The sequence below is a fragment of the Chromatiales bacterium genome (genome assembly GCA_020445605.1).
GTDB lineage: Bacteria > Pseudomonadota > Gammaproteobacteria > JAGRGH01 > JAGRGH01 > JAGRGH01.
In genome coordinates this window covers 57,672-247,356 of sequence record JAGRGH010000037.1, presented here as the reverse complement: position 1 = coordinate 247,356, position 189,685 = coordinate 57,672, and the positions used below count along the sequence as shown (strand labels likewise).

At 65.5% G+C, this 189,685-nt stretch carries 163 protein-coding genes and 1 tRNA gene (1 of these 164 running past the window's edge); 56 read left to right on the top strand and 108 right to left on the bottom strand.

All coding sequences use genetic code 11. The annotated features are described in order from the left end of the window. Positions 1–241: 241 nt before the first annotated feature. The 3 genes from KDG50_08200 (at position 242) to KDG50_08190 (ending at position 2,495) form a co-directional block, all read left to right on the top strand. Positions 242–1,081, top strand: coding sequence for a 6-carboxytetrahydropterin synthase (locus KDG50_08200; protein ID MCB1865401.1), 840 nt, complete (start codon positions 242–244; stop codon positions 1,079–1,081). 6 nt (positions 1,082–1,087) lie between these two features. Continuing rightward, entirely contained in the window at positions 1,088–1,507 is a 420-nt protein-coding gene (locus KDG50_08195) for a SufE family protein (GenBank protein ID MCB1865400.1), read from the top strand. Positions 1,508–1,829: 322 nt separating this feature from the next. Further along, positions 1,830–2,495, top strand: a complete 666-nt coding sequence (locus KDG50_08190) for a hypothetical protein (GenBank protein MCB1865399.1) — start codon at positions 1,830–1,832, stop codon at positions 2,493–2,495. Between the two features lie 18 nt (positions 2,496–2,513). Here the strand turns inward: KDG50_08190 and mqo are convergent, their stop codons facing one another. The 5 genes from mqo to glgC all read right to left on the bottom strand — a co-directional run bounded on the left by mqo (position 2,514) and on the right by glgC (position 9,419). Then, on the bottom strand, positions 2,514–4,091 hold the full coding sequence (mqo, locus tag KDG50_08185; protein ID MCB1865398.1) for a malate dehydrogenase (quinone): 1,578 nt from the start codon (positions 4,089–4,091) through the stop codon (positions 2,514–2,516). Positions 4,092–4,173: 82 nt separating this feature from the next. Next, positions 4,174–5,097, bottom strand: a complete 924-nt coding sequence (locus KDG50_08180) for an ROK family protein (GenBank protein MCB1865397.1) — start codon at positions 5,095–5,097, stop codon at positions 4,174–4,176. Beyond that, complete coding sequence (malQ, locus tag KDG50_08175) at positions 5,094–6,446, bottom strand: 4-alpha-glucanotransferase (GenBank protein MCB1865396.1); 1,353 nt, start codon at positions 6,444–6,446, stop codon at positions 5,094–5,096. Before malQ ends, KDG50_08180 begins: the two co-directional genes overlap by 4 nt. After that, positions 6,443–8,161 carry a glycoside hydrolase gene (locus KDG50_08170; protein MCB1865395.1) on the bottom strand — a complete coding sequence of 573 codons (1,719 nt, stop codon included), beginning with the start codon at positions 8,159–8,161 and terminating at the stop codon, positions 6,443–6,445. The genes malQ and KDG50_08170 overlap by 4 nt, the downstream gene beginning before the upstream one ends. Then, positions 8,151–9,419: a glucose-1-phosphate adenylyltransferase gene (glgC, locus tag KDG50_08165; GenBank protein ID MCB1865394.1), complete on the bottom strand. Its 1,269-nt coding sequence runs from the start codon at positions 9,417–9,419 to the stop codon at positions 8,151–8,153. Before glgC ends, KDG50_08170 begins: the two co-directional genes overlap by 11 nt. Positions 9,420–9,573: 154 nt before the next feature. Here glgC and glgB point away from each other — a divergent pair, with 154 nt between their 5' ends. The 3 genes from glgB to KDG50_08150 all read left to right on the top strand — a co-directional run bounded on the left by glgB (position 9,574) and on the right by KDG50_08150 (position 14,044). Beyond that, entirely contained in the window at positions 9,574–11,736 is a 2,163-nt protein-coding gene (gene glgB, locus KDG50_08160; protein ID MCB1865393.1) for a 1,4-alpha-glucan branching protein GlgB, read from the top strand. Positions 11,737–11,750: 14 nt separating this feature from the next. Next, positions 11,751–13,199 carry a glycogen synthase GlgA gene (gene glgA / locus KDG50_08155; GenBank protein ID MCB1865392.1) on the top strand — a complete coding sequence of 483 codons (1,449 nt, stop codon included), beginning with the start codon at positions 11,751–11,753 and terminating at the stop codon, positions 13,197–13,199. 143 nt (positions 13,200–13,342) lie between these two features. Beyond that, a complete protein-coding gene (locus KDG50_08150; protein ID MCB1865391.1) occupies positions 13,343–14,044 on the top strand; it encodes a class I SAM-dependent methyltransferase in 702 nt (233 codons plus the stop codon). Between the two features lie 194 nt (positions 14,045–14,238). Here KDG50_08150 and KDG50_08145 read toward each other — a convergent pair whose 3' ends face one another. The 3 genes from KDG50_08145 to KDG50_08135 all read right to left on the bottom strand — a co-directional run bounded on the left by KDG50_08145 (position 14,239) and on the right by KDG50_08135 (position 16,994). Continuing rightward, positions 14,239–15,027, bottom strand: coding sequence for a sulfotransferase family 2 domain-containing protein (locus KDG50_08145; GenBank protein MCB1865390.1), 789 nt, complete (start codon positions 15,025–15,027; stop codon positions 14,239–14,241). Between the two features lie 182 nt (positions 15,028–15,209). Next, the gene (locus tag KDG50_08140; protein MCB1865389.1) at positions 15,210–16,013 is read right to left on the bottom strand and encodes an FkbM family methyltransferase; all 804 of its coding nucleotides are present in this window, start codon (positions 16,011–16,013) and stop codon (positions 15,210–15,212) included. Positions 16,014–16,133: 120 nt separating this feature from the next. Next, on the bottom strand, positions 16,134–16,994 hold the full coding sequence (locus tag KDG50_08135; protein ID MCB1865388.1) for a tetratricopeptide repeat protein: 861 nt from the start codon (positions 16,992–16,994) through the stop codon (positions 16,134–16,136). 162 nt (positions 16,995–17,156) lie between these two features. Between KDG50_08135 and KDG50_08130 the strand changes: the two genes are divergently transcribed. The 6 genes from KDG50_08130 (at position 17,157) to KDG50_08105 (ending at position 24,201) form a co-directional block, all read left to right on the top strand. Further along, on the top strand, positions 17,157–17,597 hold the full coding sequence (locus tag KDG50_08130) for a cytochrome c (GenBank protein ID MCB1865387.1): 441 nt from the start codon (positions 17,157–17,159) through the stop codon (positions 17,595–17,597). A 93-nt stretch (positions 17,598–17,690) separates the two neighbouring features. Next, positions 17,691–18,515, top strand: coding sequence for a c-type cytochrome (locus KDG50_08125; protein ID MCB1865386.1), 825 nt, complete (start codon positions 17,691–17,693; stop codon positions 18,513–18,515). Between the two features lie 13 nt (positions 18,516–18,528). Next, positions 18,529–19,779: a flavodoxin-dependent (E)-4-hydroxy-3-methylbut-2-enyl-diphosphate synthase gene (ispG, locus tag KDG50_08120; GenBank protein ID MCB1865385.1), complete on the top strand. Its 1,251-nt coding sequence runs from the start codon at positions 18,529–18,531 to the stop codon at positions 19,777–19,779. A gap of 107 nt (positions 19,780–19,886) precedes the next feature. Then, on the top strand, positions 19,887–21,857 hold the full coding sequence (locus KDG50_08115; protein ID MCB1865384.1) for an EAL domain-containing protein: 1,971 nt from the start codon (positions 19,887–19,889) through the stop codon (positions 21,855–21,857). Then, positions 21,854–22,405, top strand: a complete 552-nt coding sequence (gene thpR, locus KDG50_08110) for an RNA 2',3'-cyclic phosphodiesterase (protein MCB1865383.1) — start codon at positions 21,854–21,856, stop codon at positions 22,403–22,405. Before KDG50_08115 ends, thpR begins: the two co-directional genes overlap by 4 nt. 212 nt (positions 22,406–22,617) lie before the next feature. Continuing rightward, positions 22,618–24,201, top strand: a complete 1,584-nt coding sequence (locus tag KDG50_08105) for a hypothetical protein (GenBank protein MCB1865382.1) — start codon at positions 22,618–22,620, stop codon at positions 24,199–24,201. Positions 24,202–24,394: 193 nt separating this feature from the next. Here KDG50_08105 and KDG50_08100 read toward each other — a convergent pair whose 3' ends face one another. From KDG50_08100 to ccoS, 6 genes are all read right to left on the bottom strand, one after another. After that, complete coding sequence (locus KDG50_08100; protein ID MCB1865381.1) at positions 24,395–25,111, bottom strand: hypothetical protein; 717 nt, start codon at positions 25,109–25,111, stop codon at positions 24,395–24,397. Between the two features lie 51 nt (positions 25,112–25,162). Continuing rightward, positions 25,163–29,047: a phosphoribosylformylglycinamidine synthase gene (purL, locus tag KDG50_08095; protein MCB1865380.1), complete on the bottom strand. Its 3,885-nt coding sequence runs from the start codon at positions 29,045–29,047 to the stop codon at positions 25,163–25,165. A gap of 120 nt (positions 29,048–29,167) precedes the next feature. Further along, positions 29,168–30,343, bottom strand: coding sequence for an outer membrane protein assembly factor BamC (bamC, locus tag KDG50_08090; protein ID MCB1865379.1), 1,176 nt, complete (start codon positions 30,341–30,343; stop codon positions 29,168–29,170). Continuing rightward, complete coding sequence (locus KDG50_08085) at positions 30,333–31,208, bottom strand: 4-hydroxy-tetrahydrodipicolinate synthase (GenBank protein ID MCB1865378.1); 876 nt, start codon at positions 31,206–31,208, stop codon at positions 30,333–30,335. Before KDG50_08085 ends, bamC begins: the two co-directional genes overlap by 11 nt. 93 nt (positions 31,209–31,301) lie before the next feature. Beyond that, positions 31,302–32,009, bottom strand: a complete 708-nt coding sequence (locus KDG50_08080; protein ID MCB1865377.1) for a Crp/Fnr family transcriptional regulator — start codon at positions 32,007–32,009, stop codon at positions 31,302–31,304. 311 nt (positions 32,010–32,320) lie between these two features. Beyond that, on the bottom strand, positions 32,321–32,473 hold the full coding sequence (ccoS, locus tag KDG50_08075) for a cbb3-type cytochrome oxidase assembly protein CcoS (protein MCB1865376.1): 153 nt from the start codon (positions 32,471–32,473) through the stop codon (positions 32,321–32,323). 59 nt (positions 32,474–32,532) lie between these two features. On the opposite strand from ccoS, the gene purU reads away from it, so the two are divergent. Further along, complete coding sequence (gene purU / locus KDG50_08070) at positions 32,533–33,399, top strand: formyltetrahydrofolate deformylase (protein ID MCB1865375.1); 867 nt, start codon at positions 32,533–32,535, stop codon at positions 33,397–33,399. Positions 33,400–33,429: 30 nt separating this feature from the next. Here the strand turns inward: purU and KDG50_08065 are convergent, their stop codons facing one another. The 6 genes from KDG50_08065 to KDG50_08040 form a co-directional block, all read right to left on the bottom strand. Then, on the bottom strand, positions 33,430–35,583 hold the full coding sequence (locus KDG50_08065) for a bifunctional (p)ppGpp synthetase/guanosine-3',5'-bis(diphosphate) 3'-pyrophosphohydrolase (protein MCB1865374.1): 2,154 nt from the start codon (positions 35,581–35,583) through the stop codon (positions 33,430–33,432). Between the two features lie 11 nt (positions 35,584–35,594). After that, positions 35,595–36,830: a DUF1015 domain-containing protein gene (locus KDG50_08060; protein ID MCB1865373.1), complete on the bottom strand. Its 1,236-nt coding sequence runs from the start codon at positions 36,828–36,830 to the stop codon at positions 35,595–35,597. Between the two features lie 101 nt (positions 36,831–36,931). Continuing rightward, positions 36,932–37,810 carry a protease HtpX gene (gene htpX, locus KDG50_08055; protein MCB1865372.1) on the bottom strand — a complete coding sequence of 293 codons (879 nt, stop codon included), beginning with the start codon at positions 37,808–37,810 and terminating at the stop codon, positions 36,932–36,934. A 91-nt stretch (positions 37,811–37,901) separates the two neighbouring features. Next, positions 37,902–38,225 (bottom strand): iron-sulfur cluster assembly accessory protein, encoded by a 324-nt coding sequence (locus KDG50_08050; GenBank protein ID MCB1865371.1) that lies wholly within the window; start codon positions 38,223–38,225, stop codon positions 37,902–37,904. A gap of 69 nt (positions 38,226–38,294) precedes the next feature. After that, entirely contained in the window at positions 38,295–39,140 is an 846-nt protein-coding gene (gene cysE / locus KDG50_08045; GenBank protein ID MCB1865370.1) for a serine O-acetyltransferase, read from the bottom strand. A gap of 96 nt (positions 39,141–39,236) precedes the next feature. After that, complete coding sequence (locus tag KDG50_08040) at positions 39,237–39,980, bottom strand: RNA methyltransferase (GenBank protein ID MCB1865369.1); 744 nt, start codon at positions 39,978–39,980, stop codon at positions 39,237–39,239. Positions 39,981–40,027: 47 nt separating this feature from the next. On the opposite strand from KDG50_08040, the gene KDG50_08035 reads away from it, so the two are divergent. Beyond that, positions 40,028–40,888 (top strand): inositol monophosphatase, encoded by an 861-nt coding sequence (locus KDG50_08035; GenBank protein MCB1865368.1) that lies wholly within the window; start codon positions 40,028–40,030, stop codon positions 40,886–40,888. Between the two features lie 23 nt (positions 40,889–40,911). On the opposite strand, the gene KDG50_08030 is transcribed toward KDG50_08035, so the two are convergent. From KDG50_08030 to KDG50_07945, 18 genes are all read right to left on the bottom strand, one after another. Next, on the bottom strand, positions 40,912–42,231 hold the full coding sequence (locus tag KDG50_08030; protein MCB1865367.1) for a hypothetical protein: 1,320 nt from the start codon (positions 42,229–42,231) through the stop codon (positions 40,912–40,914). 16 nt (positions 42,232–42,247) lie between these two features. Then, a complete protein-coding gene (gene nuoN / locus KDG50_08025) occupies positions 42,248–43,684 on the bottom strand; it encodes an NADH-quinone oxidoreductase subunit NuoN (GenBank protein ID MCB1865366.1) in 1,437 nt (478 codons plus the stop codon). 16 nt (positions 43,685–43,700) lie between these two features. Further along, positions 43,701–45,209, bottom strand: coding sequence for an NADH-quinone oxidoreductase subunit M (locus KDG50_08020; protein ID MCB1865365.1), 1,509 nt, complete (start codon positions 45,207–45,209; stop codon positions 43,701–43,703). 7 nt (positions 45,210–45,216) lie between these two features. Next, the gene (nuoL, locus tag KDG50_08015; GenBank protein ID MCB1865364.1) at positions 45,217–47,205 is read right to left on the bottom strand and encodes an NADH-quinone oxidoreductase subunit L; all 1,989 of its coding nucleotides are present in this window, start codon (positions 47,203–47,205) and stop codon (positions 45,217–45,219) included. Between the two features lie 3 nt (positions 47,206–47,208). Next, a complete protein-coding gene (gene nuoK / locus KDG50_08010) occupies positions 47,209–47,514 on the bottom strand; it encodes an NADH-quinone oxidoreductase subunit NuoK (GenBank protein ID MCB1865363.1) in 306 nt (101 codons plus the stop codon). A 3-nt stretch (positions 47,515–47,517) separates the two neighbouring features. Beyond that, on the bottom strand, positions 47,518–48,117 hold the full coding sequence (locus KDG50_08005) for an NADH-quinone oxidoreductase subunit J (protein ID MCB1865362.1): 600 nt from the start codon (positions 48,115–48,117) through the stop codon (positions 47,518–47,520). Between the two features lie 21 nt (positions 48,118–48,138). Then, positions 48,139–48,630, bottom strand: a complete 492-nt coding sequence (gene nuoI / locus KDG50_08000; protein ID MCB1865361.1) for an NADH-quinone oxidoreductase subunit NuoI — start codon at positions 48,628–48,630, stop codon at positions 48,139–48,141. After that, on the bottom strand, positions 48,627–49,685 hold the full coding sequence (gene nuoH / locus KDG50_07995) for an NADH-quinone oxidoreductase subunit NuoH (protein MCB1865360.1): 1,059 nt from the start codon (positions 49,683–49,685) through the stop codon (positions 48,627–48,629). The genes nuoI and nuoH overlap by 4 nt, the downstream gene beginning before the upstream one ends. Continuing rightward, the gene (locus KDG50_07990) at positions 49,682–52,072 is read right to left on the bottom strand and encodes an NADH-quinone oxidoreductase subunit G (GenBank protein MCB1865359.1); all 2,391 of its coding nucleotides are present in this window, start codon (positions 52,070–52,072) and stop codon (positions 49,682–49,684) included. The genes nuoH and KDG50_07990 overlap by 4 nt, the downstream gene beginning before the upstream one ends. Positions 52,073–52,086: 14 nt before the next feature. Beyond that, positions 52,087–53,376: an NADH-quinone oxidoreductase subunit NuoF gene (gene nuoF, locus KDG50_07985; GenBank protein MCB1865358.1), complete on the bottom strand. Its 1,290-nt coding sequence runs from the start codon at positions 53,374–53,376 to the stop codon at positions 52,087–52,089. 6 nt (positions 53,377–53,382) lie between these two features. Further along, positions 53,383–53,895, bottom strand: a complete 513-nt coding sequence (gene nuoE / locus KDG50_07980; protein MCB1865357.1) for an NADH-quinone oxidoreductase subunit NuoE — start codon at positions 53,893–53,895, stop codon at positions 53,383–53,385. Then, the gene (locus KDG50_07975) at positions 53,892–55,145 is read right to left on the bottom strand and encodes an NADH-quinone oxidoreductase subunit D (GenBank protein MCB1865356.1); all 1,254 of its coding nucleotides are present in this window, start codon (positions 55,143–55,145) and stop codon (positions 53,892–53,894) included. The genes nuoE and KDG50_07975 overlap by 4 nt, the downstream gene beginning before the upstream one ends. Continuing rightward, positions 55,138–55,863, bottom strand: coding sequence for an NADH-quinone oxidoreductase subunit C (locus KDG50_07970; GenBank protein ID MCB1865355.1), 726 nt, complete (start codon positions 55,861–55,863; stop codon positions 55,138–55,140). Before KDG50_07970 ends, KDG50_07975 begins: the two co-directional genes overlap by 8 nt. Beyond that, on the bottom strand, positions 55,864–56,367 hold the full coding sequence (locus KDG50_07965) for an NADH-quinone oxidoreductase subunit B (GenBank protein MCB1865354.1): 504 nt from the start codon (positions 56,365–56,367) through the stop codon (positions 55,864–55,866). Then, a complete protein-coding gene (locus KDG50_07960) occupies positions 56,348–56,704 on the bottom strand; it encodes an NADH-quinone oxidoreductase subunit A (protein MCB1865353.1) in 357 nt (118 codons plus the stop codon). Before KDG50_07960 ends, KDG50_07965 begins: the two co-directional genes overlap by 20 nt. Positions 56,705–56,971: 267 nt before the next feature. Beyond that, positions 56,972–57,056: transfer RNA gene (locus KDG50_07955), tRNA-Leu, on the bottom strand. A 103-nt stretch (positions 57,057–57,159) separates the two neighbouring features. Next, positions 57,160–57,564: a preprotein translocase subunit SecG gene (gene secG, locus KDG50_07950; GenBank protein ID MCB1865352.1), complete on the bottom strand. Its 405-nt coding sequence runs from the start codon at positions 57,562–57,564 to the stop codon at positions 57,160–57,162. After that, positions 57,565–58,317: a triose-phosphate isomerase gene (locus tag KDG50_07945; protein ID MCB1865351.1), complete on the bottom strand. Its 753-nt coding sequence runs from the start codon at positions 58,315–58,317 to the stop codon at positions 57,565–57,567. It abuts the gene before it with no gap. A 153-nt stretch (positions 58,318–58,470) separates the two neighbouring features. Between KDG50_07945 and KDG50_07940 the strand changes: the two genes are divergently transcribed. Next, a complete protein-coding gene (locus tag KDG50_07940) occupies positions 58,471–58,911 on the top strand; it encodes a hypothetical protein (GenBank protein MCB1865350.1) in 441 nt (146 codons plus the stop codon). Positions 58,912–59,068: 157 nt separating this feature from the next. Here KDG50_07940 and glmM read toward each other — a convergent pair whose 3' ends face one another. The 4 genes from glmM to KDG50_07920 all read right to left on the bottom strand — a co-directional run bounded on the left by glmM (position 59,069) and on the right by KDG50_07920 (position 63,989). Beyond that, complete coding sequence (glmM, locus tag KDG50_07935) at positions 59,069–60,415, bottom strand: phosphoglucosamine mutase (protein ID MCB1865349.1); 1,347 nt, start codon at positions 60,413–60,415, stop codon at positions 59,069–59,071. Further along, the gene (gene folP, locus KDG50_07930; GenBank protein ID MCB1865348.1) at positions 60,412–61,266 is read right to left on the bottom strand and encodes a dihydropteroate synthase; all 855 of its coding nucleotides are present in this window, start codon (positions 61,264–61,266) and stop codon (positions 60,412–60,414) included. Before folP ends, glmM begins: the two co-directional genes overlap by 4 nt. A gap of 60 nt (positions 61,267–61,326) precedes the next feature. Then, positions 61,327–63,258: an ATP-dependent zinc metalloprotease FtsH gene (gene ftsH, locus KDG50_07925; GenBank protein MCB1865347.1), complete on the bottom strand. Its 1,932-nt coding sequence runs from the start codon at positions 63,256–63,258 to the stop codon at positions 61,327–61,329. Between the two features lie 71 nt (positions 63,259–63,329). Then, on the bottom strand, positions 63,330–63,989 hold the full coding sequence (locus tag KDG50_07920) for a 23S rRNA methyltransferase (protein MCB1865346.1): 660 nt from the start codon (positions 63,987–63,989) through the stop codon (positions 63,330–63,332). Between the two features lie 80 nt (positions 63,990–64,069). Between KDG50_07920 and KDG50_07915 the strand changes: the two genes are divergently transcribed. After that, positions 64,070–64,381 (top strand): YhbY family RNA-binding protein, encoded by a 312-nt coding sequence (locus KDG50_07915; protein ID MCB1865345.1) that lies wholly within the window; start codon positions 64,070–64,072, stop codon positions 64,379–64,381. A gap of 41 nt (positions 64,382–64,422) precedes the next feature. Here the strand turns inward: KDG50_07915 and greA are convergent, their stop codons facing one another. The 3 genes from greA to carA are packed head-to-tail and all read right to left on the bottom strand — an operon-like array spanning position 64,423 to position 69,304. After that, positions 64,423–64,899, bottom strand: coding sequence for a transcription elongation factor GreA (greA, locus tag KDG50_07910; GenBank protein MCB1865344.1), 477 nt, complete (start codon positions 64,897–64,899; stop codon positions 64,423–64,425). 22 nt (positions 64,900–64,921) lie between these two features. Next, on the bottom strand, positions 64,922–68,146 hold the full coding sequence (gene carB / locus KDG50_07905) for a carbamoyl-phosphate synthase large subunit (protein ID MCB1865343.1): 3,225 nt from the start codon (positions 68,144–68,146) through the stop codon (positions 64,922–64,924). Between the two features lie 3 nt (positions 68,147–68,149). Next, on the bottom strand, positions 68,150–69,304 hold the full coding sequence (gene carA, locus KDG50_07900; protein MCB1865342.1) for a glutamine-hydrolyzing carbamoyl-phosphate synthase small subunit: 1,155 nt from the start codon (positions 69,302–69,304) through the stop codon (positions 68,150–68,152). Positions 69,305–69,443: 139 nt separating this feature from the next. Between carA and KDG50_07895 the strand changes: the two genes are divergently transcribed. Then, positions 69,444–70,154 carry an SDR family NAD(P)-dependent oxidoreductase gene (locus KDG50_07895; protein MCB1865341.1) on the top strand — a complete coding sequence of 237 codons (711 nt, stop codon included), beginning with the start codon at positions 69,444–69,446 and terminating at the stop codon, positions 70,152–70,154. Between the two features lie 314 nt (positions 70,155–70,468). On the opposite strand, the gene KDG50_07890 is transcribed toward KDG50_07895, so the two are convergent. From KDG50_07890 to hrcA, 9 genes are all read right to left on the bottom strand, one after another. Further along, positions 70,469–71,086, bottom strand: a complete 618-nt coding sequence (locus KDG50_07890) for a methyltransferase domain-containing protein (protein MCB1865340.1) — start codon at positions 71,084–71,086, stop codon at positions 70,469–70,471. 22 nt (positions 71,087–71,108) lie between these two features. Then, positions 71,109–72,242, bottom strand: a complete 1,134-nt coding sequence (locus KDG50_07885; protein MCB1865339.1) for an FAD-dependent oxidoreductase — start codon at positions 72,240–72,242, stop codon at positions 71,109–71,111. A 65-nt stretch (positions 72,243–72,307) separates the two neighbouring features. Further along, entirely contained in the window at positions 72,308–73,108 is an 801-nt protein-coding gene (dapB, locus tag KDG50_07880) for a 4-hydroxy-tetrahydrodipicolinate reductase (protein MCB1865338.1), read from the bottom strand. After that, on the bottom strand, positions 73,108–74,226 hold the full coding sequence (dnaJ, locus tag KDG50_07875; protein MCB1865337.1) for a molecular chaperone DnaJ: 1,119 nt from the start codon (positions 74,224–74,226) through the stop codon (positions 73,108–73,110). The genes dapB and dnaJ overlap by 1 nt, the downstream gene beginning before the upstream one ends. 601 nt (positions 74,227–74,827) lie before the next feature. Further along, complete coding sequence (locus tag KDG50_07870) at positions 74,828–76,258, bottom strand: sigma-54-dependent Fis family transcriptional regulator (protein MCB1865336.1); 1,431 nt, start codon at positions 76,256–76,258, stop codon at positions 74,828–74,830. Beyond that, positions 76,255–78,294, bottom strand: coding sequence for a PAS domain-containing protein (locus KDG50_07865; protein MCB1865335.1), 2,040 nt, complete (start codon positions 78,292–78,294; stop codon positions 76,255–76,257). Before KDG50_07865 ends, KDG50_07870 begins: the two co-directional genes overlap by 4 nt. Positions 78,295–78,443: 149 nt before the next feature. After that, the gene (dnaK, locus tag KDG50_07860) at positions 78,444–80,360 is read right to left on the bottom strand and encodes a molecular chaperone DnaK (protein ID MCB1865334.1); all 1,917 of its coding nucleotides are present in this window, start codon (positions 80,358–80,360) and stop codon (positions 78,444–78,446) included. A gap of 114 nt (positions 80,361–80,474) precedes the next feature. After that, positions 80,475–81,032, bottom strand: a complete 558-nt coding sequence (gene grpE / locus KDG50_07855; protein ID MCB1865333.1) for a nucleotide exchange factor GrpE — start codon at positions 81,030–81,032, stop codon at positions 80,475–80,477. Positions 81,033–81,108: 76 nt separating this feature from the next. Beyond that, a complete protein-coding gene (hrcA, locus tag KDG50_07850) occupies positions 81,109–82,173 on the bottom strand; it encodes a heat-inducible transcriptional repressor HrcA (protein MCB1865332.1) in 1,065 nt (354 codons plus the stop codon). A 69-nt stretch (positions 82,174–82,242) separates the two neighbouring features. On the opposite strand from hrcA, the gene KDG50_07845 reads away from it, so the two are divergent. From KDG50_07845 to KDG50_07820, 6 genes are all read left to right on the top strand, one after another. Further along, a complete protein-coding gene (locus KDG50_07845) occupies positions 82,243–82,752 on the top strand; it encodes an ATP-dependent zinc protease (GenBank protein MCB1865331.1) in 510 nt (169 codons plus the stop codon). A 73-nt stretch (positions 82,753–82,825) separates the two neighbouring features. Next, positions 82,826–83,695 (top strand): NAD(+) kinase, encoded by an 870-nt coding sequence (locus KDG50_07840; GenBank protein MCB1865330.1) that lies wholly within the window; start codon positions 82,826–82,828, stop codon positions 83,693–83,695. Positions 83,696–83,756: 61 nt separating this feature from the next. Then, entirely contained in the window at positions 83,757–85,421 is a 1,665-nt protein-coding gene (gene recN / locus KDG50_07835; GenBank protein ID MCB1865329.1) for a DNA repair protein RecN, read from the top strand. 280 nt (positions 85,422–85,701) lie between these two features. Continuing rightward, positions 85,702–86,187 (top strand): cyclic nucleotide-binding domain-containing protein, encoded by a 486-nt coding sequence (locus tag KDG50_07830; protein MCB1865328.1) that lies wholly within the window; start codon positions 85,702–85,704, stop codon positions 86,185–86,187. Between the two features lie 163 nt (positions 86,188–86,350). Next, a complete protein-coding gene (locus KDG50_07825) occupies positions 86,351–87,802 on the top strand; it encodes a bifunctional 2-methylcitrate dehydratase/aconitate hydratase (protein ID MCB1865327.1) in 1,452 nt (483 codons plus the stop codon). Between the two features lie 7 nt (positions 87,803–87,809). Next, positions 87,810–88,700: an isoaspartyl peptidase/L-asparaginase gene (locus tag KDG50_07820; GenBank protein ID MCB1865326.1), complete on the top strand. Its 891-nt coding sequence runs from the start codon at positions 87,810–87,812 to the stop codon at positions 88,698–88,700. Positions 88,701–88,903: 203 nt separating this feature from the next. On the opposite strand, the gene KDG50_07815 is transcribed toward KDG50_07820, so the two are convergent. From KDG50_07815 to KDG50_07785, 7 genes are all read right to left on the bottom strand, one after another. Further along, the gene (locus KDG50_07815; GenBank protein ID MCB1865325.1) at positions 88,904–89,476 is read right to left on the bottom strand and encodes a hypothetical protein; all 573 of its coding nucleotides are present in this window, start codon (positions 89,474–89,476) and stop codon (positions 88,904–88,906) included. Positions 89,477–89,493: 17 nt separating this feature from the next. Further along, positions 89,494–90,696 carry an acetyl-CoA C-acyltransferase gene (locus KDG50_07810; GenBank protein MCB1865324.1) on the bottom strand — a complete coding sequence of 401 codons (1,203 nt, stop codon included), beginning with the start codon at positions 90,694–90,696 and terminating at the stop codon, positions 89,494–89,496. An 11-nt stretch (positions 90,697–90,707) separates the two neighbouring features. Further along, the gene (locus KDG50_07805; protein MCB1865323.1) at positions 90,708–93,092 is read right to left on the bottom strand and encodes a 3-hydroxyacyl-CoA dehydrogenase/enoyl-CoA hydratase family protein; all 2,385 of its coding nucleotides are present in this window, start codon (positions 93,090–93,092) and stop codon (positions 90,708–90,710) included. 24 nt (positions 93,093–93,116) lie between these two features. Beyond that, positions 93,117–94,955, bottom strand: a complete 1,839-nt coding sequence (locus KDG50_07800; protein MCB1865322.1) for a long-chain fatty acid--CoA ligase — start codon at positions 94,953–94,955, stop codon at positions 93,117–93,119. 61 nt (positions 94,956–95,016) lie between these two features. Continuing rightward, positions 95,017–97,458: an acyl-CoA dehydrogenase gene (locus KDG50_07795; GenBank protein ID MCB1865321.1), complete on the bottom strand. Its 2,442-nt coding sequence runs from the start codon at positions 97,456–97,458 to the stop codon at positions 95,017–95,019. Positions 97,459–97,489: 31 nt separating this feature from the next. Continuing rightward, a complete protein-coding gene (locus KDG50_07790) occupies positions 97,490–98,230 on the bottom strand; it encodes a TetR family transcriptional regulator (GenBank protein MCB1865320.1) in 741 nt (246 codons plus the stop codon). 313 nt (positions 98,231–98,543) lie between these two features. Beyond that, positions 98,544–98,882, bottom strand: coding sequence for a sulfurtransferase (locus tag KDG50_07785; protein ID MCB1865319.1), 339 nt, complete (start codon positions 98,880–98,882; stop codon positions 98,544–98,546). A 109-nt stretch (positions 98,883–98,991) separates the two neighbouring features. Between KDG50_07785 and cobA the strand changes: the two genes are divergently transcribed. The 13 genes from cobA (at position 98,992) to KDG50_07720 (ending at position 110,351) form a co-directional block, all read left to right on the top strand. After that, positions 98,992–100,434 carry a uroporphyrinogen-III C-methyltransferase gene (gene cobA / locus KDG50_07780; GenBank protein MCB1865318.1) on the top strand — a complete coding sequence of 481 codons (1,443 nt, stop codon included), beginning with the start codon at positions 98,992–98,994 and terminating at the stop codon, positions 100,432–100,434. After that, positions 100,431–101,288: a tetratricopeptide repeat protein gene (locus tag KDG50_07775; protein ID MCB1865317.1), complete on the top strand. Its 858-nt coding sequence runs from the start codon at positions 100,431–100,433 to the stop codon at positions 101,286–101,288. The genes cobA and KDG50_07775 overlap by 4 nt, the downstream gene beginning before the upstream one ends. A gap of 205 nt (positions 101,289–101,493) precedes the next feature. Continuing rightward, on the top strand, positions 101,494–101,970 hold the full coding sequence (locus tag KDG50_07770) for a Na+/H+ antiporter subunit E (GenBank protein ID MCB1865316.1): 477 nt from the start codon (positions 101,494–101,496) through the stop codon (positions 101,968–101,970). Next, the gene (locus tag KDG50_07765) at positions 101,970–102,263 is read left to right on the top strand and encodes a cation:proton antiporter (protein ID MCB1865315.1); all 294 of its coding nucleotides are present in this window, start codon (positions 101,970–101,972) and stop codon (positions 102,261–102,263) included. Before KDG50_07770 ends, KDG50_07765 begins: the two co-directional genes overlap by 1 nt. Next, the gene (locus KDG50_07760) at positions 102,260–102,595 is read left to right on the top strand and encodes a monovalent cation/H(+) antiporter subunit G (protein ID MCB1865314.1); all 336 of its coding nucleotides are present in this window, start codon (positions 102,260–102,262) and stop codon (positions 102,593–102,595) included. Before KDG50_07765 ends, KDG50_07760 begins: the two co-directional genes overlap by 4 nt. Before the next feature lie 8 nt (positions 102,596–102,603). Further along, a complete protein-coding gene (locus KDG50_07755) occupies positions 102,604–103,149 on the top strand; it encodes a DUF4040 domain-containing protein (protein ID MCB1865313.1) in 546 nt (181 codons plus the stop codon). Further along, positions 103,149–103,571 (top strand): Na(+)/H(+) antiporter subunit B, encoded by a 423-nt coding sequence (locus KDG50_07750; protein MCB1865312.1) that lies wholly within the window; start codon positions 103,149–103,151, stop codon positions 103,569–103,571. The genes KDG50_07755 and KDG50_07750 overlap by 1 nt, the downstream gene beginning before the upstream one ends. Then, positions 103,571–103,921, top strand: coding sequence for a cation:proton antiporter subunit C (locus KDG50_07745; protein MCB1865311.1), 351 nt, complete (start codon positions 103,571–103,573; stop codon positions 103,919–103,921). Before KDG50_07750 ends, KDG50_07745 begins: the two co-directional genes overlap by 1 nt. Positions 103,922–103,929: 8 nt before the next feature. After that, positions 103,930–105,411, top strand: coding sequence for a monovalent cation/H+ antiporter subunit D family protein (locus KDG50_07740; GenBank protein ID MCB1865310.1), 1,482 nt, complete (start codon positions 103,930–103,932; stop codon positions 105,409–105,411). Beyond that, positions 105,408–106,874, top strand: a complete 1,467-nt coding sequence (locus KDG50_07735) for a monovalent cation/H+ antiporter subunit D family protein (protein ID MCB1865309.1) — start codon at positions 105,408–105,410, stop codon at positions 106,872–106,874. Before KDG50_07740 ends, KDG50_07735 begins: the two co-directional genes overlap by 4 nt. An 88-nt stretch (positions 106,875–106,962) precedes the next feature. Then, the gene (gene nhaD / locus KDG50_07730) at positions 106,963–108,372 is read left to right on the top strand and encodes a sodium:proton antiporter NhaD (protein MCB1865308.1); all 1,410 of its coding nucleotides are present in this window, start codon (positions 106,963–106,965) and stop codon (positions 108,370–108,372) included. 10 nt (positions 108,373–108,382) lie between these two features. After that, positions 108,383–108,646, top strand: a complete 264-nt coding sequence (locus KDG50_07725) for a hypothetical protein (protein MCB1865307.1) — start codon at positions 108,383–108,385, stop codon at positions 108,644–108,646. Continuing rightward, the gene (locus KDG50_07720) at positions 108,636–110,351 is read left to right on the top strand and encodes a Na(+)/H(+) antiporter subunit D (GenBank protein MCB1865306.1); all 1,716 of its coding nucleotides are present in this window, start codon (positions 108,636–108,638) and stop codon (positions 110,349–110,351) included. Before KDG50_07725 ends, KDG50_07720 begins: the two co-directional genes overlap by 11 nt. Before the next feature lie 45 nt (positions 110,352–110,396). On the opposite strand, the gene dnaQ is transcribed toward KDG50_07720, so the two are convergent. From dnaQ to KDG50_07685, 7 genes are all read right to left on the bottom strand, one after another. Beyond that, positions 110,397–111,131: a DNA polymerase III subunit epsilon gene (dnaQ, locus tag KDG50_07715; protein ID MCB1865305.1), complete on the bottom strand. Its 735-nt coding sequence runs from the start codon at positions 111,129–111,131 to the stop codon at positions 110,397–110,399. Positions 111,132–111,571: 440 nt separating this feature from the next. After that, entirely contained in the window at positions 111,572–112,357 is a 786-nt protein-coding gene (locus KDG50_07710) for a hypothetical protein (GenBank protein ID MCB1865304.1), read from the bottom strand. Continuing rightward, positions 112,354–113,577, bottom strand: a complete 1,224-nt coding sequence (locus KDG50_07705; protein ID MCB1865303.1) for a hypothetical protein — start codon at positions 113,575–113,577, stop codon at positions 112,354–112,356. The genes KDG50_07710 and KDG50_07705 overlap by 4 nt, the downstream gene beginning before the upstream one ends. Positions 113,578–113,612: 35 nt before the next feature. Continuing rightward, positions 113,613–115,169, bottom strand: a complete 1,557-nt coding sequence (locus tag KDG50_07700; protein MCB1865302.1) for a hypothetical protein — start codon at positions 115,167–115,169, stop codon at positions 113,613–113,615. A gap of 173 nt (positions 115,170–115,342) precedes the next feature. Further along, complete coding sequence (locus KDG50_07695; protein MCB1865301.1) at positions 115,343–117,034, bottom strand: hypothetical protein; 1,692 nt, start codon at positions 117,032–117,034, stop codon at positions 115,343–115,345. 170 nt (positions 117,035–117,204) lie between these two features. Beyond that, positions 117,205–118,632 carry a hypothetical protein gene (locus tag KDG50_07690; GenBank protein MCB1865300.1) on the bottom strand — a complete coding sequence of 476 codons (1,428 nt, stop codon included), beginning with the start codon at positions 118,630–118,632 and terminating at the stop codon, positions 117,205–117,207. Between the two features lie 101 nt (positions 118,633–118,733). Beyond that, complete coding sequence (locus KDG50_07685) at positions 118,734–119,471, bottom strand: hypothetical protein (protein ID MCB1865299.1); 738 nt, start codon at positions 119,469–119,471, stop codon at positions 118,734–118,736. 629 nt (positions 119,472–120,100) lie between these two features. Here KDG50_07685 and bcp point away from each other — a divergent pair. Further along, on the top strand, positions 120,101–120,571 hold the full coding sequence (bcp, locus tag KDG50_07680; protein MCB1865298.1) for a thioredoxin-dependent thiol peroxidase: 471 nt from the start codon (positions 120,101–120,103) through the stop codon (positions 120,569–120,571). A 58-nt stretch (positions 120,572–120,629) separates the two neighbouring features. Next, positions 120,630–121,871, top strand: a complete 1,242-nt coding sequence (locus KDG50_07675) for a hypothetical protein (GenBank protein ID MCB1865297.1) — start codon at positions 120,630–120,632, stop codon at positions 121,869–121,871. A gap of 161 nt (positions 121,872–122,032) precedes the next feature. Here KDG50_07675 and KDG50_07670 read toward each other — a convergent pair whose 3' ends face one another. From KDG50_07670 to rpsB, 17 genes are all read right to left on the bottom strand, one after another. Continuing rightward, the gene (locus KDG50_07670) at positions 122,033–122,863 is read right to left on the bottom strand and encodes a hypothetical protein (protein MCB1865296.1); all 831 of its coding nucleotides are present in this window, start codon (positions 122,861–122,863) and stop codon (positions 122,033–122,035) included. After that, positions 122,832–126,392 (bottom strand): DNA polymerase III subunit alpha, encoded by a 3,561-nt coding sequence (gene dnaE, locus KDG50_07665; GenBank protein ID MCB1865295.1) that lies wholly within the window; start codon positions 126,390–126,392, stop codon positions 122,832–122,834. Before dnaE ends, KDG50_07670 begins: the two co-directional genes overlap by 32 nt. 74 nt (positions 126,393–126,466) lie before the next feature. After that, positions 126,467–127,039 (bottom strand): ribonuclease HII, encoded by a 573-nt coding sequence (gene rnhB, locus KDG50_07660; GenBank protein ID MCB1865294.1) that lies wholly within the window; start codon positions 127,037–127,039, stop codon positions 126,467–126,469. Beyond that, positions 127,036–128,190 (bottom strand): lipid-A-disaccharide synthase, encoded by a 1,155-nt coding sequence (gene lpxB, locus KDG50_07655; GenBank protein ID MCB1865293.1) that lies wholly within the window; start codon positions 128,188–128,190, stop codon positions 127,036–127,038. The genes rnhB and lpxB overlap by 4 nt, the downstream gene beginning before the upstream one ends. A 10-nt stretch (positions 128,191–128,200) precedes the next feature. Then, positions 128,201–128,971 carry an acyl-ACP--UDP-N-acetylglucosamine O-acyltransferase gene (gene lpxA / locus KDG50_07650; GenBank protein ID MCB1865292.1) on the bottom strand — a complete coding sequence of 257 codons (771 nt, stop codon included), beginning with the start codon at positions 128,969–128,971 and terminating at the stop codon, positions 128,201–128,203. Then, a complete protein-coding gene (gene fabZ / locus KDG50_07645; protein MCB1865291.1) occupies positions 128,968–129,411 on the bottom strand; it encodes a 3-hydroxyacyl-ACP dehydratase FabZ in 444 nt (147 codons plus the stop codon). Before fabZ ends, lpxA begins: the two co-directional genes overlap by 4 nt. A gap of 64 nt (positions 129,412–129,475) precedes the next feature. Next, the gene (gene lpxD, locus KDG50_07640; protein ID MCB1865290.1) at positions 129,476–130,522 is read right to left on the bottom strand and encodes a UDP-3-O-(3-hydroxymyristoyl)glucosamine N-acyltransferase; all 1,047 of its coding nucleotides are present in this window, start codon (positions 130,520–130,522) and stop codon (positions 129,476–129,478) included. A 33-nt stretch (positions 130,523–130,555) separates the two neighbouring features. Then, a complete protein-coding gene (locus KDG50_07635) occupies positions 130,556–131,074 on the bottom strand; it encodes an OmpH family outer membrane protein (protein MCB1865289.1) in 519 nt (172 codons plus the stop codon). A 22-nt stretch (positions 131,075–131,096) separates the two neighbouring features. Continuing rightward, positions 131,097–133,391 (bottom strand): outer membrane protein assembly factor BamA, encoded by a 2,295-nt coding sequence (gene bamA / locus KDG50_07630; GenBank protein MCB1865288.1) that lies wholly within the window; start codon positions 133,389–133,391, stop codon positions 131,097–131,099. Between the two features lie 105 nt (positions 133,392–133,496). Then, positions 133,497–134,864: an RIP metalloprotease RseP gene (gene rseP / locus KDG50_07625; protein ID MCB1865287.1), complete on the bottom strand. Its 1,368-nt coding sequence runs from the start codon at positions 134,862–134,864 to the stop codon at positions 133,497–133,499. After that, on the bottom strand, positions 134,861–136,063 hold the full coding sequence (locus KDG50_07620; protein MCB1865286.1) for a 1-deoxy-D-xylulose-5-phosphate reductoisomerase: 1,203 nt from the start codon (positions 136,061–136,063) through the stop codon (positions 134,861–134,863). Before KDG50_07620 ends, rseP begins: the two co-directional genes overlap by 4 nt. Beyond that, positions 136,060–136,863: a phosphatidate cytidylyltransferase gene (locus tag KDG50_07615; protein MCB1865285.1), complete on the bottom strand. Its 804-nt coding sequence runs from the start codon at positions 136,861–136,863 to the stop codon at positions 136,060–136,062. The genes KDG50_07620 and KDG50_07615 overlap by 4 nt, the downstream gene beginning before the upstream one ends. Next, positions 136,863–137,651 (bottom strand): isoprenyl transferase, encoded by a 789-nt coding sequence (locus tag KDG50_07610; GenBank protein ID MCB1865284.1) that lies wholly within the window; start codon positions 137,649–137,651, stop codon positions 136,863–136,865. The genes KDG50_07615 and KDG50_07610 overlap by 1 nt, the downstream gene beginning before the upstream one ends. Positions 137,652–137,662: 11 nt before the next feature. Beyond that, a complete protein-coding gene (gene frr, locus KDG50_07605) occupies positions 137,663–138,220 on the bottom strand; it encodes a ribosome recycling factor (GenBank protein MCB1865283.1) in 558 nt (185 codons plus the stop codon). A 13-nt stretch (positions 138,221–138,233) separates the two neighbouring features. Next, positions 138,234–138,965: a UMP kinase gene (gene pyrH, locus KDG50_07600; protein MCB1865282.1), complete on the bottom strand. Its 732-nt coding sequence runs from the start codon at positions 138,963–138,965 to the stop codon at positions 138,234–138,236. A 28-nt stretch (positions 138,966–138,993) separates the two neighbouring features. Beyond that, complete coding sequence (locus tag KDG50_07595) at positions 138,994–139,878, bottom strand: elongation factor Ts (protein MCB1865281.1); 885 nt, start codon at positions 139,876–139,878, stop codon at positions 138,994–138,996. Between the two features lie 57 nt (positions 139,879–139,935). Further along, positions 139,936–140,673: a 30S ribosomal protein S2 gene (gene rpsB, locus KDG50_07590; GenBank protein ID MCB1865280.1), complete on the bottom strand. Its 738-nt coding sequence runs from the start codon at positions 140,671–140,673 to the stop codon at positions 139,936–139,938. A 234-nt stretch (positions 140,674–140,907) separates the two neighbouring features. On the opposite strand from rpsB, the gene map reads away from it, so the two are divergent. Beyond that, the gene (map, locus tag KDG50_07585) at positions 140,908–141,687 is read left to right on the top strand and encodes a type I methionyl aminopeptidase (protein MCB1865279.1); all 780 of its coding nucleotides are present in this window, start codon (positions 140,908–140,910) and stop codon (positions 141,685–141,687) included. Continuing rightward, positions 141,684–144,329 (top strand): [protein-PII] uridylyltransferase, encoded by a 2,646-nt coding sequence (gene glnD, locus KDG50_07580; GenBank protein ID MCB1865278.1) that lies wholly within the window; start codon positions 141,684–141,686, stop codon positions 144,327–144,329. The genes map and glnD overlap by 4 nt, the downstream gene beginning before the upstream one ends. Before the next feature lie 20 nt (positions 144,330–144,349). Here glnD and KDG50_07575 read toward each other — a convergent pair whose 3' ends face one another. Beyond that, positions 144,350–145,744, bottom strand: coding sequence for an inorganic phosphate transporter (locus tag KDG50_07575; protein MCB1865277.1), 1,395 nt, complete (start codon positions 145,742–145,744; stop codon positions 144,350–144,352). A 455-nt stretch (positions 145,745–146,199) separates the two neighbouring features. Here KDG50_07575 and KDG50_07570 point away from each other — a divergent pair, with 455 nt between their 5' ends. Next, positions 146,200–146,700, top strand: coding sequence for a universal stress protein (locus KDG50_07570; GenBank protein MCB1865276.1), 501 nt, complete (start codon positions 146,200–146,202; stop codon positions 146,698–146,700). Positions 146,701–146,822: 122 nt separating this feature from the next. Beyond that, the gene (locus KDG50_07565) at positions 146,823–148,526 is read left to right on the top strand and encodes a Na/Pi cotransporter family protein (GenBank protein MCB1865275.1); all 1,704 of its coding nucleotides are present in this window, start codon (positions 146,823–146,825) and stop codon (positions 148,524–148,526) included. Positions 148,527–148,698: 172 nt separating this feature from the next. Here KDG50_07565 and KDG50_07560 read toward each other — a convergent pair whose 3' ends face one another. The 3 genes from KDG50_07560 to KDG50_07550 form a co-directional block, all read right to left on the bottom strand. Further along, positions 148,699–149,496: a hypothetical protein gene (locus tag KDG50_07560; GenBank protein ID MCB1865274.1), complete on the bottom strand. Its 798-nt coding sequence runs from the start codon at positions 149,494–149,496 to the stop codon at positions 148,699–148,701. After that, positions 149,493–150,047 (bottom strand): sigma-70 family RNA polymerase sigma factor, encoded by a 555-nt coding sequence (locus tag KDG50_07555; protein MCB1865273.1) that lies wholly within the window; start codon positions 150,045–150,047, stop codon positions 149,493–149,495. Before KDG50_07555 ends, KDG50_07560 begins: the two co-directional genes overlap by 4 nt. Before the next feature lie 268 nt (positions 150,048–150,315). Next, the gene (locus tag KDG50_07550; protein ID MCB1865272.1) at positions 150,316–152,115 is read right to left on the bottom strand and encodes a VWA domain-containing protein; all 1,800 of its coding nucleotides are present in this window, start codon (positions 152,113–152,115) and stop codon (positions 150,316–150,318) included. 201 nt (positions 152,116–152,316) lie between these two features. On the opposite strand from KDG50_07550, the gene KDG50_07545 reads away from it, so the two are divergent. The 4 genes from KDG50_07545 to KDG50_07530 all read left to right on the top strand — a co-directional run bounded on the left by KDG50_07545 (position 152,317) and on the right by KDG50_07530 (position 155,076). Further along, entirely contained in the window at positions 152,317–153,267 is a 951-nt protein-coding gene (locus tag KDG50_07545) for an ABC transporter ATP-binding protein (GenBank protein MCB1865271.1), read from the top strand. After that, positions 153,264–154,037, top strand: coding sequence for an ABC transporter permease (locus tag KDG50_07540; protein MCB1865270.1), 774 nt, complete (start codon positions 153,264–153,266; stop codon positions 154,035–154,037). Before KDG50_07545 ends, KDG50_07540 begins: the two co-directional genes overlap by 4 nt. Next, a complete protein-coding gene (locus tag KDG50_07535; GenBank protein ID MCB1865269.1) occupies positions 154,034–154,480 on the top strand; it encodes an acyl-CoA thioesterase in 447 nt (148 codons plus the stop codon). Before KDG50_07540 ends, KDG50_07535 begins: the two co-directional genes overlap by 4 nt. 167 nt (positions 154,481–154,647) lie before the next feature. Further along, the gene (locus tag KDG50_07530) at positions 154,648–155,076 is read left to right on the top strand and encodes a TusE/DsrC/DsvC family sulfur relay protein (protein MCB1865268.1); all 429 of its coding nucleotides are present in this window, start codon (positions 154,648–154,650) and stop codon (positions 155,074–155,076) included. Between the two features lie 436 nt (positions 155,077–155,512). Here the strand turns inward: KDG50_07530 and KDG50_07525 are convergent, their stop codons facing one another. The 3 genes from KDG50_07525 to KDG50_07515 form a co-directional block, all read right to left on the bottom strand. Continuing rightward, complete coding sequence (locus KDG50_07525) at positions 155,513–155,917, bottom strand: hypothetical protein (protein MCB1865267.1); 405 nt, start codon at positions 155,915–155,917, stop codon at positions 155,513–155,515. Positions 155,918–156,202: 285 nt separating this feature from the next. Beyond that, positions 156,203–157,201, bottom strand: coding sequence for an HPP family protein (locus tag KDG50_07520; protein ID MCB1865266.1), 999 nt, complete (start codon positions 157,199–157,201; stop codon positions 156,203–156,205). Then, entirely contained in the window at positions 157,198–157,482 is a 285-nt protein-coding gene (locus tag KDG50_07515) for a hypothetical protein (protein MCB1865265.1), read from the bottom strand. Before KDG50_07515 ends, KDG50_07520 begins: the two co-directional genes overlap by 4 nt. 75 nt (positions 157,483–157,557) lie before the next feature. Between KDG50_07515 and KDG50_07510 the strand changes: the two genes are divergently transcribed. After that, positions 157,558–158,145, top strand: coding sequence for a Slp/YeaY family lipoprotein (locus KDG50_07510; protein ID MCB1865264.1), 588 nt, complete (start codon positions 157,558–157,560; stop codon positions 158,143–158,145). A 76-nt stretch (positions 158,146–158,221) separates the two neighbouring features. Here the strand turns inward: KDG50_07510 and rsfS are convergent, their stop codons facing one another. After that, positions 158,222–158,596 (bottom strand): ribosome silencing factor, encoded by a 375-nt coding sequence (gene rsfS / locus KDG50_07505; GenBank protein ID MCB1865263.1) that lies wholly within the window; start codon positions 158,594–158,596, stop codon positions 158,222–158,224. Positions 158,597–158,682: 86 nt separating this feature from the next. On the opposite strand from rsfS, the gene folE reads away from it, so the two are divergent. After that, on the top strand, positions 158,683–159,243 hold the full coding sequence (gene folE / locus KDG50_07500; GenBank protein MCB1865262.1) for a GTP cyclohydrolase I FolE: 561 nt from the start codon (positions 158,683–158,685) through the stop codon (positions 159,241–159,243). Continuing rightward, positions 159,240–159,593 carry a dihydroneopterin triphosphate 2'-epimerase gene (gene folX, locus KDG50_07495; protein ID MCB1865261.1) on the top strand — a complete coding sequence of 118 codons (354 nt, stop codon included), beginning with the start codon at positions 159,240–159,242 and terminating at the stop codon, positions 159,591–159,593. Before folE ends, folX begins: the two co-directional genes overlap by 4 nt. Here folX and KDG50_07490 read toward each other — a convergent pair. The 5 genes from KDG50_07490 to murJ form a co-directional block, all read right to left on the bottom strand. Beyond that, a complete protein-coding gene (locus KDG50_07490; GenBank protein ID MCB1865260.1) occupies positions 159,546–162,188 on the bottom strand; it encodes an EAL domain-containing protein in 2,643 nt (880 codons plus the stop codon). The two genes, folX and KDG50_07490, sit on opposite strands and share 48 nt — an antisense overlap. Then, positions 162,160–162,678: a lipoprotein signal peptidase gene (locus tag KDG50_07485; GenBank protein MCB1865259.1), complete on the bottom strand. Its 519-nt coding sequence runs from the start codon at positions 162,676–162,678 to the stop codon at positions 162,160–162,162. The genes KDG50_07490 and KDG50_07485 overlap by 29 nt, the downstream gene beginning before the upstream one ends. A 179-nt stretch (positions 162,679–162,857) precedes the next feature. Further along, positions 162,858–165,677 carry an isoleucine--tRNA ligase gene (ileS, locus tag KDG50_07480; GenBank protein MCB1865258.1) on the bottom strand — a complete coding sequence of 940 codons (2,820 nt, stop codon included), beginning with the start codon at positions 165,675–165,677 and terminating at the stop codon, positions 162,858–162,860. 8 nt (positions 165,678–165,685) lie between these two features. Further along, positions 165,686–166,627 (bottom strand): bifunctional riboflavin kinase/FAD synthetase, encoded by a 942-nt coding sequence (locus KDG50_07475; protein ID MCB1865257.1) that lies wholly within the window; start codon positions 166,625–166,627, stop codon positions 165,686–165,688. A gap of 101 nt (positions 166,628–166,728) precedes the next feature. Then, positions 166,729–168,270 carry a murein biosynthesis integral membrane protein MurJ gene (murJ, locus tag KDG50_07470; protein ID MCB1865256.1) on the bottom strand — a complete coding sequence of 514 codons (1,542 nt, stop codon included), beginning with the start codon at positions 168,268–168,270 and terminating at the stop codon, positions 166,729–166,731. An 86-nt stretch (positions 168,271–168,356) separates the two neighbouring features. On the opposite strand from murJ, the gene rpsT reads away from it, so the two are divergent. Next, entirely contained in the window at positions 168,357–168,620 is a 264-nt protein-coding gene (rpsT, locus tag KDG50_07465) for a 30S ribosomal protein S20 (GenBank protein ID MCB1865255.1), read from the top strand. A gap of 23 nt (positions 168,621–168,643) precedes the next feature. Here the strand turns inward: rpsT and KDG50_07460 are convergent, their stop codons facing one another. The 6 genes from KDG50_07460 to KDG50_07435 all read right to left on the bottom strand — a co-directional run bounded on the left by KDG50_07460 (position 168,644) and on the right by KDG50_07435 (position 174,806). Next, positions 168,644–169,594, bottom strand: a complete 951-nt coding sequence (locus KDG50_07460) for a glycosyltransferase (protein ID MCB1865254.1) — start codon at positions 169,592–169,594, stop codon at positions 168,644–168,646. Between the two features lie 97 nt (positions 169,595–169,691). After that, positions 169,692–170,129 (bottom strand): GtrA family protein, encoded by a 438-nt coding sequence (locus KDG50_07455; protein MCB1865253.1) that lies wholly within the window; start codon positions 170,127–170,129, stop codon positions 169,692–169,694. After that, positions 170,126–171,649, bottom strand: a complete 1,524-nt coding sequence (locus KDG50_07450) for a glycosyltransferase family 39 protein (GenBank protein MCB1865252.1) — start codon at positions 171,647–171,649, stop codon at positions 170,126–170,128. The genes KDG50_07455 and KDG50_07450 overlap by 4 nt, the downstream gene beginning before the upstream one ends. Before the next feature lie 27 nt (positions 171,650–171,676). Beyond that, positions 171,677–172,393 carry an N-acetyltransferase gene (locus KDG50_07445; protein MCB1865251.1) on the bottom strand — a complete coding sequence of 239 codons (717 nt, stop codon included), beginning with the start codon at positions 172,391–172,393 and terminating at the stop codon, positions 171,677–171,679. Next, on the bottom strand, positions 172,372–173,049 hold the full coding sequence (locus KDG50_07440) for a hypothetical protein (protein ID MCB1865250.1): 678 nt from the start codon (positions 173,047–173,049) through the stop codon (positions 172,372–172,374). The genes KDG50_07445 and KDG50_07440 overlap by 22 nt, the downstream gene beginning before the upstream one ends. Then, a complete protein-coding gene (locus KDG50_07435; protein ID MCB1865249.1) occupies positions 173,040–174,806 on the bottom strand; it encodes an asparagine synthase in 1,767 nt (588 codons plus the stop codon). Before KDG50_07435 ends, KDG50_07440 begins: the two co-directional genes overlap by 10 nt. A gap of 181 nt (positions 174,807–174,987) precedes the next feature. Between KDG50_07435 and KDG50_07430 the strand changes: the two genes are divergently transcribed. From KDG50_07430 to rsxC, 5 genes are read left to right on the top strand one after another with little or no spacing between them, the layout of a single operon-like run. Further along, complete coding sequence (locus KDG50_07430) at positions 174,988–176,301, top strand: nucleotide sugar dehydrogenase (protein ID MCB1865248.1); 1,314 nt, start codon at positions 174,988–174,990, stop codon at positions 176,299–176,301. 2 nt (positions 176,302–176,303) lie between these two features. Further along, entirely contained in the window at positions 176,304–177,506 is a 1,203-nt protein-coding gene (locus KDG50_07425; protein ID MCB1865247.1) for a glycosyltransferase, read from the top strand. Between the two features lie 45 nt (positions 177,507–177,551). Further along, on the top strand, positions 177,552–178,133 hold the full coding sequence (rsxA, locus tag KDG50_07420) for an electron transport complex subunit RsxA (GenBank protein ID MCB1865246.1): 582 nt from the start codon (positions 177,552–177,554) through the stop codon (positions 178,131–178,133). 4 nt (positions 178,134–178,137) lie between these two features. Beyond that, positions 178,138–178,638, top strand: a complete 501-nt coding sequence (gene rsxB, locus KDG50_07415; GenBank protein MCB1865245.1) for an electron transport complex subunit RsxB — start codon at positions 178,138–178,140, stop codon at positions 178,636–178,638. Then, a complete protein-coding gene (rsxC, locus tag KDG50_07410) occupies positions 178,635–180,104 on the top strand; it encodes an electron transport complex subunit RsxC (protein ID MCB1865244.1) in 1,470 nt (489 codons plus the stop codon). The genes rsxB and rsxC overlap by 4 nt, the downstream gene beginning before the upstream one ends. Here rsxC and KDG50_07405 read toward each other — a convergent pair. From KDG50_07405 to KDG50_07390, 4 genes are all read right to left on the bottom strand, one after another. Beyond that, on the bottom strand, positions 180,096–181,466 hold the full coding sequence (locus KDG50_07405; GenBank protein ID MCB1865243.1) for a hypothetical protein: 1,371 nt from the start codon (positions 181,464–181,466) through the stop codon (positions 180,096–180,098). The two genes, rsxC and KDG50_07405, sit on opposite strands and share 9 nt — an antisense overlap. Positions 181,467–181,515: 49 nt before the next feature. Next, complete coding sequence (locus KDG50_07400) at positions 181,516–182,043, bottom strand: hypothetical protein (protein ID MCB1865242.1); 528 nt, start codon at positions 182,041–182,043, stop codon at positions 181,516–181,518. Between the two features lie 633 nt (positions 182,044–182,676). Continuing rightward, complete coding sequence (locus KDG50_07395) at positions 182,677–185,838, bottom strand: efflux RND transporter permease subunit (GenBank protein MCB1865241.1); 3,162 nt, start codon at positions 185,836–185,838, stop codon at positions 182,677–182,679. 3 nt (positions 185,839–185,841) lie between these two features. Beyond that, positions 185,842–187,008, bottom strand: a complete 1,167-nt coding sequence (locus tag KDG50_07390; GenBank protein ID MCB1865240.1) for an efflux RND transporter periplasmic adaptor subunit — start codon at positions 187,006–187,008, stop codon at positions 185,842–185,844. A gap of 170 nt (positions 187,009–187,178) precedes the next feature. Between KDG50_07390 and KDG50_07385 the strand changes: the two genes are divergently transcribed. Then, positions 187,179–189,685, top strand: the 5' portion of a protein-coding gene (locus KDG50_07385) for a DEAD/DEAH box helicase (GenBank protein MCB1865239.1). Its footprint extends 1,804 nt past the window's final position; 2,507 of the gene's 4,311 nt are visible here — the first part of the coding sequence; the start codon lies at positions 187,179–187,181; its stop codon lies off the right edge, out of view.

Below are 189,685 nucleotides of genomic sequence, written 5' to 3'. Positions count from 1 at the left end.
GTCCACGGCCGCGGCTATGGCAACGGCTATGGCTACAACGCCCCGTACTACGGCTATGCCCCCTACGGCTACGCCCCGGTCGCTCCGGTCGCCCCCGTCGCCCCGCAGGCGCCGGTCGCGAAGTAAGCACCTCCGTTCTCCATCGGAGTACTTCAGGCGGGTCGGCCCCAGGCCGATCCGCCTTTTTTGTGCCTGGCGTTCCGGCATACCATGTCGGTTTACGCCGCCCGCCCCGACACCCGTGCCCGCGCTTTTCGTCCGCAACCTGACCGTGATCGATTCCGCGCGCCTGGACCCCGAAACGGGGCTCACGGGCGACAGCTGGATCGTCGACCTTCGACTCGACGGGCAACTCGACCCGGGCGGCATGCTGGTCGATTTCGGCGAGCTCAAGACGAAGCTCAAGCGCGAGATCGACTCTGCCCTGGATCACAAGCTGCTGGTGCCGCTGGCCGCGGCCGGCGTAGCCCACGCCTCGCGGGGCGGAGTCGCGGAGATTGCCCTGGAAACCACGCTCGGCAGGCTGCGTTATCGCGCACCGGACGAAGCGGTCCGCACCTTTGCAGCCACCGACATCAACGGAGCTGCGCTGGTGCGCGCAATCGAGACCATCGCCCGCGCACATCTGCCCGCAAGGGTCAGTGGCGTTCATGCCGAACTCCGTCATGAGCCTGCCGGCCCCCCGCTGTACCGCTACACCCACGGACTCAAACACCACACCGGCAACTGCCAGCGCATGGGGCACGGACATCGCGCCAGTGTCGCGATCAATGTCGACGGCGTCGCCAGCCCGGAACTACAGCAGACCTGGTGCAAACACCTGGATGGCTGCTTCATCGGCACCCGTGCACACCTTGTTTCGCCGGCAGGCGCCGCCATCTACCGGTTCGAGTACACCGCCGCGCAGGGGCGTTTCGAGCTGGAACTGCCGGCCGCCCGCTGTTACCTGATTGACGGCCAGTCGACCGTCGAGCACATCGCTGAACACATCGCGGAACGCGTCGCGCACGAACATCCCGGCCGGCACATACGCGTGACGGCATTCGAAGGCGTTGGCAAGGGTGCGATCGCAGAAACCTGACCCTGGATGACCATGGCTGAACTGACGCAGATCATCGAAACCTTCGAGTTCCTGGACGACTGGGACGACCGCTATGCCTACATCACGGAGCTTGGCGAACAACTGCCGGACATGCCGGCCGCGGAAATGGTCGATGCGAACCTGGTGCACGGGTGCATGAGCAAGGTCTGGGTCACGGCGCGTTTGAGCGAAACCGCGTCCGGCACCGTGGAGTTTCACGCGACCAGCGACACCTCCATCATCAAGGGGCTGGTCGCGATCCTGCTGTCGATCTTTGCCGACAAGACGCCGGAACAGGTACAGAACGCCGACGTCGACAAGCTGTTCAAACGGCTCGGCATTTTCGATCACCTGAGCCCGAACCGGCACTTCGGCGTCTATGCCATGGAGCAGAAGTTCAAGACGCTCGCTGAAGGACTTCAGTAAACGACACACCTCCCCCGCACGCCCAATCGAGCGCTCGCGACGTCGAGTGACATCGGCAATCCGGCGCTATACCTTCCGGCCAAGACGGCCCGCAGCCTGTTGGCTGGAACGGAAGGAACTCGCCACACATTGTCAAAATTCTTTACAAGGGCATGCAAGCCAAGTGACCCAGCTTCCGGCGCCTCAAGATAGGCCTCTGATTATTAAGGATGAAGACGTAACTGGCATAGAACATGCTTAGCTCCAGAAATCGTCTCGGATCAGCGGCACTGGTCGACATCCGCAAGACACCCATCAACAAGTACAGTCCAGGGGGCGTTAGATGCAATTCAATCGATTGGTGTTGGTCGCCGTTGTCGTGTTGGCGTTTGCGCGTTCCGGGCAAGCCTTGGTCGTAAGCGAGGGGCCAGATTTCGGTCCTGGCTTCGCAAGCGTGGGCACCCTTGACGAAGGGCTGAACTCAATTTCCGGATCGATAAACTGCAGCACTCCCTTTATTCCGGCGCCAACATTTGCATCGGCCACCCACCCTTGCACCGGGGATCTTGGAGACTCACTGGCCTTCACCGTTCCGTTCGGATTTGCGTTAACCCAATATCAACTGGACTTCATCATCGTACTACCTGATTTTTGGTCAAGTTCGGCAGCCAACGCAAATGGTGGGACAGGCTCGTTTTCACTGTTTTCCGTTTCTTCACCGACAAGCCTTCTGGTCAGTACTGACCCGGGAGACTATACGTTTTCGACAAACCACTTCTATCAGATCGTTGATGACATCTGTGAGCCTTTTTGCGGAGAAACGTCACAGCAGGTAACTTGGCAGCTGATCTTGACTACAGCTGCGGTAGAAAACCTGCCGGTTCCGGCCACTCTATTACTGCTTGGCGTCGGCCTGGCTGGAATCGGCTTTTCAAAGGGAACGAGGAGGCAGGCTCAGAGTCACGACGCTCGCAATGCGCGGCGCGCACGATGCTCCGCCTCTCAATAGAGGTGGGTTGACCACGCTTCAGGCTGGACCGAGATCGGCCTTCTTGCGCCGGTCCATACCAAAATCCTCGTTCTCCCTGTAGGCATGCAGGCTGTGCAGCACCGGCAACTCCGCCAGCCTGTCCAGCTTCAGGGTGGTCACCGTATCGTCACGAATCGAGAGAAAAAGCTCCTTGTTCGAAACGATCGAGATTCCATAGGACGGAATGATCTGTCGTATCTTGATTTGCCATTCCTCGCTCGCCAGTCTTTCCGCGAAGCACTTCTCTATAATCTCAAGGATGATCGGCACCAGGATGGAGGCGCCGGGCGAGGCACCAAGCAATGCGGCCAAAGTTCGGTCCGCGCTGTGGATGACCTCGGTGCCAAATTCGAGTCTGCCGCCTTTTTCCCGATCCCTTTTGATGATCTGCACGCGTTGCCCGGCAGTGGCAAACGCCCAGTCGGTATCGTGGGCAAGCGGGTAATACTGCCGCAGCGCCTCCATGCGAGAGCCGTGGGTCTGGCTGATTTCCCTGATCAGGTACCTGATCAGATCAAAGTTGTTCCGACCGACGTAGACCATCGGCATCAGGTTGTTGAACCGGATGGACTTGAAAAGATCCCAAGCCGATCCGTACTTGAGAAATCTCGTGGTAAAACCGGCAAAAGGCCCGAACAGCAGTGCCTTTTCGCCATCAATAAAACGCGTATCGAGATGAGGCACCGACATGGGCGGAGCGCCGGCAGCGGCCTTGCCGTACACCTTGGCCATGTGTTGTTCAACGATTTTCGGGTTCTTGCAGACCAACCACTGACCGCTAACCGGGAAGCCGCCATAACCCCTGGCTTCGGGAATGCCCGCCTTCTGCAACAGTGGAAGCGTGCCACCGCCTGCGCCGATGAATACAAAACCGGCATCGACGGTGCTGATCTCCGAGTTTGACTCGTGTCGAAGGGTCACCGTCCAACGTTTGTCCTTTCCCTGTTTCAGGTTGATCGCCGAGGTATTCAGCAGCAGATCAAACCCATCCAACGAGTTCAGGTGGCGAATCATTCCGCGACTCACCGCCGCGAAATTCACATCCGTGCCATGCGCAACTCGGGTAGCGGCCACTTTCTGATCCGGCTTGCGCCCTTTCATGATCAGCGGCATCCACTTGAGCAGCACTTCGGGATCTTCGCTGAACTCCATCGGCTCAAACATCGGGTGCTTTCTGAGCGACTGATGCCGCCTTCGAAGAAACTCCACGTTGGCCTCCCCCCACACGAAACTGACGTGTGGCACCGGATTGATGAAGTTTTCCGGAGCCGGCAAGGCGCCGAGCTTGACCAGATGTGACCAGTACTGAAGGCTGACCTCGTAACGGGCATTGATACCGAATGCCCGATGGATATCGATGCGGCCGTCTTCCTGCGCGGGGGTGTAGTTCAGCTCACAGTACGCGGCATGGCCGGTACCGGCGTTATTCCAGCCTGCGCTGCTTTCCTGCAACGGCGTACCGAGCCGCTCGACCATTGTGATCGTAATGGCGGGGTCCAGCTGCTTGAGCATGGACGCGAGAGTGGAGCTCATGGCCCCAGCACCGATCAGCAGGACATCCGTAGTCAGGTTCATGGGCAGCACCGGCGGGGAATTTTCATCGGACAAGCGCCAACGGTGCGCCACGCGCACCCTGCGGGAAAGATGAGCGCGGGGTCTAGGACATTGTATCCAGCGCCAGACGTGCGGCGCCGAGGATGCCGGCACGGTCGTCTGCGGTGGACGGTCGCACACGGATCGATCCGCGCTGCCCCGCGAGCAACTGTGCATCCAGCGCACACGGAAAGTTCGGCTCGAACTGGTCCCAGGCGGCGCTCAGTCCGCCGCCGATCACCAGGTTGCGTACATCGGTGATCTTGACGAGGTGCGCGCACGCGCTCGCGAGCATGCCGGCCGCGACCGCAAAGGCCTGTAGCGCCATGGATTCTCCGGCGCGGGCGCGCGCGGCGATCTCACTTGCGTCCAGATCGCCACCGCCGGACAACGCATAGCTGATGCGCAGACCGCTCGCCGACGCATATCGCTCCACGCAGCCGCGATTGCCACAGCCACACGAGCGCCCGCCAGGCTCGACGATGATGTGGCCGAACTCCATGGCCATGCCCGTGGTTCCACGCCAGGGGCGTCCGCCGAGCACCAACCCGCCGCCGATTCCCGTGCCCAGCCCGAGGTAGATCAGGTCCGGGCTCTGCGCGTCGAGCAGGTATTCGCCCCACGCAGCGGCGAGTGCATCGTTCTCGAGCCGAACCGGGCGGCTGGTTGCCGCCGACAGGGCGTCGGCGAGTTCCGCGTCGGTCACACCGGGCAAATTCGGCGCACCACGCAGCACACGGCCGTCGGCACTGACATAACCGGGCGCGCCCACTCCGATCGCGTGGATGCCCGGATGGCGCGCCAGAACGTCACGGGCGAATCCGGCGAGCGCGTCGGCCACCAGCTGTTTTGCCGACGTGGAATCAAGCTCGGCGCAGGCGGCGCCGAGACGCGGCGTCGCGCGAACCTCCTCGATGACTTCTAGACCGTCCACGACCCCGCCACGCAGCGTCGTGCCCCCCAGATCGATGCCCAGCGCAAGCGTCATGCGCGGCCGTGATCGCGTAGCCGGTCGCGCAGCCTGCTGGTCAGTCGGCCGTCGATCTGGCTCCAGTCGAAGCGCCACTCCCAGTTGCCCGTGGTCGTGCCCGGTGTGTTGAAACGGGCCTCGGTGCCGAGGCCGAGCAGATCCTGCATCGGAATCACTGCAAGGCGTGCCGGCGAGGCCAGCGCGGCGTCGATCATCGCCCAGGGCATCTCGGAATCATCCGCCATGCCAAGCACGCTGCGTACCCGTTCGCGCTGACCGGCTGCCAGCTTTGAATACCAGCCGACCGTCGTGTCGTTGTCATGCGTGCCGGTGTAGACGACGCAGTTTTCGACGTGGTTCGCCGGCAGATACGGATTCAGATCGTCACTGTCGAAGGCGAATTGCAGGATCTTCATACCCGGCAACTGGTGGCGTTCACGCAGGCGCTCGACATCGGGCGTGATGATGCCGAGGTCCTCGGCCACGAACGGCACCTCGCCAAGGCTGGCGTTGACTGCGTCGAGCAGCGCCGCCCCCGGCACCTCGACCCAGGTCCCGCCGGTCGCCACCGGATCGGCAGCGGGAATCTCCCAGCTCGCCGCGAGCCCGCGAAAATGATCGATCCGGATCAGGTCGAACTGCGCAAGCTGCACGGCCACGCGATCCAGCCACCAGCGGAAGCCATCGCGCGCGAGCGCGTCCCAGTCGTAGATCGGATTGCCCCAGCGCTGCCCGGTCGCGGAAAAATAATCCGGCGGCACCCCCGCCACCACGCGCGGACGTCCACGTTCAGGCCCGTCACGATGCAGCTTGAACCACTGCGGATGGGCCCAGACATCGGCGCTGTCATCGGCGACGAACAGCGGCAGATCGCCAAACAGGGACACGCTCGAAGCATGCGCGAGTGCGCGCAAGCGCGCAAAGTGCCCGAAGAACTCCGCCTGTTCGGATTTCAGTTGTTGTATCTGCACGGCGAGCGATTCGCGCGCCTGTGCCAGCGCGCCCGGCTCGCGTTCACGCAGTGGCTCCGGCCACTGCCACCACGGCGCACCGCCGAGGCGCTGTTTGAGCGTGGCAAACAGAACGTAATCGTCGAGCCAGACATCGGCGACCGGAATGTCCGAATGACTGGCCTGTGCGGCTGACTCGGCGGGCACGAGGCCGGCATGCCCCGCGAACGCAGAGGCGGATGAATATGGCGAGAGCCCGACCACCGGTGGCCCCAGCGGCAGCATCTGCCAGACGCCGAAGCCACACTCGCCGAGCCAGTCGATGAACCGCGTTGCGTCGCCGTCGAGACGCCCGGATGGCAGCGCAGTCGGATGCAGCAGCACGCCGGCACGGCGCTGCGTACCAATGCCGTTCACGCGGTCGCTTGTCCCGTTCGCATGACGCCTCCGGTCGCCGGCGTGCCGGTGCCGGTCGAGAGCACGGCATCGAGCGCCGCCGGCGGCTCGACCCCGATCAGCCGGTACAGCTCGCGCAGTTGCGCGCGATACAGGCGCTCGAAATCACTCACCGCTTCGCCCGGATTGTAGTCTCCGAGCCACCAGAACCAGTCCGAGCCCTCGCACACGCTGAGCTGCTGTTCGGCTGCCGCCAGCCGGTCGCCTTTCAGACCACTTTCGCAGGCCTCGTCGAAGGCCTTCTTGGCCGCGACCAGCAGATCCCAGCCGCGGTTCTTGTCGAACGCGCCGATCCAGGTCGCGAGCGTGCCATGCACCCAGCTGCCGGCCACCAGCGGTGTGGGCAGGGTTTCGGTCCTGAGGGTCTTCAGCGCGGAACTGAAGGTCGTCAGTTCCAGCGCCGGGTGTTCGCCGAGGCTCTTGTACAGGGCCGGCAGGAAATAGCGCGCGTTTTCCGGGTAGTACTCCCAGGCATTCTCGCCATCGAGAATGATCGACACCACGCGCCGGGATGGATCATTGCAATGCGCGGCAATGTCGGCCAGTGCGTGCGTGAGGTTGGCAACCGCATCGTCCGCATGCCAGCTCGCGTACTGAAAGCCGATGCGGTCGGAAAGCCCGTCGTCGCGAAAGAACATCGCCAGCGGAGTTTCATCCGGCTGCCACGGCCGATACAGCCAGCTCTTGCCGCGATACTTCGAGCGTGCATCCCCAAGTGTGTTCGTCAGCACGCTTTCGCCGGTCGCGGCCCAGCGGAAGCCGTATTCGCCGAGCAGACGCGCGGTACCGGAATCGATCGCGCCTTCCGAAGGCCAGCAGCCCTGCGGACGATGCCCGAAATACTGTTCGAACACCCCGATTCCATGTTCGATGTGTCGGCGTGCACGTGCCTCCCCACCGGGATATTCGCCTTCCGGCAACGGCGCGGTCGGCATGGACTCGCGCGCGGTTTCGAAATCCAGCAGCAACGGCACGATCGGATGCGCATAGGGCGTAACGGACAGCTCCACGCGCCCCGAATCAGCGAGCGCGCGATAGCGCGCGATGATGCCCGCGATCACCTCGTGAATCAGTTCCGCGAGTGCCCGACGCTGACCGACGGTGAATCCACGCGCGGTCTTCTCCAGCTCGCCGATCAGCGGATGTGCCCGGCGCACGCTCTCACCCATCCACGCGAGGTGATACCAGACCACGAGGTCATGGACGAACGCATCGCTGAGGTAGCAGGCGTTGGATGCAGGCGCTTCAAGATCGAGTGCCGCATGCGCCAGGGCAACGAGTTCGTGAAACGGCTTGAAACGACCGATCACGCGCTGTTCGTTCGCGCGCAACGCGGCTCGAATCAGGGCCGCGCGTGGCCGTGCGTCGGTGGGCAGTGCGTGCTCGCTGAGCGCCGCGAGCAGTGGATCGCCGACCGGCGCACCGCCGTCGAGCATCGCGCGCAGTTCGCGCGCGTAGGCCTCGATCTGTTCAAGCAGGACCGGTGCGAAGTTGACGACGGCGCGCGCGGCGGGTTCGGCCTCCAGATAGGCCGCCATGTCGCTGTAGTCCTTGATCGCGTGCAGATAGGTCCACGGCTGGCGCCAGCGACCCGCCGGGTCGCGATACACCGGCTGGTGCATGTGCCAGCACAGCACGACCTTCAGTCGTGCCGCGGCGCCTTCGCTACCGCGCATGGTGCAGTTCGACGCCGAGCATCTCCGGCGTCACGAGCACAACCCCGCCTTCTGAAACATGGAACCGGCGCCGGTCCTCGGCACGATCCTCGCCGATGACCGTGCCATCGGGGATGGAACAGCCCTTGTCGATGACCGCGCGCTGAATCCGGCAGTTCTGGCCGATGATGGCATCGGGCAGCACGACGGAATCCAGCACACGGCTGGAGGCCTCCACGCGCACATGCGAGAACAAGAGCGAGCGACGCAGATACGCGCCCGAGATGATGCACCCGCCGGAGACCATGGAATCCACGGCCATGCCTCGCCGGTTGTCGTCGTCGAAGATGAACTTCGCCGGCGGCAGCTGGGCCTGGTAGGTCCAGATCGGCCAGTCATCGTCATACAGGTTCAGCTCCGGCGTCACGCCAATCAGTTCCAGGTTCGCCTGCCAGAATGCATCCACCGTGCCAACGTCACGCCAGTAGGCGCGCGCGCCGGTGCTCGCATCGCGAAACGGAAACGCGAGCACGCGGTAACGATCGATCAGCCGCGGAATGACGTCCTTGCCGAAATCATGCGTGGAACGCGGCTCATCGGCGTCGCGGATCAGCTGTTCGTAGAGGAAGCGAGCATTGAAGACATAGATGCCCATCGATGCCAGCGCCTGGGTGGGGTCCCCCGGCATGGACGGTGGCTCCGCGGGCTTTTCCTGGAATGCGATGATCCGGTTGTCGGAATCCACCGACATCACGCCGAACTGGTTCGCCCGGTCGATCGGCACTTCGATGCAGCCGATCGTGAGATCCGCGCCCGACTCCACGTGCGCGGCGATCATCGGACCATAGTCCATCTTGTAGATGTGGTCACCAGCGAGGATCAGCACATAACCCGGCGCGTGCGAACGAATGATGTCCAGATTCTGATAGACCGCATCGGCCGTACCGGCATACCAGGACTGATTCAGGCGCTGTTGCGCAGGCAACAATTCAACGAATTCGCCGAATTCGCCACGTAAAAATGACCAGCCGTTGACGATATGGCCGATCAGCGAATGCGACTTGTACTGCGTCAGCACCGCGATTCGGCGGATGCCGGAGTTCATGCAGTTCGACAGCGGAAAATCGATGATGCGGAACTTGCCGCCGAATGGTACGGCTGGCTTCGCGCGCCAGCGCGTGAGCCCCGCCAGCCGGGTGCCCTGCCCGCCGGCAAGAATCAGCGCCAGCGTTTCACGTGTCAGACGGCTGACAAAACGCCGCCCGGTTTCCTGAACCATGGAGTGCTCGCGAGGGGTGGTGGTCGGGGATGCCGGAGAACGACGGTAAGTATACTATCGCCCCTCCCACGGCCAAGCCATGCACGGGCGTAACTCGCCGAGGCTTGACCTATCGCAATCCCCTGCGGGTACGAACCCGCGATGCTATCGAGCAATGGCCGCCAGCGAAGACGCACGACATCGCATTGTTGAAGCCCGCCACCACGACCCGTTCGAGGTGCTGGGCCGGCACCCGCACGGCGCGAATGTGACCGTACGCGTCCTGCTGCCGCACGCCAGCAGTGCACGGATCGGCGCGGACGGCCCCGAACTGGTGCAGGCCAAGCCCGCCGGACTGTTCGAGTGGACCGGCCCGGCCGGGTGTGTTCCCGAGCGCTACGAGATCGTCTGGCGCGACCACGACGGCGGCAAACACCGCCGCCATGATCCGTACTGCTTTCCGCCGCAGATCTCGGAATTCGATCTGCACCTGTTCGGCCAGGGCAAGCACTGGCATGCCTGGCGGTTCCTCGGCGCGCACGAGGCGACCGTCGACGGCTTCGCCGGCACCCGCTTCGCGGTGTGGTCGCCGAACGCCGAGCGCGTCAGCATCGTCGGCGACTTCAACCGCTGGGACGGCCGCTGCCACCCCATGCGTTCGCGCGGCGCCAGCGGCGTATTCGAGCTGTTCGTGCCGGGCGTCAGTGCCGGCACCCTGTACAAATTCGAGATCCGCACCCGCGACGGCGCGCTGCGGCTGAAGAGCGATCCCTACGGCCGCGCGTTCGAACTGCGCCCGGCCACGGCATCCGTGGTCACCGCCGAAGGGCGGTACGCATGGGCCGACCAGGACTGGATGGCCGGGCGCGCCGCGCGCGACTGGCGCCACGCGCCGATGTCGGTCTACGAGGTGCACCTGGGCTCATGGCAACGCGACGCCAACGGCCAGTTCCTGAACTACCTGGAACTCGCCGACCGGCTCGCCGGATACGTGGCGGACATGGGCTACACCCACGTCGAACTGCTGCCGGTCATGGAACACCCGTTCGACGCCTCCTGGGGCTACCAGACGACCGGCTACTACGCGCCGACCCGGCGCTTCGGCACGCCCGACGAGTTCCGCGCCTTCGTCGACCGCCTGCACCAGCACGGCATTGGCGTGCTGCTGGACTGGACGCCGGCGCATTTCCCGCGCGACGACTTTGCGCTCGCGCGCTTCGACGGCAGCGCGCTGTACGAACACGCCGACCCGCGCCGCGGTGAGCATCCCGACTGGGGCACGCTGATCTTCAACTACGGCCGCAACGAGGTGCGCAATTTCCTGCTCTCCAGCGCGCTGTACTGGCTCGACGAAATGCACATCGACGGCCTGCGCGTGGATGCGGTCGCCTCCATGCTGTATCTCGACTACTCGCGACGCGAGGGCGAATGGCTGCCGAACCCACACGGCGGACGCGAGAACCTCGACGCGATCGAGTTCATCCGGCAGCTCAACAGCGTTGCCCACGCCCAGCATCCGGGCGCGGTGATCGTCGCCGAAGAATCCACGGCCTGGGCGCAGGTCTCGCGTCCGGTCGATCACGGTGGGCTCGGCTTCTCCATGAAATGGAACATGGGCTGGATGCACGACACGCTCGATTACCTCGAGCGCGATCCCGTGCACCGTCCCTGGCATCACCACCGGCTGACCTTCGGCATGCTCTACAGCTGGACGGAAAACTTCGTGCTGCCGCTCTCGCACGATGAAGTCGTGCACGGCAAACGTTCCATGCTGGACAAGATGCCGGGCGACACCTGGCAACGGTTCGCGAACCTGCGCCTGCTCTACACCTATCAGTGGGCGTATCCGGGCAAGAAGCTGCTGTTCATGGGCAGCGATTTCGCGCACGGGCTGGAATGGAATTCCGAAACCGCGCTGGAGTGGCACCTGCTCGAACGCGGGCCGCATCGCGGCGTGCAGTCACTGGTGCGCGATCTCAACCACCTGTACCGCGACCTGACCGCACTGCACGCGCACGACTTCGAGGCCCAGGGCTTCGAGTGGCTGGAGTGCGACGACGCGCGCCAGTCGGTGCTGAGCTTCCTGCGTCGTGCCGGCGATTCGCTGTGCATCGTCGTGCTGAATTTCACGCCGGTGCCGAGAAACGACTACGCGCTCGGCGTGCCGCGTGCCGGGCGCTACCGTGTCGCGCTGAACAGCGACGCCGCCTGTTACGGCGGCAGCGAATACCCGGCCGGCGTGGAATTCATCGCCGGTGAACACGCCGAGATGCACCGGCCGTTCAGCATCCGGCTGAACCTGCCACCGCTCGGCGGGCTGATCCTGGTGCAGGACTGACCGACCCGGCCGACGTGCGCATCCTGTTCGTCGCCTCCGAGGTGCAGCCGCTGGTCAAGACCGGCGGTCTCGCCGATGTCGCCGGCGCCCTGCCGGCGGCGCTGGTCGAAACCGGCCACGACTGCCGCATCCTGCTGCCAGCGTATCCGGCGGTCACAAAGGCCCTCGGGCGCGCACGCGCGACCGCGACGCTGCAAACCCGCGTCGGGCCGGTGGAGATCGGCGAATACCGCATGCCGGATACGAAAGTCCCGGTGTACACGCTGATCGCACCCGCCCTGTACGAGCGACCGGGTGGTCCGTACCTGAACGAGCAGGGTCAGGAGCACGCCGACAGCGCGATCCGGTTCGGCCTGCTCTCGGAAGTCGCGACCATGCTCTGCGTGGGCGGGTTGCCCGGCGACTGGCGGCCGCAGATCCTGCATCTGAACGACTGGCAGACCGGCCCCGCCGCGCTATGGCTGCGGCTGAAACCCGTCGCCGGGGTGCGCTCGGTGTTCTCCATCCACAACATCGGCTACCAGGGCAATTTCGCACCGCAAAGTGTCGACACGCTCGGGCTGCCGTGGTCGGTCTACACACCGGATGGCGCGGAGTTCTACGGGCATTTCTCGTTCCTGAAGGCCGGCATCGTCTACAGCGACGCGATCACGACCGTGAGCCCGACCTATGCCGAAGAGATCCAGACCGCTGACTTTGGATTTGGCATGGACGGAATGCTGCGCAAGCGCGCGGACGCGCTGACCGGCATCGTCAACGGCATCGACACGCGCGTGTGGGATCCTGCTGGCGATCCGCACGTCGTGCGCAAATACAGCGCCGCGCGGCTCGGCTACAAACAGCGCAACAAGGAACTGCTGCAACAGGCGCTCGGCCTGCGTCCGTATCTGGAGGCGCCGCTGTTCGGCGTGGTCAGCCGGCTCGCCTACCAGAAAGGCATCGATCTGCTCGTGCAGACCCTGCCCGCGCTGATCGAGCAGGGCGCACAGCTCGCCGTGCTCGGCAGTGGCGATCCCGAACTCGAACAGACCCTGTCATCGCTCGCCACGCGCTTTCCGGACGCGGTGGCCGTGCGCCTAGGTTACGACGAACAGCTCGCGCATCGCATTGAGGCGGGCGCGGACGCCTTCGTCATGCCCTCGCGCTACGAACCCTGCGGGCTGAACCAGATGTACTCCATGCGCTACGGCACGCTGCCGATCGTGCGCGCCACGGGCGGGCTTGCGGACACCGTGACCGGCCTCGACGTCAAGCGTTCGAACCTGGAAACCGCCACCGGCTTTTCATTCGGCGAGGCCACGCAGAAAGACCTGGCCGGCGCGCTCCGACAGGCCATCGCCGTCTGGCGCGAACCGTCCGTCTGGCGCCAGATGCAGCGCAACGCCATGCAGCGCGACTTCAGCTGGCGGGCCAGCGCCCAGCGCTATTCGGCCCTGTACCAAGACCTCCTGCAACGTCCCTGAGCCGCCGTGCCCGGGTAATAACCGGGACGTGACATGTACCGGCCGGCGTGCCATATTTCTGCAACGCCCGACGCCGGCCGCACAACTGGCCGCCACCGCGCACGAGGCCGGCCGTCATCCACAACCGTCTGGGGCCACATGCGATGAACCAGGACGACAAAGACATCCAGTCCTTCTTCGAAGGCTGGCAGCTCTACCAGCAGGTCATTGCCGGCAACTACATGCTGCACAACGAGATCACCGACCAGATGCGTCGGGCGCTCGGCGGCCTGCTGCATGTGGACATGAACGTGCTCGAGGTCGGCTGTGGCGATGCCTACGTGCTGAGCCAGGCGCTCGAAGGCAACGAGATCGCGCACTATCGCGGGATCGATCTGTCCGCGCCGGCGCTGGAGTTCGCCCGCAAGAACCTGGACGGCCGCGTGCGTGACATCCAGCTACACGCCGACACCATGCAGCGGTCGGCCGACTACGCCGACCGGCCGTACCACCTGATCGTCGCCGGCTATTCCATGCATCATCTGGAAAACGACGAGAAACGCGAACTGCTCGCGTGGATGCACGACCAGCTGACCGACGACGGTGAGATCTTCGTCTATGACGTGTTCCGTCGCGACGACGAGACCCGCGAACAGTTTCTCGAACGCAGCGTGCGCTGCTTTCGCGATCAGTGGGCCGATCTGAGCGAGGACCAGTTGAGCCGCGTCAGCGCCCACGTGCTGAATCAGGATCACCCGGAATCCATCCCGAGCTGGGAGGCCATCGCCGCGCGCGCCGGGTTTGCCGACTGCATGTGGACCTTCCGCGACCCCTACGATCTATATGCCGTCGTGCGCATGCGCTAACAGGTTGTTGAAAACGGCCCATCCATGGCCTTTTCAACATCGCAACCGAAAAGCGCGGTTTTCGGTTGCTCACGAAAATCAAACACTTGTGTGTTCGATTTTCGGGCGAGACGTCCCTGTCGCGCGATATCAGGCCGTTGAAATCAGAATTTCAACCGCCTGCCAACGACCTGTCCCGGCAAAGACTGAACGATTCAAAGCTTCCCGCGAGCGTATCCGTACGCATCAAAATCGACCTTATACAATTCGTATACCGCATCCAGCAATTGCGGATCGTAAAACCGGCTGTAATCCGGAAAGCCAGCGCCCGTCTCAACGAGCGATTTGAAGGGCAGGTCGAACGCCGCCACCTGTTCCCCGCACTTCTTCTTGGTGTGATGTCGACTGCTCAGCAACGATTCGTTCCAGTCCAGGCCGCGTCCATCGGCTGCTTTGATCTGACTGAGCCGTTCCAGAATATTTTCCACCCGGACTATGTGGTCGAAGTGAAACGCGACACCTTCGAGCCGTAGTTTCTGGTAATCGTGGTGGACGTTCGAACGATGCAGGTCCTCCATGGTGAGAAAGCGGACGAAGTCCCGAAACGACGCATCCCGGAAATCCCCCAGACGGAGCGACCTTTCGATTTCCGCGCCCACGTACCCGTACCTCATCGCATGGATGTAGCTGCTTACCGCACGGTGGAATGGATTCCGAACAAACTTGATTTTCAGGAATGACCTGGACACCAGGTGGACATAGCGGACCGGGTTTTTCTCACAGTAAACCTCCCTGTAATCATGGATCCAGTCCGATTGATCCCGGGCTTCGTCCAGCTTTCCGATCGTATGAAAGAACAGCTTGCTGGCGACCGTACAGGCCGCCTTGGGCGTGAAACCGACAACCAGACGTTTCTCCGCGGATACGATGAGACGGTCTTGCCTGATCGGCGCACCAGTCAGCCCATACCTCCGTATTCTGGCCAGTTTTCTGAGAATGCCCATCGCTCGCCGACCGGAAGGATGCGAATCACGTGCCGCACAGCATACGTGCCGACCGCGCAATCCGGAAACCGCGCAGGGAATTCCGTTCCTGCCTGTGGCATCTTGTTTCGACGCAAACCGCCACGACCGCAGCACTGAAGCGCCGCATAGCGCAACCGGTGAGTCGGCCGAACGCCGGAACCCTATGCGACGGCAGCCCTTCTGGTCCGACCTGCGCCGGGGCCCGGACGGATGACCCCGCGTCTTGAAAGATAGATCCTTTCCCCTTGCCTCCACTCCGAGTCGAATCCGTTGGTACCGTTGTAGAAACTTCGATTACAGCCGGGTTTCAACCGCTCGTGCAGTTCAACAATGATTGACTCGACGCTTTCAATCCAGGACGAAGAACCGGCGAACACCTCCCGCTCGGCGCCCTCGATATCCATTTTGAGGATATCGATCCTGTCCAGGCCAAAGTCGCGCATCACCCGGTCCACCGTCATGGCCGCCACCGGATGACAAACCTGATTGACGCTCCTCTGGGCAGCTTCATCATCGCTCGTCATGTACCCCCATTTGCCATATCCCGGGTCAACCAGGCTGATCTCGCCATTGGAGTTCCACAATGCCGCCTGAACGGGAACCACATTCGGATAAGGCGAGACGTTGCGTTCCAGCAATCTGAAATTGCTGTCTTCCGGCTCGATCGCGATGATCTTTGCAAGTGGAAACCTGTTTGCAAAACAGGTCGACGCGAGCCCGATGTTTGCGCCTGCATCCACGATCACCTTCGGCGGGGACCCGGCAAGAAAGTCGTACTCCTGGCGGACAAAAATCTGCTCGAAGGTCGGCAGGTCACTGGTTCGCAGTCGGAGAAAAAACGGCGCCTTGACCCCGCGCTTTCTGACCTCGATGAGATGATCCGAACCGCCGAGCTTCAATTTGGTGGCCGACCACACGCCGGGGATTCCAAACCTTGAATAGTAGTAGCGGATGGTCGCGAGCATTGGTTACCTGCCTTGTTTTCGGGCTCGTCCAACAGCCAGCGACACGAACCTGCTTCCCAACCTCGGCCATCCGCGCACGGCAGTCTCCGGGTTGGTTGTGTCACAAAAGCGGCCGCTTGCTCAGTTCAGTGCCGCGGCCATCCGGCGGCGGAACTGGGCGGCGAGTTCATGTTGCGGGCCGAGAATCTCGAACACGGCGAGCATGCCTTCACGCGCGGCGCCATCGCGAAAGCCGCGATCGTTGCGCAGCACGCTGAGCAGGTCTTCGAGGGCTTCCGGGTATTCGCCGCGCACCACCGATTGCGCCGCGCGGCGGTACAGCGCCTCGCTGTCGTTCGGATCGGCCGCAAGCATTGCCGCGATGTCCGCATCGCCGCCGGTGCCGGCGGCGCGCGCGAACATCAGCGTCGCACGCAGTCGGCGCGCGGGTTCGGTCTCGGCAATCTGTAGCGGCAATGCATCCAGTCGTTCCTGCGCGGCATCCAGGTCGCCCTGCTGGGCCAGCGCTTCGGCGAGTTCGACCTGGATTTCGCCGTTGTCCGGGTCCAGCGACAGGGCCTCGGTCAGATACTGCACGGCGTGTTCTGCGTTGCCGGCGGCGAGCGCGGAGCGCGCCTCGTGGCGCAGCGGATCGCCCGGTCGCGCCAGATGACGCTCGACCATGGCACGCACGACGGATTCCGGCTGCGCGCCGGTGAACTCCTCGACGACCTTGCCGTCCTTGTAGAGCCGCACGGTCGGCAGGCCGCGCACGCGGTGCGTGCCGGCGAGGCGCTGTTCCTTGTCGGTATCGACCTTCGCGAGTACGACCTGGCCGGCGTGCGAGTCCACGACTGCCTGGAGCACTGGCATGAGCATGCGGCAGGGCGCACACCAGTCGGCCCAGAAGTCCACGAGCACGGGCACTTCGTGCGATCGGGCGATCACCTCGGCGTCGAACGTGGCTTCGGTGACTTCGTAAATATGCGGCGAGTTGGCCATGTTGGGGTCCAAGGGAAAATTAGCAAACGCTGAAATATGCCGATCCGGACGCCGCGATTCAAGGGAACTTCGGCCTGCTCATGGCTCACAAACGCGGAAACCCGGGCGCCGCTCGGCGGTTTCATATAATTGTTTCCCCTCCTCTGCATCCTGGAGACTGAAATGTTGCCCGTTCGCCTCGTTGTTGCCGTATTGGCCGTCGGCCTGACCACGCCGCTGCTGGCATCGGACCCGGAACAGGTCATCGGCTACCGCAAATCCATCATGCGCGCGATCGGTGGCCACACCGGCGCACTGAAGTCGATCGAGAAGGGCCGCGTGGATTTCACCGCGAGCCGCGCCCACCACGCCCGCGCGATGGTGGAACTCACCGGCGAACTGGACCAGATCTTTCCGGAAGGCAGCGATTTCGGCGAAACCGACGCGCTGGAGGCGATCTGGGCCAAGCCCGACGCGTTCGCAAAGGTCGTGAAACAGTCGCAGGACGCCGCGCTGGCCTACGAGCGCGCACTCGCCGGCGGCGATACCGCCAAGGCCTTCAACGATCTGGAATCGACCTGCAAGGACTGTCACAAGGACTTCCGCAAGAAAACGGAGCGCTGAGCCATTCGCGCCCGGCGACTCGTCGTCGCGATCGGCCTGGTCGGCGCGATCGCGGCGTTTTTCTACTGGCCTCGCGGCGGCTCGGCCCCGGCGCTGGAAGGCGGCGACGCCGTGCGCGGCGAATATGTCTTCGCCGCCGCCGGCTGCGCGGGCTGTCACAGCGCGAAGGATCAGCCACCGCTGGCCGGTGGCCGGGCGCTGGAGACCGGTTTCGGCATTTTCTATGCGCCGAACATCACGCCCGACCCCGAGACTGGCATCGGCCGCTGGAGCGGCGCCGATCTGTATCGCGCGCTTCGCCAGGGGCTGCGCCCGGACGGCCGGCCGTACTATCCGAGCCTGCCGTATCTGCGCTACACGGGGATGAGCGACGCGGACCTCGCCGATCTGTGGGCCTACCTGCGCTCGCTCGAGCCCGTGCGGCAGGCGAACCGCGCGCACGAACTCGACTGGCCGTTTGGCTGGCGTCCAGGACTGAACCTGTGGCGTGCGAGGGTGTTTCGCGAGCGCCGCTGGCGACCGGACCCGGCGCGCACGGACGCCTACAACCGTGGCTCGTACCTCGTGGAAGTGCTTGGCCACTGCGACGAGTGCCACACCCCGCGCGGCCTGTTCGGAGAGCCCGATGTGTTCCGTCGCCTGGCCGGCACGGCACAGGGGCCATCCGGCGAGAAGGTGCCGAACATCACCCCGGACCGCGAGACCGGCATCGGCAAATGGAGCCGCACGGACCTGCTCGACCTGCTCGAATCCGGCGCGCTGCCCAACGGTGACTACGTCGGCGACACCATGGCCGAGGTCGTCGACCGCTCGACCTCGAAGCTGACCGCGTTCGACCGCGGCGCCATCGCGACCTGGCTGCTCGAACAGGCGCCGGTGGCACATGCGCTCGGTGACGCCAGGCCCCCGGCGCTATGATGCGCCCCCGCCCATGACCGCCTCTAGCCAAAACCCGCCGCCGTGCGCCGAAACGCGCCGAATCAGCCGCGCCGTGCGCATCGGCACGGTCGTGGTCGGCGGCGGCGCGCCGGTTGTGGTGCAGTCGATGACCAACACGGACACGGCCGACGTCGCCGCCACGGCGCGGCAGGTCGCCGAACTCGCGCGCGCCGGCTCGGAACTCGTGCGCATCACCGTCAACAACGATCAGGCCGCCGACGCGGTGCCGCGCATCCGCGACCGGCTGCTTGCCGAGGGCCTGGACCCGCCGCTGGTCGGCGACTTCCACTACAACGGCCACAAGCTGCTGGCGGCGCACCCGGGCTGCGCCGAGGCGCTGGCGAAATATCGCATCAACCCCGGCAATGTCGGCCGCGGCGCGAAGCGTGACGAACAGTTCGCCGCGATGATCGAAACGGCCTGCCGCTACGACAAGCCGATCCGCATCGGCGTGAACTGGGGCAGCCTCGACCAGGCGCTGCTGGCACGTCTCATGGACGAGAACGCTCGGCGCGCGGAACCGCTGGATGCGACCTGCGTGATGGACGAGGCCCTCATCCGCTCGGCGATCGACAGCGCCGAGCAGGCCGTCGCGCTCGGTCTCGCGCGCGACCGCATCGTGCTGTCGGCGAAGGTCTCCGGCGTGCCGGACCTGATCCGGGTCTACCGGGCACTCGCCACACGCTGCGACTGGCCGCTGCATCTGGGGCTGACCGAGGCCGGCATGGGCACGAAGGGCGTCGTCGCATCCACAGCCGCGCTGGCCGTGCTGCTCGAGGCCGGGATCGGCGACACCATCCGCATCTCGCTCACACCAAAACCCGGTGGCGAGCGTACCGAGGAAGTCGTCGTCGCCCAGCACATCGTGCAGGCGCTCGGGCTGCGCTCGTTCATGCCGACGGTGATCGCCTGTCCGGGCTGCGGGCGTACCACCAGCAGCTATTTTCAGGAACTCGCCCAGCGCATCCAGCAGCATCTGGCCGCGAGCATGCCGGTCTGGCGCGAACGCCATCCGGGCGTCGAAACGCTTCAGGTCGCCGTGATGGGCTGTGTCGTCAATGGCCCTGGTGAAAGCCGGCACGCGCATATCGGCATCAGTCTGCCCGGCACCGGCGAACGGCCGGTGGCGCCGGTCTACATCGACGGCGAGAAAGGCCCGACGCTCAAGGGCGAGCACATCGCCGAGGAGTTTCAGGCCCTCGTCGACGACTATGTGCGCAACCACTTCCCGGTGCGCGGATAAAACTGTGACGCAGTTCTCAAAATTGTGAAAAATCCGGGCTAGTCTTATTTTTTGGGTCGGGAGCCGGGCGCGCGCCGCGCACCGGTCCGTCACAAGGAGGACGGCGCGTGCGTAACGCATCGGGTTCAATCATCGCGGCAGGCTTTGCCCTGACGGCGCTCATGATTGTCGCGGTCGGTGCGATCGCCCTGGACCAGGTCGCCCAGACCAACGCCAGAATCGCCACGCTCGTCGAAGACACCCAGGCCAAGACCGCTGCGGTGCACCGCATGCGCGACGCCATTCGCCAGCGGGCGCACTCCATCGTGCTGCTGCGTGGAGCCGCCGATCCGTTCGAGCGTGACGCCGAGGCACAGCGCTATTACGGTCACGCCCGTGCGTTCCTGGAGGCAAGGGTCGATTGGGAAAACCGTCCGCTGGCCGGCGCGGAGGCGCTGTTGGCCAAGGAGCTGCGCGACCGGCTGCGCATCGCCCAGCCGCTGAATGACCGTGCAGTGATACTGCTGCAAAGCGGCGGCGAATCTGCCCTGCTCGACGCAACGATCGACGCGGGCGACACCGCGCAGATCGAGGTCCTGGGCGTACTCGACGAACTGGTCGCACTCCAGGCCCGGAACTCGGCCGCCGCGCTTGCACAGAGCAATGCGCAGATGCACGCGACCGAACTGAAGATCATTGGTCTGATCGCTGCGACCCTGACGGCCAGCGCGCTGGTGGGCTGGTTCGTGATTGCAACGGTTCGCCGCAAGAATCACGAAATCACCCATCAGGCCGAACACGATGCTCTGACCCGCCTGCCGAACCGGGCCGCGTTCGACCGACATCTGGACTCCGTGCTCGCAGATCCGGCACTTGCGCCAGCGACGCTGCTGTTCATCGACCTGGATCGATTCAAGCTCGTCAATGACAGCGAGGGCCATGCCGCCGGCGACCAGTTGCTGCGTGAACTCGGCGAACGACTGAGCCGGGTGTTGCTCGGCGGCGACCTGCTGGCCCGGATCGGCGGCGATGAGTTCGCGATTGTCTCGGTCGACTGCGACCGCGCAGCCGGCATGGCACTCGGTGAGCGCATTCGCGGCGTGGTCGAGCGCTACCGTCTGCTCTGGGAGGATCGCGAGTACACCGTGGGCGCCAGCGTCGGCGTGGTCACGCTCGAACGCGGCATGTCGCGCGCCGAAGCGCTGAAGGCTGCGGACATCGCCTGCTATGCGGCCAAGGACGCCGGACGCAATCGCGTGCTCGCCTACGACCAGGTGCGGCGCGAATCGCGCAACGATTCAGTCCGCCAGAACCAGCTTGCGGTGGTGTTGCGCGAATCGATTGCACACAACCGCTTCACGCTGTTTGCCCAGCCCATCGTGCCGATCGCCGCGCGCGACCTGCAACCTCGTTATGAGATCCTCGCGCGTCTGCATGCCCCGAACGACCGCATGGTGTCGCCGCGTGCGTTCGTGCCGATCGCCGAGCGTTACGGTCTGATGGCAGAGATCGACCGCTGGGTCGTCGAGGCCGCGCTGCGCTGGCTGCAGGGCCAGACCGAACGTGTCGGGCGCGTCACCCAGTTGCATATCAATCTGTCGCCGCAGACGATCGGCGACTCGCGCGCAATCGGCGCCCTGGTCGACCTGCTTTCCAGTGAGGTCGGGCTCGCCGACCGGCTGTGTTTCGAGATCTCGGAACGCGCGCTGGAACAGGTCAATCGCGTGCGGCGGGTGGCCGACCTGCTGCGGGGCCTGGGTTGCCGTTTCGCGCTCGACGGATTCGGTTCGGGCAAGACCTCGTTCGGACATCTGTCGCGTCTGCCCGTGGACCTGATCAAAATCGGCACCGGCGTACTGCACGGCGAGATGCTTTCTTCGACCAACCTGACGCTGCTCAAGTCGATCAACGACATCGTGCATGCCCTCGGACGCCAGAGCGTCGCGCAGTTCGTGGAATCCGACGCGGTGCTGGAGGCGGTGCGCAAGGTCGGCGTCGACTTCGCGCAGGGCGTGCATCTGGGCGTGGCACAGCCGCTCGCCCAGTTTTCGAGCCGGACGAATCCAGGTCGCGGCGATCTGCGTATCGTTCAGACTTGAACACGGCTGCGGCCACGCAGCCCACCCAGCGGCTGTTTTTCGCATGCTGGCCGTCGCCGGAATTCGCACGGGCACTCGCCGAGATCGGTGCATCGCTTGCCGGCGATCGCGCCCGTGTGATTGCGCCGGCGGACATTCATCTGACGCTCGCGTTCGCGGGCAATTGCACTGCCGCACAGCGCGACTGCCTCATCGCAGCGGCGGATCGTTACCGCGGCGCGCCGTTCGATCTTGCGATCACGCGCCTCGGCTGGTGGGCACGACCGCGCGTCGTCTGGGCCGCGCCGGCGGAAACCCCCGCGGCCCTGCACATGCTGGCCGAGACGATGGCCGCTGCACTCGATGCCTGCGCGCTTGCGCTCGATGATCGTCCGTACCAGCCGCACCTCACCCTCATACGGGGTGCGGCGACTGCGCCGGATCTCGATTCACACGGTTCGTGGATCTGGAATGTCACGCGATTCGGACTCTACGAATCCGCGCCTCAACGCAGCGGAACGCGTTATCGCTGCCTCGCCGACTGGCCCATCGCCCCCGCCACAGCCTGACCGATCGCAGACCGGCGACCGAACGCCGCCAATTGAGATGCCGATGTTTCATCGGCATGTCCGCGATATTTCACCCGCAACCGTAGCGCAGCAAAACAATGATGTATTCGTAAATCGCGCGTCAACGACGCGTCACCTCGCGCCGGCAAGCTTTGCCGCCCCGGACCTGATGCCGGGAAAACATCAATCTGCTGGCAATGCAAGGTGAATGCATGAAAATTCATAGCGTATGTCGCTCCGCGATCGCGATGGCGATCGGCGTAGCCTCGACCGCGGTCAGTGCAGCCAATATCGGGCCAAGCACCGCTGCCGAACCGTACATGAAGGCAAACCCGCTGCTCGGCGACCGCGTGGCCGTGATCTCTGTGTTGACCGTCGGCGATACAATCGGCGGCTACACAATGGCTGGAATCCCCGATGGTCTGGGTGGCATCAACAACGGCGACGGCACGTTCGACCTTATCCTGAATCACGAGTTTGGGCCGGAGGCCGGCACCGTGCGTGCACATGGTTCAACCGGCTCGTTCCTGTCGCGCTGGAAGATCCGCAATACAAACCTCGAGGTGCTCAGTGGTCGCGATGCGGTCGCAAGCGGCACCGACGTCAATACCTGGGACACCGACAGCCAGTGGTTTGTCAGCGGAACCGACGCTTTCAACCGGTTCTGTTCGGCCACCCTCGCTTCACCACAGGCGTTCATTTTTGAAAACGGCGAAACCTACGGTACCGCAGATCGAATCTTTCTCACCGGAGAGGAAACCCGTCCGCCGTTCTCCGACGACCACGGCCGCGGGTTCGCATACGTTGCGACGGGCCCCGAAGCCGGCAAGCTCTATGAACTGCCGACGCTCGGGAAGATGGCTTTTGAAAACATCGCGCCGCACCCGCACTCGCGCATGCGCACACTTGTGATCGGACTCGACGACGCGGATCGTGTGACCGACCCTGCCAGCACCGACGCGCCGTCAGAGCTCTATGTTTACGCTGGCTGGAAGCAGACGACCGGCAACGTGGTCGCGCGCGCGGGACTCCTCAACGGCATACTGCGTGGCGTACGCGTGTATCAGGCTGGTGACGCAATTCCAGAGGAAAGCAACGAATTCGGTCTCGGCAATGCCGAGATGGGCTTTGTTCGGCGCGCGCAGTTCACCCTGGTTGATCATGGATGGGTCGCAAACAAGACTGGCGCCGAACTTCAGGCCGAATCGATTGCGGGCGACGTTACGCGTTTTCAGCGCATCGAGGACGGCGCATGGGATCCCCGTCCCGGCCACGAGAACGACTTCTATTTCGTGACGACCGGCAACTTCCGTGGCGCCGGGGACGCGAGCAACCTCGCCAGTCGCTTGTGGCAACTGCGCTTCCGTGATGTCGATGATCCGTTCCGTTACGGAGGCACGATTGAACTGCTGCTCGACGGTGACGAAGGTCACCAGATGCTCGACAACCTGACGGTCGACATCTACGGCCGAATCGTCATGCAGGAAGACGTCGGCGGCAATGCGCGTCTGGGCAAGATCTGGCTCTACGGCATCGAGACCCAGGAGCTGATCGAAGTCGCGGCGCACGACCCCCGCTACTTCTCCGAGGGCGCAGCCGAGTTCATCACGACCGACGAGGAATCCTCCGGCATCACCGACATGCACGATGTGCTCGGCGCCGGCTGGTATATGTTTGACGTACAGGCCCACGAGGATCATCCGGACGCGGCGCTGGTCGAGTACGGACAGCTTCTCGCGATCTATATCGACCCTCTGCTCGGTACGAACTTCGATTTCGACTGGTGGGATCTCTAAGGAAACTCTGATCAATTCAGAGTTTCCCGTGGCACAGGGACGTGCCACCACTTTCAATGTCCCTAAGCCACTGAAAATGTAAGAAAACGAAAAACCGCGCTTTTTCGTTTTCGTCCCGCACAAGGACTGTCTGGCCGGCTTTGTCCGCGCATGGCGCCGCAGGGACGCGGCGCATTTTTTTGCCCAGGCCCGCTCAGAAACGCTGCCACTCATCAGGGCCGGTTTGCACCGGCGCGTAGCCGAACACGGCATTCAGGTGATGCAGGAATGCATGGCCGCCCTCCCCGGCCCAGCGTTCGGTCACCGCTTCGCTGACCCTCAGGTACCGTTCATCCAGTGCTTCGAGATTCACATCCGCACTTGTGGCACGCGGGCCTGCGAAATCGGCGATCAGACGCAGCCAGGTCTCGCTCACACCCATGATGAACCACGGCCAGTGGCGCGCCATCGCGGGCGACCAGCTCGGGTCGCTCGTGGCCTCGATGGGTGAATCCTCGATCGCCCGCCCCCACTCCGACCACGCCCGCTCGACCACGCCCGCGGCGAGCAGTCGCTCAAGCAGTGGCGATTCCATCAATTCGCGCGCAATCCGCGGGCCGTCCGCGGCATTCGAGTAATACAAAAAGCTGAACGCATGACCGCCCGTTTCGCGGTGCGCGCGACGATGCATGCGCCACGCAACGATCGCATCGCGCTCGGTCTCGAGCACCGGCGCAACGATCTCATTGGCAATCAGGGTGTCGCGATATAGCAGCGGCCCGGAATCCTCTGGCCAGTGCATGAGATAGCGCACGCGCCACCAGCGCGGCGCATCGATTTCATGATCGGGGAGCGTGGTCTCACGAACGGCACAGCCGCTCACCATCGTCGCAAGCACGATGGTCAATGTCAGGATGGGAGTCAGTCGCATCGGCAAGCCCGTGGATTGACCCAGAGGCGAACTGACAAACGTCGTTTGCGGTCAGGCCAGCCAGGTCCGCGCATTGCGGAACATGCGCAGCCACGGCGAGGCCTCGCCCCAGTCCGGCGGACACCACGAAAACTGCACGCTGCGAAACACCCGCTCGGGGTGCGGCATCATGATGGTCACGCGTCCATCCGTGCTCGTGAGCCCGGTGATGCCATGCGGCGAGCCGTTCGGATTGGACGGATAGGTTTCCGCGGTTCGACCCCAGTGATCGACGTAACGCAGCGCGACATGCGGTTCGGCGGCCACGAGCTGCGCCGGGTCGCGGAACTCGGCGCGCCCCTCGCCATGCGCCACGACGATCGGCATGCGCGAACCGGCCATGTCCCGCAACAGCACCGAGGCGCTCTTCTGGACTTCGACCATCACCAGTCGCGCCTCGAACTGTTCACTGAAGTTGCGTACGAAGTGCGGCCAGTGCGCACTGCCCGGAATCAGTTCACGCAGGTTCGACAACATCTGACAGCCGTTGCAGACGCCCAGCGCAAAGCTGTCTGTGCGCGCGAAGAACTGCTCGAACCCGTCCCGCGCGCGGTCATTGAACAGGATCGTCTTCGCCCAGCCCTCGCCGGCGCCAAGCACGTCTCCGTAGGAAAAGCCGCCACAGGCGGCCAGGCCATGAAATCCGCCCAGATCCACGCGCCCGGCGATGATGTCGCTCATGTGCACATCGACGGCGGTGAAGCCCGCGCGGTCGAACGCGGCCGCCATCTCGATCTGGCCGTTCACCCCCTGCTCGCGCAGGACTGCGACTCGCGGCGCGGCACCGACACCGATGTACGGCGCGGTCGTGTCGAAGTCGGGATCGTAGGTCAGCTTGGCGTGCAGGCCCGGATCGTCCTCGACGACCCGCGCGAACGCCTGCGCCGCGCATTCGGTGTTGTCGCGCAGGCGTTGCATCAGACAACTGGTCTCCGACCACAGGCGCTGCCACTCGCAGCGTGCGCGGGCCAGCACCGCATTGTCGCCGCGAAGAAACCGGATCACATCGTCGTCATTGGTCGTGCCGAGCACGAAGCTGTGCCGTGCAAGCCCGGCATCGGCCAGACGGTCGAGCACCTCGTCGGTGTCGTGATGGCGCACCTGCAACAGCACGCCAAGCTCTTCGCAGAACAGCGCGGAAACATCGTCGTCGCCGAGATCGTCCAGATCGATATCGACACCGACGTGCGCGGCGAACGCCATTTCACCTACACAGGCAAACAGGCCACCGTCGGATCGGTCGTGACAGGCAAGCAGCAGATCGTCGGCATTCATTTCCTGAACGACGTCGAACAGCGCAGCGAGCGCGTGCGGATCGTCGAGGTCCGGCCCGTGATGGCCGAGCTGTCCGGTGACCTGCGCATAGGCGCTGGCCGCCATGCGCTGACGGCCCTTGCCCAGATCGACGAACACGAGATCGGTGTCACCACAATCCAGACGCAGCGCCGGCGTGAGTGCGCGGCGTGCGTCGGTGACGGGTGCCACGGCGGAAACGATCAGCGATACGGGCGCGGTCATTTCACGGCGCTCGCCGCCGTGCTCCCAGACCGTCTTCATGGACATGGAATCCTTGCCGACCGGGATTGCGATGCCGAGCGCCGGGCACAGTTCCAGCCCGACCGCACGCACGCTGTCGAACAGCGCCGCATCATCGCCGGGATGACCCGCCGCAGCCATCCAGTTCGCCGAAAGCCGCACATCGCCGAGCCTTTCGATCGGCGCGGACAAGAGGTTGGTGATTGCCTCGCCGACCGCCATGCGCGCGGCGGCCGGGGCATGCACAAGCGCAAGCGGTGTACGTTCGCCGAGCGCCATGGCCTCGCCCGCATGACCGTGGTAGTCGGCGAGCGTCACCGCGCAGTCCGCGACCGGCACCTGGAACGGCCCCGCCATCTGGTCACGCGCGACGAGCCCCGTCACGGATCGGTCGCCGATGGTGATCAGGAAGGTCTTGTCGGCCACCGCGGGCAGCCGCAGCACACGCTCGGCGGCCTTCTCAAGCGTGATTCGCCCGGTGTCGATCTCGGGCTTGGGAAAGCTGAAGTGGTGCACGTCGCGACGCATGCGCGGGGTGTCCGCGAACAGCAGCGACAGGGGAATGTCGATGGGACGATGGTCAAAGAACCGGTCATCGACGACGAGGTCCTGCTCCGCGCCCGCGTGCCCGATCACGGCGTATGGCGCTCGCTCGCGCGCACACAGCGCCTCGAACACCGCCAGCCGTTCGGCATCGATGCCCAGCACGTAACGTTCCTGCGCCTCGTTGCACCACAGTTCCAGCGGTGTCATGCCGGGTTCGTCGTTCGGCACCTCGCGCAGTTCGAAGCGCGCACCTCGACCGCTGTCGTTGACGAGCTCCGGCAGTGCATTTGAAAGCCCACCCGCGCCGACATCGTGAATCGATACGATCGGACTCTCGTCGCCGAGTTCGCAGCAGCGGTCGATGACCTCCTGACAGCGACGCTGCATCTCGGGGTTACCGCGCTGCACGGACGCGAAATCCAGGTCGGCGCTGCTCGCGCCGCTCAGCATGGACGACGCCGCGCCACCACCGAGCCCGATGAGCATGGCCGGTCCGCCCAGCACCACGACCGGCGCACCCGGTGCGAGACGGCCTTTCTCGACCAGCCCGTCGCGCACGCTGCCAACGCCGCCGGCGAGCATGATCGGCTTGTGGTACCCGCGCAGTTCCGGACCGTGCGGACCGGGCACTTCGGCCTCGTAGGTTCGAAACCAGCCAGCGAGATTCGGCCGGCCGAATTCGTTGTTGAATGCCGCGGCGCCGATCGGGCCTTCCAGCATGATGTCCAGCGCCGAGACGATACGCCCCGGTCGCCCGAAATCGGTTTCCCAAGGCTGCTCGAAGCCGGGCAGGCGCAGGTTCGAAACGGAAAATCCGCACCAGCCGGCCTTGGGTTTACCACCGCGGCCGGTCGCGCCTTCATCGCGGATCTCGCCACCCGAACCCGTTGCCGCACCTGGATGTGGCGCGATCGCCGTCGGATGATTGTGGGTCTCGGCCTTGAACAGGATGTGCAGTTCGTCCTCGCGCGCACGGTACTCGCCGGTCTGCGGATCGGGCCGGAAACGCAGCGCGCGGGGACCGGCGAACACCGCGGCATTGTCGCGATAGATCGACAGCAGCCCGTAGGGTGACAACTTCGAGGTGTTGCGAATCATGCCGAACAGCGACTCGCCCTGGTCGACGCCGTCGATGGCCCATTCGGCATTGAAGATCTTGTGCCGGCAGTGCTCGGAGTTCGCCTGCGCGAACATCATTAGCTCGACATCCGTCGGGTTGCGACCCAGCGCCGAAAAACGCCCGACCAGATAGTCGATCTCGTCCGCCGAAAGCGCGAACCCGTAGCGACGATCGGCGTCGATCAGCGCCGCACGTCCGCCGCCCAGCAGGTCCACTGTGGAAAACGGCTGCGGCTCGGTGTGATGAAACAGTCGGGCGGCGGCGTCGAGATCGTCGAACACGGTCTCGGTCATGCGGTCGTGCAGCAGCGCGTCGACCGTCACGGCATGCGCCTCGGTCACACCGGCCACGCGATAGACCGTTCCGCGCTCCATGCGGACCACCTGTGCGAGACCGGCGTTGTGGGCGATGTCCGTCGCCTTGCTGGACCACGGCGAGATCGTGCCGGGCCGCGGCACGACCAGACGCAGCGGCGCATCGACCTCGTCCTGGCGGTAGTCGGGACCGTAATCGAGCAAACGCTCGATGATCGCGGACTCGGCGGCATCCAGCGCGCGCGAGGACTCCACGAAATGCACGAAGCGCGCGGAGATGTCCGGTCGCTGGCCGGTCGCACGTTCGATACGGTCGGCCAGCCGCGCCAGACGGAACGGCGACAACGCGGCGCGACCGGTGAATTTCGTCAACGCGTTCATGCTCGCATCCTGGATCTCGACCCGCGATGGTCTCGCAACAGGTCAGTCAGTTTCGAAGAACGCGAAACAGCGGGATTTCTCGCCTTGTTCGCATTACCAATCCAAGGCGGATCGGCCTTGTCAGTTCAGGGCGCCATAGACGACCGTGAGCAGGGTCTTCGCGTCTGCCGCGGTGCTGGGCGCCTGCGCATTGCCGTCGAGCACCGATACCCGTGAACGCTCACGATCGCCACGCACATTGACGACATACAACGGGGCATCTTCGACCTTGGGCTTCTTGCTCGAACGCCAAAAAGCGAGCTTCGAGAGAAACCCCTCGTCTTCCTTGGCGTTGACCACGTCGGTCTCGATGAACCGCACGTAGTAGTTGCCGAGCGAACGGTCACGGTCCTCGATCACATAGCCGCTGCGATCGAGCGCCAGCCCGACCATGCGCCAGGCGCGATCGAAACCCGTGGCCACATGGATCAGGGGGCTTGCCGCATCGGCTTCGAACTTCGTCAGCGATTCGCTGGCCTGGGTGGCACCGGCTGCACGCCGGTCGGCGACCTCCTGCTGACCGAGATGCGCCTGCAGGCGCGCGATCATCTCGGCCTCCAGGACCGGATCGGTATCGCGCGGTTTCCAGATGGTGCCGTCGGCGTTGTTGCCGGCGTCGCGAGTCACGACTTCCTCGAGACCCCGATGCGTCAGATACACCTCGGCGATCGCATCGCTCGCGCCGCGCTCGATGCGCACGCGGTACTGGTCGCGGGTTGCGGCCGAGTAGGCGAAGTCCGCGACCTGCCGAATCGTGCGCGTGATGAAGTCATCAGCAATGTCGGCGCGATTCTCCTTGAAGCCCGTGACCATGACGCCCGCGGCGGGATCCGCCTCGATGAGCTTGAAGCCCTGTTCGGCCCAGAACTCGCGTGTGCGGTCCCAGACCCGTTCGATCGATCCGTCGACCTCGAGCCAGCGCAGCTGCCCGTCCTTGCGCAGACGCACCGCCTCGATGGCCGGCAACACGTTCGAGTAACGACCAGTCGCCAGCACCGGGCCACCACCGCTGGCGAATTCCGAGTAGCGCGCCGTACCGGTGCCATCTGCCGACGGCACGACGAGCTGCGGGTCGAACTGCGAGGACGACACCGTCGGCGGCAGTTCGAGCGGATTGCCCTCGACCCGGCCCTTCTTGTAATCGACGCGGCGGTCGGGCAGGTTCTCGGAAACGGCGCTACAACCGGCGAGCCATACGACCGATGCCGAAAGCACGAAGGCCACGACACGGTGCAATTGCGAAAACTTAGTCAACACCGCTGGCCTCCAGCGCCGCGCGCAGTTTGGGTTCGCAGGACTCGGTGAGCCAGGTCAGCGGCAGGCGTATGCCGCGACCCGCGAGTCCCATATGGTGCACGGCCCATTTCACCGGAATCGGATTGGACTCGCAGAACAGCGCCGCGTGCAGCGGTGCAAGGCGCGCGTCGATGACATCGGCAACGTTGCGCTGACCGGCAAGCGCCGCGGCACACATCTCGTGCATCGCACGCGGGGCCACGTTCGCGGTGACCGATATGACGCCCGTGGCACCCGCGTAGATCGCCTCGCGCGCCATGTCGTCATTACCAGACATCACCATGAAGCCAGGATCGACCCGCGCGACAACGGCCGGCACCCGGGCCGGATCGCTGGATGCCTCTTTCAGTCCGACGATGTTGTCGATCTGCGCGAGTCGGGCGACGGTCTCGGGCAGCATGTCGACCGCCGTGCGGCCCGGCACGTTGTAGAGAATCAGCGGGGCGTCCACGGCCCCGGCAATCGCGCGAAAGTGCCGATACAGGCCTTCCTGGGTGGGCTTGTTGTAGTAGGGCACAACCGAGAGCATCGCGTCGGCGCCCGCCTCGCGTGCGCACTCGGTCAGCTCGATCGCCTCGCTGGTCGAATTCGCGCCGGTCCCCGCGACCACCGGCACCCGGCCGGCGGCGACGCTGACCACCTCTCGAATGACCTGGCAGTGCTCGTCGAAATCCAGGGTGGCCGACTCGCCCGTGGTGCCCACGGCAACGATGCCGTCGCTGCCCTGCTCGACGTGAAATTCGACGAGTCGCGCCAGCGCGGAATAGTCAATCGAACCGTCGTCGTGCATCGGTGTGATGAGCGCGACGAAACTGCCGGAATACATCGGCTAAGTGCCTGGAAGTGGGGCGGGGAAAAGTCCGCGCAGTCTACCGCGCGCCCCCTGGAGCGACAAGCCGCGCCGTCGCCCGGCGCAGGTCTACTCGGCGGCCAGCAGGCGCTCGATCGCGGCGAGATCCGCGCGCGCGTGGTGGGCGTCGAGGACGGTCAGAACACCGTTGCGACGCAGCTCGGCGACGATGCGCGAGGCGGTCTCGGTCGTGATCGCGAGCATCGCACCGATGTCCTCGCGACTTGGCAGGTAGAAACGTTGCGCATCCGCGAGGCCGGCGAGGTGTCGCAGCAGGCGCAGCACGCGCATCCGCGCCGAGCCGGACATCAGATCGGTCAGCCAGGCATCGGCGTCGTGGACGGCCTCCTGCCAGCGCCGGGTAAGCTGCCGGTGCAGTCGCGGGGTTTCCTCGTTGAGCCGGTTCACGGTCGCCGACGGAATACGGCAGACGTCCACCGGTTCGAGCGCGACGGCGTCCTGCGCGTACGGCGAGTCGGTCAGCGCCTCCAGCCCCGCCACATCGCCCTGCCGAAGCAGGCGCACGATGCGCGAGGTACCGTCGCGCAGGATGAGTTCGAGCTTTACCAGGCCGCCACGGATGGTATAGACGTGCCGGGCGGAGTCCCCGGCGCGAAACAGCGAATCGCCGGCGTCGAAATGCAGATCGTCGATCGGCTCGTGAATCAGCCGGAAGTCGTTGTGCTGGAGGTCCGAAAAAAGCACGAGCTGGCGCACGCCGCAGGCCTCGCATTCCTGCGGTCTGGACCAGGCGGACTCGATTCGTGCGGTCTGCATAGCGGCTGGTTCTGACGGGGGTGGCCGGACCGCGGGCAGCGATCAGGCTAATGAATAAACATTTTACCGAATGCTTATATATGGTTCCATGACAACCGATGCAAGTGCCACGAAATCTGACAAAGGAGATGGAAAGGCCAAACCGCTCGGCGTTTCCCGCATAGAGAAACCAATCGCCAATTTTCGACGGATGCAAGCCATTGAAAAAAAAGACAAATCGGAAAGACCAGCCATGCGAACTCCGCGCCCCGGCCTTCCTTCGACGGATTGGTCAGCGCTTCCCCAGCGGAAATCGCCGCGCCGACGGCCGGCTATCGCGGGGAGGAATCGTCGTCGTCGAGGATACGGTGCGCCGGGCCTTCCAGGTCGTCGAACTGGCCTGAACGCACGGCCCAGAAAAACAGGCCGGCAACGAGCGCGACGAGCACGATCGCCAGCGGAATCATGAAATACAGCACTTCCATACAACGCGCCTCGGACCACTCGCTACAATCTTACGCTCGGTCACCACGAAAGCCCGTCCATGCCCATGCCCGCCACCACCGCCATCCTGCTCGTCCACTGTGCCGACCGCCCGGGCTTGGTCGCCGCGATCAGCCGCTTCCTGCATGAGCACGGCGGCAACATCGTCTATCTCGATCAGCATGTGGACACCGACCAGGGCTGGTTTTTCCTGCGCATCGAATGGGAACTCGACGGGTTCGCGATCGAGCGTGAGGCCATCGCCGCACGTTTCGGCCAGGAGGTCGCCGAACCGCTCAAGCTCAGCTGGCGCCTGCACTTCTCGGATGTGCGTCCGCGCATGGCGGTGTTCGTCTCAAAGCTGACGCACTGCCTGTACGACATTCTGGCGCGGGTTGCCTGCGGCGAGTGGGCAGTCGAAGTTCCGCTGATCGTAAGCAACCATGCCGATGCAAGTCCGATCGCATCCCAGTTCGGCATCGCCTATCACGAGTTCGCCATCGACCCGGCCAGCAAGGCCGATCAGGAGCAGCGCGAGATCGCAATGCTGCGCGAACACCAGATCGACTTCGTCGTGCTCGCACGCTACATGCAGGTGCTCTCGCCGGCTTTCGTCGCGGCGTTTCCAAACCGCGTGATCAACATCCATCACTCGTTTCTGCCGGCGTTCGCGGGCGCGCGCCCATATCACTCGGCGCATCGTCGCGGCGTCAAGCTCATCGGTGCGACCAGCCACTTCGTCACCGACGACCTCGACGAAGGTCCGATCATTGCGCAGGAGACCGTTGCAGTCAGTCACGTGGATTCGATCGACGACATGGTGCGCAAGGGTCGCGATCTGGAAAAGATCGTTCTTGCGCGGGCCATCTGGCACCACCTCCAGCACAAGATCCTGGTGTGCGGAAACCGCACCGTGGTGTTCAGCTGATCACATCGCGCGGGGTCCAGCACAAACGACTCAACGCCGGCGAGCCACCTCGACAACGTTCGGCACCCGGGCAATACGGTCGATGAGCCGGCTGAGCTGGGCGTTGTCGGAGATCTCCACCGTCAGCGTCATGGTCGCGGTCAGTTGCTTGCGGTCGCTGTGGGTGTGTGCGTCGGTCAGCTCAATGTTTTCGGCGGCAATCGCCGTCGTGACATCACCGAGCAACCCCTTGCGGTCGTAGGCGCGCACGAACAGATCGACCGGGTAGCGCTGCTCTGGACGGTCCGCCCACGAAACGTCGATCATGCGCGCGCGATCGACCTCGCGCAGATTGCGCAACGTCGGGCAGTCGCGACGGTGAATCGTCACGCCGCGTCCGCGCGTGATGTAGCCGACGATCGGGTCGTCCGGCACCGGCCGGCAGCAACGCGCGATGTTTGTAAGCACGTTGCCGACGCCACGAATCGACACGCCGTCCCGCGCGGGATTGGCCGCCGGCACCGCGCGCCGCTTGCGGGGCGAGCGGATCTCCAGCGGCGGCCGCACCACGGGTTCGTCCAGTGCGGCGGCAAGCTGTGCGGCCGAGACATCCCCGCGACCGAGCGCGGCGTAGACATCCTCTGCGCGCGCGAGACGAAACCGCTCGAGCAGCCGCGGCCAGACGGGATCGGCGACGCCGAGGCGCTTGAACTCACGCTCGGCGAGTTCACGCCCGTCGGCGACGTGCCGATCGTAGTCGAGCTGTCGAAACCACTGCCGAACGCGATTGCGTGCGCGCGGGGTCTTCAGATAGCCCAGATGCGGACTCAGCCAGTCGCGGCTGGGTTGCGGGTGCTTGTGCGTGAGAATCTCCACGCGCTGCCCGCTTTCCAGCACCTGGGTCAGCGGCACGATGCGCCCATCGACACGGGCGCCACGGCAACGGTGACCGATGTTGGTATGGATCGCATAGGCGAAATCCAGCACCGTCGAGCCGGCCGGCAGGTCAATGACATCGCCCTGTGGCGTCATGACATAGACGCGTTCGGTGCCGATCGCCTCGTCAAAACCTTCAACGAGTTCGGCCGGATGGTCACCGTCTCGCGGATCGAGCAGCTGGCGCATCCAGACCAGGCGTTGCTCGAAACCCGGATCGTGATGCGTGCCTTCCTTGTAGCGCCAGTGCGCGGCGATGCCGAGTTCGCTGTGACGATGCATCTCGTGGGTGCGAATCTGCACCTCGACGAGCTTCTCGCCCGGACCGATCACAGCGGTGTGCAGCGAGCGATACAGATTCGGCTTCGGTCGCGCGATGTAGTCGTCGAATTCACCGGGCAGGTAACGCCAATGACTGTGGACGATGCCGAGCACCGCGTAACACTGGGCAACGGTATCCACCAGCACGCGCACCGCGCGAATATCCGAAAGCTCGTCGAACGAAGCGTCCTTGCGGCGCATCTTCTTGTAGATGCTGTAGATGTGCTTGGCGCGACCGGCGACCTCGGCGTCGATACCGGCATCCGCAAGCAGCCCGCGCAGTGCATCCATGAAGCTCGCGACATAGTCTTCGCGGTCGCTGCGTCGTTCGTCGAGTTCGCGCGCGATGCGTCGGTAGGCCTCGGGCTCGCTGTGGCGCAGCGCGAGATCCTCGAGTTCCCACTTGAGGCTCCAGATGCCGAGCCGATTGGCGATCGGCGCATGCACCGTCTGGGTTTCCCGGGCCAGGCGCAGGCGTTCGGCCTCGGGCCGGCGCGGCGCGGTTCTGAGTGCGTGCAGACGGTGCGCGAGTGCGACCAGAATCGCGCGCACATCATCGACCAGCGCGAGCAGCATCTTGCGCAGGTTCTCGGCGTACTGGGCCGCGCGCTTCGGGTCCTGGCTGCCCCGCTCGGCAGCCGCGAAGTGATCCAGTCGCGCGGCGGCATCGACCAGGCGCACGGCCTCACGGTCGTCGCTGGCGATTTCGGAAACGCTGGCTCCGCAGCCCAGCACCGCGGCGTACAGATGCCCGGCGGATACGGTCACCGCGTCCGCGCGCAGGCCCATGAGAATGGACGCGACCGCGTCGAGGTCGGCTGGCGCCAGACGTTCGCCGCAGCGTTGCAGTGCGAGAGCGCGCGCAGCCGCGATACGCTCGCGTTCGGCAGGATCGAATCCGGAGCCGGAGACGATGCCCCGGGCAGCGGGGTCGGCGGTGCGCTGCACCACGACCGTCCTCAGTCCAGAACGTGCGAGACCAGCCCGTCGGCGAGCTTGGGTTCGAACCAGGTGGATTTCGGCGGCATGACCTGGCCGCTGTCGGCCACGTCCATGAGCGCTTCAAGCTGGGTGGGATACAGCGAAAACGCCGCGCGCATCTCGCCCGAATCGACGCGGCGCTCGAGTTCCCGGAGACCCCGGATGCCACCGACGAAATCGATGCGTTCGTCGCGGCGCGGGTCGTGGATGCCGAGCACCGGCGCGATGATCCGGTCGTGCAGCAGGCTGACGTCCAGGCGCCGGACGGGGTCGTCGTCGGCAAGCGCCGCGGCATCCATCGTCAGACGATACCAGCGCCCGGCCAGATACAGACCGAATTCACCGCTCGCGCGCGGGGCGACCGGGCCCGGCTCCTGCGCAACGCCCACGCGTTCGGTGAGCGCGGCCAGAAAGCCCGCGTCGTCCAGACCGTTCAGGTCGCGCACCACGCGGTTGTAGTCGAGGATGCGCAGCTGGTCGTGCGGAAAGACGACGGCCAGAAAATACTCGTGACTCGCATCGGGAGCGTCGTGACCAGACCGGCGCGCCTGGGCAACGCGGGTCGCCGCCGCCGAGCGATGATGGCCATCCGCCACATACAGGGCCGCCATACGTTCGAACGCATGCGTCAGACGGTCGATCACCGCCAGGTCGTGTATCACCCACAGGCTGTGACGCACGCCGTCGTCGGCGACAACATCCACATCCGGCGCCGTCTCCAGTACCACCGCGGTGACCGCATCCACATCGGCGTTGGTGCGATGGACCAGAAACACCGGCCCGGTCTGGGCATTCAGCGCCTCGATCTGCCGCACCCGGTCGTCTTCCTTCGCGGGTCGCGTGAACTCGTGCTTGCGAATGCGTTCGGCCTCATAGGCACGCACCGAGGCGCCCGCGACGATGCCGGTCTGGGCGCGACCATCCATGACCAGCCGGTACACGTAGTAGTACGGCGCGGGATCGCGCACCAGCACGCCGGCGTCGACCATTGCCGCGAGGTTCGCGGCGGCCTTTGCGTAAACGGCAGGATCATGGGCGTCCACGCTGTCCGGCAGATCGATCTCCGCCTTGGAGACATGCAGAAAGCTGTGCGGCCGGCCGCGCGCACGCTGCGTGGCCTCGGCACGATTGAGCACGTCATACGGCGGCGCCACGACGTCTTGCGCACGCCCGGGCGCGGGACGCAGACCGGCAATGGGACGGATCAGGGACATGGTCTCGCCTTCGACTCGGATCGGTTCAGAAAACGGGTTCGCGCACGACCCGTCCGCTGGGGCCGGATCGTCACGCGGCTACCGTATCACCGCCGCCCCGTTCAGCGCGCGGCGCGCAGGGCCGCGATGCGCTCGGGAATCGGTGGATGCGACAGGAACAGCCGCTTGATACCCGAAGCGAACCGCCCAGTGATGCCGAACGCCGCAAGCTGATCCGGCAGGTCGTCCGCGGCCGGGCCGCCCAGCCGCTGCAACGCGCGGATCATCTCCTCGCGCCCGGCCAGACGCGCGCCGCCGGCGTCGGCATGGAACTCACGATGACGCGAGAACCACATCACGATCATCGTCGCGAGAATGCCGAGCAGCACCTGCGCAACCAGCGACACCAGGAAGAACGCCGGACCGTGGCCACGCTCGACCTTGAACACCACACGATCAACCACCACGCCGATCACACGCGACAGGAACACCACAAAGGTGTTCACGACACCCTGCATGAGCGCCATGGTCACCATGTCGCCATTCGCCACGTGCGAGACCTCGTGGCCGAGCACGGCCTCGACCTCGTCGGCCTGCATCTGCTGAAGCAGGCCGGTGGATACCGCGACCAGCGCCGCATCGCGGCGCGCGCCGGTCGCAAAGGCGTTCGGCTGCGGCGAATCGAAAACCGCGACCTCGGGCATGCCGATACCCGCGGCTTCGGCCTGCCGGCGCACGGTTTCGACAAGCCAGGTCTCGGTACGGTTGGCCGGCTTTTCGATGACCTTGAGGCCCATCATGCGCTTCGCTGCGGCCTTGGACATCGCCAGCGAGATCAGCGATCCGGCAAAGCCGATGATGGCCGACATGATCAGCAATGCCGTCAGGTTGAGGCCGCCCTGTTCGTCGAAATAGCTCTCGAGACCGAGCAGCTTGAATACGACGCTGATCACCGCGAGCACGGCAACGTTGGTCAGGACAAACAGCAGGATTCGTTTCATGCACGCACTCCGAAACGCACACAGTGGAATACGGAATCAGCCGGTGTAAGCAGGTCCTCGACGGCACGGGACGATCCCGCACCCGCGAGTGTCAGACCGCGAAACTCTCGCCGCAGCCGCAGGTCGCCTTCACGTTCGGATTCTCGAAGCGGAAGACCTGGTTCAGGCCCTCGCTGACGAAATCGAGCCGCAGGCCATCGATCAGGGCCAGGCTGTCGCGATCGACGACGAGCTTCACGCCATGCTGCTCAAAGACCGCATCGGCCGGCTCGAGTTCATCGACGAAATCCAGCGCATACATGTAGCCGGAACAGCCGGACTTTTTCGCGCCGACGCGAAAGCCCATGCCATGTCCGCGCTCGGCCAGCGTATTGCGAATATGCTTCGCGGCGGCTTCGGTGATGGTTACGGACATGACTGTGGATCTCCTCCGGCGACGTTGCGCCCGGCAACTTTAAGACTATGGGTTCTCAGGGCGGCCGATTCAAGCCCGATCGCCCGCGTCGCCGGCATCCGGGTTTCCGTCAGGTGGCGCGGAATCCGCGGCGGCGGTACCGGCGTCGATCCGGCGCGGCTCGGTCGCGATCTCGCAGCCCTCGAGCGCCGGCAGGCCCAGTTCGCCGGGATCGAGCCCCATCTTCTTCAGCGCCTCGCAGAGCTGTTCCAGGCGGGTGTCCATCGCATGGATGTGATCGAGCATGCCGTTGATGGCGACGGCGACCGGATCGGGCATGTCGCGCGTCGTGCCGTAGGCATCGAAGCCCATCTTCGCGGCAATGGCCTGGCGGCCGGCGTGCGCGACCGGCTCGGTCGCCGGCTGGGCCGTCACGATACGCCCGGGCACACCGACGACCGTGGCACCCGCCGGCACCGGCTTGACGACCACGGCGTTCGAACCGATGCGCGCGCCTGCGCCAATCTCGATCGGCCCGAGCACCTTCGCCCCGGCACCGATGATCACGCCCGCGCACAGCGTCGGATGGCGTTTGCCCTTCTGCCAGCTCGTGCCGCCCAGGGTGACGCCGTGATACAGCGTGCAGTCATCGCCGATCTCGGCGGTCTCACCGATGACGACACCCATGCCGTGATCGATGAAAAACCGTCGGCCAATCTTCGCGCCCGGGTGAATTTCGATCCCGGTGAGCCAGCGCGAAAGGTGCGCGAGCCAGCGCGGCAGCCAGCGCAGACCAATTCGGTACAGCGCGTGATTCAGCCGATGAAAAAGAAGCGCGTGGACACCCGGATAGGTCGTGAGAATCTCAAACGCATTGCGCGCGGCCGGGTCGCGCTCACGCGCGGCACGTACGGCGTCTCGGATTCCGTTGAACATCAGGCAGCCACGGGACACTGAATCGATTCGATCAGTGTATCAGGGCGACCTTGAGCGCCCGGATCCGGAACCGTGGGCAAGCCGACGGGTTCGCTGCTACTCCCCGCCCCGCCGGGCCGACTTGCGCCCCTGACAGGCGCTGAACAGCCCGCGCAGGATGTCGACCTCCTGGTCGGTCGGGGTCGCGCGAAAGAACATCCGGCGGAGCTTGCGCACCAGGGAGTCGGCGCGCTGGCCCGGCGCAAAGCCGGTGTCCTCGGCGACCTGGCGCAGATGGGTGAACAGGCCTTCGAGCTTCTCGGCCGGCGCCGCATCGCGCGCGGGGGGAATTGCCTCGGCGACGCCAGAATGGCGGAACAGCTCGTAGGCGACGATCTGCACCGCCGAGGCCAGATTCAGCGATTTGAAATCGGCCGCCACCGGCACGTGCAGGATGGCATGACAGCGGTCCATTTCCTCGTTCGACAGGCCGCTGCTCTCGCGCCCGAAGACCACGGCCACCGGCCCTTTGGCGGCCCCCGCCAGCAGTTCGGGCGCCGCAGTGGCCGGGTCGAGCACCCGCCAGGCGGCCTGCCCGCGCAGGCGGGCCGAGGTGCCGACGGCCAGCACGCAGCCGGCCAGCGCCTCGTCCAGGGTCGAGATCACGCGCGCGGATTCCAGCACGTCCAGCGCACCCACGGCGCGGGCACTGGCGTCCGGGTCCGGGAAGCGCTTCGGGTCGACGAGCACCAGCTCGCGCAGGCCCATCGCGCGCATCGCACGGGCCGCCCCGCCGATATTGCCGGGATGGGTCGTGCCGACCAGCACGATGCGTACGCCCGCCAGCCGATCGGTGCTCACCGGGAAATCTGCGCCGACCGGCGCGTTTGCGGTATTGTGCGCGCCCCATGCAAGCCGCCAGCCTCAATATCGCGATCCGCGCCGCCCGTCAGGCCGGGCGTGTCCTGTTGCGCAACTTCGACCGGGTCGAGGACCTCGCCGTCAGTGTCAAGGGACACAACGACTTCGTCTCGCGCGTCGACCACGAGGCCGAGGCCGCCATCATCCACGAGATCCACAAGGCCTATCCCGAGCACGCGATCTTCGCCGAGGAGTCGGGCCAGCAGGCCGGTAACGAATACGAATGGATCATCGACCCGCTCGACGGCACGACCAACTACCTGCACGGCGTGCCGCAGTTCGGCGTGTCGATCGCGCTGCGCGTGCGCGGCCGGCTTGATCAGGCGGTCGTCTACGATCCGCTGCGCGAAGAGATGTTCACCGCTTCGCGTGGCGGTGGCGCGTACCTGAACGATCGACGCATCCGCGTAACCAAGCGCATCACTCTGGACGGCGCATTGATCGGCACCGGCTTCCCATACCGTGCCGGCGATGCCGACAACGTCGACCGCTATCTGCAAATCTTCCGCGCACTGCTGATTCGCACCGCCGGACTGCGTCGTCCGGGCTCGGCTTCGCTGGATCTCGCCTGGGTCGCCAGCGGCCGCTACGACGCATTCTGGGAATTCGGGCTCGCCCCCTGGGATTTCGCGGCCGGCACGCTGCTGGTGCGCGAGGCCGGTGGCATCGTCACGGATGTCGACGGTGGCGAGGGGTTCTTCGAAACCGGCAACATCGTCGCCGGCAACCTGAAGGTGCACCGGGAACTCCTGCGTACCATGGCCGGCTATCTCGGCGGCATGCGCGCAACGACCAGCCACCCGCCCGCAGATACGGAACCCGCGCAGACCACCGACCCCGACGACTGAGACCGGCCGCGCCCGCCGCCGCCTCAACGCCCGGCCCGCTCCGGCGCGGGTGGACGGTAGTTCAGAAATTTCAGCACGGGAAAGCGCCGCACCAGCGGCGCCAGCCAGCTGCGCTCGTTCATCGCCAGCGCGTACTCCACATACACCGGATCGCCGGACAGGTGCCGCTCCTCGGTGTAGGCGCGCAGCCAGTAGATGCCGTTCAGCATCAACAGCATCAGACAGTGCCGAACCGCGTCCGCGGCGCTGCCGAGCGTGATGAACGGAACGCTGATCAACCACCAGCTGAGGTTCTTCGACCAGTACGCCGGATGCTTCGAGTAACGATACGGACCGCCGGTGATGATGCCGCGATGCGTAAGGTTTGAAAACCGCAGGCCGAATGCGACCGTGGCCAGTCCGTAGATCGCCAGCAGCAGCAGGATCGCGCCGCCCCAGAACAGGTACGGCGCGGTCGCGCCCCAGACGAAGGGCTCGCCGTTCGCAAGCCACGGACCCCACATGCGCGCGCCGTCTTCATACGGTAGATACGTGCGATAGACGAACGACCACAGCGGCTGATAGCAGATCAGCGCCGCCAGCCAGCCGACCAGGGTCGACTGCGTCGAGCGGATGTGCGCGTCGAACAGCCGCAGTGTGGTGACGTATCCAAAGGTTGCGAACAGCAGGTCCATGCTGAACAGCAATCGGTAGCTGAGATCGTAGAACAGCCGGAATTCGTCCCAGATGTGGGTGAAGTCGAAGCCGCGATAGAAATGGATATCCGTGGTGAAGAACACCAGCATCAGCGGCAGGAAGAACGCCTTCACCCCCCAGCCGAGCGCGTGCTGTTTGAGCACCTGGCGGTTCAGCCCTTTCCAGCGCCCCGCGAACAAAAGGCCCGCATGATAGTAGCCGTCATGCGGCGCGCTCTGTCGCCGGTCGGTCCAGAAGAAATACGGCACCGCCAGCACGATGAGCGCCGGCAGCGCGAGGCGCAGCATGCGCCAGAACGGCGCGTAGAACGAGCCGTGGTACTCGTGCAGCAGCCAGTACACGAAACCGATGCACACGAAGGTGCCATACAGCCCCAGAAGTTTGAGACCGACGCGGTTGAGGTCAAACTCGTTGGGCGGATCCGCGGCCAGACCGGCGTTGCGCAGCATGCGCCCGCGCAGACGCAACACCTCGCCAGTGGCAATGAAACCGGCGGCCGCCGCCATGACGATCATCGCGGCGACGGCGACGTCGAGCTCCGGCATGCGCACGACGAACACCATCGCAGCCATGCCACAGGCCAAGCCGCCGAGGTTCAGCCAGAGATTGGTGCAGGAAGCCGGCAGCGGTGGGCGGGCGCCCGACACGAGGCGTTCGACCGACCTAGCCGGCCGCGACCGCGGTCTGGCACAGCCCCATCAGCCCGCCAGGGAACACGCCGGCCACGAGCATGGCCAGCCCGTTGATGCCGAGGATCACGCGCGTATCCATCGCACCGCGCGCGGGCGCCTCGCCGCGCGCTTCGTCGAAATACATCAGCTTGACAATACGCAGGTAGTAAAACGCGCCGATCACCGAGAATACGACAGCAACAATCGCGAGCCACACCAGGCCCACGTCCACGACGACCTCGAGCACGACCAGCTTCGCGTAGAAGCCCACGGTCGGCGGCACGCCCGCCATCGAGAACATGATCAGCAGCATCAGGAATGCGAGCCACGGACTGCGCTCATTGAGCCCGCGATAGTCGTCCAGCGACTCGGCCTCGAATCCGGCCTTCGACAGGGCAATGACGATGCCGAAGGCACCGAGCGCCATGAACGCGTAGACGATGGCGTAGAACACGGCGGCCGAATAGCCGTCCTCGTTTCCGGACAGGATGCCGAGCACGATGAAACCGACGTGCGAGATCGTCGAATAGGCCAGCATGCGCTTGATGTTGGTCTGCGCAATCGCAACCAGATTGCCGATCGCCAGCGACAGGACCGACAGCACCACGAGCATTCCCGACCAGTCCTCATGCAGACTCTGCAAGCCGTCGCCCAGAATTCGCAGCGCCAGCGCGACGGCGGCGATCTTCGGTGCGCTGCCGACCAGTGCGGCCACCGCAGTCGGCGCGCCGTGATAGACGTCCGGCACCCACATGTGGAACGGCACGGCGCCGAGCTTGAACGCGACGCCGACGACGATGAACACCAGACCGAACACCAGCACGATGCGCGGTCCGGCGTTGCCATCGGTCAGCGCCCGGGAAACCTCGGCGAAATCCACGCTGCCCGTGACCCCGTAGATCATGGATATGCCGTACAGCAGCAGGCCGGAGGCGATCGCGCCAAGCACGAAATACTTCATCGCCGATTCGCTCGCAAGCCCCGAATCGCGATCGAACGCGACCAGCGCATACAGCGACAGCGACAGCAGTTCCAGGCCGAGATACGCAATCAGGAAGCTGTGCGCGGAAATGATCACCATCGTGCCAAGCTGGGCCATGAGCCCGAGCACAAAGAACTCGCCCTTCAGCAGGCCGCGGTCGCGCAGGTAATCCCGCGCATAGGCGAATACGCCGACCGTGGCCAGGGCACTGGCGATCTTCAGCAGATCGCTCATCGGATCGCGCACATAGGCGCCGGAAAAGGCCGTGCGTACCTCGCTCGAATAACCAGCCACCAGCAGACCGACCAGCCCGAGCAGGGTGATCTGTGACAGCGCATAGGTCCAAGCGCGGCGGCGGTCGTCCAGAAACACGTCCACCACGAGGATCACACAGGCCGCGGTGAGCAGAACGATCTCGGGCAACACGGTTTGCAGGTCGGCGTTCATCAGACTCATGGCGCGACTAGAGTTTGGAGACCGTCAGGTGTGCGAGCAGGTGTTCGACCGACCCCTGCATCAGCTCGATCAGTGGCGCAGGCCAAACGCCGAAGACCAGCACCGGCACCGCGAGGGTCGCGAGCACCAGGCCTTCGCGCGCGGAGAGATCCTGCAGGTTTGCGACCTTGTCGTTGCCGACCGGCCCGTACACCACGCGCTTGACCAGCCACAGAGAATACGCCGCGCCCAGGATCAGGGTCGTGGCCGCGACGAACGCGATCCAGAATCCGGCCTTGAAGCTCGACAGGATCACCATGAACTCGCCGACGAATCCCGAGGTGCCGGGCAGGCCGGAATTCGCCAGCGCGAAGAACACCATGAATGCGGCGAACACCGGCATGGTGTTCACCACGCCACCGTAGTCGGCGATCTGGCGACTGTGCACACGGTCGTAGAGCACACCCACGCACAGGAACAGCGCGCCGGAGATGAAACCGTGGGAGATCATCTGCACGACCCCGCCCGCGACCCCGAGCTGGGCGTCCTGGATGTCACCGGTGTTCGCGAGGATGCGAAACACGATGAACAGACCGAGCGTGACGAAACCCATGTGCGCAATCGACGAGTACGCAATGAGCTTCTTCATGTCTTCCTGGACCAGCGCCACGAAACCGATGTAGGCCACGGCGACCAGCGACAGGCCGATCACCAGCCAGTCGAGATGCGCGCTGGCATCCGGGGTGATCGGCAGCGCGAACCGGATGAAGCCGTAGGCCCCGAGCTTCAGCATGATCGCCGCCAGAATGACCGACCCCCCGGTGGGGGCTTCGACGTGCGCGTCCGGCAGCCAGGTGTGCACCGGCCACATCGGCACCTTGACCGCGAACGCGATCAGGAACGCGAGGAAAATCAGGGTCTGCGCCGTCATGCCCAGACCGAGGGCATGGAAGTCCAGGATCGCGAAGCTAGAAGACTGCACATACATGTAGATCAACGCGACGAGCAGGAACACCGAGCCGAAGAACGTGTACAGAAAGAACTTGAGCGTTGCGTACACGCGTCGCGGTCCGCCCCAGATGCCGATGATCAGGAACATCGGCACCAGCAGCGCTTCCCAGAACACGTAGAACAGGATCGCATCCAGCGCGGCGAACACCCCGTTCATGAAGCCTTCCATGACCAGGAACGCCCCCATGTACAGCGCGGTACGGCGCGTGATCACCTCCCAGCCTGCAATCACGACCAGCACCGTGGTGAAGGTCGTCAGGAGAATCAGCGGCACCGAAAACCCGTCCACGCCAAGGTGGTAGTAGATCGAGAAGCGTTCGATCCATGCGACCCGCTCGACGAACTGCATGGCCGCGGACGCTGTATCGAAACTCGTGTACAGCGGCAGGCTCAGAACAAACGTCGCCAGCGCAACCGCAAGCGCCCCCCAGCGCGCCGAGGACCGGCGCTCGCCGAGCGCGATGACCAGCGCACCGCCGATGATCGGCAGCCAGATGACAATACTGAGCAGGGGCCAGCCGTTCATTCGCGGATCAACCGTTCAGGTACCAGGACAGCAGCACGAGCAGACCGACGATCATCGCGAATGCGTAGTGGTACAGATAGCCGGTCTGCACGCGACGGACGACCGCGGCAATGCGACCGACGAGATTTGCCGAGCCGTTCACGACCACGCCGTCGATCAGTGTCGCGTCGCCACCACGCCACAGCGCACGCCCCAGCCCGCGTCCGCCACCGGCGAACAGCGACTGATAGATCTCGTCGAACCAGTACTTGCGATCGAGGATCGTGTGGATAAACGAGAAACGCTGGCGCAGTGTTTCGGCCAGCGCCGGCTGACGCAGGTAGAGATACCAGGCCGCCAGCACGCCGGCCGCGGCCAGCCAGAACGCCGGCCCCATCAGACCGTGCTGCACAAAGCCGAGCACGCCATGCCAGCCCTTGCCGAGTTCGGCCAACACATCGTGCCGCGCGGAGACCACGATCGCCTCACCGAACCAGCCGTCGAACAGCAACGGACCGATCGTGACCGCGCCAATCATCACGGACGGAATCGCGAGCAGGATCAACGGGATGGTCACGACCGCCGGCGACTCGCGCAGATGCTCGCGCGTGTGGGCATCCATCCGCGGTTCGCCGTGGAACACCAAGAAAAACATCCGGAACGAATAGAACGCCGTAACGAACACGCCGCCGAGAACCAGCCAGTAGACCAGCCCCGCTCCGGGCAGGCTCGAGTGGTGCACCGCCTCGATGATCGCATCCTTGGAAAAGAACCCGGCAAAACCCGGCGTACCGATCAGGGCCAGCGAACCGATCAGTGAGGTCCAGTAGGTGATCGGCATGTACTTGCGCAGACCACCCATGTTGCGGATGTCCTGATCATGGTGCATCGCGATGATCACGGAACCGGCCGCCAGGAACAGCAGCGCCTTGAAAAACGCATGCGTCATCAGGTGGAAGATGGCGCCCGCGTAGGCCGACACCCCGAGCGCGACGGTCATGTAGCCGAGCTGCGAGAGTGTCGAGTACGCGACGACCCGTTTGATGTCGTTCTGCACGATGCCGACCAGACCCATCATGAATGCGGTAAGACCGCCCATGACCAGCACGAACGACAGCGCAGTCTCCGAAAGCTCGTAGAGCGGCGACATGCGCGCGACCATGAACACCCCGGCCGTGACCATGGTCGCGGCGTGGATCAGCGCGGAGATGGGCGTCGGGCCTTCCATGGAATCCGGCAGCCAGACGTGCAGGGGCATCTGCGCGGACTTGCCCATCGCGCCGATGAACAGCAGGATGCCGATCAGCGTCATGACCGACCAGGACGAAGCGCCGAACACCTGGATCGTCGCATCGCCGAGACCCGGAGCGGCCGCGAACACCGTCCGGTAATCCAGCGAGCCGAAGTAGTAGTAGATCGCCGCGATACCGAGCAGGAAGCCGAAATCGCCGACCCGATTGACCAGGAATGCCTTGAGGTTCGCGCGGATCGCCGACTCGCGCGTCATGTAGAACCCGATCAGCAGATACGAAACCAGCCCGACCGCCTCCCAGCCGAAGAACAGCTGCAGGAAGTTGTTCGACATGACCAGCATCAGCATCGAGAACGTAAACAGCGCGATGTAGGAAAAGAACCGCTGATAGCCGTGCTTGCGCACGCGCGAATCGTCGGGCCAGTTCTCCTCGTCGTGCGCCATGTAGCCGATGGTGTAGATGTGCACCATCAGTGACACGAAGGTCACGACCACCATCATCAGCGCAGTGAGCCGGTCGACCAGGAAGCCGATCTCGAAGCGCACGCCCTCGCTGAGTGCCCAGGTGTACAGGCTCATCTCGATCGCGGGGTCGCCATCGAGCGCAAGCCGCTTGAGCGTGTAGAAGCTTGCGACACACGCGGCGGCCACGCCGGCGATGGTCACCGTGTGCGCACCGCGCCGGCCGATTCGATGTCCGAAGAACCCCGCGATCAGGGCGCCGATCAGCGGCGCGAGGATGACGGTCAGCAATACTTCACGCATGCCCTAGCCCTTCAGCTCGCCAAGGTCGGCGACGTTGATGGTGCGCCGGTTGCGGAACAGCACGACCAGGATTGCCAGCCCGATCGCGGCCTCGGCGGCAGCCACCGTAAGGATGAAGAACACGAACACCTGACCGGTCGTGTCGTCGAGATAGCGCGAGAACGCGATGAAGTTCATGTTCACCGCGAGCAGCATCAGCTCGATGCACATCAGAAGCAGGATCACGTTCTTGCGGTTGATGAAAATGCCCGCGATGCTCAGGCCAAACAGGATCGCCGCCAGAATCAGGTAGTGCGCCAGACTGACCATGCCCTACTCCTTGCGCTCGGGTGGCATGGAGACCATGCGCAGGCGATCCGCGGCGCGCACCGACGCCTGCTTCGAGGGGTCCTGGCTGCGCGTGCCCACGCGCCGGCGCAGCGTCAGCGCAATCGCCGCCACGATGGCAACGAGCAGGATCACCGCGGCCACCTCGAACGCGAACATGTGTGTCGTGTACAGCACCGCACCGAGTTCCTCGGTGTTGCTGTAGCCGGCCGGATGGGCGCCGGGCGCACCGAAACGCCCGAGACCGAAGGCCTCGGGCCCGACGACCAGCGCCATCTGCGCGACGATGGCCACGGCCACGAAGATGCCGACCGGCAGGTAGCGTATGAATCCAGCCCGGAGCGCGGCGATGTTGATGTCCAGCATCATGACGACAAACAGGAACAGCACCATCACGGCACCGACGTAGACCAGCACCAGCGCGATGGCGAGAAACTCCGCCTCCAGCAGCAGCCACAGCGCCGCGCTGGAAAAAAACGCGTAGACAAGGAACAGCGCGGAATGCACGGGATTGCGCGCGGTGATCACCATGACCGCCGCGAACAGCAGGTTTGCGCCAAACAGGTAAAACAGGATGTCGGTCAGTTCCACGTTCGCCCCCGAGCCCTACCGATACGCCGAGTCGGCCGAGCGGTCGGCGGCGAGCTGATTTTCGTGCCGGTCGCCGATGGCCAGCAGCATGTCCTTAGTCATCACATGCTCACCGCGATTTTCAAAGTGGTACTCATACACGCGGGTCTCGACGATGGCATCGACCGGACACGCCTCCTCGCAGAATCCGCAGTAGATGCACTTGAACAGGTCGATGTCGTAGCGCGTGGTGCGGCGGCTGCCGTCGGCCCGCGGTGCGGCCTCGATCGTGATCGCCAGCGCCGGACAGACCGCCTCGCAGAGCTTGCAGGCGATGCAGCGCTCCTCGCCGTTCGGGTAGCGGCGCAGCGCATGCAGTCCGCGGAAGCGCGGCGACTGCGGCGCACGCTCATCCGGGTACTGGAGCGTGAACTTCTTCGCGAACAGGTGCCGGCCCGTGACGCCGAGCCCGCGCCGCAGCTCAGCGAGCGTCAGACTGCGCAGATAGCGCCAGAAGGTGCCGATCATGCCGCCCTCCGGTCGAACCACCAGGGCATTTCACCGAGCACCATGACCGCGACCACGATCAGCCACACAATCGTGATCGGAATGAAAACCTTCCAGCCCAGTCGCATGATCTGGTCGTAGCGATAGCGCGGGAAGGTTGCACGGAACCAAAGGAACAGGAACAGGAAGACGGCGGTCTTGCCGACCAGCCAGAACAGCCCCGGCACCCAGGCGAACCAGTCCTCGAGATACGGAATGCCCTCGAACGGCGACAGCCAGCCGCCGAAGAACATGACCGCGCTCAGTGCCGAGACGAGGATCATGTTCGCGTACTCGGCAAGGAAGAACACCGCAAAGGCCATGCCGGAGTACTCGACATGGAAGCCCGCGACGATCTCGGATTCACCCTCGGCGACGTCAAACGGCGCGCGGTTGGTCTCGGCGACCGCGGAGATGAAATACACGACCAGGATCGGCAACAGCGGCAGCCAATACCAGTGCAGCAGGCTGCCCTGCTGCGCGCGAACGATCTCGCCCATGTTCAGACTGCCGGCCGCGATCAGCACCGCGACCAGCGCAAAGCCCATCGCAATTTCGTACGAGACGATCTGCGCCGCCGAACGCAACGCGCCAAGGAACGCATACTTCGAGTTGGATGCCCAGCCGGCGATGATCACGCCGTAGACCGCGACCGAGGTCAGCGCCAGCAGATACAGCAGTCCGGCGTTGATGTCCGCGAGCACGATGCCGGCATCAAACGGAATCACCGCCCAGGCCGCCAGCGCCGGCGCCATCGCGATGACCGGCGCGAGGATGAACAGAAACTTGTTTGCGCCGGTCGGGATGACGATCTCCTTGACCATCAGCTTCAGCGCATCGGCAATCGGTTGCAGCCAGCCACGGGGACCGACGCGGTTCGGCCCGATGCGCACCTGCATGTAACCGATGATCTTGCGCTCGGCAAAGGTCAGGTACGCAACCGACAGCATCAGCGGCACGAGAATCATCACGACATAGACGACCGTATGCGTCCATACCGGCAGCCAGTTCCAGAACTCGACGATCTTGTCAATCATTCACGGATCGCCTTGATGGTCACCGGTCCGACCTGTGCGCCGAGCATCTCGCTGCCCGCGACACCGGACGGGATCGCCACCGCGCCCTCCGGCAGTGCCGCATCGATGCGCACCGGCAGCACCGTCAGCGCATTGCCCTGATGCACCTCCACGTGCGCGCCATCATCGAGCCCCAGGCGCGTGGCATCGGCCGGCGACAGCCCGACGCTGGTCGAAGTCACGGCATCGCGCGTCGCCTGCAGGGCCTCCGCACGACGCACGACGGCATCAACGGCGTAGATCGGCACTTCGCCGACCCGCCACATCGGCGCCGCAGGCGGTGTTTCGCTCGCCACACTGCCACGCAGTCCGACCTCGGGAACCAGGTCCGCGGTGGCGCTGACCAGCGCATTACGCACGTCCTCGGAGCGATCGAACGCGACGCCCTCGACCCCGAGCCGCTCACCGAGTACGCGCAGCACCTTCCAGGCCGGACGTGCTTCGCCGGGCGGGTTGATCGCCGCGGCCTCGCCCTGCCACTGCCCGGCACAGTTGACCCAAGTACCAGGCGTCTCGACCCAGACACCGACGGGCAACATGACGCTCGCCACGGCGCGCAGCGCGGGCGAATCGAATGCCGTCAGCGCGACCACACAGTCGGCCGCGGCCAGCGCGGACATCGCCGCGCGCGGGTCGAGCAGGTCGCGATCGGGTTCGACGTGCAGCAGCACGTAGGCCTCGAGTCCGGCGTCCAGCATCGACCGCGCCGCCAGTCCGGCCGGACCGTCCACGGCCACCCCCGCCTCGACGCGATGCGGTACGCAGCCGGCAATCCACGCGCCAGCGGCATTGCCGCCCGGTGGCAGCTGACCGAAACGCGCGTCCGTCTGATGCGCAATGAAATCCGCAAGCGAGGCGAGCGTGGCATATTCGGGATGCGCGGTAGCAAGCGCGCCAAGCAACAGGGTTGCGCGTTCGGCCTCGATCAGCGCGCGTGCAATGGAACGCGTCGAATCGTCAACGTCCGCGCGCTCGACGATGCCCGCGATCCCGGCCGCCGGTCGCGTTCCGGTCGCGTCCGCAACGGCGCGTGCAATGGATGCCAGCGCGCCCGTCATGTGCTGGGGTGCGACGATCCACTCGGCATCCAGCTCATGCGATACCGCATAGCGCGCCGGGTTCACGACCCCGAACCAGCCACCGCGGAGTTTGGTCTTGCGCAGACGATGCGCGAGCAGCGGCTGTTCCTTGCGCAGGTTTGCACCGACCACCAGCGCCGCATCGCACTGCTCGAGCTCCGCCATGGTCTGGCCGAGCCACGGGAAAACCGGCGCCTGTGCATCCGCGCTGAAATCGGCCTGGCGCAGGCGGTGATCGACATTGTTCGATCCGAGCCCGCGCGCGAGCTTTTGCAACAGGAACAGGGATTCGACCGTTGCGATCGGGTGCGCCAGCGCGCCGATCGCCGGTCCGCCAGCCGACTTGCGCACCGCATCAAGCCGTTCAGCGGCAAAACCCAGCGCCTCGTCCCAGCCCGCCTCGCGCCAGCGTCCGTCGACGCGCAGCTGCGGCATCAGCAACCGATCGGGGCTCGCGAGACCCTCGTAGGAATAGCGGTCGCGGTCGGAGATCCAGGTCTCGTTGATCGCCTCGTTGTCACGCGGCGCGACCCGCAGCACACGCTGGCGGCGCACATGCAGTTGCAGGTTCGAACCCACGCCGTCGTGCGCGGCGATCGCATTGCGTGCCAGCATCTCCCAGGCGCGCGCCTGGAAGCGGAACGGCTTTGCGGTCAGCGCGCCGACCGGGCAAAGATCGATGACGTTGCCGGACAGTTCCGAATCGACGGTCTTTTCGACATAGGTGCCGATACGCGTGTGTTCGCCGCGGCCGGTCGCACCGAGTTCGCGAATGCCGGCGATCTCCTCGCCAAAGCGCACACAGCGCGTGCAATGGATGCAGCGCGTCATGTCGGTGGCGATCAACGGGCCGAGATCCGGATCGGCGACGACACGCTTGCGCTCCACGAAGCGCGACACATCGCGCCCATAGCCCATTGCGACATCCTGCAGCTCGCATTCGCCGCCCTGGTCGCAGATCGGGCAGTCCAGCGGGTGATTGATCAGCAGGAATTCCATCGTGCCCTTCTGCGCTTCCAGCGCGCGGTTCGAGCGCGTGCGCACAATCATTCCGGCGGTCACGGGCGTTGCACAGGCCGGCAGCGGTTTCGGCGCCTTTTCGACGTCGACCAGGCACATGCGGCAGTTTGCCGCGATGGAAAGCTTCTTGTGATAGCAGAAGCGCGGCACGTCGATGCCGGCGGCATCGGTGACCTCGATGAGCATCTGTCCGGGACGCGCCTCGAGTGTGCACCCGTCGACTTCGATCGTGATCTTCTCGTCGCTCATCCGGATATCCGCGCTCAGGCTGCCAGCAGACTGCGGCCATGTTCGATGTAGTACTCGAACTCGTGCCGGTAGTGACGGATGAAGCTCTGCACCGGCCAGGCCGCCGCGTCGCCGAGCGCACAGATTGTGCGGCCTTCAATACGCCGCGAGACGTCGTCGAGCAGGGCCAGATCCTCGCTGCGGCCCCTGCCATCGAGGATGCGTTTCACAACGCGTGCCATCCAGCCCGTGCCTTCGCGGCACGGTGTGCACTGTCCGCAGGATTCCTCGAAGTAGAAATGCGCGATGCGATAGAGCAGCCGCACCATGTCCGTGCTCTCATCCATGACCATGACCGCGCCGGAGCCGAGCATGGAACCGGCCTTTGCGAGCGAATCGAAATCCATGTTGCAGCCGAGCATGATCTCGCCGGGCAGAACCGGCGCGGAAGACCCGCCGGGGATCACGGCCTTGAGCTTGCGCCCCTTCCAGACTCCGCCCGCCATCGCGAGCAGTTCCTTGAACGCCGTGCCGAGCGGCACCTCGAAGTTGCCCGGGCGTTCGACATGCCCGGACACGGAGAACAGCTTCGGCCCGCCGTTGTTCGGTTTGCCGATGTCCAGAAACCACTGCCCGCCATTGCGCAGGATCGCCGGCACGGAGGCATAGGTCTCGGTGTTGTTGACGACCGTCGGGCGGCCATAGAGGCCGAAGTTCGCGGGAAACGGCGGCTTGAAACGCGGTTGTCCCTTCTTGCCCTCGAGCGATTCGATCAGCGCGGTTTCCTCCCCGCAGATGTACGCACCGGCACCGGCGTGTGAATACAGATCGAAGTCCAAGCCACTGCCGAGAATGTTGCTGCCGAGCAGCCCCGCCACCCGCGCCTCGTCCAGCGCCGCGTCGAACCGACGGATCGGTTCCATGAACTCGCCACGGATGTAGTTGTAGCCGGCACTTGCGCCCAGCGTGTAGCCGGCGATGGCCATGCCCTCGATCAGCAGATGCGGGTTGTAGCGCAGGATCTCACGGTCCTTGCAGGTGCCGGGTTCGCCCTCATCGGAATTGCAGACGAGATAGCGCTGGCCCGGAATGTCGCGCCGGATGAAGCTCCACTTGAGCCCGGTCGGAAAGCCCGCCCCGCCGCGGCCACGCAGCGATGAGGTCTTCAGTTCGGCGATGATCCGCTCGGCCTCCCAGCGTTCGGAAAGCACACGTTTGAGCATCTCGTAACCACCACGCGCGCGGTAGCGTTCCAGCGTCCACGGTTTGTCCTGGTCCGCCGTGGCGAGGTCGATGCCGTCGAGACAGAGTTTGAATTCCGGCATCGCAGCTCAGCCCAGCTCGTCCAGCAGCGCGTCGATGCGCTCCGGCGTCAGGTTTTCGTGATAGGTGTCGCCGAGCATCAGCATGGGCGCGCCCACGCAGGCGCCGAGGCACTCGACTTCCTTCAGGGTGAACCGGCCGTCGTTGGTCGTCTCGCCGAGCCCGATTCCGAGCCGCTTGCGCAGGTGCTCGACAATCATGTCGGAACCGCGCAGCCAGCAGGAGATGTTCGTGCAGATGCAGAGTTTGTGACGACCGACGGGCTTGAGTTCGTACATGGAGTAGAACGTCGCGACCTCGTAGACCGCGATCGGCGGCATATCCAGATAGGCAGCCACGTCATTCATCAGCGTCTCGGTCAGCGCACCGCGGTTCGCGTTCTGCACCAGCGTGAGTGCGGCCATGACGGCTGACTGGCGACGTTCCTTCGGATACTTCGCGACCTCTCGATCGATCGCTGCACGCAGCTTCGTGTCGAACAGCGTGGACTTGTCCCGGGGCGCGGCGACCATCACGCTCATCGGTCGACCTCCCCAAAGACGATGTCCTGGGTTCCGATCACGGCAACCACGTCCGCAAGCATGTGGCCGCGGACCATCTCGTCGAGCGCGGACAGATGCATGAAGCCGGGCGCACGCAGCTTGAGTCGATACGGCTTGTTCGCGCCGTCCGAGACGATGTATGCGCCGAACTCGCCCTTCGGGGCCTCGACCGCCGCGTAAACCTCGCCGGGCGGCGGGCAATAGCCCTCGGTGAACAGCTTGAAGTGGTGAATCAGCGCTTCCATGTCGCTTTTCATGGTGGCGCGCGGCGGCGGCGAAACCTTGTGATCATCGAGCATCACCGGGCCGGGGTTCGCGCGCAGCCACTCGATGCACTGGCGGATGATGCGGCTGGACTCACGCATCTCGGCCATGCGCACGAGGTAGCGGTCGTAGCAGTCGCCGTTTTTTCCGACCGGAATATCGAACTCCAGCCGATCATAGACCTCGTAGGGCTGCTTCTTGCGCAGGTCCCATGCAATGCCGGAGCCACGCAGCATGGGGCCGGTGAAGCCGAGCGCGAGTGCGCGCTCCGCGGTGACCTCGCCGATACCGACCGTGCGCTGCTTCCAGATGCGATTGTCGGTCAGCAGGGTTTCGTAGTCGTCCACGCAAGCGGGGAACCGATCGGTGAACGCCTCGATGAAATCCAGCAGCGATCCGGCACGCGCGGCGTTCATGCGCTGGACATCCTTCTCGTTGTGCCAGCGCGACGCTTCGTAGTTCGGCATGCGCGAGGGCAGATCGCGGTACACGCCACCGGGACGATAGTAGGTCGCATGCATGCGCGCGCCGCTGACCGCCTCATAGCAGTCCATGAGGTCCTCGCGCTCGCGAAACGCATACAGGAACACGGTCATCGCGCCGATATCCAGCGCATGCGTGCCGATCCACATCAGGTGGTTCAGGATGCGCGTGATCTCGTCGAACATGACACGGATGTACTGCGCGCGCAGCGGAGGCTCGATGCCAAGCAGGCGCTCGATTGCCGCGACGTAGGCATGCTCGTTGCACATCATCGAAACGTAGTCGAGCCGGTCCATGTAGCCGATCGACTGGTTGTAGGGTTTCGATTCCGCGAGCTTTTCCGTTGCGCGATGCAGGAGCCCGATGTGCGGATCGGCGCGCTCGATGACCTCGCCGTCCAGTTCCAGCACCAGACGCAGCACACCATGCGCCGACGGGTGCTGCGGCCCGAAGTTCATGGTGTAGTTGCGGATCTCAGCCATTCGCGTCGCCTTCCGCGAGCGGGCGATCCACTAGATAGCGATGGTCATCGCGAATCACGCGCGGCACGAGCACGCGCGGTTCAATGGAAACCGGCTCGTAGACGACCCGCTGTTTTTCCGGGTCGTAGCGAACTTCCACATGCCCGGACAGCGGAAAGTCCTTGCGGAAGGGATGCCCGATGAAACCGTAGTCCGTCAGGATGCGGCGCAGGTCCGGATGGCCGTCGAACAGAATGCCGAACAGATCGAAGGCCTCGCGTTCGCACCAGTTCGCCGCCGGCCATACCGGCACCAGCGAATCAACACGCGGCAGGCCGTCGGGCAGGAACACCTTCACGCGCATGCGCCAGTTGTGCGCAACAGAAAGGAGCTGCGCCGCGACGCAGAAACGCCGGTCCAGCGGCCAGGCGCCCACCGATGCCGATGACTCGACGCCACGCGAAAACCCGGTGACGCTGGCCGACGCGGTGTTCCACTCACCGCTTGCATATCCGAGATAGTCGATGCCAGTCAGATCGGTCAGCTGGGTGAAAGCAAGATCCGCGTCATCTCGAAGCGCGGTGCAAACGGCTCGCCAGTCTGCCGCGCCCACCTCGAGGTTCAGTTCCCCGTAGGCGCTCACGATCTCTATCGCACGCCCCGCAAACCGCTCGGCAACGACCGCGTGCAGGCGATCGACGCGGCGTTCGGTCGCGACGGCCGTGGACGGATCAGCCATCTAGCGCGCGATCCTGGTGCCGGAGCGGCGGATTTTGTTGTGCAACTGCAGGATGCCGTAGAGCAATGCCTCGGCGGTTGGCGGACAACCCGGCACATAGACATCCACGGGCACAACCCGGTCACAGCCCCGCACGACCGAGTAGGAGTAGTGGTAGTAGCCGCCACCGTTCGCGCAGGAGCCCATCGAGATCACCCAGCGCGGTTCGGCCATCTGGTCGTAGACCTTGCGCAGGGCCGGGGCCATCTTGTTGACCAGCGTGCCGGCGACGATCATGACGTCGGACTGACGCGGACTCGGGCGAAACAGCATGCCGAAGCGGTCCATGTCATAGCGCGCCGCAGCCGCGTGCATCATCTCGACCGCACAGCAGGCCAGGCCGAAGGTCATCGGCCACATCGAGCCGGTCCGGGCCCAGTTCACCAGGTCGTCGAGCCTGGCCGTCAGGAAGCCCTCGCGCAGCGCGCCCTCTACCGAGGCCGCGTTATTCCCACTCGAGAGCACCACGTTTCCACTCGTATATGAAACCGACGACGAGGATGCCCAGGAACACCATCATCGCCCAGAAGCCGACCCAACCGATCTGGTCGAGAACGACGGCCCACGGAAAGAGAAACGCTATCTCCAGATCGAACAGGATGAACAGGATCGCGACGAGGTAGTAGCGCACGTCGAATTTCATGCGCGTGTCTTCGAAGGCTTCGAAGCCGCATTCGTACGGGGAGAGCTTGGCCGGGTCCGGCTTGCGCTGGCCGAGCGCAAACCCGGCGGCGAGCAATACAAGCGCAACGCCACCCGAAATGACGAGGAAGATCAGCACCGGAAGATAGTTTTCTAGCATGACGCTGCTGTCTCGTCGCGGCCCGTGCGGCGCTATCCGCCCACAGCAGTGCGGGCAGGAAAGAGGCGAAAGTCTAGCGATGCGCCGCGCAGACTGTCAACCCGGGCCATGGTCCGAATTTCTTTATTTTTCATCGGCTTAGTTTGCTTTTCCGGGCATAAAAAAACGGTATCGTCAAACGGATACCGTTTCCATGCGCCCAGTGCCGATTTCAGCGCCTGCGGCTGCGAACCGCGACAGATGAGCCGCAACGAATTCTGACTCGAATGGTGCCGACGGCCGGACTTGAACCGGCACGGCTTGCGCCACCGCCCCCTCAAGACGGCGTGTCTACCAATTCCACCACGTCGGCGGAGTCAGAGCTGTCCACAAACTGTCGCGACACTGCGCGAATGCCCGGTGACACGGGCCAATCCGCGGGAACGGTTCCGTTGTCCCGCACTCAAGGTCTTGGATCAGTCGGCGGCCGGCGGCGGCGCGGAAATGCCCGCACCCTGATCGCTGGCCGGCGGCGGCGCATCCGGTGCAACCGTCACGGCGGGCGCGGCATCGGTCGCCTCCGCGGCTGGAGCCGCGATCTCGGTGGCCGGCAACCCCACGCCTTCCATGATGTCGGTGCGTGGCGCGGGCCGGGTCGCGAGCCAGGCGAGCGCCATGCTGGTCAGGAAAAAGCCGGTGGCCAGGAGCGCCGTGGTCCGCGTCAGGAACGAGGCCGCGCCACGTGCGCCGAACACGGTCGCCGACGCACCGCTGCCGAACGCCGCACCCATGTCGGCGCCGCGACCGTGCTGCAAAAGCACGAGCGCGATAAGGCCCACGGCCAGCATCACATGCACCACCAGCAGTACGGTCAGCAACATTCAGGCAGCTCGACAGATTGTCAGAAAATCAGCCGCGATCAGCGAAGCACCGCCGATCAGGCCCCCATCAATGTCCGCCTGGGCAAGCAACTCTGCGGCATTCTTGGCGTTCATGCTGCCACCGTAGAGAATCTGCACGCCCTCGGCCACCGTGGCATCGCGGTCGGCGATGCGCCCACGGATGAACGCATGCACGGCCTGCGCCTGTTCGGGTGTGGCGGTACGACCCGTGCCGATCGCCCAGACCGGCTCGTAGGCAATCACGCCGTCGGCCAGCGCGGCCACGCCTTCGAGCTCGATCACCGCGTCGATCTGGCGTGCCACGACTTCGTTGGTGATGCCGGATTCGCGCTCGTCGAGTGTCTCGCCAATGCAGAAAATCGGCCGCAGCCCCGCGGCACGCGCAACCTGGTACTTCTTAGCGACCACCGCGTCGGTCTCGCCATACAGCGAGCGCCGCTCGGAATGACCGACGATGACGCTCGTGCTGCCAAACTCCTTGAGCATCGCGGCCGAAATCTCGCCGGTGAACGCGCCCTTGGCTTCCGTGGAAAGGTTCTGCGCCCCCCAGGTGACGGCGCTGCCCGCGAGCTGTTCGGAGACCTGCTGGAGCAGCACGTAGGGCACGAACACCGCAACCTCACATGCGACCGGCGTGGCGGCGAGGCCCTCAAGCACGCCGCCCAACAGCTCCCGCGCACTGGCGCGCGAACCGTTCATTTTCCAGTTGCCGGCCACCAGCGGCTGCCGCATCGGTCTCTCCAACACAGTCAAAAAGGCCGCGCAGGATACCTTTTTTGGGTCGCTTTGATCAATCCACACCGCGGCGGCGGCGGCCGGACGCGGCGCCCGCAGGGGCAATCGACGTTGCGGTTCCGGCACCCACGCCCGTATCGTGCGCGCCCGATGTGGACAAAGATTCGCGAAACGATCAAGGCGCACTGGCACGAACTTGCCGCGAGCCGGCCGGGCCAGCGCTTCGAGGACCGCTTCCGGCGGCGGCACGGCGAGGGGCCACGCTGGTTCGGCCTCGGCAGCCTGATTGCGATCGCTTCGGGTTCTGCGCTGATCACGGCCGGGCTGGTCATGCTGGTGACGCCCGGCCCCGGATTACTGGTGCTGGTCGTGGGGCTGGCGCTGATCGGTCAGGAGTTTCGCGTAGTCGCGAGATTGCTTGACCGCGGCGAGTTGCTGCTGCGCGCCTGGGCGGGACGGATTCACGCTTGGTGGGTGCGTACGCCGCCAGCGAAACGCTGGACGGTCGTGATCCTGATCGGCCTCACAAGCCTGGTGGTGTTGATTCTGCTCGCGCGCTGGGCCTTCGCATGGGTGAGTGGCTGGTTCTAGCAGGTTGTTGAAAAGAGAATTTCAACAGCCTGATATCGCGAGACAGGGACGTCTCGCCCGAAAATCGAACACGCAAGTGGTTGATTTTCGTGAGCAGCCGAAAACCGCCCTTTCCGGTTGTTACTGAAAAGCCCGGACGTGTCTTTTCAACAGGACACTAGGCCGCGCCGGTCACTCCAGTGATCACGCCTTTCAGCTCAAGCGCAATGCGCTCGACGTTTGCGGCATCACGCCCCTCGACCATGATGCGGACCAGCGGCTCGGTACCGCTCGGCCGCAGCAGGATCCGGCCGTGGCCGTTCAGTTCGGCTTCCGCGTCCGCCAGGGCCCGCTGTACGGACTCGGCGTTCAGCACGGCCTTCTTGTCCTCCGCGCTGACGTTGACCAGCACCTGCGGATAGCGCGGCATCTCGGTGCGCAGCTCACGCAGTGACTTGCCGGTGCGACGCATCTCGGCGAGCACCTGCAGCGCCGCGACAATGCCGTCACCCGTGGTCGTGCGATCCAGGCAGATGATGTGGCCAGAGGACTCGCCCCCCAGCGTCCAGCCGTTGGCGCGCAGGTTTTCGAGCACGTAGCGGTCTCCGACCTGGGCGCGCGACAGCGGCACGTCGAGCGCATTCAGCGCCTCCTCGAGCCCGAAGTTGCTCATGACGGTGCCGACCACGCCATGCAGTTCGCCGGCCGCGTAACGTCCACGGGCGATGATGTAGAGCAGTTCGTCGCCATCGACGACCTCGCCGCGATCATCGACCATCACCACCCGGTCGCCGTCACCGTCGAGCGCGATACCGAGATCGGCTCGCGCCTCGACGACCGCCCTCTGCAGGGCCTGTGGGCGTGTGGACCCGCAGTCCGCGTTGATGTTCAGCCCGTCCGGGCTGACGCCCATGGTCGTTACGCGCGCGCGCAGTTCGCCGAACACGTGCGGGGCGATGTGATAGGTCGCTCCGTGCGCGCAGTCGAGCACGATGCGCAGCCCCTCCAGGGAGGTGGAAATCGGCACCGTGGACTTGCAGAACTCGATATAGCGACCAGCGGCGTGATCGATGCGCCGCGCCTTGCCCACGCGCTCGGCCGCGACCATTTCCAGCGGCAGCTCCAGCGCCCGCTCGATCTCCAGTTCGACTTCATCCGGCAGCTTCTGTCCTTCCGGGGAAAAGAACTTGATGCCGTTGTCGTGGAACGGGTTGTGCGAGGCCGAAATCACGATTCCCGCGTCGGCGCGGAACGTCCTCGTCAGATAGGCGATTGCCGGCGTGGGCATGGGGCCAAGCAGGCCGACGTCGACACCGGCGGACGCCAGCCCGGCTTCGAGTGCCGACTCGAAGACATAGCCGGAGATTCGGGTGTCCTTGCCGATCAGCACGCGCGAGCCGGCACCGCGGCCCAGCACGCGCCCGGCGGCCCAGCCAAGCTTCATCACGAATTCCGGCGTGATCGGCGGTTCGCCGACGCGGCCGCGAATTCCGTCGGTACCAAAAAAACGGCGCTCGTGACTCACGGAACCGGGACCGGGGCAGCGCCGTGGAGCACGGCTTCGGTCATTCTAATGGCGTCGAACGTGGCTCGCACGTCATGCGTTCGCACGATCCGCACGCCGCGCTCCACCGCCAGGACGGCCAATGCCAGACCGCCGGCGAGGCGCTGGCCAACGGGCCGATCCAGCACGCTGCCGATCGTGGACTTGCGGGAAGCGCCGTACAGGATCGGGCAGCCCAGGCCCGCGAAGGCATCCAGCCGCGCGGTCAGTTCCAGGTTGTGCGCAACGGTCTTGCCAAATCCGAATCCTGGATCGATGACCAACCGTTCGCGCGGGATGCCGGCAACCCGCGCCGCGTCGATGCGGCCGGACAGAAACCCAAGAATCTCGCCAATCAGATCGCCGTAACGCGGATCGGCCTGCATGGTGCGCGGCTCTCCGCGCATGTGCATCAGGCACACGGGCACCGCCAACTCACTGGCGGCCGCGAGCGCACCGTCGCGACACAGGGCCTGCACGTCGTTGATGAAGCCCGCGCCAGCGGCAACCGCCGCGCGCATGACTTCGGGCTTGGAGGTGTCGACTGAGATGGGAACATCGAGGCGCGCGTGCAGCGACTCGATGACCGGAACCACGCGCTCGAGCTCTGCCTCGACCGACACCTCGGCGGCGCCGGGGCGGGTGGATTCGCCACCCACGTCGATGATCGCCGCGCCCTCGGCAAGCATCTGCGCAGCGCGGTCGATCGCCTTGGTCGTGCCGACGTGGACCCCACCGTCGGAGAATGAATCCGGCGTGACGTTCAACACACCCATGACCGCGGCCCGGCGCAGGTCCAGCACGCGCCCGGCGCAGTCGAGTTGATCGATCATGGCAGGCTGGAAAGACGACGGCCGGCAAACCGGCCGTCGCTGCGGGGGATCAGAGTCCGGTCAATGCTGCTCGGCCGGGCCACCGATGCCCGCATCCGGTTTCGGCGGACGCTTGGTCGACGATTCACGCGACCCGCTCGCGCGTCCATTGCCGCCACCGCGGTCGCCCGAATCCCAGTCCGCGGGCGGGCGTGGGTCGCGACCCTGCATGATGTCGTCGATCTGCTCGGAATCGATGGTCTCGTACTTGATCAACGCATCGGCCATCGTGTGCAGCTTGTCCATGTTGTCCGTGAGGATCTGCTTCGAGCGCTGATAGTTGCGGTCGATCAGTGCGCGCACTTCCTCGTCGATTGCACGCGCGGTGTCATCCGAGACCTGCTTGTGCTGCGTGACCGAGTGACCCAGGAAAACCTCCTGCTCCTCGTCGCCATACGACAGCGGTCCCATCTTGTCCGACAGGCCCCACTGCGTGACCATGCGCCGGGCGATTTCGGTGGCGCGCTGGATGTCGTTTGACGCACCGGTCGTCACCGCGCCGTCACCAAAGATCAACTCCTCGGCGATGCGCCCGCCATACAGGCTCGAAATCTGGCTTTCCAGATAATCGCGGGAATGGCTGTAACGATCCTGCTCCGGCAGGAACATCGTCACGCCGAGCGCGCGCCCGCGCGGAATGATCGTGACCTTGTAGACCGGATCGTGCGCCGGCACGGAGCGGCCGACGATTGCATGCCCGGCCTCGTGATAGGCGGTCAGCTTCTTTTCGTCGTCGGTCATGACCATGGAACGGCGCTCCGCGCCCATCATGATCTTGTCCTTGGCCTTTTCCATGTCGTCCATGTCGACGAGCTTCTTGTTCGCGCGCGCGGCGAACAGCGCGGCCTCGTTGACCAGGTTCGCAAGATCGGCGCCCGAGAAACCCGGCGTGCCACGCGCGATGACGTTCGGCTTGACGTCGTCGGAGACCGGCACCTTGCGCAGATGCACCTTGAGGATCTGCTCGCGGCCGCGGATGTCCGGCAGCGGCACCACGACCTGGCGGTCGAACCGCCCGGGACGCAACAGCGCCGGGTCCAGCACGTCGGGCCGGTTTGTCGCGGCGATCACGATGATGCCCTCGTTGCCCTCGAAGCCGTCCATTTCGACCAGCAGCTGGTTCAGGGTCTGTTCGCGTTCGTCATGGCCGCCGCCGAGACCCGCACCACGGTGCCGGCCGACGGCGTCGATCTCGTCGATGAAGATGATGCACGGCGCATGCTTCTTGGCCTGTTCGAACATGTCGCGCACACGCGATGCGCCAACACCGACGAACATTTCGACGAAATCCGAGCCCGAGATCGTGAAGAACGGCACCTTCGCCTCGCCCGCGATGGCGCGCGCGAGCAGCGTCTTGCCGGTGCCGGGCGAGCCGACCATCAGCACGCCGCGCGGAATCTTGCCGCCGAGCTTCTGGAACTTGCTCGGGTCGCGCAGGAACTCGACGAGTTCGGCAACCTCTTCCTTCGCTTCCTCGACACCCGCGACATCGCTGAAGGTGACCTTGACTTGGTCCTCGCTCAACAGCCGCGCGCGGCTCTTGCCGAACGACAGCGCGCCACGGCCACCCGCGCCGCCCTGCATCTGGCGCATGAAGAAGATCCACAGACCGAAGATCAACAGCAGCGGGAACCAGTGCACGAGCAGCTGCTGGAAGATCGATTCGCGCTCGATCGGCTTGGTGTTGATCTTCACGTTGCGGTCGATCAGCGTGTCGATCAGGCGGTCGTCGCCCGGGTCCAGGGTCATGAACCGGTCACCGGACGGGCGCCGCGCGGTGATCGAGCCCTCCTCGCGGTTGATGAACACCTCGTCGACCTGCCCGGTGGTGACCTGATCGATGAAGTCCGAATAGGCCACGGCGGGCACCTGGCCCTGACGCAGCGAGAAGCTGTTGAACACGCCCATCAGGACGACGACGATGATCACCCACAAAATCAGTTGTTTGGCCATGTCACTCATTGGTGTGATCTCCGGAAAGGTCACGCGGACCACGGGGAGATTCGGCTTCGGATACCGGCATTCTAGCCGCGTTCGGCGGCCTCGGGCGATGAGGATTCGCTACCGCCGCGATAGTCGCGCGCAATCACGTACTGTTCCCGCGAACGGTCCCGCGAGGCTGCGGGCTTGCGCTGCACCACGCGCGCGAAGCGCTTGCGCAGGTCCGCCACCAGGGTCTCGAAGCCATCGCCAACAAAGGCCTTGATGACCAGCGTGCCACCCTGGTTCAGCCATTGGACGGCAAAATCCCGCGCCAGTTCAGCAAGATACATCGCCCGCGGTTGGTCGATCGTGCGCGCCCCGCTCAGATTGGGGGCGAGGTCCGACAACACAAGGTCCACGCGCCTGCCGGCGAGCGCACGCTCCAGATTTGCGAGCACCTCGTCGGACCGGAAGTCGCCCTGGATGAACCCGACCCCGTCGATCGGCGGCATCTCCAGAACATCGAGCGCGATGACCTGCCCGCCGCGCCCGACGCGCTGTGCCGCGTACTGCGACCACCCGCCCGGCGCGGCACCGAGATCGACCACGCGCATGCCCGGGCGCAACAGACGTTCGCGCTGGTCGATTTCCTCAAGTTTGTACACGGCGCGCGAACGCCAGCCGGCCGACCGGGCGGCCTGCACGTATGGGTCCTTGCGCTGGCGTTCGAGCCAGCGGCGGCTGCTGGTGCTTCGGCGCATCGTGCGGGCGTCTCAGGGGGCGGCCAGACAATCAGCGTCAGGCATGCGGGAAATCCACTGGAACTTGATAAACTTTAGCGATGAAATCACTCGACGCCCAGCAAATCCGCCACCTGCGCGGTCTCGGCCATCAACTGCGACCGGTCGTGATGATCGGACAGCACGGGCTGACCGACGGCGTGTTCACCGAACTCGAAGCCGCGCTCAATGCGCACGAACTCGTAAAGCTGCGCGTCAGCGGCGCCGAACGCGCGGAACGCGATGCGATGGTTGCAACCGTGGTCGAGCGTACCGGCGCTGTCGCGATACAGAAGATCGGCCATGTCGTGCTGCTGTATCGGGTCAACCCGAAACAGCCGCGCATTGTGCTGCCGAAACCGGAACGCCGTTGATCACGCCCTGATCGATCCGCCGCGGACCGATCGGGCCTCGCTCAGATATAACGAACCTCGACGATCTCGTATTCACAGGCACCCGCGGGCGCCTCGAACACGAACGCATCGCCCGATTCCCTGCCGATCATCGCGCGCGCCAGCGGCGAGCTGAACGATATCTTGCCCTGCCTGATGTCGGCCTCATCCTCGCCGACGATCTGGTAGGTGCGCTCCTCGTCACAGCCGAGGTCCACCAGCACCACCGTGACACCAAAAACGACCCGCTCGCTGGCGGCCAGCTTGGTCACGTCGATGATCTGGGCATTGCTGAGCTTGGCCTCGATCTCCTTGATGCGACCCTCGGCAAAGCTCTGTTGTTCGCGGGCGGCGTGATACTCGGCGTTTTCCTTCAGATCGCCATGCGCACGCGCCTCGGCGATGGCCGCGATGATGCGCGGGCGCGCGACGGTCTTGAGTTCCTGCAACTCGGCACGCAGTCGCTCGGCGCCCTGCACGGTCAACGGTACTTTGTTCATCGTTGCTTCCCCCAATGCCTGTTCAGTTGGCCTGCACGCCGGCATGCAGATCCTGCAACCGGTTGACGCCCGCCTCGGCGATTTCCTTCAGCGCGCGGCAGGTCGCCTCGGCGCCGGCGATGGTCGTCGTGTAGGTGAGCTTGCGCATCAGCGCGGCACGCCGGATCTGATAGGAATCGGCGACCGCGTCCCTGCCCTCCGTTGTGTTTACGATCAGGCTGAATTCGCCATTCTTGATCCGGTCGACGATGTGCGGCCGGCCTTCCTGCACCTTGTTGACGACCTGCGCCTCGACGCCTGCCGCGACCAGCGTGGCATGCGTGCCGCGGGTCGCGCTGATCTTGAATCCGCTGTCGATCAGTCCGCGTGCAACCTTGAGGGCACGCGGTTTGTCGAGATCGCGCACGCTCAGCAGCGCGTGCCCCTTGCGGGGCAGCCCCTGACCCGCCGCCAGCATGGCCTTGCCAAAGGCCGCGCCGAAGTTCGTGCCGACGCCCATGACCTCGCCGGTCGACTTCATCTCCGGACCGAGCAGCGGATCGACGCCCGGGAACTTCGCGAACGGAAACACCGACTCCTTCACCGAGAAGTATTCCGGCACGATCTCTTCGGTTGCACCGAGGTCAGCCAGCGTGCGCCCGGCCATGCAGCGTGCGCCAATCTTCGCCAGCGGCACACCGATGGCCTTCGAAACGAAAGGCACGGTGCGCGAGGCGCGCGGGTTGACCTCGAGCACATAGATGTCGCCATTCTGGATCGCGAACTGCGTGTTCATCAGGCCGACCACGCCGATCTCCAGCGCCATCGCGGCGACCTGCCGGCGCAGTTCGTCCTTGGTGTCGGCCGACAGGGTATACGGCGGCAGCGAACACGCGGAATCGCCCGAATGCACACCGGCCTCTTCGATATGTTCCATGATGCCGCCGATCAGCACGTCGGTCCCGTCGCAGATGATGTCGACGTCGACCTCGATCGCATCGTTCAGAAACCGGTCGAGCAGCACCGGCGCATCGTTCGACACGGACACCGCATTGCGCATGTACCGGCGCAGTTGTTCGGGGTCGTGGACGATTTCCATCGCACGACCGCCGAGCACGTACGAGGGCCGGACGACGAGCGGATAGCCGATCTGCTCGGCCAGTTTCACGGCCTGGTCAGCGCTCGTGGCCGTGCGGTTGGGCGGTTGCAGCAGACCGAGTTTCTCGATCAGCTGCTGGAAGCGCTCGCGATCCTCGGCGAGATCGATCGAGTCCGGCGACGTGCCGATGATCGGTACGCCGGCGGCCTCCAGATCACGCGCGAGTTTCAGCGGCGTCTGTCCGCCGTACTGCACGATGACGCCGCGCGGGCGTTCCACATGCACGATCTCGAGCACGTCCTCCAGCGTCAGCGGCTCAAAGTACAGGCGGTCGGAGGTGTCGTAGTCGGTCGAGACGGTCTCCGGATTGCAGTTGACCATGATGGTCTCGTAACCATCTTCGCGCAGGGCCAGCGACGCATGCACGCAGCAGTAGTCGAACTCGATGCCCTGCCCGATCCGGTTCGGTCCACCGCCGAGCACCATGATCTTTTCGCGCGTGGTCGGGTTCGATTCGCATTCCTGCTCATAGGTCGAATACATGTACGCCGTGGTCGCGGCAAACTCAGCGGCGCAGGAATCCACGCGCTTGAATACGGGGCGAACCCCGGCGGCAATCCGCGCCTCGCGCGCGACACGTTCGCGAACGCCCAGCAGCCGGGCAAGGCGCAGGTCAGAGAAGCCGCGGCGCTTGAGCGCCCGCCATTCGTCGGCCGAGAGTGATTCCACCGAGCGTCCGGTCAGGGCCTGTTCGGTCTCGACGATCTGCTCGACCTGATCGAGGAACCACGGATCGATCCACGTGCGCGCATGAATGTCGTCCAGCGAATAACCCAGGCGCATGGCGTCGGCCACATACCAGATGCGGTCCGGGCCGGTCCGCGCGAGCTCACGATCGACGACATCGCGCGCATCCGCGGTATCAGACTCAATCATGGAATCGAGCCCTGTGCGCCCGGTCTCCAGACCGCGCAGGGCCTTCTGGAACGACTCCTGGAAGGTCCGTCCGATCGCCATGACCTCGCCGACCGACTTCATCTGGGTCGTCAGTACGGGGTCGGCCTGAGGGAACTTCTCGAAGGTGAAACGCGGAATTTTCGTGACGACGTAGTCGATCGTCGGCTCGAACGATGCCGGCGTGGCACCGCCGGTGATCTCGTTGGAGAGTTCGTCGAGCGTGTAACCGATCGCGAGCTTCGCGGCGACCTTTGCAATCGGAAAGCCGGTCGCCTTCGAGGCCAACGCCGAGGAACGCGAGACGCGCGGATTCATCTCGATGACGACCATGCGGCCGTCGTCCGGATTGATTGCGAACTGCACGTTCGAACCGCCGGTATCGACGCCGATCTCGCGCAGCACCGCGATCGAGGCGTCGCGCATGATCTGGTATTCCTTGTCGGTCAGCGTCTGTGCCGGCGCGACGGTGATGGAATCCCCGGTGTGCACGCCCATCGGATCGAGGTTTTCGATCGAACAGACGATGATGCAGTTGTCGGCGCGATCGCGCACGACCTCCATCTCGAACTCTTTCCAACCCAGCACGGACTGCTCGATCAGCAGCTCATTCGTCGGCGACAGGTCCAACCCGCGCTGGCAGATCTGTTCGAACTCCTCGGGGTTGTAGGCGATGCCGCCGCCGGAGCCGCCCAGCGTGAACGACGGCCGGATGATGGTCGGGTAGCCGATCTGCGCCTGCACCTGCAGCGCCTCTTCGAGGCTGTGCGCGATGGCGGCATTCGGTGTGCCGAGTCCGATGCTGGTCATCGCGTCGCGGAAGCGCTCACGATCCTCGGCCTTGTCAATGGCATCGCGGCTTGCGCCGATCAGTTCGACACCGAACTTGTCAAGCACACCCTCGCGCGCGAGGTCCAGCGCACAGTTCAACGCGGTCTGGCCGCCCATGGTCGGCAACAGCGCGTCGGGCCGCTCGCGTTCGATGATCTTTGCGATCGTGCGCCAGTCGATCGGCTCGATATAGATCGCATCGGCCATGTCCGGATCGGTCATGATCGTCGCCGGGTTGGAATTCACCAGCACGACGCGATAGCCCTCTTCACGCAGGGCCTTGCAGGCCTGCGCGCCGGAATAATCGAACTCGCAGGCCTGGCCGATGACGATCGGGCCGGCGCCGATCAACAGGATGGTTTCGATGTCCGTCCGTCTGGGCATGGCTCAGCCACCCTCGCGCCGTGCGCGCATGGACGTGATGAAACGATCGAACAGCGGCGTCAGGTCATGCGGCCCGGGGCTCGCCTCCGGATGCCCCTGAAAACTGAACGCCGGCCGGTCGGTTCGCTCGATGCCCTGCAATGACCCGTCGAACAGCGAACGATGGGTCGCGCGCAGGGTATCGGGCAGTGTCGATTCATCAACGGCAAAGCCGTGATTCTGGCTGGTGATCAGCACGCGCCGCGTTGCGAGTTCCTGCACCGGGTGGTTCGCGCCGTGGTGACCGAATTTCATCTTGACCGTGCGTGCCCCGCTGGCCAGACCGAGCAGCTGGTGCCCGAGGCAGATACCGAAGGTCGGCGTGCCGGAGTCGACGATGGTGCGAATCGCGTCGATTGCGTAGCCGATGGGTTCCGGATCGCCGGGGCCGTTGGACAGAAACACGCCATCCGGCCTGCGCGCCAGTACAGCGGCGGCCGGCGTCGCGGCCGGCACCACTGTCACCGTGCAGCCGCGATCGGCCAGCAGGCGCAGGATGTTGCGCTTGACGCCATAGTCGTAGGCCACGACCTGATAGGGCCCGGACTTCGCTTGCGGATGCCCTGCGCCGAGTTTCCAGACGCCGGCGGTCCAGGCGTATTCCTCAGGAGTGGAAACCTCGGCGGCCAGGTCGCGCCCGACCAGCCCCGGGAACGCGCGCGCGGCGGCGATCGCGGCATCGGCATCTACAGCATCCGGTCCCGCGACGATTGCACCGTGCTGGGCGCCGCGGTCACGCAGAATACGGGTCAGGCTGCGCGTATCAATATCCGCGATGGCGACGACCCCGCGCTCGGCGAGCCAGGCGGGCAGCGCCGTCTGCGCACGCCAGTTCGAGTGCCGGCGTGGAACATCGCGCACGATCAGGCCCGCGCAGTACGTCCCGGCCGACTCATCGTCTTCGTCCGTACAGCCGGTGTTGCCGATGTGCGGATAAGTCAGCGTGACGATCTGCTGGGCGTAGGACGGGTCCGTCAGGATCTCCTGATAGCCCGTCATCGCCGTATTGAATACGACCTCGCCGGCGCTGACGCCGTCCGCGCCGACCGCGCGGCCGCGAAACACCGTGCCGTCCGCGAGCGCGAGCAGGGCCGGTCGTGTTTTCGGATCAAGGATCATTGGGTGGGGGCCTGACAAACGAAACGGGACGAAACGCGCGCGAATCGCCCCGCTCTGGACTGTCCCGAACCGCCACCGGCCCGGAACCGCCGGTATGATACCCGGCCTGTAACGCCATCGCCATGAAGGTTCGAAACGTATGCCCGATCTGTCCGAGCGAGTGATCCTGATCACCGGCGCCGCCGGCACCCTGGGCCAGGCCGCGGCCGCTGCCTGCCGCGCAGCGGGCGCGGAAGTGGTGCTGCTCGACCGCGACGAATCGCGCGCCCAGCAGGCCGCCGCGGACATCGATGCAAACCACTGCACGGGCTGTGGCGTCGATCTGACGGATCCGGACGCAGTCGAGGGCGTCATCGGGCGCATCGTCGGCGAGTTCGGCCGCATCGACGGGCTCGCGAACGTCGCCGGAGGGTTTCGCATGGGCCCACCGCTGCACGAGACCAGCGACGCAGACTGGGACTTCATGCTGGATCTGAACCTGCGCACCGTGTTCAACACCTGCCGCGCAGTGATCCCGCGCATGCTGGCCGGCGCGCACGGGCGCATCGTGAACATTGCCGCACGCGCGGCGGATGCGCCGAAGGCGCGGATGGCGCCCTACAACATCTCGAAGGCCGGCGTCATCACGCTGACCGAATCGCTGGCGGCCGAGCACCGCGACGACGGCATCACCGTCAACTGCATTCTGCCCGGCACGATCGACACGCCGGCCAACCGCGCCGACATGCCCGATGCCGATCATGCGCGCTGGGTCGCGCCGGCCGATCTGGCGAGTGTCATCGCATTTCTGCTCTCGGATGCCGCGCGCGCGATAAACGGCGCGGCCATCCCGGTCTACGGTCGAAGCTAGGGAAACTCTGATCAATTCAGAGTTTCCCGTGGCACGGGGACGTGCCACCATTTTCAATGTGCGTAAGCCATTGAAAATGTAAGAAAACGAAAACCCGCGCTTTTTTGTTTTCGTCGCTCTGTTAATCCAGGATGGACTAATCAGAGCTTCCCTAGGGAAACTCTGAATTGTCAGAGTTTTCCGCGGCACATGGATGTGACGCCACAACGACGGATGTAAGACGCTGAAAATGGGAGAAAACGAAAAATCGCACTTTTTCGTTTTCAGCACTCTGGCAATCCGGGATGGATTGATCAACGCCCCCTGGCACGACGCTAACGAACCGCCGTCGCGTAGATCGACTCACGGTCGCGGGCGGCATTGTCGATCTCGGGATCAAAACTCCGCGGCGCGACTTCACTGAACCCCGCGTTGCGCAGGCGCGCCAGCAGGTTTTCCTCATCGAACATGTAGTGGTGATGCCCGCGCATGTATGCGATGTAATTGACGTAATCGATGCGTGTCGTCTGATTGTCGGCGGGTTTGAACGGCATCCATAGGTCGCGATCCAGTTCCACCCCGTTGACATAGGCTTGCAGAAAAATCCGGGCATCAGGCACGCAGATCGAGAAACTCGCCCCGGGTTTCAACGCGCGCAGACACTCGGCCAGAAATCGCTCGCCGTGCTGAAAGCTCAGGTGCTCGAGAAAATGCGACGAGTACACGGCGTCGAGGCTCGCATCAGGAAACGGCAGACCGTGGCGCAGATCCCAGTAGAGGTCACACTGCGGCTGCAGGTCCATGGTCAGCCAACCATTACCGCCATGCCGATCGCCGCCGCCGACTTCGATCCTGAGCGGACCGCCCTGGCGAATGAGTGCGGTGATCCGGTTGCGGGTCGCGATCCGGCGAACCCCGGCGCGCACTCGTTCGACGAGGTTGCCGAAGATCAAGTCGGCACCGCGACTGCGCTGGTTACGACCTGGCCCGATACGGGCGCAGGTAGTTCCATTCGAACAGCGACTTGGCCCAGTGCAGATGCGGCCCCCTGGTCTGGAAGGCCCGCTTCGAGTCGCGGTAGACGAGCGTCCCGCTGGTCACGGAATCCACGATGCAGATCAGTTCGGTCCTGAAGGTCTCGGTGGCAGATCGCCCAGCCGCCTGCGCCAGCAGGTTGTCGACCGCTGCGATGGCCTGCAGGTCCGCCATGTGCGCCTGTTTGGGCTTCCAGTCCGGCCCCGGGAAGCTGCCGGCATCGCCGGCCACGAACACGTGATCCTGACCCTCGCTGCGGCACTGCGCGTCGGCCTTGATGAAACCGCCTTCGGACAGGACCAGTCCGCTGTCGGCGGCCCAGTCCGGGCCGGTCATCCCCGGAATGAACAGGATCAGGTCCGTATCAAACCCGCCGCCCTCGGTTTCCACGCGTCCGGGCGCGAAACCCTTGAGCTTGTGTCCGAGATGCGTGCGAATGTCGCGGCGCGACATCTCGCCGAGCAGGCGATCCACGGCCTTTTCACCCATGCGCGCACCGGGACGCGGCGCTGGCGAGAAAAACGTCAGTTCGAACCGGTCGCGGCGCCCCTGCTTGCGCAGCCAGGTGTCGATGCCGAACAGGAACTCGAATACCGGACCGCCGCGCATCGCCGACGGTTCGTTCGGGTTGCCCGCGAAACCGAATGCAAGCCGTCCGCCGTCCATGCCCGCGAATGCGTCGCTCCAGGCCTTGGTCGGCGCCCAGCCGGCGCAGACGATATGGGCATTTTCGATACCCGGCAGCTTGCGCAGATAGCGACCACCGCTGGCGATGATGAGATCGTCGTAGCGAAGATCCCCGGCGTCGGTCTTCAGCGTGCGCGATTCCGCATCCAGCCCGGTCGCCCGTGCGGCGTGAAATCTCACGTCGTGGCGACGAAAAAAGCCACTCAGATCGATGCGCAGGCTGCGTTCGTCGCGACGCCCGTACGGCACCCAGATCAGGCTCGGGAAGTAGAACAGCTCCGGTGCCGGCGCAACCACGGCGATGTCTTCGCGCCAGCCGCGCTTGCGCAACCGGCGCACCGCGGTGCACGCGCCGAACCCGGATCCGACGATGACGATCTGACGCATCTTCTCTGCATTGCCTCCGGAAAGATCGAGTTGCGGGGTGGCCCGAGCGCGTGCGCGGGCGGCGCTCAGCGTAGCCCGAGCACGTCCTGCATGTCATAGAGACCGGGCCTGCGCCCGGCGAGCCAGCGTGCCGCACGCGCCGCGCCGTTGGCGAAGTTCATGCGGCTCGATGCGCGGTGGGTGATCTCCACACGCTCGCCGTCGCCGGCATACAGCACCGTATGGTCGCCGATGATGTCCCCCGCACGAATCGTTTCGAAGCCGATCGTACGGCGATCGCGCGCCCCGGTGCGGCCCTCGCGTCCGTACACCGCGCAGGCTTCCAGATCGCGCCCGAGTGCGTCGGCCACCACCCGGCCGAACTGCAGCGCCGTGCCCGACGGCGCGTCGACCTTGTGCCGGTGATGCGCCTCGATGATCTCGATGTCCACCTCGTCGCCTAGCGCACGCGCGGCGATCTCCGCAAGCTTGAAGCAGAGGTTGACGCCGACGCTCATGTTGGGTGCGAAGACGATCGGGATGCGCCGGGCGGCCTGCGCGATGCGCGCCCGACCGTCCGCTTCAAAGCCCGTGGTGCCGATCACCATCGCACGGCCGACCGCCTCGCAGGACTCGATGTGCGCCAGCGTGGCCTCCGGAGCGGTGAAGTCGATGAGTACATCGCAGGCCGCCACCGCCAGTTCCAGATCGGAACCGAGCGGCAGACCCAGCGTGCCGATCCCGGCGAGTTCGCCGACATCCGCGCCAAGCAGTGCGTGTCCGGCGGTTTCCAGGGCCGCGGAAACCTCGAGTCCGTCCACGGCATGACAGGCCGCGACCAGGCTGCGACCCATGCGGCCGGCGGCACCGGCAATGGCTACGTGCATCAGGTCAACCCCATTTTTTCGGCGAACTGGCGAACCTTGTCGAGCCAGGTGCTCGTGTGCGGCGAGTGCCGGTCACCACCGTCGGAAAGTGTCGCATCGAAGGCCTCGAGCATTTCCTTCTGCTGCGAGGACAGGTGCACGGGCGTCTCGACCGTAACGCGTGCCAGCAGGTCGCCGGTGGGACCGCCGCGCACCGGGCGCACGCCCTTGCCTCGCAGTCGGAACACCTTGCCGCTCTGGGTCCCGGCGGGCACCTTGACCACGGCGCGGCCCTCCAGCGTGGGGACCTCCAGCTCGCCGCCCAGCGCGGCCTGTGCAAAACGCACAGGCACCTCGCAGTAGAGGTCCGCGCCATCGCGCGTGAAGATCGGGTGTTCGAGCACGGCGATCTGCACGTACAGGTCGCCGGGCAGCGCGCCCGATTCGCCGGCCTCGCCCTCGCCGGAAAGACGAATGCGGTCGCCGCTATCGACGCCGGGCGGAATCTTCACCGACAGGGTCTTTGCCTCCTGCACGCGGCCGCGCCCGTCGCAATCGCGGCACGGGTTGGAAATCACCGATCCGCGGCCGCGGCATACCGGGCAGGCCTGCTGGATCGAGAAGAACCCCTGCTGCATGCGCACCTGTCCGCGGCCATGACAGGTCGAACAGGTCGTCGGTGCACTGCCCGGCGCGGCCCCGCTGCCGGAACAGGTGTTACACGCCGCCCAGGTGGGCACACGAATCTCGCGAGTGATCCCGCCGACCGCCTCTTCGAGACTCAATTCCAGTTCGTAACCGATATCGGCGCCGCGCGCCCGCCGACCGCCGCCATTGCCGAAGATGTCACCGAACATATCGCCGAAGATGTCGGCGAACCCGCCGCCACCAAAACCGCCACCGGCCGACCCATCCACGCCCGCGTGGCCGAACTGGTCGTAGGCGCGCCGCTTGGATGCGTCGCTGAGGATTTCATAGGCCTCCTTGGCCTCCTTGAACTGCGTCTCTGCGCCAGCGGGGTCGTCGCTGTTGCGGTCCGGATGGTGCTTCATCGCCAGCCGGCGGAACGCCTTTTTCAGATCGGCCTCGGAACAGTCGCGGCCGACGCCGAGGACCTCGTAGTAATCACGTTTGCTCATGGGTTCCGAAACTGGCTGCATCCGGTCCGGCGGCCGGACCGGTAGATTCGCGGCGCGCCGCAATACATCTCACGAAAACAGCGGGCGATTATATCGGCTCACCCGGATACGGACAGTCCGGATCCGGATCGATAGACCGGCTCGGTACGGTGGGGCCAGAAACGGCTGCAATCAACCCCGCCAGGCCGTGCGGCGTCTGGAGTGGTGGAATCGCAGCCTTCCCGGCGACCCAAATAAAAAGGGCCGGCCCGAGCGGCCAGCCCTGAAAGGGCCGCTGATCCTGCGACCCGAACGCACGATTTGGGTGAAAAAAGTGACCGCGGGGTCCAAAGGCCGGACACGTGGCTAGAAGGCACAGCGTCTGGCGGACTCAGGGCGAGACAAGGGGGGCAGAAGACCAGAGACCAACGCCCGCAGTCACGAACCCTTGTGAAGCAGGTTGCGTGCCAGACTCGCAGGATGGACGAAAGTCATTGAAACAAAAGGATAACGTTTCCCGCTGTACAGATTGCGCCGCTTGTCGGGGTGCGACAGCACGCGACAGCACCAGGGTTCGTGTCAAGTTTTGTCGCAACCCCGCGCAGGGCGATCGGCGTTGCGATCAGCTTGAAGAAGGTGTCCGCCGGCTCAGTCGCTTGTTCAGCGCCTGTCGCGAGATCCCCAGCAGGGATGCCGCGACGCCCTGATTATGCTGGGCACGTTCGAGGGCGGCCTCGATCAGCGCCGCTTCGGCCTCGCGCAGCGTCGGCAGGCGTTCAGTCGATGGAGTCTGAGTTCCCCATGCAGCCGGGTGTTCGCCCAGCTCGCTGTCGGCCCGTCCTCCGATCGCCGCACGCAGACTCTCGAGCGACAGTACCCCGCGCTCGTGGCGCGCAACGGCGTCGTGCAGCAGCGATTCGAGTTCGCGCACATTGCCCGGAAACTCATAGGCCCCGAGCAGCGCAAAGATCTCCGGCGGCACCACCGGCACCGTGCGGCCGAGTTCGCGTGCTGCGCGCGCGAGCATGGCCGGGACGAGCAGTTTCAGATCGTCGCGCCGTTCGCGTAGCGGCGGCACATGCACCCGGTGGGTGCGCAGCCGGAAATACAAATCCCGACGCATCCACTGCTCTCCGGAGTCGTCCAGCGGCCGATTCGTCGCAACGACAAACCGGGCCCGACTGCGCTCCGGCCGATCCGCGCCGAGCGGATAGAACTGGCCGTCCTGAAGCAGACGCAGCAGCTTGACCTGTGAGGCCGCGCCGAGATCGCCGATCTCGTCGAGGAACACGGTGCCCTCGCCGGCCTCACGGATCAGTCCGCGCCGGTTTGCATCCGCCCCCGTGAATGCACCGCGCTGATGCCCGAACAGCGTATCGCCGAACACCTGATCGTCGATGCCCGCGACGTTCACGCTGACCAGCGGGCCCGCACGTCCGGACAGTTCATGCACGGCCCGCGCGATCAGTTCTTTGCCGACCCCGGTCTCGCCGGTGATCAGCACGGGCTGTGCCGAGGGCGCAATCGCCTCGACGTAGCGCAGCAGTCGATCCAACACCGGGTCGCGGGTCAGGATCGGCGCGAACGCCGCGGGCCGCGCCTCTCGCTCCTCGAGCAGGCTCGACCGCAGGCGTTCGACCTCACCGCGCAGTTCGCGCAGTTCCAGCGTACGCGCGACCGCGGCAATGAGCCGGTCGGGCTCCACCGGTTTGACGAGGTAGTCCACCGCCCCGGCACGGATGCAGCGCACCGCCGTATCGACATCGTTGGTGGCCGTGACGATCACGACCGGCACCTCGGGGTGCCGTTCGACGATGCGTCGCAAAAGCGTCTCGCCGTCGAGATAGGGCATCGTGAGATCGAGCACGACGGCCGCGACCGGCGCCGCCTCGAGCCGCGCGACGACCAGGCGCGAGTCCTCGATGGTGTCGACCCGTTCGAACCCGGCACTGCGCAGGGTCAGCGCCAGGCCCTTGAGCAGCGCCGGCTCGTCGTCGACCAGCAGAATCGGGGCCACCGGACCCGACGGATTGGCCGCGACTTGCAGATTCATTGCCTCGTCTCCGCGTGTGGCAGCGTCACCTCGGCGAGCGTGCCACCCGCCGCATCCGGGCTCAGACTCAGGCTGCCGCCGTGTGCCTCGACGATGGTGCGCGAAATCGACAGTCCCAGCCCCGTGCCGCCCCGCTCCGCCTTGGTCGTCACAAACGGGTCGAACACCCGCAGCCCCAGCGCCTGCGGCAGACCAATTCCGCGGTCGCGCACGCGCAGCATCAGCCGGCCGGCCTCGATTGCGGTCTCCACCCGCACCGCGCAATCGCGCGCCGGCAGCGACTCCAGCGCATTCATCATGAGATTGACCAGCACCTGTTCGATCTGCAGGCGATCGCCGAGCAGCGGCGGAAGTGCGTCATCGAGCCCGAGTGCAAAGTCATCGGTTGCCTCACGGATCGCACGATCGAGCAACCGCACGGCGCCGTGCACCGATTCGTTGACATCGAACAGCGCGAATGCGCGCTCGGGCTGCGGCCGTGTGAAGCCGCGCAGATTTTCGACCAGCGCCGAGATGCGCCGCGCGCCCTCGACGATATCGCCGACCAGCCCGGGCAGCTGGTCGCGCAGCTCGGCGTGCGGAATGCCGGCGATCTGCCAGTCCGGGTGCTGTCCCGCCCAGGCCACCAGCGCGGGTTCAAGATCGTTCAAGGCCGTGGCGATGATGCGTGCGTTGATCGCGATCATGCTGTTCGGGTTGTTGACCTCGTGCGCCATGGACGACACCAGCGTACCGAGCGCCGTGAGCCGATTGGCCTGCACCAGCTGCGCCTGCTGCAACGCGGCCTGCTCCTCGAGCCGGCGGTGGTAGGTCACATCCTGCACCGTGCCAGTCATTTCGATCGCGCCGGCCGCACCATCGTCCCGCACCGCCGTCGCACGCAGGGTGCGCTCCTCGCCGTCCGGTCGGACGATGCGAAATTCCAGATCAAAGCCGCGCTGCTCGTTGATGAGGGCCGTGATGGCGGCATCCACGCGCCCGCGGTCGTCGGCTTGCGCGGCATCCACCAGCGCCCGAAACCGGCGGTCGAACTGCTCGACGTTCATACCGAGCAGCTGATAGATCTCATTCGACCAGTAGATCTCATCGGAACTGACCAGCCAGGTCCAAGTGCCGAGCTGCGCACGCCGCTCGGCCTCGCGGGCCCGCGCCTCGGTCTGGCGGCCGCGCTGCTCGGCGCGCTCGCGCTCGGCGATCTCGGTCTGCAACCGGCGGGTGGTCTGCATGAGCTTGCTGGTGCGTTCGCTGACCCGCCGCTCTAGGTCCTGCTGAATCAGCACGAGCTCACGTTCGCGCGAGCTGTCGCGCACGCCCGCGAACACGAGGTCACCGGCCTCGGGGTGTGGCAGCAGATCGGCCTCGACCCATTGCGGAATGCCGGTTCCGAACTGGCGCGCGCGCAGCACCAGGCTCGTTGCCTGGCCCTGGGACACGGCCGCGCACAGGCGCTCGGTGGACTCCGCAGTGAGCCAGCGGCAGGCGCCGGGGTCGAGTCTCATGCCGCCCAGGCGCGCCGGGTCCAGGCCACTCAGGGCGCCGAACGCGGCGTTCGCATGCAGCACCTGGGAATCCGGCGCCCCGCGCCGCAGCACCACGGTCGGCACCGCCGCGCAATGTTCGAAATCGGGCCCCCAGGCGGCATCCGTTTCCGGCTCGGCCGGCGCCGAGACATCGGCGGCGATGACGAGGAAACCAAAACACGAACCGGACGCGAACTGAGGAAGGTAGGTAAACCGTGCACGACGGTTCGATCCGACCGGACGCGGCAGCGGCTCGTCGACCTCGACCCTGCCCAGGGTGACCGGATCGTGCAGAAAACCGCGCACGGCATCGAAATGGCGGCGGTCCACGACCTTGTCGAGCGGCAGCCCGGTGATCCCGCGAACGCTGCGCTGGAACCAGTGCGCGAATCCGTCCGAAGCGACACGCACCACACCTTGCGCATCGAGGTGCGCATAGATGATCCGCGCCAGCGGCGAGAGCGCCGGCGCTGTCTCGGGACTCGACGCGGTTTCGATGCGACCGGAAACGCTCATCAGTGATCGGACACTCCGCAGTCCATCGCCCCGCCCGCCATAGTCTGCCGTGGAATCATAGCCGCGAACCGCAGGGCGCACAAAAAGGCCCCCGGCCACCGAGCCAGATGGCTCGGCAACCGGGGGCCGGTTTCGCGCGTCCGCTCGGTTCAGGACTTGCGGTCGTCGACCTCCTCGAACTCCGCGTCGACGACATCGTCGCCGGCAGCCTTCTTCGCGCCGGCCGTTTCAGTTTCGGCGCCATCGCCGCCGGCTTTCGCATACGCCTGTTCGGCGAGCTTGCCGGCAATTGTTGCGAGCGCCTGGGCCTTGGCGTCGATCTGGTCCTTGTCGTCGCCCTTGAGGACTTCCTCGAGCGCCTTGATCGCATCCTCGGCCTCGGCCATTTCGGCAGCGGCGACCTTGTCGCCCAGGTCTTTCAGCGACTTGCGGGTCGCATGCACGAGATTGTCGGCCTGGTTGCGCGCAGTGACCAGCTCGTGGAACTTGCGGTCTTCCTCGGCATGCGACTCGGCATCGCGCACCATGCGTTCGACCTCGTCGTCCGAAAGCCCGGACGAGGCCTTGATCACGATGTTCTGCTCCTTGCCAGTGGCCTTGTCCTTCGCGGACACGTTCAGGATGCCGTTTGCATCGATATCGAAAGTCACCTCGATCTGCGGCACGCCGCGCGGCGCCGGCGGGATGTCCGAGAGATCGAAGCGCCCGAGCGACTTGTTGTCGGCCGCACGCTCGCGCTCACCCTGGAGCACATGCACGGTGACCGCCGTCTGGCTGTCGTCAGCGGTCGAAAAGACCTGCTGGGCCTTGGTCGGGATGGTCGTGTTTTTCTCGATGAGCTTGGTCATGACACCACCGAGGGTCTCGATCCCGAGCGACAGCGGCGTGACATCAAGCAGCAGCACGTCCTTGACCTCGCCGGACAGCACGGCGGCCTGCACCGCGGCGCCCACAGCAACGGCCTCATCCGGATTCACGTCCTTGCGCGGTTCCTTGCCGAAGAAGTTCTTCGCGATCTCCTGAACCTTGGGCATGCGCGTCTGACCGCCGACGAGAATGATGTCGTCGATCTCGGACATGGACAGGCCGGCATCCTTCACGGCGATCTTGCACGGCTCGATCGTGCGCGCGATCAGGTCCTCGACCAGGGACTCCAGCTTCGCACGCGTAAGCTTGACATTGAGGTGCTTCGGACCGGACTTGTCCGCCGTGATGTACGGCAGATTGATGTCGGTCTGCTGGCTCGACGACAGCTCGATCTTGGCCTTTTCCGCGGCCTCCTTGAGGCGCTGCATCGCGAGCGGGTCACCGCGCAGATCAACGCCCTGTTCCTTGTTAAACGTGTCGGCGAGGTAGTCGATGATGCGCAGGTCGAAGTCCTCACCACCAAGGAAGGTGTCGCCATTGGTCGACAGCACCTCGAACTGGTGCTCACCGTCAATCTCGGCAATCTCGATGATCGAGATGTCGAAGGTGCCGCCGCCCAGGTCGTACACGGCAATCTTGGCATCGCCGCGCTTCTTGTCCATGCCGTAGGCCAGTGCGGCGGCGGTCGGCTCGTTGATGATGCGCTTGACCGTCAGCCCGGCGATCTTGCCGGCGTCCTTGGTCGCCTGGCGCTGGGCGTCGTTGAAATACGCCGGCACCGTGATCACGGCCTCGCTGACGGTCTCGCCGAGATAGTCCTCGGCGGTCTTCTTCATCTTCATGAGCACGCGCGCTGAGACCTCCGGCGGCGCCATCTTCTTGCCTTTGACCTCGACCCACGCGTCGCCGTTGTCGGCCTTGGCAATCTTGTAGGGCACCATCTTGATGTCGCGCTGCACGACATCGTCGGTGAAGCGCCGGCCAATCAGTCGCTTGATCGCGAACAGGGTGTTGGTCGGGTTGGTGACCGCCTGACGCTTGGCCGACTGGCCGACGAGCACGTCGTCGTCGGTAAACGCGACGATCGAGGGCGTCGTACGGGCGCCTTCGCTGTTTTCGATGACGCGGGGCTTGTCGCCCTCCATCACGGCCACGCACGAGTTCGTGGTGCCGAGGTCGATACCGATGATCTTGGCCATGTGCTTCGTCAGCTCCTGAAATTAACTGATTATGTGTCTTGGGCGGTGTCGGTTCGGATGACACCAATGCCACGGAATCTGGGGTTTAGGCTTGCTCTTTCAACCCGGCACGCCTCATGGCCGGGTCGAGACCACGACCATGGCCGGGCGCAGCAGCCGGTCGTGCAGCAGCCAGCCCTTCTGGTAGACCTTCACGACCGTGTTCGGCGCGAGTTCCGCGCTCGGCTCGGTCGCCATTGCCTGGTGCCGCTCCGGGTCGAAGGGCAGACCCTCGGGGTCGACCGGCTCCAGCCCGACCTTCTCCATCATGACGTCGAGCTGGCGGATGGTCAGCTCGTAGCCCTCGCGCACCTTGGTGATGTCCGCGGCGTCGTCCGCGATGGTCAGCCAGCCGAGTTCCATGGAATCGCGCACCGGCAGCAGCTCGCTGGCAAAACGCTCGCCGGCGTACTTGTGCGCCGCGTCCAGCTCGCGCTGCTGGCGCTTGCGCAGATTGTCCATTTCGGCACGCAGCCGCAGCAGCTGATCACGCAGATCGGCGGCCTCCTGCTCGGCGGCGGCGAGTCGGGCATCGGCGGCCTCGGCCCCGGCCGGCGTATCGAACGGCGTGGCGTCGGCGGGGCTCGCATTGGATCTCGACGGATCGACCGCGGTGGGGTCCTGGTCCGGCATTCGTTCCTCCAGAGAAATACACGGGCGCACGGCACGACGGCCGGCGGAAAACGGGTTTGCGGGAAGCTGGGGCCGGCTAGGGTTGTTTCAAGGCCGCGCTGAGCAGGCGCGCGGTTATGTCGACGACCGGGATGACCCGATCGTAGGCCATGCGCGTCGGCCCGATCACGCCGAGCACGCCGATGACCTCGCCGTCGACCTGGTACTGCGAGGCGACCACGCTGCATCCATCGAGCGGCTGGTAGCCGGATTCCTCGCCGATGAACACCTTCACGCCGTTCGCCTGCACGCATTTCTCCAGCAGGTGCAGGATCTGCTGTTTCTCGGTGAAGGCCTCGAACAGATCGCGCAGGCGCCGCATGTCGGCGAGGTCCTCGATCTGCATGAGGTTGGTCTGACCGCTCAGCACATAGTCGCCGGAATCGGCCTCGCCTTCGACACCCATGACCTGCTCGGCCATCGCGATGATCGAGGCCATGCGTTCGTTCATGTGCTCGCGCGTGGCGCGCAGTTCCCGAATCAGCTGCTCCCGCGCGCTGTTCAGGTCGCGACCGGCGTACTGCTGATTCAGGAAATTTGCCGCCTGCTCCAGCTCGGCGGCGGCGTAGTCACGATCGGTATGCAGGATGCGGTTATGGACCTCGCGCTCGTCGGTCACGAGGATCGCCAGCACGCGGTTACCGGCCAGCGGCAGAAACTCGATATGCCGGAACGCAACGCGCGATCGGCGTGGCACCATGACCAGACCGGCCAGGTTCGTCACGCCCGAGAGCATCTGCGAGGCACGCGCGAGCAGCTCGCCGGACGAAATGATGTCGGCCCGCAGCACGGAGCGGAGCTCACGCACCGATGCATCGTCGACCGGCCGGCAGGTCACCAGAGAATCGACAAAGATCCGGTAGCCGGCAACCGTGGGAATGCGCCCCGCCGAGGTGTGCGGCGAACTGACCAGGCCGAGGTCTTCCAGATCGGCCATGACGTTGCGTATCGTCGCGGGGCTGAGATCAAGCCCGGAATCGCGCGCGAGCGAGCGCGATCCGACCGGCTGCGCGTCTTCGATATAACGCTCGACCAGCACCTTCAGCAGGTGCTGCTGACGATCCGTGAGTGTTGGCCTCAGATTCGACAAATGCGTGATGATTCCTTGGAAAACAGCCGCTTAGCGATCGAACCCGGATCGCTCAGGGCACGCTACCGAGCAGCGACGCAGGTGTCAAGGCCAGCGTCGTGGCGGAACCGGCTTGCGGCGCCGCTTGCCGCCCTGCTGATCGCATCCAGCGCGAATGCCGCGAAGACAGCGGGCTGGGTCGAGCCCGTATTCCTCGGTCCGCAGCGGGTGCCGTTGCAGGCCAAGCTCGATACCGGCGCCGACACGGCCTCGCTGCATGCGGCGTACCCCCGGTACTTCAGCCGCGATGGCGTCGACTGGGTACAGCTCGAAATCGGCGCCGGCTCGGCGCGCCCCGTGATCCTCGAACGGCCGATCCTGCGCTATGTGACCATCCGCCGGCACTTTGGTGCGGTCCAGCGCAGGCCCGTGATCCGTCTGGAGGTCTGTGTCGGCGGCGTGACGCGCACGATCGAAGCGAATCTGGTGGATCGCAGCGGCCTCGACTATCCACTGCTGCTCGGACGCTCGGCGCTCGCCGACGAGTTCGTCGTCGACCCTTCCAGAACCCACCTGACCGACCCTGCGGCCTGCCGTCCGAATCCCGACTGAAACGCCTCCGTGCGCACAGTTGGAACGACCGGATCGCCGTGCTAGTGTCTGGAACATCTCGGGAAATCAAGCCATGGCGTCACGCTTTCAAAGCATCGGGCTGATCGGAAAACCGGAGGACCCGCGTGTCAGCGGCGCGCTGGCCGCGCTCGCCGGCTGGCTGGGCACGCGCGTGCCCAAGGTCCTGTTCGAGGAGACCACGGCCGCCTGCTGTGCGCAGGCCGGCACGACCGGTCTGCCAATCGATGAACTCGCCCGGCGTGTGGACCTCGCCATCGTACTGGGTGGCGACGGCACGCTGCTGCACTGCGCACGGGCGATGCTCGCGACGGACGTGCCGCTGGTGGGCGTCAACCTGGGTCGCCTCGGATTTCTCGCCGAGATCTCGGCTGGCGACATGCAAACCAGCCTCGAACGCATCCTCGACGGCGAATTCCTGGAGGAACGTCGCTCCATCCTCGCCTGCGAGATCGAGCACGAGGGTCACGCGGTGAGCCGTGCCGACGCCTTCAACGACGTGGTCGTGCACAAGTGGGGCACGGCGCGGATGATCGAACTGGAAACCACCATCGGCGGACGGTTCCTGAATCGCCAGCGCGCCGACGGACTGATCGTTTCGACCCCGACCGGGTCGACGGCCTATGCGCTGTCCGGTGGCGGCCCGATCCTCGAACCGCAGCTCGACGCGACGCTGCTGGTGCCGATCTGCCCGCACACACTCAGCAACCGGCCACTGGTCGTGAGCGGCGATGAACCCATCGAGATCACAGTCGCGGACGCCATGGCGAACACCGCGCGCGTGACCTGTGACGGCCAGACCGGATTCGAAGTCCCGACGGGCGCCCGCGTGCGGGTCGTGCGCAAGCGCGAGCGGGTGCGCCTGCTGCACCTGCCGGAGTACGACTACTTCTCGGTCCTGCGCGCGAAGCTGCGCTGGGGCTGAGCGACGCCCGGTCCCCGGCCGGACGGGCCCGTTCACGATTCACCGCAACGATTCACACCCAATGCTGATCAGTCTCGCAATCCGCGATCTGGCCGTGGTCAGCAGCCAGAGTCTGGAACTCGGCCCAGGGCTCACGGTGCTGTCGGGCGAAACCGGTGCCGGCAAGTCGATCCTGATCGACGCGCTGCTGCTGGCGATGGGCGCGCGCGCCGACCGCACGACGGTGCGCACCGGCGCCGCGCGCGCCGACATCAGCGCGGTCTTCGACATCAGCGAGCGGTCCGGCATCCTCGACTGGCTCGCCGCCCGCGAACTGGATGCCCAGGGCGAATGCCTGCTGCGTCGCGTGGTCGGCGCCGATGGGCGTTCGCGCGGATTCGTCAATGGTGCGCCGGTACCGATCGCCACACTGACCGAACTCGGCGCGCTGCTCGTCGACATCCACGGCCAGAACACCCACCAGTCGCTGGCCGCACCGGTCGAGCAACTGCGTCGCCTCGATCACTACGGCGCGCTGCAGGGCGAAGCCCGGGCACTCGCCGACTGCTTTGCCGAGTGGGCTCAGGCGAACGAGCTGCTTCAGAGGCGCGAACAGTCCGCCCAAGCGCGCGCCGAACATCGCGACCTGCTGCGCTTCCAGGTCGACGAACTCGACGAACTGGCCCTCGGCACCGATGAATTCGAGCAGCTCGGTGCGGAGCATGCCCGGCTGTCGAACCTCGAGCGGCTGCTCAGCGAGGGCGGACAATCCATGGACGCGCTGGACGCGGACGACGGCCCGCGCGGGCAGCTCGCAACCCTGGCGGAGCGGCTGCGCGAGCTGGCCGGGCTGGATGCCGGGCTCGAAGACATCGCGCAGACCGTCAATGGCGCAGTCATTGCGCTCGATGAGGCCGGCTCCGACCTGCGTCGTTATCTCGACCGCCTGGAAACCGACGACGCCCGCATCCAGACCGTAGAACAGCGGCTGGACTGCATCCACACCCTGGCGCGCAAACATCGCGTGCGGGCCGGCGATCTGTTCGCGCGGCATGCGGAACTCGCTGCGGAACTGGCGGACCTGGACGCCGGCGAACAGGGCCTGGACACCCTGCGCGCGCAGGTCGAAGCCCTGGCGAAGCAATACGATGGTCTCGCAGCCGCGCTCGGACGGCGGCGGCGCGAAGCCGCGCTCGGCCTGAGCGCCGAAGTCGAGGCACTGCTCGGCGAACTCGGCATGTCCCAGGCGCGGCTTGCGATCGAGTTCGAACCGCGCGCCGAGCGCAGCGCGACCGGCACCGAGCGGGCGCGCTTCATGGTCGCCACCAATCCCGGTCACGCGCCGGGTCCGATCCACAAGATCGCCTCGGGCGGCGAACTCTCCCGCATCAGCCTCGCGTTGCAGGTCGCGACCGTGGCGGCCTCGAGCGTGCCGACCCTGATCTTCGACGAGGTCGACGCCGGCGTCGGCGGGCGCGTCGCCGAACAGGTCGGGCGCCTGCTGCGACGGCTCGGCGCGAACCGCCAGGTCCTGTGCGTCACCCACCTGCCGCAGGTCGCGGTGCATGGACACGCCCACCTGCGGGTCGACAAGCAGGTGCGCGATGGTCGTACCGAAACCAGCGTGCAGACGCTCGAACCCGAGCAGCGTACGGGTGAAATCGCACGCATGCTCGGCGGCGCGGAAATCACCGAGCAGACCCGCGCACATGCGGCCGAGATGCTCGAACGTGCGCATCCGCATTAGCGGGTTGTTGAAAAAGGCGTTTCCATGGCCTTTTCAACCTCGCGACCGAAAAGGGTGGTTTTCGGTTGCTCACGAAAATCAAACACTTGCATGTTAGATTTTCGGGCGAGACGTCCCGGTCTCGCGTGATCAGGCGGTTGAAATGAGAATTCAACAGCCCGTCAGGTCGCGCCCCTGTCCGTCCGTCCCGGCTGGCCGGAGTTGCGCATGCGCTGGATCAATGCGTGCCGGCCGTAGCCCGGTAGCATGGGGATCGGTTTGATCCCCTGGAACCAATCCCATGGATACGACGGCTACGATCGAGGCCCTGCGGCACTCACCCCTGACCGCCCGATTGACCGACGCACAGGTGGCGGCGCTCGCAGAGCTCGCCTGTCACCGTGATCTGGTCCGCGACGAGGTGCTGCTGACCGAAGGCGAGGTCGACGCAAGCGTGCATGTCGTCGTCACCGGCTGTCTCGCCGTGACCCGCGATACCGGTGGCGGCCAGGGCCTGACCCTGGCCATGCTCAAACCCGGCGACATGGCGGGTGCGCTTGGCTTTGTCGACGATCACGCACATTCGGCGAGCCTGCGCGCGATGGAACCGACAGCGGTTTGCAGCATCGACCGCGCCAGTGTCGAACAACTCGTCGACCGCGACCCCTGGCTGGTCTACCGCCTGATGCAGAACATCGCGCGCTCGGTGCACGACATCCTGCACCGCATGAATTCGCAGTTCGTCGAACTCAACAACTACATCACCAAGACCCACGGTCGTTACTGACCGCCCCGCCGCGGGCCGGCCTGCGCGCCGAGCCCCGCCATAGTGGCTATTGAAATTTGTGATGCCGGGCGGACGGTCGATCCGTTACGGTAGTCCCCGCGGCGCGCCCTGTTGCAGGGAGCCCTCCCGTCATCCCGTTTTTTCTGAAATCAGCGAGCACCCCATGAGCCACATCGGTACCCGCGATGCCACCCGCCCCGACCCGGACGAACTGCTGACCCGGATCGCCGACTACGTCAGCTCGCATCCGGTCGACTCGGAACTCGCGCGCGACACGGCGCGTTACTGCCTGATGGATTCGCTCGCCTGCGCGATGCTCGCGCTCGACTACCCCGCGTGCACCAAGCTGCTCGGGCCGCTGGTTCCCGGCGCGGGCATGAGCGGCGGTGCGCGCGTGCCCGGCACCGCCTTTGAGCTCGACCCCGTGCAGGCCGCGTTCAACCTCGGTGCGATGATCCGCTGGCTGGATTTCAACGACACCTGGCTGGCGGCCGAATGGGGGCATCCGTCGGACAATCTGGGCGGCATTCTGGCCGTGGCCGACTGGCTGTCACGCACCCGCATGGCCGCCGGCGCGGCCCCACTGACGATGGGCGACGTGCTGGGCGCCATGATCAAGGCACACGAGATACAGGGCGTGCTGGCACTGGAGAACAGCTTCAACCGCGTCGGGCTGGATCACGTGCTGCTGGTGCGCATCGCGACGACCGCGGTCGTCGCGCAGATGCTCGGCGGCAACCGCGAGCAGATCATCAACGCAGTATCCAACGCCTGGATCGACGGCGGCGCCCTGCGCACCTACCGGCACGCGCCGAATACCGGCTCGCGCAAGAGCTGGGCCGCTGGCGACGCCACCGCGCGCGGCGTGCGTCTCGCGCTGATCGCGATGACCGGCGAGATGGGTTATCCGTCCGCGCTGTCGGCATCGAACTGGGGCTGGCAGGACGTGCTGTTCAAGGGCAAACCGCTCAAGCTCGCGCAGGACTTCGGCAGCTACGTGATGGAAAACGTGCTGTTCAAGATCTCGTTCCCGGCGGAATTTCACGCACAGACCGCGGTGGAAGCCGCGCTCGCATTGCACACCGAGGTCGCGGATCGGCTCAGCGACATCGACCGGATCGTGATCGAGACGCAGGAGGCCGGTGTGCGCATCATCGACAAGACCGGTCCGCTCGCAAACCCCGCGGATCGCGATCACTGCATCCAGTACATGGTAGCGGTGCCGATGATCTTCGGCCGGCTCACCGCGGCGGACTACGAGGACGAAGTCGCAGGCGATCCACGCATCGACACGCTGCGCGCGAAGATGCAGGTCTGCGAGAACGCGGACTTCAGCCGCGACTATCTGGATGCGGACAAGCGTGCAATCGGCAATGCGATCCAGGTGTTCTTTGCTGACGGGACCAAGACCGAACGCATCGCCATCGACTACCCGATCGGTCATCGCCGCCGTCGCGCCGAGGGCATCCCGCATCTGCTCGACAAGTTTCAGCGCGCGCTGGCCGGGCGCATGTCCGCGAGCCAGGTCGACAAGATCTCGCGGCTGTGCGCGGATGCCGAACGTCTCGCGTCCACGCCGGTGCCGGCGTTCGTCGAGCTCTGGCTCATCGAGTAGCAGCCGAATGACCGGCTGCGGCTGGGCGATCGCCGTGCATGGCGGTGCCGGCCAATGGCGGGATGCGGATCCGGACGCGGTGCTGGATGGCATCCGCACCGCGCTCGAGGCGGGTCGCAATGTCCTTGCTGGCGGCGGCTGCGCGGACGACGCGGTGGTCGCCGCGGTTGTGGTGCTCGAAGACGACCCGCTGTTCAACGCCGGCACCGGGTCAGTGCTGAACCGCGCCGGTGAAGTCGAAATGGATGCCGCATTGATGCTGGGCGACGGCATGCAGGCTGGCGCCGTGGCGGCGATCCAGCGCGTGCGCAATCCGATCCTGGTCGCGCGCGACGTCATGCGCCACACCGATCACGTACTGCTCGCCGGCCCCGGCGCGCAGCGCTTCGCGCGCGAGCACGGCCATGCCGATCACGACCCGATCACGCAGGCACGCCGCGCCGCAGCGGCACAAAGCGACGGCGGCGGGCGGACCGCTGGCAACACCGTCGGCGCGGTGGCGCTGGATCATACCGGCCGACTCGCCGCGGCGACCTCCACCGGTGGAGTGCACGACAAGCTGCCGGGACGCATCGGTGACAGCCCGATCCCGGGTGCCGGCACCTACGCCGACCGCCGCGCTGCGGTTTCCGCCACCGGGCGCGGCGAGTACATGATCCGCCTTGCCAGCGCCCGTCGCGTGGCTGATCGGATCGCTGTCGGATCAGGCGCGCAAGCGGCCGTCGACCTTGCAGTTCGCGATCTGCTGAGCGCCGGCTGCACAGAAATCGGCCTCATCGCCGTGAATGCCGACGCCGAGATCGGCATCGCCCACAATACGCCGCAGATGCCGTTGGGCTATGTCACGCAGCGACAGCCGCAGGCCATCGTGATGATGCGTCGGACCGAACCCGGGTAGCAATCTCGTGAGGCGGCATACTCTGGATTATTCAGAGTTGCCCAAAGGATACGTGTCGTCGCCATCGAGACCGACTTCAGCCGTTCTCGCCTGAACGATGTGTTCGAAATCGAACGATACGCGATGATCGATCAGCATCCGGCTGCCAGGTTCGTTCCCACGATGTGCGCCTGGCACTGCTGAATGAACAGGCTCACGCAAGTTCAGATCCTTCGTCGAGCGCGGCGCGGCAGCCACCACATCACGAGCAGAATCCCAACAAACGCCGCCCAGAGACCCACATAGACAAGAAGCCGGTCCCGCATCGAGTCAAAGAAACCCGGGACGCGCGGAACAAGCCCGTGTTCACGGGCGAACCACGAACCGCTCATGGCCGGGTTGACCCACACGTCCACGCGGGTGTTCAGGGAATGCATACCGGTCTCCTGAACCTGCAAGACCGGCACCAATTCCGGCAGGTAGGCCGCGAAAGTGGTCTTCATTGAAAAGGGCTTGCCATCCACCGCGCCGGTGAAATACCTCCTCGTTTTGGACGCTTCGCCGCTCGGGACGATATCTACGTGGAATTTCTGAACCTCGAAGCTTGCGGGTCGGTAACCATCGCGGTTAAACCAGATTCCCGCCGCGGGCAAATTGACCCAAGTGTTTCCCCAAATCAGTGGTGGAAGCACGAAAAGCTCAACGATGATCAGTGCAATGCCCAGCAACCGCCAAATGAGTGGCGGTTTGCGCACAGGTGTGCGCGCGGAATTTCGTTTCGTCGCAGACGATGCCACGCGACCTTGACGCCGAATCAGCTGACCCGCTCGAACACACCGGCCGCGCCCATGCCGGTGCCGATGCACATCGTCAGCATGCCGTAACGCAGCTTCTCACGCTCCAGCGCGTGCACCAGTGTCGCTGCGCGGATCGCCCCGGTCGCGCCCAGCGGATGTCCCAGCGCAATCGCGCCGCCGAGCGGATTGACCCGCGTCGGGTCCAGTCCGAGTTCGTTGATCACCGCGACGCTCTGCGCGGCGAACGCCTCGTTGAGTTCGATCCAGTCGAGATCGGCCTGACGTACGCCTGTCAGCGCGAGCGCCTGCGGAATCGCACGCACCGGACCGATGCCCATGACTTCCGGCGCCACGCCGGACACGGCATAACCCAGGAACCGTGCTCGCGGCCGAAGTCCAAACCGTTTCAGCCCTGCTTCGCTCGCGAGCAACACGGCGCCCGCCCCGTCGCTGGTCTGCGAACTGTTGCCGGCCGTGACACTGCCGCGCGCGGCAAACACGCTGCGCAGTTTTGCCAGCACATCGATCGAGGTGTCGGCACGCGGGCCCTCGTCCTGGGCGATGGTGCGTTCGGCGATGGCGACCGTCGCCGAATGTCGGTCCGGACGCGCATCGCGCACGGTCACCGGCAGGATCTCGGCGCCGAATGCACCGGCAGCCTGCGCGGCGACTGCGCGCTGGTGGCTTTGCAGTGCGAACGCATCCTGCATCGCGCGGTCGACCTTCCAGCGCTCGGCGACGCGTTCGGCGGTGATGCCCATGCCGTAGGCGATCGCCAGATCGTGATCGCCGTCGAATACCGCGGGATTGTAGGCCGGCTTCGCACCACCCATGGGCACGAGACTCATGCTCTCGGTGCCGGCGGCAATCATCAGGTCGACCTCGCCGAGACGAATGCGGTCCGCCGCCCAGGCGACGGCCTGCAAACCCGATGCGCAGAAACGATTGACCGTGACGCCCGGAACCGACTCCGGCAGCCCCGCCATCAACAGCGCGATGCGCGCGACGTTCATGCCCTGTTCGCCCTCGGGCATCGCGCAGCCGACGATGACATCGCCGATCGCAGCGGGGTCGACGCCTTCGTTGCGCGCCAGCAATCCGCGCAGGCAATGCACGAGCAGGTCGTCGGGACGCGTGTGCCGCAGCCCGCCACGTGGCGCCTTGCCCACGGGTGTACGGACGGCATCCACGATATATGCGTCAGAGATTGTTTTGGCCATGGCTGTCATCATCAGTTCCGCAGCGGTTTGCCGGTCGAAAGCGTATGCGCGATGCGCGCCTGCGTCTTTGGCGTGGCCGCGAGTTCAAGGAAGGTTTCGAGTTCCAGGCGCAGCAGCCAGGCATCGTCCACACGCGCGCCTTCTGGCAACTCGCCGCCACAGAGCACGCGCGCCAGCCGTGACCCGATCAGGTAATCGTGCTCGGAAATGAAACCGCCTGCCTGCATGTTCGCCAGAAATGCGTTGAAGATGCCAAGGCCGGTCTCGCCAGCCACGACGATTTCACTCGACAGCGGTGGCGGCACATAGCCGGCTTCGTACAGAGAATTGACCTCGGCGCGGGCGACGTGCAACAGCTCGTGCACGTTGAACACGATTGGATCGGTCGCGCGCAGATAGCCAAACCGGCGCGCCTCGATCGCATTGCCGGCCACCTTCGCCATCGCCACCTGTTCGAATACCCTGCGCAGATACGGCAGAACGTTGCCATCCGGCGTCTGCTCGGACGCGCGGCGCGCGAGTTCCTTGCTGCCACCGGCAGCCGGGATCAATCCGACGCCGGTTTCGACCAGGCCGATGTAGGTCTCGAACGCAGCAACGGTGCGGTCGCAATGCAGCACCAGTTCGCAGCCGCCACCAAGCGCAAGCCCGCGCGTGGCGGCCACCGTCGGCACCGGCGAATGTTTCAGCGCCATGGTGAGTTGCTGGAAGTCCTCGATCAGCCGCCGCACATAGTCCAGGTCTCCGCGCCCGGTTGCCTCGATCGCGCCCTTGAGATTGGCGCCGGCCGAGAATGGATCGCTGTCCTGCCACAGGATCAGCCCTTTGAACCCACGCGTGGTTTCCTCGATGGCACGCAGTCCGGCCTCGATCACACCAGGCGTGACGGTGTGCATCTTGGTCCTGAAACTCAATACCGCGATGTCGTCACCGGCGTGCCACAGACGCGCGTCCGGCATCTCGAACACCGATGTGCCGCCATCCTGCGCCGCGCCCAGCACGCCCTCGCGCACGGCCTGGCGCCGATAGACGGGATGCGCGGACGGCGGCTCGTCGAGCCCGGTCGCGGCGGAATAGGAGCCAGCGGGGAAATGCACGCCGGTCCGCGCCGGGTCCCGCGCCCAATCCGGCAACGCAACCGACGCGAGCGTTCGACCCTCCGCAATCTCGACGCTGAGCCACTGCGCGACGCGCTGGAAACCGATCGCCTGCCAGATTTCGAACGGCCCAAGACGCCAGCCGTAACCCCAGCGCATGGCCAGATCGAGGTCTCGGGCATTGGCCGCGATGTCGCCAAGCCATACCGCGCTGTAGTGCAACAGATCAGCGAGCACCGCGCGCAGAAATTCGCCATGCGGATGGTCGAGCGCCAGCAGGCGCTCGAACTTCGCCACTGGATCGCGTTCGTTGAGCAGTTCGCGCGTGGCATCGGTCATCGCCGAGCGCACACGCCGGTAGTCGCCGCTCACCGGGTCGAACACCTGCAGGTCCTTGCCGTTCTTCCGATAGATGCCGGCGCCGGATTTCTGCCCGATGTTGCCGGCATCGATCAGCGCTTTGGCCCAGTCCGGCATCTGGTAGACCGATCGCCAGGGATCATCGGGCAATGTCGCGTGGAGTTCGGCGACGATGTGCGCGAAGGTGTCCAGCCCTACGACATCAGCCGTACGGAAGGTCGCACTCTTCGGTCGACCGATGCCGGGACCGGTGAGCCGGTCGACGAGGTCCAGCGGCAGTCCGAGCCGACCGGCGTGATGAATCACCGACAGCATCGCGAACACACCGATGCGGTTGGCGACGAAATTCGGCCGGTCCTTTGCGCGCACGACGCCCTTGCCGAGCACCTGGGTGCAGAAGCCCTCGAGGCGATCCAGCACGGCCGCCGCGGTACCGGGATGACCGATCAGTTCCACGAGGTGCATGTAGCGCGGCGGGTTGAAGAAGTGCACGCCACAGAATCGTGGCCGAAGCGCGTCCGGAAGATCGGCCGCGAGTCGCGCGATGCCGAGCCCCGAGGTGTTGCTCGCGAGGATCGCGTTCGGCTTGAGGTGGCTCACGATGCGCGAATACAGCAAACGCTTGATCTCGATGCGTTCACTGACCGCCTCGATCACTAGATCGCAGTCGGCAAGCCGGGCAAGATCGTCATCGTAGTTTGCCGGGGCGATCAACCGCGCCAATTCCGGCAGGGCCAGTGGCGCCGGGTGCAGCTTTGCGAGCCCGGCGATCGCGCGTTCGACATTCGCATTGCGATTCGCGCCGTCACCCGGCAGGTCATACAGGATCACGCCGATCGAGGCATTGGCCAGATGCGCGGCGATCTGCGCGCCCATGACCCCCGCGCCCAGCACCGCCACGCGGCGAATCGAACGACGTTCGTCGGTATAGCTCAACATAAAGTGTCCCGCAAAAACGATAGATCAATGGCCCGCGTACATCTGCTCGATCTCCGCGGCGTATCGCTCCATGGCCTTGGGTCGCTTCACCTTGAGCGTCGGCGTCAGCAGGCCATTGTCGATCGTCCATTCATCGAAGGTCGCGCTCACCTGATGGATCTGCGCATAACCCGGAAACGCGCGCATGCGCGCCGCGACGCGCGTTGTGAGTTGCTCACGGGCGTTCTCTGCATTCGGGTCATCCGCATCCAGTCCGTTCTGCCGGGCGAACTGCGTCCAGCGATCGCGATGCAGGACCAGAATGGCGCTCAGATACGGCCGCCCTTCGCCGACGATGAGCACCTGAGTGATCAGCGGGTCTTCACCGATCGCGGCCTCCATGTCCACCGGCGGCAGTTTTTCGCCGTTGGCGAGCACGATGATGTCCTTGATGCGGCCGGTGATGTACACATGTCCATCGGGATCGATGCGTGCGGTATCGCCCGTGTGCAGCCAGCCGTCCGAATCAATCGCGGCCGCAGTGGCTTCGTCGTTTCGCCAATAGCCGCGCATGATGTTCGGTCCGCGCGCGAGCAGCTCGCCGCCCTCGCCGATGCGAATCTCCACGTTGCGGATCGGCAGCCCGATGCTATCGGGTTTGTTGTCCTGAATCGGATTGATCGTGATCACCGGGCTGGATTCAGTGAGCCCGTACCCCTGCAGGACATTGATGCCCAGCGCCGTGAATACGCGACCGACCTGGACCGGCAGTGGCGCACCACCCGACACGGCCAGGCGGATGCGCCCGCCGAAGCCGGCGCGCAGCTTGGATGCAACCAGACGGTCCAGCAGCGGCCACAGCAAGAGCGACCAGCGCCAGGGCGCGCGTCCCTGTTGATGCTCGAAGCGCCGGGTTCCGACCGACACCGCGCGATCGAACAGCCAGCGCGCGTAGCGCGGGCCCGCGTCCAGCTTCTCGGTCAGCCGCTGGTAGACCCGCTCGAAGATGCGCGGCACCGCCACCATCATCGTCGGTCGGATCGCGCGCAGGTCTTCGGGCAGATCCGGAATCGAGCGACAGAATGCGATCTCGACACCGCCGGTCATCGCCAGATAACAGTCCGTCGTGCGGCCAAGCGTATGCGACCACGGCAGGAAGGCCAGGGCCGAGTCGGTCGGAAATACCGCCACGCTGTGCAGCGAATCGCGCGCATTCGACAGCAGATTGCCGTGCGTGAGCATCACGCCCTTCGGCCGGCCGGTGGTACCGGAGGTGTACATGATGGTCGCAAGCTCGTCGGGCTCGCCGGGGTGCGTGATCAACGCACCGGGCGCATCGGCGCCCAGCAGCTCCGCCGCATGCACCACGCAGGTATCGGCGTCCGGCGGCGGCGCTTCGTCGAGCAGAATCACGCGCTCGATCGCCCCCAGCTCACAGTCCGCCCCGCGCATCTCAAGCCACTGCTCGTGGCGTTCGAGAATCAGCAGCCGGATGCCGGAATGCTCGGCGACATAGGCACAGTTCTCGCCGCGGTCGTCGACATACAGGGGTACGACGACCAGCCCGAGCCCGAGTGCGGCCTGGTCGATGACCGCCCAGCTCAGACGCGTGCGCAGACGCAGCCCCAGACGATCGCCCGGTGACAGTCCATACGCTTCGATCACGCGCTGCCAGCGCGCGACTTCCGCGGCGACCGCCTTCCAGGTCCAGCCGACCCAGTGTCCGGTCGCCGGATCGTACTCGCGGTATGCAATCCGCTCGGCGCTGCGCGCCACGCGGGTGCGAAACAACGCGGCAAGCGTGGGGGCTTCGTCGCGGTCGATGACATCGATGTCGGTGCGACCAGCCAGAGCGTCCGGCGGATACACGTTGGAATTCGTCATGGACGGGGGCACGCAAGCCGGATGGAAACAGGCATTCGAGCAGCGATCACGGTCCTCGGCATCAGGCCGCCTCGTCACGTGCCGCGGACGCGGCCGCGGCCGACGTGTCCGGCGCGAAGGCGTCGACCTGCACGACATCGGCGACTGCCGCGCGCGCGGCACGCACCTGTTCGACCTGTGCGGCGGTCACAACACCCTTGGCAACGAATTCGTCCAGACCATCGTCCGCGCCGAGGCGCGTCCGCGGCCGGTGCCCGGCCTCGCGCAGGGCGTGCTCGGCCGCGGCGGCGTCCATGACCAGACGGTACGCATTCTCCAGCCGACCGGTAACGTCATTCGGATCGGTCGAGACATACAACCCGGCCAGCAGGCGATCGCGCGCCGAACCCGGTTTCTGCAACAGGTTCGCCACCTGGTGACCAAGCCGGTCATCGGGGCGACGCTGGCGCCGACCGAGCGGAAACACCACGATGCGCAGCAGGCGGCCGTACCAGCGCATGGGAAAGTTGTCGAGTATGCCATCGAGCGCAGACTCGATTTTCAACAGCCCGTCCCGCGCGGCCCAGTGCACCAGCGGCAGATCATCGGCCGGACGACCGGTGTCCTCGAAACGTTTCAGCACGGCCGTCACGTAAAACAGTTGACCGAGTGCATCGGCGAACCGGCCGGAGAGTTTTTCGCGGCGCTTGAGTTCGCCACCCTGGAGAAGAAACGCATTGTCGGCGAGGAACGCAAACGCGGCGCTGTAACGTTCGACGGCACGATAGTAACCGGCGGTCGGACCGCGGACCGGCGAATCGGCGAACAGGTTGCTGATGCCGAACACAAACGCACGCGCCTTGTTGTGGATCACGTGGCCGATATGGCCCCAAAGCGCGGTGTCGAATGCAGCGACATTTCCAGCGGTGGCGGTCTCGATTTCCTTGAGCAGATACGGATGGCAACGCATCGCGCCCTGCCCGAAGATGATCAGCGAACGCGTGAGAATGTTCGCGCCTTCCACGGTGATCGAGATCGGGATCTGCTGATACGCACGCGCCAGATAGTTGCGCGGGCCCATGCTGATGCCGCGGCCACCATGAATGTCCATTGCATCGTTCAACACCTGACGCATGCCTTCGGTGTTGTTGTACTTCATGATCGCCGAAATCACCGACGGCTTTTCGCCCGCATCCAGGACGGCCACCGTCAACAGCCGTGCCGCATCCATCGCATAGGCGAGCCCGCCGATGCGGGCCAGCGGTTCCTCGATCCCTTCGAACTTGCCAATCGCCACGTTGAACTGACGGCGCACTGCGGCATACGCGCCGGAGGTCATTGCAGCGTACTTGCCGGCACCCGCGCCAAGCGAAGGCAGCGAAATACCCCGACCGGCCGACAGGCTGTCCATGAGCATGCGCCAGCCGTTGCCGATCTGCTCGCGCCCGCCGATGACCCAGTCCATCGGCACGAACACGTCCTGACCGCGATTGGGACCGTTCTGGAACGCGGCGTTCAAGGGGTAGTGCCGATCGCCGATCTCGACACCCGGCGTCGAGGTCGGGATGAGCGCACAGGTGATGCCGAGATCTTCCTGCTCGCCAAGCAGGTGATCCGGGTCGTACACACGGAACGCCAGACCCAGCACGGTCGCGACCGGTCCGAGCGTGATGTAGCGCTTCTCCCAGGTCACGCGCATTCCAAGCACTTCACGTCCGTCGTGCTCGCCCTTGCACACAAGGCCGTAGTCCGGCATTGACGCGGCGTCCGAACCGGCGGTCGGGCCGGTCAGCGCAAAGCATGGGATTTCTTCGCCGCGCGCAAGCCGCGGCAGATAGTGATTCTTCTGTGCTTCCGTGCCGTAATGTAGCAGCAGCTCCGCAGGTCCAAGGGAGTTCGGCACCATCACAGTGACGGCAGCGGTGCCACTTCGCGCGGACACCTTCATGACCACATCCGAATGTGCGCGCGCGCTGAAACCAAGGCCCCCATAGGCCTTCGGAATGATCATGCCGAAGAAGCGGTTACGCTTCAGGAACGTCCAGACTTCGGGTGGCAGATCGTTGCGCTCGGCGGTGATCTGCCAGTCGTCGAGCATCGCGCAGAGTTCATCGACCGGCCCGTCGATGAATGCCTGCTCGTCGGCGCTGAGCGAACTGGCTGGTGTCGCGAACAACCGGTTCCAGTCCGGGTGCCCGCTGAACAGCTCTGCGTCCCAACCCACGGTGCCGGCCTCGATTGCGTCGCGTTCGGTCTGCGACATCGGCGGCAGCATGGCGCGTATGCGACGCATCATCGGCTCGCTCAGCGCGTTGCGGCGCAGGATGTCGATATTCAATGGCACGAGCAGCAGGGCATACGCGGCCCAGGCCACCACGCCGGGAATACCGCGGGCCAGCCCCAGCGCAGTCGCGACGATCAAGAGCACGCCCACGCCGACCGTCCATGCGCGCAGCCCGAAACGGGTACGGGACAGGAGATAAACCGCGATCAGCCAGATCGCGAGCCAGAACAGAATCGTCATGTTCGTATCCTCCTCGAACACCAGGACCGGATCAGCCGACCTGGCGTTGCAGCTGGACGGGTTCGGGCCGCGCGGGCGCAGTCATCCCGGCGGCAAAAAACTCGGTGAGACGGCGCGTCATCTCGTCATGATCGAGCGGGTTGCACATGCGGCAGGACGCAATCAGCCGCATCAGGTCGGAGCCGGTCATGCAGTAGGCCAGCGTGCCAACCAGGAAGTGCATGCGCCAATACAGTTCGTGGTCAGGAAGGTCGGGCAACGCGCGTGCAAATGCCGCCCGGAAACGTTTGATGACTGGCTGGTAGAGATTTCGTACCGCCTCCTGGCGTGACGATTGCGGTTCGGTGAATGTCCGCCCCAGCAGTTGAATGAACTGCGCGCCGCCGCGGCTTCGATCGTGGACCAGTTCGAGCGCGGGGGCCACGAACGCTTCAATGAGTTCCGCCACACCGACGGCTGCCTCCCCCGCGGCATGTTCAAGGCTTTCCAGCCGACGCAGGCGTTCCTCGTTCATGGGCTTGAGGCGGCGCGCGTACACGGCGTCCAGCAGTTCATCCTTGGACCCGAAGTGATAATTGACGGCGGCAAGATTGACCTCCGCCGTCGTCGTGATCTGGCGCAGGGAGGTGCGCCCGATTCCCTGCTCGGCGAACAGGGCCTCGGCGGCATCGAGAATGCGGTTCTTGGTCGCGGACAGATCCGACATCAGTGGTTCACACCCTGGAGCAGAGCGGCCGACACAGGCGCACAAGACCGCCACCGCCGCGCTCAATCGCTCGTTTCAAACGAACGTTTGAATTAAACGCTAGTTTAGATCAGAAATGCAAGGGCGCGCGTCCCTGAGTCGCACGTCGAGCGATCGACCGAAGCAGAAATTGAGCAAGGCGTGCCCACGCACCAGGTCGGGGCGCGAAATCCGCATGCTGCGGAAAGGGTTTCAGATGACCGGAAGGTTTGCCCGCTCAACGGGCAGGAAATAGCTGGGAAATTCGCGAAACTGGCCCGATCTCTACGTCGATCAAACGCGGGGGACAGACCGCGCCGCGGGCGATGACCTCCGCCGCGCAGCGACGGCGGAGAACCTGTCAGGCGTACATGCGCTGGTCGGGCAACACGAAAGACAGACCCTCGCGCGCCCAGGCAATCACCCCGCCGCGCAGGTTCACGACGTTGTCGAAACCCTGCTGACCGAGCCACATGCAGACCTGCGCGGAACGCGCACCGCTGCGGCAGTAGAACACGACGTCCTTGTTGCGAGGGATATCGGCAAGGCGCAACGGCAGCAGGTGCATGGGCACGTGCTGGCCACCCTCGATCATGCCCTGCGCGACCTCCGGGCCGCTGCGGACATCGATCAGCATGAGGTCGTCACCCGCGTTCAGGCGGTCGGCCAGACTGCGCGCATCGATCTCTTTGATGAACATCGGATGACCTCGGTGGACGGGCCGTTACAATAGGCGCCATTGTATATTAGTCTTTGCTAAAATAACAAGCGATTGCCGCCCGAAACCCCACCCTTAACGGTCTGATTCCTTGGATTTTTTCCCGGTTTTTCTCGATCTGCGCGATCGCCGCTGCGTGGTGGTCGGCGCCGGCGCGGTCGCAACCCGCAAGTGCGCATTGCTGCGCCGCGCGCGGGCGCGAATTATCGTGATTGGCCCCGATCCGCACCCGGGCCTGCGCCAGTGTGCCGCCGAGGGCCAGATTGAACTGTTGCCGCGGCCGTATGCGTCGGGCGACCTCGACGGCGCCCGCCTGATCATCGCGGCGACCGACGACGCCGGGGTCAACCGGACGGTCGCCGCAGAAGCCAAAGCGCGCGGGATTCCCGTCAATGTCGTCGACGACGTCGCAGCCGGTGACGTGGCGGTGCCGTCGATCGTCGACCGCTCGCCGGTCATCATCGCCGTCGGCACGGGCGGCGCCTCCCCGGTGCTCGCGCGTCAGATTCGCGCGCGCCTCGAGACGCTGATCCCCGCCGCCTATGGACGACTGGCGACACTTGCCGGGAAGTTCCGCGAACACGTCGCCGCAAAAATCATCGACCCCGCACGCAGACGCCACTTCTGGGAGCGCGTGCTGAGCGGACCGATTGCCGAGCGCGTGTTCGCCGGTCACGACGCCGAAGCCGAGGCCGAACTCAATCTCGCGATCGACCGTACGGCCGGCGAAGGACCGGAGACCGGTGAGGTCTACCTGGTCGGCGGCGGCCCGGGCGACCCGGACTTGCTGACCTTCAAGGCCTTCCGCCTGATGCAGCAGGCCGATGTCGTGCTCTACGACCGGCTGGTCGCGCCCGCGGTGCTGGACATGGTGCGGCGCGATGCCGAGCGCATCTACGTCGGAAAGGCACGCTCGGACCACGCCATGCGCCAGGAGCAGATCAACGCGACGCTCGTGCGCCTGGCCCGCGAGGGCAAGCGCGTCCTGCGGCTCAAGGGCGGCGACCCGTTCATTTTTGGCCGCGGCGGCGAGGAGATCGACACGCTGGCCCGCGAAGGCATCCCGTTCCAAGTCGTGCCGGGCATTACCGCGGCCAGCGGCTGCGCGGCGTATGCGGGCATCCCGCTGACCCACCGCGACTATGCCCAGTCGTGCAGCTTCGTCACCGGGCATCGCAAGGACGGCAGCATCGAACTCAACTGGCCGATGCTGGCGCAACCCGACCAGACCGTGGTGTTCTACATGGGGCTGGTCGGCATTGCCGAGATCGCGCGCCAGCTGATTGCCCATGGCGCACCCGCCGACCTGCCGGCCGCGCTCGTCGAACAGGGCACGACCCCGGCGCAGCGCGTACATGTCGCCACGCTCGGGACGCTCGAGAGGGTCATTGAACAGACCCGGCCGCAACCACCAACCCTGCTGATCGTCGGCCGCGTGGTCGAACTGCGCGATAAGCTGGACTGGTACCGCGCGCCGGCAACCGCGGGCGCGGCATTCCTGAGCCGCGACGCGGCCGCGAGCACCGCCGAATGAAGCCCGCCGAGCGGGCCTTGGACGGCTTTCGCGAAGTGGTTGCCGCTGCGGACGCGCAGATCGATCTGGCCCGCGCCGCGCTCGAAATCGCCCGGCACGCATACCCGGAGATCGACCCGGCCCACTACCTCGCGGAGCTGGACCGACTCGCCGACGGACTCGCACCGGTGTTTCGCGACACCCTGCCACCGGTCATGCAGGTGCAGACACTGTCGCGATACCTGTTTCGCGAAAACGGATTTCACCCCGCGCAGAACGCCTATTACGATCCACGCAACAGCTATCTGAACGAGGTGCTGGATCGGCGCGAAGGGATCCCGATCTCGCTTTCGCTCGTCTATCTAGAAGTCGGCATGCGACTCGGACTGCCGCTGGCCGGGATCTCGTTTCCGCAGCGTTTTCTCGTCAAACATGTATCACCCGCCGGCGAGATCATCATCGATCCGTTCGGCGAGGGACGCATGCTGGACGACGACGCCCTCATCGCCCTGCTCGTCGAGGACGGCGAAAACGAGAGTCAATCCGAGTTCGACCCGGAAACGCTGCCGGATCTCCTGAGGGCCTGTTCGAAACGCGATCTGCTGTTGCGCTGGCTGCGCAACCTGAAGGGCATCTATTTCCACCAGCACCTCTACGGCAAGGCGCTGGAAATCAGCACAATGATCTTCGCGCTCACGCCGGACCTGCCGATCGAGATCCGCGACCGCGGTGTCATCTACGAGCAGATGGAATGTGCCCGTGCGGCACTCGCGGACTACGAACGCTATCTGCTGGTATCCCACGACATTGGCGATCACACCGAGATTCGCCAGCGGGTGGCGAATCTCAAGCACAGCGTTGCGCGGCTGAATTAGGGCCTGTTCAGTCTGCCCCGGATTGCCAGAGCACCGAAAACAAAGAAATGTGATTTTTCGTTTTCTTTCATTCTCAACGGCTTGCAGCCGTCGTTGTGGCGGCACTTCCCCGTGCCGCGGAAAGCTCTGATCCGCGCAGGCGGCCCGGGCCGCAAGGCGCGGGAATTTCAGGCCCAAGCGGCGCTCGGGTATCATCGCGCGATCTATGAAACACCTGCTTGGCCTGATTGTGGTGCTCTCGGTACTGTGGTGGCTTCTTTCGGGAATGACCGACCCACTGCTGCTCGGCCTGGGCGCCGTCTCCGTGGCGCTGGTGACTTGGCTCGCCTATCGCATGGACGTGGTCGACGGTGAGTCCTACCCGCTGCATCTGCGCCCCCTGCGTCTGCTGGCGTACTGGGCCTGGCTCGCCCGCGAAATCGCGTCATCCAACGTCGACGTGCTGCGGGTCGTATGGTCGCGCCGACGCCCAAGGCCCGCGGTCGGCTGGCTCGAGGCCGGCCAGCGCACCCCGGCCGGGCGCACGATCTACGGAAACTCCATCACCCTGACACCGGGCACGGTCACGCTGGACCTCGTCGACCAACGACTGCGCGTGCACGCGCTGACGGCCGCTGGACTCGAGACCCTGCGGGCGGGCGAGATGAACCGCCGCATCTGCGCGGTCGAGGGCGAACGCTGATGTTCGTGGCGGCATTGATCGCGGTCCTGATCGCCATGGCCATGGGGCTGGTCCGCGCGCTGGCCGGACCAACGGTCTACGACCGCCTGCTCGCGCTCAATGCCTTCGGCACCAAGACCGTGCTGCTGATCGCGCTGTTCGGTTTCATGACCGGCCGCCCCGCCTTTCTGGACATCGCGCTGGTCTACGCGCTGATCAATTTCATCGGCACGCTCGCCGTGCTGAAGTTCTTCGAGTCACGCGATCTGGGTGTTCCGTCGCGCCAGGGTCATCACGACGGGAACGCGTCGTGAGCGTCGCCTTCGATGTCGCTGCATGGCTGCTGATCGTGACCGCGGGGATTTTTCTGATTTCGGGCGGCGTGGGACTGCTGCGTTTTCCGGAATTTTTCACGCGCGTGCATGCCGCCAGCATCATCGATACCGGCGGCACCCTGCCGCTGCTGATGGCCATGCTGCTGCAAAGCGACGACTGGCTGACCGCCGTGAAGCTGGTCCTGATCGGTGTGTTTCTGCTGCTCACCGGCCCCACGGCAACCCATGCGCTGGCAAAGGCGGCGGCGCACGGCGGACTGCGGCCTGTGGTTGGCGAGCGCAGTGGGGAGTCGCAGCCATCGAACTGCTGATCGACATTGTGCTGTTCGCCCTGCTCGCGGTGACCGCACTTGCGGTGATGTGGCAGCGCAACCTGTTCACCGCGACGATGCTGCTCGGGCTGTTCAGCCTGTTGTCGGCGTCGCTGTTCGTGGTCATGGATGCAGTGGACGTCGCCTTCACCGAGGCCGCCGTCGGCGCAGGCGTCTCGACGATCCTCATGCTGGCGACCCTCGGGATCACCGGATGCGCACGCGCGATGCCCTTCCAGCACTCACTGCCGCGCCTGCTGGCGGTCGTGCTGACTGGCGCCCTGCTGATCTACGGCACGCTGGACATGCCGCACTACGGCGACCCGGACGCGCCGGCCATGCAGCATGTCGTTCCGCGCTACGTGGAAGCGTCCGGCACGGAGATCGGCATCCCGAACATCGTGACCTCCGTGCTTGCGAGCTATCGCGGCTATGACACGCTGGGCGAGGTCACCGTCATCTTCACGGCCGGCATCAGCGTGCTCGGCCTGATCGGCCTGCACCGCGGTCGCCGTCGACGCCCCGACTGCGAGTTCGATCACGAGACCGAGTGATGGAACACCACCTGATCGTTCGCCTGGTCGCGAAGCTCTTGATCCCGCTGATCCTGCTGTTCGCACTGTACGTGCAGTTCCATGGCGACTATGGCCCGGGCGGCGGCTTTCAGGCCGGCGTGATTTTCGCCGCCGGAATGATCCTCTACGGCCTCGTGTACGGAGTCGATGCGCTGATCCGTGTCGTTCCACGCGCCGCCATTCGGGTGCTGAGCGCATCCGGCGTGCTGCTGTACGCCGGTGTGGGTGTCGCCGGCATGTTGCTCGGCGGGCAGTATCTCGACTACGCAGTACTCGCCCATAACCCGGTACAGGGCCAGCATCTTGGAATACTGCTGATCGAACTCGGCGTCGGCATCACCGTTGCAAGTGTGATGATCGGTCTGTTCTACGCGTTCACGGGCTACGGCGAGCCGGACTGATGGAACTCGCCCTCGGACTGTACAACTACTGGGCGGTCATCGTTCTGATGATGACCGGGTTTTATATCGTGATCGGCAGCCGTAACCTGATTCGCAAGATCATCGGCCTGAACCTGTTTCAGATCTCGGTGTTCATGCTGTTTATTTCCATGGGCAAGGTCCACGACGGCACGGCTCCGATCCTGCAGGACGGCGCCGCACCCTACTCGAACCCGTTGCCCCACGTGCTGATCCTGACGGCGATCGTCGTGGGCGTTGCAACCACCGCCCTGGCGCTCGCGCTGACCGCGCGCATCCACAGCGCCTATGGCGATATTGACGACCGGCAGGACCTGGGCGCAGACACGTGAGCAGCCTGATGACCCATCTGCCGGCATTGCAGGTCGTGGTGCCGCTGATCGCGGCGCCGGTCTGCATGCTACCCGGCGCGCGCCGGCTGGCATGGCCGATCGCAACACTGGCGAGCCTTGCGAGCATGCTGATCGCATTTGCCCTGCTCAACCAGGTGCAACAGGGCGGAACGATCTCCTACGCACTGGGCGGCTGGCCGGCACCGTTCGGCATCGAGTATCGGGTCGATCTCGCGAACGCCCTCGTTCTGCTGGTCGTTTCATCCATCTCGACCATCGTGCTGATCTCGGCCCCGGCCGGCATCGCCGCCGACATCCCGCAGTCACGCACTGAACTCTTCTACACCGGCTGGCTGCTGTGTCTGACCGGCCTGCTCGGCATGACCGTGACCGGTGACGCGTTCAACGTCTTCGTGTTCCTGGAAATCTCGTCCCTGTCGAGCTACTTCCTGATCGCGCTCGGACGACAGCGCCGCGCGCTGCGAGCCGCATTTCACTACCTCGTGCAGGGCACCATTGGCGCGACGTTTCTGCTGATCGGCATCGGTCTCATGTACATGATGACCGGCACGCTGAACATGGCCGATCTCGCCGAACGCATCGACGCCGTACAGGACACACGCACGATTCGCGTGGCACTGGCATTCGTCGTGATCGGGCTTGCGATCAAGGCGGCGATCTTTCCGCTGCATGCCTGGCTGCCGAACGCGTATGGGTTTGCGCCTAACCCGGTCGCGGCGTTTCTCGCCGGCACGGCGACGAAGGTTTCGATCTACATACTCGTGCGCTTTGTCTTTGGACTGTTCGGCGGCGACTTCAGCTTCGGAAATCTCGAACTGGGCGACGCACTGTTGCCAATTGCGCTCGCGGGCGCCCTCATCCCTTCGCTCGTGGCGCTCTACCAGAAGGACGCCAAGGCCGTACTGGCCTATTCATCGGTCGCGCAGATCGGCTATATGGTGCTGGGCATCGCCCTGGCGAGTGCCGCCGGGCTGGCGGCAAGCCTGCTGCATCTGTTCAATCACGCAATGATGAAGACCGCGCTGTTTCTCGCGGTCGGTGCCGTGGTGCTGCGTGTCGGCAGCAGCTCTCTGGACCAGTTCAACGGCATCGGTCGACGCATGCCCTGGACGATGGCCGCGTTCGTCGCCGCCGGGCTCAGCCTGATCGGCGTACCGCCGACGGCCGGGTTCGTCAGCAAGTGGCTGCTGCTCGAGGCGGCGCTCGAATCCGGCGCAGCCGGCATCGTTGCGGCGATCGTGGTGATTGCGAGTTCGGTCATCGCGGTCTTTTACGTCGGCCGCATCGTGGAACGCGCATACTTTCGTATGCCGGCGCCCGGTCACGCGAACATTGCAGACGCCCCGCTGTCGATCCTGCTGCCGCTGTGGGTATTGGCTGGCGCGGGGATCTGGTTCGGACTGGCGACCGATCTGCCACTCGAAACGGCGCGCTCGGCGGCCGCCGCCCTCTCGGGCCCGCTGCCATGAGCACACACGCGGCGATGTTGCTGGCGATGCTGCTGCCCGCGGCAGGCGCGCTCGGCGTGCTGTTGACCGGCGCCCGTCCCAACGGTCGCGAGGCGGTTTCACTGATCACCGGCGGCATCGTTTTTCTGACGGTCGCGAATCTCTACTCGGGATTCGACGCCGGCGCGATGACCACGCTCGTGCTCGCCGAACCATTGCCGGGCATCTCGCTGGCGTTTCGCGCCGAGCCGCTGGGCGTGCTGTTCGCACTGATTGCGGCGACCCTGTGGCCGGTCACCACGCTGTACTCCATCGGTTACATGCGCGCCCACGGCGAGCAGCATCAGACCCGGTTCTATGCATATTTCGCAATCGCGATCGCCGCCGTAATGGGCATCGCATTCGCGGCAAACCTGTACACGCTGTTCCTGTTTTATGAGGCGCTGACCCTGTCGACCTATCCGCTGGTCACGCACAGTGGCACGGATGCCGCGCGTGCCGGCGGGCGCACCTACCTCGGGCTGCTGCTCGGCAGCTCGATCGGGCTGCAACTGATTGCGATCGTCGCGACCCACTGGCTGGCCGGAACCACGGACTTTCAGGCCGGTGGCATCTTTCCCGGCGCGATCGGCGCAACAACCCTTGGCATTCTGCTGTTTCTGTATGCCTACGGGATCGGCAAGGCCGCGCTGATGCCCCTGCACCGCTGGCTGCCCGCGGCGATGGTCGCACCGACGCCGGTCAGCGCCCTGCTGCACGCAGTCGCCGTGGTCAAGGCCGGCGTGTTCTCCATCATGAAGGTCGTCGTGTACATCTTCGGGATCGACCGGATCGCGGATCTGCCGGCACAGCAATGGCTGACCTGGATCGCCGCGGCGACGATCCTCATCGCCTCGCTGATCGCGCTGCGCCAGGACAACCTGAAGCGACGGCTCGCGTACTCCACGGTCAGCCAGCTCTCCTATGTCGTGCTCGGTGCAATGCTTGCGACACAGGCTGGCGTCTTCGGGGGCACCCTGCATATCGCCATGCACGCGTTCGCGAAGATCACCCTGTTCTTCTGCGCCGGCGCGATCATGATCACCACGCACCGCACCGAAGTCAGCCAGCTCGACGGCCTCGGCCGAGCCATGCCCATCACGATGACCGCGTTCCTGCTGGCAAGCCTGAGTCTCGTCGGGCTGCCGCCCGGCGGCGGCCTGTGGAGCAAGTGGTATCTTGCGCTGGGCACGATCGAGGCCGGCGACCTGTTGCTGCTCGCGGTGTTGCTGATCAGTTCGCTGCTGAACCTGAGTTACCTGATGGTGATTCCGCTGCGCGCGTTTCTGCGCCGACCGGCCGGCGAGCACGGCATTGCGATTCGCGAGGCACCATGGCCCGCGGCGACCGCGCTCAGCCTGACTGCCCTGCTCAGCATCGCGATGTTCTTCGTTCCCGGGCCGGCCGCGGACCTGGCACAGCAGACGGCAATCGCGGCACGATGAGCACACAAAGTCCGGACGTCGAAGAAGTCTGCTTCCATAGCGCACACCTTTGCGCACCCACCCACCCGTAACCGAGAGAACCCTGTACATGCTTACGCGTTTGGCGCTGCTCATCCCGGCGCTGCTCTGGCCCGCCACTACTGTCCTTGCCGCCACGGAATCTTCACAGCCGCTGGACCTCACCACCAGCGGCGTCGGAATAGCGGCACTCGCGATCTTTGTGATCGCCTACCTGCTGGTCATGGCCGAGGAGTACACGGAGCTGCGCAAGTCCAAACCCGTGATCCTCGCGGCGGGCATCATCTGGAGCATGATCGGCTGGTACTACGTGCAGCACGGCATACCGGAACTGGCCGAGCACGCGGTACGCCACAGCTTTCTCGAATTCGCCGAGCTGATGCTGTTCCTGCTGGTCGCGATGACCTACATCAACGCGATGCAGGAACGTCAGGTCTTCGATGCGCTGCGCGCATGGCTGATACGACGCGGATTCGGCTTTCGAACGCTGTTCTGGTTCACCGGCACCCTAGCGTTTTTCATCTCCCCGATCGCCGACAACCTGACGACCGCGCTGCTCATGTGCGCGGTGGTGCTCGCGGTCGGCGGCCAGAACACCCGCTTCGTGCTGCTCGCTTGTATCAACATCGTGATCGGCGCGAATGCCGGCGGGGCCTTCAGCCCGTTCGGCGACATCACCACGCTGATGGTCTGGCAGAAAGGCGTGGTTGAATTCTGGACCTTTCTCGCACTGTTCGTGCCAGCGGTCGTGAACTTTGTCGTTCCTGCCGCGATCATGCATTTCGCGGTCCCGAACGAGCGGCCGTCGACCCAGGGTCATGCAGTCGCGATGAAACGCGGCGCGCGGCGAATCATCGCACTGTTCCTGCTCACCATCGCCACGGCCGTTGCGTTCCACAACTTCCTCGGCCTGCCGCCGGTCATCGGCATGCTGACCGGGCTCGGATATCTGCAAGTATTCGGGTTCTATCTGAAGAAGACCTGCCTGCGCTGGGCCCTCGAACAATCCGATGCGGCCACGCCGGTCGGCAGTGTCGTGCCCTTCAATGTGTTCAGCAAGATCGCCCAGGCGGAGTGGGACACCCTGCTGTTTTTCTACGGGGTGGTTCTGTGCGTGGGCGGGCTCGGTTTTCTCGGCTATCTGACGCTGGTTTCGGATGTGATGTACAACCAGTGGGGGGCGACCACGGCCAATATCGTCGTCGGGCTGCTGTCCTCGGTCATCGACAACATCCCGGTGATGTTCGCGGTTCTCAGCATGGGGCCTGAGATGCCGACCGGCCAGTGGCTGCTGGTCACACTGACGGCCGGCGTCGGCGGCAGCCTGTTGTCAGTGGGCTCGGCCGCCGGTGTCGCACTGATGGGGCAGGCCCACGGCAAGTACACGTTCTTCGGTCACCTGAAGTGGACGCCCGTGATTGCGCTCGGCTATGCGGCGAGCATCGCAGTGCATTTCTGGATCAACAGCGCACTGTTCTAGCGCCGGCATCATGAAACATCCACAGGGCAAGAATCTTCCAGACTTCTTCGACCAACCGAAGAACGTCCGGCGCATCCTGCGCGTGTTCTACGCGATCTGCGCGATTCTCGTGGCACTGGAGTTCGTCGTGCATCGCCACATCGCGCATCCATGGGAACGCCTGTGGAGCTTCTACGCGCTGTTCGGTTTTGTCGCCTGCGTGCTGCTGGTGGTGATCGCCAAGGAAATGCGCAAGGTCGTCATGCGTCGCGAAGACTATTACGATGCCGACTGAGCTGCCACCGTTCCTGCCGTTTCTGCTCGCGGGCATGTTGCTGCCGCTGCTGGTACGCGGTCCGTGGCGCACCCTGGTGTTGCTAGGCGTGCCGATCTACGGTTTCTGGCGACTGCTCGGCATCGAACACGGCGAGCATTACGCGATCTCGCTGATCGGCCAGCAACTCGAACTCTACCGCGTCGACCGGCTCAGCCTGCTCTTCGGCTACCTGTTCCACATTGCCGCGCTGGTCGCGAATCTGTTCGCCCTTCGAATCGGACGTGACGAGCGCGACACGCTGCAACAGGCCAGCTCGCAGATCTACATTGCCGCCGCGCTGGGCGCGGTGTTCGCCGGCGATCTGATCAGCCTGTTCGTTGCCTGGGAGTGCATGGCGCTCGCATCGGTCTGGCTGATCTTTGCGCGCGGCGGCGAGCGTGCCTTGCGCGCGGGCATCCGCTATCTGGCGTTTCAGATCAGCTCGGGTCTGCTGCTTCTGGCAGGCGCCATCCTGTGGTTCGCCGACCGTGGCGACATCGCATTCGGGCACATCGGCACCGACGCACCCGGCGGCTGGCTGATTCTTGCGGCCTTCGGCATCAAGAGCGCGTTTCCGTTCGTGCACACCTGGCTGACCGATGCCTATCCCGAGGCAACCGCCACCGGCACGGTTTTCCTGTCCGCGTTCACGACCAAGGTCGCGGTCTATGCGCTGGCGCGCGCATTCGCCGGAACCGAAGTGCTGATCTACATCGGCGCGGTCATGACCTGCTTTCCGATCTTCTACGCCGTGATCGAAAACGACCTGCGGCGGGTTCTCGCCTATTCGATGATCAACCAGATCGGATTCATGGTCGTCGGCATCGGCATCGGCACCGCGATGGCCGTGAACGGCGCGGTCGCGCACGCATTCAACGATGTCCTGTTCAAGGGCCTGCTGATGATGTCGATGGGCGCCGTGCTGTTCCGTACCGGCGACATTCGTGGCTCTGAACTCGGCGGGCTCTGGAAAACCATGCCGAAGACGACCGGACTTTGCATTGTCGGCGCGGCATCGATTTCGGCCTTCCCGCTGTTTTCGGGTTTCGTCAGCAAATCGCTGGTCATGGTTGCGCTGCTCGACACCGGGCATGTCTGGGTATGGCCGGCGCTGCTGTTCGCCTCGGCCGGTGTGTTCCATCACGCGGGCATCAAGATTCCGTACTTCGCATTTTTTGCGCACGACTCCGGCAAGCGTCCGCAGGAGGCGCCCGGTCACATGCTCGCGGCCATGGGACTTGCTGCCGCGCTGTGCATCGGGATCGGCGTGTATCCGCAGGCGCTTTATGCGCTGTTGCCGTTCGAGATGAACTACACGCCGTACGACGCAACGCATGTGCTCGCGCAGCTGCAACTGCTGTTCTTCTCGGCCGCTGCATTCGTGTGGCTGAACCTCCGGGGCATCTACCCGCCGGAACTGCGGTCGACGAACCTGGATGCGGACTGGCTTACGCGTCGCGCGGGTCTGCGCGCCTATCGAGCCGGGGCCGCCCTGGCGTCACGATTGAATGCGCAGCTTTGGGCGATGGCTGAACGGCTGCTCGGCAGCGTGGAGTTCTGGCTGCGTCGCACGCATGGCGAGGGCGGCGTCATCGCCCGCACCTGGGCAATCAGCCATGTCGTGCTGATGATCGTCGCGCTGATGGGACTGCTGTTGCTGTTCAGCTATCTGCACGGCGGTTGATCCGCCCGGGCAATACCGGAGGCCGCGTGATTTGGCGGCGTCCGGCTAAACAGGCTCAATCTGTCTCCACACCACGGCACCGCTGGATTTTTCGATCTCGTCGAGCCTTCGCTCATGGGCCTCCAACTCGACAGCGGTCGGGCGGACCACCGTGAGTCGCGCACGCGATGTCACTCGGTGCGTGCCTTGCGCAGCGGGATCCGGCACGGCATTCGCCACGGCACCGCCGGTCGACTCCGCGGGCTGGTCGAAACTCAGCGCAACCTGACCGCCGGTCATCGCCAGATAGACATCGGCCAGCAGGCGTGCGTCGAGCAGCGCGCCGTGCAGATCGCGACCGGTGTTGTCCACCGCGTAGCGCTTGCACAGCGCATCCAGGCTGTTGCGCTGGCCGGGATGGATCTCGCGTGCCAGCGTCAGTGTATCGACGACCGTGCACAGGCTCGCGATGCGCTCGGACAGACCGCAGTGGTGGAACTCATGGTCGAGAAATCCCACATCGAACGGCGCGTTGTGGATGATGACCTCGGCGCCCGCGAGATACTTGACCAGTTCCGGGGCAATGTCCGAAAAGCGCGGCTTGCCGGCGAGGTCCGCCAGCGTGATGCCATGCACCTCCGCGGCGCCGGCGTCGATCTCGCGCTCCGGATTCAGGTACTGATGAAAATCGTTGCCGGTCGGACGCCGCGAAACCAGTTCCACGCAACCGATCTCGATGATGCGGTGACCCTGTTGCGTATCAAGCCCCGTGGTCTCGGTATCCAGAACGATCTGCCGCATGGGATTCCTAGGGCCTGTTCACACTACGGGTGACGCAGCGACGGTGGCCGTTGTTGTGGCCAACAAGGCGCTGTGAGCGCAGTGTACTTGACGTACATCAGCGAACCGCAACGCGGTTGGCCACCACAACGGCCCCGTCCCGAGGGGTTGCGCCCCAAAATCCGTCATGCTGCGTTGTTCGTCGTTCATTGAGCAGGCTGTTGAAATTCTCATCTCAACAGCCTGACATCGCGAGACAGGGACGTCTCGCCCGAAAATCGAACACTCAAGTGTTTGATTTTCGTGAGCAACCGAAAACCGCGCTTTTCGGTTGCGACGTTGAAAAGGCCAGGGATGGGCCTTTTTCAGCGACCTGTTAGACACGCCAAACCTCTCTCCTCGCGCCTTGCCTGACGTATTTTGGGGCAGCAACGCTGCGCCAAGCGTAGTGTGAACAGGCCCTAGTGTGATTCGGCGGCCTGCCCCGCAGGGTCTCCGTCGTCGTTGCCGAGCAAGCCCAGCAATTCGCGCGCCCGGGCACGCAGAACATCGAGGAATGCCAGTGCGATGAGGCCCGCCGCGACGGCTTCGGCCTGTTCCTCGTAGACGTAGTCCCAGAACCGCCAGTCGGGCAGCCTGACGATATGGCTATCGGCCATCGCATCGATGACCAGGGCCGGCAACACCACCACCAACGCGAGCAGCAGCAAAAGAAAGCCGCGGGTCCGTCGATCACCGAACGCCCGGAAAAACACCGGTAGCAGCAGAAGCGCAATCGCGAACACGGCCAGCAGCACGATGTCGCCATTCAGCAGCCAGTCGTAGTGCGTGAACCAGCCGGACGGGGCGATGAATTCGTCACGGATCGCCTCGTGAACGTCGAAGGCCTCGTCGAGCGACAGCACGACAAAACCAATCGCGACAAGCCCCCACAGTGCATTGTGCGGCGCGATGTCCGCGCCAACACCGGCATCGCGAGCATGCCGTCCGAGCATGCCGACCAGCAGGGCAATCCACGCGACCAGCAACAGCTGCATGCTCGACCACCATTCGACCGGCGTCAGATCGCCGCGATACATCGTCCACAGCGGACGATCGTGCAGCGCCGACCAGGCCCAGTTGCCGAGCGGAAGCGCAACATTCACGACAACGATAACAAACATGAGCAGGCGCGCATGGCGACCGAGCGCATGCAGCGTAGCGGTATCCGCCGGGGCGTGCGGTTGCGGCAGGTTCGGGTCGATCATGCGTTGGCGGGTGTCACGGCGTCGGGAAGGTCCGGCTCGGGAGCAGGTTCGGAGTCAGACGCTGGCTCAGGCTCCGGCTCAGACGTCACTTCTGGAGCTGACCGCGCCGTATCGGTAAGTCGGCTCACACCCCCGGCCAGCGTGAGCCAGGCACCGAACATCTCCGCGAGCCGCGCCAATGCCTCTAGCGAATCGCGCTCTTCGTCATCGGGCACTGCAACGCCGGAGGAAAGTACCAGTGCCAGCGCAACGAGAAGCAGACCGAGGCCGAGATACATACGCGGTCGGCGCGCGGCCGTGCCTAGTACCAGCGAGGCCAGGACGGCGAGGCTTGCGAACACCCAGAGCAGGGCCGACGACGTTTCAGAGATCGAGAGCAGAGCGAACGGCTGCCAGCCCAGGGCACGGTGAATCGCCGCGAGCACCGCCCACAGCGCGAACAGCCACAGGGGCCACGTGGAGCGCGCCCGGGTAGTCGATGTGAGCTCAAAGGCCGCGACCAGCGCGGCAGCGAGCCAGCACGCCACCGCCAGCCATACGACGCCGCTGCCTTCGGCGAGCACGGAAACCATCATCGTGCGACCGCTGGTTGCAAACGCGAGCAGATAGACCAGCGGCAGGCCGAATGCGCCGAGCCCCGCCGCCGCGACGAGCCCATTGAACGCGCCCGCGAGCGATCCGGCCAGGCGACCCGAGGCTGCGTGATCCGCAGCCGCGGACGAATCCACGCCAGCGATCGCCTGCGCCAGCGCGTCGCGCCGCGACAGCAGCCAGCGCAGATACACGAACAGCACGATCGCCGAAACCAGCGGGGCGCCCAGCAGGAACGGCAGGCCACCGAGCGAGAACCCGACAAACACGGCGATCACGCCGAACAGGAAACCGTTGTTCTCGTGAAAGAACAGGCGATCGACGCCGCGGAAATACGGCCGCATCTCGACGAAAAACCGCCCGGCCCACAGGCCGGTGATCACCACGCCCACGCAGGCGATCGGCAGCGTCAATGGCCACAGCGGCTGGGCAATCACCAGCGCATAGACCAGGTAGTACGCGACGCCCCCCGCAACGAACATCGGCAATGGCCTGAGCCATCCGATCCACAGGCCGAGCAGTGTGCCGAGCATCCACGACACGACGATCGACATGTAAGTGACATACGTCGATGTCACGTTGACGAGCAGCAGAAAGAAGTAACAGAACTGCAGCAGGGCCAGGTGCAAACCCGTTAGCGATCCAAACAATGCCGGCCCGTGCATCAGCGGAAATACCGTTCGGTGAAACGTTCCCAGCCGCGGCGCAGCACCAGGTCCATGGAGTTGACGGACAGCGCAACGGTTTCGTCCAGATAGGAATCGATCGTCTCGGGACCGACCACCTCGAAGTCACCGCCCTTCTCGTAACCCTTCGCGATGCCCTGGACATCCGCGACGCTGAACGGCAGCGACTTCGAGGCGTAGGCGAAACCGCGGTCCGCACGCTCGCTGTAGATCGCCATGACTTCAGGAAACGCGGCGCGCAACGCCTTTGTCACGCGCGCCGGCGTGCGGTCATTGCGTTGCAGCGGCCCGCTGAGCTGCACGGCGACGACGCCATTCGGCCCCAGGCGCCGCGCGACCAGCCCATAGAACTCCTTCGAATGCAGGTAGGCCTCCTGGATCGTCAGCGGCGATGGCACGTCCACAACGACGAGATCGAACTGTTCCTTGGAGGTCAGCAGAAAATGCTTGCCGTCGTCGGTGTGCAGTGACCAGTTCTCGATCCCCTTCAGGTCCTCGGCCGTGGTGTAGAACTGCTGGCCGGCCTTCAGCACGCCGCCGTCCAGCTCGACGGAGGTCAGCTCGCGCGTGTATTGATGGACTTTCGGCACCGAGGACAGGGTGCCGTTGCCGATGATCAGCGTGCGCTCCGGGTTCATGAGCCGGGCCGGCACTTCCGCGATATAGAAGTTCAGCGAACTCAGATCGCTGGAATTCAGGTTCAGCAGCCCATCCAGGTACAGACGCCGATCGCCATCCGGTGTCTCGATGACTTCGACACGCTGATACGGCGAGTTGACCGAGAACAGCACCTCGGCCTCGCCGAGACCGTGCTTCTTCTCGTACAGCAATGCCGTGCTGTGATAGTCCAGGGTCGGAAACCAGTACACGACCACGGCCGCCGCAACGATGTAGACCGCGGTCACGGACCAGCGCCGCAGGGTCAGCCAGACGATCACGCCGATCGCCACCCAGTACGCGGTCATCAGATCGACGAGCGGCCGGCTCCAGCTCGCCGCGACGATCAGGAACCCGGACATGAATCCGGCCAGTTCCAGCCCGTAGAACACCTTCAGTCGCTGCTCCTCGGTGACACCGCCGGCCGCGGAGGCACCGGCCGCATCCGACACCAGCCGTGGCAGGAAGGTCGCAAAGGCGGCATTGAACAGCAGCGCATAGATGAACAGCAGCCACAGATACAGGTAGCCCGAAACCTCGATGGCCGCGAACCACGAGGCCAGGTACCGATACGAGAACGGGAAGCTCAGGTGCAGAAACACCGAGATCACCAGCAGCGCCCGAAACACCTGATCCGACAGCCGCAACGACAACAGGTACCCGGCCGACAGCCCGACGAAGAACGAGGCGGTAACCAGCACGATCACAATCTCTTCGCCGTAGAGGATCGAGACGAAATCCCGAATCATCACGAACTGCGCGATGCTCAGCGCAAGCCCGACGAGGTACAGCGTAATCCGGGTCAGCATTCTGGGTGATTGTTTCGGAACGATGCGTAAGAGTCGGCCGGCCAGTTCGATCCGGTCATGGCTTGCCATGCCGGCAATCGATTGTGGGCATCCTACTACCCGAGAGCGAACCTGCCTAGCTGATAACAGACCGGTGCGCCGAGGTTTGAGAACCGGTCGGCCGGCTTTCGTGCAGACACAAAAAAACCCGCCAGTGGCGGGTTTTTTTGTTTCCGGTCGGCGGCCTCAGCGGCCGCCTGCCGTCATCTCCAGAAGCTCCACGGTGAGCGGCTCTTGCTGCTCTTCGAGCTGTAGCTCTTGCTGCTGTCCTTGTCTTTGTCCTTGCCGGAATCGCTGTCCTTGTCCTTGCCGGAGTCGCTGTCCTTATCTTTGTCCTTTCCGGAATCGCTGTCCTTGTCCTTGTCCTTGTCCTTGTCCTTGTCCTTGTCCTTGTCCTTGTCCTTGTCCTTGTCCTTGTCCTTGTCCTTGTCCTTGTCGGTGTCCGGCGGAGTCACGGTCACCGTGTAGGAATCGGACGCGGAGCAGGAGATGCCGCCATCGCTCTGCAGGCTCGCCGTGGCGGTCGCGACATTCGTCGTGGTCTCGCTCAGGCAGGCCGTGGCAGTGAAGCTTGCCGATTCACCAAGCCCGAGCACGAAGCCCGCGCCACCCAGATCGATCTTGTCGTCGACCAGCGTGCCGGTCACCGGATCACCCAGGTTGGTCACCAGGTAGCTGTACTGAACGTTCAGGCAGCCGCTGCTGGAACCACCGTCGCTGTCCTTGTCTTTGTCCTTGCCCCAGCTGCTGTAGCTGCGGCGACGGTCGGAATCCTTGTCCTTGTCCTTACCGGAGCTGTAGCTGCGGCGACGGTCGGAATCCTTGTCCTTGTCCTTGCCGGAATCGTCGGTCCAGGTCGCGGTGGCAGTCTTGTCGACCGTGATCGAACAGACTTCGTCCGGCGGCAGTTCTTCGCAGACCAGCACCGCCGGGTTGTCGTCGGTCACCGTCGTGCCGTTGGAGTCGCCCTCGACGGACGCCACGTTGGTGATGATCGCGGCACCGTTGCAGCGGTCAGCCACGTAGACGACCTCGAAGCCAAGCGTGCCGCTGTCGATGATCACGGATTCGCCGACACCCAGCGTGCCACCCGGGATCGCGACATCGGTCAGGCCGAGGCTCACGTCGCTGATGTTGACGTTCTGCAGCGCCGTGCCACCGGTGTTCGTCACGATGAAGCGGTACTGTGCATCGCTCGGCGACGGCATGACCGGCACGTCCAGATCGCCGACGTTATCGGCCGGCAGCCAGTTCACGCCACCGTCAACGCTGATCTCCTTCAGGATCTCGATTGAAGGCGGAGCAGCAATCGGGCCGACCACGAACTTCGGCAAGCCCGAGAAGTTCGTCGTGAAGCCGTTGAACGTGGACTGTTCGACAAACAGTGTCAGACCGATGTCCTTGTTCGCGAAGTACGGTGCCAGCGAGCCGCCGGTGACCGTGAAGCGGGCATCAAAGTTGTCGGTGGTCGCGCCGCTGTTCAGAAAGCCGAACTGCGTGACTTCGCCGGTCAGCAGCACGCCATTGAAGGCCATCGGCCAGCCGTTGATCGCCGGAATCGTCCCGGTGATCTGCAAGTCATTGCCGGCAACGCCGCCAACGAGGTTGCCGAAGTCGTCCACGACGATGCTCATCGTGACGGTACCGCCGGCGAGGACCGGGGCCGGCGATGAAGCCGAGGTGAACCGCGCGGAGCCCGATGGAGCGGTCACCGTGAATGCGTCGGTCGTGGCGTCATAGGTCAGGCCGCCGGGCGCGCCGTTGGCCTGGATCTGCGGGAAGCCCGGCACGACACCGAGCAGCGCAGCCGAGGCGCTGGGCACCCAGGACAGCGCGGCCATGAATGTAAACAGGGCCGCAAACAGACCGTGCGTGGACTTGGTAATCGTCTTCATTTCAGTTCTCGCTTTAGAGAAAGGGCGGTTCATCCGCCGGCTTCTTGTTTCTCGCGCTGTCCGTTCGCGATTCCCTTTCACGCCTGCGCGCCCACCCGGCACCTGGCGTGACATCCAGTTATCGGTGGACGCGGACCCCGGTCGTCCCGGGGCCCGCATCGCCCATTCTGCTACTTCTTCTTGCCTTTTCCGATCCCGGTTTCGGTCGTCAACGTCGAGGTGTCCTCAACGAAGCCCGTCCCGTTGTTCAGCGGACACCCCTGGTTGTTGTAGGTGTCGAGCTGATTCTTCCAGGGCTCGTAGTCGCCGTTGGAACCCGGATACAGGTCGTTGAAGGCATTGATGACCTCCGCCGGCGTCAGGTCGTAGGACACATCTCCGATCGCGGCATTCAGCAGCGCCGCAACCGTGTGCCGACCCAGAGCATTCAGACCGCCGCCGCCGATGCGAACCACATCCAGCAGGGTCTGGCCGGGGAACGCATCCTCGAACACATCACCAAACAGGGTGTCCGGGGTGTACGGCGCCGTCCAAGCCCAGAAGTGCTGCGGCTGACGCCAGTAACCGGGGGTGCAGCCCTGGCCACCGCCACCGCCCGACGGCGGGGTGTAGGTGCAGACCATCACGGCCGGGTTTTCGTCGGTCACGACCGTGCCGTCCTCTGACGAGCTGCCACTCACGTCTGCGGTGTTGATGAACACGCCGGCATCGTTGCAGCGCTCGGCGACATCCATCGGCTCGAAGCCCGAATAGCCGCTGTCGATCGTGACGGACTCACCGACCGCCAGCGAACCACCCGGCAGCGGCACGTTCACCAGGCCCAGAGTGGCGTCGTTCAGCACGACATCGACGAGGTCCACGCCACCGGTGTTGGTGACAATGAAGCGATACTGCGCACCACTCGGTGCAGGCACGGTCGGCACGTCAAGGTCACCGACGTTGTCGGCGTCCGCCCAGGTCGCGCCACCATCCACGCTGATCTGCTTCAGCAGTTGGATCGCCGGCGGCGCAGCAATCGGCCCGATCGTGAACTTCGGCAGACCGGAGAAGTTCACCGTGAAATCGTTGAACGTCGACTGCTCGACGAACAGTTTCACGCCGATGTCCTTGTTCGCGTAATAGGTCGCCAGCGCGCCGCCGGTGACCGTGAAACGCAGATCGAAGTTGTCGGTTGTCGCACCACTGTTCAGGAAGCCGAACGCGGTCACTTCGCCGGTGATCAGGGTGCCGCTGAACGACATCGGGAAACCGCCAGCGGCCGGGATCGTGCCGGTGACAACGAGGTCGTTGCCCGGAACACCGCCGACCAAGGCCCCCGAGCCATCAACCACGATGTTCATGGTGATCGTGCCACCGAGCACCGGAACCGGAGAGTTGGCCGCACTGAAACGAGCGGAACCGCCCGGCGCCACCGCCGAGAACAGATCCGTCGTGGCATCGTAGGTCAGGCCGCCCGGCGCACCGTTGGCCTGAATCTGTGGATAGCCCGGGTTCACGCCCAACAGCGCTGCTGGCGCCTGCAGGGCTGCACCGGCCAGTACCAGGCCGATCATTGCGGCGCCGGCACGCGTCCTGAGATTGCTTGTCGTCGTGTTCATCGCTCGTCTCGCTCAATAGTTGCAGTGCTTATGCTTCCGTTCGTTCCTGTCGGCAGCCTTGGCACGCGCCACCCACGCGCGCGCCGCCGCCCCGACTTGTCCTAACTGGTGGCGGTGGCCACCTCACGCCGCTTCAGGCGCGGCGCACCAATGCTCATGAAAAACAGTGCCCCAACCAGCAGCGCAAGCGTGCCGGGCAGCGGCATCACGCGGGCCAGATCGCCCTGCGTCGAACCACCGGACCAGTTCTGCGCCAAGCCCGCCAGGCCGCCCGGGAAACCGCTGTTGCCGATCAGGATGCCGACCGCACCGCCGTAGTACAGCGGTGCGAGCGCGCCACCGGTGACCTCGAGCAGGAACTCCAGGCTTCCGGAGGCATCCTCGGCATAGCCGAAATCAAGCACCGTTCCCGTCAGCAGCACGCCGGACACGATCCCAAGCGAAGCCAATGAATCGATGTAGCCCGTGATCGTGAAACTGCCGCTCAGCAGGTCGCCCGTCGCCACATCGATGCTCGCGGACATGGACCACGAGCCAAAGGTGAACGAGCCAGGTCCGTCGAAGATGAAACAGCGATCCAAATCCGCCGTCAGGTCGAAGCAGAAACTGTCACCGCCAGGGACGCCCTCGGGGTCGTACAGCGTGATGTTTTCAGCCGTGCCGGCGAACGTGTAGCTGCCCGTCACGCCGTCCTGGGTGTAGGTCGAGGTGCCCGCGACGAAAATGTCGGGCGCATCGTTCTTCTGGAGGTCGAGCAGATCCGCCTGCGCGGAGCCGACGAACGCCAGTGCCGCAATGGCCAGCAGGTTGCGAATCCAGATCGTCGTGTGATGCTTCATCTTTAAGGTCTCAGTTGGCAACGTGGGGGTGGCCAGCCGATTTTTGTGACACCTTTCACATTTTACACTGGTCAAGCAAAATCAGTGCCATGTGTGAAGTCCGTCACATTCGGGTACCGCCCTGTCGCGTTAAGTGACTGATTTACAGATTGTTACAAAAGCCCGCACTTTCGCAGCGGCGCTGCGGATCGAACCCCAGACGACCCGAAAAGCCGGCGTTTGTAAAGTTCGGGCTCATTATGCGCCCGTGAGCCCGCGAACGTGTACCCCAGCCGCGCGCACGAAGTGACGAACCGCGTCACATTCTGACGAATCGAGTCCCAGACCGGACGCAATACCGGCCCGAGCGGACCGCCAAACGAGAAAACCCGCGATATTCGCCAGTTTTTGGGGGCTTCCGTTGCGCCAAGTCTCTGAGCGCGCTGGCAAACCCGGGCCGGCCCGCAACTTTTGTCGCACCAATACCCGACGTGGATGTAAAGCGAGATTTACAGTTTTCGCCCTGGTGCGGCCGGCTGGGCCCCATCTACGGGTGCCGCCGGAGCGCGTGAAAATTTCTGGCCGGATTCGGCCTGCAACGGTACACTTCGGCCCATTCTGACCGTGCGCCCCTGAAGAGGACCGTTTGAATGGCCGTTGAAGAAGGCAAATCCGCGCCACCGTTCACGCTGACCGACGCGGACGGCAACAAGGTGTCGCTGAAGGATTTTCGCGGCAAGCACGTGATCGTCTATTTCTACCCGAAGGACGACACCCCGGGCTGCACCAAGGAGGCCTGCGGCTTCCGCGACCTGTGGGCCGAGATCCAGGCCCACGAGGCCGTCGTCCTGGGCGTCTCGCCCGACGACGGCGCGTCCCACAGCGCGTTTCGCGAGAAATACCGCCTGCCCTTCCCGCTGCTCAGCGACCCGGACCGCTCGACGATGGAACGTTACGGGGCGTGGGGCGAAAAGACCCTGTACGGCAAAACCACCGTTGGGGTCATTCGCTCCTCGGTGTGGATCGGTCCGGACGGCAAGGTCATCAAACACTGGAAACGCGTGAACAACGCGGCCGAACACCCGCGCAAGGTGCTCGACGCCCTGCAGGCGGTTTCCTGACCCAGCCTGGTCGCCGGCGCACCAGCCGGCTGTCGCGCCCACGGCCCATCGCAACCGGATGACCGAGCGGTTCCAGATCGCGAGCCTGAACGTCCGCAACCTCGTGCCGCCCAGCACGCCGCGCGAGGCGCATTACTTCTACGAGCGGCATTCCCACCACCGCTACGACAGCCGCGATGAACCCGCGACCGACCGCTACGGGCAGAAGTGCGACTGGCTTGCGGCCCAGATCAACCGACTGAACGCCGACATCCTGTGCCTGCAGGAAGTCTTCGACCCACGGCCACTGGCCGATGTCATGGCCCGCACACGCTGGGCCGAGGCGCATGAGATCGCACTCGGCGGCACGCCCGCACCGCTGCGCACCCGGCGCGCCGACGGGCGCGACGAGTTCGTCTACGACACGCCGCTGGTCGCCGCCGTCGCGACGGGCGAGACGAAGATCGAGCGCTTTGACGTACTGGACGCCTTTCCCTCGGGTTTCGACTTCGACCGCGTGGTCGAAGACCCCGCCGGCCGGCGCTTTCAGCTTGAACTGACGGCCGGGGGCGAGTCACTCGGACGCTTTTCGCGACCGGTGCTCAGGCTAACGCTGGGTCTCGGGCCGCGATTCGCCGGGGTCAAGGGCGTGGACCCGGCGCAGGGCGCGCGCGTCACGGTGTTTGTCGCGCACCTGAAATCGAAACGCCCGCTGTTTGATCTCGCCCCGAACGGCAACGACGCCCGGCTCGCGGCCGATCTGGCACGGGAACACGCCATCGGTCAGGCGCGCGCGCTGATGCTGCGCGCCATCGAGGCGGCCGCCCTGCGGGCCTGGGTGGTCCAAACGCTGAGTGAGGCGCCGGAGGTGCCGGTGTTCGTGGTCGGCGATCTCAACGACGGGCCGCAGGCCGTCACCACACAGATCGCTGGCGGGCTGTCGCCGCCGCGCGTGGATCGCAGCGTCAGCCCGGACCCCATGCGGCGCGCGGAACTCATCGACCGGGTGGCCGACCTGTGCCTGTACAGCAGCTATCGACTACAGACCCAGCGCATCCATCGCGACATCTACTACTCGCACATCTACGACGGCGTCTACGACCTGCTCGATCACATCCTGGTGTCGAGCCACTTCGTGCCGCGCTACGCACGCGACGGCCTGGGCCGCGCGGCGATCGGCGAGATCGCCAGCTTCGCCGTGTTCAACGATCACATCCTGGATGCGGAAATCGACGATCTGCGCAGCGCAGATGTCGGCGCCCACGCCCACACCCGTTCGGATCACGGCGCCGTGCTGGCACGCATGGACTGGTACGAGTAGGGCCGCGCACGCGGCGCCGCCGCGCCCTGGCGCGGATCGTGAAGCCAAGGCAGGTCCAATTCCCGCCGGCGGCTGAAAACAAGAAAACCGAAAGACTTGTTCTTTCGCCCGCTACGGGTCTGGCCATGCCGGCAGGTTGACCACTGTCCCTGCACAGCCTGTCATCTCATCGCCCACCAGATGCTGGCCACGGCCAGCACGACGAGTACCGCGAGCCAGGCGACGCGGGCGGCCGAACCGCCGGGATCGCGCAGCGGCGGATTCAGCGCGACGCGCTCCGGTTGCGTGGGCCTTGCCGGTGTCGAGGGCAGCGGCAGACTTGCGACCACCTCGGCCAGCGCATCGCGCTCGGGCAGGCCCACGCGCGAGGCCGCCTCCAGCACCTGGGTGGTATCCCTGCCGACGCCATCATCCGGCGCCGGGGCCGCCTGAGTCACGGCGTCCTCTGGCGGCGGCATGGCCGCGGCCGCGGCGGCAACCGCCGCCGCATCCGGACTCAGCGCCGCGGCGTGGTCCAGCGGCTCCAGCCGGTACGGAATGCCCGCGGCCGCCAGACGGGCCGCCAGCGTGTGGGCGGAGGCAGCCGTCACGCGCCGGCGTACGACGATCTCCCGGCCGGCCAGCACACCGTGCAGATGGAAGGCCGGCACGCTGATGATGCGTGACAGGCGCTTGCGCAACAAATCGAGATCACTGTCGGGTTTCGCGTGCGCGGCGATCACCAGGTTGTAGCGCGCGCCGTTGTCGCGAATCGCGCCGCCGACCGGCTCGAGCCGGCATTGCGCGCCGACCTCGCGCAAGGAGGTCGCGAGTCGATCCGCGCGCTCGGCCGTCAGCTCACGCTTGAGCACGACGTCGGCACCGCTGAACATACGCTGCAACTGGCGCTCGTCCAGCCTGAACCGCTCCAGCAGCCGTTCGCGCAGTCCGGCGAGGTCCGCGTCGACGCAGTTGCGGGCCTCAAAAATGAGGTTGTATTTCTCTTCCGCCATTTTGAGGATGATTTCCCGCCGTTGGGTTGCCGTTCCCTGCCTTTGCTGTTGCGGAATTCTCGAACGGCGCGTAGCGAACTGCAACCGCCTGCGCACCGAAGCGCTGCCGCAGGCCCTTGAGCAGGCGCTGGCAGACGCGCACCCGCCAGCGCGGATCGAGGCTCAACAGCACGCGCGCACCGTTGACCCGGCAACGCACGCGGACCTCACACTCCCCGTCGAGATGCGGATTGAGCAGCCCGGCCAGGTCCTGCGCGGCCTGCCCCGCATCGGCCGGCAGATCGACCACCAGACGGCGCGCCTGGGCCTCGCGTGCGCGCTCGAACTCCATGAGCGATTCGGCGCGCATGCGATAGCCGCCCGAATACTCATCGACGCCGACGCTGCCACGCGCCACCACGATGGCATCGCGCGCCAGCCAGTCACGATTGTGCGTGTAGAGTTCGCCGAATACCGCGACCTCCACGCGGCCGCTGCGATCGTCGAGCGTCAGAAACAGCGCCGGCTCGCCGCGCTGCGTCTTTGCGCCACGCACCTGCACGGCCAGCCCTGCGATCGTGACCTGGGGCACGTCCTGACGGCGCGTGTATCCACCGTCGGCCGGCGGGCCGACGCTGATGTCGGCGATGCGCTGACCGGCAATCTCGCGCAGTTCATCCGCGCAGCGATCGAGCGGATGCCCGGTGAGATAGAGCCCCAGCGTCTCGCGTTCGCCGGCCAGGCGCAGGTCCTCGTCGTCGTGATCAGGCAGCGCTTCGGCAACGACCGGCTGCGCGACGGTTTCCTGTTCGACGGGCAGGCCGAACAGGTCGCTCTGTCCGGTGTCGGCCGCCTGGGCATGCTGCTCGGCGGAGCGCAACGCGGAGTCCAGCGCCGTAAGCGCTGCGGCACGGTTGCCGGCGATTGAATCCAGCGCGCCGGCACGGATCAGGGCCTCGAGCACACGCCGGTTGCATTTCTGCAGATCGACACGGCGGCATAGCTCGAACAGATCGGCAAACCCACCATCGCGATCGCGCTCGCCGAGCAGCGCCTCGATCGCACTCTGACCGACGCCCTTGATCGCGCCCAGCCCGTAGACGATCTCGCGATCGGCGCCGACGACGAACCGATATTCGGAACGATTGACGTCCGGCGGCTGGATGACGAGCTGCATCGCGCGGCATTCATCGATCAGCGTCACGACCTTGTCGGTGTTGTCCATGTCGGCCGACAGCACCGCGGCCATGAACGCGGCCGGGTGATGCGCCTTCAGCCAGGCGGTCTGATAAGCGACCAGCGCGTATGCGGCCGAGTGCGACTTGTTGAAGCCGTAGCCGGCAAACTTCTCCATGAGGTCGAAGATGCCCGACGCCAGCTGCGCATCGATGCCACGGGCGGTCGCACCGTCCACGAAGACGCTGCGCTGCTTGGCCATCTCCTCGGGCTTTTTCTTGCCCATCGCACGGCGCAGCAGATCGGCGCCACCCAGCGTGTAGCCGGCCAGCACCTGCGCGATCTGCATGACCTGCTCCTGGTAGACGATCACGCCATAGGTCGGTTCAAGGATCGGTTCGAGCAGCGGATGCGGGTAGACGACTTCCTGGCGGCCGTGACGGCGTTCGATGTAGTCGTCGACCATGCCGGCGCCCAGCGGGCCCGGCCGGTACAGGGCGGCAAGCGCGATGAGATCGTCAAAGCGCGATGGTTGCAGCTTGCGCAGATAGTCCTTCATGCCGCGCGATTCGAACTGGAACACGGCAGTCGTTTCGGCGCGCGAGAACAGCGCGTAGACCTCCGGATCATCCAGCGTCAGCGTGCCGATATCGACCTCGACCGGCGGACTGCGGCGCGCGAGATTCGTCACGGCCCAGTCGATGACCGTGAGTGTGCGAAGACCGAGAAAGTCGAACTTCACCAGCCCGATCGCTTCGACATCGTCCTTGTCGAGCTGGGTGACCGGATTCGCGCCGCCCGCCTCACAGTACAGCGGCGTGAAGTCGGTCAGCGCACTGGGCGCGATGACCACACCACCTGCATGCTTGCCGACATTGCGTGCGAGCCCTTCGAGCTTGCGCGCGAGATCGATGAGCATCTGGACTTCCTCTTCGGCGTCGTACGCGGCGCGCAGATCCTCGGACTGCTCGAGCGCCTTGTCCAGCGTCATGCCGATCTCGAACGGCACGAGTTTGGCGATCCGGTCGACATACCCGTAGGCGTGGCCCAGCACACGGCCGACGTCGCGCACCACGGCGCGTGCGGCCATGGAGCCATAAGTGATGATCTGCGAGACCCGCTCGCGACCATAGCGCTGCGCGACGTAATCGATGACGCGGTCGCGGCCTTCCATGCAGAAGTCCACGTCGAAGTCCGGCATCGACACGCGTTCGGGATTCAGGAACCGCTCGAACAGCAGGTCGTACGCCAGCGGATCGAGATCGGTGATGCCCAACGCATACGCAACGAGCGAGCCGGCGCCCGATCCGCGCCCCGGCCCGACCGGCACGCCGTTGTTGCGCGCCCAGTTGATGAAGTCCGCAACGATCAGAAAATACCCCGCGAAGCCCATCTCGACGATGACGTCGAGCTCGCGCCGCAGTCGTTCGACATACTTCTCGACCGGCGCGACGGGTTCGATCACCCGCAGGCGACGATCGAGTCCGGCGCCGGCCTGCGCCCGCACGAAGCCATCCAGCGACTCGTCGGCGGGCACGGGAAAGTCCGGCAGCACGCTTTTGCCGAGTTCAAGCCTGAGGTTGCAGCGGCGCGCGATCTCCACGCTGTTTTCCAGCGCTTCGGGCAGATCGGCGAACAGCTCCGCCATCTGTGGTGGCGAGCGCAGGAACTGATCGGGCGTATACGCCTTCGGCCGGCGTGGATCGGCGAGCGTGCGCCCGGCGTTGATGCACACGCGCGCCTCGTGCGCCTCGAAGTCGTCCGGCGACAGGAAGCGCACATCGTTGGTGGCGACGACCGGTGTCTGGGTCGCGACCGCAAGCTCGACCGCCGCGTCGATCCATTGCGCCTCGTCGCCGCGCCCGGTGCGCTGGATCTCCAGATAGAAACGGTCGCCAAACAGCTTGCGCCAGGCATCCAGCCGGCGCCGCGCCTGGCGCGGATGGCCGTCGATGATCGCCTGTGCGATATCACCCTCACGCGCACCGGACAGTGCGATCAGCCCATCGGTGTGGCCGTGCAGCCATTCGCGCGCGATGATCGGCAGTCCGCGCGCCTGCCCGTCACGATGCGCGCGGGTCAGCAACTCGCTCAGATTCAGATAACCCGTGCGGTCCTGCACCAGCACCGGCAGACGGGTCGGCGCATCGCTGCCGTCGGCGATCAGCAGATCGGCGCCGACAATCGGCTTGAGCCCGCGGCGCTCGGCGGCACGGACGAACTTCACCAGCGCGAAGAGGTTGCACTGATCGGTGATCGCGACGGCCGGCATGCCGGCCGCGGCTGCGGCATCCGCCAGTTCGTCGACACGCACGATACCGTCGACCAGCGAGTATTCGGTGTGTACGCGCAGGTGGACGAAGCTGGGGGTCATGCGCTCGGAGCCGGGGGAGACGTTAGGGCAGCGAAACGATACCGGCCGGCCGGGTTTCGTTCCAGACGGACCGATCAGGTCGCAGTTTCGATCAGCCGTCGTACCGGCGCAAACGAGCGCCGGTGTTCCACGCACGGACCGTGGCGCTCCAGGGCAGCGAGGTGTGCCGCCGTCGGATAACCGAAATGGCGCGCAAATCCGTACCCGGGGTAACGGTCATCGAGCACGCGCATCAGGGTGTCGCGCGCGACCTTCGCGAGGATCGACGCGGCCGAGATCACCGGTGCCAGCCGATCGCCCTGCACCAGCGGCACGGCCGCGCAGGGTAGCTGCGGCGCACGATTGCCGTCGACGAGCGCCAGCGCCGGCCGCACGGCCAAGGCCTCGACGCTGCGCCGCATGCCCGCCAGCGTTGCACCGAGGATGTTCAGACGATCGATCTCCTCGCGCTCGACGTGCACCACGGTCCAGGCCACGGCGCGCTCGCGAATCGCCCCGGCCAGCACCTCGCGCCGGGCCGCGCTGAGGCGTTTGGAATCGTCGAGTCCGGCCAGACCGTGATCCGGCGGCAGGATGACGGCCGCGACCGTCACCGGGCCGGCCAGCGGCCCGCGGCCGGCCTCGTCGATGCCGGCGATCCAGTTCATGGCGCCGCGCGCTGCGCGATCAGCCCCGCGACGGCGTCGGCCGCCTCCTGATCCGCGTCGCGACGCAGATCGGCGGAGATCGCGGAAAAACGCTCGCGCAGCGTGGCCACTGCCGCGGGCCGATCCAGCCAGTCGAACAGCGCCGTGCCCAGATGTTCAGGCGTCGCATCGGCCTGCACGAATTCCGGCACCAGCCGTTCGCCGGCGAGGATGTTGGGCAGCGCAAAGTAAGGCGTCTTGATCAGTCGACCGATCTGCGCGATCCATTGCGAAACCAGGCTCACCCGGTAGGCCACGACCATCGGTCGGCCAGCCAGCATGGTCTCGAGCGTGGTCGTGCCGGACTTGCTCAACACGACGTCCGCGGCTGCCATGGCGGCACGCGCCTGACCCGTTGCGGCCACGATTCGCACGTTCGCCGCGCGCGCCCCGATCAACTCGCGCAGACGCTCAGCGTGCGCGGCATTCGCGGCACCGAGCAGGAACACCAAGCCGTCGCGACGATCGGCGCACCAGCGCGCCGTGTCGACGAACAGCCCGCCAAGCCGCTCGATCTCGCCGCCGCGGCTGCCAGGCAGCAGTGCAATGACCGCCTCGTCGTTCAGGCCGAACCCGGCGCGCGCGGCCGCGCGGGTCGGCGCGCGCGCCATCTCCTCGGCGAGCGGATGACCGACATAGCGTGCGTCGATGCCGTGTGGTGCAAGCAGCGCCGGCTCGAACGGAAAGATGCACAGCACGCGATCGGCGGCCCGGCGCAGGGTATGCACCCGGCCCGCGCGCCACGCCCAGATCGTGGGGCTTACGTAGTGCACGGTCGGCACGCCTGCGTCGCGCAGACGCTGTTCGAGTCCGAGATTGAAATCGGGCGAATCGACCCCAACAAACACCGCCGGGTGCGCCGCGATCAGCTTGCGCGCCAGCCGTCGGCGCGCACGCAGCAGCGCCGGGATGCGGTGCAGCACTTCGCTAAGCCCGATGTGCGAGAGGTGTTCCATCGGAAACACCGACTCTAGACCCTCGGCCATCAGCTTCGGACCACCGACACCGATCGCCTCGATCGCGCCCACCCGCTCGCGCAGCGCGCGCAGCAGTCCGGCTGCCAGACGGTCGCCGGACGGCTCGCCGGCGACGATCGCTACCCGCAGTGCCAAACCCGCGACGTCAGCGCAGGATCCCGCGCCGCGAATCGCGCACGAAACTGCGCAGATGCTCGACCTCGGGACAAATGACCTGCGGGCCTTCCATTTCGACCAGCGCCTCGGTCACGCGCAGTCCGGACTTGTACAGCAGCTTGTAGGCGCGGCGCAGGCGCTGGGTGGCGTCGTCGCTGAACCCGCGACGGCGCAGGCCTTCGCTGTTGATGCCGTGCGGTTCGGCCGGATGTCCGCCAACCAGCACGTAGGGCGGCACGTCCCGCGTGACCACACTGCCCATCTGACAGAAGGCATGCGCGCCGATGCAGGCGAACTGGTGCACGATCGTGAAGCCGCCGAGGATCGCAAAGTCGCCGATCGCGACGTGCCCGGCCATGGAGGCGGCATTGGCGAGAATCGTGTCGTTGCCGATGATGCAGTCGTGCGCGACGTGGGTGTAGGCCATCAGCAGATTGCGATCGCCAACGCGGGTGAGACCGGAATCCTGGGCGGTGCCGCGGTGCAGGGTCGCGAACTCGCGGATCACATTGTCCGCACCGATCTCCAGCCGCGTCGGCTCACCGGCATACTTCTTGTCCTGGGGGGCTTCGCCGACGCTGGCAAACTGGTAGACATGGGTACGCGGGCCGATCGTCGTCGGCCCCTTGAGAACGGCATGTGGACCGATTCGGGCACCGGCGGCAATCTGCACACCGGGGCCTATGATCGCGAAGGGCCCGACTTCTACCTCAGTGTCGAGTTCCGCGGCCGGGTCGATGACGGCGCGCGGATCGATCAACTACTGAGTTCCCGGCGCGTGCACATGATTTCGGCACTGGCCACGAGCTTGCCGTCGACCAGCGCACGGGTGGAAAACCGCCAGATGCCCTGGCGGCGGCCGATCAGTTCGGCCTCGAGCATGAGTTGATCACCGGGGCGCACCGGGCGCTTGAACCGCGCCTTGTCGATGCCGACGAAGTAATAGAGCGCGCCGTCCTCAAGACCCTCGGGTGCGATGGTCTCCGAGGCCAGCAGCCCGGTGGCCTGGGCCAGGGCTTCGACGATCAGCACGCCGGGCATCACCGGCTGCTGCGGAAAATGTCCGGGGAAAAACGGCTCGTTCGCCGTGACGTTCTTCAGCGCGAGTATGCGCTTTCCGGTCTCGACCTCCAGCACCCGGTCGACGAGCAAAAACGGATAGCGATGCGGCAGACGTTTCTTGATCTCGTCGATATTCATGGCGCCAGCCTACACAATGACGCGCGAGCGGTCTATGCGGCGCAAAGCCCTGCCGCACCCGCGCTCACTCATCCGTTGAACGATCGTTTTTCACGCCGAGTCGGCGTTCAAGCACCCGCACCCGGTCAAGCAGTTTGTCGATGTTGCGTAGGCCCGCCATCACGCGCTGCCAACGGCGGTGCGGCATCACCGGGAAGGTGCTCGAGTAGCGGCCGGGCTCCGGCAGATCGGAAAAGATGGCGGCCTTACCCATCGCCTCGACGCGGTCGCCGATCGTGACGTGTCCGTTGACACCGACCTGACCAGCCAGCAAACAGTACCGCCCAACTGTCGTGGAACCGGCAATCCCCACCAGAGAGGCCATCGCAGTATGCGCGCCAATCCGACAGTTGTGTCCGATCTGCACGAGATTGTCGATCTGGACGTTGTCCTCAAGCACGGTATCGGCGAGTGCGCCACGGTCGACCGTGGAGTTGGCGCCGATCTGGCAGTCATCGCCGATCACGACCGTGCCGACCTGTGGCACCGGCGTCCACTGCCCGTCATGCATCGCCAGCCCGAAGCCGTCACCACCGATCACCGCGCCGGGCTGAATCAGGCAGCGCCGGCCAATGCGCACGCCGTCGCACAGGGTCACGCGCGCGACCAGCCGCGAGTCGTCGCCGATGCTGACATCGGCCCCGATCACTGAGCCGGCGCCGACATGGACGCGCGCGCCGATCCGGGTGCGGGCACCCACCACGGCGTTTGCGCCGATTTCGGCACTCGGATCGATCTCGGCGCTTGCATCGACCACCGCCCCGGTTGCAACGCCGGCGCGCAAGGGTGGCAGGGGATGCAGCAGACGCGCCGCGCGGGCGTAGGTGTAGTGCGGATCGTCGCTGATCAGCGCGGCGACGGGACAGGCCGCGGCATCGGCCTCGCGCAGGATCACGGCGGCGGCGCGGGTCTGGGCAAGCCGCTCGCGCAATCGCTTGTCGGCCAGAAAACTGAGCCGGTCCGGGCCCGCGGCCTCGAGCGAACCGACGCCGGTTACGCGCAGGTCCGGATCACCGCGAAGTTCGGCGCCCGTGGCGGCGGCGATATCGCCGAGTCGCAAACCCGCCGACAAGGCTAGAGGCCCGCGCGGATCGCCGGCGTCCGCCTAGGACTTGCCGCCGGTGTTGGAATTCAGGCGCTTCAGTACGGTGTCGGTCAGGTCGACCTGATCGTTTGCGTACAGCACGCCATCGATCAGGATCAGGTCGTAGGCCTGTTCCTTGGCAAGGGCACGCACGACCTCGACGATCTGCTTTTGCAGCTGACCGAGAATCTCGTTGCGCCGGAAATTGAAGTCCTCGCGGAACACGTCCTGATCCCGCTTGATTTCACGCTTTTTCGCATGAACGTCGCGCTCGAGCTGGCGACGCTCGGATTCGCTCATGATTGCGCCGTCGCGATTGAGTTTCTCTTCGAGCGCTTTCAGGCGCTTCTGCGCATTTACGATCGCCTCGTCGCGCGGACGGAATTCCTTCTCGAGATCCTTGCTGGCCGATTCGGCCTGCGGGGATTTCTCCAACACGTCTGAGAGATTGACGTAACCCACCTTCGCCGCGGCAGCACCGGCCGACCAGACCACTGCTGCGAAGACAACCCATGCCCGAAACGCCGATTTAGCGATCATTTGAAACGCCTGCCTCCCGCGATCAGAACGTATTACCAAACGTGAACTGGAATGGCTGCGCATCGTCATCCGCATCCGCGTTCAGCGGCAGTGCGAGACTGAATGCCAGTGCACCAAGCGGTGAAAGCCACAGGGCCGAAACGCCCGTGGAATAGCGCAGTTCACCGGTGTCGAAGCTGGCATCTTGCGAGAACACTCCGCCTGCGTCAAGAAACACACCGAGACGCGCACTCTTGGTATCGAGCCGGAACGGAACCGGGAACTGCACCTCGGCACGGCCAACGATCATCGAGGCACCGCCCAGCGGGTCGTCCTGAGAATCGCGCGGCCCGAGGGTGTTGTCCTCGAACCCGCGTACCGAGCGAATGCCGCCGGCGAAGAAGTTCTCGAAGAACGGCAACTCTTCGGCCTGGCCATAGACATCGGCATAGCCAAGGTCGCCGCCGAGCACCAGCACGTAGTCGCCGATCAGTGGACGGAACCAGTTATGGCGATAGCGAACCTTGTAGAACTCGATATCGCTGCCGGGCAGACCGACCTCGACGTCCAACTGCTGTTCCACGCCCTGGGTCGGAAACACCGCACTGTCACGGGTGTCATGCCGCCAGGAAGCGGTCGCCTTGAAACCGGCAAAGGAATCACCGTTCTCGTCGATGTAGTCGGTGATCTCCTGCGACGCACCCGAACCCGCGGAGATCGCCGAATGCTCGAACCCCAGGGTGAACCGGACCGAATCGAATTCATTCAGCGGCAGTCCGAAGTTGACACCGGCATACGACACGTCGGTTGTGTAGTCGGCGATATCGATGTCGTCGGCATTCGTCGACTGATAGCGCAGGTCGAAACCGCGACTGATGCCGTCGATCGTGTAGTAGGGGTTCGTATAGCCGAACCGGTAATTGCGCACCGCAGTCGAATTCGAAGCCGCAAGCGTGACGCGCTTGCCCGAGCCCAGGAAGTTGTCCTGCGTGATGGAGCCGTTGAGGACGATGCCCTGCGACTGCGAGAAGCCGATACCGGCGAGCAGCACGCCGGAGGGCTTTTCCTTGACACCGACGTTCAGATCAACCTCGTCCGGGCTGCCCGGGACCGGCGGGGTTTCAATCGTGACGTCGTCGAAATAGTTCAGCCGACGCAGACGGCTGCGCGAGAGTTTGACCAGCTTCGTGGATATAGGCGCGCCTTCCATCTGGCGAACCTCGCGACGCACGACCTCGTCACGGGTCTTGGTGTTGCCGGCGACGGAAACCTGACGCACATACACGCGCTTGCCCGGATCCACGTAGTAGGTCAAAGCGACCGTTTTCGCCGCCTCGTCGACGACCGGAATCGCGTTCACGTTTGCAAACGCATAGCCCTGATCGCCGAGCTTTTCGGTGATCGCGGTGGTCGTTGCCGTGGTCCTGGCCCGCGAAAACACGTCGCCGGTCGAACTGAACACCAGCTTGACGAGTTCTTCCTCGGGCAGGATCAGATTGCCGGCGAGTTTCACCTCGCCGAGGCGATAGACCTCGCCCTCGGTCATGTTCACGGTCACGTAGATGCCGCGGCGGTCCGGGGTGATGGTGACCTGTGCCGAATCGATCCTGAAGTTCAGATAGCCCTGATCGAGATAGAACGATCGCAGCGCCTCAAGGCCGGCGCTGAGTTTCTGCTTGGAATACTGGTTGTCCTTGCTGATGAACGACAGCCAGCCGCCGGTGGACAGCCCGAGCTGCTTGCGCAGTTCCTTGTCCTTGAACACCTGATTGCCGACAAAGCTGATGCCCTCGATCGTTGCCACCTCGCCCTCGTCGATGGCGATCACGACCTCGACGCGATTGCGTGACAGCGGCTTGGCCGTGGCGTCGATCGACACGCCATAGCGACCGCGCGAGAAGTAGACCTGGCGAAGTTCCTGCTGGATGCGATCGAGCAGCGACCGGTTGAATACGTTGCCCGTTGCAAGCCCGGTCTGCTTGAGCCCGGTGAGCAGATCGGCCGACTCGATGCTCTTGTTGCCGGTGATCGTGATCTCCGACACCGACGGACGCTCGTCGACCACGACGACCAGCACGTCGCCTTCGCGCTCGAAGCGAATGTCGTTGAAGAACTCGGTCTTGAAAAGTGCGCGCAAGGCCCGCTGCGAGGCGGCGCGATCGAGCACGTCGCCGACCTTCAGCGGCAGGTAGTTGAACACCGTACCGGGGGCAATCCGCTGCAGGCCCTCGACGCGGATGTCGCTGATCACGAAATCCGCCGCGCGCGCCGGCGTCGCCGCCAGCAGCACATACAGGATCAGGATCGCAGGGATACGACTAACGGGCACGACTGGGATACAGGTTGCAGTTCCGGCGCTCGGCGGTCGCCGGCGGCAAAGTCGGCGCAGTATACGGGAGCACACCGGGGCTGAGAACCACGCAACCGATGCCGCTGGCCGGTGTCAGCGCAACAGCCGCTCCAGATCGACGTACAGCGCCGTGCTCATCAGCATCAGCAGAATCAGCATGCCGAGCTGCTGGCCGCGCAGCTGCACCGTTTCGGACAGGGGCCGGCCGCGCAGCGCCTCGGCGATGAAATACAGCAGATGCCCGCCGTCAAGGACGGGAATCGGCAGCAGGTTCAGCACGCCGAGGCTGATGCTGATCAGCGCAAGCAGCTTCAGGTAGGGTTCCAGACCGGCGGCGGCGGCCTTGCCGGCCGTGGTCGCGATCGTCACCGGTCCGGCGAGGTTGTCGCGCAGCGATGCCTGCCCGGTCACGAGCTTGCCGAGCATGCGCACCGTCAGCACGCTCATGTCCCAGGTGCGCACGAGCGCACCACCGATGGCGTCGACCGGCCCCTCCCGCACGATGACCGTATTCGGCTCGAAGCGGATCTCGGCGTCGGCCCGGCGCACGCCGACCTTGCCGACGGACCGGCCGTCCTGATTCTCGGCACGCGGGGTCACCCGGAGTTCAACCGTGTCAGCGCCGCGCGCCACCCGCATCTCGAGTGCGCGCCCCGGACTGCGTTCGATCACATCGACCCAGTCCCACCAGTTCGCGATCGGCCGGCCGTCGACCGCGATGACCCGATCGCCGGCCTGCAATCCCCCTGCCAGCGCGGCGCTGTCGGGCATGACCTCGCCGACCGCGGCCGGCAGGTCCGGCCGTTCGCCGCGCAGACCCAGATTGAATAGGATGTCGCCGCGTTCCATGACCCGGTCCAGCCCGCCGGTCTCAAGCCAGCGCGTGGCCTCGCGCCCCTGCGGGTCGCGAACGGTCAGGGTCACGCGATTGTCGTCCAGCGATGCCGCCACCAGCCCGAGCAGCACGGACTCCCAGCCCGGCGTGGCCTCGCCGGCCACGGCGATGATCTGGTCACCGGCCACTAGCCCCGCGCGCTCGGCCGGCGTATCCGGCGACACCCCGCCGATGACCGGCCGCACGTCGCTCACCCCGGTGACCAGCAGCAGCCAGAAGGCCGCGATCGCGAACAGAAAGTTCGCGATCGGGCCGGCCGCAACGATCGCACTGCGCGCGCCGAGCGACTTGCGGTTGAACGCCCGATCGACCTCGGCAACGGCGACCGCACCCTCGCGTTCGTCGAGCATTTTCACGTAGCCGCCGAGGGGGATCGCGGCGATTACGAGTTCCCAGCCATCCGCGCCGAAGCGGCGCTTCCATAGCGGGCGCCCGAAGCCGATCGAAAATCGCAGCACCTTGACGCCCGCGCGTCGCGCGACCCAGAAATGCCCGAATTCGTGCACGGTCACGAGCACACCGATCGCAACGATGAACCAGACGATGGAACCCACCGCCCCGCTCATGTCGCCACCCCGCCGGCCGTGCGCGGCACATCGCGCCAGCGCACCGCCGACTCGCGCGCCTCGCGATCGGCCGCCAGCACCTCGTCGAGCGTATCGATCGGGGTCACGGACAAACTGTCCATCACGTCGGAAATGAGTAGCGGGATGCGATCGAACGCAAGTTCCCCGGCAAGGAATCGTTTCACGGCCACCTCGTTCGCGGCATTCAGCATGGCCGGTGCACTGCCCCCGGCCTCGGCGGCCTGACGCGCCAGCGCCAGACACGGAAATCGGCCGACGTCCGGCGCCTCGAAGTCCAGCCGGCCGGCAGCGGCGAGGTCGAGCGGACCGACGCCGGAGTCCATGCGATCCGGCCATGCCATCGCGTGTGCGATGGGCGTGCGCATGTCGGGCTGTCCGAGCTGTGCCAGCACCGAGCCGTCGACGTACTCGACCAGCGAATGAATCAGACTCTGGCGATGAATCACGACTTCGATCTGCTCAACCGGCAGCGCAAACAGATACCCGGCCTCGATGACCTCGAGCCCCTTATTCATCAGCGTAGCCGAATCGACCGAAATCTTGCGTCCCATGTTCCAGTTCGGATGCGCGCAGGCCTGCTCAGGGGTCGCGAGCGCCAGCCGCTGTGCCGGCCAGTCGCGAAACGGTCCGCCCGAGGCGGTCAGCAGGATCCGCCGTACGGAGTTTGGCGTCTGTCCGGCGCGAAAGTTCGCCGGCAGACACTGGAATACGGCGTTGTGCTCGGAGTCGATGGGCAGCAGGGTCGCGCCGCACCGGGCCTGCTCGCGCATGAACACCGGACCGGACATCACCAGCGCCTCCTTGTTCGCGAGCAGCACGGTCTTGCCGGCGCGCACCGCCGCGAGCGTAGGCAGCAGCCCAGCCGCACCCACGATGGCCGCCATGACCAGCGGTGCCTCGGCCGCCGCCGCGGCGCGCTCCAGACGCTCGTGGCCGTATTCGACGCGCGTTTTCAGCCCGGCGAGCCCAAGCCTGCGCTCGAGCATGGCGGCCGCCTCGGCGTGGCCGATGACCGCCACGGCCGGACGAAATCGCTCGCACAGCGCCGCAAGCCCGTCCACGTCGCGATGCGCCGTGAGCGCGTGCACGTGGAAGCGGTCGGGGTTGCGGCTGACGACATCCAGCGTACTGCGACCGATCGAACCGGTCGCGCCGAGCACCGTTAGGCCGCGGCTCACCGCAGCCCCGCGAGCGCCGCGCCGGCGGCCATGACCGGCGCCGCGGCCAGCACGCTGTCGATGCGGTCTAGGACACCACCGTGACCGGGCAGGATCGCGCCGCTGTCCTTGAGCCCAGCGGCGCGCTTGAACGCGCTTTCGGTGAGATCGCCAACGACCGAAATCAGCACGACCACGATGGCAAGCCCGATCCACGGGCCGAAGCCCGGATGTTCGGGCGCAACTAGGGGTTTCGCGACGAGCGCCGCAATCACGCCGCCCACAAGTGCCGCATAAAGTCCTTCACGCGTCTTGCCGGGACTGATGGATGGCGCCAACCGCACGCGACCGAAGCGACGCCCGCCGAAGTACGCGGCGATATCGGCGACCCAGACCAGCACGAACATCCACAGCACCCAGCGCCGGCCACCTTCGATTGCGGCAATGCTCGTGGTCGCAAGCAGCGCCCCAGTGAGCACGGCCACGCCCAGCGCCGCCTTGAGCGGCGCTGCCATCCGTCCAAGTCGACCAAGCGCAAGGGTGAAGAGCAGCCACAGAACGAGCGTCGGACCCAGCCACGCCCACAGTTCCGGTCGCCGCTGCTGCCAGGCGAGCGCGGCGGCCCCGACGATCGCGACACACACCACGTAGGCCGCGCGCTGCGCGTCGCCGCGCAGACCGGCCAGCCGCGCCCATTCCCAGGCCGCGAGAACGAGGATCAGTGCAATCAGGGAGGTGAACGCCGCCAGCGGCGCAGCCAGCGTGACCCAGACCAGCGGAACGGCCAGCGCGAGCGCGGTCAGCACGCGGTCGCGCAGCATCAGGCGTGACCGTGTTTCAGGGCCTCGATCTGTTCGCCGGTCAGCCCGAAGCGGCGCTGCCGGCGCCGGAACGCCTCGAGGGCGTCCGAAAACGCGTTCTCGTCGAAATCCGGCCACAGCACGTCGGTGAAGTGCAGCTCCGTGTAGGCGAGCTGCCAGAGCAGAAAGTTGCTGATGCGTCGCTCGCCACCGGTGCGGATCAGCAGGTCCGGCTCCGGCAGCCCGGGGAAACTCAGCGCGCCCGCGAACATCGGCTCGTCGATGGCGTCCGCATCGAGCCGGCCCGCGGCAACCTCACGGGCGAGATGCTGCGCCGCGGCGACGATGTCCCAGCGTCCGCCGTAGTTCGCGGCGACCTGGAGCGTCAGGCGGTCGTTGTTCGCGGTCAACTGCTCGGCTTCGTCGATGCGCTTTTGCAGCTTTTCGGGCAGCGCCTCGCGGGCGCCGATCACGCGCAGGCGCACGCCGTTGTTGTGCAGGCGTTTGACGTGCCGGGCCAGGGCCGAAACGAACAGGTCGAACAGCAGGCTGACCTCACGGCGCGGACGCCGCCAGTTTTCACTGGAGAACGCGAACAGGGTCAGGGCCTCGATGCCCTCGGACACGCAGCGCTCGACGACCCGGCGCACCGATTCCACGCCGGCGTGATGCCCCAAGTTGCGCGGCGCGCCGCGCCGCTCGGCCCACCGGCCGTTGCCGTCCATGATGATCGCGACGTGCCGCGGCAGCTTGTGCTGCGGTGGCGGTGTCGCCGCGAGGGTCACGGGCGCGTTGGCAGGGGGCGTCATGGCGGGGTGGTTCAGACCTGCATCAAATCGTCTTCTTTCGCGGCCAGCATTTCGTCGACTTCGGCGACATGCTTGTCGGTCAGCTTCTGCACGATCTCCTGACCGCGCCGCTCGTCGTCTTCAGAGATCAGCTTTTCCTTCACGAGTTCCTTGAGCCCGTGATTGGCATCGCGGCGGATGTTGCGAATCGCGACCCGGGCGTTCTCGCCCTCGTGACGCACGACCTTGATCAACTCGCGGCGGCGCTCCTCGGTCAGCGGCGGCAGCGGCACCCGGATCACGGTGCCGGCCGTGGCCGGATTCAGGCCGAGATCCGAAGTCATGATCGCCTTTTCGATGGCCTGCACCATGGTCTTGTCCCAGGCCGACACCGCCAGCGTGCGCGCATCCTCGACATGGACGTTCGCGGCCTGGTTCAGCGGAACCTCGGAGCCGTAATAGCTGACCGTGATGTGTTCGAGCAGGCTCGGGTGCGCGCGGCCGGCACGCAGCTTAGCGAGCTCGGCCTTCAGGGCCTCGAGACTCTTGCGCATGCGCGCGCTGGCGTCGTTCTTGATGTCATCGATCATTCGACGGTCCCCTTTACGCTTCGATCAGTGAGCCCACCGGCTCGCCGGCGGCAAGACGCCGAAGCGCGCCGCGTTCGTGGATATTCATCACGCAGATGCGCAACCCGTGGTCGCGCGCCAGCACCATGGCCGCCAGGTCCATGAAGCCCAGTCCGCGCCGGATCGCCTCGTTGTAGCCGATGCGGTCGAAGCGGGTCGCGGTGGGGTCGGTGCGTGGATCGGCCGAATATACGCCGTCGACCTGGGTCGCCTTGATCATGAGGTCGGCGCCGATCTCGATCGCGCGCAGCGCCGCGCCGGTGTCGGTGGTGAAGAACGGGTTGCCGGTCCCTGCCGCGAACAGCACGACGGTGCCGGCATCGAGTGCCTCCAGCGCACGCGCCCGTGAATAGCGATCGCAAACGCCCTCGATTGCCAGTGCCGACATGACGCGGGCGTGCGCGCCGACGCGATTGAGCTGATCGGACAGCGCCAGGGCATTCATGACGGTCGCCAGCATGCCCATGTGATCGGCCGTCACACGGTCGAGCCCGGAGCGCGCAAGCTGGGCACCGCGAAACAGGTTGCCGCCGCCGACGACCAGCCCGATCTGCAGCCCGTCGGTCGCCAGCGCGGCAATCTCACTGGCAAAGTCGTGGAGTTTGCCGGGTTCAATGCCGCTCGCGGCATCGCCGGCCAGGGCCTCGCCGCTGAGCTTCAGGAGAATCCGGCGCGGCGTGTGACTACTGGGACCGTCGGCGTTCATGGCGAGGCGGTTCGGGCCGCGGGGTCGATCAGACCCGCGCCTGCGCCATCACCTCTTCGGCAAAGTTCTCGACGCGCTTTTCGATTCCCTCGCCCACCTCCATGCGTACGAAGCGGGCAACGGCGGCCTTCTGCGAGGCGAGCAGCTTGCCGACCGTGGTGTCCGGGTCCTTGACGAAGGGCTGACCGACCAGCGTGACCTCGGCGAGGTACTTGCGCACCCGGCCGTCGACCATCTTCTCGACGATGTCGGCGGGTTTGCCGCTGTCGGCGGCCTGGGCCCGGTAGATCTCGCGCTCCTTTTCGATCAGCTCCGCCGGCATGTCGGCCTCGGACACGCACACCGGACGGCTCGCGGCGACATGCATCGCGAGGTCGCGGCCGGTGTCGACGCTTGCGCTGGACTCGACCAGCACGCCAATGCGGGTGCCGTGCACGTAGCCCGCCAGGGTATTGCCGGCTGCGGCCACGTAGCGTTCGAAACGCCGCACGCTCATGTTTTCGCCGATCTTGGTGATCAGCGCCTGGCGTGCCTGCTCGATGGTCGTCGCATCGCCGTCAGCGATCGGCGCGGCATTCAGTGCGTCGACATCGGCTGGCTGGCTGGCGAGCACACGCTCGGCGACGGCCTGCGCGAACGCGCGGAAGCCGTCGTCCTTTGCGACGAAGTCTGTCTCGCAGTTGACCTCGACCATCGCGGCCGTCTGGCCATCGGCGGAAAACGCCTGCGCGATCACACCCTCGGCGGCAATGCGGCCGGCCTTCTTCGCGGCCTTCGCCTGGCCACTCTTGCGCAGATTGTCGAGTGCGGCATCCAGATCGCCATCGGTCTCAACGAGCGCCTTCTTGCACTCCATCATGCCTGCGCCGCTGATTTCGCGCAGTTCCTTGACCAGCGCTGCGGTAATCGCCATGGAACTAATACCTCAATCTTGCTGCAAACGGCGCCGGCCACGCGGACCGGCGGGGAATCACTCGGCGGCGGCCTCGGCCGGCATTTCGGCCTCGCGCACCGGTTCGTCTACCGGCATGCTGCCGCGGGCGGCCTTGGCCTCGAGCACGGCGGCCGACGCGGCCTGCACATACAGGCGCACGGCGCGGATCGAGTCGTCGTTGCCGGGAATCACGTAGTCGATCAGATCCGGATCGCTGTTGGAGTCGACCACGGCGACGACCGGAATACCGAGTTTGCGGGCCTCGCTGACGGCGTTCTTCTCATGCTGCACGTCGACGATGAACAGCGCATCCGGCAGCGATTCCATGTTCTTGATGCCGCCAAGCGAACGCTCGAGCTTCTCGAGTTCGCGCCGCAGCGACAGCTGCTCCTTCTTGTTGAAGCGGCCGCTGGAGGCCGGATCAGCGAACATCTCTTCGAGGTCCTTCAGGCGCTTGACAGACTGCCGGATGGTCTTGAAGTTGGTCAGCATGCCGCCGAGCCAGCGGTGGTCGACGTACGGCATGCCGCAGCGCTCGGCCTCCTCGCGAACGGTGTCGCGGGCGGAACGCTTGGTCCCCACGAACAGTATGCGGCCGTTGTTGGCGACGAGCTTGCCGATGTAGTTCATTGCGTCGCGCAAAAGCGGCAGCGAGTGCTCGAGGTTGATAATGTGAATCTTGTTGCGATGGCCGAACAGGAACTGGGCCATCTTCGGGTTCCAGAAACGGGTCTGGTGGCCGAAGTGAACACCGGCCTCCAGCATCTGGCGCATGGTGACGTCTGGCATGAAATGCTCCGGAAATGAGTCGGGGTTGGGCCTCCGCACACCCCACCCTGCGACCGGCCAGGCCGGCACCCCCAGGGCGTGACGATGCACGTGAGAATTTGCTAAAAAGAGCCGCGCTTTATACCATTTCGCGCCCGGCCGGACAACGGCCCGCGGTCCAGGCCGCTCCGGCCGGCCGCGCCGCCCGCGCAGCTGCCCGCGCAAGCACCCGGTAAACCCGTGAGCATCCATATCAAGACCGACGACGAGATCGAGTCCATGCGCACCGCCGGCCGGCTCGCGGCCGAGGTGCTGGAGATGGTCGGCGCGCACGTCCGCCCCGGCGTCACCACCGGCGAGCTGGACCGCATCTGCCACGACTACATCACCGGTCCGCAGCAGGCGATTCCCGCGCCGCTGAACTACCGGGGCTTTCCGCGCTCGATCTGTACGTCGATCAACCACCAGGTCTGTCACGGCATCCCCGGCGACCGTGCGCTCAAGGACGGCGACCTGCTGAACATCGACGTGACCGTCATCAAGGGCGGGTTTCACGGCGATACCTCGAAGATGTTCTTCGTCGGCCAGCCCTCGGTGCTGGCGGAGCGGCTCACGCGCGTGACCCACGAGGCGATGTGGCTCGGCATCGACATGGTCGCGCCCGGCATACGGCTCGGCGACATCGGCGCGGCCATCCAGAAGCACGCCGAGGGGCACCGCTATTCGATCGTGCGCGAGTACTGCGGCCACGGCATCGGCCGCGAATTCCACGAGGACCCGCAGGTGTTGCACTACGGCACGCCGGGGACAGGGGTCGAGCTGACGCCCGGAATGACCTTCACGATCGAGCCCATGGTCAACGCCGGCCGCAGGGAGACCAAACTGCTGGCGGACGGCTGGACCGTCGTCACGCGGGATCGGAGCCTGTCCGCACAGTGGGAGCACACCATCCTCGTGACCGAAACCGGCCGCGAGGTGCTGACCCTGCGCGAAGAGGAGCGCGCGACCCGGCGAACATGAGCTGCGAGAGCGCGCGTCATTACGGTCTGGCGCGGGCCCCCGCCCCGCAGTTCCCGGCCACCGTCGGCGATCTGGCCGGCTTTCGCCAGGTCCTCGGGGACCACGCGGGCTGGGCGCGCGCACAGTTTGAAGCCGGCGCCCCGATCACCGAACTCGTCACGGCCCGCGCGCTGTTGATTGACGGCCTGCTGCGCCACGTCTGGAAGCCGCTGTTCAAGGAGATCGACGGCTTCGCGCTGCTCGCGGTCGGCGGCTACGGGCGCGGCGAACTGCATCCGCACTCGGACGTCGATCTGCTGCTGCTGGCCGCGCGCCCGCCCGAGGCCGAGGCGGCCGAGGCCGTGCAGCGCTTTCTGACCTTCCTGTGGGACATCGGGCTCGAGGTCGGTCACAGCGTGCGCACGCTCGACGACTGCGCGCGCGAGGCCGCCGCCGACATCACCGTCATGACCAACCTGATGGAGGCCCGCCTGCTGGTCGGCCCGGCGCAGGTGCTGCGCGATCTGCGCAAGCGGATCGATCCCGGCACGATGTGGGACGGCGCGCGGTTCTTCGCGGCCAAGCTCGAGGAACAGAACGCCCGGCACCACCGCTACAACGACTCCGAGTACAAGCTCGAACCGAACGTCAAGGAAGGCCCGGGCGGGCTGCGCGACATCCAGACGATCTCCTGGGTGGCGAAACGCCACTACGGCGTGGACCTGGACCGCTCGCTGGTCGATCTCGGCTATGTGACCGACCGCGAGTGCACCGAGCTGATGCAGGGTCAGGCGTTCCTGTGGCGGGTGCGATTCGGCCTGCATCTGATTGCCGGCCGGCGCGAGGAACGCCTGCTGTTCGATCACCAGCGCGCGCTCGCCAAGATGTTCGGTTACCGCGACGACGATGCAAATCTCGCCGTCGAGCAGTTCATGCAGCGCTACTTCCGCACGGTGAACCAGCTCGCCCGGCTCAACGAAATGCTGTTGCAGCTGTTTCGCGAACACATCCTGCTGGCCGCTACACCGGACGACGCCACGCCGATCGACGCGACTTTTCAGGCGCGGCGCGGTTACCTCGAAGTCGTCCACGAACGCGCCTTTGCCGAAGATCCGGCCGCGCTGCTGCGCCTGTTCCGGGTCCTGCAGGACCGTCCGGACCTCGCCGGCGTGCGCGCCCAGACCATCCGGCTGGTGCGCGAGAACCTGCACCGCATCGACGACCGGCTGCGTGCCGACCCGAACGCCTGCGCCATGTTCATGACGATTCTGCGCCAGCCGCGCGGCATCATCCATGCGCTGCGGCGCATGCACCGCTACGGCGTGCTCGGCGCCTGGCTGCCGGCGTTCGGCGCGGTCAGCGGGCGCATGCAGTTCGACCTGTTCCATGTCTACACCGTGGACGAGCACACACTGTTCGTGGTGCGCAACCTGCGTCGCTTCGCACTGCCGGAGTTCGCCGACGAATTACCGCTGTGCACGCAGATCTTCGGCACCCTGCGCCGCCCGGAACTGCTGTATCTGGGCGGGCTGTTCCACGACATCGCCAAGGGCCGTGGCGGCGATCACTCGCGCCTCGGCGTCGAGGATGTGCGCGAATTCGGCCAACGTCACGCGCTCACACCGGATGCCATCGAACTGGTCGCGTGGCTGGTCGAGAACCACCTGATCATGTCGACGACGGCGCAGCGCGAGGACATCGCCGACCCCGAGGTCGTCGCGCGCTTTGCCGCGAAGGTCGGCACGACCGAACGGCTCGAGTACCTGTACCTGCTGACCGTCGCGGACATCCGTGGCACAAATCCGGAGCTTTGGAACAGCTGGAAGGGCGCCCTGCTGCGCGAGCTGTATTTCGCCGCACGCCGCTGTCTGGCCGACACCGAGATACTCGCGGATGACGCCGCGCTGGCAGCGGCCAACCGCACCGCTGCACTGGAACGACTACGCCCGAAGCGACGCAAAAAGCTCGCAACGGAAGCCCTCTGGGCGCGCCTGCCCGAGGCCTATTTCGCGCGCACCCCGGCCGAAGACATTGCCTGGCATACCCGCGTGCTGCTGGAAGCCGGCGCGGTGGACAGCCCGCGGGTCGCCGTGAACCCGAGCCCCGCGCGCGGCGGCACCGAGATCTTCGTCTACGGCCCGGAGCACCACGGCCTGTTTGCGAAGATCACCGCCGCGATCGAACAGCTCGGTCTGAGCATCCACGGCGCGCGCATCTATTCGACCGATGACGGTCAGGTGCTCGACAGCTTCACCGTGCTGGATGCCGAGGGGCGACCGGTGGGGGCGGCTGAGCGCGACGGTCTGGGCGAGGCGATGGAGCCGGCGCTGGGCGCGAACCGGCCCCTGCCGCCGCAGCGGGTCCAGCGCCCGAGCCGGCGCGCGCGGGCGTTTCAGAAACCAACCGAGACCCGGATCACGCCGATCGCGGGCACGCCTTACACGCGTGTGGAGATCGCCACGACCGACCGCAATGGTCTGCTGTCGACCATCGCGCGGGTTTTCGTGGATTGCGGGCTGGACGTGCACGCCGCGCGCATCGCGACCATCGGCGCACGGGCCGAAGACGTGTTCGACGTCAGCGACGCGGCCTCGCGCGGCGCGCTGCTGGATGAACAGCGCGATTGCCTCGGCACAACCCTGACCGGCGCGCTGGACCGGTAGCGACGACGCCGGCCCAGGCCCTAGGGCAGCATCATCCCGCGCACGGTGAAGTACAGGAATGCCGCGATCAGCGCCGAGATCGGCACGGTCACCAGCCAGGCCGCGATGATCCGCACCAGGTGCGTGCGCTTGACCAGCTCGGTCTTGTAGACGCGTTTCAGGCCCTTGCGCTCGGTCTTGCTGATGGTTGGGTCCTGGTCCGAACGCTGCTTGAGTTCGCGCAGCATCTGCCCCCGTTCCTTGATCGTGCCCTTGGTGAACGCGTTCAGAAACGCATCGACCTCGGCCTGGCCCGCGCCCTCATGGTGGGCCTTGATCTCGGCGATCATTGCCGAGTAGTTCGTCTTCAGATACTCGCGCAGGAAACCCACGCCGAATACCGCGCCCACCGCGATGTGGGTCGACGACACCGGCAAGCCGAGCTGGCTCGCGACGATCACGGTGATCGCCGCGGCCATGGCGATGCAGAACGCGCGCATCTGGTCCAGTTCGGTGATTTCCGAACCCACGGTGCGGATCAGCTTGGGCCCGTACAGGGCCAGACCGATCGATATGCCAATCGCCCCGACCAGCATCACCCACAGGGGAATGCCGGCCTTCGCGACCACGCCGCCGTGCACGATCGCCTCGTTGATCGCCGCCAGCGGACCAACGGCGTTCGCGACGTCATTGGCACCGTGCGCGAAACTCAGCAGCGCCGCCGCGAAGATCAGCGGCACCGTGAACAGGCGATTGATGCCTTCTTTCGATGCCGGCAGTGCATCCGCATTTCGCGCGACGAGTTTGCGCACCAGCGTAAACACGACCACGGCCACGCCAAGACCGATTGCGGCGGCGCCGCCGAAGCCGACCTTCCAGATGTGCTTGAGCCCCTTCATCACGAGATAGGTCGCAAACGCCCAGGCCATCAACGCGACGAGCAGTGGCACGACCTTGCGCGCCGCCTGGCGCATACGCGGCTGATAGGTGATCGTGCGCTTGATGATGTAGAGAAAGGTGGCCGCGATCAGGCCGCCCAGGACGGGCGAGATCACCCAGCTCGCGGCGATCTTGCCCATGGTCGACCAGTTGGCGATGCCAAAGCCGCCAGCGGCGATGCCAGCGCCGAGCACGCCGCCGACAATCGAATGCGTGGTGGAGACCGGCGCGCCGAGCGCCGTTGCGATGTTCAGCCACAGGGCCCCGGCCAGCAGTGCCGCGGTCATCAGCCAGATGAAGGTATCGACGTCGCCGATCGTGGCCGGATTGATGATCCCGCCCTTGATGGTGCTGACCACCTCGCCACCGGCAATCAGCGCCCCTGCCGCCTCGAAAATCGCGGCGATGGCGATCGCACCGCCCAGCGTCATGGCGCGCGAACCGACGGCCGGACCAACGTTGTTGGCAACGTCGTTGGCGCCGATATTCATCGCCATGTAGGCGCCGATCACCGCCGCCGCGACCAGCAGATTCGCCCCGCTGATGCCGGCCGCGACGGTTTGCGCCGCGACGAAGACGACCACCAGGAACCCCAGCGCGAGGCCGAAGCGAAACAGGTCACGGCGACTGGAAGCCGCGGCTTTCACCGGCACCAACACATCAGCGTTATCCACCACCCCTCCCCGGCACCAGGTCCGCGGCAGCGGACCCAAGTCAAGAAAACGTCACAAAGATGTCATGAAACTGTCATTTTGCCGCTACTCTACCGACGAAAATCCACCGAGGCAGATGCCCTCGGTCAAGAAACCCGCCGAAATTCGCTGCCCCGACCACGGCCGCCGGCGAAAAGTGGCGGGCCGCCCCGGATGCGGGAGGAGGAACAGATGAAGGGTCCAGTGCTTCTGCGGTCTCTCTGGTGCCCGGCGACGGCGACCCCGGCGCGACCGCCACAATGAGCGCCAACGACAAGTCCACCCGGACGCCCTGCATCCTGGTGCCGGTCGATTTCTCCGAACGGGCGGCGCGGGCCGTGCGCATGGCCGCCTACCTGGCGGAGTGCATGCGCCACCGGCTGACCATCCTGCATGTCGTGCACGACCCGGGCGAGATGCCCGGCTATTACGCGCGTGTGATGAAGAAGAAGCGCCTCACGCGGATCGATGACGTCGCCCAGGAAATGCTCACGGACTTCGTCGGCAAGCTGAAAAAACGCGGCTGGGCCAACGAACCCGTGAAGCAGGCGCAGACGCTGCTGCGCGTCGGCCTGCCGGTGCAGCAGATTCTCAGCGTGGTGGAGGACGAGAAGCCGACCATGGTCGTCATCGGCAGCCAGGGGCGCACGGGGCTGAGTCACCTGATGCTCGGTTCCAAGGCCGAGCAGTGCGTGCGCCTTTGTCCGGTGCCGGTGCTCGTCGTCAAGGCGAACAACCGCCCGCCCACGCGCGCGAAATGAGCGTGTTTCCCTCCGTCCACATCGATCCGCGGCGGTCGGCACTGCTGGTCGGCGCCGTGGCCCTGCTGGCGACCTTTCCTGCGCTCGCGGACACGGCCGAGGACACCCCGCAGTGGGGCCTCATGGGCGTGAACCTGTTCGGCGGGCTGGCCCTGTTCCTGTTCGGCATGGATCAGATGGCCGACGCGCTGAAGGCCGTCGCCGGCGAGCGCATGAAGCAGGTGCTCGCGAAACTCACCACGAACCGATTTATTGGCGCGCTCACGGGCGCCTTTGTCACGGCGGTCGTCAACTCCTCGTCGGTCACCACCGTGCTCGTCGTGGGTTTCATCTCCGCGGGCCTGATGTCGATGGCCCAGTCGATCGGCGTGATCATGGGCGCGAACATCGGCAGCACGATCACCGCACAGATCGTCGCATTCAAGGCCACAAATGCCGCGATGGCGATGATCGCCGTCGGTTTCGGCATGCTGTTCATCGCCAAACGCGAGAAGGTGCGCCAGTACGGCTTCATGATCATGGGGCTCGGGCTGGTGTTCTTCGGCATGAGCGTCATGAGCGACGCGATGAAGCCGCTGCGCAGCTACCATACGTTTCTTGACCTGATGGCTCGCATGGAGAATCCTGTGGTCGGGATAGCCGTCGGCGCAGCCTTCACAGCATTGATTCAGTCTTCGGGCGCCACGACCGGCATCGTGATTGTGATGGCGAGTCAGGGACTGGTGTCATTGCCCGCCGGCATCGCGCTGGCGTTTGGCGCGAACATTGGTACGTGCGTGACCGCGCTCATTGCCGCGATTGGCAAGCCGCGCGAGGCGATGCGCGCGGCGATGGTCCATGTATTGTTCAACGTCTTTGGTGTCCTGATCTGGGTCGGATTCATCTCGCAGCTCGCCGACTTCGTCACTTGGCTCTCGCCAGGTCATCCGGAACTCACAGGAACGGATCGAATCGCACACGAAGCGCCGCGGCAGATCGCCAACGCCCACACCGTTTTCAATATCGCGAACACGCTAATCTTCATCTGGTTCACGGGGCTGTTCGCGCGCATCGTCGAACGGCTGGTACCGGACCGCCCGGAGCGACCCGGCATGGCGATCCGGCCTCGCTATCTTGAAGATGCGCTGATCGACACGCCGGCGCTGGCGCTGGACGGCGCACGGCTGGAGATCGTGCGCATGGGGGAGATGGTCACCGCGACGCTGGCCGATCTGGAAAGCGCCTTCCTCGCCGCCGACATCCGGGGGCTGGAGGAACTCAAATCCCGCGACGACGATCTGGACACCCTGCACGGCTTCGTCGTCACCTATCTCGGGCGCGTGGGACAGCGCACCATGATCGAGACCGACAGCCAGGCCCAGCGTCACCTGCTGTCGGTCGCCAACGACATCGAATCCATCGGCGACCTGATCGAAACCGATCTCGTGCGGCTTGGGCTGCAATATCACGCACACCGTCTCAGCATGAGTCCCGGCACGCGTGACATGATTGCGGCGCTGCACCAGGCGGTCCTCGGCGCCGTGCGCCGCGCGGTCGACGCCGTGCGCGAGAGCGATCCGGTGATCGCGGAATCCGTGATCGCCGAGAAGGCAACGATCGGCAAAGCCATCGATGCCGGCACCGCGAAACTCGCGACCCGGCTCCAGGCGAGCGTCCCACATCGACTGGAACTGTATGCGCTCGAGGTGTCGGTGCTCGAAAAACTGCGCCGCATCTATTACTTCGCGAAACACATCGCGAAGTCCGTGCAGCGCACCTACACCAAGGCAGACGCTGCGGCCGAGGCCTCGACGCCGGCCCCGCCCGCCGAACCCGTCGCGGCCTAGTGGGCCAAGTGGAAAGTTCTGTGACGCTCAGCCACGCCGCAAGCCTTGTGGGCAAGGCGCAGTCCGCAGGGAATGGCAGGCCCTTTCCAAGGACTGCAACACAACCCACAAGGCTTGTGGCGCGGCCCTTCGGGAGCCGCTGTGAGTGTTACAGAATTTTCCACTTGGCCCACTAGCGGCCCGGGCACTCCGCGGGCCAGCGGTCACACAGATCAGGCGGCACAAGCAGGTCGGGCCGCGCCCGCAACAGCCCCTGAAGCATCTCGAGCGCCGCGTCCGGTCGCCCGGCGGCGATCAGCCGACGAACCCCCGCGAATTCGTCCGGGGCAACGGCGTCCGCTTCAGAGGCCATCTCGCGGCGCAAGACATCGGATCGGGTCTCTTCCCCGGCCGCCCCGTCCGGCCCGACCCGCTGCGCGCGCGCTCGCGCCGGCTCGCCGGGATCGATGGCCTGCGCGGCGGTGTCCGGCCGGGACATCGGCGCCGGGGCCGGCGGCGGCGAGGTTACGGCCGCGGCGGACGATTCGAGCGCGTCTCGAACGCCGGAACGCATCGCACCCCCGGTAAAAGAGCCAGGCGATCGTGACGCGGGCGCCGGCGGGGCCGCGTCCTGACTTTGCGACACCGCCTCCCGCAGCTTGCGCAGTTCCGGCGCCGGTGCCGGGCGCACCGCGCCGGCGGGTACGGGGCGATCGTTGCGGACATCGTCGACCGGTGCGACGGCTGGCGCGATGACCGCGTGCTCGACCGGAACCATCCGCAACACCAGCACCGATCCAAGCACGATCACCGCTGCGCTCGATGCCGGAATGAACCAGCCACGGCGGCGCCGACGCGCCCGCTCGGCGGCTGCGGCGAGGATCCGCGCATCCATCGCCGCAGACGGACCAGCGGCCCGCGCGCGGCGGTACAACGCGGAGACCGCGGCGTCGTGAGTACCGGAATCGGTGTCGTTCGGTTCGTCGGTCACAGGCAGTCCCCGAGTCGTTCACGCAACCGTCGGTACGCATAGCGCAAACGGCTCTTGATGGTCTCGCGACCGCAACCCGCCATGCGCGCAATCGCTTCAAGATCGAGACCGCTCTCTTCCTTCAGCGCCAGCGCCTCGCGCTGCTCGTCCGGCAGCTCCGCGAACGCCGCGCGAAAGCGCTCGATACAGTCCATCGCGATGCTGCGCTGTTCGGGCGCGGGTGTCGGGTCGGCAGGCTCGGACACGGCGTCCAGTGCCTCGACCGATCGCAGGTTCGCGCGCCGCGCCCGATCGATCAGAAGGTTGCGGGCGATCCGAAACAACCAGAACCGGAAGCCGTCCGCCCCGAACCGCTCGCGCGCGTCCACAACGCGCAGCCAGAGTTCCTGATACAGATCATCGGCCTCGTCGGCCTGCATGATTCGCGCGCGCAGGAAGGCCAACATCGGTCGCTTCCAGCGTCCGTACAGCACCGCGAACGCGTCGACATCGCCACGCCGGTAGCGGTCGAACAGTTCCTCGTCACTGCGCGGGTCGGTGGTCTCGCTCACCGCTTGAGCGTACGCGAGCGCGCCGCACCCGCACCAGTGACCGGCGACACTTCCATGTGCCGCAGGTGCCTCGACGCGCATCACGCCCTGTGTCGAACTCACCTAACAGGTTGTTGAAAAAGGCCCATCCATGGCCTTTCCACCGTCGCAACCGAAAAGCGTGGTTTTCGGTTGCTCACGAAACTCAAACACTTGTGCGTTCGATTTTCGCGCGAGACGTCCCTGTCTCGCGATATCAGGCTGTTGAAATGAAAATTGCAACAGCCTGCTAGCTCCTGGAGTCGAGGCTTTCCGCCAGATGAACCAAACGCAGGAATTCGCCGCGGTAACCGAAGCGATCGGCCCCGCGACTTCCGGCAGCCAGCGCGGCGATGTCGCTGTAGCCGTAGGTGCCGGTATAGCGCCCGCCACGGAGCTTCTGACCGAACGCCGCGACCGAGGCCGCAAAGCGCAGGTCATCGGTAGCCCCGGCGAGGGTCGCGTTTGCGGCCGGCTTCGCGATCGGCTGTTCGACCAGCGTCGAGCCGCCTTCGCCAGGCTTCTTGAAGCGCAGTTTCAGCCAGCCGAGTTCGCCGCGATGCGCGGCATTCGGATCCGGGGCGCCGCTGCCATATCGCAGCTCCGGCAGGCGTCGGCCAGCGGAGCCGGTCGGCACAATCTCGTAGAGCGCCGTGACGCGGTGTCCCGCACCGATCTCGCCGGCATCGACCTTGTCGTTGGTGAAGTCCTCGCGCGCGAGCACCCGGTTCTCGTAGCCGATCAGACGGTATTCGGCGACCTCTACCGGGTTCCACTCGACCTGAATCTTCACGTCCGAGGCGATCGTTTGCAGCGTCGACGACAGTTCCTCGACCAGCACCTTGTTCGCCTCGTTGACGGTGTCGATGTAGGCGTAGTGGCCGTTGCCGTGATCGGCGAGCTGCTCCATCAGCGCGTCGTTGTAGTTGCCGCCGCCAAAACCCAGTGTGGTCAACGAAATGCCAGTGTGGCGCTTGCGCTCGACGAGGTCCACGAGCTGCTCGTGATTCACGGTGCCGACGTTGAAGTCACCATCGGTCGCGAGGATCACGCGATTGATGCCGCCGGCTACCCGGCCCTGCTCCGCCATCGCATAGGCCAGCTCGATGCCGGCCGAACCGTGCGTCGATCCACCTGCGGAAAGCTGATCCAGCGCCGCGCGAATCCTCGCGGCCTGATCGCCCGGCGTCGGTTCGAGCACCACCCCGCTCGCGCCGGCGTACACGACCAGCGACACGCGATCACGCGCGGTCAGGCCCTGCAGCATGAGACCCAGCGCGGATTTGAGCAGCGGCAGCTTGTCCGCGCTCTGCATGGAGCCGGACACATCGACCAGGAACACGAGATTCGCGGCGGGACGATCCGCCGCCGCGACCTCGAAGCCCTTGACGCCGACCCGCACCAGCATGGCCGCGTCGTTCCACGGCGCGGGCGCGACCTCCGTGGTCACCGCGAACGGCGTACCGGTATCGGCCGGTGCGGCGTAGGCATAATCGAAATAGTTGATGAGTTCCTCGACGCGCACGGCGTCCTCCGGCGGCAGCCGACCCTCGTTCAGGTGCCGACGCACCACGGCGTAGGCGCCGGTGTCGACGTCGATCGAAAACGTCGAGACCGGGTCCTCTGCAACCGCGTGGACCGGGTTGTCGTGGATCGGCGCGAATCGATCTCGGTTGACCTCCGCGCTCGGCGCACGGATGCCGGCGAGATCGACCAACTGCGGCGCCGGGGCCGGCGCAACGGCCCCGACGAGCATGCGCGTTTCAGCGCTTCTGTGGACCGACGCGGCGACCTGCCCCCGGTCATCGCGGCTCGCCGCGATCTCCTCACGCGCCTTCGGGAGTTTGCGCTTCGCTTCGGACGCGAGCGCATCGCGCGGGGCGTTGCCTGCGGTGTCGACTTCGGGCTGCGCGGGCGTGGTCGCCGTGACCGCGGGCAAGGTGGCGCCCGGGCTGCCGTCCGGCGCCGGGGCTTGCACGCCGCAACCGCTGGCGAGGACCAGCAGCACGGCCGCGGACAGGGTCGAGAGTCTAAGGCTGTGGGATTTCATGTTCGGGTTCTCCGTTCGATGTCAGATTCGGGCGGACAGCCCGGCGCACCGCGCGCCGAGACCTCGCCCTTACCGACACAAACGCGCGAGAACCCGCCCCGGGGTTGACGCCGCCGCGGAAATTGCCGGGGCGACTGCCTGCCCGACCGGCCGCCGGTCATTTACACTGTTGTTTCGACATTGCGACTGCTGGCGTCGCCCATGCCCCCATCTTCCGCCCTGGAAATCCGCGATCTGCGCAAGACCTACCCGAACGGCAACGCCGCCGTGCGCGGGATCGATCTGGATGTCGCGGAAGGGGATTTTTTTGCGCTGCTGGGCCCGAACGGCGCCGGCAAGTCGACCACCATCGGCATCGTTGCATCGCTCGTGAACAAGACCGGCGGCACGGTGCGTGTGCTCGGCCACGATCTGGACAGCGAACCCGCCGCGGTCAAACGCACGATTGGGCTGGTGCCGCAGGAGTTCAATTTCAACGTCTTCGAGCCGATCGGCGAGATCGTCGTGCACCAGGCCGGGTTCTACGGCATCCCGCGGCGCATGGCCTGGGCCCGTACGCAGGAATATCTCGAGCGCCTGGGGCTGTGGGACCGCCGCAAGGAGATGGCGCGCAACCTCTCCGGCGGACTGAAACGCCGGCTGCTGATCGCCCGCGCGCTGGTGCACGAACCCAGACTGCTGATCCTTGACGAACCCACGGCCGGCGTGGACATCGAGCTGCGCCATTCCATGTGGGAGTTTCTGCGCGAGATCAACCGTCGCGGCACGACGATCATCCTGACCACGCACTATCTCGAGGAAGCCGAACGCCTGTGTCGCAACATCGCGATCATCGACCACGGCACGATCGTCGAGAACACCAACATGCGTGCACTGCTCGCGACCCTCGACCACGAGACCTTCGTGCTCGATCTCGCCGCACCCGCGCAGACACTGCCGGAACTCGCCGACCACACCCTGAGCCTGATCGACGCGGATACGCTCGAGGCGGTCGTGCCGAAACGCACCGGGCTCAACGAACTGTTCGCGGCGCTGGACCGGCGCGGCATCCGCGTGCTGAGCCTGCGCAACAAGACCAACCGTCTGGAACAGCTGTTCCTGCACCGGCTCGATGCCGGCCGTAGCGCCGGATCGCGGGACAAGGCCGCATGACCGCCGCCGAACAGCTTGTCGCGTTCCAGACGATCGTCGAACGCGAGATCCTGCGGTTCGCACGCATCTGGATCCAGACCGTGCTGCCGCCGATGATCACGACGGCACTGTATTTCATCATCTTCGGCCAGCTGATCGGTTCGCAGATCGGCGACATCGACGGCTTCCGCTACATGGATTTTCTCGTGCCCGGCGTGATTCTCATGACGGTCATCCAGAACAGCTACGCGAACGTCGTCTCGTCGGTGTATGGCGCACGCTTTCAGCGCCACATCGAGGAGATGGCGATCGCGCCCGTGCCGGGTTACGTGATCCTCGGCGGATTTGTCGCGGGCGGGCTTGCGCGCGGCCTCACAGTCGGCATCGCGGTGCTGCTGGTGTCGCTGATCTTCAGCCCGCTGGGCATGGCGCATCCACTGGTTACGATTGCGATCGTGGTATTGACCTCGGTGCTGTTCTCGCTCGCCGGGTTCATCAACGGGATGTTCGCGCGCAATTTCGACGACATCTCGATCATCCCGACCTTCGTGCTCACACCGCTGACCTATCTCGGCGGGGTGTTCTATTCGGTGTCGATGCTGCCGCCGTTCTGGCAGGACGTCTCGCTCGCGAACCCGATCCTGTACATGGTCAACGCGTTCCGGTTCGGCCTGATCGGCACTTCCGACATTGATCTCGGACATTCATTCCTGATCACGGGCTTGTTCGTCGCGGCGCTCGGCGCCTACAGTCTGCATCTGCTGCGCACCGGGCGAGGCATCCGTTCATGACCGACCGCATCACCATTCCGGCCGACGCCATCCTGCTGCACCGCGAACCGATCGAGGTGCGCTGGGGCGACATGGACGCATTTCGTCACGTCAACAACGTCGCCTATTTCCGCTATTTCGAACAGGCCCGCGCGGGCTGGTTTCAAACCAACGGACTCGCCGAATCACTGACCGGGTATGGCCACTACGGCCCCATCATCGTGAGCGCCTCCTGCGACTACATCGAGGCACTGACGTACCCGGCGTCGACCGCCGTCGATCTGTTCACCGCGCAGGTCGGGCGCACCAGTTTCCATGTCTGGCACCGGCTCGCCGGACGCGAGGACCCCGCGCGCATCTTCGCCATCGGTCACGCAACCGTCGTATGGATGGACTACGAGGCCGTGAAACCCGAGCCATTGCCCGCAAGTCTGCGCGCATTGCTCGAGGGCAACCGCGCATGATGAGCAGGGATCCCGATGTCCTGCACGCGGTCGAGACGATCTGCGCGCTGGGCTGCTCGCGCGTGAACCAGATCATCGAACGGCTGGAGCGCGGTGATCCTCTGGCTGAAACCAGCGGCCTCGCCGCGGAACAGCGCAGCGTCGTGCTCGCCGAACTGCGCGAGATCATGGCCGTGTACGAGGTTCCCTGTGATCTGCCTGAGCACACCGGGGACGGGCCGGCGAGCCTAGCGCGGAAACCGGCCGGGTCAGACCAGAACCACCGCCGCCGTCTTTCGGAAATCGAGCGCGACGAGGAAGGTTTCCTGCTCGATGTCCACGACTGGTATCCGGAACTCGCCGATGAAATCGCGGCCGAGGCGGATCAGCCGCTGACGCAGGAACATCGCGAGATCATCGCCTACATCCGTGAACACTTCGAGCGCAACGACTCCGTGCCCGAAGCCCGCACGCTGCTCAAACATCTCGCCGAAAACTGGGGGCCGGAACGCGCGACGCGCAGGTATCTGTACGCGCTGTTCCCGAGGGGCTATGGACAGGTCGCCTGCAAGATCGCCGGCATGCGCAAGCCGCGCAAGCTGATGCTGGATGTTTGATGCCGCGATTCCATCGCGGGCGCGGCACGCATAGACCCCGCCTCTGTACGGTGCGCACTGCGCACCAATAGAAGCGCGGGAAATATCCTCATGGTGCGCGATGCGCACCCTACTAAGGAAGCTCTGATTAATCCATCCTGGATTAACAGAGCGACGAAAACGAAAAAGCGCGGTATTTCGTTATCGTACATTTTCAATGGCTTACGCACATTGAAAATGGTGGCACGTCCCTGTGCCACGGGAAACTCTGAATTGATCAGAGTTTCCCTAACAGGTTGTTGAAAAGTGAATTTCAACAGCCTGCCAAGCTGGGGTTCAATCAAAGAACCGTTTGACGCCCACGCCGCGCAGTGCGCCCCCTACAAAACCCCTTGGCGTGCTTGGCGCCTTGGCGGTTCAACGCAAATGAGCGGTTGACCGGACGCCTCCCTGGTCACTACTTCGCCAGATACATCTTCACGTTGCCATTCCCGTTAGGATTGGCGTAGACCTCTTCGCCATTTTCGAACCCCACGTCGAGTCGGTCGGCAATCTCCTGACTGATCTGCGGCGCATAGGTCTGCACCCATTGCGCGCAGTAGTTGTCGTTGAACGTGCCGCCGTCGGTACGCGCACAGGTGATGTAGGCGCTCTTGCCGGTGGTGTTTTTCACCAAAATCCAGCACAGCGCGCCACCGAACCCCTCGGTTCTGAATCGAACTCCACTGGCTGTGACCTCGGTTCCGACCGCGCCGGAGTGTGCGGCCGGCGGTTCCGTTGGCGCCGGGTCCGGTTCCGCACCGGCCAACGCCGTCGACAACGCGAACGGAACCACCAAGGCTGACAGTTTTCGATGTGACATGCGATGACCCTCCTGTCGGGTACGGGGGCAGATTTCCTGAAATGGCTGCATGCCCCTGGCTAAACGGTGCACCGTACGCACCCTACTGGCTGCGGTCCATCGGGATGCCCCGCTGACGCGAGCCATTTCCGGAAACATCGGCGCACAACCCTGCACTACCAAGTTGTTGAAAAAGGCCCATCCATGGCCTTTTCAACGTTGCAACCGAAAAGCGTGGTCTTCGGTTGCTCACGAAAATCAAACACTTGCATCTTCGATTTTCGGGCGAGACGTCCCGGTCTCGAGTTAGGGGCGACTGATCGACCCGGCGCGCTCGGTCGCCGCGGTATCTGCCGTATCGGGGGCCATGCGGCGCCAGGTGTTTTCGTCCAGATACACGCGATGCCGTGCCCAGGCCGCGAACTCCGCGCGCGAACAGGTGCCGGTACGCCGACGACCCAGGCCCGCAACGACACGGTAGATCACGAGGTCTTCACCCACCGGCGGTGCATCGCCAGCGTCGCCCATGACCTGGCGCACGGCCCACTGCTCACCGTAGTCGCCATTGGAGAAATAGCGCCCGGGCAATACATGAACCGGATCGACCTGACTCTGGCGGGCATGGGCACGCGCATCGCGATAGATGTCGACGAGATCGTTCACGTCGATATCCACGAACGATCCCGCGCGTTCCAGCGCCCATCGCAGGTCGCCCGCATCGATATCCAGCGGCGCCTGGACCACCTGCGTTTCCGCGTCAACGCTGCGCGCCCAGCGCGCCGGATAGCGCCGCCAGCGAAACGGATAGTTGAACGCCACGGCGATCAACAGGATCACGCCAACGTTCGCGAGCACCGGATCGATCACGTATCCGTACCCGAGACCGTGCACACCCGGTCCGCCGATCACGGCATACAGCGCGGTCGCGCCGCCGGGCGGGTGGATGCAGCGCAGCACATACATCGCGCCGATCGCCACGCCCACGGCCAGTGCCGCAGCAAGCGTCGGCTCCGCGACGAGTCGAGCCGCGGTCACACCGGCCAGCGCCGAAACCAGGTGCCCGCCGACCAGCGGCCAGGGCTGCGACAGCGGCCCGTGCGGAACGGCGAACAGCAGCACCGCGGACGCCCCGATCGAGGCCACCAGCAGCGGCGCGGACGCCGGGTGCGCGAAGCGGTCGGCCATCCACCAGACGGCGAGGATCGCGACCGCCCCGCCAAGCGCGGCGACGAACTTTTCCAGCGGCCGCGTGGTGTCGAGCCCGGCCCCGAGCCAGGACCACAGCCGCGCAGCGGTTCCGGTCATTCCTTCAGCCAGCCCTGCAGGGCCTCGATGATGGACTGCGCCTGGTCGCGGCTGGAGATGTTGAACTTCGACTGCTGGCGGTACTCGCCATTGCGCTTCTGGTAGCGACGGATCGTGAATTTCTCCGGACCCCAGTCGTCACGGCGTCCGTCCCAGTCGCTGTAACGAAAGATCACCGTTGCCCACGCACCCTTGGACAGGATGCGCTTGTCGAGCTCGCGCACGACCTGGCGGCCGTTCTCCTCCCAGTTCACAGTCAGTTCGTCCGCATTCGAGGCCATGTTTGCTCCAAGTGGAAGGTCATTCGCGCGTCATTATGGCGGAACACCCCGAGTTTACGAGCGGTCGAAGGGTTCATGCGCTGCCGATCCAGCCTGCTCCGAGTGTTCGCGCCCGCCCTGCTCGCGCTTGTGGGCGGCTGTGCCACCGCCCCGCCGGAACTGGGCGAGACGCCGACCGATGCGCTCGAACTGGCCGCGGCGCGGGCCGCGCCGGAACGCTTCGCCGGGCGTGCCGCGCGCTGGGGCGGCGAGATTCTCGGGGTCGAAACCCTGGCCACACGCACCCGTTTCGAGGTGCTCGCATTGCCGCTGCACGAAACGGGCGAGCCGGTGCCGGACAGCGCGGGGGAAGGCCGTTTCGTGGCCTACGTCGACGGCTTTCTGGACCCGGCCGTATACCGGCCCGGCCGCGATTTGACCCTGATCGGCGCGTTCTCGCAGATCGAGCACGGGCAGGTCGGTGAACACAGCTACGCATACCCGGTGCTGATCGCCAGCCGCCATTACCTGTGGCCGGAGGAACCGCGCCACTACGCGCGGGACGTCGATGTGCACATTGGCGTCGGCTACGGGTTCTACCCGTTCTATTTCTGGGCCTTCGATCCGTTCCTGTGGCCCTACCACCACCACGGCCATCATCACCGGCACCACCGGCATCGCTGACGGAGACGCGGATCGGGTCAGCGTTTCCGCTGGCAAAGGGGAGCGTCGCTCGGGCCGGCCGGGACGGCCTAGCCCCTCAATGCGAAGTGGCGGGCGCCTTTTCCTCGGCTTCTTCCGACGGTGCCCAGAAGCGCTCGAGGTTGTAGTAGTCGCGGATACGCGGCTGCATGACGTGGACGATCACGTCGCCGAGATCGACGAGCACCCACTCGCCATGGGATTCACCCTCGACCCCGATGGGCGGAAACCCGCGGTGCTTGGCCTCCACGACGACATTCTCGGCCAGCGCCCGGACATGCCGGTCGGAGGTGCCACTGGCAATGACCATGTGGTCGGTCATCGTGGTCTGGTCACGCACATCGATCACCCGCACATCGACGGCCTTGAGATCGGCAAGTGCGGCATTGACCAGATCGAGCAGCGCCGCGTCCGGCGCCTGGGGGACATTCATCCGTCGAGCTTACCACGGCCACCGGGGGTGGTCATGGCATAATCCCTGCCCTCGCGCGCTACGCGCCGCCGCCCGGCCCGCATCCGATGAATGATCCAGACCGCCTCGCCCAGTTGTATTCCGAACTGATCTCTGGAATCGGCGAAGACCTGTCCCGGGATGGCCTGACCAGGACCCCACAGCGCGCCGCACGCGCGATGGAGTTCCTGACGCGCGGCTACCATCAGAGCATCGATGAGGTCGTCAACGGCGCGATCTTCGATTCCGGCAACGACGAGATGGTCGTGGTCAAGGACATCGAACTCTACTCGCTGTGCGAGCATCACATGCTGCCCTTTATCGGCAAGGCCCATGTGGCCTATCTGCCGCGCGGCAAGGTCATCGGGCTGTCGAAGATCGCACGTCTGGTCGACATGTACGCGCGCCGCCTGCAGATTCAGGAGAACCTCACCAAGCAGGTCGCCGAGACCGTCATGTCCATCACCGACGCCGCGGGCGTGGGCGTGATCATCGAGGCCAAGCACCTGTGCATGATGATGCGCGGCGTGGAAAAGCAGAACTCCGTGATGAAGACCTCCATGATGCTCGGGTCGTTTCGTGACAACCCGCGCACGCGACAGGAGTTTCTGACCCTCGTGCACGAATGAACGTAACGATCCGCATCAAGAACCTGCGGCTGCGCACGCTGATCGGCTTCAGCCCGCACGAACTAGACAAACCGCAGGATGTCGTGATCAACGTGGCATTGCGCTACGCGGCCGACACCGGCATCACGCGCGACGAAGTGGATTCGGCGGTCAACTATCGAGACATCACCAAGGCCATCATCGATCATGTCGAAGACGGCCGCTTTGAACTGCTGGAAAAGCTCACCGCGGACGTGCTCGAGATCGTCACCGGGTTTGCGCGCGTGCAATGGGCCGAGGTCGAGGTCGACAAACCCCACGCCCTACGATTTGCGGACTCTGTCTCCTGCCGGCTCGCCAGCGACTCCTGAACCGAGATGCTGCGCCAGCCACGGCGCCAGCGAACGCAGCGGACCCGGTCGCGCGATCAGATAACCCTGCAGCGCGTCACAACCGATGCCGGTCAGCATGGCGGCCTGCGCCTCGGTCTCCACACCTTCGGCGATGACTTCCAGTCCCAGCCCCGAACCGAGCGCGGTCACGGTCTCGACGATCACGCAGTCCGGATCGCTCTCCGGCAGGTTCGACACAAAGGCCTGATCGATCTTCAGCGCCGCCAGCGGCAGCCCGCGCAGAAACTCCAGCGACGAGAAGCCGGTGCCGAAATCGTCGATCGCGATGGGCAGCCCCATCTGCGCGATCCGTTCGACGGACTGGCGTGCCTGACGCTGGTTGTGAATCAGCGCGCTCTCGGTGATCTCGAGTTCGAGCTGCGCCGGCGCGACCCCGTGACGTTCCAGCGCGGCACGCAGCTGCGCGGCAAAGCCGCCGTCGAGCAGCATCCGCGTGGAGACATTGATCGAAACCGGAATCGCCGCCCCCTGACGCGCCAGCGATGCCGCGGCCTGCGCGGCGCGATCGAGCACCCACAGCGTCAGCGGCCGGATCAGGTTGCCGGCCTCGGCGAGCCCGACGAACTCGTCCGGGGGCACCAGACCAAACTTCGGATGGCGCCAGCGAACCAGCGCTTCGAGCGCCCGCACGGACTGGTCGTGCGGCCTCAGCTGGGGCTGGAAATGCAGTTCCAGCTGGCCGGCACGTATGCCGTTGCCGAGATCCCCCAGCAACCTCAGGCGTCGCAGCGAATGCCGGTCGGCCACGGCGCGGTACACCGCGTAGCCCTGCACGCCACCCTTGGCCTGATACATCGCCACGTCGGCACAGCGCAGCAGGGTACCGGCAGCGTCGGCATGGCGCGGGTACAGCGCGATACCGATGCTCAGGCCGACTTCGACTCCGCTGTCGTGCAGCATCAGCGGCTGGCGCATGGCGCGCAGGACCTCACGCGCGAGATTGCGCGCGAGCGCGGGCAGTTCCTCGTCGTTCGCCACGCCTTCGATCAGCAGCGCAAATTCATCACCGCCCAGCCGGGCGACGAGCCCCGAGTATCGCGAGGCCACGGCCTCGAGACGCGGGCCGATCTGAACCAGCAGCTCGTCGCCGGCCTGATGTCCGAGGGTGTCGTTGATCTCCTTGAAGCGATCGAGATCAAGCAACAGCAGCGCAACGCCGCCGCCGCTGGCCTGGGCCGACAGCACCGCCAGTTCGAGACGCTCGCGCAGACGCTGCCGGTTCGCGAGCCCGGTCAGCGCATCGTGTTCGGACTGGTGCCGCAGTTGCTCGAAGATCTCGCGCTGTTCGGTCGCATCGCGCTGGACGCCCCAGGCCCGCGTGAGCTGGAGATCGCGGATCGTGCCTCGCGCCGAACTCACGAACCAGCGCACGCTGCCGTCACGTCGGATGACCTGCGAGTGATAGTCGTGCTGCTGATAGGCGTTGGCGATCCAGATTCGCACGAGGTCGCGCACCTGGTGATCGCCGAACAGCATGGCGGGCGTCATTTTCGACAGATCCGTATCCGACCCGAGTGCGTGCAGGCTCAGGCAGGCATCGTTGTGCTCACGAATGCGCCCACGCGCAAAGATCGCATCGACCTGCTCGTCAGGCGGCAGGCGCGTGTCGATCGGCGGGTCGAAATCCATGCGCCAGATTGCATCGCCGCTGGCGGCAACGAACGCGCGATAGCGTTCTTCGGCGGCCTCCAGCGCGCGGGTATAGCGGCGGCGTTCGAGTTCGGCCGCCGCGCGGCGCGCGAAGATCGCGAGCAGCGACATGGCCAGATCCGGCGCCTGAATCTCGCGCCGGTACAGCACCGCGATCAGGCCCAGCACCGTTCCATCGGCGCCGGTGAGCGGTTCGGCCGCATAGCCGCGGATGCCCAGATCCGCGAGCATTTCGTCCGCGGGAAACTGCGCGGCCACCTGGTCCGGATAACAGCATGGCCGCGACTCGATGACGTTGGCGCACGGCGTGCCCTCGAGTTCATAGCGAAAGTTCTCGGCCTGTGCAGCGTCGACCTGCACCGCGACGGTCTGCACGGCGTTGCCGTCGACTTCGCCGACGAACGCGACATCGGCCTCCAGCGCCTGGGCGAGGGTCTCCACCAGCGACTGAAAAAACGCCTGCCCCGTCGTCGCAGACACCCCGCGGGCGATCTGCTCGAGCAGCCCCTGGTCCGGTCGCAGGCTGCGCGCCAGGCGCACACTCAGCAGGCGGCAGGCCCGCCCGGCGGCCGGGGCCGTGGTGATACTCGCGATCACCCGCTCGACACCACCGGACCCAGTCCCACGCAGTTGCAGGGTCAGCGCGGTGACATCATCACGGGCAAGCGCATATTCGAGCGCGCGCGCCCCGTTTGAGACGCCGGCCGCCTCGTCCCAGTCGAGCACGTCGGTGATCGAACGTCCGGCCAGACTATCCTCCTCTGCGGCGAACCGCTTCAGCGCAGCCGCGTTCGCAGCGAGGATGTCCGTGCCGTCGAGTACAAAAAACGGATCGGCCGCTGCCATAAACAGGGCCGCGAAATCGGGAGCGGATTCAGTGCTGCGTCGGGCGGTCTTGCTCACGCTGGCGGACCTCGGCGTCACGACCCGAAACCGGCCGACGCCACTCCATGAAAAGTAGCAGAACCACGCCAACGGTGATCGCGGAATCCGCGATATTGAATGCCGGATACGGCCAGCCCCAGAAATAGAACTGCAGGAAATCGACGACCGCGCCCGTCGACAGCCGATCGATCAGATTGCCGAGCGCACCGCCGAGCACCAACGCGATCGCCAGCGCCCGTACCCGCTCACCGGTTCCGAGCCGGCGCAGCCAGGCGATCAGCACCGCCGAGATCACCACCGCGAGCACAACGAACAGCCAGCGCTGCCAGCCGCCGGCGTCGGCCAGAAAGCTGAACGCCGCGCCGCGATTGTAGGCCAGACGCAGATCGAAGAACCCCTCGATGACCGACCGTGGCGCGGCCGCATCCAGCCCGCGTTCGGCGGCGATCTTGGTCAGGCGATCGACAACGATGACCAGCGCGGCGACGATCAGCCCAGCACGCAGCATGCCGCGACCTCCCTTAGCAGGTTATTGAAAAAGGCCCATCCATGGACTTTTCAACATCGCAACCGAAAAGCGCGGTTTTCGGTTGCTCACGAAAATCAAACACTTGTGTGTTCGATTTTCGGGCGAGACGTCCCTGTCTCGCGCTAACAGGCTGTTGAAATATTCTTTTCAACAGCCTGTCAGGCAAACGCGCGGGTTTCGCCCGGCCCCTCGACGTTCGTCACGCAGCGCCCGCACAGTTCCGGATGCGCCGCATGCGTTCCGACGTCCTCGCGCCGGTGCCAGCAGCGCACGCATTTGGCGTGATCGCTGGGTGCCACGACGAGCCTGAGTTCATCGCCATCGTCATCGAAGCGCGCGTCGATCGCGTCCGTTGGCGCATCCGCCAGAGGCGCAACGGCGGCCGCCGAGGTGATCAGTGCAAAGCGCAGCTCGTCGCCGAGCGCGGCCAGCGTGTTGTGCCGCTGCCCGTCACAGTACACGCGGACTTCGGCATCCAGCGAACTGCCGATCTCGCCGGCCTTGCGCAGGGCCTCGAGCGCCTTCTTGACCGGCTCGCGAAGTGCAATGACCGTGTGCCAGTCGACTTCGCCATGGCGATGGGCGAACGGCTCGAGGCCCGCATACCATTCGGCCAGGAACACCGATTCCGCGCGCGGGCCGGGCAGTTCGCGCCAGATCTCCTCGGCCGTGAAACTCAACACCGGCGCCAGCCAGCGCACCAGAGCTTCGGAGACATGGAACAGCGCCGTCTGGGCTGAGCGCCGGGCAAGGCCGTCGGCACGCGCCGTGTACTGTCGATCCTTGATGACATCCAGGTAAAAACCGCCCAGATCGATTACGCAGAAGTTGTGCACCTTCTGGTAGATCAGATGAAAGTTGTAGTGTTCATAGGCGTCGATCAGTTCGTCCTGCAACGCGGCGGCGCGCGCGACGACCCAGCGATCCAGCGCAACCATGGCGTCTGGCGCGACCTGGTGAACGGCCGGATCAAAGCCATTGAGGTTCGCAAGCAGGAATCTCGCGGTGTTGCGAATGCGTCGATAGGCATCGGCCATGCGCGTGAGGATCTCGTCGGACACGCGCATCTCGGTGCGATAGTCCGTCGCCGCCACCCACAGGCGCAGCACGTCGGCGCCGAGGGTCTTGACCACCTGCTGCGGTGGCACGACGTTGCCCTTGGACTTGGACATCTTCTCGCCGCGCTGATCGACCGTGAAACCATGCGTCATGCACTGGCGATAGGGTGCGGCGCCGGTCATCGCGACGCTGGTCAGCAGTGAAGACTGGAACCAGCCGCGATGCTGATCGGAGCCCTCCAGATAGATCTCCGCCGGACGATGCAGGACTGCGCGCGGCTCCAGCACGGTTGCGTGTGTGACGCCGGAGTCGAACCACACGTCCAGCGTGTCTTCGATCTTCTCGTACTGATCGGCGTCGGCGCCGAGCAGTTCGCGCGGGTCGAGTTCATACCAGGCATCGATCCCGGCGCGTTCCACGCGCTCGGCGACGGCCTCGATCAGTCGCGAGGTCTCGGGGTGCAATTGTCCCGTCGCCCGGTCGACGAACACCGCAATCGGCACGCCCCAGGTACGCTGACGTGAGATACACCAGTCCGGCCGCCCGTCGATCATCCCCTCGATGCGGGCACGGCCCCAGCCCGGCAGCCACTCGACTTCGGCGATCGCGCGGCGCGCGGCTTCACGCAGGCCATTGGCCTCCATGCTGATGAACCATTGCGGCGTGGCACGAAAGATCAGCGGCGTTTTCGTGCGCCAGCAATGCGGGTAGCTGTGGCGGATCGTTTCCGCATGCACGAGCTTGCCATGACTGCGCAGCACCTCGAGGACATGCCCGTCGACCTCGAGCACCGATTCACCGGCGAAGATCGGTGTGGCTTCCACGAACCGGCCATCGGGCCCGACCGGGTTGTCGACGTGCAGGCCGTAGTCCAGTCCCACCAGATAGTCGTCCACGCCATGCCCCGGCGCGGTATGCACGGCGCCGGTGCCCGCTTCGGTGGTCACATGCGCGCCGAGCACGATCGGCACGTGCCGATGGTAGAACGGATGTGCGAGTTCCAGACCCTCGAACGCGCGGCCGGGCGCGCGACCCAGCGCCCGCCACGGCACGCCATAGCGCGCAAACACCGCGTCGGCGAGATCCGCCGCGACGAGCATGCGCTCGGGGGCGCCGTCGATGTCGACCTGCGCGAGCACGTATTCGAGATCCGCGTTCAGCGCGACCGCGCGGTTGGCCGGCAGCGTCCACGGTGTCGTCGTCCAAATCACGACCGAGACCGGTCCCTCGCCGGCCGCACCACATTTCGCCGCGAGGATATCGGGATCGACCGCCGTGAACCGCACGTCGATCGCATGCGAGTTCTTGTCCTCGTATTCGACCTCGGCCTCGGCCAGCGCCGAGCGTCCGCCGACGCTCCAGTACACCGGCTTTTCGCCACGTACGACGTGACCGCGCTCGATGATGCGGCCGAGTGCGCGAATGATGTCGGCCTCGGTACGAAACGCCATGGTCAGGTACGGATCGCCCCAGTCGCCCAGGACGCCCAGCCGCTCGAAATCCATGCGCTGGCGTTCGACCTGCTTCGCGGCATACTCGCGACATGCGCGACGAAACGCCGCGACATCGACCTTCGCGCCGGGCTTGCCGATCTTCTTCTCGACGGTGTGTTCGATCGGCAGCCCGTGACAGTCCCAGCCGGGCACGTACGGCGCGTCGAAACCACCGAGCGAACGGCTCTTGACGATGATGTCCTTGAGCACCTTGTTGACGGCATGCCCGATGTGGATGTCGCCGTTCGCATACGGCGGACCGTCGTGCAATACGAAACGTGGCCGACCGTCTCGCGCCGCCCGAATGCGTGCGTACAGGCCCATCTCGCGCCACTGTTCGAGCATCTGTGGCTCGCGCTGGGCGAGATTCGCCTTCATGGCGAAAGCGGTCTGCGGAAGGTTCAGTGTGTGTTTGTAGTCGCTCATTGTTTTTGTCAGCCGGCCAGTACACGTCGGGCGGCGGCCGCGTCACGGTCAATCTGATGTTTCAGCGCATCGAGGCTGTCGAACCGTTCGATGTCGCGCAGCCAGGCGCGAAATTCCACCTCGATGCGCTCGCCGTACAGCGAACCGCTGAAGTCGAACAGGTGCACTTCGAGCAGTTCCGCGCCGCTGTCCTCCACCGTCGGGCGCGCGCCCAGGCTCGCCACGGCGTTGCGCGGCCCGTCCGTCAGGCCATGCACGCGCGCGGCGAAGATCCCCGCCAGCGCGCTGCGGTTCCGATACAGCCCGATATTGGCCGTCGGGTAACCCAGTTCGCGACCCTGCTTGTTGCCGTGGCGGACGCGGCCGCCGAGCGAATAGCGCCAGCCGAGCAGTCGTTCTGCGCGGTCCAGGTCACGCTCGGCCAATGCATCACGCACCGCCGTGGAACTGATGCGTTCGCCCTGATCCAGCACCGTTGGCGTGTCTTCCACCTCGAAACCGTAGCGACGTCCACTGTCGACCAACAGCGCATGATCGCCACGCCGGTCGCGCCCGAAGCGGAAATCGTCGCCGACGACCAGGTGCCGGACACCGAGCCCGTCGAAAAACACGCTGCGTACGAATGCCTCGGCCTCAAGACCGGCGAGCCGCGAATCGAAGTGCAGCAATGCCAGTGCATCGATGCCGGCGTCACGCATGCGCTCGAACTTGCAGCGCAGCGAGGTCAGCCGCGGCGGCGCCCCGCGACCCGCGAAATATTCGCGCGGATGCGGCTCGAAACTGATGGCGACGGCCGGCAGGCGCAGCGCACGGGCGCGTTCGACCACACGCGCGAGGACCGCCTGATGCCCGCGGTGCACGCCGTCGAAATTGCCGATGGTCGCAACCGACCCCGCGCGCACGGCGGCCGGGCGCGAAGCAAGTTGTCGAATGCCACGGATCAGATACATCGCGCCAAGGCCGATCGCATAAAGGCGTGAAGTATAAGGCCTTGTGCAATGCAATACCGACGAGTCCACCGCCCGCCGACCGCCGGCGGGCATGCGCCGACTCAGTCTGTGGCGCCCTGGCGAAAATGCCGCACCCGGCCGCCGGCCAGGGCGAGCGCGGCGAAATACGTCACGACGCCAGCGAACAGAATGGCCGCCAGCCATGCGCCGCGCGCGAGCGTCGTTCCACTGCCCCAGACTTCGGTCGCGCCGGCCAGACCGACCAGCACGCCGGCCATCGCGGCGTTCGCGAACAGCGCGCGCAACGCGAGCGCCTTCCACCCGGAGGCCGGCCGGTAGACCTCGGCGCGGCGGAGTCCGCGCAGCAGCAGCAGCCCATTGACCCAGGCCGCGATCGAGGTCGCCAGCGCCAGCCCGGCATGCTGGAGAAACCAGACCAGAGTCAGGTTTCCGACGACGTTCACGGCCATTGCGATCACGCCGATGCGCACCGGCGTGCGCGTGTCCTGGCGTGCATAAAAACCGGGCGCGAGCACCTTGACCAGCGTGAAGCCGACGAGCCCGACGCCGTAGGCTGCGAGCGCCTCGGCCGTTCGCGCGACGTCGCCGGAACCAAACTCGGCCGAGCCGAACAGGGTCGCGAGGATCGGCCCGGCGAGCACGATCAGACCGACCGCGGCCGGCAGGGCCAGCAACACCACCAGCCGCAGCGCCCAGTCCAGTGTCGCGGAGAACGCCGCGAGGTCGCGCTTGACGTGCAGGCCCGACAGGTTCGGCAGGATCACGGTGCCCAGCGCGATCGCGAACACACCGAGCGGAAACTCCATCAGACGATCGGCGTAGTACAGCCAGGTGACGCTGCCCGAGACCAGGAACGAGGCGATGATCGTGTCGATCAGCAGGTTGATCTGCGTGACCGACACCCCGAACAGTGCCGGCAGCATCAGGCGCATGATCCGGCGCACCCCCTCGTGGCCGCGCGCCAGACGGGGCCGCGGCAACAGGCCCAGCCGCGCGAGCGCCGGCCCCTGCACCAGGAGCTGCGCAATGCCGGCGATGAGCACCCCCCAGGCCAGCGCCAGCACGGCGGGCTCGGTGCGCGGCGCGAGCCAGAGCGCGGCGCCGATCAGGGCAAAGTTCAGCAGCAGCGGCGTCAGCGCCGGGAGCGCAAACCGGCCATGACTGTTCAGGATGCCGCCAGCGAACGCCGTCAGCGAGATCAGCAGCAGGTACGGAAACGTCAGACGCAGCATGTCGACTGCGAGCCCGAACTTGCCGGGATCACCGACGAAACCCGGCGCAAACAGGCCGATCACGAGCGGCGCGGCGGCCACGCCGACCAGGGTGATCACGAGCAGCACGGCACCGAGCGAACCGGCGACATGGTCGATGAAATCGCGCAGCGCACCGCCCTCGCGGACCTTGTAGTCGGCCAGCACCGGAACGAAGGCCTGCGAAAACGCGCCCTCGGCGAACAGCCGGCGCATGAAGTTCGGGATCTTGAAGGCGACGAAGAACGCGTCGGTCTCCGCACCGGCGCCGAACACCCGCGCCAGCACCACGTCGCGCGCGAAGCCCGCCAGCCGCGAGGCCAGCGTCGCGCCGCCGACGGTGATCGTGGATCGGGCCAGGGACCGGCTCATGGGGGGCGGATTATACCGGCGTGGACATTGACATCCGCTGGCCATGAAGCCAGAATGCGCGGCTTTCTTCGCCTCGGAGAACCCCGTTGGCCAACACGGCTTCGGCAGAAAAACGCGCGCGGCAGGCTGAAAAGCACCGCCAGCACAATCAGGCCCTGCGCAGCCGCATGCGCACCTATGTCAAGAAGGTCCGCGCGGCGATCGCCAGCGGTGCCAAGGACGACGCACAGGCCGCCTACCGCGAGGCCGTACCGTACATCGACGGCATGGTCACCAAGGGCCTGCTGCACGGCAATGCCGCGGCGCGCTACAAGAGCCGCATGAACGCGCAGATCAAAGCGCTCGCCTGACGCGATCCTGCTCCCGCGTCTGGCTAATGCCCGGCGCGGGGCGACTCTCCAATCGCCAGATATGCCAGCCGCTTGGCCTCCAAGCGCGCCTGAGCCACGCTTTCCAGCACCCAACCCGCGGCGACCGCCAGAGATGCCAGCAACATCATGCCTGTCGCCAGCACGGCGGTCGGCAGCCGCGGCACCAGCCCCGTCGCCAGCCAGTGTGTGAAGATCGGCCAGGCGAGCACAACCGAGGCAGCCGCTAAAACGACGGCCAGCGCCGAAAAGAACAGCACGGGCCGAACCTGCTTGAACAGCCGCATGATCGTCCAGGCAATGCGCAGTCCATCTGAGTAGGTGTTCAACTTGCTCTGCGAGCCCAGCGCGCGGACGCCATATACCGTATCCCTCTCGCCGACCGGCATGTGCATCTGCAGGGCGTGCACGGTCAGCTCCGTTTCAATCTCGAAACCGGTCGAAAGCACCGGAAAACTCTTCACGAAGCGACGGGAAAAAACACGGTAGCCGGACAGGATGTCCGTGAAGGTGCGCCCGAACAGCCACCCGACAAACGCGGTAAACAGCCGGTTGCCGAAGCGATGGCCCGCACGGAACTGCGCTTCGCCTGACGAATTCATGCGCGTGCCAACGACCATATCGAGTCTCTGCTCACTGAGCATGCGCAACATTTCCGCGGCGGAGGACGCGTCGTAGGTCCCATCGCCATCGGCCATGACGTAGACGTCTGCATCCACGTCCGCGAACATCCGCCTCACCACGTGTCCCTTGCCCTGGTATGACTCGTGGCGAACCGTCGCACCAGCCGCTGCCGCGAGCACCGCGGTGTCGTCTGTGGAGTTGTTGTCATAGACGAATATTGACGCCTTCGGAAACGCGTCACGAAACGCCGCAACCACGTCGGAGATCGCGCCCGCTTCGTTGTAGCAGGGCAGCAGCACCGCTATTCGCTGTTGTTCAAGGCGTGAATTCATATCTTCGGACTTCCCAAGCCGCGTAAAGAAATCAACCGCAGGACGACGCCGACATTCACTCGGCGCATGGCGTCAATCCGTTTCAGCCTGCCACCAGTCAGGCCTCGACCTCTTGCCGGTCTGGCCGGAACGCGAAATGTCGCGCGCCGAGGTAGTTGATGAACATCCCCGCGCCTGCCCCAAGCACCAGGCCGAGCACCGGCCAGCGCGCGATCTGCCCGGACAGCGCGACCGCGATCGCATACACACTCAGATTGGTGCCGGCACCGACAGTGTTGACCAGCACATAGCGGCCATATTCGCGCTTGCGGCAACCGCCGGCCAAGTCCGCGAAGGTGAAGGTCCGGTTCAGGTACCAAGTGACCGAGACTGCAATCGGAAACGAAATCATGCGGGCCTGGTAGGGGCCCCAACCCAGACCGTGCACCAGCAACGTAATCAGGCTTGCCTCGATCAGAAAGCCGGTTGCGCCGACCGCTCCGAACCGTAGCCAGCGCCGGACCCGTTCGCGCCGGAGAATCTCGCGGAATTTCACGCGCCGGTCAGGGGCTCGACCACGACACGATAGACAATCATCGGGCGGGTCGGACGATTCAGACGCCGATAGACCACGGACGGCAGCGCGTCGCGCAGCCCCAACGTAGCGATCATCTGGCCGATCCACTTGCGGCCCGGATCAAACCGCGCAAGTTCCTCCCAGGCCGTCTGTGGACGGTACTGTGCGGAATCGAAACGGACCCCCGCTGCCACGCCACGATCGACATTGCGCCGCAGATAAGCGAACCGCGCGCCGGGCGGCGGTGGTTCGGTGCGCACCCGCGCGGCGACGCCGGCGGCCTCCAGCAGAAACTCGATCCGGTGGAAGGTCTCCGGGTCCGTATACAGCGGTTCGTCGCTGTCGGCGGCCAGCCCGACCACGGCACGCTCGCCGAAGAAGTACTCCCGGTTGTCGACATACACGCCAGCCGCACAACCTGCGAGATAGGCCGCGGCGATCGCGAAGGCCAGCCCGCGAGACCCGCGTCGCCAAAGCGTGACAACCCCGATCGCCAGCAGCAGGGTCGCCGCGAATGCGCCCCAGTACAGGTAGCGCGGCAGCAGGTAACGCTGTCCGGTCAGCGCGACGACAAGCAGCAGCTGGATCAGTCCGGCCGCGGCGAGATAACGCACCAGCCGACGGGACTGAGCCGCAAGGCGCCGGTCGAAGACAAGCCACAGACCGACCGGCATCGCCAGCCAGTACAGCGCCGAGAACTCCTGGCCGGCAAACAAGGCCAGGACCGGGTCCAGCCACGACCCGACGACCAAGGCGCTGACGCGGTCCGCACTGGCCTCGGCCACCCCGCCGCGACCAAGCAGATCACCCGCGCCGAAGTCCGCCCGCAGCCGATACAGTGCATCGCCCGTCGCCGCGAAATAGTTCACGAACTCGGCGCCCGCCACGATCACAAAGCCCAGCAGGACCCAGCCCACGCGCGCGCGCCGGGTGTGATCCCCGGCGAACAGCAACAGCAGGAAAAACACGATGAGCCCGGCACTCGTCTCGCGAACCAGCCAGGCGAAACCGGCCAGCACCCCGACGGCAACAAACCAACCCCGGGTGCGACCGCGGTTCTCGCTGTCGGCCAACAGCAGCAGGGACGCCGCGACGAAAACCAGTTCCATCGTGTCCGGTGTCGCGACGCTCGCCCCGGCCGCAAACAGCGGCAAAGCGGCAACGAATACGCCCGCAAGCAGGGCGACATGACGATCAACCAGGACGCGCAGAGCGAGATAGGTCAACCCGACCAGAATCAGGTAGGCAATCACGCCGGGCAACAGAAGGGCGGTCTCGGTTGCGCCAAACAGCGCAAACGCGACGCCGATGGCGCCGACGTACAGGTAGCGCATCTCCCAGTGACTGGGCGCGAGGCCCGAGCCGCCCTCGAGCCAACGCTGAGCGGCATCGGCATAGGCGGCGTCCTGCGAGCCCACGAAACCGACCCAGCCGAACACCAGCATGGCGAAGGCTACGACCGCGAGCAGCAACAGATGACGGACATCGGACGCAGTCATTCCGACGAACTCACTACGGGCAGGCGATCACTCATCGGGCGCAACCAACCTTAGTTCCGGAGTCGAACCCCGCGCGCCCGTGCAACGCCAGCCGAACGGCCGGCGCGCAATCCGGCACTGCCAGGAACCGAGGGTCAGGAAAGTGACGACCCCGACCTCGCGGGCGCCAAGGCGGCGATGGGCATTCAGGGAGCCCAGATTGTAGGCCGACACGCGACTGGCGGTCCATGCAAAGCCACGCTCACGAAGCCCCTCTGCGGCGGCATCCCAGAGTGCTGCAAACACAAAACCGAGACGCTGCGCGGGTTCGACCCAGACATCGAGATCCCAGGCAACCCGCTGCACCGGCACCAGCGCGTAGCGCACGCGCACCTCGTCCTCGTCGAACGGCCCCGGCACAAACCAGATCCAGCCGAGAAACTCGCCGTTTGCCGCGCGCGCCACCAGACAGATCGCGCCCTGTTCGACGCGATGACGGATCGCGTGGTCCGGACGCAGCCGCTGCGTGGCGTTGACGGCCACGGGGTCTTCGGCCGCGACGCGAATCGACCCGCCCCGCCGCGCCGGCAACCGCGGAGGGACTTCGAGCGGCTGCATGGTCAGCACATAGCGAATCACGCTGGCGCGCCCGGCGCTGAGCCGTCGCAGCATGCGATCAAGGAGATAACAGATCGCCGTTGCCGGGCCCAGATCACGCAGCAGGCCGCCAAGGCGCCGGACCATCAGGACGGCGGAGTCGGCCAATGACCCGCAGCTTCCAGCTTGCGCCGCAGTCCGCGCAGTGGATAGCCCAGCGCTTCGGCCAGCTGTGCATGGTGCACCGCCTCGTTGTAGCGCTTGGCCTTCATGTAGAACAGGCCAAGATTGTAGTGCAGTTCCGGGTCGTGCAGGTCTTCAGTCGCAACCGGTTCGAGCAGCGCGATTGCGCGCTCGACCTGCCCGGCGTTGTAGCGGTCGATCGAGGCTATCAGGCGGACCGCATTGTCACCGGGGACGAACGCCATCGCGCGTTCGAAGTAACACTCGATCGGCATGTAGATGGAACCGGCCTTCCAGCCGCGATGGCCCTGGTACTTGGACATCGCCAGTAACGCACGATGGTGGTTTGGAAACGCGCGTAGCGTGTAATCGAGGTCGCCACCGATCGACGCCGACTTGCCCTTCGCGGCGCTGTATTCGAGATCACTCGTACCACGCATTGCGAGCACTTCGGTCGCGTCGAAGAAGTGATGCTGTTCGACGGTACTCAGCAACCGCGCCTGAGACCGATCGCGATAGTCGTACGGACCAACTCCGGAGGAATCGGCAACCGTCCCACAGTCGATCCGCGGAGCCGCGGAGCCGTCCGCCGCCTGCACCGAAGATGCGGTCAGTGCGACGAATACCGCTGCTACCAGCACGCATCGTGCTCGCGCAACCACTGCTCGAGCATCGCCAATACCCATACAAAACCACCGAAGTAGGCCGGGTGTCGCGCCAGTTCCTGGCCGATCAGCCGGCGTGCAAATCCCGCGCGCAACAACCCGCGCGCCTCGAGTGCGCCCAGAGCGTCAGTCGCCCAGGCGTGAAGCATCGAATCGCCGGCCAGCCATGGACCGACCGGCAGCCCGAAGCCGTGCTTGCGCTTGGCAATGACCGCGCCGGGCAGAAACTCCGCCAGCGCCTGCTTCACGAAATGTCGCAGCCGCCGGCCACGCACCTTTTCGCGCGCCGGCAGGCGCAAGGCAAAATCGACCAGCCTTGCATCCAGCCACGGATAGCGCACGTCGATCCCCGCGAGCGCACACATGCCGCTGACCTTCGGCAGGTCATTATCGGAAAGCGTCTGGTGCCAGTCCAGCCACATCATGCGATCGATCGTCGTGCGCGCGCGGGCCTCGTCCATCCAGCCGGCCTGCAATCGCGCAGGCTCCGAGACATCGAGTCCATCCAGAAATGCCGCGTCGAACACTTCGTCGAGTCCAAAGTGCCGCAGATGATTCCAGCGCTCGATGCGTTCTTTAAGCGGCCGCGCGGCCTCGCGCGCATAGCGCGCGGGTTTGCCAATTCGCCCGCGATCGGCGCCGGGCAGGCGCGCAAGCGGTTCGATCAGTCCCGCCCGCAGCCAGCGCGGCAGACGACCGTAGTGGTCGTAGACCTGCTGCTTGGCATACCGCTCGTTGCCGCCAAACAGTTCATCGCCGCCATCGCCGGCCAGCAACCGGTCAACGCCGTGTTCCGCCGCGAGTTCCGCGCAGTACAGGGTTGGCACGGCCGACGCATTGCCGAACGGCTCGCCGTAGAAGCGCGCGATGCGGGCCACCGCAGCCGTGACGTCCGCGGCCTCGAGGATGCGCGTGCGATGTTTCAGTCCGTAGTGCGCGGCGCTGGTGCGCGCAAAATCGAGCTCATCGTAGGCGCGCTCGCCAAACCCGATCGAGAACGCCTGCGCACCCGCGCGGTGCTCGGCCAGCAGGCCGCAGACGGTGGAACTGTCGATGCCACCGGACAGGAACGCGCCAACCGGGGCCGAATCGATCTGTGCGGCAACGCCACCCCGTAACACCGCCAGAAACTCCAGCGCAGCGCTCGCGGCATCGAACGCCGCGGCCGGTTCGGCGAACACCGGATGCCAGTAGCGCTGCGCCCGCAACACCTTCGTATCACCGTCGAGCGCATGGCCCGGCGGGAGTCGACGCACGCCAGCCCAGACCGAGCGCGGCGCCGGCACGACCTGGTTCCAGAGGTAATTGAAGACGGCCTGACGGTCCAGCTGCCGGATCCCCAGCGCGGCGGCGACCAGATCGGCGCGCGTGCCGCAGGCGAACCCGCCATCGACACTCGCGTAGTACAGCGGTTCGATCCCGAGCGGATCGACCGCCGCCCGGACGTGGCCGGATTCCATCCGCACCGCCGCGAACCGCCCGCCGCGCAGCCCCGCGAGCGCGGACCAACCCTCGCGGTGCCACTGCTCGGGCACGGGGCCCGGCCCGCGGATGCAGCCCAGCGCGCCGCCGGCCTCCAGGTGCAGATCGACATCCGCTCCAGCAAAGCCCTGCACGCCGGCGTTCGCGACCTCACGCAGCGACCCGACCAACATTCCGCTGCGGCCGAGCGCCGCGCGCACGCGCTCGGTCGCGCCGCTTTGGGCGTTCTGCCAGAGGATGAACAGACTCAACGGGCGGGTTCCGGTACGCGCGGCGATGCGCGGCAACATGATACCGACCCGGCGGATCGATCAAAGCGCGGTTCCTTCCGTCCACGATTGCCAGCCCAGCGCGCCCATGCCGCAGGAAACGCCGACCCAATCGGCGTTTCCCTATAATGCCGCGTTCTCCCGCTCGACCCGGCGCCCATTCATGCGTATCTCCGTTTTCGGTCTTGGCTATGTCGGCATCGTCACGGCCGCGTGCCTCGCTCGCGAAGGCCACGACGTGATTGGCGTCGACGTCAATGCCACCAAGAACGCACTGGTCAACGGCGGCCAGTCCACGACCATCGAACCCGGCGTGGGTGAGCTGGTCGCCGAGCAGGTCCGGGCCGGCCGTCTGCGCGCGACCGACGACACCCCGGCGGCGATCGCGGCGACCGAGCTTTCGCTGATCGCGGTCGGCACGCCAAGCCGCGCGAACGGCGCGCTGTCGCTCGACTCCCTGGATCAGGTCACCGCCCAGATCGGCGCGGCGCTGCGCGACAAGCGCGAGCCGTACACCGTCGTGTACCGCTCCACCGTGCTGCCCGGCACCTGTGATTCGCGGCTGTTCCCGGCGCTGATCAAGGCCAGCGGTCGTGCGCCTGGCGCGGGTCTGGAACTCGCCTACAACCCGGAATTCCTGCGCGAAGGCTCGTCGATCGCGGACTTCTACCAGCCGGCGCTGACGGTCGTGGGTTCCACCTCGCCGGCTGCCGTCGCCCGGCTGCGTGAGCTATACGCGCCGGTCGAGGCCGAGTTCGTGGAAACCAGCGTGGCCGTGGCCGAGTCGGTGAAATACCTTTCGAACATCTACCACGCACTGAAGATCAGCTTCGCGAACGAATGCGGCAGCCTGCTGGCCGCCGCCGGCGTGGACGCACGCGAGGCCATGGACGTATTCATGCGCGATGAACGCCTGAACATCTCGCGCGCATATCTGCGTCCCGGCTATGCGTTCGGTGGCTCCTGCCTGCCCAAGGACCTGCGCGCATGGCTGCACCATGCACGCATCCACGACGTCGACCTGCCCATGCTCGGCCAGGTGCTGACCAGCAACGAGCGGCACATCGACCGCGCGCTGGCCCGCGTGACGGCACGACCGGGCCGCCAAGTCGCGTTGTTCGGACTGGCGTTCAAGGCCGGCACGGACGATCTGCGCGAATCGCCGATCGTGGCTCTGGCCGAGCGGCTGCTCGGCAAGGGCTACCGTCTGCGGATTCACGACGCACTGGTGTCCGAGTCGCACCTGATCGGCGCGAACCGCGAGTTCATCGAACAGCACATCCCGCACCTCGGCGAACTGCTGTGCGACGCCCCGCATGCCGCGCTCGACGGGGCCGAGATCATCATCGCCGCGAACGCCGACGCCGATGCCATCGACGCCATCGTGCGTTCGCACGCGGATCGGCCGGTCATCGATCTGCAAGGCAGCGCCGAAATCGCCGCAGTCGCAACGGACTATCAGGGCATCTGCTGGTAACCGTGCGGCCACGACTGCTGTTCGTCTCGCCGCGCTTTCTGTTCCCGGCGGACTCGGGCGGGAAGATCCGCAGCTCGCAGCTGCTGCGCCATCTCAAACGCAGCCATTTCGAAATCACGCTGGCCTCGCCCGCGACGGCGCAGGCCGAGGCCCGGCATCGGGCCGATCTGGAATCGATCTGCGACCGTTTCATCGGCTGGCCCGCAGGTGGCGCCTTGAGCGCCAAGCTGACGCGGCCGCTGGCACTCGCCGGACGCCTGCCGGTTTCCGTGGCGAGCGACCGTTCGCCGGCCGCCGTCGCCAGCATTGCCGCGGCACTCGCGACGCGACCGGACATCGTGGTGTTCGACTTCGTGCACGCAGCGGTGTTCGCGCCGGACCGGATCGATGACCCGAGTGTGCTGTTCACGCACAACTGCGAGGCGCAGATCTTCGAACGCCATGCGCAACAGAATGCCGACACCATGCTCGGGCGACTCTGGCACTCACAGGCGAAAAAGATGCAGCGCTTCGAGGGTTCGGCGCTGGCGCGTTTTGATCAGGTGATCGCGGTATCCGACCAGGATGCCCGGCAGTTCCACCAGCGCTATGGGCACTCGACGACCGCGGTCATCCCGACCGGCGTCGATACGGACTACTTCGCCTACAGCCCGCCACCGGCCGGTGCCGAGATCGCGTTCACCGGCTCGATGGACTGGGCCGCGAACATCGATGCAATCGAGTGGTTTGCAGCAGAGGTCTGGCCCGCGATCCGCGCGCGCCGTCCGGACGCAAGCCTTCGCGTGATCGGACGCAACCCGCCCGCGCGACTCGTGGAACGCCTGGGCAACGCCGGCATCCGCTTTACCGGCTTCGTCGACGACGTACGTCCCCACCTGACGAAGGCCTCGGTCTACGTGATGCCCATACGCGTTGGCAGCGGCACGCGCATCAAGGCCTACGAGGCCATGGCCGCAGGCCGTCCGGTCGTGTCCACCGCAATCGGCGTGGAGGGACTCGACCTCGAACCCGGTCGACACTATCTGCAGGCCGACACGGCCGATGCCTTCGCGCGCGCGACCCTGGATCTGCTGGAATCGGCCGAGCGCCGCGAACGGCTGGCGGCGACCGCGCGGGAACATGTCGAGCGCAACTATTCGCAACCACAGGTCGCCGCGCACTTCGCGCAGATCCTGCTGGACACCATTTCGCGCCATGCGCCCTGATCTACCGGCTGCCGCGGACTGGCGACCGGGCTATCATCATCGCCCATGACCGAATTCGCATTGATCCTAGTCGGCACGGTGCTGGTGAACAACTTCGTGCTGGTCAAATTCCTCGGCCTGTGCCCGTTCATGGGCGTCTCGCGCAAGGTCGAGACCGCACTGGGGATGGGCCTGGCGACCACGTTCGTGCTGACGCTGGCGGCGGTTCTGAGCCACCTGCTGCACACCCTGCTGCTGGTGCCGTTCGGTCTGGAGTATCTGCGCACCATCGCCTTCATCCTCGTGATTGCCGCGGTCGTCCAGTTCACCGAGACGGTCATGCGTGCAACGAGCCCGCTGCTGCACTCGATTCTCGGTGTGTATCTGCCCCTGATCACGACCAACTGCGCCGTGCTCGGGGTGGCCTTGCTGAACGTGCAGGAGGATCACAGTCTCGCGGCTTCGGCGTTCTACGGGCTCGGCGCAGCGCTCGGCTTCACGCTGGTTCTGGCACTGTTTGCCGCCATGCGCGAGCGCATCGACGGGCCGCACATTCCGACCCCGTTTCGCGGCAGCCCGATCGCACTGATCACCGCCGGCATCATGGCGCTGGCGTTCATGGGCTTCGCCGGCCTGGTGCGCACCTGAACCGATGATTGCCGTTATCGTTCTGACCCTCCTGGCCGCCGTGCTCGGCACGGTTCTCGGCCTGTCGGCGCAGCGCTGGCGCCCCGATACCGGCTCGATCGTGGATGCGATCGACGGCCTGTTGCCGCAGACCCAGTGCGGCCAGTGCAAGTTCGCGGGCTGCCGGCCCTATGCCGAGGCCATCGCCGCCGGCGAGGCCGAGATCAATCAATGTCCGCCCGGCGGCGAAGCCACGATCGGCGCACTCGCCGAACTGCTCGGCCGCGAGGCATTGCCCCTGAATGACGAGAACGGCGAACACAAGCCGCCGCAGATCGCCGTGATCGATGAAGAAACCTGCATCGGTTGCACACTGTGCATCCAGGCCTGCCCGGTCGATGCGATCGTCGGCGCCGCGAAACTCATGCACACCGTCATCACCGACGAATGCACGGGCTGCGAGCTGTGCCTGCCGCCGTGCCCAGTCGACTGCATCCTGCTGTTGCCGCGCCAGCTCGCCGCATGACCACTCATGCGTTTCCCGGCGGGCTGCACCTCGCGCCCCACAAGCAGGAATCACTGACCGGCCCGATCCGCCCCGCGCTGATTCCGAGCCATCTTGTACTGCCGCTCAAACAGCACAACGGCGCGGCGAGCGTGCCCTGTGTGTCCGTTGGTGAACAGGTGCTCGGCGGCCAGATGATTGCGGCGCCGGGGCTGGCGCGCGGCATCGGCCTGCATGCACCGACCTCGGGCACCATCGTCGAGATCGGCGAACGGCCCGTGGTTCACGCGGTATTGCGTTACGCCCGCGCGATCGTGATCGAACCCGACGGTGAGGACCGCTGGGCCGAACCGGGCGCATGGTCGCCTGCCGACGGAGCCGAGGCCCTGCGCGCGGCCGGACTGGCCGGACTGGGCGGGGCCGCGTTCCCGACGGCCGACAAGCTGGCCGCAGGCGCGGTGCACACGCTGATCATCAACGGCGCCGAATGCGAACCGTACATCACCTGCGACGAGGCCCTGCTCAGGGAGCGCGCCGACCGGGTGGTGCGCGGTGCCAAACATCTGGCGAACCTCAGTGGCGCGAAGTCCGTGCAGTTCGCCGTCGAAGACAACATGCCCGGCGCAATCACGGCGCTCGATCAGGCTTTGCGTACGGCCGCCGATGCACGCATGCGCATGGTCGTGGTGCCGACCATCTACCCGACCGGCAGCGAGCGCCAGCTTGTGCAGGTGCTCACGGGAATGCCGGTCCCGCGCGGCAAACGCGCCATCGACCTTGGCATCGTTTGTGTGAATGTCGGCACCGCGGCAGCCGTTACCGCCGTGTTCGACGACGGACGGCCGCTGGTCTCACGCGTGGCGACCATTACCGGCCCGGCGGTCGCCGAACCACACAATCGGGAAGTCCTGATCGGCACACCGATCGGCGAACTGCTGGAGGCCGCTGGCGGTGCGGGTTCGAGCCTGAGCTGCCTGCTGCTGGGCGGGCCGATGATGGGTGTGCGCGTGCGCGACATTGATGCACCCGTGCCAAAGGCGGGCAACTGTGTGCTGGCACTCGACCTGGTCTGCGATCGCAATGCCATCGGCGCACAGCCGTGCATCCGCTGCGGGGCCTGTGTCGAGGTATGCCCGGAGCTGCTGCTGCCGCAGGAGATCCTCTGGGCCGCCGGCACCGGCGACGCCGAGCGCCCGGCACACAATGGGCTGGAAGTCTGCATCGAATGCGGTTGCTGCGAGGTCGTCTGCCCCAGCCATATCCCGCTGGTGCAGCGCTTCCGCGAAGCGAAGTTCGCCCTGCGCGAATTTCGCCAGGAGCAGGCGCGTGCGCGCCGTGCCAAGGATCGTCACGCCGCGCGCGTGACGCGGCTCGAACGCCGCGAGGCCGAAAAGGCCGCAAAACGTGCCGCAAAGCGCGCCGCTCTGGCTGCCCGCAACGCTCCGGCGACCGGGCAGCCTGCCGATGGCGCAGACAAATCAGTCTGAACGCGGCCCGAAACGCGCCGTATCGACCCGATCGATCAGCCCCGCGCGCGGCAGTGTATTGCGCCAGCGGTCAGCGAGCACCACGGTCGATTCCGACACGTCCCAGCCGTTGTCCCTGGCGATCGTCGAACTGGCGAACAGCCATAGCTGCGCGTCTCGAATCAGCACAAGGCGACTCTCACCGCCGTCGTCGTCCGGATTCGTGACGCGGTACGTTCCTTCAGGTGGTGGCGCCAGCAGCGGATCGACCACCGCGGCAATGGCCTCGCCGATCACGCGATAGCCGGCGAGATCAGGGTGCCCGTTGTCGTCGTCCGGATACAGGGGCTCGTTGTGCGCAGCGGCGACACGCAGCGCTGCGAGCACATCGACGGTCTGCGCGCCCGGGATGCGTGAAAGGTCGGCCAGAAACCGATCTGCCCACTGCGCCTCGCGCTCGACCAGTTCCCGATACTGCGGGGGTGCCGCAATACCTTCATCGGCCACCCGCTGCGCATAGACCAGTTCTTTCGTGGGGATCAGCGCAAAGACCACCGTCGTACCGCTGGCCACCGCGATCTCGGCGATTCGAATCGCCGACTCCAGCATCACGGCCCAGCCAGCGGCCACGCGCGGATGGGCCAGGTTCGAAATCAGGCGGACACCCGGCGTGAAAACCGTTTCGACGCCGCCGGCAAACCGCACCGGCCACGGCGCGCCTTCGTTCAGCACCGTACGCGGCAGCGGCGCAAGCTCGTTTGATGCGCTCCGAAACTGGCCCTGCCAGTACGGCATCTCCAGCACATCGCGCAGCGATTCCGCCGGATCGTTGCCCGCGTAGTAGGCTACGACCATCACCTGTGGCAGCAATGCGGGGGCGCGACGCGCCATGTACAGATACTGCGGAGCCGCCCAGCCGCCCGTTGCCATCTGGTACACCCGCGTCGACGGCTCAGCGAGTGCGCGCCGCATGGCGGCAGGCCAGGTGCCGGCAAGCGGCACGTTATTGCCGTAGGTCTGACTGTCACCGATGGCGAGAACATCGGTCCAGACCGGCACCGAGTCGTTGCGCATGCCAAGCAGATCGTGGGGTCCAAAGGTCATGCGCGGCGCGAGCAGCGGACGGGGCCGGACGCGCGTGTGAGGATCGTTGAGCAGAAACTCGGCGCTGGCAATGTCGCTTGCGCGAAGCGCCGACTCGAAAAACGGCGTGACGCGGTCGTCGGCCTGAACCAGCCTGAGGTCAACGGGCGCTTTGCTGCCGATCAGACCCGGGGCGAGCCATCGAATCAAGATCAGACCGATGGCGACGGTCAACAGGCCGGCGGAGACTGGAACCAGAACACGAAGCCACGCTTCGCGGCGCATTCGATTCGTGTTCAAGGTCGAGGGCGAGATCCCGGGCGCCCCGGAACCCGCGCCGCCGCCCTGTTCAGCCGACGGGGCTGATCGGCAGCTTCATGCGCCGGGCGAGCACGGCCAGAACCTGTTCGACCCCTTCCGCGGAATCGTCGTCGAAGGCCTGGCGGTAGGTCTGTGCAACGATATTGCGGAATTCATCCATGAACTGTGGATCGGGCGAACCGGGCTGCACCGGCGCCGGATCGAGCTGCGTGCAGGCGTGTTCGACAAGCTTCAGCAGACGATCGAAGCTGGTCAGAAATTCACCGGTGTATTTGCGCGCGAACGCGTCATGGTCGGTGAGCTGACCAAGCAGCACTTCGCGCGCGGCTTCGCTCAATCCGCCCACCCGTGCGCCCAGGGCACGCGCGAGTTGGCCGACCTCGTAAAGGTCGGGGTCGTAGGTCGGCGCCGCAGCGGACGGCTCGACCATGGGCACTTCCGGGCTGAGCGTCCCGAGACGCAGGCGCAGGCTCATCACAAAGAGCCGCCGGCCTTCGTCATCGCCGATTCGCGCGCGCTTCAGGTCGGCGATGAGTTCCGCCTCAAGCTTATCCATTGGGTCGACCTCGCGGCCGCGGCCGGGCCGGGTCGTCCGGCGGCTGCGGTGTGTGGCAGTCTTGGCGTCACTGCGCCGCCGACCGCGGGTGGAACCACCGGGCGTGGTGAATCGGGTATTCAGGTCCATCGGCACATCCTCAATCAGTCACCGGTCTGATGCGGCGCGCTGGCCGGCCGGCTGGGTGGTCTGGGCGCGGTTGCAGCCGTAAATCACCCGGCCAAACAAGCCGTGACGCAGACGCAGGACTGCACGGCCAGAGCCGCTCATTGGAATATAGATGCGATAGAGCAGGAGTTCAAACTATATTTTGGGGTGAACCCGATCGCCGAACACAATATCTTGTGGATTCACGTTGGATAGGCAGGTAGAAAGGGTGTGTGCGCCCTGTGGACAAGTCTCCCGCCACAGGACCGGCCCGCGTCGCCAAACTCGCGCCAGACAACGGAAAGAACCCCCTCTCGTCCAGCCTGAACCATGCGTCCGCACGAATGGGATGTCCGCCTGTGGATAGCCTGGACGATCCGCCGCCCGGAGCGTCTGCGGCATGTGGCCGAGCGGAGCGCGGCGTGGCCGAACTGCGCGGATCCGGCGTGAATCCGCAGTCCCGAAACGATGCGGACGAACCGGCCCTTACCTGGGCGGATCGGCCGTTGTCGGCGCCGCCGCTTCGGCTGGCGGCGGATTCTGCTCGCGGGCGGGACGCAGTCCGAACAACCGACGAACCACGACGAAGAACACCGGCACGAACAGCACGCCCAGCACCGTGGCACCGACCATCCCGCCCATGACGCCGGTGCCGATCGCATGGCGGCTGTTCGCACCTGCGCCGGACGAGAACGCCAGCGGCGCCACGCCCAGGATGAACGCGATCGAGGTCATCAGGATCGGGCGCAGACGCAGGCGGCAGGCCTCCAGCGTCGCATCGAGCAGATCGCGCCCGGACCGGTGCAGGGTGTTGGCAAACTCGATGATCAGGATCGCGTTCTTCGCCGACAGGCCGATCACGGCGATCAGTCCGACCTTGAAGTACACGTCATCGACGAGATCGCGCATCCATGTGAACCCGAGCGCGCCGAGCACCCCCAGCGGCACGACCAGCATGACGGCAACCGGAATCGTCCAGCTTTCATACAGCGCGGCAAGCGCGAGAAACACGACGAGCAGCGACAGCGCAAACAGGATGGGCGCCTGCTGCCCGGAAAGGATTTCCTGAAACGACTGGCCGGACCACTCGTACCCGATACCCGACGGCAGCTTCGTCTGCACGATGTCCGCCATGGCATCCATCGCCTCACCGGAACTGTGACCCGGTGCGGCGCTGCCATTGATCTGAATGGCCGGGTAGCCGTTGTAGTGATCGATCGCCGGTGGCGCGAGTCCCCAGGAATAGGTCACGACACTGGACAGCGGGATCATGTGGTCTATATCTCCGCGCTCGCCCGGCAGGTAATAGCGTGCAAGGTCTTCCGGTCGACTGCGATAGGACGCATCGGCCTGCACCAGCACCTTCAGCACGCGACCCTGATAATTGAAGTCATTGGCATAGACCGGGGCTAGCATCAGGCGGATCGCCTCGTAGATGTCCGCGAGGTCGATTTTCATGGACTGCGCCTGCACGCGATCGACCTCGAGCCGCAGTTCGCTGGCGTCCTCGAGTTGGTTCGGGCGCACACCGGCAAGCACCGGATTGGCGCCCGCCGCCGCAAGCAGCGCATTGTTTGCTTCGAGCAGCTTTTCGCGTCCTAGACCCGCACGATCCTCTAGCCGGAAGTCAAATCCGCCGAAACGCCCAAGCCCGCGGATCGTCGGCAGATTCACAACAAATATCCGCGCGCCCTTGATCCGCTGCACCGCGCCATTCGCCCATTCGATGAAGGCCTTGACGTTGTCTTCCGGCCGGGTGCGTTCGGACCAGTCCTTCAGGCGGACGAAGCCGAGACCCACGTTTTCACCCTGCCCGACAAAGCTGAAGCCCGCGACGTCGAGTACCTTCTCGACCGCCTTATGTTCGCGCAGCACCCCTTCCAGCTCGCGCAGCACCTGCCCGGTGCGCTCCATGCTCGAGCCTGGGGGCAGCTGCACGAGCATGAGCGCGTAACCCTGGTCCTCTTCCGGCAGGAAACTGGTCGGCAGGCGCGCGTACAGATACCCCGCCAGCCCGACCAGCGCGATGAAGGTGATCATCCAGCGCGGCGTATGCCGGATGGCTTTCGACACGCGCCGCAGGTAGGCCGCCGCGGTCCAGCCGTAGACACGGTTGAATCCGCGCAAGAACAAATTCGGTCGTTGGTGTTGCGGTTTCAGGAGCGTGGCGCACAGCGCGGGCGTGAAACTCAGTGCCATCAACGCCGAGATGCCCATCGAGATCGCGATGGTCAACGAAAATTGGCGGTAGATGACCCCGACACTGCCGCCGACCAGCGCCATCGGCAGGAACACCGCGGCCAGCACCGTCGTCATTGCGATGACCGCGCCGGTGATCTGGCCCATCGCCTTTCGCGCGGCCTCCTTCGGCGGCAGACCTTCCTCGGTCATGATGCGTTCGACGTTCTCGACAACAACAATCGCATCGTCGACGACCAGACCAATCGCCAGCACCAGGCCGAACAGACTCAGTACGTTGATCGAAAAACCGGCCAGGTACATGCCGGCGAACGCACTGGTGAGTGCGACCGGAACAACCAGCGTGGGGATCAGCGTCGCGCGAAGGTTTTGCAGGAACAGCAGGATCACGAGAAACACCAGCCCCACGGCCTCGACCAGGGTTTTCAGCACTTCCTGGATCGAGATGCTGATGAACTTCGTGCTGTCGTAGGGCGTAAACCACGTCACCCCTGGCGGGAAGTACGGCTGCAGCTGATCCATCTTCACGCGGATTGCCGCAGCCACCTCCAAGGCATTGGCACCCGGTGCCAGCTGCGTGGCAAAGCCGGCGATCGGCTCGCCGTCGACGTGCACGTCATGGCCGTAGCTTTCGGCGCCGAGAGCGATGCGCGCGACGTCTTCGAGGCGCACCGTGCTGCCGTCCGGATTCGTGCGCAAAATGATCCTCTGAAATTCTTCCGGACTCGTGAACCGAGTCGCCGCACTGACCGACGCGGTGAAGCCCTGCCCGGGTGGCGCCGGTTCGGCGCCGATGTTGCCGGCGGCAACCTGGATGTTCTGGTTGCGAATCTCCTCGAGAACATCCGACGCGCCCAGCCCATAGCCGCGCAGCTTGTCCGGGTTCAGCCAGATCCGCATGGCATACGCCGCACCGAACAGGCGTGCGCCGCCGACCCCGGGCAGTCGCTGGATCGGATCGAGCACCTGCGCGGCCAGCAGGTTGTTCAGCGCATAGGTATCCAGACTGGGATCCGACGACTTCAGAGCAATGACCATCAGGAAGTCGTTGTTCGCCTTCGCGACGGTGATCCCGTTCTGAACGACCTCCTGCGGCAGGCGCGCCTGGGCAACACTGAGGCGGTTCTGCACCTGGACCGCGGCAATGTCCGCATTGGTGCCGCTGACAAAGGTCAGCGTAATCTGCGCGGTGCCGTTTGAACGCGAGACCGAATCGAAATACAGCAGATTGTCGACGCCGGTGAGCTGCTGCTCGATCACGGCAGTAACGGTCTTCTCGACGACCTCGGCGCTCGCGCCCGGATAGGACGCGGTGACGCTGACCTGTGGCGGCGCGATCGGCGGATAGGCCGAAACCGGCAGACGAAAGATGGCCGCCGTGCCCGCCAGCGTGATCATGATCGCCACGACCCAGGCGAAGATCGGGCGATCTATAAAGAACTGCGGCATGGATCAGTGGCCCGCTGCTGACGCCGTGTCCGCTGCGGCCTTCAGGACGGCCTTTGCCTCGCCGCCCGGGTTGACCTTCTGCAAGCCCGCGACGATGACCTGCTCGCCGTCGGTGAGCGCGCCGCTCACGATCCAGTCCGAACGCCGCAGCGAATGCGTCTGCACATCACGGCGCGCAACCTTGCCCGACTCATCGACCACCAGCACATAGGCGCCACTGGCGTCGCGCAAAACAGCCGCCTGCGGCAGGCGGAAGGCGTTGTCGATCTGCCCGGCGCGCAGGCGCAGATTCACGAACATGCCCGGCAACAGTCTGCGATCCGGATTCGCCACCACGGCGCGCAGTGAAACCGCGCCTGTGCCCGGATCCACGGCCGAGTCGGAATAATCCAGACTGCCGGTGTGCGGATACGGCGAACCGTCGGGCAGCATCACCTCGACCGGCGTGCTGTGGCCGCCGCCCTTGCTGCGCGCGGGCGGCGTCGCAACCAGTTGCAGGGACTGAAGATCGGCCACCGCAAGGCTGAAGTTCACGTAGATCGGATCGATCTGCTCAATGGTCGTCAGCTCAGTCGCCTCGCCCTGGCCGACCAGGGCGCCCTCGGTCACGAGCGCTCGCCCGACACGCCCGGCGATCGGCGCGGTCACGGTCGCGTAGCTGAGATCCAGCTGCGCCTTTTCGACGATCGCCTGCGCCTCTTTCACCGCTGCGGCCGTCGTGCGTTCGTTGGCGAGCGCCGTATCCAGATCCTGTGTGGAAAGCAGCTTCCTGCCGGCGAGTTCGCGGTAACGATTGGCCGTCAGCACCGCGTTAGTCGCGTCTGCCTCGGCGCGCGCCAGTGTCGCTTCCTTGGCGTGCAGATCGGCCTTCAGCGGCGCGGGATCGATGCGAAACAGCACCTGCCCCGCCTTGACGTCGGTGCCCTCAGTGTAGGCACGCGCGAGGATCACGCCGGCGACCCTTGCACGCACCTGGGCAATGCGTGTCGCCGCCAGGCGTCCGACCGGCTCGCGGGTCAGCGGCTCGGCGCCGGCCCTGGCGGTCACGACGGTCACCTCGGGTGGCGGCGCCGCGGCGACCGTTTTGTCCTCGGGCTTGGCCTTTTCGCAGCCGGCGAGCTGTGCAAAGCCGAATATCAGCCCAACGAGTGCGACGCGCGCGGGATTCATCTCGGAGTTCCAATCAGACCAGGTGTCGGTAGACCGCCGGGGCCTGCCGAAGTGCCCGATAGCATACCGCGTTGAATCGTCAATCCATTGACATTCCGTCCATGCGGAACAGGCCGGCCGATCAGGGCGTTAGAATTCATACGACATTGATGCGACCGCGAGCAGGCGTCTTGCAGCCGACCGCCACAGACAGCGAAGCCAACTGGAGCGCCCTGGCGCAGTTCCATCCCGCGGTCGCGGACTGGTTTCGCGCGGCGCTCGGCGAACCGACCGCCGCCCAGTCCGCGGCGTGGCAGGCGATTGCGGCCGGCCGCCACACGCTCGTTGCGGCGCCGACCGGCTCGGGCAAGACGCTGGCCGCGTTCCTCGCAGCGATCGATGCGCTGGTGCAGGAAGGTCTGGGGCGGCCGCTGCCGGACGCCGTGCGCGTGCTGTACATCTCCCCACTCAAGGCGCTGTCGAACGACATCGCGCTGAATCTCGAACGTCCGCTCGCGGGCATTGCCGACGCGCTGCTCGAACAGGGTCTGCCCGGCAGCCCGATTCGCACCCAGGTGCGTACCGGCGACACCCCGCAGGTCGAGCGCGAACGCATGCGCCGTCAGCCGCCGCATATTCTCGTGACGACCCCGGAGTCGCTGTACATCCTGCTGACCTCGGCGTCCGGCCGCACGATGCTCGCCGGCGTACGTACCGTGATCGTTGACGAAATCCACGCCGTCGCACAGACCAAGCGCGGCGCGCATCTGACCCTGTCGCTGGCACGTCTGGATGCGCTCACCGGCAGACCGGTCCAGCGCATCGGGCTGTCGGCAACGCAGCGCCCGATCGAGGACGTCGCGCGGCTGCTGGTCGGTGCACACAACGTCGCCGACGACGGCACGCCGGACTGCATCATCGTCGACCACGGTCACCGACGGACGCTGGACATCGATCTCTTGCTGCCGCCGGCGCCGCTGGAAACACTGATGGCGACCGAGGTCTGGGAGACGCTCTACGACCGGCTCTGCGAACAGATTGAGGCGCATCGCGCGACGGTGCTGTTCGTCAACACCCGGCGCATGGCCGAGCGTGTCGCGCACGCGCTGAGCGGCCGTCTCGGCGCCGATCGCGTCACCGCGCACCACGGCAGCCTGTCGCGCGAGCACCGCCTGAATGCAGAGCAGCGGCTGAAATCCGGCGCACTCAAGTGCATCGTCGCGACCGCCTCGCTGGAGCTCGGCATCGACATCGGACATGTCGACTTTGTGATCCAGCTCGGGTCGCCCCGGCTCATCAATGCGTTCCTGCAACGCGTGGGGCGCTCGGGTCACTGGATCGGCGGGCTGCCGACCGGCCGGCTGGTGCCGACCACACGTGACGAACTCATCGAGTGCACGGCGCTGCTCGCCGCCGTACGTGCCGGCGATCTCGACGAACTGGTGATTCCGAACGGCGCGCTCGACGTGCTCGCGCAGCAGATCGTCGCTGAAGTCGCCGCCTGTGGCGAACTCGCCGAGCATGAGGTCTACGAACGGCTGCGCGTCGCCTGGCCCTACCGAAACCTCGCGCGGACCGATTTCGATGCCGTGGTCCTGATGCTGGCACGCGGATTCGCGACCGAGCGCGGCGTACGCGGCGCCTGGCTGCATCGCGATGCCGTACAGCAGGTGCTGCGACCGCGGCGCGGTGCAAGGCTCGCCGCGATGACCAGCGGCGGCACCATTCCGGACCAGGCCGACATCGACGTCATCCTGGAACCCGAGGGGCTGTTCGTCGGCACGGTCAACGAGGACTTCGCCATCGAATCGCTGACCGGCGACATCTTCCAGCTCGGCAACCAGAGCTACCGGGTGCTCGGCTCGGAATCCGGCCGGCTGCGCGTGGAGGACGCCGGCGGCCTCCCGCCATCCATGCCGTTCTGGTTCGGCGAGGCGCCGGGGCGCAGCCACGCGCTGTCCCGGCATCTGAGCGAACTGCGCGCCGGGGTCGCCGCGCGGCTCGCCGAAGGCGAGGCGGCGGTGCGTGCCTGGGTGGTCGAGCATTACCGGCTCACGCCGGAGGCCGCCGCCCAGATCGTCGATCATCTCGCCGCCGCGCATGCGGCGCTCGGTGCGCTGCCAACGCTGCATCATGTGATTTTCGAGCGCTTCTTCGACGAATCGGGCGGCATGCAGCTCGTGATCCATTCGCCGTTCGGCGCACGCATCAATCGCGGCTGGGGGCTGGCGCTGCGCAAGCGGTTCTGCCGGCAGTTCAACTTCGAGCTGCAGGCCGCCGCCGACGACGACACGATCGTACTGTCACTGTCGACCCGGCACAGTTTCCCACTCGCCGAGGTCGCACACTATTTGAATGCGGCGAGCGTACGCGACACCCTCACCCAGGCCGTTCTGACCGCGCCCCTGTATATCAACCGCTGGCGCTGGGTCGCGACCACGGCGCTGGCGATCCTGCGCATGCGCAACGGCAGGAAAACGCCGCCGCAGCTCCAGCGCATGCAGGCCGAGGACCTGATCGCGCAGGTCTTTCCCGACCAGATCGCCTGCCAGGAGAACATCGCCGGTCCACGCACGGTGCCCGATCATCCGCTGGTCAACCAGAGCCTCGTCGACGCACTCAGCGATGCCATGGACATCGACGGACTGGAGCGCCTGATCGCGGACCTGCACGCCGGGCGCATCCAGCTCACGGCCTG

What these genes read in the sequence shown, in the direction of transcription:
- KDG50_08195 (MCB1865400.1), top strand. Translation starts at nt 1,088, where the DNA reads ATGACCATGGCTGAACTGACGCAGATCATCGAAACCTTCGAGTTCCTG.
- KDG50_08190 (MCB1865399.1), top strand. Translation starts at nt 1,830, where the DNA reads ATGCAATTCAATCGATTGGTGTTGGTCGCCGTTGTCGTGTTGGCGTTT.
- mqo (MCB1865398.1), bottom strand. Translation starts at nt 4,091, where the DNA reads ATGAACCTGACTACGGATGTCCTGCTGATCGGTGCTGGGGCCATGAGC.
- KDG50_08180 (MCB1865397.1), bottom strand. Translation starts at nt 5,097, where the DNA reads ATGACGCTTGCGCTGGGCATCGATCTGGGGGGCACGACGCTGCGTGGC.
- KDG50_08170 (MCB1865395.1), bottom strand. Translation starts at nt 8,161, where the DNA reads ATGCGCGGTAGCGAAGGCGCCGCGGCACGACTGAAGGTCGTGCTGTGC.
- glgC (MCB1865394.1), bottom strand. Translation starts at nt 9,419, where the DNA reads ATGGTTCAGGAAACCGGGCGGCGTTTTGTCAGCCGTCTGACACGTGAA.
- glgB (MCB1865393.1), top strand. Translation starts at nt 9,574, where the DNA reads ATGGCCGCCAGCGAAGACGCACGACATCGCATTGTTGAAGCCCGCCAC.
- KDG50_08150 (MCB1865391.1), top strand. Translation starts at nt 13,343, where the DNA reads ATGAACCAGGACGACAAAGACATCCAGTCCTTCTTCGAAGGCTGGCAG.
- KDG50_08145 (MCB1865390.1), bottom strand. Translation starts at nt 15,027, where the DNA reads ATGGGCATTCTCAGAAAACTGGCCAGAATACGGAGGTATGGGCTGACT.
- KDG50_08140 (MCB1865389.1), bottom strand. Translation starts at nt 16,013, where the DNA reads ATGCTCGCGACCATCCGCTACTACTATTCAAGGTTTGGAATCCCCGGC.
- KDG50_08135 (MCB1865388.1), bottom strand. Translation starts at nt 16,994, where the DNA reads ATGGCCAACTCGCCGCATATTTACGAAGTCACCGAAGCCACGTTCGAC.
- KDG50_08130 (MCB1865387.1), top strand. Translation starts at nt 17,157, where the DNA reads ATGTTGCCCGTTCGCCTCGTTGTTGCCGTATTGGCCGTCGGCCTGACC.
- ispG (MCB1865385.1), top strand. Translation starts at nt 18,529, where the DNA reads ATGACCGCCTCTAGCCAAAACCCGCCGCCGTGCGCCGAAACGCGCCGA.
- KDG50_08105 (MCB1865382.1), top strand. Translation starts at nt 22,618, where the DNA reads ATGAAAATTCATAGCGTATGTCGCTCCGCGATCGCGATGGCGATCGGC.
- KDG50_08100 (MCB1865381.1), bottom strand. Translation starts at nt 25,111, where the DNA reads ATGCGACTGACTCCCATCCTGACATTGACCATCGTGCTTGCGACGATG.
- purL (MCB1865380.1), bottom strand. Translation starts at nt 29,047, where the DNA reads ATGAACGCGTTGACGAAATTCACCGGTCGCGCCGCGTTGTCGCCGTTC.
- KDG50_08085 (MCB1865378.1), bottom strand. Translation starts at nt 31,208, where the DNA reads ATGTATTCCGGCAGTTTCGTCGCGCTCATCACACCGATGCACGACGAC.
- KDG50_08080 (MCB1865377.1), bottom strand. Translation starts at nt 32,009, where the DNA reads ATGCAGACCGCACGAATCGAGTCCGCCTGGTCCAGACCGCAGGAATGC.
- ccoS (MCB1865376.1), bottom strand. Translation starts at nt 32,473, where the DNA reads ATGGAAGTGCTGTATTTCATGATTCCGCTGGCGATCGTGCTCGTCGCG.
- purU (MCB1865375.1), top strand. Translation starts at nt 32,533, where the DNA reads ATGCCCATGCCCGCCACCACCGCCATCCTGCTCGTCCACTGTGCCGAC.
- KDG50_08060 (MCB1865373.1), bottom strand. Translation starts at nt 36,830, where the DNA reads ATGTCCCTGATCCGTCCCATTGCCGGTCTGCGTCCCGCGCCCGGGCGT.
- htpX (MCB1865372.1), bottom strand. Translation starts at nt 37,810, where the DNA reads ATGAAACGAATCCTGCTGTTTGTCCTGACCAACGTTGCCGTGCTCGCG.
- KDG50_08050 (MCB1865371.1), bottom strand. Translation starts at nt 38,225, where the DNA reads ATGTCCGTAACCATCACCGAAGCCGCCGCGAAGCATATTCGCAATACG.
- cysE (MCB1865370.1), bottom strand. Translation starts at nt 39,140, where the DNA reads ATGTTCAACGGAATCCGAGACGCCGTACGTGCCGCGCGTGAGCGCGAC.
- KDG50_08035 (MCB1865368.1), top strand. Translation starts at nt 40,028, where the DNA reads ATGCAAGCCGCCAGCCTCAATATCGCGATCCGCGCCGCCCGTCAGGCC.
- nuoN (MCB1865366.1), bottom strand. Translation starts at nt 43,684, where the DNA reads ATGAACGCCGACCTGCAAACCGTGTTGCCCGAGATCGTTCTGCTCACC.
- KDG50_08020 (MCB1865365.1), bottom strand. Translation starts at nt 45,209, where the DNA reads ATGAACGGCTGGCCCCTGCTCAGTATTGTCATCTGGCTGCCGATCATC.
- nuoL (MCB1865364.1), bottom strand. Translation starts at nt 47,205, where the DNA reads ATGCGTGAAGTATTGCTGACCGTCATCCTCGCGCCGCTGATCGGCGCC.
- nuoK (MCB1865363.1), bottom strand. Translation starts at nt 47,514, where the DNA reads ATGGTCAGTCTGGCGCACTACCTGATTCTGGCGGCGATCCTGTTTGGC.
- nuoI (MCB1865361.1), bottom strand. Translation starts at nt 48,630, where the DNA reads ATGATCGGCACCTTCTGGCGCTATCTGCGCAGTCTGACGCTCGCTGAG.
- nuoH (MCB1865360.1), bottom strand. Translation starts at nt 49,685, where the DNA reads ATGATTGACAAGATCGTCGAGTTCTGGAACTGGCTGCCGGTATGGACG.
- KDG50_07990 (MCB1865359.1), bottom strand. Translation starts at nt 52,072, where the DNA reads ATGAGCGACGAGAAGATCACGATCGAAGTCGACGGGTGCACACTCGAG.
- nuoF (MCB1865358.1), bottom strand. Translation starts at nt 53,376, where the DNA reads ATGCCGGAATTCAAACTCTGTCTCGACGGCATCGACCTCGCCACGGCG.
- nuoE (MCB1865357.1), bottom strand. Translation starts at nt 53,895, where the DNA reads ATGAGCGTGATGGTCGCCGCGCCCCGGGACAAGTCCACGCTGTTCGAC.
- KDG50_07975 (MCB1865356.1), bottom strand. Translation starts at nt 55,145, where the DNA reads ATGGCTGAGATCCGCAACTACACCATGAACTTCGGGCCGCAGCACCCG.
- KDG50_07970 (MCB1865355.1), bottom strand. Translation starts at nt 55,863, where the DNA reads ATGGCTGATCCGTCCACGGCCGTCGCGACCGAACGCCGCGTCGATCGC.
- KDG50_07960 (MCB1865353.1), bottom strand. Translation starts at nt 56,704, where the DNA reads ATGCTAGAAAACTATCTTCCGGTGCTGATCTTCCTCGTCATTTCGGGT.
- secG (MCB1865352.1), bottom strand. Translation starts at nt 57,564, where the DNA reads ATGTTGCTGACCGTACTGCTGGTGGTGCATGTGATGCTGGCCGTGGGC.
- KDG50_07945 (MCB1865351.1), bottom strand. Translation starts at nt 58,317, where the DNA reads ATGCGGCAGCCGCTGGTGGCCGGCAACTGGAAAATGAACGGTTCGCGC.
- KDG50_07940 (MCB1865350.1), top strand. Translation starts at nt 58,471, where the DNA reads ATGTGGACAAAGATTCGCGAAACGATCAAGGCGCACTGGCACGAACTT.
- folP (MCB1865348.1), bottom strand. Translation starts at nt 61,266, where the DNA reads ATGATCGATCAACTCGACTGCGCCGGGCGCGTGCTGGACCTGCGCCGG.
- ftsH (MCB1865347.1), bottom strand. Translation starts at nt 63,258, where the DNA reads ATGGCCAAACAACTGATTTTGTGGGTGATCATCGTCGTCGTCCTGATG.
- KDG50_07920 (MCB1865346.1), bottom strand. Translation starts at nt 63,989, where the DNA reads ATGCGCCGAAGCACCAGCAGCCGCCGCTGGCTCGAACGCCAGCGCAAG.
- KDG50_07915 (MCB1865345.1), top strand. Translation starts at nt 64,070, where the DNA reads ATGAAATCACTCGACGCCCAGCAAATCCGCCACCTGCGCGGTCTCGGC.
- greA (MCB1865344.1), bottom strand. Translation starts at nt 64,899, where the DNA reads ATGAACAAAGTACCGTTGACCGTGCAGGGCGCCGAGCGACTGCGTGCC.
- carB (MCB1865343.1), bottom strand. Translation starts at nt 68,146, where the DNA reads ATGCCCAGACGGACGGACATCGAAACCATCCTGTTGATCGGCGCCGGC.
- carA (MCB1865342.1), bottom strand. Translation starts at nt 69,304, where the DNA reads ATGATCCTTGATCCGAAAACACGACCGGCCCTGCTCGCGCTCGCGGAC.
- KDG50_07895 (MCB1865341.1), top strand. Translation starts at nt 69,444, where the DNA reads ATGCCCGATCTGTCCGAGCGAGTGATCCTGATCACCGGCGCCGCCGGC.
- KDG50_07885 (MCB1865339.1), bottom strand. Translation starts at nt 72,242, where the DNA reads ATGCGTCAGATCGTCATCGTCGGATCCGGGTTCGGCGCGTGCACCGCG.
- dapB (MCB1865338.1), bottom strand. Translation starts at nt 73,108, where the DNA reads ATGCACGTAGCCATTGCCGGTGCCGCCGGCCGCATGGGTCGCAGCCTG.
- dnaJ (MCB1865337.1), bottom strand. Translation starts at nt 74,226, where the DNA reads ATGAGCAAACGTGATTACTACGAGGTCCTCGGCGTCGGCCGCGACTGT.
- KDG50_07870 (MCB1865336.1), bottom strand. Translation starts at nt 76,258, where the DNA reads ATGAATCTGCAAGTCGCGGCCAATCCGTCGGGTCCGGTGGCCCCGATT.
- KDG50_07865 (MCB1865335.1), bottom strand. Translation starts at nt 78,294, where the DNA reads ATGAGCGTTTCCGGTCGCATCGAAACCGCGTCGAGTCCCGAGACAGCG.
- dnaK (MCB1865334.1), bottom strand. Translation starts at nt 80,360, where the DNA reads ATGGCCAAGATCATCGGTATCGACCTCGGCACCACGAACTCGTGCGTG.
- grpE (MCB1865333.1), bottom strand. Translation starts at nt 81,032, where the DNA reads ATGCCGGACCAGGACCCCACCGCGGTCGATCCGTCGAGATCCAATGCG.
- KDG50_07840 (MCB1865330.1), top strand. Translation starts at nt 82,826, where the DNA reads ATGGCGTCACGCTTTCAAAGCATCGGGCTGATCGGAAAACCGGAGGAC.
- recN (MCB1865329.1), top strand. Translation starts at nt 83,757, where the DNA reads ATGCTGATCAGTCTCGCAATCCGCGATCTGGCCGTGGTCAGCAGCCAG.
- KDG50_07830 (MCB1865328.1), top strand. Translation starts at nt 85,702, where the DNA reads ATGGATACGACGGCTACGATCGAGGCCCTGCGGCACTCACCCCTGACC.
- KDG50_07825 (MCB1865327.1), top strand. Translation starts at nt 86,351, where the DNA reads ATGAGCCACATCGGTACCCGCGATGCCACCCGCCCCGACCCGGACGAA.
- KDG50_07820 (MCB1865326.1), top strand. Translation starts at nt 87,810, where the DNA reads ATGACCGGCTGCGGCTGGGCGATCGCCGTGCATGGCGGTGCCGGCCAA.
- KDG50_07810 (MCB1865324.1), bottom strand. Translation starts at nt 90,696, where the DNA reads ATGGCCAAAACAATCTCTGACGCATATATCGTGGATGCCGTCCGTACA.
- KDG50_07805 (MCB1865323.1), bottom strand. Translation starts at nt 93,092, where the DNA reads ATGTTGAGCTATACCGACGAACGTCGTTCGATTCGCCGCGTGGCGGTG.
- KDG50_07800 (MCB1865322.1), bottom strand. Translation starts at nt 94,955, where the DNA reads ATGACGAATTCCAACGTGTATCCGCCGGACGCTCTGGCTGGTCGCACC.
- KDG50_07795 (MCB1865321.1), bottom strand. Translation starts at nt 97,458, where the DNA reads ATGACGATTCTGTTCTGGCTCGCGATCTGGCTGATCGCGGTTTATCTC.
- KDG50_07785 (MCB1865319.1), bottom strand. Translation starts at nt 98,882, where the DNA reads ATGTTCATCAAAGAGATCGATGCGCGCAGTCTGGCCGACCGCCTGAAC.
- KDG50_07775 (MCB1865317.1), top strand. Translation starts at nt 100,431, where the DNA reads ATGAAGCCCGCCGAGCGGGCCTTGGACGGCTTTCGCGAAGTGGTTGCC.
- KDG50_07770 (MCB1865316.1), top strand. Translation starts at nt 101,494, where the DNA reads ATGAAACACCTGCTTGGCCTGATTGTGGTGCTCTCGGTACTGTGGTGG.
- KDG50_07765 (MCB1865315.1), top strand. Translation starts at nt 101,970, where the DNA reads ATGTTCGTGGCGGCATTGATCGCGGTCCTGATCGCCATGGCCATGGGG.
- KDG50_07750 (MCB1865312.1), top strand. Translation starts at nt 103,149, where the DNA reads ATGGAACACCACCTGATCGTTCGCCTGGTCGCGAAGCTCTTGATCCCG.
- KDG50_07745 (MCB1865311.1), top strand. Translation starts at nt 103,571, where the DNA reads ATGGAACTCGCCCTCGGACTGTACAACTACTGGGCGGTCATCGTTCTG.
- KDG50_07740 (MCB1865310.1), top strand. Translation starts at nt 103,930, where the DNA reads ATGACCCATCTGCCGGCATTGCAGGTCGTGGTGCCGCTGATCGCGGCG.
- KDG50_07735 (MCB1865309.1), top strand. Translation starts at nt 105,408, where the DNA reads ATGAGCACACACGCGGCGATGTTGCTGGCGATGCTGCTGCCCGCGGCA.
- nhaD (MCB1865308.1), top strand. Translation starts at nt 106,963, where the DNA reads ATGCTTACGCGTTTGGCGCTGCTCATCCCGGCGCTGCTCTGGCCCGCC.
- KDG50_07725 (MCB1865307.1), top strand. Translation starts at nt 108,383, where the DNA reads ATGAAACATCCACAGGGCAAGAATCTTCCAGACTTCTTCGACCAACCG.
- KDG50_07720 (MCB1865306.1), top strand. Translation starts at nt 108,636, where the DNA reads ATGCCGACTGAGCTGCCACCGTTCCTGCCGTTTCTGCTCGCGGGCATG.
- dnaQ (MCB1865305.1), bottom strand. Translation starts at nt 111,131, where the DNA reads ATGCGGCAGATCGTTCTGGATACCGAGACCACGGGGCTTGATACGCAA.
- KDG50_07710 (MCB1865304.1), bottom strand. Translation starts at nt 112,357, where the DNA reads ATGATCGACCCGAACCTGCCGCAACCGCACGCCCCGGCGGATACCGCT.
- KDG50_07700 (MCB1865302.1), bottom strand. Translation starts at nt 115,169, where the DNA reads ATGGCAAGCCATGACCGGATCGAACTGGCCGGCCGACTCTTACGCATC.
- KDG50_07695 (MCB1865301.1), bottom strand. Translation starts at nt 117,034, where the DNA reads ATGAAGACGATTACCAAGTCCACGCACGGTCTGTTTGCGGCCCTGTTT.
- KDG50_07690 (MCB1865300.1), bottom strand. Translation starts at nt 118,632, where the DNA reads ATGAACACGACGACAAGCAATCTCAGGACGCGTGCCGGCGCCGCAATG.
- KDG50_07685 (MCB1865299.1), bottom strand. Translation starts at nt 119,471, where the DNA reads ATGAAGCATCACACGACGATCTGGATTCGCAACCTGCTGGCCATTGCG.
- bcp (MCB1865298.1), top strand. Translation starts at nt 120,101, where the DNA reads ATGGCCGTTGAAGAAGGCAAATCCGCGCCACCGTTCACGCTGACCGAC.
- KDG50_07675 (MCB1865297.1), top strand. Translation starts at nt 120,630, where the DNA reads ATGACCGAGCGGTTCCAGATCGCGAGCCTGAACGTCCGCAACCTCGTG.
- KDG50_07670 (MCB1865296.1), bottom strand. Translation starts at nt 122,863, where the DNA reads ATGGCGGAAGAGAAATACAACCTCATTTTTGAGGCCCGCAACTGCGTC.
- dnaE (MCB1865295.1), bottom strand. Translation starts at nt 126,392, where the DNA reads ATGACCCCCAGCTTCGTCCACCTGCGCGTACACACCGAATACTCGCTG.
- rnhB (MCB1865294.1), bottom strand. Translation starts at nt 127,039, where the DNA reads ATGAACTGGATCGCCGGCATCGACGAGGCCGGCCGCGGGCCGCTGGCC.
- fabZ (MCB1865291.1), bottom strand. Translation starts at nt 129,411, where the DNA reads ATGAATATCGACGAGATCAAGAAACGTCTGCCGCATCGCTATCCGTTT.
- KDG50_07635 (MCB1865289.1), bottom strand. Translation starts at nt 131,074, where the DNA reads ATGATCGCTAAATCGGCGTTTCGGGCATGGGTTGTCTTCGCAGCAGTG.
- rseP (MCB1865287.1), bottom strand. Translation starts at nt 134,864, where the DNA reads ATGAGCGGGGCGGTGGGTTCCATCGTCTGGTTCATCGTTGCGATCGGT.
- KDG50_07615 (MCB1865285.1), bottom strand. Translation starts at nt 136,863, where the DNA reads ATGCTGCGCGACCGCGTGCTGACCGCGCTCGCGCTGGCCGTTCCGCTG.
- KDG50_07610 (MCB1865284.1), bottom strand. Translation starts at nt 137,651, where the DNA reads ATGACGCCCCCTGCCAACGCGCCCGTGACCCTCGCGGCGACACCGCCA.
- frr (MCB1865283.1), bottom strand. Translation starts at nt 138,220, where the DNA reads ATGATCGATGACATCAAGAACGACGCCAGCGCGCGCATGCGCAAGAGT.
- pyrH (MCB1865282.1), bottom strand. Translation starts at nt 138,965, where the DNA reads ATGAACGCCGACGGTCCCAGTAGTCACACGCCGCGCCGGATTCTCCTG.
- KDG50_07595 (MCB1865281.1), bottom strand. Translation starts at nt 139,878, where the DNA reads ATGGCGATTACCGCAGCGCTGGTCAAGGAACTGCGCGAAATCAGCGGC.
- rpsB (MCB1865280.1), bottom strand. Translation starts at nt 140,673, where the DNA reads ATGCGCCAGATGCTGGAGGCCGGTGTTCACTTCGGCCACCAGACCCGT.
- glnD (MCB1865278.1), top strand. Translation starts at nt 141,684, where the DNA reads ATGAGCTGCGAGAGCGCGCGTCATTACGGTCTGGCGCGGGCCCCCGCC.
- KDG50_07575 (MCB1865277.1), bottom strand. Translation starts at nt 145,744, where the DNA reads ATGGCGATGAATATCGGCGCCAACGACGTTGCCAACAACGTTGGTCCG.
- KDG50_07570 (MCB1865276.1), top strand. Translation starts at nt 146,200, where the DNA reads ATGAGCGCCAACGACAAGTCCACCCGGACGCCCTGCATCCTGGTGCCG.
- KDG50_07565 (MCB1865275.1), top strand. Translation starts at nt 146,823, where the DNA reads ATGGGCGTGAACCTGTTCGGCGGGCTGGCCCTGTTCCTGTTCGGCATG.
- KDG50_07550 (MCB1865272.1), bottom strand. Translation starts at nt 152,115, where the DNA reads ATGAAATCCCACAGCCTTAGACTCTCGACCCTGTCCGCGGCCGTGCTG.
- KDG50_07545 (MCB1865271.1), top strand. Translation starts at nt 152,317, where the DNA reads ATGCCCCCATCTTCCGCCCTGGAAATCCGCGATCTGCGCAAGACCTAC.
- KDG50_07540 (MCB1865270.1), top strand. Translation starts at nt 153,264, where the DNA reads ATGACCGCCGCCGAACAGCTTGTCGCGTTCCAGACGATCGTCGAACGC.
- KDG50_07535 (MCB1865269.1), top strand. Translation starts at nt 154,034, where the DNA reads ATGACCGACCGCATCACCATTCCGGCCGACGCCATCCTGCTGCACCGC.
- KDG50_07530 (MCB1865268.1), top strand. Translation starts at nt 154,648, where the DNA reads ATGGCCGTGTACGAGGTTCCCTGTGATCTGCCTGAGCACACCGGGGAC.
- KDG50_07525 (MCB1865267.1), bottom strand. Translation starts at nt 155,917, where the DNA reads ATGTCACATCGAAAACTGTCAGCCTTGGTGGTTCCGTTCGCGTTGTCG.
- KDG50_07520 (MCB1865266.1), bottom strand. Translation starts at nt 157,201, where the DNA reads ATGACCGGAACCGCTGCGCGGCTGTGGTCCTGGCTCGGGGCCGGGCTC.
- KDG50_07515 (MCB1865265.1), bottom strand. Translation starts at nt 157,482, where the DNA reads ATGGCCTCGAATGCGGACGAACTGACTGTGAACTGGGAGGAGAACGGC.
- KDG50_07510 (MCB1865264.1), top strand. Translation starts at nt 157,558, where the DNA reads ATGCGCTGCCGATCCAGCCTGCTCCGAGTGTTCGCGCCCGCCCTGCTC.
- rsfS (MCB1865263.1), bottom strand. Translation starts at nt 158,596, where the DNA reads ATGAATGTCCCCCAGGCGCCGGACGCGGCGCTGCTCGATCTGGTCAAT.
- folE (MCB1865262.1), top strand. Translation starts at nt 158,683, where the DNA reads ATGAATGATCCAGACCGCCTCGCCCAGTTGTATTCCGAACTGATCTCT.
- folX (MCB1865261.1), top strand. Translation starts at nt 159,240, where the DNA reads ATGAACGTAACGATCCGCATCAAGAACCTGCGGCTGCGCACGCTGATC.
- KDG50_07485 (MCB1865259.1), bottom strand. Translation starts at nt 162,678, where the DNA reads ATGCTGCGTGCTGGGCTGATCGTCGCCGCGCTGGTCATCGTTGTCGAT.
- ileS (MCB1865258.1), bottom strand. Translation starts at nt 165,677, where the DNA reads ATGAGCGACTACAAACACACACTGAACCTTCCGCAGACCGCTTTCGCC.
- KDG50_07475 (MCB1865257.1), bottom strand. Translation starts at nt 166,627, where the DNA reads ATGTATCTGATCCGTGGCATTCGACAACTTGCTTCGCGCCCGGCCGCC.
- murJ (MCB1865256.1), bottom strand. Translation starts at nt 168,270, where the DNA reads ATGAGCCGGTCCCTGGCCCGATCCACGATCACCGTCGGCGGCGCGACG.
- KDG50_07460 (MCB1865254.1), bottom strand. Translation starts at nt 169,594, where the DNA reads ATGAATTCACGCCTTGAACAACAGCGAATAGCGGTGCTGCTGCCCTGC.
- KDG50_07450 (MCB1865252.1), bottom strand. Translation starts at nt 171,649, where the DNA reads ATGACTGCGTCCGATGTCCGTCATCTGTTGCTGCTCGCGGTCGTAGCC.
- KDG50_07430 (MCB1865248.1), top strand. Translation starts at nt 174,988, where the DNA reads ATGCGTATCTCCGTTTTCGGTCTTGGCTATGTCGGCATCGTCACGGCC.
- rsxA (MCB1865246.1), top strand. Translation starts at nt 177,552, where the DNA reads ATGACCGAATTCGCATTGATCCTAGTCGGCACGGTGCTGGTGAACAAC.
- rsxB (MCB1865245.1), top strand. Translation starts at nt 178,138, where the DNA reads ATGATTGCCGTTATCGTTCTGACCCTCCTGGCCGCCGTGCTCGGCACG.
- rsxC (MCB1865244.1), top strand. Translation starts at nt 178,635, where the DNA reads ATGACCACTCATGCGTTTCCCGGCGGGCTGCACCTCGCGCCCCACAAG.
- KDG50_07400 (MCB1865242.1), bottom strand. Translation starts at nt 182,043, where the DNA reads ATGGATAAGCTTGAGGCGGAACTCATCGCCGACCTGAAGCGCGCGCGA.
- KDG50_07395 (MCB1865241.1), bottom strand. Translation starts at nt 185,838, where the DNA reads ATGCCGCAGTTCTTTATAGATCGCCCGATCTTCGCCTGGGTCGTGGCG.
- KDG50_07390 (MCB1865240.1), bottom strand. Translation starts at nt 187,008, where the DNA reads ATGAATCCCGCGCGCGTCGCACTCGTTGGGCTGATATTCGGCTTTGCA.